Raw genomic sequence first — 229399 nt, 5'->3', positions numbered from 1 at the left:
GTCGGCCTTCGACCGCCTTGCCGAGGACGCGCGCACCGCGCCCACGCTGACCGGCCGCGCGGCGCTGGCCAGCATGGCCGCCGCGGAGATCGGCCACTACCGGCTACTCGAAGAGCACCTGGCCGGGCACGGCGTGGCGATCGACGAGGTGATGCAGCCGTTCGCGGCGCCGTTCGAGGCGTTCAACGAGTCGACCGCGCCGCATTCATGGCTGGAATCACTGGTCAAGGCCTACGTCGGGGACGGCTTGGCCGCCGATTTCTACCGCGAGGTCGCGGAGTGGCTGGACCCGACCTCGCGGGGGCTGGTGCTGACGGTGCTCGCCGACACCGGTCACTCGGCGTTCGCCGAGCGCGAGGTGCAGGCGGCCTGCGAGAAGGACCGCAAGCTGCGGGACAAGCTGACCTTGTGGGGGCGGCGGCTGCTGGGCGAGGCCATGACGCAGGCGCAGCGGGTGGTCGCGGAGCGGGACGCGCTGGCTGAGCTGATCATCAAGGGATCCGGGGATCTCACGGGAATAGCTGCGATGTTCCGGCGGTTGCAGAACAACCACACCAAGCGGATGGCTCGGCTCGGCCTGGGCTGACGAACCCCACTTCCGGGCGCGAGAACTGTCTGCCCTCGGGCTGACTTCGTCCGGAGGTGCGCGCTGGATCCGCAGCGGAATATCTGCTCGCCGGGCTTCGTTGCCCGATCGCGATGGGACCTGGGATAGCCTTGCCGCATCCCATTGGAAACGAGTGCTCAACGGAGGTTCGGCGTGGAGGTCAAGATCGGCGTCGTGGACAGCCCGCGCGAGCTGACGGTCGCCAGCGGACAGTCCCAGGAAGAGGTCGAGTCGCTGGTCGCCGACGCGCTGAAGAACGCTGACGGCGTGCTGGCGCTGACCGATGAGAAGGGGCGTCGCATCATCGTCCCGTCCACCAAGGTCGCCTACGTCGAGATCGGCCCGGCGGCGCTGCCGCGCGTCGGCTTCGGTGTCAGCTGACCTGGTTTTTTCTGCGTGAGGGGCACCCTCGGCCGAGGGTGCCCCTCACGCTTCACCTGACCGGCGGTGGAGACACCTTCGGGCGGCGTAGTCGGCTTATTCGCATGCGCCTTCGGCGTATGCGACGACCTCAGCGTCGTGGGAATTCAGGCGTCGCGGCTGCGGATCGACCAGGATGAAAAGGCTCATTATTAAAATCGCGGTCCGCCGGGGTCAGGGGTTCTGCAGGGGGAAGCCTGCCAGGCCCTTCCAGGCGAGGGTGGACATCAGGCTCACCGCTTCGTCGCGGGAGATCGTCTCCCTCGCGTCCAGCCAGTAGCGTGCGGTCACCTGGCTGAGGCCGACTAGGCCCACCGCTAGCAGCCGCGCGCGTTCCGCGTCCAGCTCCGCGTCTGCCGTGACCGCCTCGGTGATCGCGTCGATGCACCCGGACAGGGCGCCCTCCACGGCCTTCTCCACGGCCGGTTCGCCGCGCAGGTCCGATTCGAAGACCAGCCGGAAAGCCTGCCCCTCGCCGGCCACGAACTCGTACAGCGCACCGATCGCGGCCCGCACCCGCAGCTTGTTGTCCGAGGTGGACTCGATGGCCTCGCGGACCCGGCGCACCAGCTCGTTGCCGTGCGTCTCCAGCAGCGCGAGGTAGAGCTCCAGCTTGCCAGGGAAGTGCTGGTAGAGGACCGGCTTGCTGACCCCCGCGCGCTCCGCGATGTCGTCCATCGCCGCCGCGTGGTAGCCGTTGTGCACGAAAACGTACTGAGCCGCTTCGAGCAGCTGTGCCCGGCGTGCGTCACGGGGCATCCGGACGCCTCGGCTCGGCTGCGCGGTCTCGGTCATCCTCGCCTCCACCCGATTCCTTCCACTCGCTCGGCGGCCTTCCGGCCACCCAGTGGGGCCTGACTCTACTCGCCGGTAGAGGTAGGTAGCGAAATCCGGGTTCGGGCGGACCGCCATGCTGTAGGTGTGACCACGACAACACCGGCCGCTCGGCCGCACCGGCGAGCCCTTTCGGACCGGTACGACCTGACGAGGGTGCCGCTGGTGGCGGACGGCATTCCGCCGATCGACCTAACGGCGAAGCCGCCGCCCGGTCGGCACGTTGAACTGGGCACTCGCTGGGGTCCGATGCGTGTGCACCTGCGCGAGACGCCGGGGCCGTCGCCGAGGGCCGCGACCGCCGTGCACCTGCACGGGCTGGCCGGGTCGTCGACGAACTGGACCGATCTGGCCGGGCTGCTCGCCGGGCAGCTGCGCAGCATCGCCCTGGACCTGCCGGGCTTCGGGCGTTCCGAACCGCCGCCCGGGTTCGGCTTCACCCGGCAGGCCAACGCCGACGTGGTGATTTCCGTCCTGGAACAGCTCGACGCCGCGCCGGTGCACCTGTCCGGTAACTCCTTCGGTGCCGCGGTGGCCATCGAGGTGGCGGCGCTGCGCCCGGACCTGATCGCGTCGCTGACGCTGATCTCGCCCGCCATGCCGGACCTGCGGCTGGACCCGCGGCGGCTTTCCGATCCGCGGATCGCGGTGGCCATGCTGCCGGTCCTCGGGGCCCGCACGCGGCGGGGGCTGGCGGCGGTGACGCCGGCCGCCCGGGCCGAGCAGCTGGTCCGGTTGTGCTTCGCCGAGCCGGACGTGGTGCCGTCGCACCGGCTCGCCGAGGCTGCCGCGGAGTTCGAGGAATGTAGCCGGCTGCCGTGGTCTGGTCCGGCGCTGGGGCGGACCACGACGGAGTTAATACGTTCCTGGCTCGTCCCGCCCGCGCGCTCGCTGTGGCGCCGGCTTCCCGAGATCGCCGCGCCGTCCCTGGTCGTGTGGGGCAGCGAAGACCGGGTGGTGACGGTCCGCAAGGCGCCGCGCACCGCGACGCTGCTGCCGCGCGGCCGACTGCTCGTGCTGCCCCGAACGGGGCACGTTGCCCAGATGGAGAGGCCACGGGTGGTCGCGCGGGCGTTGCTCGGACTGGTCCAGGCCGACTCGTGGTGGTGACCTTTTGCGTCACTTCGTGTGGTTCGCGGTGCTTCAGTCACCCGGAGTGGCCAGTGGTGGCCTAGGGTGCCGTGGGCCCTATGGCACGCTTAGGGCGTGAACCGCCCGCCGCAGCGATCTCGTGCGTCCGCGTCCGACCGCCGATCGGCGGGACGGAGGAGTGCCCACGCAGGCTCCGGAGATCGCCGCCGAGGCGAGCCGCTGGCCGCGTCGTGGCACCCGGTCTCCGGGTCGCCGGAGCCCGAGCACGTCGACGACGCCGCGGAACCCGACGAGGACGTCAAGCCCCGGCCGCGCCGCCGCCGGGGGGCGCACTACCGCTACGGCTGGCGGATCTACGCGGTGCCGCTGCTGATTGTGGTCAGCGCACTCGCCGTCTTCCAGACCCTCCGCCCATCCGAACGCGGCTCGGCCAGCGGACTCTTCGACCCGATCGCCTCGGACGCCCCGGAGGAGCCGATCGTCACCGAGGCGCCGCCCGGCCAGACCTTCGGGCCCGCGCTCTTCTCCGCCGACCTGCCGCCCGGTGGGCAGATCCCGGAGACCGGCGCGCGCACCTACCAGGTGCTGCCCGGCACCTCCCCGGTGATCGGCTCCGGCCAGCTGTACCGGTACACGGTCGAGGTCGAGGTCGGGATCGAGGCCCAGATCGGAAACCCGAACACCGAGTTCGGCAAACTCGTGCAGGCCACGCTGTCCGATCCGCGCAGCTGGACAAACCCGCAGGCCGGCGGGATCTCGCTGCAGCGGGTGGACGCCAGCGGCCCGCGCCCGGACTTCCGGGTCATCCTGGTCAGCCAGCAGACCGCCCGCGAAGCCTGCGACTACCGCAACGGCGTGCCCTACGACAGCTCGTGCCGCAAGGGCGACATGGTTTACCTGAACGGGGCCCGCTGGGTTCGCGGCGCGGTGTCGTTCGAGGGTGACATCGGCAACTACCAGCGCTACGCGATCAACCACGAGGTCGGGCACGTCTTCGGCAACAAGCACGTCGGCTGCCCCTCACAGGGCGGGCTGGCGCCGGTGATGATGCAGCAGTCCTTCAGCGTGTCGAACAACGAGCTGCACGAGCTGAACAAGATCGCCGACCAGGGGACCGAGATCCCGGCCGACGGCTTCGTCTGCAAGTACAACGCCTGGCCGTTCCCGACGGCCGGTGCCAGCGGCTCGTGATTTCGAGGCGCCCTTCGTCCCGGATCGTGGGAGTAGTTTGGGTTGCGGAAGCCCATCGGGGAGTCTTGCGTTGCAGATTCCGTGAGGTCCCGTTCGGGTGTCCTCCGGGGACGCTTGAGGTGCTGCTGCCACGCTCCGAGCGCAGCCTGCACCGACCATTGAGGAGGAGCTGGGAATGTCCGGCGCATCGTCGCTGCCGCCGCTGGTCGAACCGGCGTCGGAGCTGACAAAGGAAGAGGTCGCGCGCTACAGCCGCCACCTGATCATCCCGGATGTCGGGATGGAGGGGCAGAAACGGCTGAAGAACGCCAAGGTGCTGGTGGTCGGCGCGGGCGGGCTCGGCAGCCCGGCGCTGCTGTACCTGGCCGCGGCCGGGGTGGGCACGCTCGGCATCGTGGAGTTCGACGAGGTCGACGAGTCCAACCTGCACCGCCAGGTCATCCACGGCCAGTCCGACCTCGGGCGGCCCAAGGCGGAATCGGCCCGCGACTCCATCGCCGAGGTCAACCCGTTCGTCAAGGTCAACCTGCACCAGACGCACCTGACCTCGGAGAACGCGCTCGACATCTTCCGCGACTACGACCTGATCCTGGACGGCACGGACAACTTCGCCACCCGGTACCTGGTGAACGACGCCGCGGTGCTGCTCGGCAAGCCGTACGTGTGGGGCTCGATCTTCCGCTTCGAGGGCCAGGCCAGCGTCTTCTGGGAGCAGCACGGACCGAACTACCGTGACCTGTACCCGGAGCCGCCGCCGCCCGGCTTGGTGCCGTCCTGCGCCGAGGGCGGCGTCCTGGGCGTGCTGTGCGCGTCGATCGGTTCGATCATGGTCAACGAGGCCATCAAGCTGATCACCGGCATCGGGGAGACCCTGCTGGGCCGCCTGATGATCTACGACGCGCTGGAGATGACCTACCGCACGGTCAAGATCCGCAAGGACCCGAACCCGACGCCGATCACCGAGCTGATCGACTACGAGGCGTTCTGCGGCGTGGTCTCCGACGAAGCCCAGCAGGCGGCGGCGAACAGCACGATCACCCCGCGCGAGCTGAAGGAGATGTTCGACCGGGGCGAGAAGTTCGAGCTCATCGACGTCCGGGAGCCGCACGAGTACGAGATCGTCAAGATTGAGGGCTCCAAGCTGATCCCGAAGGACCGCATCCTCTCCGGCGAGGCACTGGCCGAGTTGCCGCAGGACCGCAAGATCGTCCTGCACTGCAAGTCCGGTGGCCGCTCCGCGGAGGCGCTGGCGGCGCTGCACCGGGCGGGCTTCGCCGACGCGGTGCACGTCGGCGGCGGCGTCCTGGGCTGGGCGAACCAGGTCGACCCCAGCCTGCCGACGTACTGATCTCCGGTCGTTGATCGGGTTTTCGCGGGTCGGTGGGCGGTGTTTCCGCCCACCGACCCGTGGTATGTCGGCATGTCGTGTTCGCGGCGCACGGAGTGGCCTGCTGCGGAAATTGCGATCATCGAGGTAGCGTTTCGCCCGTGAGTCATACGCCGGAGCCGCCACCGCCGCACGTGCGCGCGGCATTCGGCGCGCGCGTCGAAGAACCCGAGCCGCTAGACGGTGCGGTCGCCTGGCGGTGCGGCGGGATCGTGCTCAAGCCCGCCGCCAACACCGCCGAGGCCGCATGGGTGGCGCAGACGCTGGACCTGCTGGAGCCCGACGAGGTGCGGGTGTCCCGCCCGGTGCGGTCCACCGACGGGCGCTGGGTGGTGTCCGGCTGGTCGGCCAGCCGCAACCTCGCCGGGCAGGCGGAGCCCCGGCACGACGACGTGGTGGCCATGTCGCTGCGGCTGCACTCGGCGAGCCGGTTCCTGGCCCGGCCGAGGTTCCTGCAGGCGCGGCAGGACATCTACGCCTTGGCCGACCGGATGGCCTGGGGCGAAGAGGAATACGTGCTGCCGCAGGAGAAGGGCGGCCGGCTCTACGACGTGCTCGCCGGGTCGCGGCGGGAGGTTCAGCTGCGGCCACAGGTGGTGCACGGGGACCTGTTCGGCAACGTGCTGTTCACAGAGGACGCGCCGCCCGGCATCATCGACTTCAACCCGTACTGGCGGTCCGCGGAGTGGGCCGCGGCGGTGGTGGTGATCGACGCCTTGGCGTGGGGTGGTGCCGACCCGGCCATAGTGGAGCGCTGGTCGCACCTCACCGATTGGCCGCAGGCGCTGCTGCGCGCCCTGCTGTTCCGGCTCGCGGTGCACGCCCTGCACCCGCGCTCGTCCTCGCAGACCCTTACCGGGCTGGAGCGCGCTTCCCAGATGGTTCTCGAAGTTCTCTGAGCCCCTGCTCTTCTCGCGCTGTGTGAGTATTGGGGCGTGCAGGGAGTGTTGAGCGGCTTCACCGTCGGCGTGACGGCGGAACGCAAGGCCGCTGAGATCGGGGCGTTGTTCGCCCGGCGCGGTGCCCGCGTGCTCTTCGGAGCGGCGATGCACACGGTGCCGTTGCCCGAGGACGGCGAGTTGGCCGCAGCGACCGAGGAAGTCCTGGCCGCGCCGGTCGATCACGTCGTCGCGGTCACCGGGGTCGGGTTCCGGGGCTGGATCGAGTCGGCGCAGGCCAACGGCGTCGGTGACCGGTTGTTGGCGCAGCTGCGCTCGGCCGAGATCCTGGCGCGTGGTGCGAAGGTGCGGGGCGCGGTTCGCGGCGCCGGTTTGGTGGAGTCGTGGACCTCGCCGTCGGAGGAGTCGGCCGAGGTCTTGGAGCGCTTGCTGGCACGCGATCTCAGCGGGAAGCGGGTTGTGCTCCAGGTGCACGGCGATCCGATGTTGCAGTTCCGGGAGGCCCTGCGGGCGGCCGGTGCCGAGGTGGTGCCGGTGACCGTCTACCGGTGGACGGATCCGGTGGATCTGCCCGCGCTGGACCGGTTGATCGACGCGGTGGTGCGGGGCGAGGTGGATGCGCTGCCGTTCACCAGCGCTCCGGCCGCGACGAACCTGCTGGCACGTGCGGATCGCACCGGGCGGGGCGAGCTGTTCCGAGAAACGTTGCGCAACAAGGTGTTCATCGCCTGTGTCGGACCGGTCACGGCGGCGCCGATCGCCGCCGCGGGCCTGCCGTATGCGCTGCCGGACCGCGCCCGCACTGCGTCTCTGGTGCGGCTAGTGGCCGACGAATTGCCGAAGCGCACGGGGAAGTAGTTTGTCCAAACAGGACGGTCTTGTGCTTGTCGCTCGGGGTCAGGCGCCCCAGCGGTAGTGGCGCATGTCGATGCGGGCGCCGTCGGCGAGAACGCCTTCGGCTCGCAGGAGTTCCAGCTGGCGGCGGCGCAGGTGGTCGGCGACCGTGCCGTTGGAGCGCAGGACGCGGTGCCACGGCAGATCGCCGCCGTCTTCGGCGAGGATGCGGCCCACCAGCCGCGCCGAGCGCAGGCCCGCGAGCTCGGCCACGTCGCCGTAGGACAGCACCGACCCGGGCGGGATCGACGCCACCACGGCCCGCACCTGCTCCACCGCCTCCTCGTCCACGAGCCCGAAGGTACTCCCGTGGCGGGGGTGCGGGACAAGCCGCACCGGCCCGGCGAAGACGGCAGGTGCCCACGAGTGCGTTGCGGCGCCCTGGCACCCAGCGGCATTCGCGGGCCCTGACCAGCGGGAACGTTCGATCCTCGGAGATGATCAGCCCTGGAAGCCCGCCACGATCTTGGTGAACTCCCACGGCTGCTGGTCGATGCCGCTACAGGAGTCCGCACCGCCCCCGCCGCACGGGCGGTCCCGGTTGAGCGACCAGAAGGTGAAGCGGCCGAGGCCCTTCTCCTCGGCGTAGTCGGCCATCTTCTGGAACGCGGCCTGGTCGACGGTCTCGCCCGCGTCGGTCTTGCCGTTCATCGACGAGATGCCCGCGTGCGCGTAGGCCTCCGCGTCGCGGTAGCCGAAGGTGCTCTTGAGCACCTCCTTCAGGCCTTCGGTGGCGTTGATCGTGTCGGCCGCCATGTCCGAACCGCCGAAGTTGAACGGCATCTGCGTCCACACGTCGACGTTGGAGCCGATCTCGTTGGCCCGGCTGACCATCCGCTTGCCCGCGTCGTTCGGACCGGTGTTCAGCGTCGGGAAGGTGACCACGGTCTGCAGGCCCGGGTTGGCCTCCTTGACGATCTTCAGTGCCTCCAGCACCCGGTCCTGCACGGCCGGCGTCTCGAACTCGCTGGCCTCGATGTCGATGTCGATGGCCTTGAGCCCGTGGGCGTCGATGACCTTCTGGTAGGCGCCGGCCAGCGCCTGCGGGTCCTGGCAGAACTCGCCGAGCTTGTTGCCGGCCCAACCGCCGATGGACGGGACGACGTCGCCGCCGCCGGCGCGGATCTCGTCGATGACAGCCTTGTCGGCGTCCAGCGGACGGGTGCCGTCCCAGGCCGGGTTGCAGCTGCCGTCGGAGAGGATGAAGGCCAGGGTGAAGTCCTTGATGCCGGTGGCGCTCATCACCTCGCCGGGCTTGGGTGGGTTGCCCCAGCCGTTGTAGAGGTACGGGGACGCGGCGACCGGTGACGCCGCGGTGTTCGAGGCCGGGGCCGGGGTCTCCGCGCTGAGCGCGGGCACCGCGCCGATGGTCAACGCACCGGCGACCGCGGCGCAGCCGAGCAGGCATTTTCGGACCTTGCTCACGGTTCCTCCATAAGGGGGGTTCGATCGCGCCCGGGGCACGATTCCGCTGGTCACAGCCGGGGTAGGCAATGTGATGATCGTCACATTGCCAGAGGGGGAAATTGGTTTGCACCACCAAAAGGTTCCGTGAATTTCCCGTTGAGCGGGAGCTATCCGCGAGCCCTGCGCGACCTTGTCACCGGCGCGTGATTCCATCGATGCGTGCCATCCCCGACCACGCCCGTCCTCGTTCGCCGAGCTGAAACCGCTCGTAGGCGGACGAACTGGGACGCAGCCGGACAGCGGGCGTTGGCGCATCGCTACGGCCTCCTCCGGGTCCTCGGTGGACCAGGCACCGGCAAGAGCACGCTGATCGCGCAGCTGGCCGCCGACCGCATCCGCAACCACGAGGTGTCTCCGGAGAACGTCCTGGTCCTGACCGGGAGTCGGCGCGCTGCGGCCTGGATGCGCACCGAAATCACCAGGTTGCTCACCGGTTCTTCGGAAGAACTGCGCACCGCGCCCGAACCGCTGGTCCGGACCGTCCACTCGTACGCCTTCGCGGTGCTGCGGTTGCAGGCGGTGCGCGACCAGCTGCCGCCCCCGCAGCTGCTCAACGGCCCGGACCAGGACGCGCTCGTGCGAGACCTGCTGGCCGGAGATGTCGAGACCGGTGCGAAGGACTGGCCGGAGACGCTGCGACCGGCGTTGACCGTGCCCGGCTTCGCCGAGGAACTGCGGGATCTGCTGCTGCGCGCTGCGGAACGCGGCGTCGGGCCCGAGCAGCTGGTCAACCTCGGCCGCCGGCACAACCGTCCAGAATGGATCGCCGCCGGTCGGTTCGCGCGGCAGTACGAGCAGGTCACGCTGCTGCGCGGGGCTGGCGGTGCGCAAGCCCCCGCACTGGACGCCGCGGAGCTGATCGGCTCGGCGCTGCTGGCGTTCGACACCGATCCCGGCCTGCTGGCGGCCGAGCAGGACCGGGTGCGCTACGTGTTCGTCGACGACGCGCAGCACCTGGACCCCCAGCAGTACTGGCTGATCCGGCGGCTCGGCGACACGGCCGCCGAGTTCGTGCTGGCCGGCGACCCCGACCAGGCCGTGTACTCCTTCCGCGGCGCCGACCCGCGCTGCCTGCTGGACGCCGACCCGGACGGCACGAACACCGAGGTCCTCACCGTCGACCACCGCATGTCCAAGGCGGTCCGGGAGGCGGTGCAGCGGCTGGCCTCGCGGCTGCCGGGGACGGGCCCCCAGCGCGAGCTGGTCGAGCCCGAGAACGGGCGAGATGGTTCGATCCAGGTGCGCCTGCTGGCCACCGAGGCGCAGGAGGCCGCGTGGGTGGCGGATCAGCTCCGCCGAGCCCACCTGCTCGACGAGATCGCCTGGTCGGAGATGGCCGTCGTGGTCCGGTCGACCGGCCTGTCACTTCCGGTGCTTCGCCGCGCGTTGCTGGCCGCCGGTGTGCCCATCGCGCTGCCGGTCGACGGCATTCCGCTAGCGCAGCGCAATGCCGTCCGGCCGCTGCTGACGCTGCTGCGCTGCGCTGCGCGCCCGCAGGCGCTCGACGCGGACGCTGCCGCTGAGCTGCTTGCCTCGTCGCTCGGCGGCGCCGATCCGCTCGCGCTGCGGCGGCTTCGCCGGGGGCTGCGCCGCCTGGAGCTCGCCGCAGGCGGGAGCCGGGCCAGCGGAGAGCTGCTGGTGGAGGTGTTGCAGGACGGCGACCGCCTCGCTGCTCTGGAAGATTCCGCCGCCAGGCCCGCTCGCCGCCTCGCGGCGCTGCTGCGCAACGCGGCCGACTCCGTCGCAGCCGGGCACACCGTGGAAGAAACGCTGTGGCGGGTGTGGAAGGCCAGCGGTCTGGAGAAGCGCTGGGTGGCGCAGTCGGAGCGGCACGGCGCGGTCGGGGTGCAGGCCGACCGCGATCTCGACGCCGTGGTGTCGCTGTTCGACGCGGCCGCCCAGTACGTCGACAGGTTGCCGGGTGCGGACGTCGCCAGTTTCGCGGATTACCTGACCAGCCAGCAGATCGCGGGTAGCTCGCTGGCGCCCACCGCCCCCCGGGACAACTCCGTGTCGGTGCTGACGGCGCATGCCGCGAGCGGCCGGGAGTGGGAGGTCGTGGCGATTCCCGGTGTGCAGGAAGGCATTTGGCCCGACCTGCGGCTGCGCGGATCGCTGCTCGGCGTGGAGCGGCTGGTCGACGTGCTGTCCGGGGTGGACGCCGAGCGGGTGTCGGCTACCGCGCCGCTGCTGGCCGAGGAGCGGCGGCTGCTGCTCGTCGCGGCGAGCCGGGCGCGGCGGAACCTGTTGGTCAGCGCGGTGCGCGGGGAGGACGAGCAGCCCTCGCGGTTCCTGGACGAGCTGGAGGGCGTGGTCAGCGATCCCGATGCGGTGGAGCGGCCGATCGCGCGCCCGGAACGCGGCCTGGCGCTCGGGGATCTGGTCGGCGAGCTGCGGCGGGTGGTGTGCGATGCGGAGGCGGAGCCGCAGCGGCGGCAGCGGGCGGCGGCGCAGCTCGCGCGGCTGGCCAACGCCGGGGTTCCGGGCGCCAGCCCGGAGGCCTGGTACGGGTTGCCGGCGAGCTCCAGCTCGACGCCGCTGGTGACCGGTGACGATCCGGTCAAGGTGTCGCCGTCCACTGTGGATATTTTGGCGAAGTGCCCGCTGCGCTGGATGGTCGAGCGGCACGGCGGCCAGGACACGGCCGAACTCGCCTCCGTCACCGGCACCCTCGTGCACGCGCTCGTGCAGGCCGCCGCCGACGGCGCGGACACCGACCAGCTGCACAAGGCCCTGGACGACGCCTGGGAATCCGTTGACGCCGGTGCGCCGTGGTTCTCCCGCAAGGAGCGCAAGCGCGTGGAGGGCATGCTCGACGCGTTCCTGACCTGGCTGGTCCAGTCCCGGGCCGAACTCACGCAGGTCGGCGTGGAGAAGGACCTGGATATCACGGTTCCGGGCCGGGAGGGCGGTCCGTGGCTGCGACTGCGCGGACGCGTGGACCGGCTGGAGGCCGATGCCGACGGCCGCCCGGTGGTGGTCGACGTCAAGACCGGGAAGACACCGGTCAGCAAGGGCGATGCGGAGGAGCACCCGCAGCTGGCGGTGTACCAGCTGGCCGCCGCGCTGGGTGCGTTCGGCGTGGGCGAGGAACCCGGCGGGGCGCGGCTGCTGTACGTCGCGAAGTCGGACCGCAAGGGCGCGGCCACCGAACGTGCCCAGCAGGCGCTGGACGCCGAGCGGATCGAGGTGTGGCTCGACGTGGTGCACGCCGCCGCCGCTTCGAGCCTCGGACCTGCCTATGTGGCAAGCGAGAACTCGGACTGCGATCGTTGTCCGGCCCGCACCTGCTGTCCGGTCCACCCGGCCGGAAGACAGGTCGCGCAGTGACTGGAGAGTGTTTCAAATGGTTCGCGTAGCGGTGCGGGTAGCGGCCCCCCTGCGGGAGTTCCGGACGCCGCCTCGGTCCGGGATCCTCGGCTCATGAATGCCAATTCACCGCGTCGAGGCTGTCCGCCCGAGGCGACCTCTGAGAACCCGCGGCGGCTTAGTCCCACTCCGCAAGCGGTTACCGCCGCCGGTGGAACGGCAATCAGTCCACATCGGATCGCGCAGGCGCTCGGGCTGCACCCGCCGACCCCCGAGCAGGCCGCCGTGATCGCCGCGCCCGCCGAGCCGGCGCTGGTCGTGGCGGGTGCGGGCGCTGGGAAGACGGAGACGATGGCCGCCCGCGTGGTCTGGCTGGTCGCCAACCGGCTGGTGACGCCGGAGCGCATCCTCGGCCTGACGTTCACCCGCAAGGCCGCGCGGCAGCTCGCCGACCGGGTGCGCGCCCGGCTGCGACGGCTCGCCGGGTCCGGGCTGCTCGACGAGGTCGATCCCAGCGGGCAGCTGCGCTCCGCGGTGCTCACCGAGGAGCCCACGGTGCTGACCTACCACGCCTACGCGGGGCGGCTCGTCGGCGAGCACGGCCTGCGGGTACCGGTCGAGCCGGGCGCGCGACTGCTGACCGAGACGGCGTCCTGGCAGCTCGCGCACAACGTGGTCGCGACCTGGACCGAGGACATCGACACGGACAAGGTCCCGTCCACTGTGACCGGTTACCTGCTGTCGCTGGCCGGCGAGCTCGCCGAACACCTGGTGAGCCCGGACGACCTGCGCACGCACGCCGAAAAGCTCTGCCACGCGGTCGAGAACGCGCCGCGCGCCAAGGGGCAGCGCGCGAACCTCCCGCAGGACCTGGTGAAAGTCGTTGCCGCGCAACGCTTGCGGGTCGCGCTGATGCCGCTGGTCGAGGAATACGCGCAGCGCAAGCGGCGCGAAGGCGCAATGGACTTCGCCGACCAGATGTCGCTGGCCGCGCTGCTGGCCGCCGAACACCCCGAAGTCGTCGACGGCGAACGCGCCCGGTACGGCGCGGTGCTGCTGGACGAGTACCAGGACACCGGCCACGCGCAACGGGTTCTGCTGCGCTCGCTGTTCGGGCACGAGCGCCCGCTACCGGTCACGTCGGTCGGCGACCCGGCGCAGGCCATCTACGGCTGGCGCGGCGCGAGCGCGGCGAACCTCCCGCGCTTCACCACCGACTTCCCGCGCATCGAGGACGGCCGAATGGCGCCGGCGCACCGGTACGGGCTGCTGACGAGCTTCCGCAACCCGGCGGAAGTCCTGCACGCCGCCAATGCGGTTTCGGGGCCGCTGCGCGAAACCGGCCTGGAAGTCGACGAGCTGCGCGCCAGGGACGGCGCCGAGGCCGGCGATATCCGGCTGGCGCTGAGCGAACACGTGCGGGCCGAACGCGACTGGGTCGCCGACCAGGTCACCGCGCAGTGGCAGGCGACGCTGGACGAGACGGGACGGCCGCCGACCGCGGCGGTGCTGGTGCGCCGCCGCGCCGACATGACCGACATCGCGGCGGCGCTGCGGGAACGCGGTCTGCCGGTCGAGGTCGTCGGGCTCGGTGGGCTGCTCGACGAGCCCGAGGTGCGCGACCTGGTCAGCGCACTGCGGCTGCTGGTGGACCCGCTCGCCGGGACGGCAGCGATGCGGCTGCTCACCGGCTCGCGCTGGCGTCTCGGGGCGTCCGACATCGCGGCGCTGTGGGATCGCGCGCGGGAGCTCGGCACGCAGGCCTTCGGGACACCGGAGACCGCAGATCCCTCTGCTGTGGTCACCGCGGCGCTGCCGGGCGAGAACGCGGAACAGGCTGGGCTGGTGGACGCGCTTGACGATCCCGGCAATGCGCAGCGCTATTCCGGCGACGGCTACCGGCGCATCCGACGTCTGGGAGGTGAGCTCGCCACCTTGCGGCGCCGCCTCGACCAGCCGCTGCCCGAACTCGTCGCGGACGTCGAGCGGACGTTGCTGCTGGACATCGAGAGCATCGCGCGGCCGGTCGGCGCGGGGCGGATCCACCTCGACGCGTTCGCCGACGCGGTCACCGATTTCGCCACCGCGAGCCCGTCGGCCACGCTGCCCGCGCTGCTGGACTACCTGGAAGCGGCCGAACGTGCCGAAGACGGCCTGGAACCAGGCGAGGTCGAGGTCGCCGAGGACCGCGTCCAAGTGCTCACGGTGCACGCGGCCAAGGGCCTGGAGTGGCAGGTCGTCGCGGTGCCGCACCTCGTCAACGACGTCTTCCCCGGCAAGCGGAAGTCCTCGTCGTGGCTGCGCTCGGTCACCGAACTGCCCGCCGAACTGCGCGGCGACGCCGAAGACCTGCCTCGGCTCGACGTCGACCGGCTGTCCGGGCTCGACCGCAAGGAACTCACCGAGACGCTTGGGATCCACGACGAGGAGTTCGAGGAGCGTCGGCTCGCCGAGGAGCGTCGGCTGCTCTACGTCGCGGTGACGCGCTCAGAGCGGACGTTGCTGCTGTCCGGGCACTGGTGGGGAGAGAACGGTGACCGGCCCAAGGGGCCGTCGGGCTTCCTGCGGCAGCTGGCCGAGGTGCTCCGCGGGTCCGGGACCGGGGACATCGACCTGTGGACGGCGGAACCCGACGAGGACGCGACGAACCCGCTCGCCGACGCCGTGCGGTGCGCGGAGTGGCCGGTGGACCCGCTGGGTCCGCGCCGCGCGGCGGTGGCCGAAGGCGCGGGGCTCGTGCGGGCCGCGATGTCCACTGTGGATGATGCGGAGCCGGAGGACGACGAGGACGGTTGGTCGCGGGACGTCGACGTGCTGCTGGCCGAGCGCGCGGCGGCGGCGCAGCGGCGGGAGCAGGTGCGGCTGCCGGACCACCTGTCGGTGAGCCAACTCGTCGAACTCGCCGGGGATTCCGACAGCCTCGCCCGGCGACTGCGCCGACCGCTGCCGTTCCCGCCGAACCCGATGACCCGCCGCGGCACCGCGTTCCACACCTGGCTGGAGCACCGGTTCACCTCGACCGCGCTGCTGGACTTCGACGAACTGCCCGGCGCAGCCGACGAATCCGCGCCGGTGCACGAGGACCTGGCCGAGCTGCAGCGGGCGTTCCTCGCCGGATCCTGGGCGGACCGCACGCCGCACCGCGTCGAGGTGCCGTTCGAAACACAGGTCGAGGGCGTGGTGCTGCGCGGCCGGATGGACGCGGTGTTCGCCGACGCCGACGGAGGCTGGACGGTCCTCGACTGGAAGACCGGCGCGGTGCCGGGAGGCGACCAGGTCCCGGCGCTGTCGGTGCAGCTCGCCGCATACCGGCTGGCCTGGGCGGAACTGTCCGGAACGCCGCTGTCGAAGGTCCGCGCGGCGTTCCACTACGTCCGCCACGACTACACGCTCCGCCCGGCCGACCTCCTCGACGCCGACGGCCTCCGGAACCTCATCACCTCGGTCCCCGCAGCGCAGTGACGGTTTGGCCTGGTCAGGGTCGTGAGCACGGTTCGGCGCCACGGCACCCGAAAACACCCGCGGGCCTCGAGCTGCGGAAACGGCGGCGTCGCCGGGATCACCTGCCGCACCAGGATGACTACACGTTCGGGTGGCGGAGCTTGAGATCGCGGTTCGCGGCGGTCGACTATGCCCGCGATGAACACGGACTGGAAGCTCAAGACGCCACCGGAATCCGAAGTGAACGTCGACACCGACGTCCTGGCGATGCGTGCCCCGCTGGTGCGGGTGCACCGCGACGACGAAGGCACCTGGTCCTTCGACGGGCCCGGCCGGAACCCGAGACCCTCGAAGAAGGCGGTGCTCAGCGTCGTCGTTGGGGCCTGGCCGCACGTCGCCGCGCTGTCCGATCTGGACACCGGCGGTGCTGCGGTGTGGTCGTGGAAGCAGCACGGCTGGGCCAGCGAGGTCCAATGCCGATGCGGCAGCTGCGAACAGCCGGTCGCCGCCGACATCGACCGCAACAACTGGCCGGCCGAACTGCAGCCGCAAAGCATCCTCAGCGTCGAGCAGGCTGCGCTGTCCGGCCAGGTCTCGCTGACCGACATCATCTCCACGCCCGGCGGCATCGCGCTGCTCGGCCCCGGTGATCACCGGCGCACCGCCGACCTGATGACCCCGGTCGCGCTGGCGAACGTGATCCGCCGCTGGCCGCACACGATGCAGGCCCTGCGCGCGCTCAAGGAGAGCCGCGGCATGCGCTGGAACCCGGAGAACCTCAACTGGCACGAGTACGTCCTCGCCTGATCTCGACGCACGTTTCCGAGCGCTCCGGACGGCTGTTCCGCGAGCGGCGGACGAGGAAGCGCCTGACGTCCCGGGCTGCCGGGGCGTCAGGCGTTCTCGGTGAGTTGGGGGAGTTCGAGGATCCGCGAGTACAGGACTTCGAGCAACCAGCGGCCGAACATGGACGACCCGAACTCCGCGGTCCGGTCCTCCGGCGCGACCACCAGCTCGGCCGGCCCCTCGAAGCCGGCGTTGACCACACCGACGCCGTAGTAGTCCAGCTCCAGCATCCGCAACGGCTTGTACACGGTGTCCGGGGGCAGCACGACGGCGCAGGGGGCCAGCGTCAGCAGCGTCCCGCACGCGTGCAAGGCGTGGCGGGCGCGCGACACCGGCACCAGGATCCCGAGCAGATCGACCGCGGCCACCGGCACGTGATCATGCATGCAGGGCTCGGACCAGGAGCGGAACCAGGTCGGGTTGAGCTCCGGCCCCCAGCCGTGGTGGCTGCGCCACTCGTGGACCTCGCGCCGGATCCGGGCCACGGCGGTGAAGCGCGCACCGAGGACCTCGACGTCCGGGATCAACTGACCGTCCCACCCCAGGGCACGGGCCGCGTGCTGAAGTTGCTGCACCGCTGCATGGTATGCCGCCGCGCCGCGATGTCCAGACAAGGTCCTTCCGGCCTGCAGGAGATGTCGTCGAAACCACGGGTGCCGCATTGCAGCGGATGCCCGGGCAACAGTTACTGTTCTCCGCCGTGAGTGGTAAGAACGTGCGCGGGTCGTCCTGCGCGGCGGCGCGGCCGGTGGGTGCATGATGCGGCGCAGTCCGAAGCAGTTGGCGCACCCCTTCATCGGCGGGCGCTCCGACGAGGAGGAGCTGACCAGGCGGCCCGACCACGCGCTCGTGGGCGTGATCCGGATGCCGGGCAGCACGACCAGCCCGGTCCGGTCCATCATCCGCCGGATCATCGGCGCGATGCTCGCGCTGGCCGCCACGGTGTTCATCGTGTTCATCGGCCGGGACGGCTACCGGGACTCCGCGGGCGGCGAGCTGGACCTGCTGGACGCGGTCTACTACGCGACGGTGTCGCTGTCCACCACGGGCTACGGCGACATCACCCCGGTCAGCCCGCAGGCGCGACTGGTGAACGTGCTGGTCATCACCCCGCTGCGGGTGCTGTTCCTGATCGTGCTGGTCGGTACCACACTGGAAGTGCTCACCGAGCGCTCCCGGCAGGCTTTCAAGATCCAACGCTGGAGGTCCAAGGTGCGCGACCACGTGGTCGTCATCGGATACGGAACCAAGGGCCGTTCGGCCGTCACCGCGCTGCTCGGCGACGGTGCCGAGCCCGGTCGCATCGTGGTCGTCGACACCGATCAGCGCGCGCTCGAAACCGCGTCCGCGCAAGGCTTGGTCACCGTCAACGGTTCCGGCACGCGCTCGGACGTGCTGCGGGTGGCGGGCGTGCCGCGCGCGCGGGCGATCGTGGTGGCACCTGCCCGCGACGACACGGCGGTGCTGGTCACCCTGACCGCGCGGGAGCTCGCGCCGAAGGCGCAGATCGTCGCGGCGGTGCGGGAAGCCGAGAACGTCCACCTGCTGCGCCAGTCCGGCGCGGATTCGGTGGTGGTGTCCAGCGAAACGGCGGGCCGCCTGCTGGGCATGGCGACCTCGACGCCGTCGGTGGTGGAGATGTTCGAGGACCTGCTGACCCCGGACGTCGGGCTGGCGATCGCCGAGCGGGAGGTCGAGCCCCAGGAGATCGGTGGCTCGCCGCGGCACCTCTCGGACATCGTGCTCGGTGTGGTGCGCGACGGTCAGCTGTACCGGGTGGATGCGGCGGAGGCCGACGCGATCGAGGAAGGCGACCGGCTGCTCTACGTCAAGAAGGTCACGCCCGCGGACGCCTGAGGCTGGCAAACCGCTTGCGAACGCCCGGAAGTCGTATCACCGACGGTGTTTCGGAGGCTGCTGGGAGTGACCCCGCTGCCGCCGGCGGCTTCTGCCAATATCGATGTCGTGGGAAGGCAACGAGGTTCGGCGTCGGTGGCGCCGATCCTGCTTGTCCTGGGATTGCTGGGCATCGCGGTGGCCGCCGTGACGTTGTGGCCGCTGGTGACTGCGGCCGGCGAGGACCGGACTGCGATGCGCGCGGCGACGGCGACCGTCGTCGAGTCCCGGCCGTGCGGCGCGGACTCGGCCCGGGATCGCGTCGAGGTCCGGATCGACGGCGTGACGCGGCAAGCACCGTTCGACGGCTGCGGCCACGCCCGCGGCCAACAGCTGCCGGTGCTGGTGCCTGCCGACCAGGGCCAGGACTTCGTGGTTCGCCCGGCAGGAGCCGAATCCGACCTGAAAGCGCAGACGCAGCGCGCCAATTGGGTCCTGCTGACCCTCGCCGCCGTCGCAGGCGGGGGCTACGGCCTGATGCTCGGCCGACGCTGCGCGGAAACGTCAGTCGACATCGGATGATGCCGCCAGCCAGGTGTTGCACTCCGTGATCCGGTTCTTGCGGAACCCCTGCTCAACCCAGGCCGCGTTGGTCGCCATGCTGCCGTGATCGGGGACATCGCTGTGCTCGTCGCCGCGGCCGGACGAGTCCTCCAGCGCGGGGAAGATGTAGTCGTTGCTGACGCCGCCGTTCTGCAGCGCGGCCAGCGTCATCCCTTCGAAGCAGGTCGCCTGCAGCTCCGAACGACGGGTCAGCTCCAACCCCGCCGTGGTGGCGCTGCCGCCCGCGTCGTAGGAGGCGTCGCCGTAGGCGCTGTTGATCCCGGTCATGCCCTGCAGCGCGTGGCCGAACTCGTGCGCGAACTGGCCGAGATACGCCCCGGCCTTGGTGCGCTTCTCCATCTGGGCGTAGTAGCGCGCGGTCATGTAGATCGTGTGGTTGCCCGGGCAGTACATCGCGGTTTGGTTCCACCGCCGCGTTCCGCAGGGGGTTTCGATGTTCTCCCCGGTGGTGATCACGGCTGGCGTCCGGGCAGGCAGGTTCGCGTTCTCCAGAGCCGGGGTCCACGCCTTCATCAGGCAGGGCAGCGCGGCCTGGTAGAAGCGGTCCTGCGAGGCGACATCGGTGTTGAAGCGGGGCAGGTTGCACGGGATGTTCATCGCACCGTTGCCCGGGACGTTGATCGGGTTGTCGCCCAGCTCTGCCACCGGTTTGGCACCGTCGTCGTTGCTGCCGGGCTCCGTGGTCGTCGCGTCCTCGCGGCTGGTGGTCGTGCTCCTGGAGGTCTCGGACTCGCTGGAACCCGTCGTGGTGGTCCGGCCGCTCGTGGAGCTGTAGTCCGAAGCGCGGTTCGAGGTGATCGAGGCGGCCATCGCGCCGATGGTGCCGATGCCGAACAACCCCACGCCGACCAGCAACAGCGCGACGACGACACCGGTGTTGCTCTTGCGCTTCGGTGGGCGCATGGGCGGCATCGGTGGCGGCATCTGCCGCTGCGGTCTGGGCAGCGGCATGGTCCGTCCAACCATCGACGGCGGTAGCGGGCGCGCGACCGGGGGCGGCGCGACCTGGCGCGTCGGAGGCCGGGAAACCGGACCGCGCGGCGGCATCTGCTGCTGTCGCGGCGGTTGCGGGTTGGGCGGCGCTAACGGACCGCGTTGCGGCGGCCGAGGCGGCTGCTGCGCGCCGCGTGGCGGCTGCGGTCGAGAGGGCGGGGGCGGCTGGGGGTTCGGGGGTTGTTGCGCGCCGCGAGGTTGCTGCGGTGGCCAGGGCTGGCGGGGCGGCTGCTGGGGGCCGCGCGGTGGCCTGGGCGGCTGCGTCATGCGGTCTTCCTCGCGGAGTGTCGAGTGTGGACGATCGGTCCAGGTTCAGCGGGCCGTCACCGAGCAGTCATTTCCCCCGGCTTCCTCACATCAATCCCACCATTGCGGACCAGAGCTTAGCGATGGGCCGCTATCGTTTGGGCCGTGTTGACCAAATGGGCACTCACCTTCGCCCTGGCCGGAATGCTGTTGGGCGCGCCCGGCACAGCCGCAGCGCAGGAGCAGCCGGTCGATGCGCTGCCTGGCACGGTTTCCAGCAGCGTGCACCTGAAACTGGAGCGCGACGGCCAGGTATCGGTCACCGAGCAGATCAACGTTCCCCCAGGTCGGCACGTGGAACGCACGATGCCGCTGCGGCAGTCCGCAGGGCCCGGCGCGGACCGCGTGTTCACCGTTTCCGATGCGGTGGTGGACGGCGGCGGCGCGGTTCAAGTGGGCTCCGACAACGTGCACCTGACGCTACAGCCCGGGGTCTCGACGCTGAAGTACTCGGTTCGCGGCGCCGTGGCCGACACCGGTGATCTGCAGGCCGTTCGCTGGCAGGTGTCCGGCGGCTGGAACGTGCCGGTGGACCGCGTCGAGGTGTCGCTGCTGTCGCCGAAGGTGCCGCAGGAGATCATGTGCCTGGCCGGCCCGCTGGGCAGCGCGGACCGCTGCGCCCAGTTCGAGATCACCCACACCCAGTCCATGCACGCGCTGACGTACGGGCTGAAGCCCGGCGACCGGATGGACATCGCCTTCAAGGTCCCGGCCGGCACCGTGCCGGCGAACGCGGTGACCGAGGAGTACTTCAGCCTGGCGCGGGCGTTCTCGCTGACGCCGGCGACGGCCGCGGGCCTGGCCGGGATCGGCCTGCTGCTGATCGGCGGCCTCGGGCTCGTCTGGTATGCCCGCGGCCGCGACGTGCAAGCGTTCGCGGAGGACGCGGACCAGGTCGAGTTGCTGATGACCGACTCACGGGGCGCGATCACGTTCGCCTCCCCGGACGGCGTGCTGCCCGGCCAGATCGGCACGGTCATCGACGAGCGGGTCGACCCGGTCGACATCACCGCGACGATCATCGACCTGGCGGTCCGCAACTACCTGTGGATCGAGGAACTCCCCGAGCAGGACTGGCGAATCGTGCGGCTCAACCCGGCGGACGAGTCGCTGCGGCCGTTCGAGCGAGCGGTCTGCGACCTGCTCGTCGGCGAAGCCGCGGAGGTGCAGCTGTCCCAACTCCGCGACCTGGACGCCAACGCGGTCCGAACGGCGCTGTACGCGGAGGTCGTGGACAAGCAGTGGTTCGCGCGGCGGCCGGACGCCGATCGGAACCGGTTCTGGTGGACGGGACTGGGCGTCATCATCGGTGGCGCGGCGCTGACCGCGGTGTTGGCGCTGACGAGCTCCCTCGCGCTGCTCGGGATCGGGGTGGTGATCGGCGGCATCGCGATGATGTTCAGCGCACGCCTGATGCCCGCCCGAACGCGCCGCGGCAGCGCGCTCGTCGTGCAGGTGCGCGGCTTGCGCGGCTACCTGCACGACGTCTCGGTGAGCTCCCTGCCGGCGCCGGACCGCGAGACGGTGTTCTCCCGTTCATTGCCGTACGCGGTGGTACTGGGCGAAACGGACCGCTGGCTGGCGGAATTCGCGGAACTGGACCCGGGAGCTGACGAAACGCCGGGCCTGTACTGGTACGGAAGCCCGGCCGAAACCCCGAACCTGCAACGCTTCCGCGAAACCTTCCCGGCCCTGGCAGCGAAGCTGAACGAGCTGGTCAAACACTGACTCACCCGCGCAACCGATGCCGCCCAACGTATTCGGCGCACCGCGCCCGCTCGACGGCGGCCATGACCTGCGCGACGGTGAGACTGCCCCGACCGCTCCCGGCATGCTGCCCTGAGCCGTCACGCACCAGCGACGAGTTCGCCCACCAGCTCGCCAACATCATGGTCTTTTAAAGCGAAGCCACCGAGATCACCGACTTTGGTGTAACTCCCGTCCCGGGACTGCTGCAAACGGCCAGCTATGCCCGGCAGAGGATTTCCACATTGGACCGGCCAGAGAGCGGGGTGGAGCGCCGCGTCTTGACGCGGATCGGCCGCCAAGCGCTTTTTTTACCAGGCCAAACGGTCCCGAAGCGAACTTCGTCATCGATGAGATGGCGCTGCGACGGCGCATTGGCGGAGTCGGGGTCATGCGCGCTCAGCTCCAACACCTGATCAGCTGCGCCTACCTGCCCAAAGCCGGCATCTGGGTCATCCCGGTCGGCGCAGGCGCGTACACCGGTCTCGAAGGTTTCTTCGCGGCGTACGAGTTCGCGACCCTCGATCCATATGTCTCGAAGGGCGAGATTTTCCTTACCCGCTGGCGGGAGTTCTTAGGCAACGTCAAAGAGGGCCGCTTCGACCTGCGGTAAGGCAGCAAAGCGGGACCAAGACGACCTGGCATGGTCGCAACGCCACCCGAGCAAACCGCCGACGACCTGGGGTGAGGTGGTCCAGTGATCGAGGAGCAGGGGCGTCGCAAAGCTGGTTCCAACCCAGGTTTCTGCGCTTCACGTGATCGCTGACCGTAACCGCGAGACGCCAGATCATGACGCCTCCGTGACCTGCGGCCGAACGGGTGCAGGCGGAGGTACTTCGGGTTTGTCGGGAACCGTTACGGACGCCCCTGCGTCAGGTTAAAGTGTTCATCGTTTCCGGGGGAGATCGCAGAGTCCAGAGGGGTCTGGGATGGCAAGCGCAGACGTAGGTGGGTTCGCCGCAGCCAAGGAAGGGCTGAAGGCGATCAGCAGCCGCACGCAGTGGATCAACCAGCAGGTCGGCGCGGGCAAGCTGTCGCTGGACCCAGAGGTCGCCGAACGAGCCGCCAAACGTTGCGAAGACGAGATCGACGCGCTTTTCCGCCTGTGGCAGAGCGCTCAGGCTCTTAACACCGTCAAGGGGCTGGGTAACTATCCCGATGGCCAGCAGTTGGCGAAGCGGTTCGAGGACAAGGCGGGCGATCCGGATGCCGGAGCCTTGAAGTTGATCCGTGACATGCAGGACGAGCTGAAGAAGCAGGCGGAGGCGTTCCGCGGCGCCGCTAGGGACTACCGTGCCACCGACGAGCAGAACGCCGACGATCTGAGGCGAGGTATTCAGTGAGTACGTTTTCCCGGTCCCTGATCGCGACGGCTGCCGGCTTGGCCCTGTTCGGGCTTTCGGCGTGCGGGAGTGGCGGTCCGACTGGCGGCAGCAGCAACGAGACTTCGGCCGCACCGACTTCGGAATCAGGTTCCGGGCTGGCGAGCTTTGATCCGTGCACGTTCTTCAAACCCGACGAGTTGACGTCCTATGGGCTTTCCACTCAGAGCGAAGAGTTCACGCAGGTCAGTTTCCAGCCGGGCTGTTCGTGGACTGGGAAGAAGATGAGTCTCGCTCTGCAGAAGAACGCCGACGAGACTGTGAAGAGCCTCGGCGAGGGTGGCGGCCATGACGAGTACACGGAAATCAAGATCGCAGGCCGCGACGCCGCTCGGATGATCGTGGCTGGTGCTAAGGACCAGGGCGGCTGCGTCACCGTTGTATCTGCAGGCGGCGGCATCGTCCTGTATCAGGTTACCGGTTACATGCGCGATTCCTTGGCGGATCCCTGTGGTGAGGTCGAGAAGATCGCGAACCAAACGGCTTCTCGGCTGCCGAAGTGATTAGACAGGGGGAGTGATGGGACTTCTCAGTACCCTCGACAACGCGGGTTCCCGGGTCTTCGGCTGGGAGAGCGCCGCTGAAGAGGACCGGAAGAAGCATGGCGAAGAGGCCAGCCGGGTCGCCCAGCAGCAGCAAGCGCAGCTGGCGCAGCAGAACTCCGGCCTCAACGTCGCGAGTTACGACTCGCCGGCTATCACGCAGTGCCTCAACTGGTCTGGCTTCAGCCACGGGCAGATCTACAAGACCAACCAGGAGTCGATCGACCAGGGCAAGGTCGGTGAGGTCGCCGAGGCGTGGAAGAAGCTGGCCACGGGACTGCGCGAGCGCGGGAACAACTACGCCACGGACCTCGCCAAGATCGTCGACGGGGGCTGGGAAGGCGAGGCCGCGAGCAACGCTCGTGAGGTCGGCAAGCCCGCTTCCGACTGGATGAAGGCCAGCGCCGACGCCTTCGAGATGACCGGGAACAACCTGCACGCCGCAGGTGAGGCCGCTGGGCAGGCCAGCAAGATGGTCGAGAAGCCGAAGGGCTTCAGCTGGGGTGAGGCCGCTTCCGCTTCGATTCCGTTCGGTATCGCCGGCGGTGGCATCAACGCGCTCAGCCAGATGGAGGAGCAGGAGCAGGCGGAGAAGGCCGCGCAGGAGACGATGGCGCGCGTCTACAGCCCCACGCTCACCCAGGTCGACGCGAAGATGCCGCAGTACAAGGGGCCGGACGGCAACACCAAGGAGCCGCCGCCGGTGCCGCCGCCGCCCCCCACGGAATGGGGCGGTGGAGGTCCCGGCAATCCCGGTGGTGGACCCGGCGGCGGGATGCCGGGCGGCGGGACCGGGAAGCTTCCCGGCGGTGGCATCGGTACCGGTATTCCCGGCGGTGACATTCCCGGCGGCGGGCGCCCCGTCGGTGCATACGACCCCAATAATGTCGGTAGCGGTATCCCCGGTGGCGGCTACACCACGCCTTCCGGAACCGGTAGCCAGTGGGCCGATCGGCCCGGGTTCCCCGGCGGTGGCGGAACCGGGCTCCCCGGTGGTGGTATGCCGGGTGGTGGCGGTGCGGGCGGCGGTGTCGGTGCCGGGATGGTCGGCGGCATGGCTGGCGGGCTGGGTGCCGGGGCCGGTGCCGGTGGCATGGGCGCTGGTGGCCGCGCGGGTGTCGGCGGACTCGGTTCCGGGGCTGGTGCCGGTGCGGGCGCGGCAGGTGCCCGGGGCGCTGGTGCCGGGCGCGGCGCGATGGGCGGCATGGGTGGTGCCGGCCAGCGCGGCAAGGGCGGCGAGGACGAGGAGCACGAGCGCCCGTCCTGGCTCGAAGAGCAGGACGACATCTGGATGAACGACATGCCCAGGACCGCCCCGCCGGTTCTGGGGGAGTGATCCCAACGATGGCCGGTGGTGCTGGCCGTTTGCCGCGCCACCGGTCATCTGCGCGTGCAGCGGGCGAATTAAAAAGGGGAGAAGCGCAGTGAGTGTGTTGGGGCGGTGGCAGCTTCAGCCGGTGCACTTGGACATCGTGCTCAAGTACCTGCGGATCGACGGTTTGACCTTGCCGCTGAGCAGTCGGTCGGTCGGGTATACCGCGGACCAGTTCAGCCGGATCGCGGTGGCGGAGCTGGAGCGGATGACCTCCTCGGGCGTCGTGATCAACGACGAGGTGGCGCCGCCGCTCGTCGCCGCGCTGAAGACGCTGGCTACCCCGTACCTGTGGGTCGATTCGCTGTGGTTCCCGCAGATCGGCACCGACCACTGCTGGCGGGCGCTCGCGGTGTTCACCGAGGGTAACCGGGTCGTGCTCGGCGTGCAGACCCCCAGCGAGGACCCGCAGCGCGGCGGCATGCTGACCGTCGAGGTGCACGAGAACGTCCCGCTGCCGCAGGTGCTGCTGGCGACGCTGCCGCCCTCCAAGCCGGGCAGTCGCGGGCCGGTGCGCGTCCCGCAGAGTTCGCTTGTGCAGGCGCCGCCGGAGGACTTCGACCAGATGAGCGTGATGCAGTCCGCCACCCCGACGCGCGGCAGCAGCGGGGATCTGCAGGTGAAGCTCTACGAGGAGATCGGGCAGTCCCCGCACCAGCGCATCGGCCAGATCGCGGCGAACGTGCGCGACCAGTACGGCCGCCGGAAGCGTTCGCAGATGGTGTCGTGGTTCGACAACCCCGAGCCCGACGGCCGCTATCTGAACCGGGTCGAGCGAGGCAGCAGCGGTGAGCAGGTCTTCGCGCTGCTGCCGGCCGATGCTCGCACGATCGGGGCTGAGATCGATTCAATGATCGCCCAGGTCCGCTGACCGCGCTGGCAGGCCTCGCGAGGAAGCTCCGCCTGATCAGGACCCCGTGAGCACTTCTGGATGTCGCAGAAGTGCTCGCGGTCGTCCAGGGCCGGTGCCCACGCGCAGTCAGCACGAATCGACGAAGAGTGGCGAAGGGGGCACACACGGCTTGACAGTCCGCACGTAGGCTGCATGGCATGGTCGAACCCCAGCTGCATCGCGTTACCTTGCCCAATGGGCTGCGCGTGGTGTTGGCACCGGACTCGGCAGCGGGCCGAGCATCGTCAGGGCAGGCTCCTGTGGTCGGTGTCAGCGTGCACTACGACGTGGGCTTCCGCTCGGAACCGGAGGGGCGCACCGGTTTCGCGCACCTCTTCGAGCATTTGATGTTCCAAGGCAGCGAGAGCCTGGAGAAACTCGCGCACTTCCGGCACGTGCAGGGCTCCGGAGGCACGTTCAACGGTTCGACGCACCAGGACTACACCGACTACTACCAGGTGCTGCCGTCGGCGGCGCTGGAGCGGGCGTTGTTCCTCGAAGCGGACCGGATGCGGGCGCCAAAGATCACCGAGGAGAACCTGCGCAACCAGGTGGACGTGGTGAAGGAGGAGATCCGCCTCAACGTCCTCAACCGCCCCTACGGCGGGTTCCCGTGGATCCTGCTGCCGCCGGTGCTCTACTCGACCTTCGCCAACGCGCACAACGGCTACGGCGACTTCACCGACCTGGAACAGGCGACCGTCGACGACTGCGCCGCGTTCTTCGACACCTTCTACGCGCCGGGCAACGCGGTGCTGACCATCGTCGGTGACATCGAGGTCGAGCAGACCATCGACCTGGTCAACAAGCATTTCGGTGACGTGCCGACGCGCAACGTCGCGCCGCGGCCGTCCTTCGCCGAGCCGTTCCCCGCCGGCGAGCTGCGCGGCAAGCACACCGACCCGCACGCGCCGCTGCCCGCCGTCGCGCTGGGCCACCGCCTGCCCGACCCGGTTTCCGAACTCGATGCCTACCTGGCGAACGTGGTTCTCGCGGCGATCTTGTCCGACGGCGACGCCTCCCGCCTGCAGCAGCGCCTGGTCTACCAGGACGCGCTCGTGGTGGACGTGCACGCTGGCTGCGGCCTGATGGGTGCCCCGCTGGACGCCCGCGACCCGGACACGTTCACCCTCACCGCCATCCACACCCCGGAGGTCGAGCTCGACCGGGTCGTCGGCGCGATCGACGAGGAGCTGGAGAAGCTGGCCACCGATGGCCCGAGCGCGGACGAGTTGTCCCGCGTCACGGCACGCTGGGCCGCGAGCCTGTACCGGGAGCACGACCGGGTGGTCACCCGGACCCTCGACCTGGGCAGCGCCGAACTACTGCACGGTCGCGCCGAGCTGATCTCCGAGCTGCCGAGGCTGATCGGCGAGGTCAGCGCGGAAAGCGTCGCGTCGGCGGCGAAGGCGCTGCGGCCCGATGCGCGCGCGGTGCTGGAGATCGAACCCGCAGGCGACGAGAACGCGACAGGAGGTGCGGCATGACCCGCGCAACGCACCGGAGTGCCGAGGAAATCGGCCGCACCGAGCTTGGCCCGCGGCCGCTGCCGCCGCTCGGCGAGCCCCGCATCGGCCGCGCACCGGCCGCCGTGGACACCGTGCTGGACAACGGGCTGCGGGTGATCGCCGTCCGGCACGGCGTGGTCCCGATGGTCGAGTTGCGGCTGCGGATCCCGTTCGCCGGTGAGGACCAGAAGCACCCGGCCCGTGCTGAGCTGCTGGCCGAGGCGTTGTTGACGGGCACCGAGCGCCGCAACCGCGTGCAGGTGGACACGGACCTGGCCGCGGTGGGCGGCGACCTGCACGCGACCGTCGATCCGGAGCGGCTCAGCGTCACCGGCGACGCGCTGGCAACCGGCTTGGACACCCTGCTCGACGTGCTCGCGGACGCGCTGACCGGCGCGGTGTACCGCGATGCGGAGGTCGAGGGGGAGCGCACCCGGCTGGTCGAGCGGATCACCGTCGCGCGCTCGCAGCCGCGGGTGATCGCGCGGGAGGAGCTGCAGCGGCACCGCTACGGCGACCACCCGTTCGTCCGCGAGGTGCCGCAGGCCGAGGACGTCGCCGGGGTCAGCGCCGAGGAGGTCCGCACGCTGCACCGCGAAGCCGTGCTGCCGCGGGGCTCGGTGCTGGTGCTGGTCGGCGACATCGACCCGGACCAGGCGGTGGCTGCCGTCGAGCGCAACCTCGCGGGCTGGCAGTCCGAGGACACCGCGCGCGAACTCCCGTCGCTGCCGGCGGTTCGCGGCGGCGACGTCCGGCTGGTGCACCGGCCCGGCGCGGTGCAGTCGCAGCTGCGGTTCTCCGCCCAGGCGTTGTCGCGCACCGACCCGCAGTACCCGGCTCTGCAGATCGCGAACCTGGTCTTCGGCGGCTACTTCTCCTCACGGCTGGTGGAGAACATCCGCGAAGACAAGGGCTACACCTACGGCGCGCACTCGTCGTTCGAGTTCACCCGGGGCAACGGCACGGTCCTCGTCGACGCCGACACCGCCAGCGAGGTAACCGCGGCCGCGCTGCTGGAGACCCGGTACGAGCTGGCTAGGTTGGCGCTGGTGCCACCGACCGAATCGGAGGTCGAGTCGGCCCGGCAGTACGCCATCGGGAGCCTGCTCACCTCGACCGCTTCGCAGTCCGGGATGGCGTCCACGCTCGTCGCGCTGGCCGCGGCGGGCCTGGGGCAGGACTGGCTGCTCGCGCACCCCGAGCGGTTGCGGGCGATCACGGTCGAGCAGGTGGGCGAGGCTGCGCGGCGGTTCACCCCGACCGCGTTCACCGGTGTTGTCGTCGGTGATGCGGACAAGCTCGCCGACCAGCTTCGACTGCTCGGGGGTGTGGCGTTGCCATGACGTGCGTGGACGGTGAGGCGGGCAAATGATTTCCGACGTGGTCGCCGGGGCGGGTTTCCAGCTGGACGCCGCGCCCCTGCTGTCCAGGTCCACTGTGGATCGCAGGGAGACGTTGCGGGACACCCCGGACGGCGGGGCGGAGCTGTGGTCGGCCGGTCGGGTCGTCCTGGTGGACGCCCGGGGACGCACCCAGATCGGCCCGGATTCGCGGCTGGTGGTGCACCCCGCGCGCGAATTCGGCGAACGTCCGGCCCCGAATGCGGTCCTGCTCGGCGCTGAGGGCGAGATCAGCTACTGGGCGTTGCGCAGCGAGCACGACGGCGCCCAGGACGACTGGCGGGACCTGCGCACCGGCGGTGGTCTGCTCAACGACACCGACGCCGGGCTGTTCACCACCGCGGTCGGCCTCCTCGGCTGGCACGACAGCGCCCGCTACTGCGCGGTGTGCGGGGCGGCGACCACGCGGGTCCGCGCCGGTTGGGCGCGGCGTTGCACCGGTTGCGACCGCGAGGAGTACCCGCGCACCGATCCGGCCGTGATCTGCCTGGTGCACGACGGCGCGGACCACGTGCTGCTGGCCCGCCAGCCGGTCTGGCCGCCGGAGCGGTACTCGGTGCTGGCCGGGTTCGTCGAGGCCGGCGAGTCGCTGGAAGCCTGCGTCTCGCGCGAGATCGCGGAGGAGGTGGGCGTCGCGGTCGCGGACGTCCGTTACCTCGGCAGCCAGCCGTGGCCGTTCCCGCGGTCGCTGATGCTGGGCTTCGCCGCGATCGCGGACCGGTCCGCGCCGCTTACGCCGGCCGACGGCGAGATCGAGGACGCCCGCTGGGTGCACCGCGACACGGTTCGAGCGGCCCTGAAGTCGGAGGGCGGACCGGTCGACGGCCTGCGGCTCCCGCCCGGGGTGTCTATCGCCTACCGCATGATCAAGGGCTGGGCCACCTGGAACGACTGACGCGGAAGGGCTGTTCGGGGCGTGTCCCCGGCCAGCCCTCCGACGGCGTCCGGGTTCGGCGGTGAAGATTCCCGCCCCGGTTTCGGGCTCCCGCAGCCCGGTGCCGGTACGTGCGAACTTCCGCCGAGTGCCTCCGCTCAGGAGCGCATTCCGGCGCGGATTTGCGTGCGAATCGTTCTGCGGGGATTTCCGACACGCGATGTCGGGTGCTGGGGTGTGGCCTCGAACGGGGGAGGCGGTCTGCGAAGATGCCGGGCATGACCGAGCAGCCGCGACTTCTGGAAGGGTTGGATCCGGAGCAGCGGCAGGCGGTCATCGCACCACGCGGCCCCGTGTGCGTGCTGGCGGGTGCGGGCACCGGCAAGACCCGCACGATCACCCATCGCATCGCCTTCCTCGTGCAGCGCGGGCTCGTCGCCCCGAACCAGGTGCTCGCGGTGACCTTCACGGCCCGGGCGGCGGGGGAGATGCGCACCCGGTTGCGTGCGCTCGGCGCGGCGGGGGTGCAGGCGCAGACCTTCCACGCGGCGGCCTTCCGGCAGTTGCGCTACTTCTGGCCGCGGGTGCACGAGACCCAGATGTGGCAACTGACGGACAACAAGTTCCGGCTGGTCATGCAGGCCGCGAACAAGCTCGGCCTGTCCACCGAGCGGGAGGACGTCCGCGATTTGGCCGGCGAGATCGAATGGGCCAAGTCGTCGCTGGTCGGCCCCGAGCAGTACCCGGCCGTCGCGGCCGCCGCCGGGCGGGACGTGCCGGTGCTGCCGGAGCAGCTCAGCAAGGCGTTCGCGGCCTACGAGCAGCTGAAGAACCGGGCGCAGGTGTTGGACTTCGATGACCTGCTGCTGCACGTCGCGGCGATCCTGGAGGACCAGCCGGAGATCGCGGAGGAGTTCCGCAGCCGGTACCGGTCGTTCGTCGTGGACGAGTACCAGGACGTCAACCCGCTGCAGCAGAGGGTGCTCGACTCCTGGGTGGGCAACCGCGACGACCTCACGGTGGTGGGCGACGCGAACCAGACGATCTACTCGTTCGCGGGTGCCTCGCCGAAGTGGTTGATCGGCTTCCCGCGCAAGTACCCGGAAGCGACTGTGGTGCGTCTGGAGCGGGACTACCGGTCCACGCCGCAGGTGGTGGGCCTGGCCAACCAGGTCATCGGAGCCGCGCGGGAGCGGCCGGCCGGCACGCGGCTGAAGCTGGTCGGGCAGCGCCCGGACGGGCCGCGCCCGGATTTCGCCGAGTACGACGACGAGACCGACGAGGCCGAGGCGATCGCCCGCAAGATCGCGCAGCTGGCCAAGCGGGGTGTTGCGCTGTCGGAGATCGCCGTGCTGTTCCGGGTCAACGCGCAGTCGGAGGTCTATGAGAAGGCGCTCTCCGACGCCGAGATCCCCTACCAGGTGCGTGGTGGTGCGCGGTTCTTCGCACGCGCGGAGGTGCGGCAGGCCGTGGTCACGCTGCGCGCCGCAGTCGCGCACGGCGCCGAGGAGGAGGACTTGCCTGCGACGGTCCGCTCGGTGCTGCGTGAGGTCGGGCTGACCCACGAGCCGCCTGCCGGTGGTGCCGCGCGCGAGCGGTGGGAGTCGTTGATCGCGCTGGTGGAGCTCGCGGAGGAGCTCGCCGCGACGGTGCCCGACGCGGGCCTGTCCCGCTACGTCGCGGAGCTGGACGCGCGAGCCGAGTCCCAGCACCCGCCAACCGTCGAAGGCGTCACACTCGCCTCGCTGCACGCCGCCAAGGGCCTCGAGTGGGACGCGGTTTTCCTGGTGGGGCTGGTCGAAGGCACGTTGCCCATCCAGCACGCCGACACCGACGCAGGCGTCGAGGAGGAACGCCGCCTGCTCTACGTCGGGGTCACCCGCGCCCGCGAGCACCTTTACCTGTCGTGGGCGCTGGCGCGCGCGGGTGGGCGTCGTTACCGGCGACGCAGCCGCTTCCTGTACAGCCTGGTGCCGGACGAGCACCCGGCGGCGCTGCCCAACAAGGTAAAGCAGCGCGAGCTGCTGTCGCGACCGGCGAAGTCCGCGAAGCCGCGTTGCCGCGTTTGCAACGCCACGCTGGCGGGCACGATGGACATCAAGCTCGGCCGCTGCGCCGACTGTCCGTCCGATGTGGACGAGGACCTGCTGTCGCAGCTGAAGGCGTGGCGCAGCGAACGCGCCCGGCAGTTGAAGGTCCCCGCCTACGTGGTGTTCACCGACGCGACGCTGACCGCGATCGCCGAGCAGCGGCCGTTGGATGAGACCGCACTGGTGGGCATCTCCGGGATTGGCGCGTCGAAGTTGCAGAAGTTCGGCTCCGACGTGCTCGCGCTGATCCAGGGTGAGCGCCGCGACACGCCCTGAAATGCCTGGTGACGCAGGTTTTTCAGACGATCGAGCGGATTCTTCGAAAAATACGTTGCGACCGGCACGGCTGTGCCAATAACCTGCAAGAGCGCGAGCCGTGGTTGGAAGAAACCGCGGCCTGAACCCCGAAGGGAGGTGGCCTGGTGTCCACGATTCTGATGTCGAGCACCCCGAGCCACCTCATGGCCGGGGCAATCGCGCTGTTCCGCGTTACTTTCGCGCCGTTCCCAGCTGTTGCCGAACACGATGCCGGCTATGGCCGAAAGCTCAACCCGCGTTGGTTCCGCGCGCTGCCGCTGACCGTGGTCGACCCACGGCGGTCCGTTCTTTGGCGATTCCTTGATCCACTGATCTAGGAATCTCCCAGGCTTCTCGAAGGCCGCGGACCCCGCATCGGGTCCGCGGCCTTCTTGTTGTTCCTGGTTTTCCGCCATCCACAACCACAAACTGCTGCCGACCGACTACAGGAGGAAGTTTTATGTTGACCGCGAGTGTGCCGATATCAAGCGCGGGCGAGGGCTTGCTGCCGGACGGGGACACCGTGGCCGGCCTCTTCGACGGCTCCGCGACGTTGCTGGACAGCCGCCTGCCCTGCCGTCAGGACCCGGACCTGTGGTTCGCCGAAAACCCGCGGGAGCTGGACCAGGCCAAGTCGCTGTGCGCCGACTGCCCGATCAAGACCGAATGCCTGGCCGGTGCGCTGTCGCGCGGTGAGCCCTGGGGGGTCTGGGGCGGCGAGATCTTCGAGCGAGGCGCGGTGGTCGCCCGCAAGCGCCCCCGTGGCCGTCCCCGCAAGCACCCGCTGCCGACCGAGGCACCGGCCGCCGCAGCGGCCGAGCGACGGCGTCAGGAGCGGGCGGCATGACCTACGACCGAATTCCCGAACCCATCACCGACACCCGGATGAAGGACGAGGTACGAATGTTGATGCCCGAGGACTTGTCCCGGATACGAATGAACGAACTGATGGACGAAGCGCACCGACATCGGTTGGCGCGGCAGATATCCGCCGGCCGCTGGTGGCGTTGGCTCGCCGATTACGCCGGTCGGCGCGCGGAACACGCGGCCCGATGTTCTTGAGCCCGCCGAGGCCGAGATCGGCTCGGCGGGCGAAGTCAGTCGCGCGCCGCTGAACCATCCCGCACCGAAAAGGATTTCCAGTCGTCGTCTCATTCGGACGGTTCCCGGCCGGGCACACCGGTCGGGAACCCCGCGGTCGTGGCGGCGGCTGGGAATCAGCTCCGCCGAACGAACCTCGATGCGCGCTCGACGGTTCGCGCACCTTGAAAACTCCAAGCACCTGCCGGGGCATTGGCCGTATCGTGATGCCCCGTGGCCGGACATTCGCACGACAACATCGACTGGGACGAGCACCTGCAGCGACTCCGCGACGGTGACGAGCTGAACGCGCCGGAGATCGCCGAACTCGTCGCCCAGCTGCTGCGCCCGACCGATCGCACCGTGATCGAGGTCGGTGCCGGGGCGGGCGGGACGGCGGCGGCGTTCGCGGCGGCGCTGGCGGACGCGGGTGGCGTGCTGACCGTCGTGGACGCGGCATCGCAGCTGCTCGCGGCGGCCGGTGACCGCGTCAAGCGGGTTTCCGACCGGGTGGAGGTCCACGCCGTTCAGGCGGACGCCGCGGAGGACTCGCTGGTCGAAGCCCTCGAACGGGCCGGGGCTCCGGTCAAGGCCGACCTGGTCTTCGCGGCGTTCGTCGTGCACCACCTGCCCGACCAGCTGGCCGGGCTGCGCCGCCTGACGAAGCTGGTGCGCCCGGGCGGGCGGCTGGCGGTCGTCGAGTTCGGGCTCGAAACGAGGGTGCTGCCGCCGGACGTCGGCCTCAGCGAGCCGGGTCTGGAGGCCCGGTTGATCGCCGCCCGCGAGGACTGGTTCCGGCAGATGCGGGCGGAGATGACCGGCTCGGTCCGGCTGCCGATGGGGTGGGGGAAGGCCCTGTCCAAGGCCGGCCTGGCCGAGGTGCGGTCGTGGAGCTACCTCGTGGACCGTCCGGCTCCGGTCTCCGGAACCGGACGCCAGGCGGTGCTGCGCCGGTTGCAGTTCCTCCGCCGGGACGCCGAGAACCGCGTCGGACCAGCGGATCTGGCCGCGCTCGACCAGCTGCTCGACGAGTCGGGCGAGCACTACGCCGGGAACCGCGACGACGTGTACTACCTCGCGGCCAACACGGTCCACCTCGGCACCCGACCTGAGGACTGACGCCGACCAGGGAACGCAATTTCCCTTCGGAAGATCCAGCGCCGGGGTCAGTCGCTGAAGCCCGGCTGCCAACTGGCGATGATGTCGCGGGCCCCGACCTCCGCGTCGAGCTGGCACAGGATTCCGGTCGCACCGAGCGTGACCCGGTGGATCAGCAGGTAGTCCGGCGGCAGGTTCAGCGAGCGCCCGGTCCGGAAGTCCGGGCTGCGCAGGTCGCCGACCCGCTCCGCCTGGCGCTGCAACCAGCGCCGGGTGAAGTGGAACGTCGGCGTCCGGGCCGGGTCCACAAACGGTGCCAGGTAGGCCAGCACGTCCTCGGCCTGGATCTCCCGGTCGCCCTGCACGAACCGCTCCGCGCGCAGCAGATCCAGCAGCTCCGCGGGCCTGTCCTCCAGCGCGAGCCGGATCATACGGCCGAACGTCGGGGGCAGGCCGTCGGGCAGCCGGGAGACCGCGCCGAAGTCGATCACGCCGAGCTTGCCGTCCGGCAGCAGCATGAAGTTGCCGGGATGCGGGTCGGCGTGTAGCAGGCCCACCCGGGCTGGTGCGGAGTAGTGGAACTCGGCGAGCAGCCGGCCCGCCGCATCGCGTTCCGCGCGATCGCCGTCGGCGATGATCCGCGCGTACGGCTTGCCCGTCACCCACTCCGTGACGACCACCTTCGGGGCGCTGGCGACCACGGCCGGCACCCGGACGTCGTCATCGCCGTGGAACACCTTGGCGAACGCCCGCTGGTTGTCGGCCTCGGTGCGGTAGTCGAGTTCCTCGACCATGCGGTCCTGCAGCTCCGCCAGCAGCGGCTTGACCTCGGCGCCGGGCGCTAACGACTGGAAGAGCCGGGAGAAGCGCATCAGCTGGCGCAGATCGGAGCGCAACGCCTCGTCCGCGCCGGGGTACTGCACCTTGACGGCGACCTCGCGTCCGTCGTGCCAGGTCGCGCGGTGCACCTGCCCGATGCTCGCGGCCGCGGCCGGGGTGTCGTCGAACTCGGCGAAGCGCTTCCGCCACGCGCGCCCGAGCTGCTCGTCAAGCACCCGGTGCACGCTGCTGGCGGGCATCGGCGGGGCCGCCGACTGCAGCTTGGTCAGCGCCTCGCGGTACGGGCCGGCCATCTCGTCCGGCACGGCCGCCTCGAACACGCTCAGGGCCTGGCCGAACTTCATCGCGCCACCCTTGAGCTGGCCCAGGACCGCGAATAACTGCTCAGCGGTCTTCGCCGACACCTCGGCGCTGATCTCCGCGGGGTTCTGCCCGGTGAGCCGTTTCCCCCAACCAGCGGCCAGGCGGCCTGCGACACCGAGCGGCAGACTGGCGAGTTTCGCGGTGCGGTGTGTTGCCCGGCGGGGGATGTCGGCCACGAATTCTCCTTTGGTGCGCGCAGGAAAACCCTCTCGACGTCCGAAGACTCATTCGAACTCGAGAAGCCCAGTCACATGCTAGATGATTGATTCCGTGAAGATCATGTGAAGTGGGGCCGGGATGTGGACATGGGAGGAGGGCGTCCAAGATCAATGTGTGAGCAATGACCTAGACACCCTCCTGACCGCACTGTACGTGCTGGTCGACGACCATGTGGCGCCAGCCCGTACCGGCCGTGGTCGCCGACCCGAACTGACCGACAGCGAACTCGTGTGCCTGGCGGTGGCCCAGGTACTGCTGGGTTACCACAGCGAACGCCGCTGGATTCGGCATATCCACAGCACTCCGCAGTGGCGGGCGATGTTCCGCTTCCTGCCGAAACAGTCCGGCTATCACAAACGGCTCAAATCTGCGGAACCGTTGCTGTGCAAAACCATTCTCATACTGGCCTCGTGCTGCCCGTCCTGGTTCGACGATCTGTGGATCACCGATGCCACCCCCGTGCCCTGCGGCATGTCCCGGGAAACCGTCAAACGGTCCGATCTGGCCGGGCACGCCGGCTACGGCTACTGCGCCTCCCACTCCCGGTTCTACTGGGGCCTCAAGCTCTACCTCGTCTGCACCGGCGACGGCATGCCGATCATGTGGTGCCTGGCCCACCCCAAAATCGGCGAACGCCAGGTCCTCGCCGCGCTGCTCGACCACAACCACCCACTCATCCGAGACGGCCAAGTCCTCTTGGCAGACAAGGGATTCTCCGGCAAATCCTTCAAGGAACTCACCGAGGAAAAGGCTGTGCGTCTGCTGCGCCCGGACCGCAAGGACGAGACCTATCGCAACGGCAACCTCGGTGGCGTACGCCAGTGGATCGAGTCAGTCAACCAGACCCTCAAAGGCCAACTCGGCCTCGAACATCACGGAGGCCGCACCCCAGCCGGCGTATTCACCCGCGTCGCCCAACGCCTGCTCGCCATGGCAGCCGGCATCTGGCACAACTGGACCACCGGCGTGACCAGCAAACGATCACTCATTGCCTACGACCACTAACACCAACTTCACGGAATCAATCATCTAGAGGTTCCCTGCGGCGCCTTGGGCCGTGATCGACGCGTTGGATGCCATGTTTGCGCCACCGGGCGCAGTCGTGTGCCGAACAAGGGGGAGCGAGTCGGCACTTCGAGCCTTGGAACCGTCGATTCGCGCTGAATACGCGTATACTCCCCCGACGCCCCGGCGCATAGCCGGTGCGCGTCGAACGCTGGGGCGAAGCGCGTCGGGTGGTACGGGCGGGTGGGCGGCCCTGCGGCGGCCCACCCGTGCCCGGTTACGCCTTACCGAGGATGCGGGTCATCTTGGTGCCGCAGACCGGGCAGGTGCCCTTGGCCATCCGGCGACCGTTGGTCTCCGAGACCTCACCGGAAAAGTCGCGCTTCTCCCGGCACTTCACGCAGTAGCCGTTGTACGTCTCGGCCACGGCTCCCCTCCTTCATCTCGTGATCCAGCGTCGTCGCTGGGTCGTCTGCGGCCCTCGTCCGGGCGGCTGGAGGAACGCTACATGTGGATCATTCGACATGCATGCAATAAGAGCATCGCATGTTCGACTTAACGGAGTAATCCCTCGGGGGATTGCGATGCGTAGGAGCTGAGGATCGGCTCACAGGGGGAACCGTTTGTCGGGACCACTCGCTAAGGTCCACTCCCGTGGCTGAACCCCAGGTCGAGGTGCGCCGCAGCAAGCGCCGCCGACAGACGGTGAGCGCATATCGCGACGGCGACAAGATCGTGGTGCTGCTTCCGGCGCGGATGAGCCGCGAGGAGGAAAAGCGCTGGGTGGCGGACATGCTCAGCCGCCTGCAGCGCAGTGAGACGCGTCGGCGCTCGCCCGCGCGGGAATCCGACGAGGCGCTGGTCGAGCGGTGCGGCGAGCTGTCCGCGAAGTACCTCGACGGCCGGGCGCAACCGCGCGGTGTCCGGTGGGTGCCACCGATGCGCACGAGGTGGGCTTCCTGCACGCCCAGCGAGGCCACCATTCGGGTGAGTCAGCGCCTCCGAGATGTACCCGGATGGGTGCTCGATTACGTGCTCGTGCATGAGCTGGCGCACCTGCTGGTGCCCGGCCACGGCGCCGACTTCTGGAAGTGGGTGCGCCGGTACCCGAGGACCGAACGGGCCATCGGGTACCTCGAAGGCCTCTCGGCGGCCGCCCAGCTCGGCATCGGCCTGGACGACGACGCGGAAGAAGCCGAAGCGCCGGCGGGCTGCTGAGAGCCCGCGCGGCTTCGGCACGTCACGCGGCTTTACCGCGGGTGATCAGCCAGTTTTCTCTTTCGCCACACACACAACTCGCACTGCCGCGGGGTAAGCTCAGCGGTCGTTATCGCGAGAACGGCTCAGCGCCGCGTGGGACATGCACTCGGGGCTCCCCGGAGACCGAGAAGGCTTCTGAGGCAGCACTGGTCAATCTGTGCAGGCAAAAGGACACCTCCGGACTTCCGGAGGTGTCCATCCGCTCGCAGGGCGCCGAGGCTCAGCTCCCGTCGCGCTTCGACGAGTCGTCGCCCTCGTCGTCGGACTTCGCCGCCTCGTCCGCCTCGGCGCGGCGGATCGCGGCGATCGGGTCGTCCAGGTCTGCCGAACCCGCGCCCCAGCGGTCGGCGAAGTCCAGCGGCTCGTCCAGGTCCGAGCTGTCCGGCAGCAGGTCGGGGTGGTCCCAGACCCGGTCCCGGCTGTCGACGCCGTGCCGCTCCGTCATCAGCCGCCACACGTTCGCGGCGTCCCGCATCCGGCGGGGTCGCAGTTCCAGGCCGATGAGCGTGGCGAAGGTCTGCTCCGCCGGTCCGCCGCTGGCCCGCCGCCGCCGGACCGTCTCGCCCAGCGCGCCCGCACCCGGCAGCCGCTCCCCGACGGCGTCCGCGACGACCACGTCGACCCAGCCCTCGACCAGCGCCAGCAACGTCTCCAGCCGGTTCAACGCGGCCTGCTGCTCGGGGGTGGTCTTCGGCTCGAGGACACCGGAGCCCATCAGCTCCTCCATCGAGCTCGGATTGGCCGGATCGATCTTCCCGGCCAGGTCCTCCAGCGCCGAGGTGTCGATGTGGATGCCGCGGGCGTACTCCTCCAAGGTCGCCAGCAGCCGCTGGCCGAGCCACGGGACGTGGCTGAACAGGCGGTGGTGCGCGGCCTCGCGGGCGGCAAGGAACACGGTCGCCTCGCTGATCGGCCGGTCCAGGCCCTCGATGAAGCGCTCGATGTTGGCGGGCAGCAGGGCGGCGGTACCGGCCGGGCCCAGCGGCAGGCCGACATCGGTGGACGTCAGCACCTCGCCGCCGAGTTGGGCCAAGCCGTTGCCCAGCTGCGAACCGAAGGTCATTCCGCCCATCTGCCCGAACATCGACAGCAGCGGGCCAGCGGCCTGCTTCGCCTCCTCGGGCAGCGCCTCCAGCCAGGCGCTGGACATCCGCTGCGCGACCGGGTCGCACAGCCGCTGCCAAGTGGGCAGGGTCTTCTCCACCCAGTCCACCGACGACCAGGTCTGCACCGAGCGGACTCCGGCGGGCAGCGAGGTGGTGGCGTCCAGCCACAGCTCGGCTAGCCGGACCGCGTCCTCGATCGCCTTCACCTGGTCCTGGCTGGGGCGCTCGGTGCGCTGGTTGTTGTGCAGTTGCTGCACCGCGAGCTGCTTGGCGAGCTCGTAGTTCACCGGGCCGGAACCACCGCTGCCGGAGTGGCTGAGCGCCTGGCCGAGTTGGGTCAACATCTGGCCGAGCTGGCCGATGTCAAAGTTCGGCATGCCGCCCGGACCGGGCATGCCGCCGAAACCGAAACCGGGGATGTCCCCGGGGTTTCCGGCGCCGCCCTCAGAGCGGCCTTGCGACGAGTCGCCCTTGTCAGGGTCGTCGGGGTCCTGCGAGCCGAACCCGAACGGCAAGTTGGTCATAGTTCCACCGTACGCGGCTTGCGCTGCCCCACAGAAGGCGTCCGAAGCTCGCTCGACGCGAACACCTAAAAGGTTCACGGGTGACCTGCTGGCGCGATGCGGCGTGCGGGGTGGAAGAACGACCTGTCGGCTCTGACCCCCGGAGGCCGTGGCCGGTCTTCGCTTGCCAGGGCCTGCGGGCCGTGAGGTCTGAACACGCCGTGGAGGCGAACACGTACGCTGTCACCTCGTGAACCGCCGCACGTGGACGCTGCTGACAAGCGTCGTACTGGTAGTCGTCTTCGGCTTGCTCGGCGCGTTCGTGCGGGTGCCCTACGTGGCGCTCGGGCCGGGGCCGACCTACGACACCCTCGGGCTCGACGGGAACGTTCCGGTCATCAGCATCGACGGTCAGCAGACCTTCCCGACCGGCGGCCACCTGAACATGACGACGGTGTCGGTGACCGATCAGCTGTCCTTGTTCGGCGCGCTGGGGCTGTGGGTGAGCGGCCGGTACGCGCTGGCGCCGCGCGAGCTGTACTTCCCGCCGGACAAGAGCGAGCAGCAGATCGAGCAGGAGAACACCAAGGCGTTCAACGACTCGCAGACCACGGCCGAGACCGCAGCCCTGCGCTACCTCGGTTACCCGACGAAGGTGCTGGTCGGCGAGATCGTCAAGGGCAGCCCGGCGGACGGCGTGCTGGAACCCGGCGATCACCTGCTGACGGCCAACGGCAAGCCGGTGACCGCCCCGGCGGCGCTGCGGGCGGCGCTCGTCGGCACCAAGCCCGGTGACCGGGCGGAGATCCGGTTCCGGCACGCGGACCAGCCCGAACAGGTCGCGGACGTGCAGCTGGGCGCGAACTCGGGCGACGACCCGCAGGGCTTCCTGGGGGTCGCCGCGATCGAGCGGCCGGACGTCAACTTCGACATCAAGATCAGCCTGGCGGACGTGGGCGGCCCGTCGGCGGGGCTGATGTTCAGCCTGGCGATCATCGACAAGCTGACCCCGGGCGAGCTCAACGGCGGCAAGTTCGTCGCTGGCACCGGGGAGATCAGCCCGACCGGTCAGGTCGGGGCGATCGGCGGCATCCCGTTCAAGATGGTCAAGGCCCGCGAAGCGGGCGCGACGACCTTCCTAGTGCCGGCGGACAACTGCGCCGAGGCCAAGTCGCAGGCCCCGGAGGGGATGCAGCTCGCCAAGGTCGCCACCCTCGACGACGCGACCAAGGCCCTCGATGCGGTGCGCAACGGGCAGGTCCCAGCCAGCTGCTGACCGGTTTCAACGGGGATCAAGCGCGCTGGCCCCCGTTGAAACCGGAAGAGTCACTCCGCGAATGTGGCGTGGAGGGCTGTGAGCAGGTTCGGGGCGAGCGACGGGTCCTGGATGACCTCACCGCCGGATTCCGCGCCGGGCGCGCGCAGGCGCATCACGCACGCTTCACCGCCATCCCGCAGCACCGCCGCGACCAGTCGCGCTTCGTGGCGCTCCGGGTGCTCCGCGGCGAGCTGCCGAGCCTCCTCGGCGTCGCCGGGCAGTTCCGCTTCCGCTTCCGGCGGAAGCACCACGATCTCCTGCACGAGCGCGCAGCCGGACACCTGCTCCGGCCACTCGATGCGGCCCAGGGCCTCGGCGAGGTCGTCGGCGGGCAGCGCCTCCTGCGCGATCGGGGTCAGCGGAGCGTTCGGGTCGAGCTGGTCGGCCAGCCCGGGTTCGGCGGCCAGCAGGCGGCCGGTGGACACGAGGGCGAACACCTGGGCGGGCTGGTCCCAGCCCGCGGCGTCGACGAACTCCTCGATCTCGCGGGCGGCCGACGTCAGCGCCGCGGCCAGGTCTTCGGGGGTCTCCGGTGGCATGCCGACATGGTCGCACCGCCGGGATCGGCGCCTGCCGTCGGTCGAACCGATGACCTGCGAAAGATGTCCGCTTAATCCAGTTCGCGAAGCCGCTTCCAGGAACTTTTCGACGGGGTCGTAGAGTTGAACATCACGAGGGCGACCGTCCGCCGGTATCGCCCAAGGAGCCTGCTGATCGTCACCAGGAGCGTGCGTTGCCTGCTGATTAGGAATGCCGAAACTGTCCCGGCGTAGCCGGATCCTGCTGATACTGGGCGGCATCGTGCTGGTCGCCCTGATCGCCGGATCGCGATTCGTGGACTGGCTGTGGTTCGGTGAGGTCGGCTACCGGCAGGTCTTCACCACCCAACTGGCGTCCCGCGCCGGGCTGGGGGTGGCCGCGGCCGTCTTCCTCGGCGGCGTGCTGGCCCTGAACCTCTGGCTGGCCTTCCGCAACCGGCCGGTGTTCGTGCCGGTCAGCGGCCCGGACGACCCGCTGGCCCGGTACCGCACCGTCGCCACCGAGCGCTCCCGCCTCTTCGGGCTCGGGGTGCCGATCGTGGTGGGCGTTATCGGCGGTCTCGCCGCGCAGGCCGACTGGCAGACCTTGCAGCTGTTCCTCAACAGCGTGCCGTTCGGGCAGGTCGATCCCGAGTTCGGCAAAGACGTCAGCTTCTACACCTTCGAGCTGCCGTTCTGGCGGTTCCTGCTGTCGTGGGGGTTCATCGCGGTCACCGTGTCCTTCATCGGCGCGCTGATCACGCACTACATCTTCGGCGGCATCCGGCTGGCCGGCCGCTCCGGGCAGCTGTCCATGCCCGCGCGCGTCCAGCTGGCCGTGCTGGCGGGCCTGTTCGTGCTGCTCAAGGCGGTCGACTACTTCCTGGACCGCTACGACCTGCTGCTGTCCTCGCGCAACCCGCTGTTCACCGGTGCCAGCTACACCGACCTGAACGCGGTGATGCCCGCGAAGCTGATCCTGATGTGTATCGCGGTGTTCTGCGCCATCGCGTTCTTCGCCGTGATCTTCCTGAAGAACCTGCAGATCCCGGCGCTGGCCACGGTGCTGCTGGTGCTCTCCAGCGTGGTGGTCGGCGCGGTCTGGCCGGCGCTGATGGAGCAGTTCTCGGTGCGCCCCAACGCGAACCAGCGAGAGGCGCAGTCGATCGAGCGCAACCTGGCGGCGACGAAGGCGGCGTTCAACATCGGCGAGGCCAACGTCCAGTTCGTCGACTACCCGGGCCGGACCCAGCTGCAGCCCAGCGATGTGGCCGCGGACAAGGGCACGATCCCGAACATCCGGTTGCTCGACCCGAACGTGCTGGCCCCGACGTTCACCCAGCTGACCCAGCAGTACAACTTCTACGGGTTCACCGACAAGCTGGACGTCGACCGGTACCGGGACGCCAACAGCAACCTGCGGGACTACCTCGTCGCGCTGCGCGAGATCAACACCGACGGCCTGGCCGTGAATCAGCAGAACTGGATCAACCGGCACACCGTCTACACGCACGGCAACGGCTTCGTCGCCGCGCCGGCCGACCGGGTCGACTCGACGTTCAAGGAGGGCGCCACCCAGGGTGGCTACCCGGTCTTCCAGATCAGCGACGTGGCCAACAACGGCCAGGGCGCGATCCCGGTCAAGCAGCCGCGGGTGTACTACGGCGAGCTGGTGGGGCGCAACGACTACGCGATCGTCGGCGGCAACGCCGGTGAGGCGCCGCGCGAGTACGACACCGACCAGCAGCAGTACACCTACACGGGCGCGGGTGGCGTACCGGTCGGCAACCTGTTCCAGCGCATGGTGTTCGCCGCCAACTACGGCGAGCGGAACTTCCTGTTCAGCGGGGCGATCGGGGACAACTCCAAGATCATCTACGAGCGGAACCCACGGGACCGGGTGCAGAAGGTCGCGCCGTGGCTCAAGCTCGACGGTGACCCGTACCCGGCCGTGGTCGACGGCAAGATCAAGTGGCACGACGCTGAACAACTACCCGTACTCGGAGCTGACCGAGCTCGGTGAGGCCACCAACGACACCCTCACCGGTGTCGAGCGGCAGCCCAACCAGCAGATCAACTACATCCGCAACTCGGTGAAGGCGACCGTCGACGCCTACGACGGCACCGTCGACCTCTACTCGGTCGACGACAAGGACCCGGTCCTCAAGGCATGGGAAGGCGTCTTCCCAGGGGTGGTCAAGCCGCAGAGCGCGATCAGCCCCGAGCTGCGCGACCACTTCCGGTACCCGGAGGACATCTTCAAGGTGCAGCGCGCGCTGCTCACCCAGTACCACGTCGACAACCCGGGCGACTTCTTCTCCAACCAGACCTTCTGGCAGGTGCCGTCCGACCCGACCGGCCGCGGTAGCACCGCCGCGACCGCGGGGCAGCAGCCCCCGTACTACGTGCTCGCGCAGGTTTCGGGCCAGGACCGGCCCGAGTTCCAGCTGACCAGCGCGCTCACCGCGCTGCGCCGCGAAAACCTGGCGGCCTGGGTCTCGGCGTCCTCCGAGCCCAACAACTACGGCAAGCTCACGGTGCTGCGACTGCCGACCAACAACTCGACACCGGGCCCGAACCAGGTCCAGAACCAGATGGAGTCGACGCCTGCGGTCACCGAGAACCGGACGCTGTTCAACAACCCGAACGTGACCGCGATCTTCGGCAACCTGCTGACCCTCCCGGTCGCGGGCGGTCTGCTCTACGTCGAACCGATCTACATCCAGCGCAACGAGCAGAACTCCTACCCGCAGCTGGCGCGGGTGCTGGTGTCCTTCGGCGGCAAGGTCGGCTTCTCCGAGACCCTGGCCGGAGCGCTGGAGCAGGTGTTCGGCTCCGGGGCGGGACAGGCCACCAACCCGGGCCAGAACGGCCAGCAGCCGCCACCGACGCAGAACCAGCAGCCGCTGGCGCCCGGCAGCACCCCCCAGCTGTCCCAGGCGGTGACGGACATCCGGGCGGCCCTGGAGCATGTCCGGGCGGCCCAGCAGTCCGGCAACTTCGCCGACCTCGGCGCGGCCTACCAGCAGCTCGACGACGCGGTGAAGCGCTTCGAGCAGGCGCAGGGCACCGGCGGCTGACTGACGCCGACGACCGGGGCGGGGACCGTGCAGGCGGTCCCCGCCCCGTTGTTTTTCCGGGGGCCGATCGAGCGCAAATGTCGTGCGTCACTTCTGTGCCCGGCGATTTGCATTAGGCTTCATCGCGCCGTAAGGTTGGGTACACAACGACGCGGGGTGGAGCAGCTCGGTAGCTCGCTGGGCTCATAACCCAGAGGTCGCAGGTTCGAATCCTGTCCCCGCTACTCTTTTGATGGTCAAGGCCCTCGACATAGTCGGGGGCCTTTTCCCGTTGTCCTTATTTCTTTACGGGGACCGAGCCCCGTAGGCCCCCACGGTGCGGTGGTCGCTCTTCGTCGGCTCCTTGTGTTTGGGAGCGTTCCCGGTCTGGCTCTGGGCCAGCCTTTTCGTTCGGTGTGCGTGGGCTTGCGGTGGCGGCTTGAGGTGGACCTTGTTGGGGCGTTTCTCGGCTCTTGGGCGTGTTGGGCGCCCGTTGTCGGTTTGGTTTGAGTCTTTGCTGGTGGGGTGGGGTTTTCGAGGTTTGGAGGACCCCCTTGTTCCGGGGGTTTTGGGGGTGTGTAAAGTACTCCGTACAACAGAAAAACGCAGACGGCGCGGGGTGGAGCAGCTCGGTAGCTCGCTGGGCTCATAACCCAGAGGTCGCAGGTTCGAATCCTGTCCCCGCTACTAACGGAAAGCCCCCGGCTTAGGTCGGGGGCTTTCCGTTTTTCTGGTCTTCCGGTTATTTGAGGCCTTCGGCCCATTGGCGGGCGCAGGTCGGGGAGCAGACCCTTCCTTCTCCCCGCACCACTCCTGCCGGGCGCATCGTTCGTCCGCACACCATGCAGGCGTCTGTTTCGCCTTCTCTCTGCACGGGTACCAGTGACCTGGCTCGTTTGGCTTGTTCGGTGACCTTGTTGGTCATCTTCGTCTTGCCCTCGTTGACCTTGGTGCGCAACCAACTGCGACGCACGCCCAGCACCTCCTGAATCGGCCGCTCATCGGGCCGCCAACTTGTCGGCCAAATGCAGATTGCTAGTGACTTGCCGTAGTTGTGCGGCTCCACAACGTGATAGCACCGCATTGCGCCGCGAAGACCCCCCATCCAGGCGAACCGTGGGAATCCTCGTCGCAATACGTGCAGTCATGCGACCGTGGATGTGTGCGCCCCGTGTTCGGTGCCGCCGCGCCGCCAGTCGTCTGGAGCGCGCGCCAATGGCGCAATCGTTCGTCCACTTGGACCAGTCCACTGCAACCACTGTGGACAGAACTGGGGACCACTGTGGACAGCGGCGCGGAGGCATGGCACCGTGGCAGTTGTGACCGAGCTGAATGCGACATCCGCTGCCCTGTTGGGACTACTGCACGAAGGTCCGAAGACCGGTGGCCAGCTGGTTGCTGCCGCCACCGAGCGCTTCGGAGGGTTCTTCAGCGTGACCCGCAGCCAGGTATACCGCGAGCTGCCCGCGCTGACCGACGCCGGCCTGCTGCGCCTCGGCAAGCAGGGTCCGCGCTCCAGCCAGCAGTACGCGATCACGGCCGCTGGCAAGCGCGCCTTCAAGTCGTGGCTGAACACCGAACCGGGGCCGGACAACGTCCGCAGCCCGCTGATCCTCCGGCTCGTCTACTCGGGTTCCCTGACGCCGAAGCAGCGCTCCGGGCTGGTCGAGTCGGCCCGCGCCCAGTACGCGGTGAAGGTGGACGAGGCGAGGAACGCGGCGAAGGCCGCGACCGACCCGTATGAGAAGGCGGCCGCAGACTTCACTGTGTCCTACAACCGGGCGATCATCAAGCTGCTGGACTCGATTCCGGACTGAGTTCCCGGGCCGGACCGTCGTGAGTGGCGGTCGTCACCTCGATGGCCAGAACCACTCACGGCCGGAAACGGGCCGTCCTCGTGGGCGGCCCGTGCTCGGTGAAGTACGCTGAGCACTGTGAATCCCGACGTCGCTGCCTCACTCAAAGAACTTTCCAACACCCTCGAAGGCATCGAGAGTGTGATGGATCTGGCCGCGCTGCGCGCGAATATCGGTGAGCTCGAGGCCGAGGCCGCCAAGCCGGACCTGTGGGACGACGTCGAGCACGCACAGCGGGTCAGCAGCCAGCTCGTGCACCGCCAGGCCGAACTGCGCAAGATCACCGAGCTGCGGCAGCGCCTCGAAGACCTCGAAGTGCTCTACGAGCTCAGCGAAGATGAAGGCGATTCGGCCGGGCTGTCCGAGGCCGACGAGGAGCGGGACCGCCTCAAGAAGGACCTCGAAGCCCTCGAGGTGCGCACGCTGCTCTCTGGCGAGTACGACCAGCGCGAGGCGATGGTGACCATCCGCGCCGAGGCCGGCGGCGTCGACGCGGCCGACTTCGCCGAGATGCTGATGCGGATGTACCTGCGCTGGGCCGAACGGCACTCCTACCCGGCGGAGGTCTACGACACCTCCTACGCCGAAGAGGCCGGCCTGAAGTCGGCCACGTTCCGGGTCAACGCCCCCTACGCCTACGGCACCCTCTCGGTCGAGCAGGGCACCCACCGGCTGGTGCGGATCTCGCCGTTCGACAACCAGGGCCGGCGGCAGACCTCCTTCGCCGGAGTCGAGGTGCTGCCGGTCGTGGAGGAGACCGACCACGTCGACATCCCGGAGAAGGACATCCGGGTCGACGTCTTCCGCTCCTCCGGCCCCGGCGGGCAGAGCGTGAACACCACCGACTCCGCCGTGCGCATCACGCACATCCCGACCGGCATCGTGGTGTCCTGCCAGAACGAGAAGTCGCAGCTGCAGAACAAGGCCGCCGCGATGCGCGTCCTGCAGTCCAAGCTGCTGGCCCGCAAGAAGGAGGAGGAGCGCGCCGAGCTGGACGCCCTCAAGGACAGCGGATCGAGCTGGGGCAACCAGATGCGCTCCTACGTGCTGCACCCGTACCAGATGGTCAAGGACCTGCGCACCGAGCACGAGGTCGGCAACCCCGACGCGGTGCTCGACGGCGACATCGACGGATTCCTGGAGGCCGGCATCCGCTGGCGCCGCCAGCGGCAGAGCGTGGCCTGACCAGTACCGCGCGCAGGGTCCTGGCCGGCGATGAACCCGCAGGTGATCGCGGGTGCAGCCGCCGGTCCGGGTGAGTGATGTCCCCCTAACGGTCGCAGGTAAACTCACGCCCCGTGATCCGCCTTGAGCACGTGTCCAAGACGTACAAGACGTCGACCAGGCCCGCTCTCGACGATGTCTCGGTGGGCATCGAAAAGGGCGAGTTCGTGTTCCTCATCGGGCCCTCCGGGTCCGGCAAGTCGACGTTCATGCGGCTGCTGCTGCGCGAGGACGTGCCCACTCGCGGGCGGGTCTTCGTCGCCGACTGGAACGTCGCGAAACTGCCGCGTCGCCGCGTCCCCCGACTGCGCCAGCGCATCGGCTGCGTGTTCCAGGACTTCCGGCTGCTGAACAACAAGACCGTCGCGGAGAACGTCGCGTTCGCGCTGGAAGTGATCGGCAAGCCCCGCAACGACATCCGCCGCGTGGTGCCCCAGGTGCTGCAGCTGGTCGGTCTGGAAGGCAAGGCCGACCGGATGCCCCACGAGCTCTCCGGTGGTGAGCAGCAGCGCGTCGCGATCGCGCGGGCCTTCGTCAACCGGCCGCTGGTGCTGCTCTGCGACGAGCCGACCGGAAACCTCGACCCCGACACCAGCCAGGACATCATGTTGCTGCTGGAGCGGATCAACCGCACCGGCACCACAGTGGTCATGGCCACGCACGACCACTCCATCGTCGACTCGATGCGGCGCCGCGTCGTCGAGCTCAGCCTCGGACGGGTCATCCGCGACGATGCCCGCGGCGTCTACGGCGTCGGCCGCTAGCCCCGACAGCGTCCGACCCCGCACCTGAGGACAACACCCCCGACCGGCAGGAAAGCTGACACAAGATGCGCGCGAGCTTCGTATTCAGCGAGGTCGTCAACGGCCTTCGGCGCAACGTGACGATGACCATCGCGATGATCCTGACGACCGCCATCTCGGTCGGTCTGCTCGGCGGCGGTCTCCTCGTGGTCCGGATGATCGACAAGATGCAGGAGACCTACCAGGACCGCGTCGAGGTCGTGGTGTTCATGACCGACGACGTCAGCGCCAACGACAACGACTGCACCCAGCAGCCCTGCGCGAACATCATGGCCGACCTCAAGCGCGTGCCCGGCGTGGAGTCGGTGGCCTTCGAGAACCGGCAGAAGGCGTTCGAGAACTTCAACAAGGTCTTCGAGTCGCAGCCGGAGCTGCGTGACGTCGCCCGCGCCGAGGCGATGCCGGCCTCGCTGCGCGTCAAGCTGTCCGACCAGGAGCGCTTCCCGGCGTTGCAGCAGCAGTTCAGCGGGCGTCCCGGTGTGGACAGCGTCGTCAACCAGGCCGATTATCTCAACCGGCTGTTCGACGGGCTCAATGTCGTCCGCAATGGTGCGTTCTTCATCGCGCTCATCCAGGCGCTCGCCGCGCTGCTGCTGATTTCCAACACGATCCAGCTCTCGGCGTTCACTCGGCGCACTGAGACCGGCATCATGCGCTTGGTGGGTGCCACCCGCTGGTACACACAGTTGCCGTTCTTGCTGGAGGCGGTTGTCTCCGGTCTGATCGGAGCGTTCCTGGGGATCGTCGGCCTCCTCATCATCAAGGTGGCATTCCTCGACCGGGCCCTGTCGCCGGTGTTCGGCACCGGCATCATCCCCCGCGTGGAATGGGGCGACATCGCCTTGGTCTCACCGGTCCTGCTGCTCGTCGCGGCGGCCGTCTCGGCGGTCACCGGCTACGTCACGCTCCGCCTCTACGTCCGCCTGTAGCGGGATTACCGGTGCCGCGGTTCGCGTTGCGAACCGCGGCACCGAAAGTCACGTGACACGAAAGCTAGAGTTGTTCGTATGGTGAAGGAACGCGGCCGCAAGGTCATCGCGCAGAACCGCAAGGCGCGGCACGACTGGGCGGTGCTGGACACCTACGAGACCGGCATTGTGCTGACCGGCACCGAGGTCAAGAGCCTGCGGCAGGGCAAGGCGCAGCTGGTCGACGGATTCGCCACCGTCGACGACGGCGAGGTCTGGCTGCGCAACGTGCACATCCCCGAGTACACCGAGGGGACGTGGACCAACCACGAGCCGCGCCGGTCTCGCAAACTGCTGCTGCACAAGCACGAGATCCTCCGGCTGATCGGCAAGATCAAGGAGAGCGGGCTGAGCCTGATCCCGATGTCGCTGTACTTCAGCGACGGCAAGGCGAAGGTCGAACTCGCCCTCGCGCGAGGCAAGAAGGCCCACGACAAGCGGCAGGACCTGGCCAAGCGCGACGCGGACAGGGAGATGCAGAAGGCCATCGGGCGCGCGCGCAAGGGCATGCGGTAGTGCCGCTGCGCAACGATGCGGAGGTCCCGGCCTGGACGGCCGGGTTGGGGCTGCCCGGGTTGGTCGACATCCACACGCACTTCCTGCCGGAGCGGGTGCTGCACAAGGTCTGGGCCTACTTCGACGAGGGGGCCACGCATTACGGCTTCGAGTGGCCGATCCACTACCGGCACAGCGAGGAAGTCCGTATCCAGACGCTCCGCGATCTCGGGGTGACGACCTTCGCGCCGCTGGTCTACGCGCACCGGCCGGGCATGGCGGCCTGGCTGACCGACTGGGCGCGCGACTTCGCCGACCGCACACCCGACGCGGTGCCGACGGCGACGATCTTCCCGGAGCCCTCGGTCGCGGACTACCTGGCCAAAGCGATCGATGCCGGTGCGCGGTGCGTGAAGGTGCACGTCCAGGTCGGCGCTTTTGACCCGCGCGACGCATTGCTTGAGCCCGCGTGGGGATTGCTCGCTGAGACGGGTGTGCCGGTCGTGGTGCATTGCGGCGACGGTCCGCGGAAGGGCGAGCACACTGGGCTCGACGTGTTCGAGGGCGTGCTGCGGCGCCACCCGCGACTGGTCGCGGTGCTGGCGCACGCGGGAATGCCCGACTACGCGGCGGCGCTGGACCTCGTGGACCGCTATTCGGGCGTGCACCTCGACACCACGATGGTCGGCGTCGCCTTCACCGAACGAATCGCTCCGCTGCCCGCGGACTGGCCGGCCAGGCTGGCCGCGCACGCTGACCGAATCGTGCTGGGCACCGACTTCCCGAACATCCCCTACCCGTACGCCGAGCAGCTCGCGGCCATCGCGAGCTGGGCCGAAGCCGACGACCGGCTCGGCGCGGACTTCCTGCGCGCCGTGCTGCACGGCACACCGTCCTGGCTGCTCGGGCTAGGGACTTGATCGTTTCAGGGATATCGGAATGATCGCCGGGAAGCGAGGCGTTATGCTGGGGTACACCGGTTCGAAAGCCGAGCCGGCAGCGAGGGGGTGAACGGTTTCGACTCCGTACGTTGATCCAAGGGAAGCGTGCCGGTGCAGGCGGGAGACCACCGTGAGCGTCGCCGCAATTGAATAAGCGCCGACAAGAGTCAGCGCGAGTTCGCCCTCGCCGCCTGAGCGAGGAGCGACTCTGTCGGACCGGGATTGCCTCCGACCCGGGATCCGGCATCAGCTAGGAGGCTCTTACCGCCAGGTCCGGTCGCGGGACCTGGCGGGACATCTAACAGCGACTGGGCTTGTCACACCGGCTAGTTCGCGAGACCGGTGAAGCCGAGCAGAGACACAGCGGACTGCGCACGGAGAAGTCTTGGTGAGGCGACGGAGGACCCGGGTTCGATTCCCGGCACCTCCACCAACGCGGCCTTACTCGAACCGTGGTCCTCAAGGACCACCTCGAGCAAGTCTGCGTCGGTCATCCGATCAAGAGCGGCTCCTTCCTTCGGGAGGGGGTCGCTCTTGTCGTTGGTGACTGCCCTGGTCCCGACCTCGATGAGCCCAACCATGCCGTCGGTGAGGTCGTGTCCGGCGATGATCTCGGCGTCGACGTGCAGCTTGCTGAAGATGACCTTCGTCATAGCGCGCTTCACTCCGTCACTGCCGCGTCGGTAGAAGCCCTGATGGCGCTCAGGTGAATCTCCCCGGACCTGCTCACTGAAATTCCCCACCCGCGTGGCTCCGCCGAGACGGGCGGGGCTCCCTCAAGGCTGGTGGTCTCTGACCACTCACCAGCTTGAAGGAGCCCCTGATGGCGCTCAGGTGAATCTCCCCGGACCTGCTCACTGAAATTCCCCACCCGCGTGGCTCCGCCGAGACGGGCGGGGCTCCCTCAAGGCTGGTGGTCTCTGACCACTCACCAGCTTGAAGGAGCCCCACGTCTCCATGCTCACACGGGAGGAAGACATCGACGCGCACGCCCTGTCCGCCCGGGGCTGGACGATCTCCGCGATCGCCCGCCACCTGGGCCGGGACCGTAAGACCATCCGCGCCTATCTCAACGGCGACCGTCAACCCGGGTTTCGTGCCTGCACGACGCCGGATCCGTTCGAGCCGTTCGCGATCTACTGCGCGGCGCGGCTGGCCGAGGACCCGCACTTGTGGGCCACCACGCTCTACGACGAGCTGCTCGAGCTGGGCTACGGGTTCTCGTATCCGACGCTGACCCGCCAGCTGCGCATCCGTAGCCTGCGCCCGGCGTGTGAGCCGTGCCGACCGGCGACGGGGCGGGCGGTCGCGGTGATCGAGCACCCGCCCGGTGAGGAGACCCAGTGGGACTGGGTCGATCTGCCCGACCCGCCCGCGCACTGGGGGTGGGGCAGATGCGCCCACCTGCTGGTGGGGGCGCTGTCGCACTCGAGCCGGTGGCGCGGCAGGCTGTGTCCGTCGATGGATCAGCCGCACCTGATCGACGCCCTGGACCGGGTCACCCGCGCGCTGGGCGGGTGCACGGATGTGTGGCGGTTCGACCGGATGGCCACCGTGATCAACCCCGGCACCGGGCGGGTGCAGGCCTCCTTTGCCGCTGTCGCCAAGCATTACGGTGTGCAGGTGCGGGCGTGTCCACCGCGACGAGGCAACCGCAAAGGCGTGGTGGAGAAGGCCAATCACGTTGCTGCGCAACGCTTCTGGCGCACCCTGCCCGACGACGTCACGCCCGAGCAGGCCCAGCAGGTGCTCGATACCTGGTGCGCCAAGCGCGGCGACACCCGGCTGCGTCCCACCTCCGACGGGAAGGCTTCGGTGGTCACCGTCGCGGCGGCCGAGCCGCTGCGTCCAGCGCCGGCCGCGCCGTTCCCGGCCACCCTGTCGGTGACCCGAGTGGTGTCGGCCCAGGCACTGGTGTCCTTCCGCGGCAACCGCTACAGCGTCGCCCCGGAACTGGCCGGAGCCACCGTCGCGCCGGCCGCGCCGTTCCCGGCCACCCTGTCGGTGACCCGAGTGGTGTCGGCCCAGGCACTGGTGTCCTTCCGCGGCAACCGCTACAGCGTCGCCCCGGAACTGGCCGGAGCCACCGTCACCGTCACCCTCCGGCTCGGCGCCGGGCACCTCGACATCGCCACCGAGACCGGAACCGTCATCGCCCGCCACACCCTGGCACCCGAGGGAGCCGGCGCCATGGTCCGCGACCACGGACACGTGCTCGCCCTCGAACACGCCGCCATCACCGCCGCCACCTCCGCTCGGCCGCACCGTAGCAAGCAGCGCATCCCACCCGGACCGGCCGCCCGCGCCGCCGCCGACACCTTGCGCACCCGCACCAGCGGCAGCCCGACCACGCCCGGCGCCGCCGGCGCGGAGGTCGTCATCGATCTCGCCCGCTACGCCGCGGCAGCCGCCGCCCGCACCACCCCGCCCCCGGCCGCCCCGGCCGGCGACAAATAACACGCCAGAGAAAGGAAAACCCAGTGACAGCAACAAAAATCACCACCGCCACCGACGAGACGACCCCGACAACCGCCGGCCAGGCCAGCCTCTACCAGCAGCTGCGCGGCCATCTGGCCACGTTGAAGCTGCACGCCGCCGCCGAGGCGCTGCCCAGGGTCCTCGATCAAGCCACCGCCGAAGACCTCACCCCCACCGCCACACTCGAACGTCTCTTCGGCATCGAGGTGTCCGCGACCGAGGCCCGCCGCCTGGCCGGCCGGCTCCGCTTCGCCTCGCTACCCACCCCGGCCACCCTGGAGGACTTCGACTACGACACCGCCCCCGCCGTCGACCCCAAGCTCATCAACGAGCTGGCGACCTGCCGCTACATCGAATCCGCCACCAATGTCCTGCTCATCGGTCAACCCGGCCTCGGCAAAACCCACCTCGCCGTCGGGCTGGCACGCAAAGCCGCCGAGGCCGGCTACCGCACCTACTTCACCACCGCCGCCGACCTCGCCGCCCGCTGCCACCGCGCCGCGATCGAGGGCCGCTGGGCCACCACCATGCGCTTCTTCAACGGCCCATCCTTGTTGGTAATCGATGAACTGGGCTACCTTCCGCTTCCCGCCGAGGCTGCCTCCGCACTGTTTCAGGTTGTCTCCCAACGATATTTGAAGACCTCCATCGTGCTGACCAGCAACCGTGGCGTCGCCTCCTGGGGCGAGGTCCTCGGCGACACCACCGTCGCCGCCGCCCTACTCGACCGACTCCTGCACCGCTCCGTCGTGCTCACCCTCGAAGGTGACTCCTACCGGCTACGCGACCACCAAGCCCGCACCTCCTTGGTGTCCAGCTCGTCCAGCCGAGCACCAAGACGCTTCTTGAACGCACTCATGTGGCCCTGCTCTAACAACAGAGCGTCGTCAAGTTGGTGACGCACTGTGGCCTGAAAGGTGTCAGTGAGCCGTACTGTGCCGAGATGCTTGTCTACTGCGGCTTCGATCTTGGCGACACTGAGGTACGGCAAGTCGCAGAGGTGCTTCTGGCGACCCCGACAGAAGAAGTAGAAGTAGATACCCCCGTTGCCCTTACCTCTGGCGATGAGCATCCGGTGGCCGCAGCGGTGACACCAGAGCAAGCCTTTGAGCCAGTGATGGTGGTGACGCTCGCGGGTGCCGCCGCCCCGGCGAAGGGCGAGGACGCGCTGAACGCGGTCGTAGATCTCCTCGGTGATGAGCGCCTGGTGTCGGCCGGGGTACTCCTGGTCATCGTAGGTGACGAATCCGCAGTAGTAGCGGTCACTGAGGATCAGGTAAAACTGGCTCAGAGAGAGGGGTTTCGGTGAGTGGCGACGGTCGCCTCGGGTACGTAGGCCAGCGGCGTTGATCTGGTCGAGCACTTCTTGTGCGGTGTACTGGCCGCTGGCGAACAGCTCGATACCTTTGGTGATGAGCGGGCCGCGCTCCGGGTCCACAGCGATAGTGCGAATCTCGCCGCCTTCGGGCTTGGCTTCGCGAACGTTGAGGTAGCCGAGCGGAGGCGTGCTGATCGTGCCGCCGTTCTTGACTTTCTGGCCCATCTTGTAGCGGATGTCTGCTCCACTGGCTTGTGACTGGTATTGGTCGACGGCGTGGATGATTGACTCGACCATCGCGCTTTCGGGTCCTTCGCCCATATCGAGGATGGTTGAGACAATGCGAGTTCCGAATTTGCTGAGATCACGCTTGGTGATCGCGGCGTCAACGGTGTTGCGAAAGACTCGGTTGAAGTGGTAGACGATCACGTAATCTATGTCTTTTTGCTGCTTGACCCAAGCGAGCATTTCCTGGAAGGTAGGTCGTTTGTCGATGCTTGTTGCTGTCCGGCCTGGCTCAACGAACTCATGGACAATTTCCGCGTCGAGCGAGTCAGCTTTGCGCTTCCCTGCCTCACGCTGAGCGGGAATCGAGATACCTTCGGGGTTATAGTCGGTATTGACCTGACTGGGTGTAGACACGCGGAGGTAGAGCACGGCACGCTTACGACGTCTCGCGCCGGTGGCGTACTCTTTGACTGAGCCTTTCCGGGTAACGGTTGGTCGCTGTGGGTGATCATGTTGTGCGGTCGTGTTCGGAAGTCGTCGCACCCCTACTCGAGCGACTCCTGCACCGCTCCGTCGTGCTCACCCTCGAAGGTGACTCCTACCGGCTACGCGACCACCAAGCCCGCACCGACACCCTCCGCCAAGCCACCACCGGCACCCGGCAACCGCTACGCTAACCACCACGCCCGAGTGGGGAATTTCAGCGAGCAACTCTGGCCCAAGCCCGCACCGACACCCTCCGCCAAGCCACCACCGGCACCCGGCAACCGCTACGCTAACCACCACGCCCGAGTGGGGAATTTCAGCGAGCAACTCTGGCCAAGATCATTAAGCGGCATCAGCCCTGCGGATCAGCGAGGAGGGCGAGCGCTGCGGCGAAGAACTGCTGCCCTTCTTCCAGCCTGCTCGTCGTGTCGGCAAGCTGGGTTTGGACCTCGGTGCGTTCCCGTTCGATCTCCGTGAGCTTCTTCTTGATCTTCTGGCGCGGCCATTCGGGGTCATCGAGCAGATCGAGCAGGCCGTCTTCCTTGGTGTCCAGCTCGTCCAGCCGAGCACCAAGACGCTTCTTGAACGCACTCATGTGGCCCTGCTCTAACAACAGAGCGTCGGCAAGTTGGTGACGCACTGTGGCCTGAAAGGTGTCAGTGAGCCGTACTGTGCCGAGATGCTTGTCTACTGCGGCTTCGATCTTGGCGACACTGAGGTACGGCAAGTCGCAGAGGTGCTTCTGGCGACCCCGACAGAAGAAGTAGAAGTAGATACCCCCGTTGCCCTTACCTCTGGCGATGAGCATCCGGTGGCCGCAGCGGTGACACCAGAGCAAGCCTTTGAGCCAGTGATGGTGGTGACGCTCGCGGGTGCCGCCGCCCCGGCGAAGGGCGAGGACGCGCTGAACGCGGTCGTAGATCTCCTCGGTGATGAGCGCCTGGTGTCGGCCGGGGTACTCCTGGTCATCGTAGGTGACGAATCCGCAGTAGTAGCGGTCACTGAGGATCAGGTAAAACTGGCTCAGAGAGAGGGGTTTCGGTGAGTGGCGACGGTCGCCTCGGGTACGTAGGCCAGCGGCGTTGATCTGGTCGAGCACTTCTTGTGCGGTGTACTGGCCGCTGGCGAACAGCTCGATACCTTTGGTGATGAGCGGGCCGCGCTCCGGGTCCACAGCGATAGTGCGAATCTCGCCGCCTTCGGGCTTGGCTTCGCGAACGTTGAGGTAGCCGAGCGGAGGCGTGCTGATCGTGCCGCCGTTCTTGACTTTCTGGCCCATCTTGTAGCGGATGTCTGCTCCACTGGCTTGTGACTGGTATTGGTCGACGGCGTGGATGATTGACTCGACCATCGCGCTTTCGGGTCCTTCGCCCATATCGAGGATGGTTGAGACAATGCGAGTTCCGAATTTGCTGAGATCACGCTTGGTGATCGCGGCGTCAACGGTGTTGCGAAAGACTCGGTTGAAGTGGTAGACGATCACGTAATCTATGTCTTTTTGCTGCTTGACCCTGATCATGTTGTGCGGTCGTGTTCGGTGTGAAGGATGACGAGGGCGGCTTTGACGATGGTGCCGATTTTCCGGGGGCACAGGCTTATGTTGCGGAGTGCTTTGAAGGTCGTTTTGAGCACGGAGTTTCCGCGTTCCCCGATGGCTCGTTTGCCGTTGTGGGTCTTGTTGTGGGCTTTCTGGTCGTCGGTGAGTTCGCCGCCTTTCGGTTTCTTGAAGGCGACGGTGATGGTGCCGGATTCGCCTTCGTAGCCTAAATCGCCCAGGACGGGCAGGTCATCGCTGGTCCAGGCGGTGAGGGCGGGCATGATTTCGGGGTGGGCGCGGAGCGCGGTGGTGTCGTGCTCGCGGCCCGGGCGCACCTGGGAGGTCCATAGCGGCCAGCCGTCGGGGGCGGTGATGACCTGGATGTTGCCTCCGTGGTTGGAGTGTTTTCCCGACCACCACAGGTCCACGCCACGAGTGGGGCCGGGTGTACGGACCCGATCGGTTTCGATCAGGGTGCCATCGATGGAGATGTGGCCGTGGCCTGCGATTTTCGCTGCCAGCAGTGCTGATTCCAGTGCTGGAGCCTGGGCGGCGAGCACTGCGAATCCCTCATGGAGATAGGTGTATGCGGTGGAGGAGCTGATCGTGTGATCGACGGCCAGCTGTTTCACGCGAGTGCCGTCGAGAAACCAGCGCAGCACCAGGATCGCCTGCTTGTATGTGCTCAGCGATCTCCGGTGCTTGCGGGTGCCGCACCGCAGGCGTTGGGTGTGCAGCAAGCTCGACAGGTACAGCACGGTCAGGTCGCGTACCGGCAACGTCGCGGTGTATGTCACACTCATCAGGCGCGGAACTCCTATGAAGTTGATCTGTGGTAGGACCAAATTCATACCCGGGGTTCCGCGCTTTAACTTTGCATCACAACAACTTCGGCGTGTCACCGCCACACGCACCAGCCGCAGCCACGACGACTACCCAGAGCCACAGATGCTTACCCGGAAAGGGTCAGTCAGGGGGTGCCATGTGTCCGCGAGGAGCACTTGGCCTAGCGCGGGAGGCTACAATTTTTCTAGGCCGTCTCGGACTCGGCGGAGAAGCTTGACATCTGCGGCTGAGGCCGGCGGGGAGATGGAACCTCGCGGGTAAGGCGTCGGCTTGCGGTCGCGCTTGGGCAGCCCTGCCTTCGTGCGCTCGTATACGGCCAGCTCAGCCCAGATCACTCGGCCCCGCGGCGCGACGAATGATCCCCACCTGTTCGCGAGCCCGTCGACCAGGCCGATGCCGCTGTCTTCACGCAGCTCGGTGTCCTCGGTGATCTCAAAGGCTTCAGGGTGGGCGTCGGTGACCTCGAAGACGATGTGCCGCTGGTAGCCCAGCAGACGGAGCGTAATCGGGTTGAGTTCGGTGATGTCGGTCCAGCTCGTATCCTCGGCTGGGCTGGTGGCCTGGACGCTGAGCGATACCAGCTCGACGGCGACGGCCTCCATGTGGTCCTCGATGAACAAGGCGTGCCACCGACGCAGGGTGTCAGCGATGAACATCCGGGCAACGGGCACGGCCGTAGGAAGCGCCACCAGGTCGAGCGCCGCCAAGAACTGAGGCTCTTCACGCATCCGGGGAACCTCGTTCTGGACGGGCAGCTCACCTTGAACGACGGCGGTCATCACGGGGTCCACAGGAGGCTGGAGCGCTTGACGAGATAGGGCGCTCCCGGATCACCTGGCTCAGGCAGTCCAAGCAGCTCGTAGACGACCTCTTGAAGGTCGGAACCTTCCTTCGACCACACGCACCCGCCGCCGTAAGCGTCATCGAGCACGCGGGCCGCGCTGACGTTGGTGCGGTCGAAGATGAAGATGGCGTCCGTGTACTGGTTGCGGCTGAAGCTTCCTGCGATGCCTTCCAGCGGGCCGTCCTGGTCCTGGATCGGGCGGAAGACCCAGCCGACTTCTCGAACGGTGACGAGCTGCTGAAGCTCCGGGTAACGACGAAGGGCATCCTCGTTGTTGATCGGCGGGTTCATCCGCTGACCGCTTCGCTCGGAGCGAGAAGCGCCGTCAGCTCGCCAGCGATGATCGCCGCGGACTGCTCGGGTGGCCGACTGGAACAGTCCAGGGCGAGCACGGCGAAGCCCGCTTCTTCCAACGTTTCCGTTGCCTGCCTGTAGAAGACGGCCTCGGTGTGGCTGCTGCCGGGTGTGTGCTGGAAGCGGTTGTGCGGTCCGCGCGCCTCCAGCCGCTCAGCGATCACATCCGGGTCTGCTTCGAGGATGACCACGAGGTCCGGCCGTTCAGCCTCCTCGTTGAGCTGCCACAAGAACACGGGGTCAACACCGTCGAACCGCTGGACAACCAGGCCGGACGCCACGTACCGATCAGAGATGACGAGGTGGCCGTTCTTCAGGAGCGGCTTGATCTCCGTCTCAACGTGGTGGTACCGGTCGGCCGCGTACAAGCAGGCGAGCGCGTGACCGGTGACGGTCGGCGTCAAGTCGCACGCCAGCTTCCCGATAGGCCCGCTCGACGGTTCGGCGGTCACATGGACCTGGTGGCCTTCGGTAAGGAGTAGCTGGGCCAAGTGCCGAACGATCGTGGTCTTGCCCGCGCCGCCTGGTCCGTCGACGCTGACGAACAAGCCGCGCCCGCGGTCAGAAGAGGTCCGGAGGTTCATCCTTGCCCCCTACCGACTTCTGACCGCGCAGTCTTGGTGGCCGCCTCTTCGATAGCGGCCATGTCTTCGCGGGTGAGGTCGATCTGATGGGCTGCCAGGTTCTCGTGAAGGCGCGCACTGCTACTGGTTCCAGGGATCGGCATCATCACCGGGGACCGGTGCAACAGCCACGCCAGCGCGAGCTGGGCAGGTGTCGCGTCGTACTGGGTAGCCAGTCCGCGCAACACACCGTGAGGCTCTGCGAGCCGACCGGATGCCAGCGGGGCGTACGGCACGAAGGCGATACCGGCGTCGTCGCAGTATCGGAGAACTTCCTCGAATAGCCGGTTGCTCGCGCTGTACTTGTTCTGGACGGCCACGACGTCAACCAGCTCGCTGGCCTTGCGAATCTGACCGACGTCCACCTTGGACAGTCCGATGTGGTGGATCTTTCCTTCAACTTGCATGTCCCGTAGAACAGCGAGCTGATCTTCCATCGCGACGGCCGGGTCGATGCGGTGGAGGTAGTACAGGTCGATCCGTTCGACCTGGAGCCGCCGGAGACTCATCTCGACGCACTGGCGCAGGTACTCCGGCCGCCCACACGGTGCCCACCGGTCGGGACCTTGACGAGTGAGCCCGCCCTTGGTGGCGATGACCAAGCCGTCGCGGTAAGGGTGCAACGCCTTGCGGATGTACTTCTCTGCGGTGAACGGGCCGTAGGCGTCGGCCGTGTCGATGTGTGTCACGCCTGCGTCGACCGCATCGCGGAGTACCTGCATGGCCTGGTCCGGGTTGTCCGGTGCGGCCCAATGGCCAGGGCCGGTGAGCTGCATGGAGCCGAAGCCGATGCGCCTGCCGCTAGAAAAGAGCTGGCTCGTCATCACGATCACCCCCTGTCGGCTGATCCCTGAGTTCTTCGACGCTCCGCCGGCCTGCGAGATGAACGAACAGCCGGGCTGTCACGATGGCGTCGTACGTGGCGCGGTGCGGCCGGTCTTCACCGTCGAGGCCGTGATCAAGCTCGAACTCTTCGACAAGCGATCCGAGCTTGTACGTCTTCCTTCCGGGCAGCAGGCGCCGGGCGAGCTTGAGCGTGTCGAACACCTCGGGACACTCCCAGTCACCGAGCTTGCGCTGAAGAACACCGACATCGACATGGGCGTTGTGCGCGATCAGGGCCGAGGCGTCCAGCGCCTTGAGCACGTCCGCTTCGATGTAGGCGAAGACCGGCGAGTCGGCCACCTTCTCGTTGGTGATCCCGTGAATCCTCTTGGCGAAGTGCGTGATCGGCTGGTCGGGACGAACCAGCCAGCTCTTCGGCTCGCCGATGATCCCGTCAACGATCGGCACCGCGGCCAGCTCCACGAGGTCCGGCGGCTGCTGGCCGTTGCCCTCGACGTCCACGACGACGTAGTTCAACTTGGTCCAGTGCGTCATGCTGAGACTGCCTTCCATCCGATGTCGGCGCGGCCGTGCCGGTGCGCGTGGTGCGGGTGACGCTGGTCGTGCACCTGGAAGCCAAGCGCGTGCTGAAGGAAGTAGCGCGGTTGCTCGGTCTCCAGGCCGGACACGACGGCGGCCCGTTCACTGATGTCTACGACCTGAAGCTTGTCGGCTTCGGGCAACACGCGGGCCACTTGGTGTACGTCTTCGGCGGTCGGCACCCGATGAGCCCCGGCGCAGAGCTCGAGCTGGGACAGCGGGCAGATGTCGCACAGCTCCCGGATGCCGTAGTGGCCGTTGTAGTCCGGCAGGTTGTGGGCGTACGACACGGCGCAGGAGGTCTTGCGGAACAGGGCCGAGGAGTTCGAGAAGGTGTCGAGCACCCTGGCCTCAAGCGTTTCAGGCACGATCTTTCGGCGAGCGGTGTCCTCGTACGGCTCGGGAATACCGTTGGCCTTGTAGTACTCGGCGATCTGGTCGCGGTAGAACAGCCCGGTGAAGACCGTGGCGTCGGCGTGCTTGCTGAGTTCGTGCGCCGCGGCCAAGTGGTCGTCGGTGTCGTTGAGTCCCGGCACGAGCGGCCGCCAGTAGAGGATGGTCCGGTACCTCCTCAAGGTCGGGGCGCTCATGAGCTTCAGCGAATCGGCCGCGACGTGCGACGGATACGGCTCGACCTCCTTGTTGTCGATGCCCGAGTACGTGAACAGCAGCGTCACCTTGAGATGTCGAAGCTGGTTCAGTCGGTCGATGTCGTACGGCTTGAGCTGGTGCCGGGTGATGACGAGGACGTGGTTGGTCAGCTCGCGGGCGTCAAGTTCTTCGAGCACGGCGAAGGTGTGCGGCCGGACCTTCGGCAAGAAGGGCTCGGTAGCCCGGTTGAACACCTGGATCGGCGTGACGTGCGGCTGGAAGTAGCGGTGGTTGACCAGCTCTTCGACGGCCTGGGCGTCGGACATGAGGGCGACGGGCTGGTTCTCGTCCCACAGGCCGTAGGTGTGCCGGATGCAATAGGCACACCCGAGCGAACAGCCCTGGATGTGGTTCAGACTCAGGCCGCTCTTGCGGTACTCCACCACCTCCCGGGCACGCTCGGGCAAGCGGTTGATCTGGTCCGTGGTCAGCAGGGGCACCGGGATCATCAGGCGGCTCTTCTCCGAGGTCAGCGGGGTGGGCGCTTCTGGAGAGTAAGCAGGCCGATACAGTGCCGCCAGAAATTTGCTCGGTTTTTCTCGAAAAACTTTGCCTAGTCTGACCTGCGGAAATTAGGAGCCAGCGTCGTCGGCCTCGCCGGCCAGTTCGTGCATGACGCGGCTGATGATCGCCCGAGCCTCGCTGCCGTAGCTGGCAACGGCGGCCAGGTGCTCGAAGATGCCGGTGTACAGCTCGATCTCCTGGGGCTGGCGAAGGTTGATCTCGGCCGAGTATGACTCGAACTGAACAAGGTGATCGTCGTAAACCCAGAAGCCATGCCGGGGATCGGTGACGTACTGCGTCTTGAAGTCGATGATGCCGAGCTTGACATTGCGCATGGAGGTCATCGCCATCAGGCGGTCAAGCTGGCCGATCATGATCTCCGGCGAGACCAGCCGGTAGCGGAGCGCGGCCTCGGTGATCACGAAGTGGAAGCGCTTGTCAGGCCGGTACAGCATCTCCTGACGTTGCATTCGGACCTTTACGGCCTCGTTGATGTCGTTGGGCACCCGGTGCACCATGACGACCTGCGCGAAGCGGGCACGAGCGTACTCGGGCGTCTGCGTCAGCCCAGGAATGACCGTGTTCTCGAAGCCGCGGTAGAACTTGGTCTGTTCGTCCAGCTGCGAGAGGGTGAGCTGGTGGGACTTCATGCCTGCCTTGAGCACTCGCTGCCACTCGGCGTGCTGAAGCTCAAGGTTATGAAGCGCGGCGAGAAGGCTGGCCGTCTGATCTTCCGACTTGGTGGCTCTCGTCCAGTCCTTGATGTCGTCATCGGTCGGCGTCTGCTTGCCGTTCTCGATCTTCGAGACTTTCGAGCCCACCCATGACAACGACTCCGCGAGCTCTTTGCCGGATAGCTTGGCGGCTACCCGTAGCTCGCGGAGTCGTTTGCCCAGCGCGTTGCGCGCTTCGTCAACGCCGGTCGTCCCGTTGCTCATACTTGGCGACAAACTCATCTCGCTCGATGGCGTGGTGCTGAGCCACGTCACGCCAGTAGTTGTGCTGAACGATCTCGGCCGGGTCTTCGATGACCTCCGCGCCGAGGAACTGGTCGTCGTCGGTAAAGCGCATCTTGAGCAGCTTGCGGGAGTCGAACAGCCAGTAGTCGTAATTCGGCAGGCCGGCTGCCTGCTCGCGGGTGATGTAGCGGATGTCGTCGCCCGCTTCGCGCGTGTAGCCCGCGACCCACATGGCGAAGCGGGTGTAGTCGGTCAGCGGGAAGGTCACCACCCGTACGCGCGAGAAGCGGCGCCCTTCGGCCGTCGCTTGGCGGACCATGTTCGACCAGCCCTCGTGGTACGAGACGTCCGGCTCCCCGTCGAGGAACTTGCGGAGCGGTTCGGCTTCACGAGGGATGTTGTACTGGTCGCGCGTCTCCAGCCGGTAGGCCGTGTGCTCGAAGGTCTCGAAGAGCTTGGCGAACTCCGGGCCTGGCTCGATGAAGGTCAGTTGTCCGTTCCCTTCTCCTCGGCGTACCGGCGAGCGTAGAACTTCAGCACTTCCTCGGGGATCTCGATCAGGGTCTCGTGGTCGGGCACCGGGCCGACGTCGGCGAGCACCTGCGGGTCGGTCACCTTCCAGCCCTGAGCGATGTAGGTGACGCGGTCGGTCCGGTCGGTGGCGAACAGCGTAGGGGATGCACCCTCGGTGGACTCGGGGTCTTTGCCAAGAAACTCGGCGCGCACAGGGCCTCCTTGCTCGAAGTTGGAGAAAACTGCCCGACCATCGTGACGCAGGGTGGCGAGCGCGTCAACAGTGGGTTGGTGTCGGAGAGCAATCGTGGCGCTGAGATGCAGTCCGTCCCATACTGTCGTGAGGTCTGCCCAAGAAGCTGTTATCGCCGTTCACGTGTCGAGAGAGGAAGATCACTGAATGCAGTATAATTAATTCATGAGTGCCGAGCTGCCGTCCTTGCCTCCCGTAGTTAAACCTCTTCTGCTTGAGGCGCTCGGCAGGCCGTTTCTTGCCTACGAACTTGGGGCCACCGAGGATGAAATTGACCAATGGCTCGTCGGCCCTAACGATGAGTTTGGAACACTACAGCAAACGCAAGCTCTGCTTCAGCTACACATCGTTCTTCATGGCTCGCGGGGCGATGATAATCTGAGCTTGCGCCGTCTGAACCTGTCGCACATTCTGGGCATATATCAAGAGCCGTTCCATACGACGTTGGTCAATGTGATCAGGGGAATCGCTACAGGTGAGGGCGCGGCACTTGTAAGTAGTGGATCGCTTGAGGACATTCTGGCTCAACTTGTTCGCGATGTGTACCCACTCTACCTCCTTCCGACTGACGCTGATCCCTTTCCGAACAGTTCAACCGTGTCGGTATATCAGAATCCGCTTCGACAACGTTTCAAGGCGGCAGTCATGGTTGATGAAGTCCTTGCGAAGCTGTTCCAAGCGGAGGACGAGAACTCGGGTCGACACGGATCGTTGCTGCGGAGTACTGGCCAAGGCGGCGGAGTACAGCTCATCATGTTTGCCGAAATGTTGATTGGTGCCGGCTGGCGAGCGGCGAACACTGCTAAGCCCGGACATCCTTCTGTTGATGAGCATGTTGAGGCCGCGCTCATGCAGCTTACAATTGTTCGAGATGCGCTCGATGGTCGGCATGTCGAGGTTCCCGTCCGAGTGGCGTTCACTGGAGTGCGCCTGCTGGTAGATCAGCCCATTGATCTTGGGTGGGGCATACTCAGGAAGACCGATGATCGAGACCGACCACTCGTTCCTGGCGGTATTGAAGGACAGTTGCAAGGCACCGGGTCTGATGGTGTCAATGTTTCCATTGACTACAGTGGTGATGTGGTACTCGATACAAAAATCGACTATCGGGTTCGCATGCGTCAATTTGAGCCCGGAGACGAGTGGCCCCAAGATCTTCGTGCGTTCGACCAGGTTCAGCGACTAATAGAAAACGTGCAACTCGGAGCTCTTCTATCTCAAGACTTCAACGCGAGTGAGCCGATTACGGTTCTGCCAACCTGGCGCTATGTCCATGACCCGCTCGCGCACGGCTACGGCGTGGGCTGGAGCGATCCTCGCATGAGTCGAAGTTTTATGCCTAAGCAATTGGACGAAGCTGCCGCGAGCAAATGGCGAGACTTTGCCATTGCAGTCGAGGCGCATCGTACTAAGTACATCGATGTTGCGATCCGGCGCACATTGCGAGCTGCGGCCGAGCGCCGCGACTTCGCAGACGTCCTCATGGACGCTGTCATTGCGTGGGAAAACCTTCTCGGTTCAAGGAGAGGTGAGCCTACGCTACGGGTGTCGGGAGCTATAGCGTGGCTTCTGGAAGACACGTCGGAGAAGCGATCTGTGCTTCGTAGTGAGCTGTCCAAGTTGTACGACATGCGTAGTGACGTGGTGCACGGGAATAAGATGCCATCCGACCAAAAGTTGGTGCCGAAGTCTCAGTGGGCCCTGGAGGTAGCCGTCGACTCTCTACGCGTGCTGTTCACCTCTCGGCTGGAACTTCTAACGGAATGCAAGACCGGTGACGAGCGTAGCAACAGGCTCCTTATGGGAGGGTGAGCAAGGCGATAAGGAGCCGTGTTCAGCTATCGCGAACGATGAAGCAGGCTCGTTCATATAGCTCATCGAAAGTGATGACTTCAACATCTTGGATCGAATTCCGGTAGAGCTCAAAAGACGTCAGCTTTTCGGGATTGACCCTCCCGTTTTGTGTCAGCTCATTAAGATGTCCGATGACTAAAACCTGTCGAGGCTTTGTGGTCGAGACTTGGATCCCCGTCGGGGTGCCGTCGTCCTCGTAGAGTTCGTGTAGTTGGTTGGATATAAGGAGAAGGGCCTTGCTCACGGTCTTCTGTACCTGTGATAGGCCTCCGCTAAGCTCTTTGGAGGCTTGATACACGTCTGGAGGGCGGTACGCTAGTTTTTCTAGCAAGGGAGTTTTGTGCGTCTTAATCTCGCAGAATGCCAGGCTGCTGATGTAGCCTTTTGATCGCATGACCGCATCACTCCGCTTGCCGGCTCCGGTAAAGATATTCGCGCCTGTGGTTATGCGCTCCATCTTTTTCTCGTCTAGAGGTTCGCATGCAATGAGGTGCAGGCCGTATCCGAAAATCCAAGGGTTCGACTCAAAGAAGTGTTGCCAGATAGCCTCGGGCTTCTTTTCTAGACGTTTCTGTTCACTCTCAAAGAAGTCTGCATCGTTCAGGAGCTTCTCGAATACCCCAAGTTGGGCTTTCCTGTTACTCATCATGCGTAGATCTTCTTCGGTGATCGAGCCACCGATTGCGATCCGTACTGCTTCGAGGATGGTCTGCTTGTCCTTGCCTTCGAAGCTCTTGGCCAGTTGCGCTCGATCGTCAGTGACGACACGAAAGTTATTGTCCGGAAGTGATACCTCTGAGAAGCTTTGCAGGAAATGGATGACCTTCCAGAAATTCCGATAAGCCTCTCCCGTATCTACTGTTGCCTTTATGATTTTAGTCAGCTCGGTCTCAGGGACTTTGTGCTCAACGACCTTCTTGCCGACCTTCGTCTTGTCTTTCTTCCACAGTCGTATTCGCGGCGAGTACTCATCGTCCTTTTTGATAAGGGTAACCTGGCATAAGGTGGCGACCTGCGGACGGTCTTCCAAAACGAAATCAGTTATGAGCCGGTTTGTTCGGGTGTCAAAGAAGTAGTGGAATCCGCTACCATTGCCGCTGTTGCGAATTTCCAGCGCGGAAAAGTCTCCGTCACTCACCAAAAACTCGGTGTCGGATGGTACGTATGCGATGGAAAATCTGGTCATGGTAGCTTGCCTCTTTTGTAATTGTATCCTAGGTTGCTTTTTCTGCCTATTGGGTTAGGTCGCACGATGCGCGTGGATGTTACGCTCTGTAGTAGAACTGTTATGGAGGGCGCACGCCTTCGCGGCACCTATCGCCGTCGCACCCCATGCTTTCGCAGTTTCTTCTTGATCGTCACGTAGTGGACGCCGTAGTGCTCAGCTAGGGCCTTGGCCGTAGTGCCTGATCGGTAGGCAGTGATGATCTCGGTCATCTCTTCAGGAGAGAGGATCTTGTACGTGCGGTCAGGTGAGGCTGTCCTGCCGTTGACGTTCGTGACCGTTTCGTTACCATCAAGGCCAGGGTTGTTGATCTTCTTGATGACGCTGACCAGCGGACCGATCAGTTCCGGACGGTTCGAGTAACGACGGAGAAGCTCCACCGATAATTCGATATTTGCGTTCTGACCTGCGGGTTGTACGCAGAGCAACCCTCCCGCCCAGTGTCTGGTCGGGAGGGTTCTTGCTGGCAAAGGCTATTTCGGTGTTCTAGTCCCCTGAGGTGTCGTGGCTGGTGGGGCCGGTGTCACTCGCGCGCACCGGGCGTCGTCCGGTGGTTCGTGATCGGTGATGCGGTTGTCGGCGAGGTAGAGCCGACGGAAGAGCGCATGGTTGATAAGCCGGCGCTCGTTGTCGGCGCAGCTCCCGCAGATCTGGACAGAGGCAAGGGCTGTATCGATGTCGGTGGCGTCGACTCTGCCGGGCGCGGATGAGGCGCACGTACGCGGTTTGAGATTCATGTCTTGCTCGGAGCCTTGCTGGCTTCCACATCTGCTGTTGAGAACCGTGATTGCTGGTGGGCTGGCTTCGAGCAAGACGACCTTCATCCGCTCGCTGTCGGGCCGACGCAGACGATCACTTGACTGGTTGACCGGAGGTAAAGGCTGCGATTGTTCGCAGGAGCGTGACTATCGCGCTGTGGCCTTCGCTGGGGATCCCATCGACGGATATTGCGTGGTCGTCGGTCGCGCCGTCCCGGGCACCGCCGCGCAGGCACGCTTCGACCAGAGCGTGCTCCTGTGCTGGTGCTGGAATGAGGTCGAGGTCCTTGATCATGGCGGCGAGTGCGGCGGTGACACCGTATGCGCCCCAGTTCGATACCCCGGCACTCACGCAGACGTCGGTCTCGACCGTGGTAATGCGCCCTGAAGGGCAGCCCTCGGTGCAGTCGGCGCGTCGAGGGAAGAGGGTGCGCACCTGCTCGCGCACGCCACCGAAACCGACTTCGTTGCCGCCATCGCCGATGCCGATCGTCGTGATCCCCCTTCGCCGAGCCGCAGCGGCCAGGAGATCAGCTCGAGCGACATCCAGCGGGGCCCGGCAATTGCCCCGAACGCCGTGGTAGCGGCCTTCAGCGTTGGCGCCGTCGCGTTCGACGAACACGACGGCGCCGGGGGTGTGCCGATCGAGGATGCGCTCGGCGGCGAGGCCGGCGGTGGCGGGATCGCCGTAGGGAAATATCTGGAGCGGGATGTCGCCGTCGGTTGCGATCTTGAGGCATTCGCGCACGGCCGGGGCATGAGCTTCTTCGGTGATTAGCTGGGGACGTGCTCGGAGACCACGCTGGGCGGCCAACGCCAGAGTGACGGCGCCGGGCGGGCCATCGGTCTCCCCTGCGGGTAGCGCAGGCGGTGCTCCCGCCCCGGTGACGATCAGAAGCGGCCGGTCGGTCACGCTGTTGACCAGTGCCTCCGCGGCTGCTGTGCTCAGCGGCCTTCCGTTTGCTGCTCTGCAGACCTGGTAGAGCGGTACCACAAGCCCAGCAGGCACCGATCCGTGCGCGGGCCGCATTTCCACGGTGACCAGCCGGTCGATCTGGTCACCGAGTCGCTCCAGGTCAGCGTCCAGCATCCGAGAACGTCCTTCGTGTCGGGGTGTGTGGGACCACTCTCCCCGAAAGGGCCCGAAAGCGGGAGAGAGGATTCTTGGCGTCGGGTGTAACTTTTGCTGACGGATCGTCCGGCTGGGAGGGGTGCTGGTGCTGAACCTGTGGCGGTTACGGCTACTCCAAGAGCTCGCTGACCTGGGCTCGATGACTGCGGTCGCCGAGGCCATGCAGCTGAGTCGGCCGGCGGTGTCCCAGCAGCTCGCGCAGCTTGAGCGCGAGGTCGGAGTGGTGTTGCTTGAGCGGATTCCCCGGGGTGTCCAGCTCACGGCAGCGGGTTTGCAGCTGGCGGCGCAGGCCCGTGAGTTGCTGGCGCATGTCGAGGCGATCGAGGCGGACGTCGCGCAGGCCAAAGGGCGGGTCATCGGGCGGGTTCGCATCGCCTCGTTCGGTACGTTCGCGACTACCGTCGCACCGCCGGCGGTGCTGCGGCTTCAGGTCGAGTATCCGGAGCTGAATTTGTCGTTCGCCGAGCTGGAACCGGTCGACGCGATTCGCGGCGTGGTCGCGCACCAGGTTGATGTCGCGGTGGTGGATGACCTCGTCCCACCGCAGGCGTCCAGTAGTTCGCTGGAGTACGTGCCGCTGATGGAGGACCAGTTCTACGTCGTGCTCGCGGATTCGCATCGCTTGGCTGCACGGCCAAGCCTGAAGCTAAGCGAGCTCGCAGCTGAGCGATGGGCCATCAACGAGTCCGCCGCCGCGTATCACGGCTTCCTGCTGAAGCGGGTTTCAAACCCGAGATCGTGTGCAGCTGCCGGAGCACGATGTCCGCGGTGAGCTTCGTCCGGACTGGTTGGGCGGTGGCGGTCCTGCCTGGCTTGGCTGCTGGTACCTCGATCGAGGGCGTTGTGCTCCGTCCGCTTGAGCCGAAGCTGTTCCGGCACATCTCGGCGGCGGTCACGCGGGGGAGCACCCGCCGTCCGTCGATCGCTGCGACCCTGGCAACGCTGTGGAGCGAGGCCAACAAGTTCGCGGATGGTGAACCGGGCTGACATCCTGCCGTAAGCTCCGCTTACGGCTGCCGTAAGAATTCGGGTAGTTCCCTTACCTCACATCCCGGCTTAGGTTTCGCAAACACACATTCGAGATAGGCCTCATCGGCGCACCGCGCCGATTTCGGAAGGCCCCGAGCGTGGCGGTTGCGGGACAGCAGACAACCGATTTCGGTTGCGCTGGGCTAGCGACAGCCAGAGGGCGAGGACTACATGGCATCCATCCGGATCGCCGTCGTCGGTATCGGGAACATGGGCTCTCGGATGGCGACCAGGTTGATCGACGCCGGCCATCAGGTGACGGTCGTCGACCCGAATCCGGCAGCGGTGGCAGCGCTGGTCGCGCACGGCGCCGCCTCTGCCGAGACAGCTGCGGCCGCGAGCGCTGACGCCCAGGTAGTGCTGACCAGCCTGCCGCACCCGGACGTATTCACCTCCGTCATCAGCGAGATCGTCGGTGTCGCGGCGGCGGGAACGACTGTGCTCGACGCGAGCACGGTCGACCCCGCGACGACCCGCGCCGCCGCGAGCCGACTGGCCGAGCGTGGCATCCGCTTTCTCGACATTCCGGTTAGCGGCGGTGTCGCGGGCGCCGAGAGCGGCGACCTCGTGGTGATGGCAGGCGGGCCAGCCGATGTCTTGGAGGATTCGCGCCCGGTGCTCGATGTCCTGGCGGCGCGGATCGTGCATTGCGGCGATACCGGCACCGGACAGTTGACCAAGCTCGCTCACAACCTGCTCACTGCGATCAACACCGTTGCGCTGGGCGAGGTGCTCACCGCCTCGGTGGCGGAGGGCGCCGATCTCGGAGTCCTGACCGACGTGCTGACCGCGGGGCTGGCCGGTTCCAAAATGCTGGACTACCTGCCGAAGACGCTGTTCACCGAGGAGCGCCCGGCGAACTTCGCGCTGAACCTGATGAACAAGGACATCGGTCTGGCACTGACCGAGTTCGGCTCTCGACCGATGTTCCTGGGCCAGGTCACTCGCCAGCTCTACAACACTGCGGCTTCCCAGGGACACGGTGGCGAGGACTCAACAGGCGTCGCCGGTATCTACGAGCGGCTCAACCGCGTCCGCCTCGCGCTCTGACCCGCTCCTCCTCCACGCATCGAAACGGATTCGCTTGTGAGTACTACTAACCCCACCGAGCTCGTCCTTCCCACCAAGGGCCTGACCGGTCTGCTGGTCGCGGGATCCTGGGTTCAGCCCGCCGCAGGCCGCACCTTCACCGTCGAGAACCCGTCCCGCCGCGAAGTGATCATCGAACTGGGACAGTCTGGCCCGCAGGACGTCGACCGGGCGGTTTCCGCGGCGAAGTCGGCGTTCCCGGCGTGGAAGACGTTGGCTTCCCGTACCCGTGGAGCGGCTCTGACAGCTCTCGCCGAGCGAGTGGCCGGCCACGCCGAAGACATCGCACGCGTCCTGTCCGCGGAAAGCGGCAATGCCCTCCGGACCCAGAGCCGCGGCGAGGTCCACGGCGCTGCGGAGGTGCTGCGCTACTACGGGGCCACGGCCGCAGAGCAGAAGGGCGAGACCCTCCCACTAGGCCCGGGTCTGTTCAGCTACTCGACCCGCGAGCCCCTGGGCGTGGTCGGAGCAATCATCCCCTGGAACTCCCCTGTGGTGTTGGCTGCGGTGAAGATCGGTATGGCGCTGGCCACCGGCAACACCCTGGTCCTCAAACCCGCAGAGGATGCGCCGCTGGCCGTGCTGCGGATCGCCGAACTCGCCACCGAGGTCGTTCCCGCTGGCGTGCTCAACGTCGTGACCGGGCCGGGTTCGGTCACTGGGGCGGCGCTGGCCGAGCACCCGGAGGTCGCCAAGGTCTCCTTCACCGGCAGCAGCGAGGTCGGACGGTCAGTCAGCCACGCCGCAGCTGACCGGATCGCCCGTGTCACCCTGGAACTGGGCGGCAAGAGCCCCTCGATCGTCTTCCCGGACGCGGTCGGCGAGGGCCGCGATGTCGACGCGCTCGTCGCGAACCTGGTGAGTGCGCTGCGGTTCGCCCGCCAGGGCCAGTCCTGCACGGCCGGTTCACGGCTGTTCCTGCACGAGTCCGTGTGGGACGAGGTCGTACCGAAGTTGGTCGCGGCCGTGGAAGCTCTCACGGTGGGCGACGCCTTGGACGAAACCTCCGATGTGGGCGCGGTGATCAACGTCGAGCGGTATGAGGAAATCCGCAGTTTCCTAGCTGAAGCTGCGGACAAAGGCGCCGTCTTCGCCACCGGCGAGGTTCCGCCGCCCGCTGACCAAGTGGCCGGCTTGCACCCGAAGCCAGTCATCATCACCGATGTCGACAACACCTGGCGCATCGCGCGCGATGAGGTCTTCGGCCCGGTCCTGGTGGTCATTCCCTGGGCAGACGAGGACGACGTCGTCGCCCAGGCCAACGACACCGATTACGGCCTGGCGGCGTTCGTGTTCACCCACGATGTCGGAACCGCCCTACGGGTCACCACCCGCCTCGATGCCGGCTGGATCCAGGTCAACCAGGCCGGCGGACAAGTCCCCGGCATGTCCTACGGCGGGGTGAAGCAGAGCGGCATCGGCAGCGAGTACTCGATCGAAGGAGCACTCGAGTCCTACACCACGCGCAAGAGCGTCACCATCCGCGTCCCCTGACTTCCTGGAGAAATCCTCGCCCCCGCTCACCGCGCGACGCGCAGCGTCGTTAGATCTGACAGGTAGGTCCAGCCATGTCTCAACATGCTTCAGCACCGCCCGTCCCGGACGCTCCGGCGAAGCCGTCGGTGCGCGCGGCGGCCAGCTCGTTCCTCGGAACGACGGTGGAGTGGTACGACTACTTCATCTACGGCACCGCCGCGGCACTGGTATTCCCGCGGGTGTTCTTCAGCGACCTGAGTCCGGCCATTGCCACAGTCGTGTCGCTGACGACCTTCGCCGTGGCCTTCATCCTGCGGCCGGTCGGTGGGATCGTGTTCGGTCATTTCGGTGACCGGGTCAGCCGCAAGAAGATGCTGATCATCACCCTTCTCGGGATGGGTCTGTGCACCGGTCTCATCGGACTGATCCCGCCGGAGACCCAGATCGGGGTCTGGGCCCCGATCCTGCTGATCGTCTGCCGGATCTTCCAGGGTTTCATGCTGGGTGGTGAGTGGGGCGGTGCGGCCCTCATGTCGGTCGAGCGCGCACCCGACGACCGCCGCGGGTTCTACGGCAGCTGGATGCAGGCCGGCGTCCCGGCTGGTCTGCTGGTCTCCTCCGGCATGTTCGCCCTCGTCTCGACGCTCGACGATGAGGCGTTCATGAGCTGGGGCTGGCGGATCCCGTTCCTGCTGGCCATCGTGCTGATGGGGATTGGCATGTACGTGCGGCTCTCGGTGGAGGAGCCGCAGGTGTTCACCAAGATCGAGGCCGCGGACGCGAAAGCCGACCGTCCGATCGTCGAGGCCTTCCGGCACGCCTGGCGCAAGATCGTGTGGCTGTCGTTGCTGCAGAGTGCGGCGAACGTCGGCTACTTCCTGATCACCGTCTACAGCCTCACCTACGTGACCGACGTCTTGCACATGCCGCGCAGCGTCGCCACCACCGGCCTGATGATCGGCGCGGCCGTCGACCTGGTCATGCAGCCGGTGTTCGGCCTGCTCTCAGACAAGATCGGTCGGCTGAAGGTCTATGCGGGCGGAGTGATCTTCCTCGGAGCGCTCGCCTTCCCCTTCTACCTGATGCTGGACTCCCGCAATGAGCTGCTGATCGTTCTGGCCTTCGTGCTCGGCCTGGGCATCGGGCACGCCGCGACCGGCTCGTTGCATGGCGTCATCTACGCCGAGCAGTTCTCCACCCGCTACCGCTACTCCGGATCCTCAATCGCCTACCAGACCGCCGGCATCATCTCCAGCGGCCCCACGCCGCTCATCGCCGCCTCTCTGGTCGCCGCGACCGGAGCGAGCACCGCCGTGGGCTGGTACGTCGTCGGCGCGGCGGTGATCAGCCTGGTGTCGGTGGCATTCCTGACCGAGACCTACCGGGCCAGCATCGACTTCTGATCGCAGGTCGTTCCCACGCGTTTCACTTCGAAGGACCTCTCACCATGACGGCTGAAGACAGCTTCGGCAATCCCATCGACCCCGTCGCCGGTTTCGCCCGCGGCACGATCATTACCTCCGCGACGGAGGAGGGGCTGCGTCTGCGCAACGCCCAGCGCATCGCCGCCGAGCGGGTCCAGGCCAAGGGGCCCGAGTCCATTGCGATCTTCACCGGTAACCAGCGCAACTACCCAGTCCACGCCGACGACCTGACCACGCTGTGCGAGGAATGGGTCGGACCGGGTCTGTTCGCACCGGCCCTGCGCGCCACCGGACTCGCTCACCTCGGAGGCTTGGGCTCGGACGACGTTGCGGTGTTCAACCGGACCAGCGCCGCGATCATCGCCACGATCGTGGCCCTCGTCCGGGACGAGACCGTTGTCTCGGTGGTCCCCGCCGGCGGCCCGTCGCACGCCTCCGTCGGGCACGGCGCACGCTTGGCCGGCGTCGAGGTGCTGAACGTCCCGGTGGTCGAGGACTGGGCCGAGGCGATCCAGACCCGCAGACCGAAGCTTGTTCTGGTCACGACCGTCACCAGCAGTCTCGAGAGGATGGACGACGCCGACATCCGTCGAGTGACGGCCCTGGCCCGCGAACTCGGTGCGGTGACGCTGCTCGATGAGGCATACGGAGCCCGGCTCCGGACGGCCCTGCACGGCGGTACGCCGTCGTTGCAGCTGGGGGCAGACCTAGTCGTCACCAATTGCGACAAGGCCGGGCTGTCCGGGCCACGTGCCGGCCTCTTGGCAGGCCGCCCCGACCTGGTCGCCCGTGTGTCTGCCACGGGCGCAGGGTTTGGCATGGAGGCCCGCGCACCCATCGCCGCCGGTGCACTTCGTTCGCTGGAGGGTTACTCACCCGAACTGCTCCGTGAGGAGGCGCGCGCAGGACAGGAGCTCGCGGGTGCGCTGTCCAAGCACTACCGCGACGGTGTGGTCCGCAACAGCGACCTCGGGCCCATGATTCACGAGGACGATGTCCTGCGTGATGTTCTGGACCGGGCCGGAGCACCCGCCAATGAAGCAGCCGTCGTGCCATGCGAAGCAAGCTCGGCACTCGGCGTTCTGCTGCTGCGTGATCACGGGATTCTCACCGTTAACACCCACGGGCAGCCCGGCGCGCGCGTGTCGCTGCGCCTCAAGCCCACCGCTGACGCCATCCACCGAGTTGGAGGAGTCACCTCGGTCGTCGAGGCCGTTCTGAGCGCCAGCAAGGAACTCGCGGCCGTCGTCACCGACCGTGCCGCCGTGGCCGAGCTCGTCCTGGGAGGAAACCCATGAGGACCGATCAGATCGACGAGCGACTCGACAGGCTGGTCACCCTCGACCTCGGTGGCCGAGGAGTGGAACACCTCTACGACGCCGCCCGACGGCGCCAGGGCGGGCCGTTGGTCGGAGCTGCCGCAGACCTGCTCGCCGCCGTCCCCGACGGAGCCACGGTCCTGATGACAACCGGGTCGGTCTCGCGGGCGTGGATCTCCCCGACCGTCGGGGAGAATGACGGCCCCGCTGGCGCGGCCGCGGTCGCACGCGCGTTGGCGCTCGGCTCCCACGCCCTGCCGGTACTCGTCGGAGAAGAGACCCTCGCCGAGGGATTGGCCGCGATGTTGACCAGCGCCGGACTGTCAGTGCTGCCCTACGAACAGGCGCGGATCGCGGCACACGACGGCTCACTGGCCGTGGCAACCGTGCTGCGATTCCCGACTACCGACGAGGAAGCCGAGCCCGCCGCGCAGCGTCTGCTCGACGACCTTTCCCCAGCCGCGGCCTTCTCGACTGAACGCGTCGGACGGGCCGCCGACGGCATTTACTACAGCATGCGCGCCGTCGACTACGGCATGGGACGAGCCCGGATCGACCGCTTGTGGGACAGCGCCCGTGAGCGTGGCATCCCCACCCTCGCGGTCGGCGACGGCGGCAACGAAATCGGCATGGGCGTGATCGGCGAAGCCGTCCGTGCGCACGTCCGTCACGGCGAGACCATCGGCGCGATATCCGAGACAGACGTCCTCGTCACCGCAGCCTGCTCGAACTGGGGTTGCTACGGCATCGCGGCCGCGCTCGCTGCACGAGCGAAAGATCCGCGCCTCGTGCACACCGCTCAGCGGGAAGCTGCGCTGCTCCGGCGCGGGACCGACCTCGGGTTGATCAACTCGGTGGCGGGGGTGATTGACAGCGACGTCGACGGCATCCCGGAAACGACCCACGTGGCCCTCGCCGAGATGGTGCACGCCGTCGTCCGCAGTGCTCTCTGATCACTGTCCACCCGGGACCGGAAGCAGCGCTGAGGATCACACGGCAGATCAGCCAGGTTTTGGACGGCCACTGGTAGCGCGATGGTGCGTCACGCCCGACTTCATGGAATCCGGAGGCAATTGTGCGAGGGATCTACGAGGGATGAACGAACCAGTCGTTCCGCCGAGGGGGCGTCGGCTGCTCGTCGTAGGAGATGACGAGGATCTGGGCCGCTCCGTGGCCGAGCACGCCGAGTCGTGGGGCAACGTTGTCCAGCAGTTGCACCGGCCGGACAACGAGTCGTTGCGGCAGCACCTGCGTGATGCGGTGGACGGGGTTGCGGTGGTCTCCCGCGACGACATCGTCGCGCTGCGGTACACCTTGCTCGTCGAGCACCTGGCGCCCGGAGTTCGCCTGGTCGTGACGATCTTCGACCACACCGTGGCCTCCGAAATCTCCCGCGCCGTACCCAACTGCACGGTGCTGGGCATGACCGATGCCATCGTGCCGACCTTGCTGGGTGCCTGCGTCGCGCCGGAGCTGGCCAGCCTCCGACGCGTCGACGACCGCCTGGTGGCGGTCCAGCACGCCCCCAACGGACTGCGGGTGCACTGGCATCAACGCTGGCCCCGGTCGTGGAAAGCCCGCGTCGGCAAGGCCCTCGGGCAGTTCCGCCCGATGGACGGCTCATCGCAAGCCATGCTCACCGGGCTCACCGGACTGCTGCTGGTAGCGGTCCTGGACACCGCGCTGGGCGTTCTCGTGCTGCACGAACATTGGTCCGACGCCGCCTGGCACGCCGTACGCACCCTGACGACCGTGGGGTCGGCACCTGCCGCCGAGCACGCCCCGGACTGGTACAAGGCGCTGTCTGCCATCTCCATGCTCGCTGTATTGGGGCTGGCGGCGATGTTCACCGCGGGCTTGGTCGACCGACTGACATCCCGCCGGTTCACCGCACTCGTAGGCAGCCGCGCCGTTCCACGACGCAACCACGTCGTCGTGGTCGGCCTCGGGCAAGTTGGACTCCGTCTGTGCTCCGAGTTGCAGGCACTGGGAATCGGGGTCGTCGCCGTCGAACGCGACTACTACGCGCCCTGCTTGCCCTTGGCCCGCGCGCTGGGAATTCCCGTCGTGGTCGGCCGCGGCGGCGACCGATTCCTGTTGCGCCGCTTATTGTTGCCGAAGGCACGAGCAATAGCGGCAGTTTCTTCGGACGGGCTGGAAAACATCGCCGTCGCGGTCGCAGCACGTGCCATCGCGCCGCACCAACGGATCGTGCTGCGCGCCGGCGGCGACGATGTGACAACCGAATCCCGTTCCCTGTTCCGAATCGGAGCGGTCTGCGACGTCACGCGCATCACCGGCCCGTTCGTCGCCGCTCGCCTGCTCGAAGTCGACCTGCTGAGCGTGTTCGCCGTCGAAGACCGCACCTGCGCGCTGTTCGCAGACGGCCAGGTGCAGGACCTAGCCCACTGGGCGGTACACGAAGATGTGCGCCCGAACGACGAGAAGTACCCGAGAGCCTCGGTTCTCGACTAGAACAGGAGATCACCATGCCGATCACCGGCACGCTCAACCGCCCAACAGAGGAAGACCAGTCAGCCACCGACGACCACATTCCCTCACCGGACGCGGCCAACGACGAGCCTCACCTCATCCGCGGCTATGACTGACATCGGCGTGCGATTACACCGCTGCATCAATTGCGCCCGGTCAAGCCCGAGCGAGTCCTCCCCGCGACTGTGCGCTACACGAGCCCTGGGGCGTTCCGCAGACGGCGCTGGAACAGCCGTATAGGAAAATGTAGTGGCGCCAGCTTGCCGAACTGAACCACTAACGGGAACCCGGCCCCGAGAACTGCCGAAGAAGTCGCAACTACGCGGAGGAACGGCTGGCATTGTTCATCGGGAAGCGACATAAACGCGGGCGGCATTTCGGTCTGCACGTGGTGTCCTACCTGTCGCCGGACCGATGCGCACTGATCAGCCTGTCGGGAACCGTTGTCGCACCCAGGGCGGGCAAGTCCAGGCGGGAACGACGGAATGTCGGCGGTGAACGGTCCGTTCGCTTCACACCGACTGGCGGGGGCCTACGCATGGTGAATGGCGCGAACGGGCCGTTCGTCTCGTCTATCGAGGTGAACGGGCCGTTCGCTTCACACCGACTGGCGGGCGGAACCAGGTCGCTCCCGCTGGGGCTGCCTGCCGAACCTCCAGCCAGAACGAGTTCCAAAACAGGCGCCATAGCGCGCTTATAGCGATGCTTATAGCGACAAAAGGACGCTCGCGGGCCCCGTCAGGTTGACAGGGCTGCCCAGGGGTCTACCGGGACAACTCGGGTGCTTCGGCCTTGGTCGTCGAGGATGCGTCCGTGGACCTTCGTCGTCCGCAGGATCAGTTTCCGGTCCATCACCTTGGCGTCGGGGTGTTCGTGGGCGATTCGGATCAGCAGTTCGTCCAGGTGGTTCAGGGAACGCAGGCCAACGATCAGGCCTAGGTTCGTCGGGCTCGTCACCGCTGCGCAGTGCCTGGTTTCCGGCCAGCTGCCGAGGGATTTGCCGATGCGCTGCACCTCGGTGTCGGGAACCGCCAGCCACAGCAGAGCCATCGTGTGCCAGCCCGCCAGCGGTCGGGCCATGTCGCAGCGGAATACTATGTCGCCGTGCTGGCGGAGCCGGTCGAGGCGGCGCTTCACAGCCTGAGGCGAGATGTTCAGCTCGCTTGCCAGGCTCGCGTAGCTGCGGCGGCCGTCGCGGCCGAGCGCCAGGAACAGGGCGCGGTCGGCGACACCGAACGGCCGGATCTCCCGCGGCGGCGGACCCACGGACTCCCGGACCTGCTCGGCCTGGCTGCGGTTCATCACGCCGAGCCGCCAGATGATACCGCCGAAGGTGCTTCCGAAGACGTGGCTGCGGACCTTGGTGACTTCCTTCGGCAGCGGCAGGGTCCGCAGCAGCACGTTGGAGATCGCGCCGAGCGTCGGCGCCATGACGAGCGCGAACACCTGGTACTCGCCGGTGGTCACGCCGACGGTGATCACGTGCGGCAACTCGGCGAGCCGCTCGGCGACCTGCACCGCAGTACCCGGAGCGCAGGCGAACTCGACGGTCGCGCCCTTCGAGGAGCTATTGCCCAGCGCCACGGTGATCCAGGCGGCGCCGGCGTCGGTCAGCCGCTGCCAGCGGCGGGCCAGCGTGATGGGTGCCAGCTCCAGCACCTCGGCCAGCGCGATCCAGCTCGCTCGCGGGTTGACCTGCAGGGCGTCCACCAGCGCGAGATCCACTTCGTCCAGCACCCGGCACCCTCCTCGCTCATGTTGGCCGTGTGACGGTTGCGTCGGTTTCCAACATTCAAACCGGATCAGGCACAGATCTCCATCGTTTTGTGGTTCTTGTGATGAGGTTTCTCCGACACTGCTTCGCATGGTTGGCGGCCTCGGCGTGCTACCGCTCGCCGAGGCCGTCCGGCGCTGCACCCTAGGTCGGCACCCGCAAGACGATCTTCCGCATCATGGTCCTCTGGGGGCTTACCTCGGCGGCGATGATGCTCGGCAGCGACGCGACGACGTTCTACGTGCTGCGCTTCCTGCTCGGCGGTTCGAGGCCGGTTTCGGCCCGGCATCATCTTCTACCTCACCTACTGGTACCCGCCGGCGCGGATTGCGGCGGCGATGGGCCTGCTGATGCTGCCGATCCGATCGGTTCGATGCTCGCGGCCCGGTGTCGTCGTGGCTGATCACCAACTTCGAGGGCGTCGCCGGACTGCACGGCTGGCAGTGGATGTTCCTGCTGGCAGGCCTGCCGTGCGTGGTGCTCGCGTTCGTCGTCTGGGGGACGCTGGCCGACACCCTTGACCGGGCGAAGTGGCTCAGCGCTGGGGAGAAGGAACTGCTGCGCCGCGACCTCGCGGTGGACCGGGACGAGGGGACGCACAGCCTCCGGGAGGTGCTGCGCGATCTGCGGGTTACGCCCTGGCGATCGGGTACTTCCGCCTGGTCAGCGGCCTGTACGCGGTGAGCTTCTGGCCGCCGACCGTCTTGAAGGAGAACGGGCTCACCGACACCATCACGATCGGTCTCTACTCGGCGCTGCCGTACGCGTTCGCGATCGTTCTGATGGTCGTGCTGGGGTGGCGCTCGGACGGCACCGGTGAACGCCGCCTGCACAGCTCGATCACGGCACTGAATCAGCGCCGTCGCGCTCAGGGTCGCGGCCTTCACTGCCAGCAGCTTCGCGGTTTCGCTGATCGCCATCATTGTCGCGACGGTGTGCGTGTGGGCGTCGTACACGGTGTTCTGGGCGATACCGTCCACGTACCTGAAGGGCACGGCGGCGGCCGGTGGAATCGCGCTGATCAACAGCATCGGCCTGCTCGGCGGTTTCATCAGCCCGACGCTGATCGGTTTCGTCAAGGACACCACCGGAAGCACGGTGGTTGGCCCGCTCTCGATGGTCGCCCTGCTGCTGATCGGCAGCCTCGCGATCTACGCCAACCGGCTTCCGACGAGATTAGGCCGGATCTGCCGGTGCCTGGAGATCAGGCGGGCGGTCAGGACGAGGAGCTGGCACAGCGGTGACGGGAAGCCGAGGACCAGCCCGGTGGCGATGTCGATCAGCGGCGCCGCCACCGCCGCCGCGAAGACCCGGTTCGAGGCCGTCGGCAGCTTCGCCTTCGCCGCCCAGGAGGTGCGGCGCCAGGGCTTGGCGATGGACAGCCACGCCTGGAAGGCGATAGCCGAGGCCATCAACGCGGTGCCGATGAGCAGCGCGGGCGGCGGGGTGGCCAGGCCTGCCCGGGCGGCTTCGGCCGAGCCTTCCAACGCGTCGGAGAGGATGAAGATCCCGGCGTAGAGCTGGACGACGGTGATCGCGAACTTCACCAGGACCCACCAGTTCCGGAAGAAGCCCCAGGCGGTAGACGCCGCGAGCATGAAGCCGGTGAATGCCGCGGCGTTCGCGAACGGGGCGAGTAGGTGTGTGTCCACCACGTGCGCCATCGAGGTCGCGCCGATCCGGACTGCGAGGTCGTCGCTGGTGAAACTCGTTGCCAGCAGGGCGAAGAGCACCAGCGCTTGCGCCATCCAGCCGACCGAGGTGATCACGTGCAGCCAAACGACGGCCTGCCGCCAACGCTGCGAGGTTCCTTTTGACACGGACACCAGGTTGCTGGTCGCGTCACCTGGCGACATCCGGTGGTGCCCCGGGAATAACCCTGATCCGGCCCCTTAGCCGGGTGGACTTGGTCCAGGCGCCCGGGGGTCAGTGCTTGGGCAACAGCCGCACTGCGGCGAGGAAACCGAGGGTGGCCGCCACCCCGATCGCGTATACGTTGGCCGTCATGCCCAGACCGACCTGCGTCACGGCGACTCCCGCCGCCACTGCAGGGAGGCTGAAGGCCGAGTAGTTGACCGGGTAGACCGTCGCGAAAAGGGTTGCACGCCGGTTGGGTTCGGCGAGCCGGACGCGCTGCCGAAGTCGCCCAGGAACGCTCCGCCGAAACCAAACCCGGTGATCACCAAGCTGGCGAAGAACAACGGCACCGAAGTCGCGGCCAGCGCGGCGAGGGTGCCGAGCAGCCCGACCAGCAGGATCGGCAGGATCGGTGAGCCCGTGATGATCGCGGCACGCGGGTTCAGCCGGCGGGACTCCAGCGAGCCGATCGCGCTCGTCCCCATCAGGCAGCAGGAACGGGGTGAGAGCCAGTCAGGACACCCAACCTGCGCGGGTTCCGAGCAGGGATCGACTCGTTGGGAGATGCCTTGCGGCGACGTAGAGTTCCCGTTCTGGCGCCGATCCCACATGCTGGCCGGGCGGATGGCGTTGATCGACAGTGGAAGCGGGCCGGGAATTCGGGGCTGTGCGGCGGCTTCCGCTCGCCAGGTGGCGAGAGGTTTCTGGGCGCTGTAGAGGGCGTTCTAGGTGGACCTGGTGTGGGGCGAACGGACCGTTTGTGTCGTCTATTGACGTGAACAGGCCGTTCGCTTCACACCGATTGGGGAGGCACGACCAGGCCACTCCCGCTGGAGCGGCCAGCGGAACCGCCAGCCAGAACAGCTCTACATCGCCGAAAAGTGCTCACGGGCTCTCGGCTGGGGTTTCTTCCAAGGCGGCGAGGAAGGTTTGGACCACTGGGCGCGTGTCCGCGCGGTTCGCCACGAGATGGCGAGTTCCGCCGCGCATCGCTAACCCTCGCAACCCGCACCGCAACACAACGCAACGCAACGCAACGTAAGAAGAGGTTAGAACGCTCAAAGAAATCGTCCAGGCCACGCGTTCAGAAGGTGCCGCCGCTGGCGTGGATCACCTGGCCGGTGACCCATCGGCTGTCGTCGGAGGCCAGGAATGCCGCGATGTCGGCGATGTCGGCGGGCTCGGCGATGCGGCCAAGCGGGGTCTGTGCGGCCATCTGCTCGAGGACCGATTCGGGCTGCAGTTCGGCCAGGGCATCGGTGCGGGTTGCGCCTGGTTGCACGCTGTTCACGGTGATCCGGCGCGGCCCGAGTTCCTTCGCCAGCACCCGCACCAGCTGGTCGCCGGCGGCCTTGGCCGCGCCGTAGAGGCCGGTGCCGGGCCGGTTCGCCGCCGTGACACCGCTGGAGATCACCACGATTCGCCCGCCGTCGCGCAGCCGGTTCGCCGCCTCCCGTAGGGCCGTGAAGGTGGCGCGGGCGTTGGTGTCGAACAGCACGTCGAAGTCCTCGTCGGAGGCCTCGGCGATGGGCGCGAAGCGGGCGGTGCCGACGTTGTTCACGAGGACGTCGAGGCCGCCGAAATGCCGTTGTGCAGCGTCGAACAGGTCGCGCAGCTGCGCGGGGTCGGTGACGTCGGCCTGCACCGCTGTCGCTCGCCCGCCGCTGGCCTCGATCTTGGCGACGACCTCGTCAGCGGCGGCCCGGTCGGCTCGGTAGTTGACGACCACGCTCATGCCGTCGGCGCCGAGCCGCTCGGCGATGGCCCGGCCGATACCGCGCGAGCTTCCCGTCACCAGTGCAACCTTGTTCAAGTCCGCCTCCACTGGTCGATGTCGTCATCAGTCGAGATACTCGACTAAATTTGTCGAGGATGTCAACCGTCGAGGTAGCCTGCGGCGATGGACCCGGACTTTTCGCGCGCCCTGATGGCGTTGCACCGCGAACTGCGCGGGCTCTACGCGGCCATCGCCCGCCACTTCGGGCTGACGGCGCAACAGGTCGAGCTGCTGTGCCTGCTCAAGGACCGCACCCCGTCCGCCGGCGAGCTCGCGGCGTTGCTGGGCTGCGACAAGACCAACATCACCGGCATGGTCGACCGCCTGGAACGACGCGGCCTGCTGGCCCGCGTGACGGACCGCAACGACCGCCGGATCAGCAGGCTCAGCCTGACCGACGAGGGCATGGCGCTAGGTGGCAAGCTCCGCGAAGCCTTCAACGCGCAGGTCGCCGAGCGCTGGGGCTCCCTGCCTTCGGAGGACGCCGCGGCTCTCGTGCGCCTGACGCAAGAATCTAGTGAGCGCTGACTCCGGTAAATGCCTGTCTTAGAACCAGGTTTTGATCTTCGTCTTTTAAGCGGTGCAGCCGCTTGGCCCACCCCGCTACCCGCACCGCCGCGCAAAGGGATTTCGAAGACAGGCACCAAGCTTGTTGTTTAACCAGGTAGCACCGTGGTGGGGCCCGGTTGATCATGGATGAAGCCCTTGGTTGATCATTCCTCTTGCGACAGACGGAAGATCACAACCAAGGGCTTCGATGATGAGTGTGCACGACACCGGCCAAGCCGATGCGCTCGGGGAGCTGTCCGGGTTCCGCCAGCGGTTCTATGAATGTCTGACCGGGCGGGCGGATGCGTTGTTCGAGCTGACCGACGCGGTGTTATGCAGTGATGGACCGGTCACCAGCCTGGCCGAACTGTCCCTGGCCGCGGAGCACCGGCGCGGGCATGGCACCGGCTACGACGCGATCAACCACGGCCGCGTTGAGGCCGACCGGTTACGCACCACCTTGGCCCGGCTGCCATTACCGCGTGCCGCCGGCGGGCGGATCGTTCTGGCCGTGGACGTCTCGCCCTGGCTGCGCCCGGACGCCGCGTGCAGCCCCGAGCGGCTGTTCTGCCATGTCTATGGCCGCTCCCGTAGTACCTCGCAGCTCATCCCGGGCTGGCCCTACTCCTTTGTCGCCGCGCTGGAGACCGGGCGTACCTCGTGGACGGCGATCCTGGACGCGGTGCGGCTGGGGCCCGCCGACGATGCCACCGCGGTCACCGCCGCTCAACTACGTGAGGTCGTGGGCCGGATCATGGGCGCCGGACACTGGCGGCCCGGCGATCCGCACATCCTGATCGTGACCGACGCCGGCTACGACGTGACCCGGCTGGCCTTCGTCCTCGCCGATCTGCCCGTCGAACTGGTGGGCAGAATCCGCTCCGACCGCGTCCTGCTGCGGCCCGCACCGCCCCGGCAGCCGGGTACCGTCGGGCGGCCACGCAAGCACGGCGGCGTGTTCACCCTCGCCGAAGAGAACAGCTGGCATGCCCCCGACCACACCACCAGCACCGACACCACCCGCTACGGACACGCTCAGGCGCGGGCCTGGGACCGGCTGCACCCCCGCCTGACCCACCGCGGCTCCTGGCTGGACCACGAGGGCGAACTGCCCCTCGTCGAGGGCACCGTGATCCGCTTGCAGGTCGACCACCTGCCCGGAGACCGGGACCCCAAACCGGTGTGGCTGTGGTCCTCGGTCACCTGCGCCGACGCCGAGTTGGTTGATCTGCTCTGGCAGGCATTCCTCCGCCGATTCGACCTCGAACACACCTTCCGACTGCTCAAGCAGACCCTCGGGTGGACCCGCCCGAAACTGCGAGCACCCGGCTCGGCCGATCGCTGGACCTGGCTGGTCCTGGTCGCCCACACACAACTACGCCTCGCCCGGCCCATCGCTGAAGACCTTCGACACCCCTGGGAAAGACCAGTCACCGAGCCACGTCGGCTGACGCCCGCCCGCGTCCGGCGGGGGTTTCGCAACCTCCACGCGAAGACCGGTTCCCCGGCAGCCGCACCGAAACCCTCCCGACCCGGTCCCGGACGCCCACCCGGCTCCCGCAACACCCACCGCGCCACCCGTCACAACGTCGGCAAGACCATCAAACGCGACCTCACCCTCGAACAACACCAAAACCGCACAGGTTAAACAACAAGCCAAGAACCCGAGCCGGCACTCACGAAGCGACGACACTGCCCATCCAGAGGAAATCGCGGGCTCGGGTCACCGCGACCAGGCGTTGCCGGTGCAGCGCTTCGCGTTCTTCCCGGTGACCGCCGGACAACAGCGGTTCGTCGGGCAGAAACACGCTGCGGAACTCGGTGCCCTTGGCGCGGTGCACGGTCCCGACGTGGATCGTCGCGGAATCTCGCCCATCCCAGCGGTCCAGCGGCCGAACCGCGAAACCCGCTGCGCGAAGCACCTTCTCCCAGTGCTCGGCCGCGCCGTTGGTGCGGGTGAGCACCGCCGCCGCAGAGCCGTCGTCGAGGCGCCGCAGCGCGGATACCAGCGCCTCGTCCTGGTCGTCGCCCTGCCACTCGACGACCCGCCCGCCGCGCAGCACCGGCAGCGCCGAGCGCAGCGGGACCGTCGGACCACCGTCGAGGTCGTCGAACCGGTTGATCGCGTCGAACTCCCCGGCCTGCTCGACGATCGCGGTCCGGTTCCGGTAGTTGCGCCGCAGGATCTCCCCGCGCCCCTGCAACGAGATCCCGGCTTCGGACAGCCGCCAGCCACCGGCGTACACCTGCTGCTGGCCGTCGCCGACGAGCAGCAGCTGATTCGGCCCGTCGCCGCTGATCGCGTGCACCAGCCGCAGCCCGATCAGCGTCAGGTCCTGGACCTCGTCGACGACCACCGCGGTGTACTGCCGGGGCAGCGGACGGCGTTCGAGCTCCGCCAGCGCCCGCATCAGCACGTCGTTGTGGTCGAACGCGCCCCGCTCGGACAGCGCGCGTTCGTACTCGCAGTAGAACTGCCAGACGTGCGCCCGGAATTCGGCCGGCAGGTTCGCGCCGCGACCCTTGCGCGGCACCTTCCGGTAGATCTCCAGCGAGCGGATCCCGCGCCCCTTGATCAGCCGGTCGATCTCGTCCTTCCAATAGCCGCGCGCACCGCGGAAGTTCCGCAGCGGCGCGGTCAGCTCGCTGCGCTGCCACACCGCGTCGAAGGCCTGCTCCACCTGCTGCTCGTCGACCTCGGTGGCCCGTCCGCGCCCGGCCAGGAAGTCCCGCGCCCAGGAGTGCAGGTGGGTGAACTCGATGCGCGCTGCGAGCTGCGGCGCCAGCGACCGGAACTGCGCCTCGGCGATCACCGGCAGATTGCGCAGGTGCGTGGTGAACAGCAGCTTCCCGGTGGACCGCCGCGCCAGGTGGGCCAACCGGTGCAGGGCCAGCACTGACTTGCCGGTGCCCGCCGGGCCGGTGATCCGCGCCGGACCGGAGTAGTGCCGCCGGACCGTGCCGAGCTGCGCGTCGTCCAGGAAGATCCGCCAGTCGCAGAACGGCCGGTCCAGGGCGTGCTCGACCCGCTCGCGGCGCAGGTCGTGGACGTCGAACAGCCCGGCCGGGCACCCCCTCTGGCCGGGAGCGCGCTGTTGCGGGATCCGCTGCGGATTCCACATGATCGGCGTCAGGTCGAAGGTGCGGTTTTCCAGGTGGCGGGCGACGGCCAGCGCCTCTTCGCCCGCCAGCACCTGGTCGCCGCGCCGCAGGGGCCGGTCCAGTTCGGCCTCGGTGACGGTGAGGTGCTCGCCGGTGTGGCCGCGCCGGCCCTCGAAGTCGGCGGGATGCACGACCACGGTCCGGGCCACCGATTCGGTCAACATGCCCGATCCGATCGACGCGCCGGCCAACAGCTCCGCGGTCCACACGAACGCCGCCCGCGAGGCCTCCCAATCGGGTTCGCTTTCGCGCAGCAGGACCACCAGCACCCCGAGCGGCCCGACGAGGACGGCGTCGGGGCGGTTGCCCGGGGTGTGCGGCGCGAACTGGTTGAGCAGCGTGTACCAGCCGCTTTCGCGCTCCACCACGAATCGCTGCAGCACGCGGTTCTGCCACGTCGGCAGCAGCCGGTCGCGCAGCTCCTCCTCGGCCTCGCGGCGCAATCTTTCCTGGCGGTGGTGGAAGGTCCCGGTCACGGCGCCTCCGTATCTCGTGGGGCGCCCACATCCGGTCGGCTCACCCGAGCGAGAGGGTCAAAATCGCCGCTCATGACGCCTCCGGGATCCGGTGGGAAAACCCGCTCAAGTCGGCGGCCGCAGCCGCCGCGTGGTTGACCACGGTTCGAGCACGCTCCGTACCGACATTAATAGGTTGCGTGTCGTTTTCGGGCGGCCCCGGATCGGATCACCTGGATGTCGCAGGAGGAGTTAGGCGAGTTCCTCGCGGGCGAGAAAGTCCGATGTGGACAGCGGCAGTGCGCCGTGGCTCAGGATCACGTCGTGGAACCGGCGGATGTCGAAGGCGGCGCCGAGCCGGTCGCGGGCCGTGCGCCGGATCCGCTCGATCTCCAAGCGCCCCACCAGGTACGACAACGCCTGGCCGGGGATGCTGATGGAGCGGTCGATCTCGGACGCGGCCTCCAGCCGGGACAGCGTGGTGTGCACGAGCAGATAGTCCAGCGCCTGCTGCCGGCCCCAGCCGAACTCATGCAGCCCGGTGTCGACGAGCAGCCGCGCGGCCCGCAGCAGGTCCTGCACGACCATGCCCAGCCGCGCCAGGTCGGTCCGGTCCTAGGCTGAACTGCAGGTGGTGACAGGGCACGACCTCGTGGAAGGCGATCACCTCGGAGACGAACCGCGGCCGCTGCTCGGCCTGCTCGGTGTTGGCGAAGTACACGCCGGGCCGCGAACCGACCAGCGCCGGCGCCATGTAGACGCCGATCGGTGTGCTGGCCGACGCGGTGCCGGGCACCGGGCGCACCTCGCACGGTCGGCTCGGCAGCCGCCCGAACCACTGCGGCGCCACGGCTTCCGCCCTGGTGATCGCGCTGCGCGCGGCGGTCAGCAGCTCTTCGCCGTCCCGCCAGTACAACGCCGGGTCCGCCTGCAGCCTGCGCAGCACCGCATCGGAATCGGATTCGCCCCAGATCTTCGCGCCGAGCTCGCCGATCTCGCCGCGCAGCGACGAGAGGTGGGTCCGCCCGATCTCGTGTAGCTCTTCCGGGGTGCGCTCGGTGGTGGTCTGGCTGTGCACCAGTCGCCGGTAGATCTCGCGGCCGCCGTTGATCCAGCACAGCCCGGGCTGCTCCGCGGGGCGCGAGTGCTGGGTGATCGCGGCGGCGAGCACGTTCCGGTACTCCCGCAGCGCCGGATGCACCACGTCGACCAGCAGCCGCTTTCGCTTCTCCGCCAGCGCCGCGCCGGGTAGTTCCGGGGTGAGCAGCGGGTCGGTGTCGGGCGCGGCGAGGTAGCCGTCGAGGTGCTCGATCGCGTTGTCGACGAGCGGTCGAACCGGGACCCGTCCGGCGGCGACTCCTTCGCGGTGCCGCCGCGCGGCGGCAGCGGTGAACTCGGGGATCTGCCGCAGCCGCAGCAAGAAGTCCTCGGCCTGCTGCGCGTCGGCGACGGGCACCTGGCCAAGCTGGAACAGCAAGCCCGCGACCGGTGCGAACAGGTTCCCGATCACGGTGTACTCGGGGGAGCAGGCGTCGAACTGGTCGACCAGCGCCTGCGCCTGCCGCACGACCACCGCGATGGTCAGCCGCTGCTCCAGATCGGCGTGCGCGGTGTCCACCGCCATCGCCCGGACCCGGATGTTCTCGGCGCGTTCCCGCAGCGCGAGCTCGGTTCCTGCGGATATGTCCGCCAGCCGGTCGTCGCGGTCCCGGATGCCGTAGAGCGTCGCGCCGGCCGGGTCTGCGTCGAACAGGGCGGCCAGCAGTTCCTCGGCGAGTTGTGCGGGCGTGCTCACAGCGTTCCATCCTGCCCAACGGTCCGACTGACCGCCGGGTTGAACGGGGCGGGGACAATGGACGGGTGGACCCGCTGCACGACCCCGACGACGAAGCCCTGCTGCACCCCAGGCAGGCCCGCGAACTCGCAGGGCTGGTCGAGACCGCGCGACTGGCATCGGCCGTCGTGCGCTACGGGCTGCGCACCCGGGTCGGCGCGGCGACGGTGGTGCTCAACCAGGACAACCCCTTGCCCGCCGCGAACCACGCGTGCGCCCTGTGGGGAACCCTCGCGGAGATCGCCGGAACCCTGCTGGAACTGGAGCAGGTCTTCGCCGAGGCGGGCCGCGCCGAGGCCGTCGTCTACGCCTCGCCGACCACGGTCGCGGAGATCGAGGGCATCGCCGACGACGCCGGTTGGCGCGCGGTGGAAGAACTCGTGGCCCTGCTGCACCGGTTCCGCCAGGACACCAGGGGAGGGGCGCGTCCAGCCGTGGACCGCGACCTGCCCCAGATCGTGGACCTGATCGCCGACGACGCCGGGCTCTCCGACCCGGACGAGCGGCTGCTGCTGCGCAACTTCGGACACCGGATCGACGACCCGCGCTGTGTGCTGCGCGTCGTCGACGACCCCGGCGCCGATCGCATCGCCGGATTCGCCCAGGGCTTCGTCGAGCGCGGCATCGGCCTGGTTGAGCAGGTGGTCGTGCGCCCCGGCCGGCGGCGCCGCGGCGTCGGGCGGGAACTGGTCGCGGACATCGTCGACGAACTGCGCGGGAGCGGAGCGCTGCTGGTCGCGGCGCACACCGAAGAGGGCGGGACGGCGGAGCGGTTCGCGGAGGCCTGCGGCTTCGAGGTGGTCTACGCGGTGACGGCCTACGCGCGCCGGATCGACGATCTGCTGTGACGAAGACCGCTTGGACCTTGTTCTCAACCCAGTTTGTGTCGCGGTGCGGGTGGCGGAACCTCAGGGGCCGTCTCGCTGTGGGATCACCGACAGCATGAATGCCAGCCACGTCGGGGCTGTCCTCGCGAGATAGCCCGGCGTGCGGGTGTTCCCGCAGGACACTGCTGAGAACCCGCGCCGGTGCCGGTTGCGAGCGTGGGCTGAGCGGCTGCTCCGCTTCAGACCCAGAACGTCGACCGGAATAGCGGCGCGAAGAGCGCGGTTAACACTCACGAAACAGGCACTGCGGCGTGGTTGCTCGATTGACCGCGCCGCAGCCGCACGTTTCGCTTAGTTTGCCTAAATACCTTGGAGGAGCGGTGTCGAGCAGTTCGGCAACGGCGGACGAGACCATCGAACCCGTCGAGAACGCCGGCGATTCCGGCATCGGTTCCCTTCCCCGCGAGATCTGGGTCCTCGTCGTCGGCAGCTTCATCGTCGCTGTCGGGATGGGCATTGTCGCGCCCGCGCTGCCGACGTTCGCCACCAGTTTCGGCGTCGGCGTCACCGCCGCCTCCCTCGTGATCAGCGCGTTCGCCCTGATGCGGCTGGCATTCGCGCCGGTCAGCGGTCGCCTGGTGTCGTTCTTCGGCGAGCGCTCCATCTACGTGTGGGGCATCAGCATCGTCGGTATCAGCACCGCCGCCTGCGCGTTCGCGGGTTCCTACTGGCAGTTGCTGATCTTCCGTGCCCTTGGCGGCACGGGATCGACGATGTTCACGGTGTCGGCGGTGGCGCTGCTGGTCCGCCTCGCCCCGCCGCACCTGCGCGGTCGCGCGTCCGGCGTGTGGGCGACGAGTTTCCTGCTGGGCAACATCTCCGGGCCGATCATCGGCGGCATCATGGTCGGCTACTCGTTGCGCCTGCCGTTCGTCACCTACGGGATCGCGTTGTTCGTCGCGGCCTTCATCGGCTGGCTGATGCTGCGGAAGTCGACGCTGGCCGCGCCGCGAACCGACACCGGGGTGCCGACGATGACGGTCGGCCAAGCGCTGCGCCACCGCGCCTACCGGGCGGCGATGCTGTCGAATTTCAGCAACGGCTGGGCCGTTTACGGCGTCCGCATCGCGCTCGTCCCGCTCTTCGTGGTCGAAGCCCTGCGCTCCACCCAGTCGATGGCCGGCATCGCGTTGTCGGTGTTCGCACTGGGCAACGCCGCGGTGCTGCTGCTGTCGGGCCGGATCGCGGACAAGCGCGGCCGCAAGCCGCTGGTGCTCATCGGGCTCGCGGTCTCCGGCCTGGCCACCGCGTCGCTCGGCGTCACCGACTCCATCCCGTGGTTCCTCGCCGCGTCGCTGATCGCGGGCGTGGGCGCCGGAATCCTCAACCCCGCGCAGAACGCCGCGGTCGCCGACATCATCGGTGCGAAGGGCAAGGGCGGCCCGGTGCTGGCCGCGTTCCAGATGTCCGCCGACTTCGGTGCGATCCTCGGCCCGCTGATCGCAGGCGTGCTCGCCGACACGATGTCCTACGGCGCGGCGTTCGCCGTCACCGGCTTCACCGCGGTGCTCGGCCTGCTGGCCTGGATCGGTGCCCCGGAGACCCGCCCGGCCACCCCGCCCCGCCCCGAACCCACCACCGAAGCGGCTTGAGCCCCGAGGTCCTTCCCAAGTGACGAGGAAGCGCGGATTTTGCGCGAAATCGCGGCCCTCGACCGCGCGCCGGTCCCGGTCCGGATCAGGCGAACTCGATCGAGTCGCCGAACGGCCCGCCGCCCCGCAGGCTGGACGCACGAGGGACAGGTGTCCGGTCGCGGATCGTCGGGTATCCCGGCACTGACGTCGTGACCCCGCGGCGTAGTGACTCCGCCTGCCTGCCGATGCGGGAGGACGACATGAGCACGACCACCGGAATTCCCGGCTGCGAGCTGGCCGAGGAACTGCTGCTGCGGGAGCTGCGCCACCTGCACCGGACCCGCAATGGGACTTTCCTGCACGGCTCGCCGGATGCGCTGCGGGAGCACACGGCACGCACGTTCGAGCTCGAACAGGAGTACCTGCGGCGGCACCCGGAACGCGAGGTGGATCCCCGTCGCACCCGCTCCGGTGCGAGAGGAGAGCCGCAACATGCCTGAGCCACGCGTCGTGATCATCGGCGGCGGGCACGTCGGCCTGACCCTCGCACTGCGCCTGCAGCGGAAGATGAAGCCCGGCGAAGCCAAGGTCACGGTGATCGACACCCAACCGCACATGACCTACCAGCCGTTCCTGCCGGAGGCCGCGGCCGGCTCGCTCGAACCGCGGCACGTGGTGGTGCCGTTGCGGGAGGCGCTGCGCAACTGCGAGGTGCTGACCGCGCAGGTCTCCGGTATCGACCACGCCCGGCAGCGGCTGACCGCGACCCTCGGCGACGGCAAGGTCGAGCGCTTCGGCTACGACATGCTGGTGGTCGTGCCCGGCTCGATCTCGCGGGCGCTGCCCATCCCGGGCCTGGCCGAGCAGGGCGTCGGGTTCAAGACCATCGGCGAGGCGATCTACCTGCGCAACCACGTGCTGTCCAGATTGGACATCGCCGCCAGTACCACCGACGAGCGGCTCCGCCGCAGACTGCTGACGTTCGTGTTCGTCGGCGGCGGCTACGCGGGCATCGAGGCGATGGCCGAGCTGGAGAGCATGGCGCGCTACGCGATCCGCAGCTACCCGCAGGTCTCGGCCCAGGAAATGCGCTGGGTGCTGGTCGAGGCGATGGGCCGGATCATGCCCGAAGTAAGCCCGCCGATGAGCGAGTACACCAAGGGACGGCTGGAGGAACGCGGCATCGAGGTGAAGCTGAACACCACCGCGAAGTCCTTTGTGGACGGTCACGTGGCGCTCTCCGACGGCGACGAGTTCGACGCCGACACCGTGGTGTGGACGGCCGGGGTAAAGCCGCACCCGATGCTGGAGGACAGCGACCTGCCGAGAGACGCCAAGGGCCGCGTCGAATGCACCGCGAGGCTCCAGGTCCGCGGCACCCACAACGTGTTCTCGGCCGGTGACTGCGCTGCGGTCCCGGACCTGACCAGCAGTGACCCGGACGCCCTGTGCAGTCCGTCGGCGCAGCACGCGGTCCGGCAGGCCAAGGTGCTGGCCGACAACATCCTCGCGATGCTGCGCGGCGAACAACTCGTGAACTACAAGCACAAGTACGCGGGGTCGGTGGCGGGGCTCGGTCTGTTCCAGGGCGCCGCCGAGGTTCACGGGGTCAAGCTGAAGGGCTTCCCGGCGTGGCTGCTGCACCGCGGCTACCACCTGATGAGAATGCCGACCGCGTCCCACAAGGCCCGAATCCTCGGTGACTGGCTGATGGAACTGCCGTTCCCCCGCCAGGTCGTCGCGCTAGGCGAACTACACGACCCCCGAGCCGAGTTCGTCAAGGCCGCCAACACCCGTGGTCTGCCCAAACCGAACGGCCGCGTCGCCGGTTGAGCCATGTCCGGGGCCGAGGAGTTCGTCCCGCCCCGGGCCAGGCTGCCGGGCTTGCGCAAGGCGGTGCAGGGCTGCCGGGGCTGGTCCTGCCGGCTCGCGCAGCCCGGGTCACCGATGACCGGGCGGCGGTGTACCAGGGGTTCGTCGAGGACCTGCAGGTGGCGGCGCAAGCCTTGCGATCACTCCAGGCCGGGTAGCGGCACGACGCCGTCATGCTCCCAGCTCACCAACCGCCTGGCCTTGCCCGATTCGGCGCGTGGGATGTGGTCGGGCGGTAGGACCCGGACGATGCACGTGATGCCGAGTCGCGCCAGTAGCGCGCCCGTGAGCTGGGCCGCCAGGAGGGCGGTGTCGTCGTGCGGGTCCTGCGGCTCGACGGCGATCCGCAACTCCGGCCGCGACCGGTCGCGGAGGTCCTCGACGATCAGGTAATGCGGTGCCACCCGGCGATCGGCCAGGAGCACGGCTTCGATCTCCGACGGGAACACGTTGACGCCGCGAACGACCAGCATGTCGTCGGTGCGGCCCAGCACCCGGCTCATCCGGCGCAGCGTCCGCGCCGAGCCAGGCACGGGCCCGGCCAGCGCGGCTACGTCGCCGGTCCGGTAGCGCAGCAGCGGGGTGCCGGTCTTCGTCAACGTCGTGAACACCAACTCGCCGACCTCGCCGTCCGGCAGCGGCTCGCCGTCCGCATCGACCACCTCGGGGAAGAAGTGGTCCTCGGCGATGTTCAGCAGTCCCTCGGAGTCCAACGACTCGCACGCCACACCCGGGCCGATCACCTCGGTGAGCCCGTAGACGTTGAGCGCCCGCAACCCCAGCAGCCCCTCGATGCTCAACCGCATCTCCTCGGTCCAAGACTCGGCCCCGAACAACCCCACCCGGAGCGACAACTGCTCGGCGGTGATCCCGGTCGACGCGAACGCCTCGCCGAGGTAGATCGCGTACGACGGTGTGCAGCACAACACATCGGGGCGCAGGTCGAGCAACAACCGGAGTTGCCGGTCGGTGGCGCCGCTGGACACCGGAAGCACGGTCGCGCCGATCCGCGTCGCCCCGTGGTGCACGCCGAGCCCGCCGGTGAACAAGCCGTACCCGTAGGCGCAGTGCACGAAGCTGCGCCGCGTCACGCCTGCCCCGCCCAATGCCCGCGCCATCACCTCCGCCCACACGGCGATGTCACGCGCGGTGTACGGCACCAGCGTCGCCCGCCCCAACGTGCCGGACGTGCCGTGCACGCAGACGACGTCCTCGTCGGCGGCGGTGCGCAGCCCGAACGGGTAGTAATCCCAGAAGTCCTGCTTGGAGACGAACGGCAACCGGTGCAAATCGGCGAGCCGCACGTCGGAGCCCGCCGAGACGCCGCAGTCCCGAAGCCGCCCGGCCTGCACGCCGCCGGCGGCCAGCAGCCGGTCGACCAACCTGCGCAACCGATGTTCCTGCAGTTCACGGCGTCTCTCGGGATCAGCCCCCTCGGCCTCGGGAGCCACCAGCGAAGGACACACTCGCTGTGCTGTCGCCACGCCCCAGGGTCTAGCAGCTCGACCGGAGCCCTGGGTAGATCCAAGAGGGGGACCCCCTGAAAACTCCTCCGGAGGCCTGTTGTACTGTATTGACACAACGAGATGCGCGGTTCGGGAATGAACACCGAACGAACCAAACACCTCGGGAATAGTACAAGGGGCTGTGGCGCAGCTGGTAGCGCACTTGACTGGCAGTCAAGGGGTCACGGGTTCGAATCCCGTCAGCTCCACTCAATTCAGAGGGCCGGTTACCGGGGAGAAATCCCCGGTAACCGGCCCTCTGGCCGTTCTGCGGGCGACGTGAACGGTGAGTCGCATGGCCCGGAGTTGTGGACCATCTGTGGACCACTGGTGATGTTTCGCCTGTCGGACTCTGTGGTCATCCATGAAGGCGTGGGGCCGGGCAAGTGCTGATGTCGTTGGCGGTGAGCGTTTTTTGCCCGGCTTCCGGTTGTTGTGGGCAGGCGCAGGCGAGGCGTGCGGGGCCAGGCTTGCCGTAGGCCACCCCGGAGGGGCTTGGCCTTGTCGCCGATGCCGGTTGCGCGATCATGTTCATGCCGAAAGGCGGTGCACGGTGGTGTCGGATTCTCGGTGGCGAGGGGGCAGCCCGGCCCACGAGGTGAGAGCCCGGGCGCTGGTGAAGCGGGCCACGTCGCCGATCTCGGCGGTGAACACCGCCGCCCGGGGTCGGCCCGACCCCGGGGATTTGTTGGATCGCCTGTTAGCCAGGGTGCTGCGCCAGTTTCCCGGTTATCAGGTGGGTGGTTCTTTCGATCTCGAAGCCGAACGCGTCGATCAGCCCGCAACGGCTGTTGACCCGCGCCCGGTAGGCACCGTCGAGCGGAGCTTTCCCAGCAGCGCCCGGCGGCGTACACCGAACAGGTCGCTGACGGGCAGGTGCAGGGCCTGCTTGGCCAGCACCGGCGAGTGTCATCGGATCGTTGGCGATCCGCACCACGCCGAACTGCTCACCGGTCATGCCCTGCCGCACGATCACCGACCGGTGCCGGTGCAAATCGATCCCAACGAACTGTCTGCCGTCATGCTCAGACACAGGGGCCTGCTTCGTGGTGACGTGAGAACCCGAGTGTCCGCTCGGGACCACGAGGAGCGGAGGCCCCGCTCCTTCATCGCATCAGGGCCATCTTCGAGTTGTATTCCTGTAAGGTTTTTGGGTTTGTCGATGGGCCCCGTGACTTGCCCGGCAGGGCATTTGTCGAGCGCGGACGGTTGTCCCCGGCTCGTGCTGGGCGCGCTAGTAGCTCGTGAGTTTCCTGGGGCCCGTCCCGGTCGACGTGAGGCGGGACGGTGGTGGTCATCGGACGCCGTCCTGGTGGCTGTGCGGCTGTCTTGACCACTGCGGGGCGCGCCGTAGCCACAGTGCGATTCCGTGCCGACGGATCAAGGCGGCGACGCTGTGGGGAACCAATGGGCGGCGCAGCGCTGATCGCAGCAGCCGCGATGGGGTGGCGGGCTGGCGGCGCCCGTGCATTGTGGCGGTGAGCAGTGTCCGGTTGCCGTCGAGGAGGTCGATGTGCAAGCGCAGTCGTTCGCCGGGTAGCGGAAGGCGCATCCGGTAGCTGCCCTGGTCTGGCAGGAACGGGGAGACGTAGAGCTGCTTGTCGGTTTCGCCGGTTCCGGCGGCGTCGGGATGCACTAGGTAGCAGTGCCGTTCGCCGTAGGTGTTGTGGACTTCGGCGACGATGCATTCGAGGTTGCCGTCGGGCTGATGGCACCAGTAGATCGTGACAGGGTTGAAGACGTACCCGAGCACGCGGGCGTGGGCGAGCATCAATACGCGCCCGCCTCGCAAGTTGACGTCGTGTCGTGCGAGCCAGCGGTCCAGGTTTTCCCGGATTGTCCGGCGCGGATCGCCGAGGTGGTCGCGGGCCTCGAATCGCGCCAGGACCCGCAACGGGTAGGGAAGGTTGGGTAGCGCGTCGAGGTCGACCAGCCAGGTGTAGAGGCGGTGCTGGAACGAGCGCTGCGGTGCACAGTGGCGGGTGTGGCCGACGACCACGTCGTAGAGGTACACGCCGCTCACCACCCGGCTCCGAACGCGGCGGCGGCGCGCACCCCGGATGCGCACCCGTCCTCGTGAAAGCCCCACCCGTGGTAGGCGCCGGCGAACTGCACTCGCTCATCTCCGATGCTGGGTAACTCACGTTGCGCTGCAACGGATTCCGGGGTGTAAACGGGGTGTCGGTAGGTCATCTTGGTCAGGATCTGGTCGGGGGCGACGTGCTCGGTGGCGTTGAGCGTGACGATGTAGTCGGCGGGTTCGGCCAACCGCATCAAACGGTTCAGGTCGTAGCTGACGCGCGCGCCCACGGGACCGGCCGAGCACGATGTTTTGAGGTAGTTCCACGAGGCCCGGGCTCCGCGGGTCGTGGGCAGTGGAGACGGGTCGGTGTGCAGCCAGGTCTCGTTTTCGGAGTAGGTGAACGCGCCCAATACTTGGCGCTGCCGTGGCGTTGGGTGGGCCAGAAGGCCCAATGCCTGGTCGGCGTGTGTGGCGATGACGACCCGGTCGAGTTCGTGTACCGCATCGGAGGCGTCGCGGACCTGGACGCTGCCGACGGCGGGGTGCACCGAGCGCACCGGGGTCGCGCGACGGACTGCGTGGAGTCGCTGGGCGATCCGCCGGACGTACTCGCCGGAGCCGCCGACCACGGTGCGCCAGGTTGGAGAGCCGCCGATCGACAGCATTCCGTGGTGGCGGAGGAACTCGAAGAGGTACCGGACCGGATACTGTCTGCTGCGCGTCCCATCGGTGGACCAGACCGCCGACACCAACGGTAGCGCGAAATGGTCGACGAAGTAATCGGAATAGCCTCCTGTGGCCAGGAACGCGCCCAGCGTCATTGCCTCGCGTGGGTGTCCGGCGTCGAGAAACCGGTTCGCCTCCCGATGGAAACGCGGGACCTGCGCCAGCATCCGCAGATACCGGCGGTTGCGCAGGTTCGCGGTCCGGGGGAACAATCCGTCCCATCGCTTGGCGCCGGCGTATTCCAGGCCGCACTCGTCGCAGCGCACGCTCATCGACATCTCGGTTTCCTGTGTGTGCACACCGAGTTCGCCGAACAGTCGACGTAGGTGGGGGTAGGTGCGGTCGTTGTGGACGATGAACCCGCTGTCCACGGCAACCGGCTCGCCGTCTTCGGCGACCAGGTTGTGGGTGTGGGCGTGTCCGCCGAGGCGGTCGTCGGACTCGAACAGCACCACGTCGTAGCGCTTCTGCAGCAAATGCGCTGCCGTGAGCCCCGAGACTCCCGCCCCGATGACCCCGATCCGCTCCCGGTTCATGCCGGGCTCCTCTCGGCAGCGCACGTGAGCGCGAAGCGCCGCACGTGGCGGTGCCACTGCCCGGCGCGGCGCAGCATCGCGTGCCCCGAGCCCGCCACGACGTGACGCGTGATCTCGGCGCCGGATTCCCTGGCCCGCCGTGCGTAGACGAGCGAGGATTCGGCCGGCGTGATGCGGTCCCGATCGCCGTGCACAATCCAAACCCTCCGGCCCGGGAGGTGCTTGACCGGTTCGGAGCCGATGGTCCAGGGCGCGAGCGCGCACACTGCGGTGACGTCAGGCTCACTGGCCAGGCGCAGCGCCACGCGGGCCCCCATCGAATGGCCGATCAGGGCAACGCGCGCGTTCGGGTGTGTGGCGCGGATGATGCCCAGCGCCCAGCGGGCGTCGGCGACAGGGTCGAGCATCGGCTCGTTCCAGCCCTGCGTGCGGTTCCGCAGAACCCACACCGCCGCCCCCAGGCGCGCCGTCGCGCGGTGCGCCGTACGGGCAAACGGCAGCATTCGCCGGTAGGTCAGCTGGGTCGGCCGCACCGGGGATCGGCTGACTGCTTTGCCCCCGTGCAACACCAGCAACACGGTGGTCGTTCCGCTTGCCCGAGACATCAGTATCCGCAGATCCGGATAATCTTCCTCCATACTCTTTGTTCGCGGCCATCGCCGTGCGGGATTGCTGTGCCTGTGCTCACAAGGGCGGATCTCAGCGTCTGGGTGCCGGAAGCGCGGCAGGACGCCGAAACGCGGGAAAACGCCCGGCAGTTGTGCTGCATCCGGACGCTGCTGACGTGTTCCAGGGCCGCGAGGACCGACAGACCGACAAATCCCGTCGAGGCGAGTGCGTGGTGATGGCTCCTCTTTGTCGGTTTGATCAGGCCGGGATGGTCATCTGCAGCACTGGGGCGGTCGTGGGCTGTGGGGAACCGCCGGCGGGTTCGGTGGTCACGCCCATGCCGGCGGTTCCGGCCGGGACGGGCGCGACGATCGGGTCCATCCGGCCGGAGCCGCTTTCCCGCATCACGCCGGCGGAGATGTAGCCGTAGTCGCCGATGAACCACAACTGGTAGACGCGGTCCGGTGGCGGGGCGGTCGTCGCCGAGCCCATGAAGACCGTCTTGCCCAGTTCTTTCGACATCACTGTCGTGGCGTTCACTCCGGAGCCCCCGGCGGAGAGGATTCTGGCGTCGGGTGCGGCGAGCACCCCGGCGATCTCCGCGCTGCGCTCGCTGCCCGCCGTCAGTTCCCGGCGGGTGTCGTCGAGCTGGTTCTGGGTCCGGATCGTGACCGCACCCAGTCCGCCCGCCGTCGCGATGCCGAGCACGACGGCGGCCACCGCCAGGCGGGTGGTCCAGGACGGCCGCGCGGCGGCGATCCGGGGCCGGTCGTGGGTCGCGGGGGGCTGCTGCCTGGTCGTGCGGATCTCGTCGAGGACCCGCTGCTTGAGGCCGTCCGGGGGCCGGGTCGCCGAGGTGGCGCTCAGCCTCGCCAGGGTCTCGCGCAGCTCGCGCACCTCGGTGGCGCAGTCCGCGCAGGTCCCGAGGTGGCGCTCGAACTCGCTGCGCTCGTCGTCGGGGAGCGCGTCGGCGGCGTAGGCACCGGTCAGCGTGGCCATGTCGGTGTTCATGCGCCCACCCCCAGGCAGTCGCGCAGGCGGATCAGTCCGTCCCGCAGTCGGGTCTTGACGGTGCCCAGCGGACTGCCCAGCAGCCCGGCGGCCTCGCGGTAGGTGTAGCCCCGGTAGTAGGTCAGCACCAGCGACTCGCGCTGCAGCTCGGTCAGCATCGACATGCAGCGCCGCACCTGGCGCTGCTCCCACCGGGTGGTCACCGCCTCGGCGACCTCGTCGAACGGGCGCCGGTACTCCTCGGCACCGGCCCGCGACTCCCGGTCCCGCGTCGCCTGCGCGTGCCGGACGCGGTCGACCGCCCGGCGGTGGCCGACGGTGAGGATCCAGGTCAGCGCGCTGCCCCGGTCCCGGCGGTAGCGGGCCGCGGTGCGCCAGACCTCGACGAGCACCTCTTGGGCCACCTCCTCGGACTGGGCGGGGTCGCGCACGATCCGCTGCACCAGGCCGAACAACGGTGCCGACACCAGGTCGTAGAGCAGCTCGAAGGCCTGTTCGTCGCCCTTGGCGACCCCGCCGAGCAGCTGTTCGGCGCTGAGCGCCGCATCGGATCGGTCCGCGGGGCGCGGGCTCTCGGAGTTGTCCATCGCGTCTCCTCGCGGTCAGCGGCGGTGGGGTTTGGTGAGGCCGAGCTGCCACACGTCGAGGTACCCGGAGCGGAACCCGGCCTCGCTGTAGGCGAGGTAGAACTCCCACATCCGCCGGAAGGTCCCGCTGAACCCCAGCGCAGCCACCCGGTCCCACCCGTCGAGGAAGCGGGTGCGCCAGAGGTGCAGCGTTTCAGCGTAGCTGGGGCCGAAGGCGTGCCGTTCGGACAGCCGCAGCCCGGTACCGCTGCGGACGTGGTGCTCGATCGCGGGCAGCGAGGGGAGTTCTCCGCCGGGGAAGACGTACTTGTGGATCCAGGTGCGGGAGCGGCGGGTGGCCAGCATCCGGTCGTTTGGCATGGTGATCGCCTGGAGCCCGATGCGGCCACCAGGCACCAGCAGCCGGTCCAGCGCATGGAAGTAGGCCGCCCAGTACTCGGACCCGACCGCCTCGATCATCTCGACGCTGACGACCGCGTCGTAGCTGCCGCGCTCGTCGCGGTAGTCCCGCAGCAGGACCTCGGCGCTGCCCGCCAGGCGCTGTTCGGCGAACCGCTGCTGCTCGCGCGACAGCGTCAGCGTGGTGACCTGCGCTCCGCGCTCCACGGCGCGCGCGGCCAGCTCGCCCCAGCCGGTGCCGATCTCCAGCAGCCGCGTGCCGGACCGCACCCCGGCCAGGTCAAGGACGCGGTCGATCTTGCGCCGCTGGGCTTCGGCGAGGTCGTCGACACCGGGCTCGAACAGCGCCGACGAGTAGGTCATCGTCTCGTCGAGGAACACCGCGAAGACCTCGTTGGACAGGTCGTAGTGCCGCTGGATGTTGCGCCGCGAGCCGCTCGGGGTGTTGCGCTCGGCGGCCAGCCGCGGCGGGTCGACCCACCGGCGCAGCGACTGCAGCGGTCGCGGCACGAGCGTGTCCATCCGGGCGGCGAACGGGGTGAGCAGCGCGGCGGGGTCGGGGCTGGTCCAGTCGCCGGCCATGTAGGACTCGCCGAACCCGATCTTGGAGTCCGCACCCAGGCGGTGGAAGAACGCGTGCGGGTTTTCCACCCGCATCAGCGGCGCGCCGGGCCCGCCCGCGCCGATGCGCTCACCACCGGCGAGGACGATCCGGACGGGCAGGTCCGATACGGCGCGGCGGAACAGCGCTTTGGCCGCGCGGGCGCGCAACGGCGAGTGCGGCGGCGGTCCGATTGCGTCCCAAATGCTGGTCGCCGGATCGTCCTGGTGGGACAGGGTGCTCGTCGTTGCCGAGAGGTGCATGCCCGTTGTTCGGTGCTCCTGGTCGTGCGGTTGGGTCAATGTGATGGCACCCACAGCGGTCCAATCCGGTCCGCATCGTGCTCCGAACTCGGCACGTAGACGTCGGCGGCTGAGGAGGAAACGTGTTCGCAGGATCGATCGGGGTGGCGCATCGGATCGAGGAGCTGGTCCGGGAGCTGTACGGCATCGAGCTTCCGATCGGCCTGACAGCGTGGGACGGCAGTGTCGCGGGCCCGGACGGCGAGCCGAGGGTGCTCCTGCGCAGTCGCCGCGCGCTGCGCCACCTGCTCTGGCAGCCGGGGGAGCTCGGGCTTGCCCGCGCGTTCGTCTCCGGCGACCTCGACGTGCGCGGAGACCTCGGCGAGGGTTTGCGGCGCTGCTGGGCCACCGCGCGCGACCAGGAGCTCGGTCCGGTCCGGCTCGGCGCGCGCGGTTGGCTGCGGCTGGTGTCCGCAGCGTTGCGGCTGGGCGCGGTCGGCCCGCGCCCGGCACCGCCCGCCGGGGAAGCTCGGCTGTCCGGCGGGTTACACAGCAGGAACCGGGACCGCTCGGCGATCGCGCACCACTACGACGCGGGCAACGAGTTCTACGAGCTGCTGCTCGATCCGCGGATGGCCTACTCGTGCGGCTACTACACCGATGGTGAGCTGCCGTTGGCCGCTGCCCAGGAGGAGAAACTCGACCTGGTCTGCCGCAAGCTCGGGCTGACCTCGGGAATGCGGCTGCTCGACGTCGGCTGCGGCTGGGGCTCGCTGATCCTCTACGCCGCGCAGCGCTACGGCGTCCGGGCCACCGGGGTGACGTTGTCAGGTAGGCAGGCCGAGCACATCCGGTGCCGCGTCGCCCAGTTCGGCCTGCGTGAGCAGGTCGAGGTGCTGCACCGCGACTACCGCGAGATCGACGCCCCGCCCTTCGACGCGATCGCCTCGATCGAGATGGGCGAGCACGTCGGCACCGGCAACTACCCGGTCTTTGCCGCGACGCTGCACCGGATGCTGCGACCCGGTGGCAGACTGCTGCTGCAGCAGATGTCGCGCGGCGGCACGGCTCCTGGTGGTGGCGCGTTCATCGAGGCCTACATCGCGCCCGACATGGCGATGGTGCCGATCGGGCGGACCCTGGACTACCTGGAGCAGGCTGGGCTGGAAGTGCGCGACGTCGAAGGCATGCGGGAGCACTACGTGCGCACCGTCCGGGACTGGACGCGGACGCTTCGGGACCGCTGGGACGATGCCGTCGGCATGGTGGGCGTGGAGCAGGCCAGGGTGTGGCGGCTCTACCTCGCGGGCGGGGCGCTGGCGTTCGAGGAGAACCGGATGGGCGTGAACCAGATCCTCGCAGTGCGCGCGGGCACCGACGGCGACAGCGGTCTGCCGTTGGTGTCGCGGGAGTCGCTGCTGCGGACGGCCGGGAAGGGCTAGCCGGTGCTCGCCTTGGCCGTCGCGCTGGCCGTCGTCATCGCGACCTTCGGCATCGCGGCACACCGTCGACGCTACGACACGATCGACTCAGTCTGGGGACTGGGCTTCGTCGTGATCACCGGCGCGGGGTTGCTCGCCGCCGAACGACCGGCGCCGTCAGCGGTGATCACCGCCTTGCTGACCGCTGTCTGGGGATTGCGCCTGTCGTGGCACATCTTGCTGCGCGGACGGAGCAAGCCGGAGGATCCGCGTTACCAGGCGATCCTCGACCGGGCAGGCTCCCGGCCCCGGCTGCGGATGTTCGTCCGGGTCTACCTGGCGCAGGCGCTGGTCATGTGGTTCGTGTCGTTGCCGGTGCAGGCCGCCCAATTGGAGTTGGGCGGGCCGTCGACGCCGTGGTTCGTGCTGTGGGTGGGAACCACGTTGTGGACGGTCGGGATGTTCTTCGAAGTGATCGGTGACGCGCAGCTCCGGCGTTTCCGGGCCGATCCGGCGAACGCGGGCAAGGTGCTCGACCGGGGCCTGTGGCGTTTCACCCGGCATCCGAACTACTTCGGCGACGCCTGCGTGTGGTGGGGGCTGTACTTGGCCGCGGCCCACCAGGCCGTCGTACTGGCGACTGTGCTCTCACCGCTGCTGATGACCTGGCTGCTGGCCAGGGGATCCGGAAAACCGGTGCTGGAGCGGCACATGCGACGTACGCGTCCTGAGTACGCCGACTATGTCGAGCGCACCAGCGGGTTCTTCCCGCTGCCGCCGAAACGGCGCTGACCGAGAGCAAGCGTTCCGTGTGCCCGCGCCGAATCCCTCATATGAGCAGCAAACCGTTGGGACGGGCAGTCGCAATCCTCATCAGCGTGTTGGCGGTGTGCGCTGCCTTGGGCGCGGGGCATCTGGTCGCCGCCGTGGTGGAACCGAATGCCTCGCCCTACCTCGCGGTCGGCAACACCGCGATCGACCTGACCCCCGAACCGATCAAGGCGTTTGCGATCCGCACCTTCGGCGAAGCCGACAAGATGGTGCTGTTGCTAGGAATGTCGGTGGTCATCGCCGGGCTTGCGGTGTTCGGCGGGCTGGTCTCCCAGCGTTCCGCGTGGCCCGGGCTCGTGCTGTTCGCGGTGTTCGGCGGACTCGGGATCGCCGCGACGATCGCGCGGCCGGACCTCGGCGCCTCGGCGATCGCCGCACCTGCGGTTTCGGCCGCGGCCGGGACCGCAGTATTCGCCCGGCTGCACGTGGTCGCTCGGCGGTCCGGCGAAGGAACGGCGGACGGGCGGCGTCGCTTCCTCATTGCTGGTGGCGCGGTCGCTGCGGGTTCAGCTCTGGCCGGAATCGGTGGCATGCTGGCCGGTGCCCGCGACGGCGTCGAGGCGTCGCGCAGCGCGGTCACGATCAAACCGCCGCCGCCAATTCCTGCGGGTGCGGATTTCGCCAAGCTGGGCACGCCGTCGTTCCGCACGCCCAACCGCGACTTCTATCGCGTCGACACCGCGTTGCGGGTGCCGCGGCTGCGGTCCGAGGACTGGCGGCTGCGCGTGCACGGCATGGTCGGCCGGGAGCTGACGTTGACCTTCGACGATCTGCTGCGGCGTCGGAGGGTGGCCAGGACGATCACCATGACCTGCGTGTCCAACGAGGTCGGCGGACCGTACGTGTCGACGGCGCACTTCGTCGGCGTCCCCATCCGGGACGTGCTGCTGGAAGCGGGTGTCCAGGCCGGGGCCGAGCAGGTCTTCAGCACCAGCGTGGACGGCTACACCGCGGGCACACCGGTGGACGTGCTGCTCGCCCCGGAGCGGTACGCGCTGCTGGCGTACGGGATGAACGGGGAACCGCTGCCCGCCGAGCATGGGTTCCCGGTGCGGATGGTCACCCCCGGTCTGTACGGCTACGTCTCAGCGACCAAGTGGCTTACCGACCTCGAACTGACCACTTTCGGCCGCGAAACCTACTGGGAGCGACGGGGTTGGGCCGAGCGGGCCCCGATAAAGACGCAGTCCCGCATCGATCGGCCGCGCGGCTTCGCCAGGATCCCGGCGGGACGGACGACGGTCGCGGGGACGGCGTGGGCGCAGACGATCGGCATCGACCGGGTAGAGGTGCGGGTGGACGGCGGTGCGTGGCAGCCGGCCCGACTGTCAACAGAGGTCAATCTCGACACCTGGCGGATGTGGTATGCCGACCTCGACCTCGCCCCTGGTGGACATCGCATTGAATGCCGTGCCACCGATCGGAACGGCTACACCCAGACTCCAGAGCGGGTGCCGACCGTGCCAGACGGCGCGACCGGCTGGCATTCGGTGTTCTGCACCGCCCGATGACTTTTCGAGGATCCGGACCAATCCCGTTGTGGCGCAACTCCGAATCATCGATGACACGGTAATCACGCCGAGGAGGAACGATTCCCATGAGGACCAGTCGACGAATCACTGCCCTGCTGGGCGGGTTCGCCACCTCCGCATTCGTGCTCGCGGGCTGCGGCACTGGCATGGAAAGCGCCCAGCAACAGCCGCAGCAGCAGCCGGCGCCGCCGCCCCCGGCGCAGAGCGGGCAGCAGCCGGCGATGGGCGACGGCATGACCACCGCCGAAGACGTCTTCGGTCCGGGATGCGCCCAGGTTCCCACCGACCCGAGCAACCAGGGGTCCGTGCAGGGCATGATCGACGATCCGGTCGGCACGGCCGCCAGCAACAACCCACTGCTGACCAAGCTGACCGCGGCGGTCAAGGCCGCCGGTCTGGTGGACACTCTCAACGACCCGAACACGCAGTACACCGTGTTCGCACCCGCTGACCCAGCGTTCGACGCCATCCCGCCGGACCAGCTCAACGCGATGCTCAGCGACCCCGCGCAGAAGGAGAAGCTCAGCAGCGTCCTGACCTACCATGTCGTGCCGAAGCGGATGGACGCCCAAAGCCTTTCGCAGGCCAAGACCGTCGACACCGTGCAGGGCGGCAAGGTCACCATCGAAGGCTCCGGCCAGCAGCTGAAGGTCAACGGAGCCAACGTGCTCTGCGGCAACGTCCCAACCGCCAACGCGACAGTCTTCGTCGTCGACCAGGTCCTCATGCCCCAGCAGTGACCTCTGGCTCGCCCTGAACCGAGTTCGCGAACAGCGACGGTTTGATCCGAGATGTCCGGATGGCGCGCGAGCCGCGCGGCATCCGGACACCGCTGGTATCGGTGCTTGGTCACGCTCGAGTCCAGGAAGGTGATCAAGCTCGTCCAGAATCTCATGCACCTGGCGGAACCGAGCCCGAACGGATTGACAGAGGCGCTCAGGACGCTACTCGCCACTGATCATGCCCCGCCGTGCCAATTGGCGTTGGCGAGTTCAATCCGCTTTCGGCGCCGAGGCTGGCCTGGATTGCTCCGGTATGGGTGCTATTGGTCATAGGCTGACCGCTGGAAGGGTAGCTGCGTGCCCTTGGCAGTTCGACAGGCATGAGACGGCTCATCGAAGCAACCGATCAGTCGGAACCCACCATTGTGGATGGTCGCGCACTGTTCCTTGCCTTGAGCCGCCGAACGAGCGCTACAGAAGCGGGCCCGCACCTGGGTGCGGGCCCCACACGCATGCCGGCGCCCCGAAACCAGCCCGACCGGAACCCCGTATAGCGAAAAAACCGGATATTGTTATCAGTCGGTAGACAGCACGGGGCGATAGCAGCCATCGGCGCGAACACCGGTCGCGCGTTGAGTAGGTATCCCGCCTTCGACTTTGGTAAGCAGCGAGTAGAACACGTGTGCACGGTCAGCCGGTCCTCGTTGGGTGCGGCCCCGCCGGACGCGTAGCGCCTTGATGCGCGCGCCTGTGCCCGCCTCTATGAGGTTAGTGACCTTGGTGTCATCGGCCGTCGGGGTGCCGTTCAGAAGGTCCTGCCTTACGGGGCCGCAGAAGGTGGCGGCCTCCCCGCCGCCCCCGGCCCTTGCAGGCCGGGGCTTCGGTTGAGTTTGAACGCGGCTGGGATGCCGGGTTCCCGTCCTCGGCATCCCAGCCCTTCCAGGTGAGGAGGAAAAACAATGTTCAAGTACCGAAGCACGGTGCCCTGCCGCGATCGATCAAGCAGGGATAGCGAGATCGAACTCGCTCACACGGAGCACGCCGTCGTCGTGAGGATTGCTGATGTCGAGCGTTTGCTCGACTGGTCGCAGGCTGAGCAGTTGCACCGAGCTCTTGGCGGCCAGATCGCCGGACTCCAGTCCGCTCGGCGGAAGGCGGTGCAGGCATGACTGATCTTTACGTCGGCCTTGCGCTCTCGGTCCCGATCGCGGCTGGTTTGGGCTTGGGGCTGGAATGGTTGGTAACCAGTCTTTGCCGTACGGAGCAGGAGCCGCAGTCCGCGAGGGGGCACGGGGGAAAGGATGAGCCGCCCTGGCGTGCGATCGAAAAGACCGGTCAATTACGTCTGGGCGGTGAGCAAGTACGAATCGCGGCTCCATATTGTCGGCGTGTCCGACGCTGACGTTGGGTGAAGACTCCGCTGAAAGGCGTTGCGCACAACGGCTCCGCGGCATTATCGGCGCGTGGTTTGGTTGGCCGACGAAGAGATCGCCAAAGGCATTTCCGAGATCCGCAGGTGTCATCCCGAGGGCAGGTCAGCTTCCAGGATCGCTACGCCTTCATAGTGGCGGAGGCATTCGGCCCGACCGACAATCACGGGTCGGAGTAGTCACAGGCCAGGTAATGGAAAGGGGTCAGGCCGCCACTCCACGGCCGTCGGCCGCTTTGCAGTCCGCAGAAATTCCTCCAGTGCGCTCTCGACAAGGTTGCGGGGCACCCATGCGTCGGCGGGAGGCACAATGTTCTCGTCTTCCCAACCCTCGACCGCGAGACCGCTGCCTCGGCTGTAGTGCCGCGGTGTTTCCGCGTCCCAGTACGACAAAGCAGCCCGCCCGTCCGTGCCGAACGCCACCACAAGCTCGTGGTCGAAGCCCTGCTCGTTCCATCTGGGGCGAGCTTGGTGCGTGATGATCGCGGACCCGGTGTCCTCGGCGGCGAGCTGGTCGACGAGCGCGGGCAACTGGTCGACGTGCTCTACGACGACATGCCGTTCGTGTCCGCCTTCAGAAAAGACGCGGACCGAGACGTCAAGCTTCATTGCGCTGCTCTCCCTGGTATGTGTAGGTCTCGCCGACGCTGGTGATCACGGTCAGCTCGGCTCCTGGTGGCAGGAACCGAGGTAGCTGCCGACGGCACCGTAACCACTCCTGGTCGGCCAGATCGCATGGCGGCCGGTCGATCACAATCGTCTCGCGTTGACCGGCCCGCATTTGCACCGCCATCTTGACCGAGAGCGCCCATGCTGCGCGGCAGTTGGCGGTGGTGTAAGTGGCGAGCATGTCGCCGCCACCTTGCCGCCGGAGCCGGACTTGCTGCCTGTCGTCGGGGCCGGGTCCGAGGTAGACGAGCTCGGTGCCGTCCGGGTCGAGCATCTGCAGACTTAGCGGTCGAGGAAGTCCGTACCGACCGGGAGTTGGGGTTTCGACGTCCTCGCCGCAGCCGTTCTACGGTGGCCGAAGTGGACCGTGTGGACCGTGTGGACTGTCAGCAATTCTTGCATGCGGCCGCGCTTGAGATGATCTTTGAACGGCTCGCATCATGTGGCCACCGTTGAGACGATCGCTGCGGCTATCGCCAGCAGCAGGGCCGTCATTACGAGTGTGGTTGCTGCTCGCAGGATCCTGAACTTCTTCGCTCCGAGGCGGGCTATTACGAGCAGCTGTTCGCGACGCCAGCGCAGCGGATCGTTCGCCGCGCTATTGAGGTACTGCGCCAGTTCGGCGTCCGTCATCGATTCGACGGCTATGAAGCCACTTCCGCGCAGCCGGGGTCGCACGTTCCACAGGAGCAGCAGCAGGGCGACCGCCAGCAGTGTTAGCGCGGACCAGAACAGGAGGATCGCCGGCAACGACGCCCCGGCTCGAGGCAGCACCGCAACGCCAATGGTGAGGATGGGGCTGAAGACCGCAAGCAGGATGCCCGTCTTGGTCTCCGTTCTTCCCAGTGCTGCGTCTCCTCGGCTCAGCTCGTCCTTGAGCAAGTCTTGGAGCGTCTCCGGATCGGACTCTTCGCTGTCAGTAGCGATCTCGTCGCTTCTGGTTTCCGTCATGGGCGCATCATGCTCCAGAACACGCTTTTTCGGGGCGGATGAACGAGAACTCCCGGCAGCCAAGACGGCTACGCGTCGAGGCCCCGGTACCTGGCGTCAGCTGGTGCGATGCGGACTCGGCCTTCGCGGAGCTGCCATTCGTTCACGCCGTCGACCTCGTGGCTCGCGAGCAACAGCCCTCGGACCCGGTCGCCGTCCTCGTCGGAGGCCGGGATTGGGCGATCTCGGCGAGTTGGTCGAGCGGCCAGTTCACCGCGCTCTCGCTCCTCCCGGAAGTTCGGCTCTACGATCGGTGCGTGGCAGCCGCTTCCATGAGCCCGCAGGAGGACCAGAATCGGCGGCTCCTGCGTGCCAAGGACGCGATGGACCGGGATTTCGCCCGTCATCTCGACGTGGCCGCGCTCGCTCGGATCGCCCTGATGTCCCCCACCCACTTCACGCGCTCGTTCCGGTCGACGTTCGGCGAGACACCGCACCGCTACCTGCAGCGGCGCCGGATCGAACGCGGCATGGCGCTGTTGCGCTCGCCTTCGGTCACCGTGACCGAGGTGGCCCGGCAGGTCGGCTTCGAGAGCTTGGGGACGTTCAGCCGCACGTTCCGCGCGATCGTCGGCGTCCCGCCCACCGAGTACCGGGCCAGCGCGCGGCCGCTCGGCGTTCCGGTCTGCTTCGTCAAGGCGTGGACCAGACCGAGTCGTTTCGGATAAGCCACAACGCCCCGGCTGCTCGTAGCGTTCTCGACATGTTCAACCGCATCAGCATCCACTCCGTCATGGTCCTCGATCAGCAGGAAGGAGGTGGCCTCCGACGTCGACATGGGATTCATGCGCTGGCTCACGATCGCGCTGCCGTCGGATCCGGAACGGCACCTGCTGCTGGAGGTGCCGGGACCGCCGTCGTTGAGCGAAGCGGTCGCCGCGCAGGTCCGCGACCTGGTGACCAAGGGCGCGATGGGCGTCGCGGCGATCCTCACCACCGACGACTGTCAGAAGACCTACGAGACCCTCAGCGCGAAGGGCGTCGAGTTCACCGAGGTGCCCACGCGGCAGCCCTACGGCATCGACTGCGCCCTGCGCGACCCGTTCGGCAACCACATCAGGATCACCCAGCTCGCGGCGCAGCCCACCGAGATCACCGACGCCGACATCGCCCGCTGGAGGCCCGAGGCCGAATAGCCGGGGTGTGCGGGACGCGTCCAGCCCCGCCTTGCCCAGATCAGGAATGGAAGAGCCCCGTCGGCGGAATTCGTCGGCGGGGCTCTTCGCGTGGTGCGGCTCGGTCAGGCGATGCGGGCGCTCGTGTTCACCAGTTCGTGTTCGCTTTATTTGACTCATTCCAGAAACGTTGGTAGTCATGGGGCCATGCCGTCCGTCGATGCCGCCGCCCTCCTGAGGGGGGCGTCGCTGCGGGTGACCCGTCCGCGGGTTGCCGTGCTCACGATGGTCTCGGAAAATCCCCATGCGGACACCGACACCATCGCGACGACCGTCCACCGCGAGCTGGGTTCGGTGTCGACGCAGGCGGTCTACGACGTCCTGCGCGCGCTCACCGAGGCGGGTTTGGTCCGCCGCATCGAACCGGCTGGTTCCCCCGCCCGGTTCGAGACGCGCGTGGGCGACAACCACCACCATCTGGTGTGCCGCGACTGCGGTGCCATCGCCGACGTCAACTGTGCGGTGGGAGAGGCGCCATGCCTCCACGCCGAGGACCCGCACGGATTCGTGCTCGACGAGGCGGAGGTGACCTTCTGGGGCATCTGCCCGGACTGCCTCTCCCGCGCCGAGTGAGCACGCACGAAAACATTCCACCGAGGAGCGAGTTTTGCCTGAGAACAACCAGAAACCGTTGACCACGGTGGCCGGTGCGCCGGTCCCTGACAACCAGAACTCCCTGACCGCTGGCGCTCGCGGGCCGATGCTGCTGCAGGACGTGTGGTTCCTGGAGAAGCTGGCGCACTTCGACCGCGAGGTCATCCCGGAGCGCCGGATGCACGCGAAGGGTTCGGGCGCGTTCGGCACCTTCACGGTCACCAACGACATCACCCAGTACACGAGTGCGAAGATCTTCTCCGAGGTCGGCAAGAAGACCGAGCTGTTCGTCCGGTTCTCGACCGTCGCCGGTGAGCGAGGCGCGGCCGACGCCGAGCGCGACATCCGCGGCTTCGCGATGAAGTTCTACACCGAAGACGGCAACTGGGACATCGTTGGCAACAACACCCCGGTGTTCTTCTTCCGCGACCCGCTGAAGTTCCCGGACCTCAACCACGCGGTGAAGCGCGACCCGCGCACCAACCTGCGCAACCCCGAGAACAACTGGGACTTCTGGACCAACCTGCCCGAGGCGCTGCACCAGGTCACGATCGTGATGTCCGTCCGCGGCATCCCGGCGTCCTACCGCCACATGCACGGCTTCGGCTCGCACACCTACAGCTTCATCAACGCCGAGGGCGAGCGGTTCTGGGTCAAGTTCCACCACCGCACCCAGCAGGGCATCAAGAACCTGACCGACGCCGAGGCCGAGGCCCTGGTCGGCAAGGATCGCGAGTCCCACCAGCGCGACCTCTTCGAGGCGATCGAGAACGGCGACTTCCCGAAGTGGAAGCTGTACGTGCAGGTCATGCCGGAGGCCGACGCGGAGACCTACCGGTTCCACCCGTTCGACCTCACCAAGGTGTGGTCGAAGAAGGACTACCCGCTGATCGAGGTCGGCGAGTGGGAGCTGAACCGCAACCCCGACAACTACTTCGCCGACGTGGAGCAGGCCGCCTTCACCCCGGCCAATGTGGTGCCAGGCATCAGCTTCTCGCCGGACAAGATGCTGCAGGGCCGGCTGTTCTCCTACGGTGACGCCCAGCGGTACCGCCTCGGTGTGAACCACCACCAGATCCCGGTCAACAAGCCGAAGAACCCGGTGAACTCCTACCACCGCGACGGTGCCATGCGCGTCGACGCCAACCAGGGGGCCACCCCGGGCATCGAGCCGAACTCGTACGGCCGCTGGCAGGAGCAGCCCGCCTACCGCGACCCGGCCCAGGCGGTGGGTGCTGTCGCCGACCGGTTCAACTTCCGCGAGGACGACGACAACTACTTCGAGCAGCCCGGGATCCTGTTCCGGAACATGTCGCCGGAGCAGCAAAAGGTCCTCTTCGAGAACACCGCGCGCGCCATCGACGGCGCCTCCCAGGCGACCATCGAGCGGCACATCGCCAACTGCACCAAGGCCGACCCCGCCTACGGCGAGGGCGTCCGCAAGGCGGTCGAGGCGCTGGCCGCGAGCAAGGGCTGAGACCCGCTAGGGCCCGGACTTCTCCGTTCGCAGGTGCGGCGGCCACGGGAATGCCCGTGGCCGCCGCGCTGTCCCCGCAAGACAATTCGCCAGATTCGATAGATTCGATCAGGAAGAACTGCTGATGAGCCACGGTGGACTGACTCCGGAGCAGACCGAGCGCGTCGTGGCGATTGCCATGAACCTGGCCCGGGCAGGCGAAACCGCGCAGTTGGCGGAGTTCGTCGACCACGGACTCCCGGTCGACGTGGCCGACCAGGGCGGGAACACCCTGCTCATGCTCGCGGCCTACCACGGGTACGCCCAGACGGTGCGCGCGCTGCTCGACCGTGGCGCGAATCCCGACCTGCGCAACGAGCGCGACCAGGCGCCCATCGCCGGTGCGCTGTTCAAGGGCGCGGACGAGGTCGTGGCAGTGCTCCGCGAGGCGGGAGCCGACCTCGACGCGGGCACGCCCACCGCGCGGGCCGCCGCCACCATGTTCGGCCGAGAGCACCTGCTGGCCGATTGAGGTATTCGTCCGGCGCGGCGGCCTCTGGTGCTTGCGTTCGCTGAGCATCTTTTGGCTGACGAGTCGGGATCTTCGCTTCCGGAGAAGCCGCATGGCTCGATAGTCCATATTGGACAATCACGGGCGCTCGCCGCTACGCGGTCACCGCATAGAGGTGGCTGTCGGCGCCGCCCACGTACACCACGCCGTCGGCGACCACCGGAGACGACCAGATGTAGCCGCCGATGAGAAAGCTCCACCGCGGCGTGCCGTCGAGGTTCACCGCATGCAGGTTGCCGTCGCCCTCGCCGCTGCCGACGTACAACACGTCGTAGGCCACCACCGGTGATGATCGCACCTCGCCGTTGGTGGGATATCTCCAGAGGCCCGCGCCGCTTTCCGCGTTCACTGCGTACAGGTTGTGGTCGTCGCTGCCGACGTACACCACCCCGTCGGCCACGGCGGGGCTCGAACCCGCGTTGGCGTAGATGGGGAAAGCCCACCGCTGTTTTCCGGTGGCTGCATCCAACGCGTGCAGATTCTGCCCACCACCGGCGTACACGACCCCGTTCGCCACCGTCGGATACGTGAAGACACCCTGGGTGGCGACGCTCCATCGCGGCTCTCCGCTGGCCGCATCGGCCGCATGCAGGGTCTTGTCATCGCTGCCGAAGTAAACGACGCCATCGGCCACCGCCGGAGACCAGACGCGGTTGCCGGTGGGAATGCTCCATCGTCGGGCTCCGGTGCTCGCGTCCAGCGCGTGCAGATTCCGGTCGCCGCTGCCGACGTACACCACTCCGTTGGCCACCGCCGGAGACGACCACCCCAGGTCGCCGCCGGTGCGGAAGTGCCATCGCGGCTCTCCGCTGTTCGCATCCGCCGCGTAAAGGGTCTTGTCGTCGCTGCCGAAGTGCACGACACCGTCGACAACCACCGGGGACGACCGCACGCGACCGCCGGTGGGGAATCTCCACAGCCGCTCTCCGCTGGCCGCGTCCACCGCGTACAAGCTCTGGTCATCGCTTCCGAAATAGGCCACGCCGTCAGCCACCGCAGGGGTTGAACTAACAGGCCCGTCGATGCGGTGCTTCCACAGCAGTTGGCCGGGGCGGCGGCCGACCAGCTGCCAACCGGCGAAGCCGAGTCCTGCGGCAGCGCCGGCGCCAGCGATGCCGAGCAGGAGGTTCCGGCGGCGCAGCCGCGCAGGAGCTGCGATTGCGCCTTTCTGCGTCGAACCCTGGTGCAGCTGGTTCGCAGGTGGGTTCGCGCCGCTCGCATCAGCACCGGGGTCTGAACGGAGTCCGTCAGAACCGGAGGATTCCGGCACGGAATTTGTTCGGTGGGAGGAATCATCGACCAGCAATCGGTTCCAGCGCCCGTATTCGGGGGCACGCAGGTCGGCCCAGCTGGTCAGCACTTCGACCACCTTCATCAATTGGTCCAGGTCGCGTGGCACGTGCCGACCGTTGAACCAGTCGCTGAGCGTCTGCTCCGATACACCGCTTTCCTTGGCGAGGGCCGCCCTCGACGAACGCAGGCCGGTTCGGGCTCTGGATTCTTTGGCCTGCCGTTCCAATTCCACGAGCGCTCGGACCAGGGCAGCGGATCTTCCCGGCTTCGATCTCGACTTCATCCTCCGCCTTCCCCGCGGTCAGAGGCGGCCCGCACGAGCCCGAGTATCTCCGCTCGCGCTCGCCGCCGGGAAGCCGCTGTTTGGGTCTTCCGCAGCTGACCGGCCGAGTCGGACCCCTTCGGAGAGTGCGACTGACCTGGCTTTTTCTCTCTCCGGACTCCGACTCCCTCCGAAATCCCTTGGCGCGCCCCGCATCCCGCCGGCCAATGGGTGGTGGCTCCGGCAAGAGGCCGAGCCAGAACCGGAAATGGAGCTGGCATGATACGTGTTCCGACCCGCCTGCCCGGCGGTACGAGGGTCCACCTGAAACTCCGCATCGACCGGCGCCGACCCGCGCGCGATGTTGAGCAGAATCGGGGTAGTCGCGCCGAAACGTTCCGCGCATTGGCCCGTTCGGCCTTGGCCGGGGCTGCACGTGCCGGTGCGATCGTGGCGGAATCCGCAGTAACCGCCTTTATCGTGGCGCTGTTCCAGAACCTGTAGTGCTGTGGCGTGAAAGCGGACCGCGCCGGTATTCCAGCCAGTTGGCTCTGCAGCTGGCGGGATGCGAGCCCGTGACCGCTCGGCTGCCGGTCGAGGGGCACGGGCTCGGTGCCATCTCTCTCCCGCGTTCGCCGAAGCGGGCGGCCGTGATCTCCGATCCTGCTCTGATGCGTGAATCGGGCCTGGTCAGCGCACTGTACGGCGTTCGTGGCACTCGACTGCGCCAGACATGGTTGCATGTGTGCCAAAATGATGCCATCATGGTGCCATGAATCTCGGGGTATACGTCGACAACCTCCGGCGGGAGCTCTCCGTCGCCGCCGAGGTTGGTGGGGAGGATGCTCGCGCGCTCGCCGAGCGGTTGACGACGCCGTTGGAGTCCGCCATCCGGCTGACCCTGCTGGATGCGTTGTCGTCGGCCGTCGACGAGATCACCCGCGATCTCGCGCCGGGGTCGGTCGATCTGCGGTTGCGCGGCGGCGAGCCGGAATTCGTCGTGACTGCACCGCCGACGGACCAGGCGTTCGAGGCGGAGGGCGGCCAAAGTGCTCCGGCGGAGGTCCGGCTGGCTCTGGAGGCCGATGAGGGCGCCATGTCGCGGATCAACGTTCGGATGCCCGAGCGCCTCAAGGTCCGCGTCGAGGAGGCGGCCGCGCGAGAAGGGCTGTCCGTCAACGCGTGGCTCGTCCGGGCCGCCGCCGCGGCCGTGGAGCCGGCTGAGCGACCCGCCGGGCACAGCGCCGGCCGGCGCGGGCAGCGATACACCGGTTGGGCGCGCTAGCGGCGCGCAACCCGACCGCCACGCACCATACGTCCTGCCAGCCAGGACGCTCACGAAGCACGACTCTAGGGGACAACCATGCCAACTTTCGACACGCCAGAACCGATTTCAGCCAACGTCGACGTCGTCCTCGGCGACGTGCGGATCGTCGCCGGCGACCGGACCGACACGGTCGTCGAGGTGCGGCCGACCGACGCGTCCCGCGAGGCCGACGTGAAGGCCGCGGAACTGACCCGCGTCGAGTTCTCGAACGGGGAACTGGTGGTCAAGACCTCGAAGCGGTGGCGGCACTACGGGAACCGCGACGGGGGCTCGGTCGACGTGGTGATCGAGCTGCCTGCCGGGTCGAAGGTCGAGGGCACCTCGGCGCTGGGGGACTTCCGCAGCGAAGGACGGCTCGGGAAGTGCCGGTTCCGGGCCTCGATGGGCAGCATCCGGCTAGACACCACCGGTCCGCTGAACGTGAAGACCGGGACCGGGGCGGTCAACGTCGAGCGCGTGGACGGGCCGGCCGAGGCGACCACCGGGTCCGGCGAGCTGCGGATCGGGAAGGTCGACGGCACCGGGGTGCTCAAGAACTCCAACGGGGACACCGGGATCGGCGAGATCTCCGGTGACGTGCGGCTGAACTCCGCCAACGGCGGCATCTCCATCGGCCGGGCGCACGCCTCCGTCGATGCCAAGACCGCCAACGGCGATATCCGGATCCACGAGGTCGCACGCGGCACGGTCGTGCTCGCGACTGCGGTGGGGGAGCTGGAGATCGGAATCCGCGAAGGCACAGCCGCCTACCTCGACCTGAACTCAATGGGCGGTCGGGTGAGCAACTCGTTGGACGCCGCCGAGGCGCCGGGCAAATCGGAGGAGACCGTCGAGGTCAGTGCTCGCACCATGACCGGCGGCATCGTCGTTCGCCGCTCCTGGAACGTCGACGAATGATCGGCGCGGTTCGCCCCGGCGGCTCGATGCCGAGTCCGGGCCGCACGAGACCTTGCGGTAGCAGCCGAAACCGGCTGCTACCGCGGTCAGTTCCGGCCTCGCACCGGAGTTTCCGATGAACCGCTGATTCGCGCGAGTTCCTATTTCCTGCAATGCGATTTCCGGTCTGCGCTCTGCCGTGGCCGATGTTCACGGGTTCTGCCTGGGCGCTCCGCTGCTCGCCCGGCTGGAAGGCCGGATCGCGATGAACATCCTGCTGGACCGATTCCCCCAGCTCCGCACGGACCCGGAGAACCCGCCGGTCCCCATGCCGGGCACGGACCTGATCGGCCCCAACTCCGTGCCGCTGCTCACCTGAATGACGCTTTCGGTTGCTCCCGTTCGGAAAACGGCCTGGCGCGACGAGTCCGCGTGGCAGGATCGCGTTTCGAATGACTGGGAGGAAACGTGGCGACTTGGGAAGATCTCATCGCTTTTGTCCGGAACGAATACCGGCTCGTCATCGGCGAGGTGGAAGACGGCGAGCCCGAATACCAGATCATCGAGGACAGCGGGGACGAGGTCCGGATCCTCGTCGAATACGACGACGACCGCAGCCAGATCGTCATCGTCTGCCGCGAGCTGCTTGACGGCCGCGAGGACTGGGTTCAGGTCGTTTCGGTAATCGGCCGGGCCGACGGTGTTGACCTGTGGAAACTGCTGGAGGAGCTCGGGCAGACTTCCGTGGTGTGCGGGGCGGTGATCATCGGCGAGCACGTCGTGCTCCGGCATTCGCTGCCGTTGCTCAACCTCGACATCAACGAGTTCACCGATCCGCTGAACTTCGTCGCCGAAACAGCGGACCACTTGGAGGAACTCTTCTTCCGCAACGACGATCACTGACCAGTTTCGTGCTGTTTGCGCGCTTTGGGGTTTGATGGCGGAATGGGAATTCTCCAGAATACGGCCGACGATCTCAGTGCGCCGGCCGTCGCCGCCCATGACCACGGGCGGCGGCGGCTCACCGTTCGATTGGTGGCGATGCGCGGCAGCAAGGGCGACGCGATCGATCCCGGGTCGCAACGCATCCGGGCAATCGAGGGGCGGGGCTGGGAGGTCGACCACTTCTCGGTCGTGCCCAACGAGAAGGGCCGGGTCGACAACATGCTTGCACGCGCGCCATATCTGCGCAAGCTGCTATAGTCGGAGGCGAGATACGTCACGGGAGGTGTGCGGTGGGGATCGCCGACGACGCTGTCGAGATTCGGGCCCACGGCTGGCGCACGCTCGCCGCACTGCACGGCGCGCTCGAAACCACGCTGGAGAAGGCGCTGCAGGCCGAGCACGGGCTGTCGGTCGTCGAATACACCGTCCTCGACGCGCTGGGCAGGCAGGACGGCTGGCACATGCGGATGCAGCAGCTCGCCCGCGCCACGGCGCTCAGCGGCAGCGCGACGACCCGGCTGGTCAACCGCCTGGAAGACCGCCAGCTGCTGACCCGCGTCCTGTGCAAGGACGACCGCCGCGGCATCTACACCGAGCTGACCGAGTCCGGCCGCGCCCTGCTGGAGAAGGCCCGGCCAACCCACGACGAAGCACTGGAGAAAGCGCTGGCCGACGCGCAGCAGGTCCCGGAACTTGCGCCGCTGGTGGCGGCGTTGCACAACCTCCCGCATCGTCCCGGTGGCTGATCGATCGTGCAGGTGGCCCACGCGACGATCGCCACCCCGGGGCGGGCGAACGAGGATTACCTTGCGGCCGGACCGGATTGGGCGTTCGTCCTCGACGGCGCGACCGCGCCGTCCGGTGTGGACAGTGGTTGTGCGCACGACGTGCCCTGGTTGGTGCGGCGCCTCGGCGGTGAGCTGGCGCTGCGGCTCGCGGTGTCGGGCGGAACTGCTGCGGACGTCCTCGCCGACGCGATCCGGGCAACCTGCGCGGCGCACGCGGACACCTGCGACCTGCAGAACCCTTCGAGCCCCTCGGCGACCGCGGCGCTGCTGCGGCTGCGCGGCGACGACCTGGAGTACCTGGTGCTCGCCGACAGCCCGATCGTGCTCGACGTGGCGGGCGAGACCCGGCCGGTCGTCGACGACCGGCTCGAACACCTGCCCAGCTACACGGTCGGAGCGGTCCGCGACCAGCGGAACCGGCCGGGCGGCTTCTGGGTCGCCAGCACGAAGCCCGAAGCGGCGCACGAGGCGGTGCACGGCGTGGTCCCGGCGGCGGACGTCCGCCGGGCGGTGCTGCTGACCGACGGCGCGTCCCGCTACGTGGAGCGGTTTGGCCTGGGCGACTGGGCCGATCTGCTGGATCTCGTCGAACACGCGGGCCCCGCCGAACTACTGCGCCGCGTGCGAGCAGCGGAAGCCGCCGAAACCCCGGACGAACGCCGTCGCCACCGGGGAAAACCCCAGGACGACGCCACAGCGGTGTTCTTGCGGTTCTGACCCGATCCGTGGGCGGGTCTGCTCTGTTCGAGCGGAAATCCGCTTGAACGGTTCCGCCGTGCCCGACGCCCGGTACTGAATTGGGGGTGCAGCCCAGGCCCCTGCATGGAGGACCTCAGATGAATCGTGAGCAGCGTGGTGTCGTGAAAGCAGTGGCGGTGATCGCGGCGCTTCTCTGGATCGTGCTCGGGCTCCGGTTCGGCTGGCCGATGTGGCTGTGGTTCGCGCTGGTCGTGCTGACGCTCGCGGCTCCGTGGCTGGTGTTCTGGCGGTACAGGAGCTGGAAGGAACGGAAACTCGCGGCGGAGCCGCAACTCGTCGAAGCCGCCGAACCGCCGGAACGGCCGGCGCCCGTCGAGCAGCTGTTATCGCGCCTGCCGATTCGCAGCGCGCACCCGGACTACAAGTTCTTGTTATCCGGCAAGGTGTTCTGGTACCCGAGACCCGACGCGCCAGGACTGCCGCACGCCGACCCCGGTGCGCTTGCGGTCGACGTGGTCCTGGAGCAGGCGAAGTACCTCGTGGCGGAGATTCCGCCGGATGAAGGAGAACTCGCGCAGTACCGGCTGAACGCCGCGCTCGGCGCGGAGCGCACGGATCCTTCTGGGCACGTGTCGGCCTGGGCGGGCGACGTGCGGTTGGAACTCACCGAATCCGACGCGGACCGGCTGCGGCACCTGGCCGAAGGCAGCAAGCGGCAGGAACTCTGGCAGCGCAACCGCGACCACGAGCGGGAAAAGCGCGCCTACCTGGCCGATGACGTGCTGAAAGACCCCGGCAGCGCGCTGGTTTGGTGGCTGGCGCGGGAAGACGGCAACGTCGGCGAGGCGGTCCACCAGATCGGCAACCTGCGGAGGCTGACCGCCGCCGCGCACGACACGCGGGTGCCCGCTCCGGACATCGACGCTCCACAATGGATCAGCGCGGTCCCCACCGATCAGCCCACGATGCGCTCGATCCGCTTCGAGGAGTTCGAACTCCAGGGCAGCGGTTGGGGAGCTCCGCAACACGTGCTGGCCGCGATCGAAAGCCTGGCGACGGGGGAGGAACGCGCCGTGCTCGGCCGCCGGGTGGCGGAGGTCCTGGCCGCGCACGGTCACCGCGAGCTGGCGGAACTGGTGCGGGACACCTTCGACAACCGACAGCTCCCGGGCTCCGAAGCCTCCTGAGCGGCCTGGTCGGGGCTCGTGCGTGGCGTTGGGTCGCCATAGCAGCCCACAGCACGCACGACACCTGATTCGGCCGAACCATCCCCAGCCGTAGCGATCCTGGCCCGGCTTCAGCCGGAGCAGCGTTCGGCGAGGGACATCGCGTCGTGGGGGGCGTGGGCCTTCACGTCGTTGTCGAAGTACGCGTAGACGTCGCGGCCCTTCGACGTTGGAGCCGGGTCGGCGACCGTGTGCTTGGTCTTGGGGCACTCGCCCCCGTGCCAGGCGCGGATCAGCTTCGCCCAGCGGTCCAAGTCCTTCGCCGTGTAACCGCTGGCGTAGAGCTCCTCCGCGCCGTGGAAGCGGAGGTACACGAAATCGCTCGTCACATCTTCCAGGTGCGGCCATTCGCCAGCCGCATCCGCCACCACCAGGCCGACGTCGTGGCTGCGGAGCAGCTCGACGGCATCGGTGCAGGCGAAGCCGGGGTGGCGGACCTCCAGCGCGTGGCGCATCGGGCGATCCGCGTCGGTCTCGGTGAGCGAGCGGCCCGCGAGCCGGTCGTCGTGCCGAGCGGCCAGCGCAGCGGCCGCGGCGGTGCTGCGGGGCAGGAGGCGGAAGAACGCCGTCAGGCGTTCGACGTCGAAGCCCAGCGACGGCGGGAGCTGCCAGAGCAGCGGCCCGAGCTTCGAGCCGAGGGCGAGAACGCCGGAGGCGAAGAAGTTCGCCAGCGGCGTTTCGACGTCGTGGAGCCTCTTCATGTGGGTGATGTAGCGGCTGCCCTTCACCGCGAACAGGAAGTCGTCCGGCGTCTGCTCCGCCCAGCGGCGGTACGTGTCCGGGCGTTGCAGGGAGTAGAACGACGCGTTGACCTCGGCGGAGCCGAGCCGGCGCGACAGGTACTCCAGCTCTGCGCCGCGGCGCAGATCGCACGGGTAGAACGGACCGTGCCAGGGGCCGTACACCCAGCCGGACGTGCCGATCCGGATCTTGCGCGACGTGGAGCGAGCTCGCATGACGTCACCGACGGTACTCGCCCCGGCACCAGAAGCGAGTGGTCGCGAACCGCCTCAGCCCAGGGCCACCGGGAGGGTGCGCAGGCCGCGGTTGCGGAAGGAGTTCCGCCACTGGAGCTCCTCCTCGGACACGCTCAACGCGAGGTTCGGGAACCGGCTCAGCAGGGCGCCGAAGCCGATCTCTCCCTCCATCCGCGCCAGCGACGCACCGAGGCAGAAGTGCGGGCCGTGGCCGAACGCCAGGTGCGGGTTGTCCTCGCGGCCGAGGTCGAGGTGGTCCGGTTCCGCGTAGCGATCCGGGTCGTGGTGCGCAGACACCAGCGAGAGCAGCACCGTCTCCCCGGCCGGGATGGTCACGCCGCCGATTTCGACGTCGGCCACTGGGAACCGGCGGATCGCCAACTGCGGCGGTGGGTCGAACCGCAGCAGCTCGTCCACAGTGGTCGGTGAAATCCCCCGGCGTGCCTGGGCGAGCGTCGAGGGGCGGGTCAGCAGCGCCGCGAGCCCGTTGCCCAGCAAGTTCACGGTGTTCTCGTACCCGGCGAACAGCACCAGGAACGCCGCCGAGGTCAGCTCGTCCTCGCTGAGCCGGTCTTCCTCGTCGCGGAGCTCGATCAGCGTGCTGAGGAAGTCGGCGCTGGGGTTCGCGCGTTTCGCCGCGATCAGATCGAGCAGGTAGCGGTAGAGCGCGCGCAGCGCTTCGCGCGCTTGGTCGGGCGTTTCGGGCGCGAGCATGCCGTCCGTCCAGGACCGGAAGTCCGGCCGGTCGGCCGCATCCACGCCGAGCAGCTCGCAGATCACCGTGATCGGCAGCGGCGCGCAATAGGTCGGCAGCAGGTCCGCCTCGTCCTGCCCGGTCAGGGCGTCCAGGAGCTCGTCAGCGATCTGCTGGACCCGGGGCCGCAGCGGCTCGATCCGGCGCGGGGCGAACGCCTTGCCGATGACGCGGCGCAGCCTCGCGTGCTCCGGCGCATCCATGTTGAGCAGGTTCGCGTCCAGCGCGGGCGGCAGCGAGAAGCCAAGGTAGCCGCCGCCGGAGTTCTTCTTGTTCAGCGACAGCCGCGGATCGGCCAGCGCCGCACGCACGTCCGCGTAGCGGGTGACCAGCCAGACCGAGGTGCCGTCCGGGGCCGTGGCGCGGTGCACGGGGCCCTGCGCGCGGAGCCGGGCATAGGTGGCTCGGGGTTCGGTGACGAATGCGGAGTCGATCTCGATCACGGTGTCGAAGCTACGCGAGTTGTCAGAGCGTATGCGGTGGAACGTTCTGCGGTGGGGACCGCAGTTTCAATTGAAACTGCGGTCCCCACCGCGGGAGGGGAGTCTGCCAGCGAAACGGTGTTAAGTGTTCGGGGTGTTCACCTTCGCGGTTCCGGGCGTTGAGCTGGGCGAAGTTGTTCGGACAAGCTCGGCGCGCAGGCTTCCGGACGTGGTCAGAAGCCGGTACGTGGAGATAGCCGACACGCTCGCCGCCGAACTCGCGCAGCTCCCGGCGGGCAGCAGGATCGCCGGTGAGCACGAGATCGCCGCGCGGTTCGAGGTCGGCCGGGCGGCGGCCCGCGCCGCCATGCAAGAACTGGAACAGCGGCTGCTGGTGCGCCGGGTGCGCGGTGCCGGGACCTTCGTGAACCGGCGCATCGACTACGTGATCTCGCAGCGCCGGGCCCCGTCCTGGCATCAGACGGTGCGCGAGGCGGGAGCCGAACCGCGCTCTGTCGTGCGCGGCGTGCGGCGCGCTTCGCTGCCCGCGACCGAAGCCGAACGCTTGGAGCGGCCCGTCGGAAGCCCGGCGAGCCTGCTGATCCGGCAGTACTACGTCGACGACCTGCTGCACGGCTGGTCGAACGAATGGATCCCGGCCGACGTGCTGGACGACGTCGAGATCGCGGTGCACAGCGTCGAATCGGTCGACTCGATCCTGCATCAGATGAGCAAGGTCCAACCGGTCCGCTCCTGGTGCCGGGTCAGCAACACGCTCCCCGGTCCCGAGGTCGTCGCCGGCCTGGAAATCGAGTCAGATCGACCGGTGTGGCTCGTGGAAAGCGTCAGCCTGGACGCCGCCACCGGCACCCCAGTGCTGTGCATTCGCTCGTGGTCGCGCCCAGATTCCGCCCGGATCGTCGTCGAGATGGACGGGCCGTACCAACCGGAGGACGAGTGAACAACCCTGAGCCTGGTTCGCCGGGCGCGGGCCGAACGTCCTGGGCATGGCGGCGGTGATCGCGAGGGCAGGGCATCACCGCCGCCTGCCTGCAGGCCCATTGCCCGGCGGCACGCCTCAGTGGCGGAGGCGGCCGATCATGTTGTCGTCCGGGTCGAATTCGGGGGATTTGACCCAGCCCAGGAAGTTCTGCTCGCGGGCGATGACCCGCTCCGCGGCGGCCGGGAGGTCCGCCGCGATTTCACGGGGGATGAGCAGGACGCCGTGCTTGTCGGCGTGCAGGAGGTCGCCGGGGGAGACCTGCAGGCCGCCGACGGTCACCGGGACGCCGACCTCCTCCGCGCGCACGTAACCGTGCGAGACGCCGACGGAACCGGCGAAGAAGCGGAAGCCGACGGCGTGCGCCTCGTCGAGGTCGCGGACGCAGCCGTTGGTCACCACGCCCTCGCAGCCCAGCGCGTCGAAGGTGGTGGCCATGACCTCGCCCCAGAACGCGCCGTGCCCCGGCGGGTCGTCGAGGTCCTGGAGCACCACCACACGCGGCCCGGGGATCTGGCGCACGTGGTTCCACACCAGGTCCGGGCCGTGGCCGGGCTCGTCACCCCGGGCGCGGATGGTGCCGGTGGCGACGTAGCCGACCATCACCGGCAGGTCGGGGAAGATGCAGCGGATCTCGTGGCCGGCGTAGCCGGTGTCGTGCGGGCGGATGTCGAATGTTTCGATGGCGTTGGCCATCGTCGGGGTGTCGTAGCGTCGCAGCGCCGCTAGAACGTCCGGCTCCAGTGCCTCCACAGTGGACTCCTTACTCATCCGAGAAACGAGTGCGGGGCCCGTGACCGAGCGGTCACAGGCGTCCCGCACCTCGACTGAACCGCTACGCGCCGCGTGCCACGGCGGCTTCCAGCGCCCGGCGCACCAGCACCTTCGCCAGGTGCCTCCGGTAGTCGGCGCTGGCGCTGGCCTGGTCCGGCGGCGACGTGTCCTCCGCCGCCCGCTCCGCGGCTTCGGCGGCACTCGCTCCGCTCGCCAGCGCCTCCTCCACGCCGCGCGCCCGCATCGGCGTCGGGCCCATGTTCACCAGCGCTACGCGCTGACCGGCGACGGCTACGCCGACCACCGCCCAGTCGATGGCGCGCTTGGTGAACTTCTGGAAGTCCCAGCCCTGCGAGGGGTTCTTCGCGACCCGGATCTCCACCAGCAGCTCGTCTTCGCCGAGCGCGGTTTCGAAGAAGTCGGTGAAGAACTCCGTCGCCGGGATCTCGCGGGTACCCGACGGGCCCTGCGCGACCAGCACCGCGTCCAGCGCGAGCGCCACCGCGGGCAGGTCGGAGGCCGGGTCGCCGTGCACCAGCGAGCCGCCGATGGTGCCACGGTGGCGGACCTGCGGGTCGCCGACGGTGCCTGCGGCGTGCGCCAGCAGCGGGACCTCGCGGGTCAGCAGCTCGGAGTGCTCCAGGTCGTGGTGCCGGGTCAGCGCCCCGATCCGGATCTCCGAGCCCTCGTCGCGGATGTAGGACAGGTCGCGCAGCCCGCCGAGGTCGATCAGCACCTCCGGCACAGACAGCCGCAGCTTCATCAGCGGCAGCAGCGAATGCCCGCCGGCGAGCAGTTTCGCGTCGTCGCCATGCTCGGCGAGCAGGCTCAGCGCCTCCTCGACGGTGTTGGCCTTCTTGTAGGTGAACGCGGCAGGGATCATTCCGCGGCCCCCGACTTCACCTTGGCCGCGGTCAGCACGGCTTCGACGATGTTGTGGTAGCCGGTGCACCGGCAGAGGTTGCCCTCCAGCCCGGCGCGCACCTCGGCCTCGGTCAGGTTCGGGTTCTCCTCGACGAGGGACACCGAAGCCATCACCATGCCCGGCGTGCAGAACCCGCATTGCAGCCCGTGCTTCTGCTGGAAGGCGCGCTGCATCGGGTGCAGCTCCTCGCCGTCGGCCAGGCCCTCGATCGTGGTGACCTCGTGGCCGTCGGCCTGGGCCGCCAGCACGGTGCACGACTTCACCGACTCGCCGTCCAGCAGCACCGTGCATGCCCCGCACGACGTGGTGTCACAACCGATGTTGGTGCCGGTCAGGCCGCAGTCGTCCCGCAGGTACTGGACGAGCAGCGTGCGGTCCTCGACCTCGTGGCTGCGCCGCTCGCCGTTGACGTTGATCGAAACTTGCACGAAACGAACTCCTAAGCGCTTGTCAGGTCAGCGTGATCCACTCACCTGAACCAACTCCGCGGGCTTTCTATGCCTCGTTGTCTTCCTGTCCATGAAGCGGCGTCGCCGCTTGGCCCACGCGCGCAGGGTGACCACCGGCGTCTGAGGTTCCGCTACGGGACCACCTATGGCAATTAAGTTCATGAATGGGCTTTGATCGCTTTCCACACCCGTTCTGGCGTGGTGGGCATCTCGATGTGCTTGACTCCGAGGTGGGCCACGGCATCGACAACGGCGTTGTGCACCGCCGGGGTGGCGCCGATGGTGCCGGCCCCGCCGACCCCCTTGACGCCCAACGGGTCGAGCGTGGCCGGCGTTTCCATCGTGAGCAGCTCGAAGCTGGGCAGTTCGGCCGCCGTGATGAAGGCGTAGTCGGCGAGGGTGGCGTTCTGCGGCTTTCCGTCGGCGTCGTAGGAGACCTCCTCCAGCAGGGCTTGGGCGCCGCCCTGCGCGATGCCGCCGTGCCGTTGCCCCTCCGTGAGGATCGGGTTGATGAGCACTCCGGCGTCGTCGACGGTCACGTGCCGAAGATAGTTCACCTTGCCGGTTTCGGTCTCCATTTCGCAACGGGTTGACGACCCGCCACACCGGCCCGAACAGCGCACGATCCACATGCCTGCGGACGTGGCGCTGGGCCTGCCGGAGCTGGCAGCGGAACCGCTGTTCACCCGCGACGGACAACCGGAGTGGCAGGTGTTGCAGCGGGATACGAAGTTGGACATCCCGCCGTGGCTGTGGCTCAGCGCCTCGCTGGTGGTCCTGGCCTGCCCGGTGACGCTGGTGGTGTCGCTGGGGTGGGCGCGCAGCGGGTGTCGCGTGCGATCTCGGGCCGCCGGCTGGCCTGCCGCGCCCCGCGACACCGCGCGGTCCCGGCCGGCCGGCTCGCGGACGTCACGGCAGGTATGACGAGCGCCTCGGCGGAGCTGGTCCTGGCCAGCCACCCGATCATCACGGCGGTCCCGTGCTTCGTCCCGACGTTCGCTGTGGTGGCGGTGGCAGCGGTGATCATCGATCGCCGTTCCGCAGCGGCCCGCGCGTGCTCTCGGAACCGAGCTCGTGGTGCGCTGCGCGGCGCCGCGCAGCAGCGCCTGACCCCGGTGGGGGAATTCGTTCAAGATCTACAGTGTGGTACTTGTCACATTCCTTCGTTAGGGGCAGAGTCGGTGCGGTAAGCACACCACTAGGCGGAAGAGGTGTTCGCCAATGGCCTCGACGACGACCGAACTGGCCGAACTCCAGCGGGTCCTGGCACAGCTCCGCAGCAGCGTCAGTGCGCTGCGATCCCGCTACGGCGACGCCCCGGCCGTGCGCCGGATCCACAACGACGTGGAGCGGCTGGACATCGACGTCGCGGAACTCTCCGGCACCCTCCCCATCCAGCGGCGCAGCACCGAGTCGACCGAGGACGTGGTGATAGTGCCCGACACCCCCTACGACCCGTCGCTGTGGCGCGACGCCGACGACGAGGGGTTGGGCGGGCGGGCCCCGCAGTAGGGCCGCCGTCTGGTACCGCTCGCCGCCAGTCGGCAGCCGCCCACCTGTCCGCAGTGGATCGGGTCTGGATGCGGGGGATGCGTTCCCCCGCATTTCGCTTGATCGGGGTAAGCCCCCCGGCTGTTGCGCCGGTTGGGGGACTACCTGCACCGGGACCGTTGATCCACAATGAGCGGCCTCAGGTGAGCACTGCCGGACGATTAAGACAACGAGGTCTGCGAAATGTCCGCACCACCAACCGCCACCGGCCGGGCACGGATCTCCGTGCGAACCTTGCGAACCGACCGGTGGGGGCTGCCGCCGCTATCGGGCTGTTGGCCTTCGTGGTCTACGGCCTGATCCGCACCTTCATGAACCAGTGGTACTGGGTTCCCGAGTACCACTACCTGGCGCCGTTCTACTCGCCGTGCCTGTCCACCGCCTGCGTGCCGGGCTCCAGCCACTGGGGGCAACCGGCACCGGACCTGGGGCCATTCGTGCCGCCGCCGATCTTCGTGCTGCCGTTCGTCCTCGGCTTCCGGCTGACCTGCTACTACTACCGGAAGGCCTACTACCGGTCGTTCTGGGCGTCGCCGCCAGCCTGCGCGGTCACCGAACCGCACCGCCGCTACACCGGCGAGACCCGGTTCCCGCTGATCATGCAGAACGTGCACCGCTACTTCTTCTACGCGGCGCTGATCGTGGCGGCGGTGCTGACCTACGACACGGTGATCGCCTTCCGGGGCGCCGACGGCGGCTTCGGCATCGGGCTGGGCACCCTGCTGATGGTGGTCAACGCCGTGCTGCTGTGGTCGTACACGCTGTCCTGCCACTCCTGCCGGCACCTGATCGGCGGCAGGCTCACCCACTTCTCGAAGCACCCGGTGCGCTACTGGTTCTGGACCAAGGTGACCTGGCTCAACGGCAAGCACATGGTGCTGGCCTGGTCGTCGCTGGTGTCGGTGGCGCTGGTGGACCTATACGTGCTGCTGGTGGCCAGCGGGGCGTTCCCGGATCCGAGACTGCTCAACTAGCCAGGAAGTGTTCTCAGGTGGTTTACGTGGCGGCGCCGGTAGCGGAACCTCAGCGGCCTTCTCGCTGCGGCATCCCCGACCTCATGAGTGGCCAACACCACGTCGGGGCTGTCCTCGCGAGAAGGGCCCCTGAGAACCTGCGGCGGTGTCAGTTGAGTCCCACACCGCAAGCGGCTGCCGCCGCTTGTGAAGGAGAAGGAAGTCGATGGTGGAGATCGAACGGCACGAGTACGACGTCGTCGTGATCGGCGCCGGTGGTGCGGGCCTGCGCGCGGCGATCGAGACGCGGTCCCAGGGCTTGCGCACGGCAGTGGTGTGCAAGTCGTTGTTCGGCAAGGCCCACACGGTGATGGCCGAGGGCGGCATCGCCGCGTCGATGGGCAATGTCAACTCCCGCGACAACTGGCAGGTTCACTTCCGCGACACCATGCGCGGCGGGAAGTTCCTGAACAACTGGCGGATGGCCGAGCTGCACGCGAAGGAAGCGCCGCAGCGGGTGTGGGAGCTGGAGACATACGGCGCCCTGTTCGACCGAACCCCGGACGGCCGGATCAGCCAGCGCAACTTCGGCGGTCACGAGTACCCGCGGCTGGCGCACGTCGGTGACCGCACCGGGCTGGAGCTGATCCGCACGTTGCAGCAGAAGATCGTGTCGCTGCAGCAGAAAGACCACGCCGAGCACGGTGACTACGAGGCCAGGATCAAGGTCTTCCAGGAGTGCACGGTCACCGAGCTGCTCAAGGACGACGGCCGGCTCGCCGGGGCGTTCGGGTACTGGCGTGAGTCCGGGCGGTTCGTGCTGTTCCAGGCGCCGGTGGTCATCCTCGCCACCGGTGGGATCGGCAAGTCGTTCAAGGTGACCTCGAATTCGTGGGAGTACACCGGCGACGGGCACGCGCTGGCGCTGCGAGCCGGGGCGTCGCTGATCAACATGGAGTTCGTCCAGTTCCACCCGACCGGCATGGTGTGGCCGCCGAGCGTGAAGGGCATCCTGGTCACCGAGTCGGTGCGCGGCGACGGCGGCGTGCTGTGCAACTCCGAGGGCCGCCGGTTCATGTTCGACTACATCCCCGAGGTCTTCAAGGACAACTACGCGGACAACGAGGACGAAGCCGACCGCTGGTACGACGACCCGGACAACAACCGTCGCCCGCCGGAGCTGCTGCCGCGCGACGAGGTGGCGCGCGCGATCAACAACGAGGTGAAGGAAGGCCGGGGTTCGCAGCACGGCGGGGTGTTCCTCGACGTGGCGACCCGGCTGTCCGCCGAGCAGATCACCAAGCGGCTGCCGTCGATGTACCACCAGTTCAAGGAACTGGCCGACGTCGACATCACCGCGGAGCCGATGGAGGTCGGGCCGACCTGTCACTACGTGATGGGCGGCGTGGAGGTGGACCCGGACACCGCGGCGTCCCGGGTGCCGGGGCTGTTCGCGGCCGGCGAAGTGGCCGGCGGGATGCACGGGTCCAACCGGCTGGGCGGCAACTCGCTGTCCGACCTGCTGGTCTTCGGCCGCCGCGCGGGCGCCGGTGCCGCCGAGTACGTCGCGGGGCTCGGGGCGCGGCCGGACATCGGCCAGTCCGATGTGGACGCCGCGGCCCGTCGCGCGCAGGATCCGTTCGAGTCCGCTGCCGCGCCGAACGCGGAGAACCCCTACGCGCTGCACGCCGAGCTGCAGCAGGTGATGAACGACCTGGTCGGCATCATCCGAAAGGGCGAGGAGATGCGGCAGGCGCTGGCGAGGCTGCGAGACCTCAAGGCGCGCGCCGAACACCTCGCGGTTGAGGGCAACCGGCAGTTCAACCCGGGCTGGCACCTGGCCCTGGACCTGCGGAACATGCTGCTGGTCAGCGAGTGCGTGGCGCGGGCGGCGCTGCTGCGCACCGAGAGCCGCGGCGGCCACACCCGCGACGACCACCCGGTGATGGAGTCGAAGTGGCGGCGCAAGCTGCTCGTGTGCGGAATCGGCGACGAGCAGGTCGAGGTCGTAGAGCAGTCGCAGGTGCCGATGCGCGGGGACCTCCTGGAGCTGTTCAAGGTCGAGGAAATGCGCAAGTACTACACCGAAGAAGAGCTGGCGGACGTTGAGGTGAAGGGGCTCTGATGGGATACCAGGCGCACTTCCGGGTGTGGCGCGGCTCGGACGACGGCGAGCTCCGCGACTACACCGTGGAGGTCAACGAGGGCGAGGTGGTGCTCGACATCATCCACCGGTTGCAGGCCACCCAGTGCCCGGACATGGCGGTTCGGTGGAACTGCAAGGCGGGCAAGTGCGGCTCGTGCTCGGCGGAGATCAACGGCCGCCCCCGGCTAATGTGCATGGCACGGATGTCGACGTTCGAGCCGGCCGAGACGATCACGGTCACGCCGATGCGGACGTTCCCACTGGTCAAGGACCTGGTCACGGACGTGTCCTACAACTACGTGAAGGCCCGCGAGGTGCCGTCGTTCGCGCCGCCGGAAGGCCTGGAGCCGGGCGAGTACCGGATGCAGCAGGTGGACGTGCAGCGGTCGCAGGAGTTCCGCAAGTGCATCGAGTGCTTCCTGTGCCAGAACACCTGCCACGTCATCCGCGACCACAAAGACAACGAGCAGGCGTTCTCCGGCCCCCGCTTCCTGATGCGGGTGGCGGAGCTCGAAATGCACCCGCTGGACGCGGCGGAGAACCGCCCGGAGGAAGCGCGCGGCGAACACGGCCTGGGCCTGTGCAACATCACCAAGTGCTGCACGGACGTCTGCCCGGAGAACATCCACATCACCGACAACGCGCTGATCCCGCTGAAGGAGCGGGTGGCGGACCGCCGCTACGACCCGATCCTCAGCCTCTTCCGCCGCAAGAAGGACTGAGCGCGACACCGACTGAGAGTCCCGCTCGCCCGGCTCAGCCAGGTGAGCGGGACTCGCGTCGTGTTCAGGCGTCGCGGCAATGATCAGTTCGTCGAGGTGCGGCTAGGGCGCGGCGTTGTGGACGTTCGGGACTCGAAGGACCGGGCAGGCCCGCGTTGTGGGTCGGGGCGTCCGGCTGGGGTCCGTTCGTCGGGGGCTTCGAGGCCGGGTAGTGCCGAGGGCGCGGGTGCGCAGGCCGGTTGGCTGCGCACCCGCGACTCACCCGTGGGTCAGATGCCGAATGGGGCCGGGTACTGGACCTTGCCGCTGGGGATTTCGGCTTCTGGGTCGAGGGGGAGGGCCATCATGGCCTCGTCCGGGACCTCGATCGTCAGGCTGATCCCGAACTCCGACGCTCTCTTGAACCCGAAGCGCGGGTAGTACTCGGGATGCCCGAGTACCAGGACCAACTTCTCACCCATCGCGCGCGCCGCTTCCAGCCCGGCCCGGATCGCCGCCGAACCGGCGCCGGTGCGCTGGTAGCGCCGCAGCACCGCGCACGGCCCGAGGGTCAGCGTGGGGAAGCCGTCGACGTGGTTGCGCGTGAGCAGCGAGTGGCCGACGACCTCACCGTTCGCGTCTTCGGCCACAATGGACAGTCCGTCGATCCACGCCGGATCCTTGCGCAGGGCCTCGATCAAGTCCGCCTCCAGGGCGGTCGGGAAGGCGTCGAGGTTGACCGCGCGGATCGCTGGGACGTCGGCGTCGGTCTCCGGGCGGGTGGTCCACATCTCGGTGCTCTCCTCGTTCTTGGGGCGCAGAACATAGCCGGTGTAGCGGTAGTCGCGGCCGTGCGCTCGGCGAATCTCGATCTCGGCTCGGGCGGCCGCGACCGCCTCGCGCATTCCGGGCACGGCCAGTTCGAGCAGGTGCCGGGTGGTCGCGTCGGATCCGGGCCCCTGCCGGGGCAGGCCGTGGTGCGACGCGAAGAACGCGTCACGCACGGCGAGATCGTCCGGGGAAGCAGAATTGTGTTGTGACAACGGAAGGAACTCCTGGTGAAGGGAGTCCCGGCGGAGACGCGTGCAGACATACCCGCAACGCGGCGGACGCATCAGCTGGGACGGCGCGTCAGACCGGGACTCGGGACGTGAGAACGGTCCGGGCGCTGCTCGCCGCAGCGATCACCAGGGCAACCATGAGATCTCACCTCCCGTTCCACGCATGTCGTCGATCGCGAACGACATCGACGTTAGCAGCAGCGCCCAACGGGAGCACGTGATTTTCGCGCCGCCTGGCTCGGCCGGGAACCGCCGCACGTCCCCGGGTGCCAGCGTGCGGGTTCGGCGGATGAGGTTCGCGAACGGTCCGGCATGGCAGCGGAAAGGCGATTCTTCTTTATTCCGAGGGTGTTCACCCCGCGCTACACAGGATTCACGGAGATATGCGGAGTTTCCCGGTCATAGTGGTAGCGGGCTGCTGCCGCTGGGTGTGCTGGTTCCGCAGCAGGTGAAGTGGTTCGACGGCATCGACAAGATCGCGCTCGGCGGGTCCAGCCGGAACGGCGGCCGCTGCTCAGCGAGCGGCGCTCGCCTTGAGATCCCGGTGTCCGGGCAGCGTTTCGCGTCAGACAACCCGACCACCGGTCCCAACCGCCGCTCGAACCCGCGCCCTCGCTGATGCGAGCCCTCCGGTGCCCGTTCAGCCCTGGAGCTTCTGGTGGCGTTCGCTCAGGGACCGGCCCAGGCCGGCCACTTCCTCCTCCATCTTCGGGATCAGGCGGCGCATGGTCGGCATCATGAGCCGCTCGACCAGCCGCGACGAAGGAGCGTTGCGCAGCCAGTGCATCAGCATGATCGACCGCGGCACGTAAACGCGGCGGGCGCGGCGCTCGACTCCGTCGGCGAAGGCCTTGCCGCAGCTCTCGACGCTCGTGGTCGCGCGCATCGGCCACGGCAGCCGCTTGCGCATCTCGTGGAAGCTGCGCAGGTCGTGCGCGACGTCGCGCACCATGTCGGTGTCGATCCACGATGGGTGCGCGCTGCCCACCATCACGCCGAGGTGCGCAACCTCCGAGCGAAGCGCGCTGGCCAGTGCGTCCGCGCCCGCCTTGCTCGCGGTGTAGGCGGCCATCCCGCCGATCGGGGCGAACGCCGACAGCGACGAGACCACCAGCAGGTAGCCGCGGCGGTCGGCCAAGTGCGGCAGCGCGGCGCGCACGGTGTGGAAGACGCCGTTGAGGTTCACGTCGATCGTCTTGACGAACGCGCGCGGGTCGCTCTTGCGGACCGTGCCGACCGGCGCGATCCCGGCGTTGGCGATGGCCACGTCGATGCGGCCGAAGTGCTCTGCGGCGCGCGACACGGCGGCCTCGATCGAGTCCGGGTCGGTCACGTCGGCCTCGCCCCAGAAGTGGCCGTCGCCCAGTTCCGCGGCCACGGTGGCGAGTTCGTCGGGCTCTAGGCCGATCAGGGCGAGCCGCGCCCCGCGCCGGGCCAGCTCACGCGCGGTCTGCGCGCCGATCCCCCGCGCGGCGCCGGTGATCAGGACGACCTTGCCGGACACGTTCGGCATGAGCACTCCCAAGGTTCGTGGAGCCAGCGAGTTATCTACTAAGCAGTAGCCTACTCGCAGTAGGTTTGGAAGGAAATGCCTTGACCCTGCCGCGACGGCCGCATTCCGCCTCGGAGCCCGTTGTGGTGGCTGGGCATCGTGACCCTGGTGCTGATCGGCGGCGAGCTCGTCCGGCCCGGAACCGCGCGGTGCCGGACGGACTGCTGGTCAGCGCCGGTCAGCAGTGGCTGAGCGCGCTGAACGCGAGCCGGCCGCGGGCGCTGGGAACCGACCGACGCGTCGAAGATCACTGGGCATCACGGCCGGGACGGGCTGCTATCGCCACGGTCTGCAACGTGTTCGGCACTGCGATCCGACCGGCCTGCTGCTCCGGCCCGCCTACCTCGCGGTCGCCCTGGCCACCAGCGCAGCGGAGGCCCCCGTCCGACTGCTTCGCCGCCGCTCAACCCGACCGCACCAACGGTGAAGGGCACCTCCTGCCAAGTTGGCAGAAGGTGCCCTTCACCTGATGAAACCGTGTCAGCTCAGAGCGAGTTGAGCTTGGTCGTCGTCTGCTGCTCGTCGGCCACGAGTTCCTCGGCCAGCTTGCGCATCGCCTGCGCCGAGCCTTCCTCCTGCTCGGTGCGGGCGAGCTTCCCGGCACCCCCCTGCAGCGACAGCATCGCCTGCTTCCACTGCTGGTCGAACTGCGCGCCCGAGGCCTTCGAGAGCTGCTGCAGCTGCTGGTCGGTCTGCAGGCCCGCGTCGGCGGAGTTCTCGGCCTCGTCCTCCGGGGCGCTGCCCGACTGCTGGCCAGCGGCGGAGTTCAGGAACTCGTTCAGCTGCTCGACCTGCGGCTGCACCGACTGCTTCAGCTCCGCGGCGAGCGACCTGACCTCGGCACTCTGCGTGTGGGTGGCGGCCAGGTCGGCCAGCTTCGACACCTGCTGCCGGTTGGCCAGCAGCTGCTGCGCGAACTCGCGGTCCGTCGTGGTGTGCTCGCCGGTCGACCCGGTGCCGTGCTCTGCGTGCTGCTGCGCGGTCGCGGGCGGCGGTGTGCCGGGGGCCGGGGGCTGGTCGCTGGGCGCATCGCTCGGCGTGCAGCCCGCGAGTGCGAGACCGCAGGCCAGCACGGCGCCGATGATCGTGCTCCTCCGCACGTGCTTCCCCTCCAGGATCTGGTGGACATCGTCCCAGGGCGGCCCGTTGATCGGTGGCGGCTGATCGCAGGTGGGCTGCCGGACCTCTTGCCCCGTAGGCTAACCGGCGCCCCGCGGGCGCGTGCGGGCGACGTCGCCGCGGGGGCGCGCTGTCGGGTGGATCTCACTGCGGGTGACGGTGCCCGTTCCAATGAATAGGGTGGCTACGGCCCGGCCGAACTACGGCCGGAAGCCCGGACTAGTATCCGCAGTCGGCAGGCATCGCGACTGGCTTGTGCTGCAGGGGCTCTGCAGGGTGTCGCGTGCTGCCAACCGGCCCAACCGGGTCGGGCGGACCCAGCCGGGTTCGATGAGGCTTCAAAAGGGAGTGCAGGAGGCACCGTGACGGCCGTCGCGCCACAGCCGATCGCCACGCGCCCCTATCCGGTGCGCAAAACGGTCAAGGGGTCCTTCCTGGCGCGGATGTTCCGCACCACGGACCACAAGCAAATCGGCATCCTCTACCTGGTCACGTCGATGGCGTTCTTCCTGGTCGGCGGCCTGATGGCGATGCTGATCCGCGGGGAGCTGGCGGTTCCAGGGCTGCAGTTCCTGTCGCAGGAGCAGTACAACCAGCTGTTTACCATGCACGGCACGGTCATGCTGCTGCTGTACGCGACGCCGATCCTGTTCGGCTTCGCGAACTACATCCTGCCGCTGCAGATCGGTTCCCCGGACGTCGCGTTCCCGCGGTTGAACGCCCTGGGTTACTGGCTGTACCTGTTCGGCGGCCTGATGGTCGTGAGCGGCTTCCTGCTGCCGGGTGGCGCCGCCGACTTCGGCTGGTTCGCCTACACCCCGCTGTCGGACGCCCTGCACTCGCCGGGCCACGGCGCGGACATGTGGATCGCCGGGCTGGCGGTCTCCGGTCTGGGCACCATCCTCGGTGCGGTCAACATGCTGACCACCGTGGTCTGCCTGCGCGCCCCGGGCATGACGATGTTCCGCTTGCCGATCTTCACCTGGAACATCATGGTCACGAGCCTGCTGATCCTGATGGCGTTCCCGATCCTGACCGCCGCGCTGCTGGGCCTGATGGCCGACCGCCACCTCGGTGCACACGTGTTCGACCCGGCCAACGGCGGCGTGATCCTCTGGCAGCACCTGTTCTGGTTCTTCGGCCACCCCGAGGTCTACATCGTCGCGCTGCCGTTCTTCGGCATCGTGTCGGAGATCTTCCCGGTCTTCAGCCGCAAGCCGCTGTTCGGTTACACGGGTCTGGTCCTCGCGACGCTGGGCATCGCGGCCCTGTCGGTCGTGGTGTGGGCGCACCACATGTACGCCACCGGTGCCGTGCTGCTGCCGTTCTTCGCGTTCACCACGTTCCTGATCGCGATCCCGACCGGTGTGAAGTTCTTCAACTGGATCGGCACCATGTGGAAGGGGCAGCTGACCTTCGAGACGCCGATGATCTTCAGCGTCGGCTTCCTGGTCACCTTCCTCTTCGGCGGTCTCACCGGTGTCCTGCTGGCCATGCCGCCGGTCGACTTCCACGTCTCGGACACCTACTTCGTGGTGGCGCACTTCCACTACGTGCTCTACGGCACGATCGTGTTCGCGACCTTCGCCGGCATCTACTTCTGGTTCCCGAAGATGACCGGGCGGATGCTCGACGAACGGCTGGGCAAGCTGCACTTCTGGCTGACGTTCATCGGCTTCCACGGCACGTTCCTGGTGCAGCACTGGCTGGGCAACGAGGGCATGCCGCGCCGGTACGCCGACTACCTGGAGTCCGACGGGTTCACCGCGCTGAACACGGTCTCCACGATCGGCGCGTTCATCCTGGGCGCCTCGATGCTGCCGTTCCTCTACAACATCTTCAAGAGCTACCGCTACGGCGAGGTCGTCACGGTCGACGACCCGTGGGGCTACGGCAACTCCCTGGAGTGGGCGACCTCCTGCCCGCCGCCGCGGCACAACTTCACCGAGCTGCCCCGGATCCGTTCCGAGCGGCCGGCCTTCGAGCTGCACTACCCGCACATCTCCGAGCGGATGCGGCTGGAGGGGCACCTCAGCCTCACCGGCAAGACCCTCGCGCACAAGGACGAGGCGAACCCGGCGGTCGGTGCCTCGGGGAACTCCGAGAAGTGACTTGGGCGCTAGCCCCGCACGGCAGAACTGTGCCAGGGTGGGGTTAGCTCGACGATGAGCCCCGGCGGGCTGTGTCTCGCCGGGGCTCATCGTTTGTCTGGGGTCTAGAGAGGAATACCGCTGTCGTGAACGCGACTACCGTGTTGATCACCGTGACCGGGAAGGACAAGCCGGGGGTCACCTCCGTGCTGTTCGCCGCGCTGACCCGGCACGGGGTGGACATCGTCGACGTGGAGCAGGTGGTGATCCGCGGTCGGCTGGTGCTCGGCGTGCTGGTGTCCACCGAACGCGACCCGGAGCAGCTGCAGGAGGCCGTTGAGCAGGCGATGGCCACCGTCGGCATGACCGTCGATGTGGCGATCGGCACCGAGGACGGCGGCGCCGCCAAGCTCGGCTCGACGCACGTCGTCGTGGTGCTCGGGCAGCCGGTCACCGCCCGCAGCTTCAGCGAGGTCGCCCGCGGCCTGGCCGAGATCGGCGTGAACATCGATTCCATCCGCCGCGTCGCCGACTACCCGGTGACCGGGCTGGAACTGCAGGTCAGCGTCCCGGGTGACGGCGAGGGCTCGGACGATGCGCTGACCTCGGCGATGGCCGACCTGGCCGCGCGCATCGGCGTGGACCTGGCCGTCGAGCGCACCGGGCTGGCCCGCCGCGCCAAGCGGCTGGTGGTCTTCGACGTGGACTCCACGCTCATCCAGGGCGAGGTCATCGAGATGCTCGCCGCGCGGGCCGGCTGCGAGCAGGAAGTCCGCGAGGTCACCGAGCGGGCCATGCGCGGCGAGCTGGACTTCGCCGAGTCGCTGCGGCAGCGGGTCGCGGTGCTGGAGGGCCTGCCCGCCTCGGTGCTCGACGACGTCGCCGCGGAGCTCGAACTCACCCCCGGTGCCCGGACCACCATCCGTACGCTGCGACGCCTGGGCTTCCACACGGGCGTAGTCTCCGGCGGGTTCACCCAGATCATCGACCAGCTGGTGGACGAGCTCGGGCTGGACTTCAGCGCCGCGAACGAGCTCGAGATCGTGGACGGCAAGCTGACCGGCCGGGTCGTCGGGGAGATCGTGGACCGCCCCGGCAAGGCCAAGGCGTTGCGGCGGTTCGCCGAGTCGTTCGGGGTGCCGGCGGCGCAGTGCGTCGCGGTCGGCGACGGGGCCAACGACATCGACATGCTCACGGCCGCCGGGCTCGGGGTGGCGTTCAACGCCAAGCCCGCGCTGCGGGAGGTCGCCGACACCGCGCTGTCATACCCGTTCCTGGACACCGTGCTGTTCGTGCTCGGCGTGACGCGTGCCGAGATCGAGACGGCGGACGCCGAGGACGGTGTGCTGCGGCGGGTGCCGCTGGACGTGTGACGTCCGCGGTGGGGCGGAATATCGGTGGCCAGGAATCGGATAATCGTGGTGTGCCTGATTCCGCTGCCCTCTCCGTCCTCGACCCGCTGATCGCCCGGTACGCCTCGTGGCTGGCGCTGCCGGGGGAGGCCACTGCGGACATCTCGGACGAGGACCCGGAGAACGTGGTCCTGATGCCGATGGTGCTGAGGATCGAGCGCCGCGAGCCGCCGGACCGCACGGCGCTGCTGGAGGCGGCCGCGGCGGCGGCGATTGCGGTGTGCCTCGACGAGCGCTGCAAGCCGGGCGGTGAGTGGCACGAGGCGATGCATGCCTGGATCTCCGGGCGCATCCGCAAGGTGGCGCGGCGGGCGCGCGGCGCGCACTGGGAAGCGGTCCAGTCGTTGCCCGGGCGCACCGTTCGAGTGGGCGACGCCGAGGTGCGGGCGTTCCTGCCGATGCGCGTGGCGGACATGCCCAAGGAGCTCAGCCGGTTGCAGATCTCCGGCAGCGAGTTGGCCGCCGACGAGCCGGGAGCGCCGGCACCGGATGCGCCGACGCTGTGGCTGAACCCCGATGTGCCGATGAGCGCCGGGAAGTCCGCGGCGCAGGTGGGGCACGCGACGATGATCCTGGCGGCGCTGCTGCACGGGGCGGGCCTGGACACCGAGCTGGAGGGTTGGGCGGCCGACGGGTTCCGCTGCTCGGTGCGGCAGGCCGACGCGGCGACCTGGGCGCGCCTGCACCCGCGCGACGACCCGGAAACGGCTTGGCGGCAGGCGCGGGTGGCGATGGTCCGCGACGCCGGTTTCACCGAGGTCGACCCGGGCACCGTCACGGTTCTGGCGCAGTGGCGCTGACCCCGGCCGTGGCCGCAGGCAGCCGGTCCGGGAGTTGCTTCGGGTCGCTGTAGCGGCTGTTTCCGAACTCGTCCAGCGCGGCGGAACCTCAGCCGTCGTCCGGTCTCCGGGCCGACGCATGGACAAATGCGCCACGTCGGGGCTGTCGTAACGTCTGGGCTGTCGTAGTCAGAAGACGTCCGAGAACCGGTGGCGGTGCGAGGTGGAGGGTCGGCTAAGCGGCTTCGCCGCTTCAAAGACGAGAGCCCGCCCTACCGCAACTCGGACGATCACTTCCAAAACGGCCTCGACAGCAGCCGAAATGCTCACGACCGCAGAGCAGCGGGAACTGGGAGGCGGGCCGAGAACGGGCCCAGACATAGGCCAAGCCCGAGAATGTTTTGCAATCTTTCGATTGCTAGGTCTCTGGCGGCCTGATTGGTCGTCAAGGCCACTGCATCCTCGGGCCGGTCGCCGGGTTTCCCCGGTAACCATCAATTTGGCCACTGCGGCGGGATAGATACCAGGGCCTAAAGTCCCGGTTTCGCCGCAGTCCAGCAGGCGTCCGCTGGCCAGGATCCAGCAGCTCAGCAGGGCTATCGGCGCCGCCACGGCCGCCGTGATGACCTCCGCGCTGGGAGCTGCCGGTTCCAGCACCATGCCGGTCAACAGCGGGAGGACCATGCTGTTGCCGCCGCGCGCGAGGCTGACCGTCCCGCTGGTCCCGCTGCGGGGCCGCAGCCAGCTCAGCACGATCTCCTGGCAGAGAAACGACGCGGTCCAGATCAGCAGTCCGATCAGGACTTCGTACTTGATGTAACCGGAGGTAGCCGGTCCAGCTGGGCATCCTCCACCCCGGCCAGCATCGCCTCCGCTGCGGTGGCAATCGCCTTCCGTCCCCGGCCCACTTGGGCGGGCGAGACCTCCACGACAACCGCCCGTACGAATCAAGCGTCAAACGCCGCCCGCCCTGACCTGCTGTTTCCGCTGTCCCATGATCCCAAGCGGAGTGACACAAAACCCCAATTTCTATGGCGCCCAAAGGCACTCACGGGAAACCAGCTGGCAGAACGGGTAGCCGAACGAAGTCAGTCGTCGCCGACGCCGCGGGCCGCGAGTGCTTCGCCGAGTTCGTCGGAGTGGCGCAGGGTGCGGACCAGGAACGGCACTCCGAAGGCCGGGAAGGAGCGCTCCGCGTTTCGGGCTCGTTGCGCTTCGCGCACCTGCGTCGCGATCGTCGAGAGCGCCGCCACCGCTTGGAGCGTCAGGCCCACCAGCAGACCGATCCGTTCCGGCCGAACCCCGAAGCGCCGCAGCGGGCCCAGCCCGCGTTCCACGGCGGTGACCAGGTCGTCGACCCTGGTGGTCAGGGTGAAGAGGTTCGCGGCGGCGAGCGCGCCGAGCAGCCGCAGACACACCACCGCGGCGCTGTCGAGGCCGAGCATCCACCACTGCAGCAGGAAAACCACCAGCAGCAGCGGGATCAGCAACCGCACCGCCTGCCAGCAGCGGCGCGGTGGGATCCGGCCGACCAGGTATGCGACCGCGACGCCGAGCACGCACCCGGCCAGCGCGAGCGGCGAGTGCAGCACGAACGTCATCATTGCGAAAGCCAGCAGTGCCAAGAACTTCCAGCCGGCCCCGAGCCGGTGCAGGGGACTGCTGCCCGGTTCGTACAGGCCGAGCGGACTCACTTGATCAGCTCCCGGTAGTACGGGATGGCCGCCGCCGGTTGGTCGTCGGCGACGACCTTGCCCGCGTCGAGCACCACCACCCGGTCGAAGTCGTCCAGCAGGTCCAGGTCGTGGGTGACCAGCACGACCTGCTGCCGCAGCCCGCCGAGGACGTCGACGAAGTGCCGCTTGTTGCGCAGGTCCAGCAGCGTCGTCGGCTCGTCGCAGACCAGCACGTCCGGCTCCAGCACCAGCATCGAGCACAGCGCCAGCAGTTGCTTCTGCCCGCCCGAAAGCTGGTGCGCCGGGTGGTCGGCGTAGCCCTCCAGCCCGTGCTGCGCCAGCACGTCCGCGGCCCGGCGCTGCCGCTCCGCCTTGGAAAGGCCCTGCCTGCGCAGCGAAAACGCGACGTCTTCGCCTGCGGTTGGCATCACGATCTGGCTATCCGGGTTGGTGAAGATGAACCCCACGCGTCGTCGCACCGCCCGGCCGTCGCGCACCGGATCCACCCCGTCGACCAGCACCCGGCCGCGGCTGGGGTGCACCAAGCCGTTGATCATCCGGGCCAGGGTGGACTTGCCCGAGCCGTTCGCCCCGACGAACGCGACGCGCCGCTCGGCCAGCCGCAGGTCCACCCCGTCCAGCACGGTGCGTTCGTCGTAGCTGTGCCCGACTTCCTCGAACTCGATCAACCCACTCGCTCCCACATCGTGGCCACGCCCAGCCCGCCGCCCGAGGACAGCGCCGCCAGGCCGATGCGCGGCCCGTCCGCCCGCACCATCCGACTGAACAACCGCACTACCAGCACCGCGCCGGAGGCGCCCCAGGGGTGGCCGAGCGCGATCGCGCCGCCGTCGGGGCTGACCAGCTGCTCGTCGATGCCCGCGGCATCCAGGCAGGCAAGGGTCTGCCCGGCGAAGGCCTCGTTGAACTCGACGACTTCCGGGGTGTGCCGCTTGAGCAGCTCCTGCATGGCGGGCAACGCGCCCAGGCCGAGTCGGTTCGGATCGACTCCCGAGGTGCGCCAGTCCAGCAGCCGCAGCCCCGGAACGCCGAGCCGGCGGCGCTGCTCCTCGGTGGTGATCAGCACGGCGGCGGCCGCGTCGTTGATCCCGCACGAGTTCGCTGCGGTCGCGGTCCCGTCCGGAGTGAACGCGGGCCGGAAACGGGCCAGGCGTTCGGCCGTGAAGCCCTCGCGCGGCCGCTCATCCGCTGCGGCGCTCCCGATCTGCACCAGCTCAGCGCCAAAACGCCCCGCTCGTTGCGCGGCGATGGCGCGTTCGTGGCTGCGGGCGGCGAAAATGTCTTGGCGTTGCCGCGAAATCCCGGCTTCGGACGCCACGACGTCCGCCGCCGGGCCCATGTCCGGGTCGCCGATCTCGGCCGGTGCGAACGGCGCACGGCTGTAGAAGCAGGGCGGTTCGGTCGCCGAGCGCGGTCGCCATGCCCGCCACGGCGCGGTCGACGGGCTCTCGACACCGCCGGCGACGAACCAGTCCCCGGCTCCGCCGCGGATCATCGCCGCAGCGGTGGTGATCGCGGTCAGCCCGCTCGCACACTGCCGATCGATCGTCATGCCCGGTGCGGCCTCGCCCAACCCGGCGCGCAACGCCGCCACCCGAGCCGGATTCCCACCTGGTCCGAGGACGTTGCCGAGCAGCACATCGTCCACTGTGTCCATTCCGGCATCGTCGAGAACAGCGCGCAACACGGGCGCCGCGAGCCGGTCGATGGGCACATGGCGCAGCAGCCCACCAGCCTCGCCGATCGGAGTGCGACGAGCCGCGATCACGACAGGAGTCCGGTTCACAACGCCTCCGTGCGAAGGGTTCCGGCGCGCAGGCGCTCCGCGATCACGGCGCGCGCCGGTTTGCCGGACGCCGTTCGGGGCAGGTCGCGCACTGCCAGCCAGCGCCGGGGGCGCTTCGCTGGGTCCAGCGCTCGCCGGACCCTCGCCCGCAGCTCGCGCAGGGACGGCGGGGCGACCGGGTCGATCTCGACGACCGCCGTGACGAGCTCGCCGAACCTCGGATGCGGGGTTGCGCAAACCAGCACGTCAAGGACGCCTTCGGCGCCGCGCAGCACCGACTCGACCTCCTCCGCGCCGACGATCCGGGCACCGGTGTTGATCGCCGACCCAGCGCGACCGAGAACGTCCAGCGAACCGTCGGAGTGCAGTGCCGCGCGGTCGCCGACTGTCGACCAGCCGTCCTCCGTCGCCGCTGGCACGATCTCGCCGCCGCGGAGGTAGCCGTCGAAGACCAGCTCGGAGCGCACCCACAGTTCCCCGACACCGTCAACGGGATCGCGCACTTCCACGTCGACCACAGGCCGCAGCGGACCACCCCGCCGAACCGCGATCAGCGAATGCTCCGCCGACCCGTAGTACTCGACGAGCGCGCACCCGGGAAGCACCTTGGCGAGCCGTTCCTCCAACGCTTCGTCGACCTTCGCCCCGCCGCAAACAACTGTGCGCAAACTGCATTCGGCCCGCAAGACCGGATCGTGCTCCAAAGTGGACACAAGTGCCGACAGCATCGCCGGCACGAGGTGGACGGTGGTGGCCCGCCGCGAAGCGTCGGCTGCGTCGGCCGCGGACCACTTGTCCAACAGCTCCACCTCGGCACCCGAATGCAGCGCATGCAGCACGCCGAAGAGGAACAACGACGAACTCAGCGGCCCGGGGACCAAAACGCGATCCCGAGCGGCCAACGGCAGGCCGAGCGCGGCGAAGCTGCGAAGCCACGACCGCCGCGACCGGATCAGCACCTTCGGAGAGCCGCTGCTCCCGGAGGTGGTGGGCAGGTAGAAGTGCGTGAGCTCGCTGCCGGCGGGCATTGGGCATGTGGCGCGAACGGTCCGTTCACTTGGTTCGGTTGTGGGGTGAACGGCTTGTTGGTGTCGATAGGTGGCGCGAACGGTCCGTTCGCCTCCGTCGGCGGCGTGTCCAGGCGACTCGTCCAGGCTCAGCACCAGGTCTGGGCGGGCGTCGGCGAGGACCGCCGCGCGATCGCCGTCGGTCCAGGCGGGTTCGAGGAACAGGGTCGCGCAGCCCGCGAGATCCGCGCCCAGGAAGTGGATCAAGCGCGTAAGCGCGTTGCCGCCGTCGAAGGCGACCCGGGAGCCGGGCGGTAGGAGCTGCGCAGCGCGGGTGGCCCGTGCAAGCAGCTCCTGGGGATCCAGCGCGGTTCCGGCGTGCGCGACCCGCGAAGCGGGGGAGCGGCCGAGGATCGGCAGCACGCTCAGCCCTCGGCGGTGGCGCGGCGCGCCGAGCCGGTCAGGTCTGCCGGGACGGCGCGGTGCACCGCGACGGCGACGAGCGAGACGGCGACGAGCTTCACGGCGTCGCCGGGGAGGAACACCAGCGACTGCAGGGCGGCAGTGCGCAGGTCGCCGATGACCAGGCCCCAGTACGGGATGCCGATCAGGTAGTCCACGGCGACACCGGCGACGTTGGCCGCGAGCAGCACGAACAGTCCCGGCTTGGGCAGGCTGCGCTGCACGATCAGGCCGACGACGACAGCCGCCGCCACCCAGCCGACCACGAACCCACCGCTGGGCCCGATGAACGGCGCAATGCCGCCGCGGCCACCGGACAGCAGGGGGAGGCCGATCGCGACCAGGGCGAGGAACAGGAGCGTGGCCGCACCGCCTCGGCGGGCGCCCAGGATGCTGCCGGCCAGTAGAGGTCCGGCGTTCTGCAGCACGACCGGTACCGCCGCGCCGCCCAGGTAGAAGCCGGGGAAGATGCCGAGCACGGCGATGAATGCGGCGAAGACCACAGTCCTGGCCAGGTTCGCGGCGGGCGCAGCTTGGCGTGGTGCGGACACAGCGTCTCCCTAGCGGTAGATCGACAACGTGGTCGGTCGGTGCCATTGCCGGACCGGCGACTCGTGCCGCGCCCGACGAGACCGCTTCCGGCCGGTCGGAAAGGCTCCGCGACCAGCGGTTCTCGTCGAATCGGGTGCCCCCGGTGGGATCCGATCGGCGCGGCGAGCTCAACCTACCCGCCAACCCCGCCGAAACAGAAAGCCCAGCGCCGAGTTGTCGATCACCTACAAACCGGCCACCTCGATCCCGCGCCGCCGGCACCACGAAGAAGGTGGCTCCGCAGGCCGCATAACGCGACACTGACCACGGACGGGGCGAACCCGACTCCTCCTTGGGCAGAACCCGGAACTGAGCAGGGCGCCCCGCCCACCCGCCGCCCGAGCTCGCATGCAGGTTGTTGGGACAAACCCGGTTGTTGGGCTAGGTCGAGCACGGAGAGTGGGCGCAGGCACCCGCCACCCCGGCCAGTCACGCCATCCACCACATCACCACCTACCGTGATCAACCCCCCCGCACACCTGCGGGGTTGCTGCCGCACGCCTAAAACCGGAAACACCGCCACTTGACTTCGCTCTCATAGGCTGCGCAGTAGGTGAGGTGAACGGTCCGTTCGCTCCGTTCTTCTGATGGGGGTGCCTGGGGTGTTGGTGTGCGGCGAACGGCCCGTTCGCCTCGGTAGGTGAAGTGAACGGTCCGTTCGCTTCACACCAGCACCGCCCCAACCGGCGTCCACCGCACCGCGAAGCACTCGCGCCTTGTTCGAACCCGGCTCGCAGACCGTGAACGGCACCGCCGCGTTCCGGCACCTGGCCAGCGCCGCCTGGTCGGTCAGCAGGTTGTAGCCGTGGTCCAGCCGGTCGCAGTGCAGCAGATGTCGCGGTGCAGCAGATGTCGCAGTGCAGCAGATTCAGCGCCGTCAGCGCGTTGGCCGGCGGATCGCCGTTCAGGCCCGCGTAGTCCTCGCAGACGTGCGCGGTCCCGTGCAGCCCGGCGTCCTCTGCGGGTGGGTACGCCTCGGCGAAGTTCTCCGGCGGCCCGCTGGGCTCGTGGCGTCCAGTCCGATGCCGATGACCTCGTCGCGGCGCCAGCGCAGCCCGTCGCGCACCATGCCGACAGCGGCGGCAGGCGATTCCATGCGGTTGATCGACGGGATGAGCTGGCAGCGAACCCCGAAGTCCTGCTCGGCCTGCCGGATGCCGTCGATCAACCCGTCAACCGGCTCCGGGTAGGACGCCCAGCTGCGGTAGTGGTCGGTGGGGTTGAAGAACATCTCCCGGTACTGGAGGTTGCCCGCCAGGTAGCCCTCCTGTGCGAAGTCCATTCGGGTCCGCATGGCCTCCGCGACCTGCACGTACCGCTCGATGAACTCGTAGAACTGGCCGAAGTCGTAGAGCGACTCCGGGCCGGACGTGGGGTGGTGCGACTCCGTTGCGGACGGCGATCTCCCCGGCCGCTTCGGCCGGGATGGCACCCGCCAGGTGGAAGTGCAGATCCGCCTTCGGCACGCGGCGCAAGAAGTCTTCGAACGAGATCACGACGCTCCGAATCTCGGTTCCGTGCCGTCCCCGACAAGGGATTCCCGCAATTTCAATGGAAATCGGACCTCCGATTTCCATTGAAATTGCGGCACTGCTAGACCTCCGCGGCGGCGGAGGACAGCCGCCGCAGGGCCCCGCGGACGACCTCCGGGTCGTGGGTGGTCCAGAACGGCGGCAGCGAGGCGCGCAGGAAACCGCCGTAGCGGGCGGTGGCCAGCCTCGGGTCAAGCACCGCGATCACGCCGCGATCGTTCGGCGCGCGCAGCAGCCGGCCAGCGCCCTGCGCCAGCAGCAGGGCGGCGTGCGTGCCCGCAACCGTGATGAACCCGTTCCCGCCGCGTTCGGACACCGCTTTCTGCCGGGCCGAGGCGAGCGGATCGTCGGGGCGCGGGAACGGGATCCGGTCCATCACGACCAGCTGCAGCGAGTCGCCGGGCACGTCCACGCCCTGCCACAGCGACAGGGTGCCGAACAGCGAGGTCTCCGGGTCTTCGGCGAACCTGCGGACCAGGAGCGCGGTCGAGTCGTCTCCCTGGCACAGCACCGGCGTGCTGAGCCGCTCGCGCAGCTCTTCGTGCGTCCGCCGGCTGCCTGCACCAGCTCGGTCAGCTCGTCCAGGTACTGCGGTGGCAGCCCGTCGCGGCCCGGCGGCGGCAGGTGCCTGGCGATGTAGAGGATGCCGCTGCGCTGGTGTTCGAACGGAGAACCCACGTCCAGCCCGGTCCACTTGGGACCGCTGGTGTCGGAGGGCACCTCCTTCGCGGTGGCCATCCCGGAGGCAGGCTGGGACTGCTCCTGTGGCGGCAAGCCCCACTGCCGGGCCAGCGTGTCGAACGAGCCGCCGAGCGCGAGCGTCGCCGACGTCAGGACCGTGGTGCGCTGCCCGAAGAGCCGTTCCCGCAGCAGCGCGCCGACCCCCAGCGGCGCGACCCGCACGGTCGGTGGGCGGTTCGGCTCCGCCGACACCCAAACGACGTCGAACTGCTTCTCGTCGTCGAAGGCCTCCAGCAGCCGGACCGCGGTGTCGTGGACCTCTTCGGTGACCGCGTGCGCGAGCTTGCGCGCCGTGCTGCCCTCGGCGTCTTCTTTTCGTTCCGGGCCGAGGGCGTTGATGCAGGCCCACGCGGCGTCGCGGGTCACCGTCAGGGCGCCGCCCAGGTCCTGCGGGAGTTCTTCCAGCCGACCGGGATTCGCCGACTGCAGCACCAGGTCGAGCCCCTCGGCGGCCTCGTTGAGCCGGTCGGCGACCTCCTCGTCGATGGCCCGCCCGCAGCGCCGCGCGGCGGTCCGCACCGCGCCCGCCGTCAGCTCGCTGGCCGCCGCCGAGGTCACCCGGTCCACCAGGTCGTGCGCCTCGTCGACCAGGACGACGTCGTGCTCGGGAAGCACCGGCCGGTCGTCTAGGGCGTCGATGGCCAGCAGCGCGTGGTTCGTCACGACGATGTCCGCGCGCCCGGCCTCGGCCCTGGCGCGTTCGGCGAAGCAGTCGGTGCCCACCGGGCAGCGGTGCACGCCGAGGCATTCCTTGGCGGTGACCGACATCTGCCGCCAGGCCTGGTCGGTGACGCCGGGTACGAGCTCGTCGCGGTCGCCGGTCTCGGTTTCGGTGGACCACTCACGGATCCGCTTGACCTGCCGCTCCAGCGCGGACGCGGCGAAGGCGTCGAACAGCGCGCCGTCGTCGGGCTCTTCGGGAGCGTTGCCGTGCACGCGGTTCAGGCACAGGTAGTTGCGGCGGCCCTTGAGGATCGCGAACGTCGGCCGCCGGCCGATCGCGTCGGCGAGCGCCGTGGACAGCCGGGGGAGGTCCCGGTCGACGAGCTGGCGCTGCAGGGCGATGGTCGCGGTCGAGACGACCACGGTGGTGCCTTCGGAGACGGCGTGCCGGATCGCCGGTACCAGGTACGCCAGCGATTTCCCGGTGCCGGTGCCGGCCTGCACGGCCAGGTGTTCGCCGGAGCCGATGGAGTGCTCGACGGCTTGGGCCATCCGGGCCTGGCCCTCGCGAGGCACGCCGCCGACCGCCCCGATCGCGATCTCCATCAGCGTCGCGAGGTCCGGGATGTCCTGCTTGGGCTTGGCGGTCAGCGGGAGTTCCGGCGCGTCCCGTTTGCCCACCTTGGCGAGGTCGGCGGCGATCTCCGGTGGCAGCTCGTCGTCTTCGTCGGGCTCGAACGCAACCGGGTCGGACCATCGCGGGACAGAGGTGGGCACGAGAAGAAACTACCGCGCACCCCTGTCCACGAGCCCCGATGCCCCGGCGAACCGCGCGCTGCCGCATGTCCTGCTCGAACCGGGCGCGGAGGGGCACTCGTGGTCCGGGAAACTGCGGCATCGTGGCGAGGCACTGCCACGGAGTTCGTAGCGTCGCGCGAGCTTTTCGAAGACCCTCGGGATTTCGCCGCAGGGCTGCACCACCCGACCCGCCTCGGCTACCGGACCACCGGTTCGCCGATGAGGTTCACGCCCTCGGAGTCCAGCGCCGACAGCGCCGCGTCGACCGTTTCGCGGGACACACCTGCCGTCAGCTCCAGCAGCACCGTGGTGTCCAGGCCGGATCGGACCGCGTCGAGCGCCGTGGCGCGGACGCAGTGGTCGGTGGCGATGCCCACGACGTCGACCCGGCGGACGCCGTGGTCGGCGAGCCAGTCGCGCAGCGGCCGGTCCCGGAAGTCGATGCCCTCGAAACCGGAGTAGCCGTCGCTGTACTGGCCCTTCGAGAACACCGCCTCCACCGGGCCCACGTCCAGCTCTGGGTGGAACGCCGCGCCGGGGGTGCCCGCCACGCAGTGCCGCGGCCAGGAGCGGACGAAGTCCGGCTCGTCGCTGAAGTGGGCACCGGGATCGATGTGGTAGTCGCGCGTTGCCACCACGTGGTCGTGGTCGAACCCCGCGAGGTACCGCGAGATCTCCGTCGCCACGCCCGCGCCGCCGGCCACCGCGAGCGATCCGCCCTCGCAGAAGTCGTTCTGCACGTCCACGATGATCAAAGCCTTGGTCATCACGACCCCCTCGCCGCCGTTACCGCAATTCTGAAGCGCCACCGGGCCTTGCGGGAAGCGCCGGGCTCAAGCCTCGTGGAAGACCGTCGGAATGGCCGGTTCGCCGTGCGATAGCTTGAGCCCCTCCCACGGCAGGGTCACCAGCGCGTGCCGCAGCCGCTGCCGGTCGTCCTCCAGCGTCGGCACGTCGTCGACCCGCTTCCCGTCGCGGATCAGCGGGATCTGCAGGAAGCGGTCGTGCGGCCCGAGCACCGGCTCGGCGGCACCCGGTGCGATCTGGAAGATGACCTCCTCCACCGCGGTACCGGTTTCCTTGTGCCGCCGCACTGCCGCCTTGCGGCCGCCGCGCGACGTCTTGTGCGAGCTCCGCTTCGCGACCGGGCGGCCCTCGACCTCCACCAGCTTGTAGACCATCTCGGCGGTCGGCGCGCCGGAGCCGGTGACCAGCGCGGTGCCCACCCCGTAGCCGTCGACCGGTTCGGCGCGCAGCGAGGCGATGGCGTACTCGTCGAGGTCGCCGGAGACGACGATCCGGGTACCCGTCGCGCCGAGCCGGTCGAGCTGGTCGCGGGCCTGCCGGGCGAGCACGCCGACGTCGCCGGAGTCGATCCGGACCGCGCCGAGGCCGGTCCCGGCGATCTCCACCGCCAGCTCGATGCCGCGGGTGATGTCGTAGGTGTCGACCAGCAGCGTCGTGTGAGCGAGGCGATCTGGGATTCGAAGGCGGCGCGCTCGGAGTCGTGCAGCAGGGTGAACGCGTGCGCCACGGTGCCCGCGGTCGGGATGCCGTAGCGGCGGCCCGCCCAGGTGGCGGTGAAGCCGGCGAGGTAGGCGATCCGCGCCGCCGCCACGGCCGACTCCTCGTGGGTGCGCCGCGAGCCCATCTCGATCATCCGGCGACCGTTGGCCGCCGACACCATCCGCGCCGCCGCGGCCGCGATGGCGCTGTCGTGGTTGAGGATCGACAGGATCAGCGTCTCCAGCACCACGGCCTCGGCGAACGTGCCGCGCACGGTCAGCAGCGGCGAGCCGGGGAAGAACAGCTCGCCCTCGGGGTAACCGTCGACCTGCCCCTGGAACTGGTAGCCGCGCAGCCACTCCAGGGTCGCGTCGTCCACGACGCGGGTGGCGGCGAGTTGTTCGAGTTCCGGCGCGCCGAACCGGAAGTTCTCGATCGCGTCCAGCATCCGGCCGGTGCCCCCGGCGACCCCGTAGCGCCGGCCGTCCGGCAGGCGTCGGGTGAACACCTCGAAGGTGCACGGGCGGAGCGCGGTGCCGTCCCGCAGCGCACTGGCGAGCATCGTCAGCTCGTACTGGTCCGTCAACAGCGCGGTGCTGCCCGTCGGAGAGCTCATGCCGCTGAGACTAAATAGTGCGGGCCGGGGTGCGCTTGGGTGGTCACCTGGCGGAACACCGGATTCGGGGTTCCCGGCGTCGCGTGTGGTCGAACGCCGCTCGCCGGACGCACGGGTGCCGAATGGCGGAAGTGGGCGCAAACCCAGTGCGTGTGTCGGGTTTGCCCGTGCGGTCGACACTGCTGTGACGGCCGCGTGCGACGATGGAGACATGACCTCGCCCGCTGAAATCGAGCGCGCGCAACTCGAACCGGACGCACTCGGTACCGAGGACAAGCCGTGGGTGACCGTGGTGTGGAACGACCCGGTCAACCTGATGTCCTACGTGACCTACGTGCTTCAGAAGATCTTCGGCTACACCCGGGATCACGCGACGAAGTTGATGCTGGACGTGCACCACAAGGGCAAGGCGGTGGTGTCCTCGGGCTCCAAGGAGAAGGTCGAGGGCGACGTGGCGAAGCTGCACGCCGCCGGCCTGTGGGCGACGATGCAGAAGGATTCCTGAGTGGAAGGCTGGACCCGCAAGAACGGTCACGTGCAGGCCGAGCTGTCGCAGCAGGAAGCCGCGGTCATCCGGGGTCTGGTGGGGCAGATCAAGGACATGCTCGCCGCCCGGTCCGACGAGGCGCCCAAGGACGAGCTGGCAGAGCTGACCGGCATCCGCACCGGGCCGACGACGCCGCCCGAGGACCGCGTGCTGGCGAGGCTCCTGCCGGACTTCTACCGGCGCGACCCGATCACCGGCGAGACCGACGAGGAAGAGTCGGACGCGACTGGGGCGATGCGGTCGCTGCACGAGCCGGGGCTGCTGGAGGCCAAGGCCGGGGTGGCCGCGCTGGTGCTGGAGACCTGCCCACCTGAGGGCGGCCGGATCAAACTGACCGGCGAGCAGGCCGACGGCTGGCTGGCGGCGCTCAACGACGTCCGGCTGGCGCTGGGCACGGCGCTGGACGTGGCGGAAGACATGCCGGACGAGGTGCCCGACGACGACATGCGCCGCGAGCACCTAGGCGTGTACCAGTGGCTCACCTGGGTCCAAGACAGCCTCGTCGGCGCTTTGATGGCCTGATGAGGGGCTGTCTCGCTCGTTCCGCGTCGCGTTGCGGGTGACGGAACCTCAGAGGGCTTCTCGGGTCCGGGATCCCCAGTACACGTCTAACCCCTGCGGTTTCAGCCGTGGAGGTCGCGGTAGGCGCGTTCGGCGCCGGGGTGCAGCGGTACCGCGCCGGTGCCGATCAGGTTGCGCACGTCCAGGAACTGGGTGCCCACCGTCTCCTGCGGGACTAGGAACGGCGCGCGGAGCACCAGGATCCGGACGACCGCTTCGGCCAGGTCCACGGGTAGTTCCGGGGTGCAGGCCAGGATGTTGGGCACCCCGACCGTGGGGACTCCGCCGGTGTGCCGGTAAGCGCGGGGCGGCACCACGACCGGGTCGCACATCGGAGCGCAGCCGGCCGCCGTCGTGTCCAGCGGCAGCAAGCGGATGCCGACCCGGTCGTCGAGCGTCTTGAGCACCGGCGTCGGCAGTCCGCCAGACCACAGCAGCGCGTCGATCCGCTGGCGCTCCAACGCCGCGATCGCGTCTTCCAGCGGCAGCGCTTCGCTGTGCACCCCGCGGTGCTTCGCGAGCAGGTTGGCCCCGAGCATCGCGGTACCGGACTTCGGGGCACCGATCGAAACCCGGCGTCCGGCCAGGTCATCGATGCTGTGCACGGGGCTGTCGGCCAGCACGACCAGCTGCGTGTAGTTCTCGTAAACCCGGCCCAAGGCGCGCAGTGGAATCCGCGGGCCGAGGTCGCCGTTCTGCGCCGCCGCGGCGGTGTGGGCGAGCACCATGCCGAGATCGGCCTGCCCGTCGCGCAGCAACTCGACGTTCGCGACGCTGCCCTGGCTGCTCGACACCGCCATCCGCATGCCCGGCACGGTTGCCGACACCTCGGCGGCCAGCTGCCTGGCGAAGGCGGTGTAGAACCCGCCGGGCTCGCCGGCGGCGATGCGGATCGTTCGCTCGGGCGTCTGCCCGGTGCAGGCGCTGAGCAGCCCGGCACCGGCGAGCGTGAGCAGGGTTCGGCGGCGCATCACGTGTCCTCCCGCGACGGCAGTTCCAGTCGAACCGACAGGCCGTGCGGCTGGGCGGGGTCGATGCGCAGCGAGCCACCGCGAGCTGTCACCAGGCGGTCGGCGATTGCCAGCCCGAGCCCGGAACCGCGGCTGCCGCGATGCCGCCCGGCGCGCCAGAAGCGCTGCGCGGCGCGGGATATCTCCTCGCCGGACAGCCCCGGGCCGGTGTCGCTGACGGTGAGCGCGCAGCTGCCGGGGCCGGCCTCGCAGGTCACCGACACGGTCGCCCCCTGCCCGGCGTACTTGATGGCGTTGTCCAGCAGGATGTCGAGGATTTGCGCCAGGTCTTCCGCCGGGAGGTCCGCCTCGCCTGGGTCCAGCCGGGCTTCTGCGAACCGGATCCCGGCCGCCTCGGCGGCGGATCGCCACGCCTCGATCCGGTCGGCCACCACGACATCCACCTCGCAGGGCTCCACTGCCGACTCCGCAGGTTCGCGATCGGCGGTGGCCAGGTCCAGGAGCCGGTCCAGCAGCGACTCCAAGCGGTCCACCTCGTCCAGGGTCGACCGGTAGGTCTGCGCACCTTCCGGCGTGATCCGCCGTTCCAGCGCATCGACCCGCAGGCGCAGCGCGGCCATCGGGTTGCGCAGCTGGTGCGACGCGTCCGCGACGAGCCGCCGTTGCTGCTCCTCGGCGTCCGCGACCGCCTCCGACATCCGGTTGAACGACACCGCCAATTCCCGCAGCTCCGGCGGGCCGGCGTCCTCCGGCACCCGCGAGCGGCGCGAACCGGCGCCCACCGCCCGCACCCCGCCCCGCAGCTCCGCCAACGGCCGCAGGATCCACCGGCCCAGCACCAGCGCCAGCAGCCCGCACACCGCCAGAGCGCTCAGCGCGCCCGCCGCGATCAGCGCCCACCCCCCGGCGATGTCCCGCGTCGCGTGCTGCACCGAGGCGCGCAGGACGATCGCACCGGTCACCCCCATGCCGTCGCCGACCGGCCGGTACCGCACCAACTCTCCCCCGGACCACGGCTGGAGCCACGGCACCGGCCCCGCCAGCTCGTTGCGCAGCGCCTTGTCGATCGACTCGGCCACCTCGGCGGCGTGCATCCCGCCGGTTTCCACCACCGGCGCTCGGTTCGCGTCGACCACCACGAGCGGCTCGCCGTAGAGCTCGGTGTAGCGGCCTGCCTCGGCGATCAGCTGGGTGGTGTCGCCGGTGCTGAAGGCGTGGTCGGCGAGCGCGGCGAACCGGTCCAGGTCGGCGGTGCGGGCCAGCACCAGCTGCTGCGTCCGCTCCGCGGCGGTGGCGCGCAGCAGCGGAGCGGCGAACCCGGCGACCGCGAGGACCGAGAAGGTCAGCAGCACCAACAACAGTCGCTTGCGCATCAGCCCCCACGCCGTCCAGGAGATTCCAGCTGCTCAACCGTACTTTCCACGCCGACCGGACCGAGCGGCGGAATCAGGCCCCGAAGCGGTAGCCGAATCCGCGGATCGTCACCAGCAGTTCGGGGCGGCCGAGTTTGCCGCGCAGCTGCGCGATGTGCACGTCCAGGGATCGGGAGACCGCCAGGTAGGCGTCGCCCCAGACCTCGTCCATCAGGCGCTGCCTGCTAACCGCGCTGCCTGCCTCGCCCGCCAGCACCGCGAGCACGTCGAACTCCTTCGGCGTCAGCTCCACATCGCGGCCGTCGACCCGCACCTGGCGGGTCCGCAGATCGACGTGCACCTCGCCGACCTGGACCTCGTCGGCGACCGCGCCCGGCAGGCGACCGCGCCGGGCCACTGCCTCGATCCGGGCCAGCAACTCCGCCATCCGCACCGGCTTGACCAGGTAGTCGTCCGCGCCGGAACGCAGGCCGCGGACGACCATGCGCTCCTCGCCGCGGGCGGTCAGCACCACCACCGGGATCGGCCCGATCCGGCGGAGCTTCCGCAGCACGTCGAGGCCGTCGGCGTCCGGCAGGCCCAGGTCGAGCAGCACCAGGTCGTGCTCCCGGTGGCGGGTCAGCGCGTCGGCGCCACGGGACACCCGGGTGGGCCGGTGGCCGTGCGCGGCGAGGACTTCGACGAGCGCGTTGGCCACGCCGTCGTCGTCCTCGACGAGAAGCACGCGCACCGGCCACCTCCGAAACCCCGTTCAGAGTACGGCCACGCGCTAGGTCACCGGTCGAGGCGGGAGTCCTTCGAGGTCTCGCGCATCCGCAGGTACACCAGAAGCGAGATCAGCACGCAGCCCGAGACGTACCAGAAGAACACCTGCTCCATGCCCGCCTGCTTGAGCCACAGCGCCACGTATTCCGAGGTGCCGCCGAAGATCGCCACCGTCAGCGCGTACGGCAGGCCGACGCCGAGCGCGCGGATGTTGGTCGGGAACAGCTCGGCCTTCACGATCGCGTTGATCGAGGTGTAGCCGGTGACGATCACCAGGCCGCCCAGCATCAGCGCGAACGCCGCCACCGGGTTTTGCGTCGAGCCGAGCAGCGTCATGATCGGCACGGTCAGGACGCTGCCGCAGACCCCGAAGGCCAGCAGCAGCCAGCGGCGCCCGATGCGGTCCGACAAGGCACCCGCCAGCGGTTGCAGGCACAGGAACACCAGCAGCGCCAGGAAGTTGATCCAGGCGACGGTGCCCTTGTCGATGCCCGAGGTCGCCACCATGTATTTCTGCAGGTACGTCGTGTCCGAGGGTCAGGCCGACGACGAGCAGGCACTCCTTGGGGTGCTGCAGCAGCGCCTTCACGGTGCCGCGCGACTGGTTCCCCTCCGAGGTCTTCGTCTTCTTGTAGCTCTCGGTCTCGTCCATGCCGCGGCGCAGCCACATCACGACCAGCGCGCCGATCGCGCCGATCACGAACGCGATCCGCCAGCCCCACGACTCCATCTGCTCGTTGCTGAGCACCAGGAGCAGCACGATCTGCACGCCCAGTGCCGTGAGCTGCCCGGCGACCAGCGTCACGTACTGGAAGCTGGAGTAGAAGCCGCGCTTGCCCGCAGTGGCGACCTCGGACAGGTAAGTCGCCGACGTCGAGTACTCGCCGCCGACCGAGATGCCCTGCACCAGCCGGGCGAACACCAGCAGCAGCGGGGCGCCGAGCCCGATCGTGTTGTAGCTCGGCGTCAGCGCGATCACCAGCGAGCCGCAGGCCATCAGCGTCACCGAGAAGGTGAGCGCGGCGCGGCGGCCGAAGCGGTCCGCGTAGCGGCCGAGCAGCCAGCCGCCGAGGGGGCGCATCAGGAAGCCGATGGCGAACACGCCCGCGGTGTTGAGCAGTTGGGCGGTCAGGTCGCCCTTCGGGAAGAACGCCGCCGCGAAGTAAACGCTGAACGCGGTGTAGGCGTACCAGTCGTACCACTCGATCAAGTTGCCGATCGAGCCGCGAATGACGTTGGCGACCACCCTGCGCTCGCCACCGGAGCGAGCCGCATCGTCGCGGCTGTGCACCTCAGTTGACATCCATCCTCCTCGTAGTGAACGGACTCACAGTGCGGAGGCGGCGGGGCGACAACAAGAACGGCGGCGATTCCTTTACGTCTGGTTAACGTGATGCCAGCGATGTGTGTGGTTGGTACGTGACTCGTGAGTGCTTTTGGGCTGTCACAGCTGCCCGAAACACTCACGACCCCGAAGGAGAGGAGCCTGCCGGATGACCTGGCCGGGAGCGCTCGATGCGATCGTCGACGTCGGCGGTGTGCGGGTCGGGCACGAGCAGCGGCTCGACGAGCACTGGGCGACTGGCACCAGCGTGGTCCTGGTGCCGGAGGGGGCGACGGCGGCGGTGGACGTCCGCGGCGGCGGCCCGGGAACCAGGGAAACGGACGTGCTCGAACCGAGCCACCTGGTGCAGAAGGTGCACGGCATCGTCCTCACCGGCGGCAGCGCCTACGGCCTGGCTGCGGCCGACGGGGTAATGCGCTGGCTAGGCGATCGGGGGCACGGCGTGCGGGTCGGCCCCGACCCGAAGCACGTCGTCCCGGTGGTGCCGGGCGCGGTGATCTTCGACGTCCCGATGGGCGACTGGGGCAACCGGCCCGACGCCGGCTTCGGCCACCGGGCCTGCGAGAACGCGAGCCGCACCGATACCCGGGAGGGCAACGTCGGCGCGGGCACCGGCGCCGTGGTCGGGACCGTCAAGGGCGGCATCGGCACGGCCAGCGCCGTGCTGGACGACGGCACCACCGTCGGCGCCCTGGTGGCGGTCAACGCCGCGGGGTCTGCGATCGACCCGGACACCGGGCGGCCGTGGATCCCGACGGCCGGGCTACGCGCGCCCGATCCCGCCGAGGTCGAGGCGGGTCGGCAGCTGTTCGGCAAGCGCCAGGGCCGGCACGGCCCGATCGACCGGCCGCTCAACACCACGATCGGCGTGGTCGCCACCGACCTGGAGTTGTCCAAGGCCGAGTGTCGGCGGCTTGCGGTCGCCGCGCAGGACGGGCTGGCCCGCGCGGTCCGGCCCGCGCACCTGCTGGTCGACGGCGACACGATGTTCGCGCTGGCCACCGGCACCGGAGCTGCCCTGCCCGCGCCGGGGGAGCAGGGCTGGGCGGCGCGGCTGGACGCGGTGTGCGCGGTCGCCGCGGATGTCGTGGCGCGGGCGATCGTGCGCGGCGTGCTGGCTGCGGAACCGGTCGATGAGGTGACTTCCTACACGCGGCTCTACCCCTCGGCGCGGGAATGAATCATCGTGTACCTGCGTTTCGCCCGACGAAGCCGCACCGGTGCGAGAATTTTTCCACATCGTGGGAGGCCGGTGCCTCAACTACTAGGATGGTTGCTGTGCTGGTGATCCGACGCGACCTGGTCGATGCGATGGTCGCGCATGCCCGACGGGACCACCCGGACGAGGCGTGCGGCGTGATTGCCGGCCCGGAAGGGTCGGACCGCCCGACGCGCCTGATCGAGATGATCAACGCCGAGCGCTCGCCCACCTTCTACCGGTTCGACTCCGGTGAACACCTGAAGGTGTGGCGCGAGATGGACGCAGGCGGCGAGGAACCGGTGGTCGTCTACCACTCGCACACCTCGACCGAGGCCTACCCGTCGCGCACCGACGTCTCCTACGCCTCGGAGCCCAACGCGCACTACGTGCTCGTGTCCACCCGGGACCCGAAGACCCATGAGCTGCGTTCCTACCGGATCCTCGACGGTCAGGTGACCGAAGAGCCGGTGGAGGTCGTGGAGTCGTACATGTTCGCCCACACCGGTGCCGACGAGGTTCCAGACCTCGACTGAGCTGCGGCTCGCCCACCCGTGTTCGCGTCCCGTTCCCAACGAAAGTCCTTCGTGGACAGGAGGTTCCTCATGGCAGTCAACGTTTCGATCCCGACCATCCTGCGCACCCACACCGGCGGCCAGAAGTCCGTCGAGGCCGCGGGCAACACCGTGGCCGAGGTGATCAATGACCTCGACAGCAACTTCAACGGCCTGAAGGACCGTCTGGTCAAGGAAGGCAATCTGCACCGCTTCGTCAACGTCTACGTCAACGACGAGGACGTCCGCTTCGCCGGCGGTCTGGAAGCCAAGGTCACCGACGGCGACAGCGTCACCATCCTGCCCGCCGTCGCCGGCGGCATGCGCTAAGCGCCGTCCGAGGACCCGCTTCGCGAAGCGGTGCCGGTAGCGGAACCTCAGACGCCTTCTCGATTCCGGGATCCCCGACCTGTGCATGCCGAACAGCGGCGCTGGGTCTGTCCTCGCGAGAAGACGTCTGGGAACCCGCGGCGGTGCCGATCGCAAGGTTGGCCAAGCGGCTGCGCCGTTTGAAAGCAGAAGACATCCTTTGCAGGTAGAGGGCAAGGAGGAGGCGCACCGTGGCTCGTTACGACTCGTTGGTGGACGCGCTCGGTGACACCCCGCTGGTGGGGTTGCCGCACCTGTCACCGGCACCGGACGTCCGGCTGTGGGCCAAGCTGGAGGACCGCAACCCGACCGGTTCGATCAAGGACCGGGCGGCGCTGGCCATGATCGAGGCGGCCGAGAAGGAAGGCCGGCTCACCCACGGCTGCACGATCCTGGAGCCGACCTCCGGCAACACCGGGATCTCGCTGGCTATGGCCGCCAAGCTCAAGGGCTACGGCCTGGTCTGCGTGATGCCGGAGAACACCTCGGAGGAGCGCCGGCAGCTGCTGCAGGCCTACGGGGCGCGGATTATTTCCTCGCCCGCGGCCGGCGGGTCGAACCAGGCGGTCGCGGTGGCCAAGGAACTGGCCCAGCAGAACCCGGACTGGGTGATGCTCTACCAGTACGGCAACCCGGCCAACGCCGACGCGCACTTCCGCACGACCGGCCCGGAGATCCTGCGGGACCTGCCGACCGTCACGCACTTCGTGGCCGGGCTGGGCACCACCGGCACCCTGGTCGGGGTGGGCCGCTACCTGCGCCAGCAGAAGCCGGACGTGCAGGTGGTGGCGGCCGAACCGCGCTACGGCGAGCTGGTCTACGGCCTGCGCAACCTCGACGAGGGGTTCGTGCCGGAGCTGTACGACCCGGACGTGCTGACCCGCCGGTTCTCCGTCGGCTCCTACGACGCGTTGCGCCGGACCCGCCAGCTGCTGGAGAGCGAAGGCATCTTCGCCGGCATCTCCACCGGCGGGGTGCTGCACGCGGCGCTGACCATCGCGGAGAAGGCGGCGGCGGACGGTGAGTCGGCCGACATCGCGTTCATCGTGGCGGACGCGGGCTGGAAGTACCTGTCGACGGGTGCCTACAGCGGCACCATCGACGAAGCGGCCCAACGCCTCGAAGGCCAACTCTGGGCCTGACCCGCCTCCGGCGACATCGAGCTCTGACGACTGAAGGGCACCTCTGACCCAGTTGTAACGGCAGCAGGTGCCCTTCACGCATCCAGGTCATCGATTTCAATGGGCGTTTTCCGATCCGCGACGTCCGGGCTGTCCTGCGCAAAAGACCGCTGAGAACCCGCGGTGCTAGCTGCGAGGGTGGTATGCGCCTTCGGTGCATGCGACGATCTCGCGTCGTGGGACTTCGGGCGTCGCGGCTGCGGATCGACCAGGATGAAAGGCTCAATGGAAATTGGTCCTTCGATTTCCATTCAAACAATCGTCTCATGGCGCACAGTGACAACATTCGTGCCGTTGCCGTTGCCGTTGCCGTGGTGGTGCGGGGTGTGTCGGTGTGCGGACGATGCCCCGCACCTGTGGTGCAGGGGCATCGCACAGGTGGCGGGGTCGCGACTAGGATCGGCTTCTCGTTTGTTCCCATTGTCGGCTCATGGCCTCAGTGTGGAGATGTTTTTTCATGCGCCTGGCAAGAAGATCCGCTAAAGCTTCGATTTCTTTCATGTCTTGTTGGCGGACCGGCAGGCATATGCGGGATGTATGGCCACTCGGCGAATTTTCGGCATTTCTGAATTGCTCGGCATGTGACGGCTTGAGGATTCCGAGCTCGTACCCCAGAATCACGGCGCCGACTCGGTTGCGTAGATTAAACTTGCGGTAGATGTTACCCAATCGGGACTTTACGGTATCTTTCGCGATGTGCAACCGCATCGCAATTTCATTGTCGGTAAGTTCGCAGGCGATGCAATATATGACGTCCCTCTCTTCCTTGGTGAGATTGATCAATTTGTCCGTGCTGAATCTTTGCGGAGACGTTCGCACTACATTAAAACCGTTCGTACTAGTATGAAAATGAGGAAATCACGGTGGATGCGGCCGGCGGGCCGGGGGGCACGACATTTGGATATCCAGTGTCGACCGGCACCGGGCCGTGTCTGGGGTCATGCGGTACGTCTATGCCGTCCGATAGCCATTTCGGAGGGTGACTCTTCCCGCAATGCCTCTTCAATGCAGTCGCGGCACGGTCTCACGAAAGGTGGCGTATTGGACTTGCCCATGTTGCGTCCGCATCGCGACGTCGCGATGGTGCCGGGCTTGCGTTCGTGTGCATACCCGAGATGGTCAGTCCAAACCACCCGGACCCCAGGCAGACACGCGTCCCCTTCCATCGCGGGAGCTGGTCCGGACAAGCCCGATCCGCTCACCCGGTGCCCCCGTCTGATCGCATGGCATGCGCCCGAACGTGAAGTACATGGGAGAGCCGCCGCAATTTATCCGCTAGCACTACCTGATTCGCTAGGGGGTAGTCCCCCCGCACGATATTGAACTGTGCATCGCTGATGGCCCATTGGCTTTCGGCAAGCATCACAGCAAGCGTGTCGGCCGGAACCTGACTCACCACGGGTGGCATATCGGCCGGTCGATCAGCTCTGGAAATAACGACTAGCAGGCAGGGAACGCACGCTGCCCCGTCACCCTCCTCGCACACCTCCACCAGCACGCGTCGGAACTTCTCCCCAGACACGGACGTCACCGTGCCATCCCTAGATTCTTCCGCGCAGTGCAGGACACGTTTCGACTCACCTACGACGCCATGTTTATAGCGGAACCACCGCACGCCGATACCCTCGGGCATCTGGCCGGGCGGAACAGCTGGGCCAGGTGGACCAGAAACGGCGCTGTGACTTGGCATAGTGCCGTCGTCTACCCCGGACGGTCCATCTGAGAAGCTGGGCGCGTTGGTCATGCTACCTCCAACCCTGGTAGTGCTTCCGTTCCCCTGGTAGCACTCGATGGTGTCTGGTAGCGCTCAAGCACCACCACTACCAAAACGGGTGATCAATCAAGCCGAAACGGCCGATAGGATGTGTTACATGCCTGCTACCGCTGGTACACCGCGTGCAAGGGCGTTGTCTGCTGCCCTTCGGGAGGTCCGAACAGCGTCCGGGGTGGGTGTACGAGAGCTTGCTCGCCAAGTCGGCTATACGCACGTAGAAATATCGAACTGGGAGACGGGCAAGCGTGTACCGAAGATCGAAGCAGTAGCTGCGATTCTCGGCACGCTACGCGTAGCAGGGGAAGATCGTGATCGGATTCTCGATCTTGTTCGCAATGTCCATGAACCTAATTGGCTCACGGTTGGGCTAAACGGTATTCCTCAACAACTCGCGGGTGTCATCGAATGCGAGCGTTCGGCTACGTCGATTGTTGAGTGGATACCTATGGCCGTTCCTGGCCTGCTACAAACACTCGAATACACGCGAGCAATAAAGAAAGCTAGCGGACTTTCGGAAAATGACACCGAGCTTCGCGTCATGTTGAGCGCGAGTCGCGGCGAAGTTATTACCCGACGCAACCCAGTTGAGTTCTGTGCCTACATCGGCGAAGTCGCGCTATCTGTTCCGATTGGTGACCGCGAAACGATGCTTGAACAGCTTGCAAATCTCAGCGATCTTGCGAGGCGTCCAAATGTTGCAGTGCGCATCGTTCCAATTCAAGTCGGATGGCATCCAGGTCTTGCTGGTCCGTTCGTGTTTTATGAGTTCTCCGACTCATCCCCCGTCGTTCACTTTGAACACCACAGTTCGGGCGCGTTCATACACGCAAAGCATGACGTAGATGAGTATCGCAAAGCCATTCGATGGCTTGACGATATTGCGATGGAGACGGGGGAATCGCTTGAATTTATTGCCAAGGCTTCAGCGCATTGGGAGGAGGTGAGCGATGATTAATTACAAATGGCAAAAGTCCAGTTACTCACATGCAAATGGAAATTGTATCGAGCTAACGACCAGGTTAGACGCAATCCGTGATTCGAAAGACCCGTACGGTCCGACCTTGAGTGTCGACGTATCGACGTTCGTTCGTGCGGTGCAGCAGGGTCGATTCGACCGCTGAATGCATGACGCCCCGGTGCGTGGCACCGGGGCGTCATTGTTGGTTTCTGCCGTTGTATCTTCGATGATCCTCGATTATGCCTCTCCGTGTGGAGTAGTCGCGCTCAAGGACGTCGAAGCTGCATTGGTTGCACACACCCATCGCTGGTTCGAGCGTGTCACTTCTGTTTGTCCACACCGGACAGTCGAGGGGTGCCGCAGGACACCCTTCCTGGATTAGTAGCCCGTTTCAATTGAGACTGCGGTGAACGAGGCTGGCTGGGCGTCAGCCGGTGAAGGAGTAGGGGCGGTTTCCGGTGCCGATGTTCGGGGCGACCAGCAGTGCTCCGTCCGCTTCGGTCGGGTCCAGGAGGCCGTCGCGGGCCGTGGTGACGTACAGGTCCGTCAGGTCCGGGCCGCCGAAGCAGCAGTCCGTCGGGCACCGGGCCGGCAGCGGGATCGTCTGCGCCAACTCGCCTTCCTCGGTGTAGCAGCGGATTTCGCCCCGGTCGCGCACCGCGACCCAGATCCGGCCCGTGTCGTCGATGCACAGCCCGCCCGGTTCGCCGTCGACGTCGACGAGCGCCCGGCGGTTGCTGGCCGCACCGGCGACGAGGCCGAAGTCCAGCACGTCGATGCGCCGCGCCGTGCCGTCCGACAGGTACATCCGGGTGTCGTCCGGGCTCCAAGCGATGCCATGTCCGGCGACCAGGCCCGGCACCGCGATGTTCGCCGCGCCGTCCGCCGTCACGCGGGCCAGCCAGCCGCCTTCGCCCACCGTCGTGGCCCACAACCGGCCCTTGCGGTCGATCATGGTCGCTCCGGCCCGGACGCCGTCGCGAGCCCAGTAGACCAGCCAGGTGCGCTGCTCACCGCCGGCGTCGAACAGGGCGATGCCTTCGGCAAGGTGCAGCACCAGCCCGCCGCGGCTGCGCGGTTTCGCTGCGCCGACCTGCTGCGGCAGACCCATCACGTGATCGGTGTGCCCGGGGACGTAGCGGTGCGCGGTGTGGGCGGGCGCATCGGTCCAGAGCAGTGTGTCGGTGCCGACGTCCCAGGTCGGTGCCTGTCCGGACCGCGCCCCCGCTGGTACCGCGATGTCGACCTGCACAAGTCACCTTTCCGGGTAAGAAGCACAACGATCGGGAACCTTACCGGGGTACGCCTTGTTGATCTTGGCTTGCCCGGGGTGAAGTGCGGTCGGAGGCGAAACTCAGGGTCATCCCGGAGACCAGTGGGGTCTCCGCCGCGTAGCCTCATTGGTGTGAACCGACTGCCTGAACGCCGCCAGGCGCGAGTGCTGCCCCAGAACCCGCTGCGCGCCGCGGTGGGCATGCTCATCGCCGTCGCGGTGCTCTACGGCATCGAGTTCTTCGACGTCGCCGACCCCGCAGCGGCTCTCGAGGCCAACGGCATCGTGCCACGCGACGTCAGCGGCCTGGACGGCATCCTGTGGGCGCCGTTGCTGCACGCCGGCTGGGGGCACTTGTGGGCCAACACGCTGCCGCTGCTGGTGCTCGGCTGGTTGGTGCTAGCCGGTGGGCTGCGGCAGTTCATCGCGGTGACCGCGACGGTCTGGATCGTCGGCGGCGTCGGCACCTGGCTGATCGGGGCGCCCGGCGTGCACGTCGGCGCGTCCGGGGTGATCTTCGGCTGGATGGTTTTCCTGCTGCTGCGCGGCTTCTTCCAGCGCAGCTTCGCCCAGATCCTGGTCGCGGTCGCGCTGTTCTTCTACTGGGGCGGCATGTTGTGGGGAGTGCTGCCCGGCCAGGTCGGGATCTCCTGGGAGGGGCACCTGTTCGGCGCGCTGGGCGGGGCGCTCGCGGCCTGGCTGGTGGCGCGCAGCACGCGCGGGCAGGCCGCCGGATCCGAGCCTGGCAAACTGGCCGGGTGACTGACGCACCGATCGGGATCTTCGACTCCGGCGTCGGCGGGCTGACCGTGACCCGCGCGATCATGGACCAGCTGCCTGCTGAAACGCTGCACTACGTCGGCGACACGGCCAACGCGCCGTACGGTCCGATGCCGCTGGCGGAGATCCGCGCCCGAACCCTCGCGATCACCGACTCGCTGGTGGACGAGGGCGTGAAGATGCTGGTGCTCGCCTGCAACACCGCGTCGGCAGCGTGCCTGCGTGACGCCCGGGAGCGCTACCAGATCCCGGTGGTCGAAGTGGTCCTGCCCGCGGCGCGGCGAGCGGTGGCGACCACCCGCAACGGGCGGATCGGCGTGATCGGCACCAAGGCCACCATCATGTCCCGCGCCTACGACGACGCTTTCAACGTCGCCCCGGGCATCACGGTCACCACGGTGGCATGCCCGCGCTTCGTGGATTTCGTCGAGCGCGGCATCACCAGCGGCCGCCAGATCCTGGGCCTGGCGCAGAGCTACCTGGACCCGCTGCAGCAGGCCGACGTCGACACCCTGGTGCTCGGCTGCACGCACTACCCGATGCTCACCGGGGTGCTGCAGCTCGCGATGGGTGATCAGGTGACGCTTGTGTCCAGCGCGGAGGAGACGGCCAAGGACGTGCTGCGGGTGCTTACCGAGAACGACCTGCTCGCAGCCCCGGAAGCCGTGCCCGAGCACGAGTTCAGCGCCACCGGCGCACCAGACCGGTTTGCCCGGCTGGCGGCCCGGTTCCTCGGCCCGGCACTGGCGGCCGATGCCGTTCGGCCTCTGACCGTGTCAAGCTCGATCGCATGAAGCTGACGATCCTCGGTTGTTCCGGCAGCTTTCCCGGCCCTGATTCGCCGTCGTCCGGGTACCTGCTGGAGTCCGGCGGCACGCGAATCGCGCTCGACCTCGGCAACGGCACTCTCGGCGCGATGCAGCGGTTCATCGACCCTTTCCAGCTCGACGCGGTGCTCCTCAGCCACCTGCACCCCGACCACTGCGCGGATTTCGGTGCGCTGGCGGTGCTGCGCCGCTACCACCCGAAGCCCCCGTACGACGCGACCGAGCGCCCGTTGCCGGTGATCGCTCCGGAGAACGCGCCGGAGCGGCTCGCCGCCCTCTACGCGCCGAACGCGGCCGAGCTCGCCGAGACCGATCTGTCGGATGTGTTCGAGTTCATCCCGATTTCCGCGGAGCCGGTGCGCATCGGGCCGTTCGAGGTGCAGGCGGTGCCGATGGCGCACCTGTGCCCGGCGTGGGGTTTCCGCGTGGCGGCCGGGGGCAAGGTGCTGGCGTACACCGGCGATACCGGGCCGTGCCCGCAGCTGACCGAACTCGCCGCGGACGCCGACGCGCTGCTGTCGGAAGCGTCCTGGGCGGACTTCCCGGACGCGCCGGACGGCGTGCACCTGTCCGGGCGCCAAGCGGCGGAGGTGGCGAAAACGGCCCGGGCCCGCCGCCTGCTGCTCACGCACATCGTGCCGTGGGCGGATCGCGACGCGATCCTCGCCGAGGCGAAGGCTGCCTTCGACGGCCCCGCCGAGCTCGTCGTCGCCGACGCAACGTACGACATCTGACGGATATTCGGCTGCGTCGCGGCGTCGCCTCTGCGACAGTCGGCCGTCGTGGACGATCCCCTCGCGCTTCGGTGTGCCTGTGACGCCGATGCGCTCAACACGGCCGACGGGTGGCTGCGTTCGTTCGCCGCAGCGCTGCCGACCGTGCGCCGCGCACGGCGATGACGAGGCGCGGAGTTGGTTCTCGCAGGTAGTCGTGCCGCAGCGGCGCCGCCCCGGGGGAATGGAACTGTGGACGTTTGGGGCGCGAGTGGGATACCTGCCCGGACTAAAACCGGTAACCGTGTACGAAATCGGCGTTCGCCACTTTCGAGCGTAATCGCCGTCCCGCGCCGACGCGGCGTGCCCGGTTCGTCCGGCCGGGTGCCAGGGGTGGTCGGCGGGGCGGGGGCCGGGCGGGCTTAGGGTTGGGGCGTGGCACGAGCTGACGGACGGAGCGACGACGAGCTCCGAGAGGTGCGGATCACGCGCGGATACCAGGACTGGCCGGCCGGGTCGGTGCTGGTGGAATTCGGCAAGACCCGGGTGTTGTGTGCGGCCAGCGTCCAGGATGGCGTGCCGCGCTGGCGGACCGGTTCCGGGCTGGGCTGGGTGACCGCCGAGTACGCGATGCTGCCGTCCTCGACGAACACCCGCAGCGCTCGCGAGTCGGTGAAGGGCCGCATCGGCGGCCGCACCCACGAGATCAGCCGGTTGATCGGCCGCTCGCTGCGGGCCTGCATCGACATGGCGGCGCTGGGCGAGAACACCGTCACGCTGGACTGCGACGTGATCCAGGCCGACGGCGGCACCCGCACCGCCGCGATCACCGGCGCCTACGTGGCGCTGGCGGACGCGGTGACGTGGCTGGGCGCGGCCGGTCGGCTGTCCGACCCGAAGCCGCTGTCCTGCTCGGTCGCCGCGGTCAGCGTCGGCGTGGTGGACGGCCGGGTGCGGCTGGACCTGCCCTACGAGGAGGACTCCCGCGCCGAGGTGGACATGAACGTGGTGGCCACCGACCACGGCACCCTGGTGGAGGTGCAGGGCACCGGCGAGGGCGCCACCTACACGCGGTCCACGATGGACAAGATGATCGACTTCGCGCTGGACGGCTGCGCCAAGCTCGCCCAGCTCCAGGCCGCGGCGTTGGCCGAGCCCTACCCGGGTGAGCTGCCGGGGAGCGCCGCATGACCCGCGTCCTGCTGGCCACCCGAAACCAGAAGAAGCTGGTGGAACTCCGCCGAATCCTGGAAGCCGAGGGCGTGACGGGCGTGGAGGTCGTCGGCTTGGCCGACGTCCCGGAGTTCCCGGAAGCCCCGGAAACGGGCGCGACGTTCGAGGAGAACGCGGTGGCGAAGGCCGCCGACGCGGCGAAGGCCACCGGCTTGCCTGCGGTCGCCGACGACTCGGGCATCGCGGTCGACGCGCTCAACGGCATGCCGGGCGTCCTGTCGGCCCGCTGGTCCGGCAAGCACGGCGACGACCAGGCGAACCTGGACCTCCTGCTCGGCCAGCTCGCGGACGTCCCCGACGAGCGCCGCGGCGCGGCATTCGTCTCGGCGTCGGCGCTGGTGCTGCCGGACGGTATGGAAACCGTGGTGCGCGGCGAATGGCGAGGAACGGTGATCCGGGAGGAGCGCGGAGCCAACGGCTTCGGCTACGACCCGATCTTCGTCCCGGAAGGCGAAACCCGAACCAGCGCAGAGCTCTCCCCGGAGGAGAAGGACGCCGACTCCCACCGGGGCCGAGCGCTCCGGCTGCTGCTCCCCGCCCTCCGCGAACTGGCGGGCTAGCCTGCCTGCGGTCAGACCCGGCGGACGGTGCCGGGTCTCAGCAGCGGAATGCCCTTGACCCGGTCCTTCGCGCCCACGACCACCCGGATGTCGCGTCCGGCCAGCGGCGACAGGTCGGTGAGCCAGCACCTGTTGAACAGGACCCGCCGCAGTCCGGGGAAAGACTCGTAGGTGCGGTCGAAGACGTCGGCGGTCGCGCGGAACTGCTCGTCGTGGTCGGCCCCGGCGGGTGCGTCCAGGCTGGTGACCGGTATCGCTCCAGGACCTGGTCGATGCCGGACAGGACGTCGGATGCGCGTCGCAGGGTCTCCTCGGCCAGGCGGGAGTCGTATTCGGGCAGCTCGCGGACCAGGTGCACCAGCTGCACGCAGCTCTGGTCCAGGGCGCGGTCGAACAGCGCCTGCGCACCCGCCCGCGCCGAGCCCGGCGCGGGCGGGTGCGCCGGGCACCTGGTCAAGGACCTGCTTGGCGAGCGACATCGGATTCAGGTCGACGCCGAGGAGCACGGCGTCGGACAGGTCTGACTCAGCGAGGGCGTCCACGACCGTGTCGAGGGCGGCGAGGCGTTCGCCTTCCGCCAGATCGGCGAATCCCCGCGCGCACAGCTCTTCCAGCTGTTCCCCGGCGAGCTCGCCGACCTCCTCCAGCTTGCGGCGCAGTGCGCGGCGGTCCCGCTCGCGCAGCCCGCCGGAGCGCTGCGCGATCAGATCGGTGAGCTCCGCGCCTCGGCGGATCTCGGTCTTCCTCCTGGTCAGCCAGGCCGTGGCGACGTGCTTGACGACGGTTCCGCCGACCCGCAGGAAGGCTGTTTCGAGTCCGGACACGCCAACCCCCTCAGGCAGACTCCGCTGTCGATCTTCTCGGGGTCGCTTGCTCCGGACAAATGCGCTGGTCGGTCCTAGGTCTCCGCGTGAGTGGCTGTCCTGGAAGCCGCTGTAGACGGGGGGGCGGGGCTGGACTTCCGCGTGCGGGACGGGTGGTATGGCCCGGTGGGCATTGCGGTGGGCGCGAGACGTTACGAAAGGTCGTGATCGAAAAACTCCCGGTAATTCAATACGGGGCAATTCCATTCAATTCGGATTTATCACCCCCATGCGATATCCCACCGTTCCTGTCTTGTCGCACCCCGTAACCCGCTCGTGGCAGGCGAAACTACGCTTATAGGTGGGGTGAGCAAATGAGACGAGGCAATATGCGGCAATTCGTCCGCTTTCGGCTGTGTGTTGCAGGTGTTGTTCTCGGGACGTTGATCGGGGTGGCCGGGTGCTCTCCGACCGGAGGCGGCGGGGAGGGCGCCGAGTCTCACAAGCCCGCGCCGGTCGTGGCCATCACGGCTGCCGGGGGCGACCAGGTGAACCCGACCACGCCGATCGACGTGTCGGTCCGCAACGGCAAGCTCACGGCCGTCACCGTGACCAATCCCGACGGCAAGCAGGTCGCCGGGCAGATGGCGGACGGTCAGGCGAGCTGGCGCACCACCGAGGTGCTCGCCTACGACAAGGTCTACGACGTGACCGCGACGGTCGTCGACGGCGACGGGAAGACCAGCACGGAGCGTAAGGCGATCCACACGCTCGCCCCCACGGCACAGGCGTACCCGAGCGTGGTTCCGGCGCCGTCGACCCACGACTTGGGTGTCGGTCAACCCATCGTCGTCCGGTTCGACCACTCCATCAAGGATCGCGCCGCCGCGGAGAAGGCGCTGCAGATCAGCAGCACCCCCAACCAGCCCGGGGGCTGGTACTGGCTTTCCGACAAGGAAGTGCACTACCGGCCGCAGAACTACTGGCAGCCGGGCACGAAGGTCTCGCTGAAGATCAACTTCTATGGCGTCGACCTGGGCGGCGGGGTGTACGGGCAGACCGACCGCAGCATCGACTTCGCGGTGCACGACTCCTGGATCGCGAAGGCGGACGGCAACACCGAGCAGATGCAGATCTTCCACAACGGTCAGCTCGTCAACACGATGCCCATCAGCCTGGGCAAGGACGTCACCCCGACGCACGTCGGCGCGCACGTGATCTCGGACAAGCAGCAGAAGTACACGATGGACTCCTGCACCTACGGGGTGTGCCCGCCCGATCCGAACGCGTACCGGTCCGACGAGTTCTTCGCCGAACGCATCTCCAACGACGGCGAGTTCGTCCACGAGAACCCGGCCAGCGTTGCCCAGCAGGGCAGTGCCAACGTCTCGCACGGTTGCATCAACCTCGACCAGGCCAACGCGCAGTGGTTCTTCGACCACTTCGGACTCGGCGACGTCGTCGAGGTCACCAACTCCGGTGGTCCGGCGTTGCCGGTGTGGGACACCTACGGCGACTGGTCGCTGTCCTGGGACAAGTGGAAGGCCGGTAGCGCCCTCCACTAGCGCGCTACGAAGCGAATCCCGGAGCCCCCGGTGGTCGGCGACTGCCGGGGAACCGCAGTCAGTTCTCCGCGTGGACCCAATTGCCGTGGAAGCCGTTGGGGACTCTGTCCGGGAGTTGGACTTCCGCCACCGTTTCGAGGGTTTCCGCGTCGAGCAGGAGCAGGTCGCTGCGCTGTTCCGCCGCCGTGAAGCGGAGACCCATCAGGATTCCGTCGTCTTCCCCGGCGTCCGGGGTTCGCGGTTCGAAGACGAACTCGCCGACCTGGTTTCCTTCGCCGAAGCTCCGGGTTTCCGCCTTGCCGGTCGTCATGTCGTGCTTGAACAGGGTGTCGTCGCCGACCGAGTAGCCGTAACGGTGGCGCTTGCCGACCAGTCGCTCGTCCACCCGCGGGAATTCCTGCGTGCGGTCGTCGAGGCGTTCTTCGCGCACCCGGCCGCGTTTCAGGTCCACCGTCCAGCGATCCAGCGTCGGGCTTCCTTCGGTGGGGCCGTGCAGTTCGGCGTCGAAGACCTTCGAGTGCCGGACGACTTCCAGCACGATGCCGTCCTCGGTCTCGTAGGCGTTCAGCGGGTGGAAGACGTAGCACGCACCGACCTCGAACCAGCGGACGTCGCGCGAGCCGCCGTTGCGCGGCATCACCCCGATCCGCGCCGGATAGCCTGGGTTCCACCGGTACGGGAACCTCCGGTTCGCCGGGATCCGGCTGCCCATCCGCGCGGTGATCGGGTCGGGCACCCGGATGCGGCCGATCAGCGCGGACATCACCAGCTGGGCCGGTCGGCGCAGCCACGCCGCAACGGTGCCCTGGACCGCTTGGCGCGCGTCGAAGGTCACCGGCAGGTCGTAGAACACCACGTGGTTCTCGGTCAGCGAGAAGTCGTGCATCATCGGGCTGCCGGTCACCGTCACGTCAACGGTGCGCCGGGCGCGCCCGTCCGCCCCGATCACCGAGTACTGCACCGTGTTGCCGCGGCCGAAGAAGTACGACACCGCGTGCAGTTCGCCGGTTTCGGGATCGCGCTTGGGGTGTGCGGTGTAGCCGCCGGGGAGCGTGCCGTTGAAGTCGCACGGGCCGATGGTGTCGAGTTCGTCGGTCAGCTCGTAGTTCGTCGCGCCGCCCTCGACCAGGGCGAGGGTGCGGCCGGCGTGGCCGATGACGTTGGTGTTCGCGCCGACGGCGCCGAGGCCGGCGCGGGGGTTTTGCGGGCGCGGCGGCTCGCCGAGCGCCTTCGCGGCGGCGGGCGAGCGCACCCAGCGGTTCCGGTACCACTCGGCCTTCCCGTCGCGGAGGCGGATGCCGTGCACCATCCCGTCGCCCATGAACCAGTTGTAGGTGTCCGGATCGATCTCGGAGATCGGGTTGGGGCCGTTGCGCAGGTACCGGCCGTCCAGGTGGTCGGGGATCTCGCCGACGACGGCGAGGTCCGTGCAGGTGTGCTCCTGCCGGACCGGCGCGTAGTTGCCCTGCGTGAACGGGTTGCTCATGGCGAACACCCTCCTGCGAGGTTCGATAACGGCGTTATAAAACGATAACGGCGTTACTGATCGGGGGCAATGATCCTCTCGGATCTGGTCACCGCGCCAGCGCGGTGTGATGCCGCTCGCCCCGGAGTGAATTTGAGCGGTTCCAGAAGCTAACTTCAGACTTCGTGTTCACAGATTGGCTCGAACTGGCGCTGCTAGTCGTCGTCGGCTTCCTGTCCGGCGCGATCAACGCCGTGGCCGGTGGCGGCTCGCTGCTGGTCTTCCCGGCGCTGCTGGCGACCGGGATGTCGCCGCTGGTGGCCAACGTGACCAACTCGATAGCGCAGGGCCCCGGATTCGTCGGGGCCGCGATCAGCCAGCGCAAGGACCTCACCGGAACGCCGCGGCGGGTGTGGTTGACCACGGTGGCCGCGGCCGTCGGATCGGCGCTGGGCTGCGTGCTGCTGATGGTCCTGCCGGGCAAGGTCTTCGACGCCGTCGTGCCCGTGCTGGTGGGGTTGTCCGCCGTGCTGATGGCGTTCCAGAACACCATCCGCAAATGGCTGGGCACGCCCGGCGACGACGCTCCGGACCGCACCGTGCTGCTTACCGTCGGGATCTTCCTCGCCTCGATCTACGGCGGCTACTTCGGCGGCGCGCGCAGCGTCATCCTGATCGCGATCCTGGTGCTCGCCGCCACCGACAGCATGCGCCGGTTGAACGCGCTGAAGAGCTGGCTGGGCATGATCGGCAGCGCCGTCACGCTGATCGTCTACGCGCTGATCGCACCGGTCGACTGGATCGCCGTGCTGACGCTGGTGCCGACCACGGTGCTGGGTGGTTTCGTCGGCGGCAAGCTCGCCCAGAAGCTGCCGTCGAACCTGCTGCGCTACCTGGTCGTCGTGATCGCCGCCGGGGTGGCGGTCTACATGACGCTCGACTAGCGCAGCGGAAGTCCGGTTGGCAGGGGCACCGGCCGGGTCGGTGCCCGTTCGGTCAGACTCCGAGGTCCTTGCGGAGCCGGTCCACGTGGCCGGTGGCCTTGACGTTGTACAGGGCCTTGGCGATCTTGCCCTCCGGGTCCACCACGAAAGTGGACCGGATCACGCCCTGCACGATCTTGCCGTAGTTCTGCTTCTCGCCGAACGCGCCCCACGCCGTCATGACGGACTTGTCCTCGTCGGCCAGCAGCGGGAACGTCAGACCCTCGGCGTCGCGGAAGCTCGCCAGCTTGGCCGGCTTGTCCGGGGAGATGCCGAGGACGTCGAAGCCCGCTTCGCCCAGCACCGCCAGGCTGTCGCGGAAGTCGCAGGCCTCCTTGGTGCAGCCGGGCGTGCTCGCCGCCGGGTAGAAGTAGACCACCACGGACCGGCCCCGGTAGTCGCTCAGCGACACGGTTTTGCCGTCGGCGTCCCGCAGGGAGAACTCGGGTGCCTTCTCGCCTGTCGAGAGTCGGTTCTGTTCGCTCATGCGCCCGACGCTAGCCGATGCTCCCGACCCGTTCGTGGGCGGTCAAGCGACGATCACTCCGACTGGAGCTCGCCGCTGGCGGGGATCAGTCGGGAGACCTGGGTGATCCGCGGTTGGGCGGGGGCTTGGTCCGTTGTCGCGATGAATCCGCCGACGAGCAATCCGGCGACCGCCGAGGCGGTCACTGCTAGCGCGCAGGTGGTGTATAGGCGGATGGACACCGCGATTCCCTTCGGGTAGTTGGAATTCCGGCGATGCGAAGCCGGCGTGGACTTGATCGATTTTTTCACCCGGTTCGTTACCGGAGTCCCTCGAAAGGGTGATCGCGGGTTTCGAGTTGCGGGCCGTGACCGCCCCGCGTAGACGAGGAGTGGCCGTGCCCCCACCGACCGCCGGAGGATCACCATGCCCACCGTCGCCGACCAGTTCATCGAAGTGCTCGTGCAAGCCGGGGTCCGGCGGGTCTACGGCATCGTCGGGGACAGCCTCAACCCGGTGGTCGATGCGGTCCGCCGCACCGAGGGCATCGAGTGGGTCCACGTGCGCCACGAGGAGGCCGCGGCGTTCGCCGCCGGGGCGGAAGCGCAGATGACCGGGCGGCTCGCGGTGTGCGCGGGCAGTTGCGGGCCGGGCAACCTCCACCTGATCAACGGCTTGTTCGACGCGCACCGCAGCGGGGCTTCGGTGCTGGCGCTCGCGTCGCACATCCCGTGCGAGCAGATCGGGACCGGGTTCTTCCAGGAAACCCACCCCGAGGAACTGTTCAACGAGTGCAGCCACTTCTGCGAGTTGCTGTCGCAGCCCGAGCAGATGCCGCGCCTGCTGCGCACCGCGATCCAGACCGCTGCCGGTCGGCGCGGCGTTTCCGTGCTGGTGCTGCCCGGTGACGTCGCGCAGAAGCCCGCGGTCCGTCCCACCGGCCACGGGATCGTCGAGTGCGAACCACCGGTGGTGGTGCCGTCCGAGGACCAGGTGGCCGCGTTCGCCGACAAGCTGACCGGGGCGGAGCGGCCGATGTTCTTCTGCGGCGCGGGAACCCGTGGGGCGCACAAGGAAGTCATGGAACTCGCCGGGCGGTTGAACGCTCCGGTCGGGCACGCGCTGCGCGGCAAGGAGTGGATCCAGTACGACAACCCGTTCGACGTCGGGATGAGCGGCCTGCTCGGCTACGGCGCCTGCTATGACGCGATGCACCGCGCGGACCTGGTCGTGCTGCTGGGCACCGACTTCCCCTACGACAACTTCCTGCCGCAGGCCAACACCGTGCAGGTCGACATCGAGCCCGCCCACCTCGGGCGACGCACGGTGCTGGACCTGGCCGTGCACGGTGATGTCGGGGAGACCATCCGCGCCGTCCTGCCGCGCGTTCCGCAGAAGTCGGACCGAACCTTCCTGGACCGGATGCTGCGCGAGCACGCCGGCCAGCTGGAGCGCGTCGTGGACGCCTACACGCGCAACGTCGAGACGCAGGTGCCGATCCACCCGGAGTACGTCGCGGACGTGCTCGACGACCTCGCCGCGGACGACGCGGTGTTCACAGTGGACACCGGGATGTGCAACGTGTGGGCGGCCCGCTACATCACGCCGAACGGGCGGCGGCGGGTGCTCGGCTCCTTCGTGCACGGTTCGATGGCCAACGCGTTGCCGCAGGCCATCGGGGCGCAGATCGCCGAGCCGGGGCGCCAGGTGATCTCGATGTCCGGGGACGGCGGGCTGTCGATGCTGCTCGGCGACCTGCTGACGCTGCGCACCCATCGGCTGCCGGTGAAGGTCGTGGTGTTCAACAACTCGTCGCTGGGCATGGTGAAGCTGGAGATGCTGGTCGACGGGCTACCCGACTTCGGCACCGACCACGACCACGTCGACTTCGCCGCGCTCGCGGCCGCCGCCGGGATGCACTCGGTGCGGGTGGAGAAGCCCGGCGAGGTGCGCGATGCCCTGGCCGACGCGTTGCGCAGCCCGGGGCCGGCGCTTGTGGACGTGGTGACCGACCCCAATGCGCTGTCGATCCCGCCGCGGATCACCGGTGACCAGGTGAAAGGCTTCGCGCTCGCGGTCAGCCGCACGGTCCTCTCCGGCGGCGTGGGCAAGATGGTGCAGCTCGCGCGTAGCAACCTGCGCAACGTCCCGCGGCCGTAAGCCGACGTTCGCGGCCTGGCGGCGCCTCAACCTGGTGAGCCGGCTGGTCGCTGCCCATGAACCGGCGTTGTCACGCGTCGGTTTCGCTTGCCCGCCAACACAACGTGAGCACCGTCCACTGCGGCGCGCAACGAGCCCCCGGCAACCCGTTCCGCCGGTGAACCGGGTTCTGCGGTGCGCTTTCAGCCATTCGTCCTATTCACCGGAATAGTTGGGTGGTCGATTTCTGTACGGGTGATGGGGTGGTGACGCAACGTGGAGAGCCGTGGAGGATGGAGATCATGACAGTCAGTCCCACGGTGCGTCGTCGTCGCCTTGCCGCCGAGTTGCGCCGCCTGCGGGCGCAGGCCGAGGTGACCCAGCAGCAGGCCGCCACCCACCTCGGTTGCACGCAAGCGAAAATCGGACGATTCGAAACCGCGAAGCGGTCCCCATCGGTCGGCGACGTCTCCGCTTTGCTGGATTTCTACGGGGTGGACGGTGCCGAGCGGGACCAGTTGATCAACCTGGTGCGGGACGCCCGGAAGCGGGGCTGGTGGCATTCCTACAGCGACGTCCTGCCGGAGTGGTACGAAACCTACGTCGGGTTGGAAGCCGAAGCGTCTTCAATTCACACGTACGAGTCCGAGGCCATTCCGGGATTGCTGCAAACACGTGAATATGCGTATGCGTTGACCAAGGCGACGCTCATTCGAGCAGACGATTCCGAAGTTACCCGGAGGGTCGATCTGCGGATTCAGCGCCAGCAGCGGGTCGTCGGCCCGAACCCGCTGGAGTTGTGGGCGGTCGTGGGGGAATCGGCCTTGCGGCGCTGCGTCGGGGGCAACGGGGTGCTGCGCCGGCAGTTGGAGCACGTGCTTAAGTTGATGGAAATGCCGCACGTGACGGTGCAGGTGATGCCACTGGACGCGGGCGCCCATCCGGCCCAGGCCGGACCGTTCGTCATACTCCGTTACTCAAATCACATAGATCCCGATGTGGTTTATCTGGAAACCCATGTGGGCGGGCTTTACCTCGAAAGGGAGATCGAGCTGTCGAACTACGTCATCATGATGGACCATTTACGGGCGCATGCGGTAGATCCGGAAGGTTCCGTTCAACTCATTCAACAACGCATAGGAGAGCTGTAGATGGCATACATCACCGACTGGCGCACCAGCACCCGGACCCAGGGGCAGGGCCAGTGCGTCGAAGTCGGCTTCGGGGCTGACTGCGTCGGGGTTCGCGACACCAAGAACCGAGCCGCCGGCCAGCTAACCGTTGCGGTGCAACGCTGGCACGAGTTCGTCCGCGGCCTGAAGCACGGCAGCTTCGACTCCTGACGGGCAGTGGCTCCGCTCACCACCGGAGCGGAGCCACTCACAACCGGAACCGCTCGATGGGTCAGCCCCGCTGGAGGAACGGCGCGAGCAGTTCCGGCACTGCCTCCTCCGCCATCGCCAGGCCCGCTCCGGTGCTGACGTCGTGTACCTCGTAGATGCTGTTCCCGGCGGCCGTCGTCGCCCCGATGGTCATCAGGTTCGAGCGCCGCTGGAAAACGGTCCGTGTGATGCGCCAGCCGATGATCCCGTCGCGCTGCAGGGCGACCGTGCGGCGAATTCCGGTGCCGGACCGCGCGATCAGGTAGCGATCGTCGACCCGGTGGCCGAGGTTCCGGTAGGCGTCCACCGCGAAACCGAGCGCCACCGCTACCGCGACCACCCCCACTGCCGCGGGCACGGCTACCGGCACCCATCCGATCATCGCGGCCACCACGGCCGCCGTGATGAACGGCACTGCCGCCACGAGAGCCCAGGTGATGCGCCGCCGCAGCGCGGCCGGGGGATGCCCCCGCAATTCGCCTTCGGTGGGCGGCCTTTCCTCCCGCAGGACCTCGGCAGCCACCCGTTGCGCTTCCTCGCGGGGAGCCGGTGGCAGCAGCGTCTTGTTGTCCGGCTGGTGCTCTTCCTGCTTCTGGTTCAGCCCGGTGGCCACGGCGTGCAGCCGCGCCCCGTGGGCCCAGCGCAGTAACAGCGGTTCCGCGAGCTCGACGCCGCGTAGGCGGCGTTCCTCCAGCGAGACCGACCGGGTGGTGAGCAGGCCGCGCTTCACCCGCAGCGTGTCGCCCCGCTCCCGGGTCAGCCGGAAGCCCCACCACATCTCCACGGACAACGCGATGGCGCCGAGCACGCCCACCACCAGGGCGATGACGAGTCCGGCCGCGATCACCAGCCACAGCGACGACACCAGCACGGCGTGCGCGAGGGAGTCGAAGAAGCCGAAGGCCTTCAGCAGTTCGCTGAACGATCCCACGGCCGAGCCGATCGCACCCCAGACGATCAGCACGAACGAGAAGGTCAGCGCGGAGTAGCGGAACCACGAGGGGTTGAGGCGGGCGAGCACGGCCTCGCCCACCTCGGCGCTCGCCGCAGCGGTGCCCACCGCGACGTGCGCCACGGTGTCCGGATCGCCGTGCGCCACGGTGTCCGAAGTGGACGATGTGCCGAACAGCAGTTCCTGGCGCAGGGATTCGGCGTGGTGGCGGGAGATCGCGTCGAGCTTGAGATCGTTGCCCTCGTGCTGGCCGCCGGTGCCGATCTTGACGGTGGTGACCCGGAACAGCCGGTGGCCCGGATCCGCCGTGAGGTCCACGCTGCGGATCCGCTCGCGTGGGATCCAGCGGTGGTTGCGGGTCAGCACGCCGTGGCGCAGCTCGAAGCGCTCCTCGGTGATCCGGTACCAGGTGACCCACCACTCGGCCGCGGTGTACCCGGCGATCAGCACCGCGATGCCGACCCAGATCAGCGCGGTGATCAGCAAGGTCGCGGCTTTGGCGGCGGAGAGGAGCATGACCGCCGCGGTCGGCACCAGCGGTGCCAGCACCAGGGTGGCGGCCGCCGCGATGGTCTTCGGGTCCAGGCGCCGCCACTGCCCGTCGATGACGCTGTTCATGTGGCATCCCCCGGGGTGGCCTGCGTGGTGGCCGTCAACCGCTCGACGAGCGCCGCCGCGACCTCCCGGTCCAGGCCGTCGATCGTCAGCGGGCCGGCGGCGGATGCGGTGGTGACCGTGACGCTGGACAGGTTGAACAGCTGCTGGAGCGGGCCCCGCACGGTGTCCACCGTCTGGATCCGCGACATCGGCGCGATGCGCCATTCCTGGCGCAGCCAGCCCGCTGCGGTGTAGACGGCGTCCTCGGTGGTTTCCCAGCGGTGCACGCGGTACCGCCACTGCGGCATCACCAGCGTGTAGGGCACCCCCAGCGCGGCGACCACGACCAGCGCGAGCACCAGCCAGAACCTCGCGGGTGGGATGAACACCGCCGTGACCGCCAGCGCGACCAGCAGCGGGACGACGAGGACCAGCGCTTGCACCGTCCACCAGCCGATGGCGCGGCGCTCGACCTGGTTGCGCGGCGGCCGCAGCCGCAGCCCCGGGGAGTTCGGATTCGTCGGGGTGGCCACTGTCGGCCCCTCTCTGTTTCACATTGCTGAAGGCATTGTCGCAGCGCGCGTCCCGATCCCGGGGCAGGTTCGGCGATTCGCGCAGCTGGCGCAACCGGCCCGGCGAGTCGGGCGTCGCGGCTCAAAGGGACTTGAGCTGTGGCCAGATCTCCGCCCAGGTTCCGCGTTTTCCGGTGCAGAGCCAGATCGGGACCTCGCCGGTGCCCACCTGCCGGACCTCGGCGAACTGCTGCCGCAGCGCCGTCGAGTCGCCAACGACGAGCACGGATTCGATCCGCTCGGTTGGCGGCGGGAAATAGCCGTAACCGCGGTGCGGGCTGAAGACCTCCGGCAATTCGTGTCGCGCCGCACCGACTTCGAGCATCGAGGCGATGACGTAGCTGTCGGCCATGACCGCGGTGTGCGACCGCTGTTCCGTTGGCAGCGCAGCGTAGGCGGCAGAGGCGTCGCGGGCCAGCGAATCGGCCGTCGGCACCCCGAACATCGGCGTCACCATTAAGGACACCGACAGCATGTATCCCGCCACCGCGGCCGAAAGCGCGTACACCGGCCAAGCCATCCAGCCGAACCGGGTTCGCCGGGACTCCCGGCGCCGCTGGAACCCCACAGCCCCGGCGGCGATCGACACGCCGTAGAGGCCGATCAGGTAGTACGGCCGCGCCGCTGTCGCGACGAAGAAGACGTACAGCAGCAAGGTCGTGATGGCGAGGAACCGGTACGAGCGCAGCTCGGGGTTGCGCACGAGCCGCCACAGCCCGAACAGGAACAGCGCGGCGCCGGCGACTCCGGCGTAGAGCACCAAGGTCACGGCGGTTCCGCTGCGGCCCCCGGACAGCATCGGCGACTCTTCTGCGACGACGGCGGCCATCTGCAGCTGCGGCCAACCGTGCAGCGCCTGCCAGAGCACCGTCGGCGCGGCGATCACCGCCGCGATGCCGACGCCGCCCCAGAACTTCGGCCGGCTCAGGACGTCCCGTGGGCCGACCACGAGAACGCTGATCAGCAGCGCCACGCACAGGATCGCTACCTGGAACTTCAACTGCATGTTGATGCCGAGCAGCACGCCGAAAAGCAGCAGCAGTCGATCATCGGGTTGGCCCAGATCGCGCAGCCGAACCCAGCGCACCAGCGTCCACGTGAGCAGCAGCCACAACAGCGGTTCGAAGGTGTAGGGCGTGATCCAGTGCCCGACCATCGCGGTCCACAGGCCGGTGGCGCCGGCCCCGGCGGCCAGCGACTGGGCCCGCCGGTCGCCGCCGAACTCGCGGGCGAGCAGCGCGGTCAGCACGACCAGCGCGGCGGTCGCGAGCACCGCGGGTAACCGGAGCACGGGCATCGACCCCGGTGCGATCCAGTCCATCGCCGCGGCGATCAGCGGTGCCAGCGGCGGCTGGTCGACGTAGCCCCAGTCCAGGTGGTGCTTCCCGGCCGCGAGCATGTAGGCCTCGTCGATCCAGAAGCCGCCGAACGGGCTGAACGCCAGCTGGGCGGCCGCGACGAGGCCGGCGATGGTGAACACCGGCCACTTCGCCAGCGGCGGCAGTTCGGGTTCAGCAGGCGGTGCTGGCTGCGGGCTGAGCAGCTCGGCGCGCATCGTTCCCCCAGGTCTCGGTTGGAGTGTGCATCCATTGAAGCCGGGTTGATCAGCTCGGCGACACCGCGCTTGGTAGCGGTTCCACGGGCCGAAAGTTGTTCCGCCCGGCGGCAGGCGCAACTTTCGTATATGCCTCGTGGCCGCGAGTGGTTTCTTCGCCGATTCCCAACACGCGGTTAACTACGGTGGTCCACGTGAAGCGCCCGTTGTGGCGGCTGCTGTGGAACTCCAAGCAGGAGGCCGCGTTCGACGTCGGCCTCGTGATCGGATTGCACCTGCTCGGCCGCGTCCTCGAAGCCCTCTTCCCCTCGGATACCCCGCTCGAGGCGTACGACTGGGTCGGCGGGCTTTGGATGGACGACCTGCTGATGACCGGGTTGTCCCTGTCGTTGCTGGCCAGGCGGCGCTTCCCGGTGGCGATCATGACCTTCAACACGGCGCTGTCGATCGCGCAGGTGCTGCTGATCGAGTTCGGTCCGGGGCCGCTGCTCGCGATCAACCAGGAGAGCGACCCGTGGATCCCGGGCCTCACGCCTTGGGTCATCTACGCCGTCGCGGCCTATTCGCAAGGCCACGTCAAGCAGTTCCTCGCCTGGGGCATGGTGGCCATCACCACCGTGCTCGCGGTCCGCCCCTGGGAGCAGTTGAACGGCAACGTCATCGTCGTAGGAGTCGTCTGGACGATCCTCCCGGCCGTCATGGGGCTCTACAGCGGCGCGCGGCGCCGCCTGGTGCAGGCGTTGCGGGAACGCGTCGAGCGGGTCGAGTACGAACAGGAACTGCTCACCGAGCAGGCCCGGGCCGACGAGCGGACCCGGCTGGCGACCGAGATGCACGACGTCGTCACGCACCGGGTCAGCCTCATGGTGCTGCAGGCGGGGGCGCTGGGGATCGCGGCGAACGACCCGGAGACCAGGCGGGCGGCGGAGGAGCTGCGCACCAGCGGCTGCGCGGCGTTGGAGGAGCTGCGGGACCTCGTCGGCGTGCTGCGGCGCGGCGCGGCGGACGAGGACGGCCTGCCGGACGCGACCCCGCCGACCGAGGTGCCCGACATGGCGGAGCTGATCGGGCAGTCCGAGGCCGTCGGCGTGCCGGTGGAGTTCACTGTGGACGGTGATGTGGCGATGGTCTCGGCGGCGGTGGGGCGGACGGCGTACCGCGTCGTGCAGGAAGCGCTGACGAACGTCCACAAGCACGCGTTCGGGGCCCGGGTGAGCGTGCACGTGATCTACAGCGACGACCGGTTGCGGTTGGTCGTCCGCAACACCGAGCCGCCGGGCCGCGCCGCCGCTGACCTGGCGGGCAGCGGATCGGGGTCCGGACTGCTGGGGCTGCAACAGCGGGTGGAACTGGTCGGCGGTACGTTCCACGCCGGGCGTGGTGCCGACGGCGGCTTCGAGCTGGACGTGGTGCTTCCTGCTTACGTGCCCACTGGGGAGGCGGTCGGCGATGAGTGATGCGATCCGGGTCGTCGTGGTGGACGACGAGCCGATGGTCTGCGCGCACCTGCGCACCATCCTCGGCTCCGCCGACGACATCGAGGTGGTCGACGACGCGCAGGACGGCGCGGCGGCCGTCGAATGCGTGGTGCGGCACCGGCCGAACGTGGTGCTGATGGACCTGCGGATGCCCGGCGTGGACGGGCTGACCGGCATCGAACGCATCTGCAAGTTGCCGGACCCGCCGGCCGTGGTCGCGCTGACGACCTTCGACGCCGACAAGTACGTGCTGCGCGCGCTGCGGGCCGGCGCGGCCGGGTTCCTGGTCAAGTCGACGCCGCCGGAGGACCTGATCGGGTTGGTGCGGGTCGCCGCCGACGGGCACACGGTGCTCTCCCAGGAGGCGAAGAAGCGGCTGCTCGCGGCGTCCGCCAACGAGCAGAACACCCGGCAGCGGGCCGTGGAACTGGTGCGGGACCTCACCGATCGCGAGATCGAGGTGCTCACCTGCCTGGGACAGGGGCTGTCCAACGCGCAGATCGCCGAACGCCTCTACCTGTCGGAGGCGACGGTGAAGAGCTACGTGTCGCGGATGCTGGTGAAGCTGTCCTGCGCGAACCGGCTCCAGGCCGGGCTGCTCGCCTACGACGCGGGCCTGGTGCCGAGGTAGTCCGCCCGGTCCCAGCAGCGGTTACGCCGAGAGGTTCAACGCTCAACCGAGAAGGCTGCGCCGATTGGCTCTGGAATATTCCGCCGAAGATTGGGTAAACCATGACGTAGCACGTTCCGATCAAGGCGTCGGGGCCTTGGAGCGTGCTTGCCATCGGTTCGGGGATCGATGGCGAACACCGGTCGGAGGGGTCCGGCCGAGGTTGAGGTGTCCCCGGTGCAATTCGGGGTGCACCGGGGACATCTACAAGTTCCCGGATTCCAGCCTCGTCCTGCTTGGCGTTGCAGGCGGCGGAATCTCAGACGCCGCCTGGTCTCTGGGATCCCGATTAGCGTATGACCAATGCGCGGCTTCGGGACTGCGTTGGGTGCGTTGAGTGTTCGCCGGGGCCTCTGAACTCTGGGCTGTGCGGGCGATTGGGCTTCGGTGCGTGCCTTGGCCGTGCTGGATCTGCTCGTGGGCAACGGAAAGCGGTCGTCGCCAGCCTTCGAGGTGTGGAAAGTGGTTGTGCGGAGTGGTTAAAACGGCAAAATCGGAGGCTATCCAGGTAGACGCGGGCGCCGATATCGTTTCGATCAGGTTCGTCGCTGTGCGTAGCGGACCCGGCGGAAGGCAGGCCGCCGGGCCTGCTGCGCAACGACCGATGGGACAAGGAGAAGCAACGATGGTCGATGCCACACGTCGCCTGGCCCGGCTCGGCGTAGTCACCGCGATCGCCGTCGCCGCGCTTACCACGGCCTCCGTCGCGCAAGCACAGCCGCCGGACGTCACCCCGTACATCGTCGGCGGCGAAGACGCCAACATCGCCGACCACCCGTTCACCGTCGCGCTGTTGACCCCGAGCGGTCAGCAGTTCTGCGGTGGCTCGCTGGTGGCGCCGAACAAGGTGCTCACCGCCGCGCACTGTACCGTCGGCTCGCAGCCGGCTGACATCAACGTGGTCAGCGGCCGCACCGTGATCAGCTCGGGCGAGGGCACCGTTTCGAAGGTGACCGACGTCTGGGTGCACCCCGAATTCCAGGACGCCTCGCAGGGCTTCGACGTCTCGGTGCTCACCCTCGAAGCGCCGGTGCAGGAGACCCCGATCGAGCTGGCCAAGGCCGATGACCCGGGCTACGCGCCGGACGGCCAGGCGACCATCCTGGGCTGGGGCAACACCTCCGAGGGCGGCCAGCAGGCCGACAACCTGCAGAAGGCCACCTTGCCGGTGACCTCCGACGACACCTGCAAGGGCGCGTACGGCAAGTACAACCCGGTCGCCATGATGTGCGCCGGGGTGCCGGAAGGCGGCGTGGACACCTGCCAGGGCGACTCGGGCGGCCCGCTGGTCGTGGCGAACAAGCTGATCGGCGTCACCTCGTGGGGCGAGGGCTGCGCCCGCCCGGGCAAGCCGGGTGTGTACGCCCGCGTCGGCGCGTACTACGACGACATCCAGGCGCAGATCGGTTCCTGACCGACCAGCACCGGCTGAAGGCCGTGGGTGGTTCGCCGTCCACGGCCTTCACTGCGCTTTGCGCAACCAGACCGCCAGATCGAGCTCGGGTTCGGCGTACTCGACGAATTCCTCGGGGGCGCTGGCGGTTTCGGCGACGTCGACGGCCAGGACGGCGGCGGCGATCTCGTCGGCGTGTGCCAGCAGCGCCTCGCGGAGTTCGCCGGTCGCCCGCCAGCGCAGCGCGATCCGGTCCGCGATGTCGAGCCCGTCCTGCTTGCGGCAGTCCTGCACGAAGCGGATCGCCTCGCGGGCCAGCCCCGCGCGCTTGAGTTCCGGGGTGATCGAGGTGTCCAGCGCGATGATCATCCCGCGCTGCGACTCCACCACCCAGCCGGTACGCGGAACCTCGCTGATGATCACGTCATCGCTGGTGAGCGGCTCGGTCTTGCCGTCGACTTCGATCGCGGCGCGCCCCGTCGAGCGCAGTTCCCGGGCCAGCGCGGCCGGATCCGCGGCGTTGACCGCCGCCGCGGCCTGCTGGGTGCGGTTGCCGAATCGCTTTCCCAAGGCCCGGAAGTTCGGCTTCACCGACACGTCCAGCACTTCGCCCGCTGCGTCGAGCGGCTCGATGCCTCGCACGTTCAGCTCTTCGGCGAGGTCGGCGAGCAGCTCCGGCGGCAACGCGGCGCTGACCAGCGCGCGGCCCAGCGGCTGGCGCACCTTGATGCCGCTGCTCTTGCGCGCCGCGCGGCCGGCTTCGGCGAGCTGGCGCTCGGTGTCCACTTGAGACAGCAGGGCGCCATCGACCAGCGCGAGGTCCGGGAGCGGCCAGGCCGCCAGGTGCACCGACTCCGGCGCTTCGGGTGCCCCGGGGCGGACGACGTCCTGCCACACCCGCTCGGTGATGAAGGGCACGAACGGCGCGAGCAGCCTCGTTAGCACGTCCAGGCAGTCGTACAGCGTGCTCAGGGCGTTGACGTCGCCGTCCCAGAACCGCTGCCGCGAGCGGCGGACGTACCAGTTCGACAGGTCGTCGACGAACTCCGCCAGCGCCCGACCGGCGCCCGCGGTGTCGTAGGCCTCCAACCGCACGTCGACCTGCTCGGCGAGCCGGTTGACCTTGGCGAGCACCCAGCGGTCGAGGATCGGGCGCTCGGCGGGCGGATCGGCATCCTTTGGGATCCAGTCGACGAGCGAGGCGTAGCGGGTGAAGAACGACGCGGTGTTCCAGTACGTCATGAGCACCTTGCGGACGATCTCCTGCAGCGGCCCGTGCCCCACTCGCCGTGCCGACCAGGGCGAACCCGTGCAGAGCATGAACCACCGCAGGGCATCGGCGCCGTGGGCCTCCATCAACGGCAGCGGCTCCAGCACGTTGCCGAGGTGCTTGCTCATCTTCCGGCCGTCCTCGGCCATGATGTGCCCCAAGCACACCACGTTCTCGTACGCCGAGCGGTCGAACAGCAGCGTCCCGACCGCCATCAACGTGTAGAACCAGCCGCGGGTCTGGTCGATCGCCTCGCAGATGTACCGCGCCGGGTAGCTCTTCGCCAGCTCCGCGGCGCTGCCAGGGGCGTGCGGGTAGCCGAGCTGGGCGAAGGGCATCGAGCCCGAGTCGAACCACGCGTCGATGACTTCGGGCACCCGCGCGGCGGAACGCCCGCAGGTCGGGCAGGGGAACTCGATCTCGTCGAGGTAGGGCCGGTGCGGGTCCAAGTCGGTGAAGTCCTGGCCGGTCAGCTCGCCGAGCTCGGCGCGGGAACCGACCGTGGTGACATGTCCCTCCGCGCACCGCCACAGCGGCAGCGGCGTGCCCCAGTAGCGGCTGCGCGACAGCGCCCAGTCGACGTTGTTGTCCAGCCAGTTGCCGTAGCGGCCGTGCTTGACGTTCTCCGGGAACCAGTTCGTGCGCTCGTTCTCGCGTTGCAGCGCTTCCCGAATAGCCGTGGTCCGGATGTACCAGGACAGCTGCGCGTAGTACATCAGCGGCGTGTGGCAGCGCCAGCAGTGCGGGTATGGGTGCTCGAAAGTGCTGTAGCGCAACAGCAAATCGCGGTGCTGGAGGTCTTCTATCAGGACTGCGTCGGCGTCCTTGAAGAACATGCCGCCGACCAGCGGGACGTCGTCGGAGAACCGACCGTTGCCGCCGATCGGGTTCACCACCGGGAGGTCGTTCTCGCGGCAGACGGCGAGGTCGTCGGCGCCAAAGGCCGGTGCCTGATGCACCAGACCGGTGCCGTCCTCTGTGGACACATACTCGGCGAGCACGACCCGGTGCGCGTCCGGGATGTCGATCAGGTCGAACGGCCGCCGGTACCGCAACCCGGCAAGCCCGGTGCCGGGCAGCGTCGTGAGCACCTCGCCGTCCTCACCCAGCACCGCCTTGACCAGCGGTCCGGCCACCACGTAGGTGCCGCGCACGGTGCGCACCACCTGGTAGTCGACCGCCGGGTGGACCGCGACCGCGGTGTTGGACACCAGCGTCCACGGCGTGGTCGTCCAGATCAGCAGCTCGACGTTGTGGTGCCCGGCGACCGGACCGTCGACCGGGAGCCGCACGTACACCGACGGGTCGTGCACGTTCTCGTAGCCCTGCGCGACCTCGTGGTCGGACAGCGTCGTCTCGTCCCGCGGGCAGTACGGGGCCACCCGGTAGTCCTCGACCAGCAGGCCGGCGGTGAAGATCTGTTTCAGCGCCCACCACACGCTGTCCACGTAGCCCGGCGACATCGTCCAGTACGCCTCGGACAGGTCGATCCAGTAACCCATCCGCCTCGTCACGGCCTCGAACTCGCCGACGTAGCGCTGCACCGACTCCCGGCAGCGGGCGTTGAACTCGGCGACGCCGATGCGCTCGATGTCCGGCTTGCCGCTGATGCCGAGTTCCTTCTCCACGGCAAGTTCCACCGGCAGACCGTGGCAGTCCCAGCCCGCGCGGCGCGGCACGGAGAAGCCCTTCATCGTCTTGAACCGGGGGAAGACGTCCTTGAACGCCCGCGCCTCGACATGGTGCGTGCCGGGGGTTCCGTTGGCCGTCGGCGGGCCCTCGTAGAACACCCAGCGCGGACCGCCCGCCGACTGGGCGAGGCTGCGCTCGAACACCTCGCGGGCGCGCCACCACTCGATGATCTGCCGCTCCACCGCGGGCAGTTCGATCGTGGGTGCGACTGGCCGAAACGGCGTACCCGGCTGGTTCATCCCTATATGCTCACATCTTCGGGGCGTTCGGACCCGAGGAATTTTTCCGCGACGCTGGCTCCGGGCCCCGCCGCGGTGGAGGTGCGGATGTCGTTGCCGGTGGTATCCGGGGAAGTCCGGCGGGCCGTCGCGGAGGGGCGCCCGGTCGTGGCGCTGGAGTCGACGATCATCACCCACGGGCTGCCGCGCCCGGACAACGGCGAGGTCGCCCGGGCCGCCGAGCAGCAGGTCCGGGCCGCCGGGGCGGTGCCTGCGACGATCGGCGTCATCGACGGGGTCGCGACGGTCGGCCTGACCGGCGCGCAGCTCGACCGGCTGGCCGGCGACCGCGCGGCGGTGAAGGCGAGCGTCCGGGACCTGCCGATCGCCGCAGCCAAGGGGCGCAACGCCGGGACCACCGTCGCGGCGACGTCATTCCTGGCGCACCGCGCGGGAATCCGGGTTTTCGCCACCGGCGGGCTCGGCGGGGTGCACCACGGCGCGGCGACCAGCTTCGACGAATCCGCCGACCTGGTGACCCTGGCCGCGACGCCGCTGGTGGTCGTCAGCGCCGGGGTGAAATCCATTTTGGATGTCGCCGCGACGCTGGAGCGGTTGGAGACGTTGAACATCCCGGTGCTCGGTTACCGGACGCTGCGCTTCCCGGGTTTCTACGTCGCCGATTCCGGCCACGCGATCGAGCATTCCGTCGGCGCACCGGCCGAGGTCGCGGCAGTGGTGACGGCCCGCGACGAGCTGGGCCTGCGTTCGGCCGTGCTGGTGGCCAATCCGGTGCCGGCGGCCGAGCAGCTGGACCCGACGCTGCACGACCGGGCGCTGGCCGAGGCGTGGGAGCAGGCCCGGGAGCAAGGCGTCAGCGGCCACGACATCACGCCGTTCCTGCTCGACCGGATCCGCACCGCCACGGGCGGCCGAAGCCTGGCGGTCAACATCGCGGTGTACCGCAACAACATTGCCCTGGCCACCGAAATAGCCACCGCCCTGGCCGGGTAGAGGCCGAGCGGATCGGCTCGCGCGACGAACGCTGCGTGCCGACTCGGTGTTCGTTTTCGCAGGTCAAGTCCAACGAGTGAGATTGGGTTCCGTAGTCCCAGAACTACTCGCGGGCTTGGTGGATCAGCGCCGCCTGCGTCTCCTGGACGAGCTGCGCGGGCCCGGCTCGCCCGCTGTACTGTTCAGTAGGTCGTGCGGGGGAGCACGGCGGCAACGGAGCAGGAGGAAATCCGGCGTGAAGGCGGAACCGGCCACCGCTGAGCAGGCGGGCAGCGGGCAGAACGTGGTCAAATCCGCCGACCGGGCGCTGGTCATCCTCGAGCTGCTCTCCCGCGGCCGGCACCGGCTCAGCGACATCGCCGAAACCCTCCGGCTGCCGCTGTCCAGCGTGCACGGCCTGCTCGGCACCCTGGTGCACCGCGGCTTCGCCGAGTTCGACCAGACCACCCGCACCTACGGGCTGGGGCTGAAGGCCTGGACCGTCGGACAGGGCTACACCGGGCACCGCGACATCGTCGGCCTGGCGCTGCCGCTGATGGAGAAGCTCGCGCAGGAGACCGGCGAGACCGTGCAGCTGTCCCGGCTGGACGGCACCGAGAACGTCTACATCGCCATCGCCGAGTCGCCGCAGCCGATGAAGCTGGTGTCCGCGGTCGGAATGCGGCTGCCCGCGCACGCCGTCGGGCTGGGCAAGGCGCTGCTGGCCGGGCTGTCCGACGACGAACTGGAGCGCCGCTACCGCGACGTGGAGCTGGCGCGCTTCACCGAGAACACGGTGACCGATCCGACCGAGCTGCTCGCCGAGATCGAACAGGCCCGGGTGCGCGGTTTCGCCTTCGATGACGAGGAGTACATCATCGGCTGCCGCTGCGTCGCGATGCCGATCCGCGACCACTCGGGCGAGGTTGTGGCGGCCATGTCGGTCTCCGCGCCGACGCCGCGCTGCGGGCCGGACTGGACCGATGAGACCCGCGCGCCACTGTCCAATGTGGTCGCCTCCGTCGAGCACCAGCTCCGCCGCTGATCGGGCTTCGTGAGCGCGAAAGCCGGTAAGAACCGGTTTTCGCACTCACGAGCCGAACTGGATGGAGCGCTTGGCCAGGCCCCACCAGAAGCCGTCGATGGCGATCTTCTGCTGGTCGAGGTCCTTGCCCGCCGCGCCCAGCGCCACGAACAGCGGTGCGAAGTGCTCGGTGCGGGGGTGTGCCAGGCGGCCCGCCGGGGCCTTGTGCTGGAAGTCGAGCAGCGCGTCCACGTCGCGCGCTTCGAGGGCCCGCGCGCCCCAGTCGTCGAATTCCGTCGACCAGCTCGGCGTGGTCCCGGCGCGCAGTGCGGAGAGGTTGTGCGTGAAGAAGCCGCTGCCCACGATTAGGACGCCTTCGTCGCGCAGCGGTTCCAGCGCCTGACCGATGCGCATCAACCGATCCGGCTCCAGCGTCGGCATGGAGATCTGCAGCACCGGCACGTCGGCGTCCGGGTACATCTCCTTCAGCGGCACGTACGCGCCGTGGTCGAGGCCGCGTTCCGGGAAGTCCTGCACCGGCGTGTCCGGGCTGCGCAGCAGCGAGCGCACCCGGGCGGCGAGTTCCGGCGCGCCGGGCGCGGCGTACTGGACCGAGTAGTAGTGCTCGGGGAAACCCCAGAAGTCGTACACCAGCGGCACGGTCGTGGTGGCTCCGATCGCCAGGGGCGCCTCCTCCCAGTGCGCCGAGATGATCAGGATGGCCTTCGGCTTTGGCAGGTCGCGGGACCAGGCCGCGAGCTGGTCGGGCCACTGCGGGTCGTTGGCCAGCGGCGGCGCGCCGTGGCTGAGGTAGAGAGCGGGCATCCGGTCCGCCGCCGGTGCGGTCATGGCGATCCTCCTAGTTCGAATTTGAACCACACCCCAAGCTACGCTGTCGTTCGAATTTGAACAAGCTAGGGTGTTGGCATGACGGAACCGCGCTGGCTGGACGCCGAGGAGATGGCCGCCTGGAACGCCTTCGTGGAGGCGAGCAACCTGATCGCCCGGCGGATCGAGCAGCAGCTGCGCGAGCAGGCGGGGCTGTCCCACCCGCAGTACGAGATCCTGGTCCGGCTCGCCGCCGAGCCCGGCGGCGAGCTGCGCATGACCGAGCTCGCCCAGCGGGTGGTGACTTCGAAGAGCGGCCTGACCTACCAGGTCGCGCAGCTGGAGAAGGCCGGGCTGGTGCGCCGCCGGACCTGCGACACCGACGACCGGGGGGTCGTCGCCGGGCTCACCGGAGCGGGCCGGGAGAAGCTGCGCGCGACCGCGCCCGGGCATGTGGAACTGGTCCGCGCGAACCTCATCGACGTGCTCGACCGCGACCAGTTGCGCGCCATCGCGGAAGGGCTCGGCGCGGTGACCCGCGCGCTCCGAGCTTGACGGGGCGCACTGCCTCTTGGCCCAATCTCAAGTGATCGAACTCACCTTCACTTATGTGAAGAGGTGGCGAGCCGATGCGCGCACTGGTTTTCCACGGTCCGGGGTCGATCGCAAGATCCTCGTCCGGCCGGCCCGCCCGTGAGGTATTGCCTTCCGGGCCGGTTCCGTGGAGGGTCGGAGGGTTGCCGTTGCGACCTGGTCTCGGGGTGCACCCGCATCCCACCCGGCCGACCAGCCGTGACGGCAGTGCCGGAGGAAATCGCGTAGGCCGGGAGGGGCGGGTTGTTCAGCGCAAGTTCGCCGATCAGGCACGCGGCGTCAGCCGCTTTCTGCCACGGGCGCAACGTCCACCGCCGCAGGTTCTCAGGTTGTGCCCACCCCGCCGGGGTTCTCAGGGAGGACCTACCCCAGCGTGGCGCATTGGCGTCTGAGGTTCCGCTACCCGCACCGCTGCGCAAGCCGACCACGCACGTTCGAGAAGGAGCGAGATGAAGTTTCTTAGGTTGGGTCCGGTGGGTGCTGAGCGTCCGCACGTGGCAGACGACCAAGGCCGGGTATTCGATCTGAGCCCGATCACCAACGACATCGACGGTGAGTTCCTCGCCGGCGACGGCATCCAGCGGGCCCGCGCGGCGCTGGCCGCCGGCGAGCTGCCCGCGGTCGACGACGCCGGCGACGGCACCGGCCTGCGGGTCGGCGCGCCGATCGCGCGGCCGATGGCGGTGCTGTGCATCGGCCAGAACTACGCCGCGCACGCCGCCGAGTCCGGATCGGCCCCGCCGGAGGTGCCGATCCTGTTCTTCAAGCACCCGAACACGGTCGTAGGGCCGTACGACGAGGTGCTGATCCCGCGCGGCGCCGAGCGGACCGACTGGGAGGTGGAGCTCGGGGTCGTGATCGGCCGCCGGGCCCGCTACTTGGAAAGCGCCGAGCAGGCCCTGGACTGCATCGCCGGGTTCGTGGTGTCCAACGATGTTTCCGAGCGGGCGTTCCAGAAGGAGCACTCCGGCGGGCAGTGGTCCAAGGGCAAGTGCTGCGAGACGTTCAACCCGGTCGGCCCGTGGCTGGTCCCGGCCGACGAGGTCGCCGACCCGCAGGCGCTGCGGCTGCGCACGTTCGTCAACGGCGAGACGCGGCAGGACTCCAACACCGCGGACATGATCTTCGGTGTCGCGGAGATCGTCCGGCACCTATCGCAGTACTTGACGCTGGAGCCGGGCGACCTGGTCAACACCGGGACGCCGGAGGGCGTGGCGATGTCCGGGCGCTTCCCGTACCTGGCGGCCGGCGATGTGGTGGAGCTGGAGATCGGCGGCCTCGGCCGCCAACGCCAGCAACTCAAGTCGGCCTGAGAAGCACTCGCTTCGAGGCTCGTTCGCAGCAGGAAAGACGGAGGCCCGGCACCGAACCCCTTCGGTGCCGGGCCTCCGTCGTTGTGGAATTCCGCTGCGCCGACCCCCAGTGCGGCGCTGCCGATTCCAGATCAGGCGGCCAGCTTGCGGGCCTTGGCGTAGCGGTTGTTCGCCGGCAGCCAGCACAGCACGACCGCGATGATCGCGGTCGGCAGGCCGACGAAGCCCGTGATGTTCAGCAGCTGCGGGCCGTAGCCGAACGCCGTCGCCAGGTCGCCGAACAGCGACAGGATCGCGAAGCTGGTGATCAGGACGCGCGCCCAGGTCGCACCCTTGAGCGCGAACAGGGTGAACAGCAGCAGCGGCGCGGCGAAGGCGATCAGCAGGTGCGCGATGGAGACCACGCTGTCCCACATGTCAACGGACTTGGCGAGCTCGATGACGTCCTGGGCGCTGTCGGTGCCCGTGGTCTCCATGACCGTGTCGAGGTCGAAGACCTCGGGGTTGCTGGTGACGAGGTTGGTCGCGTAGCTCTCCGCGAGGCCGCGGCCACCGGCGAACACGTAGATCGCGCCGATCAGGCCGGATAACGCGGAGATCGCGGAGATGACCACCAGCACCAGCAGCGTGCCGGGCTTCTTGAGCGTGCTGGGTGCACCGGTCGCCGGGGGAGCGGTCTGGGAGTACGTCACGGCTTGTTTCTCCTTGCCGGGCTTCAGAAAAGGGGATGAAGTTCGGGGGATAAGGGGTGGCGCCGTCACCTGGACCCGCGTCCGCGGGTGGCACCGACCCGGCTGGCCGGGGTGGGGTCGCCGGGTGGCCGTGGTCCGTTCCCGCGCGGAGCGTGTGCCGGGGGAGCCGGTAGCCGTGTCGACCGCCGCGCGACGCTCCCGTTGTCCGGCGCTGCGCACCGCAGAGCGGGCCCACGCGCTGCGGGAATAGACCTCGTCCGACGCTGCGCCCGGGTAGGACGCGGCGGTGGTGGGTGCGCATGATGCTTCGCGAATCCTCTCCAAGCAGGCAGCAGTGTTTACGGCACCGCAGCCCGCGTCCGTGCGAATTGCCCCGAGTTCACCGGACCGTGCGAACCGGCCCGGGCGGTCGACGATGTGCCGCTGCTGGGGGCGAGGCAGATCATTACACCGCGCCGCACGGGTTTCCAGCACTTTCCGGAAAAATTCCGCAGATCATTAGTTCTGGCATGCAGATCAGTTCGGCGCACTACACTCCGGCGAGAAAGGGAAGAGAGAAGGAAGCAGCCGTGCCGTTAGCCGGAACCGCAAGCTTGCCCGCGACCGACCTGCGCAGCCGCCTGCTGCAGTCACCGGCTGCGCTGCTGGACACCACAATGGACCAGATGCGGACGCTGGTCCTGGTGCACGAGGTGGGAACCGCGCTGGCCGCGGCGCGATCGCTCGGGCGGGAGCAGTCCAGCGTGCAGAAGCAGCTGGACACGTTGAACCGGAACTTCAAACAGCTGTGCGGAGAACCACTCGTCGTCAAGCAGGGGCGCGGAAAGAAGGTGTTGTTCACCGCCACCGGTGAAGCCTTCGTGGAGATCGCGCGGGACACCTTGGCGGACTGGTTGGACGGCGTTCGCGAATCGCGACGACTTCGCGGTGAAACGGTTACTGTCGGCACCACTCGTTTCACGCTCGGTTTCCTCGCCAATGCGGGAGAACACGTGGCCGAGGAATTCCAGGAACGCGGAATCGATTTGCGCGTCACGCACTTGCGGACCCGCGAATTGCTGGACGCATTGCGCACGAAGCAAGCGGATCTGGTCTGCGGTAGCGTGCTGATCGCCGAGGACGACTCGGTGCTGGCCGAATTCGACGTGATGGAGTGGCGGCGCAGCGGTCTGAGCCTGGTCACGAACTTATCCGGCGAACAGTTGCCGAACCGCGTGATGCGCGCGAGTGAACTGCACGCGGTGCCGCTGGTGGTGCCGGCGAGCGGACTGATCTCCGGATTCCTGCACGGCTGGTTCGGCACCGACTTCCGCGACAAGCTCGGTATCGCCGCCGAGATCGACGACGTCCGCTACGGGTTCGACCTGCTGCGTTCGGAGCTGTTGTACGGGTGCATGATCGTCACGCAGGGGGTGGGCGAGGCGGCTGGCGACGGTCGGCTGCCGGAGGGCCAGGGCCTGCGCACCATCGAGCTGGTGAACGACGTCGGGCCGAAGATGCAGGTGCTGGTGGGAGCGTTCACGCGCCGAGGGGAGCGGCAGGGCTACTACGCCGAGCACCCGCTGAATCTACTGTGGACGGCGCTGGAGCTGGAGAACGCCAAGTGGAAGAGCGGCGAGGTGTCCCCCGCCAAGGCATCCTGACGGTCCGCAATTTCAATGGAAATCGAACCTCTGATTTCCATTGAGCTGATCTCAGTAGGGGCTATGCGAGTCGGCCGTGTTCGTAATGAGTGAGTACGAGTGCGGCTTGGACGATGGGGCCGATTTTGCGGGGGCTGGTGGTGAAGTGTCGTAGGGTGCGCCAACGGCCGGTGAGCAGGGCGAATCCGCGTTCGGCCAGGGCGCGCAGGCCGCGCAGCAGTTTGTTGTAGGTCTGGTTGTCGACGTCGAGTGGGCGGCCTTTGCTGGTTTTGGGATGTTTGATCGGGGTGAACACCCCGGCTCCGGCGCCCTGGTAGCCGCCATCGGCCAGGGTGGGCAGGTCGAGCTGGGAGTAGGCCCAGTACAGGGCCCCGAGGACGTGGTCTTCGGCGGCGGTGATGTCGTGCACCGACCCCGGCTCCACGTCGGAAACCCACAGCGGGAACCCCTTCGGGTCCATCACCGCCTGAATGTTGCCCGCTTGTTCGCGGGTTTTCCCGGAGTACCACCGGTCGATCTCGGTTCCTTTGACGCTGGTGATCTTTTCGCCGAGACGGTCGGAAGAGAAGTTTTTGCCGTCGAGAAGCACATAGGCGTCGCCGTTGTCTTTCGCGCGCTGCAGGGCCTCGTGCAGATCCGGGGCCTGCGCGGCCAGCGCCTCGATGCCCTCGTCGATATACCGGTAGCCGGTGGCACGGCCAACACCGTGATCGCGGGCCAGTGTGGTGATGTCGGGGCCCGCGAAACCACCGCAGGACCAGCACAGCCTGCCAGAACGTGGTCAACGCCCGGCGGCCCTTGCGGGTCCCTTTCCGGCGGCGTTCACCGCCTAGCAGCTTGCTGAGGAAGACCACCAGTTCACGGGGAACATCGAGTTTGGCAGAATACGTGACCACGTGGGGCCTTCCCTGGTCGAAGATCGTTTCTTGGTCGAACTTCTTCTACCAGGGACCCCACGTCCTACTCTCCCCAGTCCAGCCCTACCCGATCACACACCCAATCCGGCAGGCCGCCTTCAGACACCTCTTACTGAGATCACCTCTTGCGAACACGAACGCGGAAAGCGAGGTAGGGATCGATGGCAGCCTCGTGGACTGCGGTGCTGTACGGGAGATGGAGGTTGTTTGGCCCTCCGGAGCCGTCTTGCGGAAGACGGCTTCAAACCACCACGAGGGGCGTTGGCTGAAGACCGTCGTCTTGAGCGTCGTGGGAAAAGGCGCGGCAGTGACCGCGTCAGGTGTGGACCGGGAAGATGAGCGATGAACGTGAAGTTCTCTGCCGTTGACGTGTCGAAACTCAGTCAGACGACATCAAAACCGAGGCCGGAGGTGAGTCTCGGGATGAACCTGGGGGATATCCGCTTACTGCCCAGGTGGTGTCCGGCATATAGGCAGCATGAGCCCGGTCCAGGCTCTCGTATGGAACGTGTGAAGGCGTGCCCCGATACTGTCGCTGGCCGCGTGGCCGGGGGCGAGAGGGAGGACTCCAAGCGGCGGAATCCGCAAGGAGCAGAGTACCGAAGCGGGGACGCCGGCGGACTCGCCCGTAGTAGCTGTGATCCGCCTGCGTATCGCAGTGGGTTGGGGAGCGAAGGAGCGGGGTCGTTCGGGCTGGCGCAGGTGGTCAACCGCAAGGGAGGAACCGCGTGAGTCAGCCAGGGTTGCAAGGCAAGTCGTACGACATCCCCAAGCGGCTGATCTGGGCCGCGTGGCTGAAGGTGAAAAGTAACGGCGGAGCGGCCGGGGCAGATGGCGTGACGATCGAGCAGTTTGAGGAGAGGTTGATTGACAACCTTTTCCGACTGTGGAACCGCATGTCGTCGGGCAGTTATTTCCCTGGTCCGGTCCGAGCGGTGGAGATCCCGAAGAAGGGTGGAACCAGGATTTTGGGCATACCCAACGTCGTTGACAGGGTGGCGCAGACTGCGGCGGTGCTGATGTTGGAGCCGGACGTGGAGAAGATATTCCACGATGACTCCTACGGCTACCGTCCTGGGCGGTCGCCGGTAGATGCGCTGCGGGTATGTCGGCAGCGGTGCTTCAAGAAGGACTGGGTCGTCGATTTGGACGTCAAAGCCTTCTTCGACTCCGTGCCGTGGGATCTGATGATGAAGGCGGTGGCGCGCCACACGACCCAGCAGTGGGTCATGCTGTATGTGGAGCGCTGGCTGAAAGCGCCGATGCAGATGCCCGACCGAACTCTGGCCCACCGGACGAAGGGGACACCGCAAGGCGGTCCGATATCCCCGTTGATCGCCAACATCTTCCTGCACTACGGCTTCGACAGCTGGATGAACCGGGAGTTTCCCGGAGTCGGGTTCGAGCGGTTCGCAGACGATGTGGTGGTCCACTGCGTGACCGAACGGCAGGCGCACCAGGTGCGCCAGGCGATCGGTCGTCGGTTCGCGGAGATCGGGTTGCAGTTGCACCCCGATAAGACGTGCATCGTGTACTGCAAGGACGATCGGCGCCACTTGGCCTATGAGCAGGTGACGTTCACGTTCTGTGGGTACGCGTTTCGTCCCCGGAAAGCGTGGGACAAGGTTCGGGGCAAGGCCCGGACCGGATTCCTGCCCGCGGTGGCACCGGGGAAGCTGACTGATATGAGCCGCAAGGCCGCATCCTGGCGGCTGCATCGACGCACGACTTGGAGCCTGGATGACCTCGCCGAAGAAGTGAACCCGGCCTTGCGAGGCTGGCTGAACTACTTCACCGCGTTCTATCCGAGCGCGGTCGTCCCGATCGGCAAGCGCGTTGATCGCCATCTGATGCGCTGGGCAAGACGGAAGTACAAGCGGCTCGTACGCAGCGAAGCCCGGACGAGAGCGTGGTTGAAGGGTGTCCGGCAACGATCGCCCGACCTGTTCGCGCACTGGGCGCTGCGCTACACGACCTGACAACTGAACGGCACGAGCCGGATAAGCCGAGAGGCTTACGTCCGGATCTGTGGGGGACGGCGGGTGAAATCCCCGCCGTCTACCCGGCATTGAAATCGAACCTCTGATTTCCATTGAAATTGAGGGAGTTGTCCACAGGTTGTGCGAGTTGTCCACAGTCTGTGCAGTCGTGGTGCCGGTTTTCGCTGGTCTACTTGGGTTTTCGTGTTGGGCCGTTCGAGTCAAGCCTAATGTGAAAGTATTTCATTCTTACTCCTGGGTAGTTATCGTCCGAGGTCGGCGACGACCTATCGGGAGGACCCTGGCATGTCGCGACGATCGCCCAACCTGGCCGCGCTCAGCGCCGTGGCAGTCGTCGGTTCCCTGCTGATCGCGCCGGCCTCGACCGCCGAACCGGCGCCGGAACCCGTCACGGACTACTGCCGGGAGCAGTGCCACCACATCCTGCCGCCCGGCCAGAACGGCAACGCGACCTTCGCCGAGCTCGTCGCGCACATGCTGCTGGGCACCCGGCCGCCGCACTCCGACGACCAGCTCGCCAAGTACGACCGCCTCGCCGGCGGTTACTCGGAGCTGACCACCGGAACCATCGACGAGTTCTTCAACGACAACTCGTTCGGCGTGCGGCCCGACAACGTCGAGCGGACCTACCAGCCGCGCGAAGATGTCACCATCATCCGGGACAAGACCGCCGGAATCCCGCACATCTACGGCACCACCCGGTCCGGCACCGCGTACGGCGCGGGCTTCGCGACCGCCGAGGACAAGCTGTTCCTGATGGACGCGATGCGTCGCGCCGGGCGCGGCGAGGTGACCCCGTTCGCCGGCGGTGCCCCGGCCAATCGCCAGCTGGAACAGCAGTTCTTCTCCGCCTCCCCGTACACCGAGCAGGAGCTGCAGCAGCAGATCGACACCGTTTCGCGCTTCGGGGAGCGCGGCCGCCTCGCCCTCGAAGACGCCAAGTCCTATGTGGACGGAATCAACGAATACATCGAGAAGTCGCACAGCGGGCGCTACTTCCCCGGCGAGTACGTCGCCACCGGCCACGTCGATCCGATCACCAACGAAGGCCGGATCGAACCGTTCAAGGTCACCGACCTGGTCGTGCTGGCCTCGCTGGTCGGTGCCCAGTTCGGCGGTGGCGGCGGGCACGAGGTACAGAACGCGGTCGCGCGGATGTCGCTGCACGAGCAGTTCGGGCCGGAGCGCGGCGAACAGATCTGGGCAGCGTTTCGCGCCGAGAACGATCCCGAAGCCATCAGCACCATCCACGACGGGCAGGCGTTCCCGTACGGCGGCTCACCGGCGAACCCGCGGGGCGTCGTGATTCCGGACCCCGGTTCCGTTTCCGCCCAGCAGCTGATCTTCGACCCGACCGGCTCGGCCGCCGAAACCCCCGAACCGGCCGCCCGGCCCGAATCGGTCAACCCCCGCCCGGCCACCGACGATCCGGTGGAAAGCCTGCGCGGCATCTTCGACGACGGCGTGGTGCCGGGCGGCATGGGGCAGGAGCGCGGCATGTCCAACGCGCTCGTGGTCTCCGGCGCCCACACCGAAAGCGGTCACCCGGTGGCGGTTTTCGGGCCGCAGACCGGCTACTTCTCGCCGCAGCTGCTGACCCTGCAGGAACTCCAGGGGCCGGGCATCTCGTCGAAGGGCGCCTCCTTCGCCGGGCTGAGCTTCTACACGCTGCTCGGCCGCGGCCAGGATTACGCCTGGAGCGCCACCACCGCGTCGCAGGACATAATCGACACCTACGCCGTCGAGCTGTGCGAACCGGACGGCCGCCCGGCCACGAAGGACTCCAACTCCTACCGCTTCCGCGGCGAATGCCTGCCGATGCAGACCGTGGAACGCGAGAACGCCTGGCAGCCGAACCTCGGCGACGACACCCCGCAGGGCTCCTACCGCCTGGTGTCATTCCGCACCCGCTACGGGCCGGTGACGCACCGGGCGACCGTCGACGGCAAGCCGGTGGCGTTCGCCCGCGCCCGCTCGACGTTCCTGCACGAGGTCGACTCGATCACCGGCTTCCAGAAGTTCAACGACCCGTCCGCGATCACCTCGGCGCGGGACTTCCAGCGCGCCGCCCACGACATCAGCTACACCTTCAACTGGTTCTACGCGGACGCCACCGACACGGCCTACTTCAACTCCGGGGCGAGCGTGGTGCGCAAGCCGGACGTCGACCCGAGCATGCCGATCGCCTCCGACCCGGCGTTCGAGTGGCAGGACTGGAACCCGGCCGACAACTCCGCCGCCTACACCCCGTTCCAGGAGCACCCGAATTCGGTCAACCAGGACTACTACATCAGCTGGAACAACAAGCGGGCGCCCGGCACGGCCGGCGACCGGGCGGAGAAGGGCGCGGTGCAGCGCGGCGACCTGCTCGACCGCCGCGTGGCCGTGCACCTCGCGGCGGGCGGCAAGTTTAACCGCGTCACGCTGACCCAGGCGATGGCAGACGCGGGCGTCACCGACCTGCGCGCCGAACGGGTCCTCCCGGACCTACTGCGGCTGATCGACACCCGGCCCGTCGCCGACCCGCAGGTGTCGGCGCTGGTCGACGAGCTGCGCGCGTGGCTGGCCGACGGCGGCAAGCGCGTGGAGACCGAACCGGGCAGCAGAGATTACGCGCATGCCGACGCGATCGAACTGCTGGACGCGTGGTGGCCGTTGTTGGTGCGCGGCGAGTTCGAGCCCGCCGTGGGCGGCGCGGCCTACCAGGCGATGACCGACGTGATGCAGATCAACGAGTCGCCTTCGGGCTGGCAGAACGGCGAACCGGGCCGGCACGTCGGCCAAAGCCACCAGGGTTCGTCGTTCCAGTTCGGTTGGTTCGGCCAGGTGTCCAAGGACATCCGCGCGGTGCTGGGGGAGCCGGTGCCCGGCGGGTTCGGCGAGCCGCTGTGCGGCGGCGGAAACGCGGAGGCCTGCCGACAAATGCTGCTCGACACCCTGCAGCAGGCGGCAGCGATCCCGGCGGCCGAAACCTACCCGGGCGACGCCGACTGCACGCCCGGCGACCAGTGGTGCGCGGACGCGATCCTGCAGACCAAGATTGGCGGCATCGCCCAGGAGAAGATCAGCTGGCAGAACCGCCCGACCTACCAACAGGTCGTGGAGTTCCCCGCCCACCGCTGACCAGCTCCACACTCGCTGGGAGGCCTCGCGACCGGCTTGGTCGGTCAAGGATCCCCTCGCTTGCCGAACGGTCGGGAGGTGTGGTGCGTGCGGGTGACCACGCATAACGTGAGGGCCGACGAACGGAGGGTGCTGTGGGCGATCTTGGGGCCGTGCTGGGCCGACTCGACGACATCCGGGGTGATCTCACCGATCTCTACAAGGACCTGCACGCGAACCCGGAGCTGTCCTTCGCCGAACACCGGACCGCCGCGGAGGTCGCGCGCCGGCTGGAAGCGCTGGGCCTCGAGGTCACCACCGAGGTCGGGCGCACCGGCGTGGTCGGCGTGCTCCGCAACGGCGAGGGGCCGACGGTGCTGCTGCGCGCGGACTTCGACGCGCTGCCGGTCCTGGAGCAGACCGGCCTCGACTACGCCAGCACCCGGCGCGGCACCGACCCGGACGGCAACGACGTCCCGGTGATGCACGCCTGCGGCCACGACATGCACGTCACCTGCCAGCTCGGCGCGCTGGACCTGCTGGTCGCGGCCCGCGACCGGTGGGCGGGCACGATCGTGGCGGTCTTCCAGCCCGCCGAGGAGATCGGTGCCGGGGCGCGGGCGATGATCGACGACGGCCTCTTCGGCCGGTTCCCCAAGCCGGACGTCTGCCTGGGCCAGCACGTCTTCCCGTTCCCGTCCGGCTCGGTGGGCATGATCAGCGGCCCCAGCATGTCCGCCGCCGACGGCATCAAGGTCACCATGTTCGGTCGCGGGGCGCACGGCTCCCAGCCGCAGAACTCCATCGACCCGGTCGTGATGGCATCGGCGACCGTGATGCGGCTGCAGACCGTGGTTTCCCGCGAGGTCGCCCCCAGCGACACCGCCGTGGTCACCGTCGGCGCGATCAAGGCGGGCACGAAGGACAACATCATTCCCGACCAGGCCGAACTGCGGGTCAACATCCGGTCCTTCGACGAGCAGGTCCGGGAGCAGGTGATCGCGGCCGTCAAGCGCATCGTGCGGGCCGAGGCGATCGCCGCCGGGGCCGAGCGGGAGCCGGAGTTCGAGCCGCTCCACGACTTCCCGGTGCTGGTGAACGACCCGGCGGCCACCGACCGGACGACGGCGGCGCTGCGCAAGCAGATCGGCGACCGGGTGCACCAGATGGACCCGGTGACCGGCAGCGAGGACGTCGGCATCTTCGGTACCGCCGCCGGCGTGCCCACCTGCTACTGGTTCTTCGGCGGCGCCGACGAGGAGAAGTTCCTGGCGGCGAAGCAGGCGCGCACCCTCAGCCGGGACATCCCGTCCAACCACTCGCCGTTCTTCGCCCCCGTCGTCGAGCCGACCCTGACGACCGGCGTGACGGCCATGACCACCGCGGCCCTGGAGTGGCTCGCCGACCGCTGACCACCGAGGATGCGGGACTTCGCGGCGAACTTCCGCGAAGTCCCGCACCCCGGGAAAAGTCACGCGCCGACGGTGCCGTCGATGCGCTCGCGCAGCAGGTCGGCGTGGCCGTTGTGCCGGGCGTACTCGGCGAGCATGTTGAACACGACCCAGCGCAGCGAGATCGGCTCGCCGGTGGAGCGGCGGATGCCGGTCTCGTCGAGCGATGTGGCGGCGGCGACGATCTCGCGGGACTTCGCACACTCCGCCCGCCAGGTCTCCAGCGCGGTCCCGAAATCGCCGCTCAGGTCGTCGAAGTCCTGGTTCGGATCGTTGTCGGAGCAGTGCGTCTCGGCCAGGTCTGTCGGGGGGGCTCGCTTGTTTGGAGAAGTGGGCGACGAAGGCGTTCTGGAGGCATGCTCCGAGTAGCGCAGCCGCCGCTTCGGGGTTCGCTTCCGCTGATCGCCCCCGCCGTTGTTCGGCGGCCAGGTAGGCCGCCAGCTTGTCGCGGACCACGTGGGGCCATGCCCCGTTGCTGCAACGTGTCCCGGTGCGCCGTCAGCATTGGCGGTCCAGAGAACAGCGACGCCGTGTTCGGGAACGTCCCGGTGTAGAAGTCGATCGCTCCTGCCGCGATCTCCTCCAGCGTTTCCTGCACGGCCCCAGCTGCGCTAGAAAACGGGGAACAGCTCGGGGAACCAGCACCGCCGAGGCGGCCTTGAAGGTGACGTGCAGCAGGACGATCAGCGGCGGGCCCTGCCGCGTCCGGCTGAACACCCAGGTGATGATGATGCCCAGCGTCATAACCACGATGACGTGGACGGTGTCGCCAGCCCCCTTGCGCGAGCCGACCGCGAACGGGGCCGTGAGTCTTTTGGGCTCCCATATTGGATGAATGGGTGATTTTGCAGGTCCGGGTCAGCGGTGGCCGATTTTCGATGAACCTTCCACATGGCACGCGAAACCGCTACCACCTTTCATCGGTTAGACACGCTGATAGTGACGCCAGACGTTGCCACTCCGGGCGGCCTCGCCAACTCGGCGGAACGGCAGCCCGTTTTGGGCTGTCACTGCATGGTCAACAGTCGCTACGCTCAGGAACCTCTCCGCCGAGGCGAACGCTCCTAGGGGACGCCCTAGCGGCATGGCGGGGAAGGGACCAGGCACCACCAGGCGACGAGGGCAGGTGGATTCAATGGCATCCGAAGACGAGCGCGCGCAAGTCGGCAACACCGTCCGTCACCTCCGCGAACGACGCGGTAAGAGCCGGGCCGCCATCGCCGGCCTTTTAGGGAAGTCCGAGGACTGGCTGAAGAAAATCGAGCGAGGGCAACGAGGCCTTCCGCTAGAGACCGGCGTGAAGCTCGCTCGGGTCCTTGGGGTGAAGGACCTCGCCGAAATCTACGGTCCCGAGGTGAGCGCGCCGGTGTTTCAGGCCGAGCGTCCTACACACCCGGGCGCTGAAGAAGTTGGGCACGCGCTTACGGACTACTTTCCGGCTGACCGCAACCCTGCTTCGCCACAATGGCTTCAAGCAGCTGCCACGCAAGCATGGCAGGACTGGCACGCATCTGAGGTACAACGGTCCGCCTCCGCGAAGGTCCTGCCTGAACTCATCCGGGCTGGCCGCAGTGCTTTACAAGCCCACGAAGGAACCGACCGAAGGCAAGCGCGTGCGGCCTTGGCTGACGTGATGCATCTCGGTCAGGCGTACCTCGCGTGGCAAGGTGACGCCCATCACTGGTACTGGCTGACAGTTGATCGAGGGCGATCCTTGGCCGAAGACGCTGACCTTCCCACCGCGTACGCGACTGGTCTGCTCTACTCGGCTTTCGCCCTCCGAGTCACTGGGCGTGAAGAACAAGCCGTGGACCAACTTCGTCAAGCCGCCGAGTCACTCGAACCGTACTTGGAGACCGGGCCGGACGACGCACGTGGGCTTTGGGGTGCGATTCAACTTGCCTGCGCTTCCACGAAAGCCCGGCATCTCGGCGACCCGTCGGCATGGGTTCACTGGGAGGACGCAAACCGCATGGTGTCGCGTCTGCCAGATGACTACGCACACCATCACGGTTTCAGCGCTGGCCATGTCGCGCTCCACCGAACTTGGCTCGCCCAGGCCCTGGGCGATGCTACGGAGGCCGTGCGGGCAGCAGAGGCAGTCGACATCGGAGCAATCCCGTCCCGGAACTGGCGTGCTTCGCATCTGGTCCACGTCGCCCGAGCACTCCACCAGCAGCGTGACAGCGGCGCACTGATTCCATTGATTCAGGCCGGAAGGCACTCGACCGAGGCAGTCCAGTTCAACTTGGCAGCCCGGGAACTTATCGGCGATCTCGCCCAGCGAGGCCCCATGTCGATCCGTACCGAAGCCGCCAAGTTCGCCGAACGGCTAGGTATCGCCGCTTAGCCCGATCGGGCGGGGACAGATTGTCCCCGGTGACATCAAGTCCCCCTCGCTCCTTTCCTTAGGGGCGAGGGTTTTCTCATGTCGCAATGGTTGTTTCTCCTGGCCGTCGTTCTGTTGCCGGGCGTGTTGTGCGGCTTCGGTTTACTGCTGTGGCGGCCGAGCGGCAGGACCTGCGCGACGCCTCCCGCTAAGCGCGGCACATTGCCCATCGGCGTGGCGCGAAGCGGGATCGTGGGGTCGGTCCCAAACATGGCGACCGCCCCCACCCCGGGCATCCGTGAGCAGGTGCAGCCGTGACCGGCGAAACCTGGACATCTCCCGATCGGGTTGCGCACATGGTGCGCCACCGAGTCACGCTCTGCGGCAAACCTGTTGTCCGCGGCGACAGCGACTACATCGCACGAATCGGATGCGATGACTGCGTGAAGAAATCCATTGCCGAATACGCCACCAACCATGACTGCGAGACGCACAAGGCATTGAGCCCAAGGCAGGTGCCGTAGTGACCAATACCAATGTGCGAAAACTCGTCTCCCAGAAAAACGCACGGCCCAGCCCGTCACCGTATTGCGGGGTAGCCACTCTTGGCCGGACGTCGCCGGTTCATGTGATGCGCGCCGAGGCGGATCGGTTCACGCGGATCTGCCCGGAACCATCCGGTTGCGTTGCTTGCCGTTTCCCGTGCGGAAGTCCTAATTGGACGGAACGTCCAAGCGCGCACGGCAACTGCCGTGGTCCGCCTACTTCGTGACCAGCCCGATGTCGAGGTTCGGGATCTGGTTGATCCTGCCGTCGGTCAGCGTGACGACGGCGGTCGCCGTGCAATCGACCGGGTCGGCGTCGGAGTCGGTCTCCGGCGCGCCGACGTGCTGCGGCGAGAACGCCATGCCCTCGGGCGGGACGAAGCGCAGGACGTAGGTGCTGGTTCCCTGGTTCGGCATCGAGTAGTGCCCGGTGCCGTCGGTACCGCTACCCCACCTGCCGATCCAGAAGGGGATGTTTGGCAGCAGCGGCTCGTCCGCCTGGCGTTGCCCGTCGGCGTTCACGTCGTGCCAGGTGACGCCGGTGATGTCACTACCGAGCTTGCCGAAGTCGGCGCGGGCGGTGCCGCCGGGGCGCACGTCGACGACGACCTCGCTGGGAGTGGTCATCTGGTAGCCGATCGGGTTGATGCCGACCCGGTACTGGCCGGGCGGCACGTCGGGAATTTCGTACGTGGCATCGGGATTCGTCCCAACCGTCGCCACCCAGCTGCCGTCCAGGTGGTAAAGCCCGACCGCGCTGCCGCCGCCAGGTTCGCCGGGCTGCCAAGCACCGTCGACGTTGCGGTCGAAGAAGTGCATTCCGTGCACGGCCCCGGTCGCCGGGTGGGCCGCCGGAATCGTCCCCAGCAGCGCTAGCGCGCCCGCCGCCACGAAGGCCGCGCTTCTCCAAGTCATCACGCCTCCGATCACAGCCGAAACTGGTTCTGCGGCGTAGACGTGCGGTCCGGGGATGCGGTTGCCCGGTGGAGCGGATTCGTGCTCCGTGCTCCCGCTTCGCCGCCGGTTCAGCGGCGATGCGGCAGGTGAGGTGGGTGACGAGGGAGGCGGGACGCGCGGAGACCAGTTCCAGGTCCAGCGCGGGCACGCCGTCGAACAGCCGCTCTCCGGCACCGAGTGTGACCGGGGCGATGTGGGTGCGCAATTCGTCGATGAGCCCGGCGCGGAGGCATTGGTTGGTCGGGGTGCATCGCCCCACCAGCCCTTCCAGCCCAGGTCCCACCCGCCGCGGACCGGGTCCGAACATGTTGCGCCCCATCGCGTAGGCGCCGGCTGCGGTGATCGCGTCAAGCATCGGAGCGCCCATGTTCGCCGTCCCATCCGATTGCATTTTGCAATCGGTGGTGGAACCATACGGACAACCGGATGCAAAGTGCAAGCGGTTGCCGATCGATGGGAGGGGCCAGTGAGGGACGAGCGGCGTTCCGGATGCCCAATCAACCTCGCCGTCGAGCTGCTCGGCGACAAGTGGTCGCTGGTCGTCGTCCGCGACATGATGTTCGGCAACCGCCGGCACTTCCGCGAGCTGCTGCACAACTCCGAGGAAGGCATCGCCTCGAACATCCTCGCCGCCCGGCTCCAGCGCCTCGCCCGGAACGGCCTGCTGTCGAAGGCAGCCGACCCTACCCACAGGCAGAAGGTGATCTACAGCCTCACCGAGCCCGCCATCCAGCTCGTCCCCGTCATGGCCCACCTCGGTGCATGGGGACGGCGTCACCTGCCGGTGACGCGAGACCTGGCCATCCGCGCGGAACTGCTCGAACGAGGTGGCCCCGAGCTGTGGGACGCGTTCATGGACGAGCTGCGGGAGCAGCACCTGGGCATTCCGCGGCCGGCGGGCTCCGAATCGGTCTTCGGCCGCCTGCGCGCCGCCTGCGAGGCGGAACTCGCGCGGGAGTGAATCGGCGGGTTCCGTTCAGCCGGACGCATCGAAGCCGTCACCCGGGACTCCGCTGATCCTCCACCGCGATGCGGACGGACCCCGACTGCCGTTCGGGGTAGGGAAGAGGAACTCTCACTGGCTAGGACCTAAACCTAGTGCCTCTGCCAATTGGGCTACGGCCCCGCTCGGCACAGCGTAGCGTGTGAGGTGATCTTGGCGGGAGGGGAGTTCCCAGACCGGGGCTCAGGGCGCGACACGCGAACCGCTGGTGCGTGGCGGGTTCGGTGGTGCTCTACGGTGTCAGCAGCCAGGTGAACGCGAGGAGGACACGTGGCCCGTGATCAAGACGTCATCGAGCGCGACATCGAGCAGGCGCGTGAAGCGCTGGCCGCCACGCTGGACCAACTGAGCGTCAAGGCGGACCCGAAGCGTTTCGTCGAGTACGGCAAGTCCAGCCTGCAGGAGAAGCTCAACGACCCGAGGGTGCGCTACGTGCTGATCGGTGTCGGCGTTCTCGTCACCGTTGCGGTGGTGCGCAAGCTCTTCCGGTGAATGCCCGTGGGTCTTTTGGGCCGCCGCGGCAGCCCAAAAGGCTCACGGCTCCTGCAGCACCGCGTCGCCGAGGCGGATTTCGCCGGGCTTGGTGACGCGCATGATCACGCCGAACTTGTTGTCGTGGCACCCGATCAGGTGGGTTTGCAGGTCTCGCCAGCGCTCGCGGCCGTCGGCGTCCCAGCTGGGCACCGCGCAGCGGATGCACGGCCCGGCGTTGTCCCCGGTGACCGCCAGCTCCACTTCGCCCGCGGTGAGCGTGGTGCCGGGTGCCCAGTCCTCTTCGGCGAAGGCCGGCAGGCCGGCGGTCACGTGCAGGTTCGTTCGGAAGCGGCGCAGGTCGACGTCGGCGCCCAGTTCGTCGGACAGGGCGGCGCGGGAGGCTTCGAAGGTGACGAGCACGGTGGGCCCGCGGTCCTGCTGCCCGTCGGCAGCGCGCAGGCTGAGCGGGATGTCCAGCGAGTCGGCGAGGACGTCGGCGAGCTTGGGGTCCGTCCAGGTCCAGTCCACGCCGTCCGGGCCGCGAAGCGTCGGCGGTTCGGTCGGGTCGGCGACGTCGCCGTAGCTCGCCGCCCAGCTGAGCATCGTCGGATTCTGGCGGACGGTCAGCACGTTGCCGGCTCGGGTGGCGCGCTCGTCGAGCAGCGCGTACGCGCGGTCACCCGCCATTCCGCGGTCGTCGAAGCGAGCTGTGTCGACGCGCTCACCGCGCAGCGACTTCACCGGCCAGCGGCTTAGCTCCGTCACCGATCCGTGGGCCACACAGACCTCCATCCACCAAGTGGCACCACCCTAGCGCCTGGTTTTCCAGGCCGGACTACGCCGACGGTGTGGCGGTGTGCAGCAGTGGCAGCAGGCCTTCGCGGAGGAGCCGGTCGACGAAACCGGTGTCTAGCGGCTCGTCCGTGAGCATCAGGCGGTAGATCAGGCCCGCGCCGGCGAGTTCGACGACCGTGTCGATCGGCGCGTCGGCGCGGACCTCGCCGCGCTGCACGCCGCGTTCGATGAGGCGGCGCAGCATGTCCCGCTGCGGCAGCAGGAAGGATTCGCGGAAGGCAGCGGCCAGTTCGGGTTCATGCGGGAGTTCGCCGACCAGCGCCTGGGCCGCCTTGCCGACCGGGCCGGTGAGGAACGAGGCGAAGCCGCGGAGGAACTCGCCGAGGTCGGCCTCGATGCTGCCCTGGTCGGGTTCCGGGACGCTGCGCTGCACCAGTTGGGTGCAGGTGTCGATGACCAGGTCGAGCTTGGAGTCCCAGCGGCGGTAGATGGTGGCCTTGCCAGCCCGCGCGTGGGCGGCGACGGCGTCCATGGTCAACGCCCGGTAGCCGACCTGGGCGAGCACCTCCATCGCGGCTTGGCGCAGCGCGGCGTCGCGGGTGGCATCCCGCGGGCGACCCCGGCCGGTGGCCGGTTGGTTCGATTCGACGCTGGCCAACGCTGCTTCCTCCTCGCGTGCACTGCTCGCCGCTTTCACGATCGACATCCTAAGGCGCTGGTCGGATTCGTCCACTGTGCACGCATTTCCGGAGTTGTGCGCGGTCACCGGGCACCGCGAGCGTGGCCCGAGGCGGCGGCCACGGCCTTGCGGGTTGCCTCGTCGGACAGGCCGTGCCTGGCCTGCAGGTACGCGGTGGTGAAGGCGAATCCGTCGCCGTCGAGAAGGTGGATCACGACACGTCCCGCAGCGCCGGACGCTAACTTCTCGATGAGCTGGTCGGCCTGGTCCCGCGCCGCGATCAGCCCTGGGGCGCTGGCCGTGCTGCGATCGGTTCCGGCCGTGACGGTGACCAGCCAGTCGTCGCCGTCCGGCACGTAGTTGGCGGTGATGTGTCCGCTTGCCATGAATGCCTCCGCCTGCGGTGTGCTCGGGCGTTCGCGTGACGGGGCGTCGACCGGTGTCGGTGCTGCGCAGCCGTTCCGGGCCGGTCACGCGTGGCCGTCGACTCTACGGGTTGGCCCGGCCGAGGTCTTCGGGACGGTCGATGTCGAACCCCTCCGACACGTCGTCGCAGGCCACCAGCACGACTTCGCGGCCCTTGAGGTAGCCGCGGGCACCGGCGTCCCCGGTGGCCGCCGCGCGGGCCCCGGCCCAGTGGTCGCGTCCCAGCAGCACGGGGTGGCTGCGGACGCCGTCGTGAGCGGCGGCGGCGAGGGCGCTCGGGTTCGCGTGCGCCGCGACGCGCCGCACGGCTTCCGGGCCGATGCCGGGCATGTCCACGGGCAGCACGAGGGCGGCGTCGGCATCGGTCGGCGCGAGCGCGTCGAGCGCGGTGCGCAGCGACGAGCCCATGCCGGTGGCCCAGTCCGGGTTGAACACGACCGTCGCACCGGCCAGCTCAGCGCGTTCGCGGACCTTGTCCGCGGCGGCGCCGACGACCACCACGATCGGCGCGCAGCCGCCTGCGGCGAGCACCTGCGCGGCCCGGTCGACCAGCAACGTCCCGCGGTACTCGACCAGCGCCTTCGGCATCCCGAACCGACGACCGGCACCGGCGGCCAACACGACTCCCGCAACTACCACCACCGCAAGGTACCCATTCCAACCAAGAGGCCGAGCCCCCAATCCGAGACCTCGTCGAGGTGAGGGGCACCCTTGGGCGGCACAGTCGCTCAAGGGTGCCCCTCACCACCCACTCGATCGGGTGGCGGGTGTTCGGGAGCGGAGTGCCCGAGGAGCTCCTCGCGTGGTTACCCGACCAGGGCTTCGACGCCTTCCACTCCGAAGTAGAGCGCGAAGACGATCACCAGGACGCCGACCAGCCAGCCGATTTCGCGGGCCTTGCCGCGCGCCACCTTGATGACCGCGAACGCGACCAGGCCCGCTCCGATGCCGTTGGTGATCATGTAGGTGAACGGGATCACCGCGATGGTCAGGAACGCCGGGATGACGAAGTCGGGGTCGTCCCAGGGGATGTGCCGGACCTGGGCCATCATCAGCGCGCCCACGATCACCAGCGCCGGCGCGGCGGCCTGCGCGGGCACCACCGCCGCCAGCGGCGTGAACAGCAGTGTCGCGCAGAACAGCAGTCCGGTGACCACGCTGGCCAGGCCGGTGCGCGCGCCCTCGGCGACGCCGGTAGCCGACTCCAGGAACACGGTGTTCGGCGACGATCCGGTCAGCCCGCCCGCGGCAGCGGCCACGCCGTCCACGGCCAGGATCCGGCCCATGCTCTCGACCTTGCCGTCCTTCACCAGCCCTGCCTCCGAGGAGACGCTGGTGATGGTGCCCATTGCGTCGAAGAACCCGGACAGCACGAGGGTGAACAGGAACACGGTGGCCGCGATGCCACCGGCCGCGGCGAACCCGCCGAAGAGGTCGACGTCGCCGAACAGGCTGAAGTCGGGGCTGCCGATGAACTGGTCGGGCAGCTCGGGCACGATCGTGCCCCACTGCTTCGGGTCGATGCCGAAGGCCGCGTTGGCCCCGATCGCCAGCACCGTGCTCACCGCGATGCCGATCAGGATCGCGCCGGGCACCCGGCGGGCCATCAGCACCAGCATGATCAGCAGGCTCAGGCAGAAGATCGCGATCGGCACGCCGACCAGGTGCCCTTCGGTGCCCTGGCCCATCTGGACCGGCACCGTGGTGTTGGCCGCGTCCGGCTTGCGGGTCACGAACCCGGCGCTGACCAGGCCGATCAGCGCGATGTAGAGGCCGATGCCGACGGTGAGCGCGGTCTTCAGCGCGGCCGGGATCGAGTTGATGATCTTCTCCCGGGCGCCGCTGACGGCTAGGACGACGATCACGATGCCTTCGAGCACCACCAGCCCGAAGGCCTGCGCCCAGGTCATGGCGGGCGCGATGGTGAAGGCGACGACCGCGTTCACGCCCAGGCCGGACGCCAGCGCCAGCGGCGCGTTGCCCACCAGGCCCATCACGATGGTCATCACGCCCGCGGTGGCCGCGGTGGCGGTCGTCAGCTGCTCGGGGGTCAGCTTGGCACCGGACGCGTCCGCGGACGAACCGAGGATCAGCGGGTTGAGCATCACGATGTAGGCCATCGCGACGAAGGTCGTCAGGCCGCCGCGCAATTCGCGGGAGATGGTGGAGCCGCGGCTGGCGATGCGGAAGAAGCGGTCTATCCCGGAGGTGCCGGAGTCGGCGGATCTTTCCGGTTGCACTTGCTGGGTCATGAGTCCTCCCATGCCGGTGGGCGCCCCCGCGCGGCCCCGGAATTCGGGTGCCGCCCGGACTTCTTCTCGGCGTTGCCGGGTAGGGGAGTGCCCGGCTGGGATTCGCCAAAATCGGTGTGGGGCGTTTGATCGATCGGTTCTCCCTGTCCCGCAATGTTTTTCGGGACGGCGGGCGGGCCCGGTTCCGGTGGAATCGCGGAAACCGTCGGTGCGGCCCGTCCGCAGGCAACGGGCGACCCGGTCGTCGCGGCCGTTGCCCCTTCTCGGGGTGGTGGTGAGGGAAATTCGAGCCCAGGATCAGGGCGTCCTGGGGCCGTGAGCGCTTCGAGTTGCTGAAGCTGCCCGGAAGACCCGCTGGGGTCAGTAGTCCACGCGGTCGGTCTTGCCGCGCCAGGCGTCGAAAGCCGCGTTGCGGTTGGCCATCTCCACCTGGTGGACGGGGGTCGGGCATTTCGTCTCCGGGTCCTTGAACGCGTCGTAGAAGGCGCGGTCGTCGAAGCCGGCGTCGGCGGCGTCGTCCCGGTCGGCGGCGAACAGCACCCGGTCGACCCGCGCCCACAGCGCCGAGGCCAGGCACATCGGGCACGGCTCGCACGAGGTCACCAGCACGCAGCCGTCCAGCTTGAAGGTGCCCAACGCCCGGCAGGCGCTGCGGATCGCGATCACTTCGGCGTGCGCGGTCGGGTCGAGGTCGACGGTCACTTTGTTGGTGCCCGTCGCGATGATCTCGCCGTCGCGGACGATCAACGCGCCGAACGGGCCGCCGCCACTGTCCACATTGGTCGTGGCGAGTTCGATGGCCAAGGCCATCCAGTCCTGCTCGGCGCCCGTTGCGACGTCCACGGACATTGTTTCCTCCTAATTAGCGTCGGTTCAACAAGCGGCGGTAGCCGCTTGCTTTGTGAGACTCAGCTCGCACCGCCCCGCAAACCTGAACCCCTCCTATGGGTTTCCGGTGGTTGTCGGGGATGCCGGAGCGGCGGCCCGGCACCGCCGCCCCAGCGGGTCTCGTCACACGATGTGCTCGGGAGCCACCGGTGTGTGCGGGAGTTCCTTGCCGGTGGCAGCGCGGATGGCGGCCACTACGGCCGGGGTGGTGGAGATCGTCGGCGGCTCGCCGACCCCTCGCTGCCCGTAGACCGCGTTGGGGTCGGCGCGTTCGATGACGTCGATCTCCATCGGCGGCGTGTCGAGGATCGTGGGGATCAGGTAATCGGTGAATGAGGGGTTGCGGATGTGCCCGTCCACGACCTTGATCTCCTCCATCACCGCCAGCCCCATGCCCTGCGTGGTGCCGCCCTGGATCTGCCCGATCACCGCGTCCGGGTTGATCGCCTTGCCGACGTCCTGGGAGCAGGCCAGCTGCACGACCTTGACCAAGCCGAGGTCCAGGTCGACGTCGACGACCGCGCGGTGCGCGGAAAACGCGTGCTGCACGTGAACCCGTTCGCTGCGGCCGTTCTCGTTCATCGGGAAGGTCTCCCGGTGGTGGTATTCGCGGGTTTCCTCGATGACGTCGTCACCGAGCACCTCCACGAGGTCGGCCAGCACGCCGTGGGCCTCCGACACGACCTTGCCACCCTGTAAGCGCTTGGCGACCCGCGCGAACAGCGCCTCCCGCACCGCGTCGCAGGCCGCCTTGACGGCACTGCCGGTGACCAGCGTCTGCCGCGAGGCGGAGCTGGAGCCAGCCGGGCCGACGCTGGTGTCGTTCGGGTGGATGGTCACCCGCTCGACGCCGAGTTCGGACCGCGCGATCTGCTGCTGCACCGTCACCAGGCCCTGCCCGACCTCGGCCGCGGCGGTGTGCACCAGCGCCGCCGGCTCCCCGCCGATGACCTGCAACCGCACCCGCGCGGTCGAGAAGTCGTCGGCGCCTTCGGCGTAGCAGATGTTCTTGATCGTCACGCCGTAGCCGACGCCGCGCACCACGCCTTCGCCGTGCGTGGTGTTGGACGCCCCGCCGGGCATGTCCCGGATGTCCACGGGACCGGTGCGCTCGCCGGGCATCGGCAGGGCCCGCACGCGCTCCAGCAGTTCGGCCACCGGAGCCGGGAAGTCCAGCACCTGGCCGGTCGGGATCGAGTCGCCCTGCTCGATCGCGTTGGCGATGCGCAGGTCGACCGGGTCCACGTTCAGCGCGGCGGCGAGCTTGTCCATCTGGGACTCGTAGGCGAAAGTCGGCTGCACAGCACCGAGTCCGCGCATCGCGCCGCACGGCGGGTTGTTGGTGTAGAGGCCCCAACCCTCGATGTCGACGTTCGGCACCTTGTACGGCCCGGCACCGAGCGTAGTGCCGTTGCCGACCACGACCGGTGTCTTCGAGGCGTACGCGCCGCCGTCGAAGTACTGCCGCGCCTTGACGTACACGAGCTTGCCGTCGCGCGTCGCGCCGTGCTCGTAGTACATCTTGGCCGGGTGCCGGTGCACGTGGCCGTAGAACGACTCCTCGCGGTTGTAGACCATCTTGACCGGTTTGCCCAGGTGCAGCGCCAGCATGCACACGTGCACCTGGATGGACAGGTCTTCCCGGCCGCCGAACGCGCCGCCGACGCCGGACATGGTCATCCGCACCTTCTCCGGCGGCAGCCCGAGGGCCCGCGCGGTCTGCCGGAGGTCGGAGTGCAGGTCCTGGGTCGCCAGGTACAGGTCGACGCCGCCGTCCTCGGCGGGGATCGCCAGTCCCGACTCGGGCCCCAGGAACGCCTGGTCCTGCATTCCGACGGTGTACACCCCGGAGACCACGACCTCGGCCGTCGCGTTCGGGTCGCCCTTGACGATCTTCTGGTGCCGCACGACGTTGCCGTCCGGGTGCAGCTTCGGCAGGGTCTCGTCGTGCGCGACCCGCTCGGCGTCGAGCACCGGTTCCAGCACCTCGTAGTCGACGACGATCTTCTCCACCGCGCGCCGTGCTGTCTCGGGGTGGTCGGCCGCGACCAGTGCGACGGCCTCACCCTTGTAGCGCACCACATCGGCGGCCAGCACCGGCTGGTCGGCGTACTTCAGGCCGAAGCAGTTGTCGCCGGGCACGTCGTCGGCGGTGAGCACGGTCTGCACCCCGGCCATCGTCATCGCCGGACCGATGTCGATCGAGCGGATCCGGGCGTACGGGTGCGGGCTGCGCAGCGTCGCGCCCCACAGCATGTCCTCGGCCCACAGGTCCGAGGAGTAGGCGAACTCGCCGCGCACCTTGAGCGCGCCGTCCGGGCGCAGCGGGGATTCGCCGATGCCGCCGCCGATGGCGTCGTTGAGCTCCTGCGGACTGCGAGCAGGTGCGTGGCTACTCATGCGTGCGCCTTCCGCTGCGCGTGCTTCCTCCGGGCGGCGAGCCGAACGGCATCCATGATCTTCTCGTAACCGGTGCAGCGGCACAGGTTCCCGGCCAGCGACTCGCGGATCTCCGCGTCGGACGGATTCGGCTTGCGCTCCAACAGGTCGTGCGTCTGCACGAGCAGGCCCGGCGTGCAGAAGCCGCACTGCACGGCACCGGCCTCGACGAACGCCTCCTGCACCTCGTCGAGCTTCTCGCCGTCGGCGAGGCCCTCCACGGTGCGCACCTCGCGGCCCTCGGCCTGTCCCGCGGCCACCAGGCAGGAGCAGGCCGGCACGCCGTCGAGGTAGATCGTGCAGGAACCGCATTCGCCCTGCTCGCAAGCGTTCTTCGAACCCGGGAGGCCCAGCCGCTCGCGCAGCACGTACAGCAGGCTCTCGCCCTCCCACACGTCGTCGGCCTCGCGCGGTTGTCCGTTGACGGTGAACTTCAGGCGCATTCCTGCCTCCCGGAACAGTGGTCGTGCCAGACCCAGGACAGGGTCCGGCGAGCCATCACGGCCAGCGCGTGGCGGCGGTAGTCGGCGGTGCCGCGCACGTCGTCGATCGGTGACGCGGCCTGCGCGACCAGTTCGCCGAAGCGGCGGGCCACCGAGTCCTCCAACGGCCGTCGTTGCTCCCAGTCGAGCTCGGCGCTCAGGAACTCCTCCGCGACCGGCGCGCGCAGCGGCGTCGGCGCGGCCGAGCCGATCCCGGTGCCGACCTGCTTGCGGTCGGGGTGCAGCGAGATCGCGAAGGTGCACACCGCGATGACCATCGCGTTGCGGGTGCCGACCTTGGAGAACTGCTGCGGGCCGGTCGCCGGGGCGATCCGCACGGCGGCGATCAGCTCGTCCTCGGCCAGCGCGTTGCGTTTGACGCCGGTGAAGAACTCGGTCGCCGGGATCAGCCGCTTGCCGCGCACCGACTCGACCTCGATCAGCGCGTCGGAGGCCAGCAGCGGCGGGTGGCCGTCGCCGGCGGGGGAGGCGGAGCCGAGGTTGCCGCCGAGCGTGCCGAAGTTGCGGATTTGCGGCGAGCCGACGGTGCGGCTGGCGATGGCCAGGCCCGGCAGCCGGTCGCCGAGCTCGTTGATCAGCCGGGTGTAGGGCAGGCCCGCGCCGATGCGCAACGTCCCGTCCGCCTCCGACCAACCGGTCAGCTCGGGAACGCCGGTGAGGTCGAGCAGCGTGCTGGGGCGGCGGTGGTCGAAGTTGATCTCGACCATCACGTCGGTCCCACCGGCGATCGGCGTCGCATCCGGATGCGCGGCCTTGGCTTCGAGTGCCTCCCGCCACGAGGCGGGGCGGAGGAATTCCACGGGTCTGCTCCTTGTCACGGCTGGTGAAAAGGTGTGAGTCAGTACACAACCGGGGGCTGTTCGACCGCTAGCGGTGGAAGGCCCGAAAAAGCCTTCCGGTAGCCGGACCGGAGTTGTATGTTTCTCCAAACGCGGGGAGCCCCTTGCGGCGTCCGGGGCACCCGGCCGAAACACTCACCCGGAACAGATGCCCGTCTCGCGGCCGACGACCGGCCCGGCGCGGGTGCCCCGGCTCCGCGATGGAGCGGGGCGGCGGAGCCCGAGGTGCGCAGGTGCGGCTAAGTGATCTCCTCGCAGACCCGGAACTCGGATTGGTGCTGCTCAACGGCGCGGACCAAGTGGACCGGCCGGTCCGTGGCGTCTACATCACCGACCTGCTCGACCCACGGCGCTACCTGCACGGCGGCGAGCTGGTGCTCAGCGGCCTGGTGTGGCGCAACGACCCGAGCGATTCGGAGAAGTTCGTCGCCGCGCTGGTCGACGCCGGGGTGGCGGCCCTCGCCGCGGGCACCGCGCGGCTCGGCCACGCGCCGCCGGACCTCGTCGAGGCATGCCGGCAGTACGGCCTGCCCGCCTTCGAGGTGCCGCTGCCGGTCAGCTTCAACGCCCTCGCCGACCGCATCCAGCGCCGCTCCGCTCCGCGCCGCGAGCTGGTCTCCGCGGTCGCCTCCGGCGCCGACCTGGACCGGGTGCTCCGGATGGCGGCCGACGAACTCGGCACCGACTGCTGGGTGCTGTCGGCGGCCGGTTGGATCGTCGGCGGCACCGGCGAACTGCCGGAGGAGACCCGCTGCGCGGCGCTGCGCACGTTCGCCACCGGCCGCCTGCCCCGCACCGTGCGGCCAGGGGAGTCCCGCGACGCATGCGTGCTGTGGCCGGTGGAGTCCGAAACCGAGCCGCCTGCCGCCCGCTGGTTCGTGCTGGCGCGCGGCGACGTCGCCGACTGGGGCGACGAGGAGGCGGCCATCGCCACGGACCTGGGCACCGTCGTGGCGTTGGTGCGGGCGCGCGTGGACGAGGCCCGCCGGATCGCGGGCAGGTCGGTGGAGGCGGCGCTGCGGCGGCTACTCGACGGCACCTCCACCCAGGCCGAGGTCGCGGCCCGCCTGGAGACCGCGGGCCTGCCGACGGACGAGCCGCTGCGGGCCGTGGCCCTCGGCGCCGGCGACCCGGCGGAGTCGACGCTGCTGCTGCGCGAGGTCGCTGCGGCGACCGGCATGGCCTCGGTCACCGCTCCGCTCGGCGACGGCGCCACGGCGTTGTTCGTGGGCGACGAAACGCACCTGGCGGAGCTGGACGCGCTATTGCGGCGCATCGTCGCCGAAACCGAGCCGGCGCTGGGCCAGCGGCGCCTGGCGGTCGGCGTCAGCGACATCAGCCCGGCGACGGCGTTGCGCGGAGCGCTCGAGGAGGCGGGTTACGCGCGCCGGCTCGCGCAGCAGCGCCGGGGGCGCGCCGAGGTCGTGGTGGCGGCGGAGCTCGCCTCGCACGAGGTGTTGCTGGCGTCGGCGCCCGACGAGCTGCGCCGTTCCTACCGGCAGCGGCTGCTCGCGGACCTGATCGAGTACGACTCGGCGCACAACTCGGACCTGCTGCGAACCCTGCGGGTGTTCCTCGACTGCTCCGGCTCGTGGTCGCGCTGCGCCAAGCGGCTCCACGTGCACGTGAACACGTTGCGCTACCGGATCCAGCGGATCGAGGAGATCACCGGGCGAGACCTCGCCGAGTTCCCGTCCCGAGTGGACTTCTACCTCGCCCTCGAACTGGACCGCGAACCCGCCGACTAGCGGATCGATCCGCTCTGGACGGACACTTCCCCAGGCGAGTGCTTCGCGGCGCGATGGCACCCGACGCACTCATGGGTCCAGACCAGGAAAACCTGTTCCCGAGGAGCCCCCGTGCCCAGGTGGCCCGCCGATCACGGGAAGTCGGAATCCGACCACGCAACGCGACGACCTCGGCGAGGTCCCGTGGGGGTGCTCACACTATGTCTCGCTGTCCGGGGAAAGAGGTGGGCGCAGTTCGAAATCCGTAAGTGAGCGCGGTACCGTGCTTGGTCGCAGTTGCGCTCCAAGCGCGCATTCTTCTGGCGGGAAGAACCCGGGGAAACCCCAACCCCACCAGCCGAGACGGAGGTACCGGGATTGACCGATCTGTCCGCCACCACCGGTGTGACGGACCGCCCGAGCGGCACCGCGCAGCAGACCGAATCCGCCGCGCCGGACCCGATTCTGCAGTTCCTCGACCGGCAGCAACCCGAAACCCCCTGCCTGGTCATGGATCTGGCCCAGGTCCGCGACCGCTACCGGCAGTTGCGAACCGCCCTGCCGGACGCCCGGATCTGCTACGCGGTCAAGGCCAATCCCACCCCCGAAGTGGTCGGTGAACTGGTCGGCCTGGGGGCGTCCTTCGACGTCGCCAGCCCCGGCGAGATCGACCTGTGCCTGGCCAAGGGCGCGGCGCCGGAGTCGATCTCCTACGGCAACACCATCAAGAAGCGCCGCGACATCGCCCGCGCCTACGAGCAGGGCGTCCGCCTGTTCGTCACCGACAGCGCCGCGGACCTGACCAACATCGCCGAGGTCGCGCCGGGCTCACAGGTGTTCTGCCGGGTCCTGGTGGACAACAAGGGATCCCGCACCCCGTTCGGCCGCAAGTTCGGCTGCCCGCCGGAGATCGCCGCGCAACTGCTGCGGCGCGCGCGGGAACTCGACCTGGACGCCTACGGCGTGTCGTTCCACATTGGATCGCAGCAGCTGGAACCCGTCGCGTGGGAGCACGGGATCAGCGCCGCCCGGCAGGTTTTCGAGAACTGCGCCGCGCACGGCGTGCGGCTGCGGATGGTGAACCTCGGTGGCGGATTACCCGCCGGCTACACCGAAGCCGCCCCGCCGCTGGCCGACTACGTGCGCCGCATCGAGGAATCACTGGACCGCAACTTCGGCGCCCAGCGGCCGGAACTGCTTATCGAGCCGGGGCGCTTCATCGTCGGTGACGCTGGCGTGCTGCGCAGCGAGGTCGTGCTCGTCTCGGACTCCAGCGACGGCGAACGCAGCTGGGTCTACCTGGACATCGGCCGCTACAACGGGCTCGCCGAAACCGAAGGCGAAGCCATCACCTACCGGTTGCGCACCTCGCGCGACGGCGACCCACTGGGCCCGGTCGTGCTGGCCGGGCCGACCTGCGACGGCGACGATGTGCTCTACCAGCGCACCCGGTACGAGCTGCCGCGAACGCTGCGCGGCGGCGACTGGGTCGACCTGCTCAGCGCTGGCGCGTACACCGCCAGCTATTCGTCCGTGGGCTTCAACGGATTCACCCCGCTGCCCACGTACTGCGTCGACGGCGACGAACAGCCGTGATCGCCTCGGCGACTTCGAGGAGCCGACACCGAAGCCGTGCCGACTTGGTACTGGAATTCTGCGAACTGATGGGAGGTCGATAGATGTCCGTTGACACCGGAACGCCGCCGGTCGGGTTGTTCACCGGCCAGCATGTCCTCGCCGAGCTGGAGGGCGTTGATCCGGAACTGCTCGACGACGAGCAGTTCCTGCGTGACACCCTGCACAACGCGCTGAGCCTGTCGCACGCCACCGTGTGCCAGATGATCGCCAAGCGGTTCGAGCCACAAGGTGTCACCGTGTTGGCGTTGCTGTCGGAGTCCCACGCCTCGCTGCACACGTATCCGGAGGACGGCTCGATCTTCATCGACGTCTTCACCTGCGGGCACACCGCCCAACCGGAGCGCGCGGTACAACTGCTCGCCGAGGCGCTGAAGCCGGCTTCGCAGAACGTCCAGACCATTCAACGCGGCCACGACTACGCAAACCTAGCCTCGTGAATTCGCCTTACCTGGCAACGTGAATCAAGGAGGAGCACCGTTGATCGAACTCGACGGGCACCGGTGGATCAAGGAACCGATGGGCGCGGACCTGCAGCGCCTGTGGCGGGTCGACGAGGTGCTGTGGGAGGGCGACACCGCCTACCAGCACGTGGTCATCGGCCGCACCGGGCAGGGTGTCGCGCTGTTCTGCGACGACGACCGGCAGAGCACCGAGTTCTCCCAGCTGGTCTACCACGAGGCGATGATGGTGCCGGCGTTCCTGCTCGCCGCGCAGGCCGAACGGGTGCTGATCATCGGTTCCAGCGAGGGCGTCGCCAGCCAGATGGCGGCCGCGGCCGGGGCCAGCAGGGTCGACCACGTGGACATCGACGAGCAGTGCGTGCGCGTCTGCGCCGAGCACCTGCCGTACGGCTACAGCACCGAGGAACTCGCCCGCGTCGAGCGGGGTGACGGTCCGATCAAGCTGCACTACGCCGACGGGTGGGGCTTCCTCGACCAGGCGCCCCCGGAGGGCTACGACATCGTGGTCGTCGACCTGCCCGACGAGCGGGCCGAAGACGCCGACGGCCAGCACAACCGGCTGTACGGCCTGGAGTTCATCCAGCGCTGCCAGGCGGTGCTCGCGGCCGGTGGCGTGGTCGCGTTCCAAGCGGGTTGCCCGACGGTGTGGCGCAACGAGACGCTGATCCGCTCCTACAACCGGTTCCGGTCGGTGTTCGACACGGTCGCCTACTTCGGCTCGGACGAGCACGAGTGGGCGTTCCTGTTCGGCCGGGTCGAGCAGATCGACGACCCGACCAACGTGATGCTGGAGGCGTTCTCGAAGTCGGCCTACCAGCCGGAGACGATCGACGAGGCCAGCCTCATCGGCTGCACGGTCCCCCCGTACTCCGTCCGAAACCAGGCCTGAACCTTCCGCAACGCGGAACCCCGGTTTCCTGGTTGGGGCGATTTGGAAATCGGAGCGCTGATTTCCATTGAGCCGTTTTCATCCGGGTCGATCCGCGGCCGCGACGCTGGAAGTCGCACGCTACGGGGCTGCCGCAAGCGGCGTAGCCGCATTAGCCCGCCCTCGCGGGCTTGCACCGCTGCGGGTTCTCAGCGGCCTTCTCGTGAAGACAGCCCGGGCGCGACGTATTTGGTCATACGTGCGCCCGGGATCTCACAGCCGAGAAGGCCGCTGAGGTTCCGCTACCCGCACCGCAACACAAGAAGCGGCTGGAAAACGCTCAGCGAAATCGCACCATCTAGAGCGAGCCGAGGTAGGGGTGGCGGGCCGGGTCGCCGTCGCGGGGGACGAACCACTGGTCGAAGGCCAGGCCCCGGGCGCGCAGCTCGGCCTCGACCTTGGTGATCTGCTCCACCACCTCCGGCTCGGCGTCGGCGGTCAGCGGCAGGTCCACCTCGTACAGTTCCTCGTGCTCGGAGTCACCGAAGGCCCGCCCGGCGAACCCGGCGAACACCGACTCGCTCTCCTCCCAGCTCATCAGCTCAGCGGCCTCCAGCACCACGCGCGCCTCGTTGATGATCAGCCGCAACGCCAGTGCCTCAGCCACCGTGCGCGGCGGCGTCCAGGACGGCTCGGTCAGCCGCACTGCGACGGCCGCCGACGACAGCACGAACGCGCGGGCGAAGAACGCGTCGTAGCGGTGGTCGTAGCACGGCGGGAGCTCCTCGAGCACCAGCAGCCCGACCGCGTCGGCCACCGTCGCGTTGTTCACCGCCAGAGCCAGCTCGTCGTAGAAGATCTCGTCGGTGACCACCCGCACCGCGTGGATGAGCGCCCCCGCGGGCAGGACGTGCGCATCCGGCTCGACGCCGAACGCGCTCGCCTCGAACCCTCGCAGCTGCGGAGCCAGCTCGGTGAGCCGGGCACGCCAGTGCTCGGCGTCCATCGCGGGCTCGGCGGAGGTCTCCAACGCCTCCTCGACCGCGGCCTCCAGCTCCTCGTTGACGTCGTCGACCGCGGCCAGCCGCTGGTTGAACTCGTCCTCGGTGATCCGCACCTCCGAGTGCGACACCGACCAGCCGCCGAGCACCTCGCTCTCGCGGATCAGCTCGTCGAGCACCGATGCGGCGGCGTCCTCGGCCGCCAGCAGCGACGGCGCGTCGAGCGCGAGAACCACGTTCGCGCCGGTCGGGTGCACCGTGATGCGGTAGTCCAGGACGTCTATGTCGGCGTCCCCAGGGCCCGAGACTCCCTCGACCAGCGCGAGGTGGCGGTCGAGCACGGCCGCGATCCCCTCCTGCTGCAGCGCGTCGAGCCCCACGACCCCGGCCGGCGGCTCGAGCTCGGCTGTCACCGCGTAATCCACCGCGTCTCGCCTTCTCCTCGACGGTTGGTCGGCATGGTACGTCGTCGAACTGGCCAAGACCCGTCAAGCGTTCGGGGCCTCCGCATCGGCCATGATGAACCACGTGACAACGACTGTGGCCGTATTCGGAAGCTGCAACATGGACTTGGTGGCCTACGTCGGGACGGCGCCGAAGCGGGGCGAGACGGTGCTCGGGCGGGAGTTCCACACGGTGCCCGGCGGCAAGGGCGCCAACCAGGCGATCGCAGCGGCCAAGGCGGGCGCCGCAGTGCGCATGATCGGCGCGGTGGGCGGGGACGACTTCGGTACCCAGATCCGCGAGACCCTGCAGAAGTCCACTGTGGATGTGAGGGGCCTGCGGACGGTGCCGGGGCGCAGCGGCACCGCGCACATCGTGGTGGACGACGAAGGCGGCAACTCGATCATCGTGGTGCCGGGTGCGAACGGGACGGTCGACGGGCTCGTCGACGGCGACGAAGAACTGATCGCCGGATCGCGGAGTTTGCTGCTGCAGCTGGAAATTCCGCTCCCCGGCGTGGCCGCGGCTGCGGCGGCGGGACGGCGCAACGGGGTGCGCGTGGTGCTCACCCCGGCCCCGGCGGTGCCGCTGCCCGCCGACATCCTGCCGAATGTGGATCTGCTGGTGCCGAACGAACACGAGGCGGCGATCCTGGCGGGCGACGACGACCCGCACCGCGCGCTGGCCGCACTGCTCCAACTGGTCCCCGAGGTGGTGATCACCCTCGGTGCCCGCGGCTCGTTGTACGGCAACCGCGACGGCGCTCGCGTGGAGGTGCCCAGCTTCCCGGTCGACGCCGTGGACACGACGGCCGCGGGCGACACCTTCCTCGGCGTGCTGAGCACGGCGATGGGCGAAGGCGCCGGGGTGCCCGAGGCGCTGCGGCTAGCCTCCGCTGGAGCGGCCGTGTCGGTGCAGCGGAACGGGGCCAGCAGCTCGATGCCGACTCGTCAGGAAATCACCGACTTCTTGGCGACGAGATAAGGGATTCACCCCGGCCAATTACTGCTGGTCCACAACCGCACTACGACGAGTCATTGCGCGAGTTTCACGGGCGGCCGGATTTGCTCCGAGTTGGAACCGGCCGCCCGTGGCTAGGGCTCACTGAGCGTTGTCGTAGGCCTCGACGACCTCGGCCGGAATGCGGCCCCGGTCGGAAACCTGCATCCCCTGATTCCGGGCCCATTCCCGAATGGCCTGGTTGCGTTCACGGTCGGCCGCGGTCGGCGTCGTCGCGGGCTTGCCAGCCTTGGCGACGGCGCGCTTGCGGCCACCGGTCTTGCGCGCGCTGGCCACGAAAGACGCCAGCGAGTCGCGGAGTTTGGCGGCATTATCGGAGGACAGGTCAATTGAGTAGTTCACCCCGTCCAAGGCGAACTCCACGGTGCTGTCGGCTGGTGTGCCGTCGACGTCGTCGACGAGCTGAACGGTGACTTTCTGCGCCACGGTAACCCTCGATTCCGGTTCGATTCCCCGCCTACTCCGCACCGACGGTGCGGAGTAGAGCGAGCGAACAATAAACGATAGCTGCAAGAATGATCCAGCCGCCGCCGGAATTTTTTGCGATGTGCGCTGGATTACTTTCTCGGATTGTCTCGCAGTGGTTACTGTCCGTTGGTGGCCACGTACCCTCGCCGGGCGCGGCGGCACGTGACCCGCCCGGCGGTTATCGGCTGGGCAACGAGCTGCTCTATGGTTGAGTACGAGACAACTGCGCCGCCGCGTGCTACAACGTGGTTAAGGCTCGCAGTAGTCTTACCTGCAAGTGTCGCGGATCGAGGCGGGGCACGTTCCCGAGACAGGTGATCATGGCCGAGCGGATTCAGGTCGAACTCGTCGATGATGTCGACGGGTCCCCGGCCAACCACACCGTCACCTTCGCGTTGGATGGTGTGACGTATGAAATTGACCTGAACGATGAGAACGCCCAACAACTCCGGGCCGTCCTCGACCGGTACATCAAGGCCGCGCGCTCCCCGAAGCCCGAGCCGGCGAGCAGCACGCGCCAGCAGGAGCGCGAGGAGGAGCGGGTCCGGCAGGCCAACAAGCAGTTGACCGAGCAGATCCGCGGCGCCGCGCAGCGCACCCGCGAGCGCCTCAGCAAGAAGGCCGCCGAGCCGGTCGCCCCGGAGCCGGTCGAGCAGCCCGAGCCCGTCGAGGAAGCGCCGTTCGAAGCGACTCCGGCCGAAGAGCCGAAGCCGGAACCGGCCCGCGTCCCGGCGGTTTCGATGCCACAGTTCTCCTCCGCGGTCGACTGAGATTCGGTCGTTTGGCCCGAATTCGCGGTGGCGGTCGGATGCGTGCCCGCGAAAGGACACGTGCTGGGCCGTCATTAGCTGACGACGGACGGGAGCTGAACGCCTTTCCACCAGCGAGGGACTGCCGTGTCCGAATCCCGGTCGATGCCGGAACGATCACGGATGTGGAAACGCCGTGTCCGGCCAAATACACGCGATCACCCCTTTACCTGTGTGGCAGGTGGGAGGCGAGCGTGGCAGTGAGGTTCGGGTAGCGCGTGCGGTGATGCTGGTCGTGGCGAATCGCGGCGACCGGCTGTGCCCCGCTGGTTGACGTCGAATAGACCGCCGCCCAGGTGCGCTCCTCCATACAGGCCGCGAAGGTCCGCGGTGGCGAGACGGTGATCGCGCTCGACCAGGAGCCGGACAAGCTCGACCCGCCGCCAGCTCGTGGCCGAGGCGGGAGCGTCGGACCCGGGTGCGGTTCGAGATGACGCTGGCCAACGATCCGACCCAGCTCCACACCGGGCAGGTCATCCGAGCGATGGCCGCCCAGGCGGCTTCGACATCGCGCTGCGCCCGACGGAGTCGACCACGTCGATCAGCGAGGCGCGGCAGGGCCGGTTCCAGGCCTTCTTCGTCGGCTGGTCCGGCCGCCCCGACCCGGACGGCAACATCGCGGCCTTCCACACCGAGGGCGGCTCGCAGAACGGCGGCGACTTCGACCCGGGCACCGACGAACTGATCAAGCAGGCGGCCAGCAAGCAGGACGTGCCCCGCCGCCGGGCACTGTACGAGCAGATCGTCAGCGGAACAACGTCATCTACCTCTACCGCCCGCAGTACCACCCGGGCGCCGGTGACCCTGGAACTGGCGGTGCTGAGCCTCCTTTTCGCCGCGCTGATCGGCCTGACCGCCGGGGTGGTGACCGCGGTGCGCCGCAGCACCGTCCCGGACTGGCTGGGCAACCGGGTATCGCATTTCGGGCTGTCCATCCCGAACTTCTGGCTCGGCCTGATCTGCGTGCTGGTGTTCGCCGTCTGGCTCGGCGTGCTGCCCGCCTCCGGCTACGTCCCGTTCACCGAATAGCCGCTCGGCAACCTGCGACGGCTGGTGCTGCCGGCGTTCGTGCTGGGCAGCGGATTGGCGGCGGTTCTGATGCGGCAGCTGCGATCGTCCATGTTGGACGCATTGTGCTCGGACTACGTGGTGCTCGGACTACGTGCGGACCGCGCGCGCCAAGGGCGCCGGGGAGTGGGGGTGGTAGCCATCCACGGCCTCCGCAACAGCCTGATCACCGTCATGACGACCCTCAGCCTGCGGCTCGGCACGCTGATTTCTGGCACCGTGGTCACCGAGCAGATCCTCATGCTGCCTGGCTTCGGCAAATTGATGGTCGAAGTCGGCGGAGTCACAAAACCTGTACCTCGCGTCGAGGACCTGGCCGTCAGCTACCCTGGCCAACGCGCGCCGTCGACCGGCTGTCGTCGCACATCGACCGCGGCGAAACCCTCCCGCTGGTAGGGGAATCCAGCTTCAGGAGGTCCACTGTGGGCAAAGCCGTGGCCAGGGTGCTGACCCCGGCTGAAGGCCGGATCGTTCTCGACAGCCAGGACATCAGCCGCCGGCCCGCCCGCCCGACTGCGATCGGTGCGGAGCAACACCGGCATCGTCTGCCAAGACCCGTGCTCGTCGCTGGACCCGCGCATGACCAACGCGGACAGCGTCGCCGAACCACTCCGCTTGCACCGCGCCGCCCGCGGGCGCGAGATCGAGGGCCGCGTGGACACCCTGCTTGGCGCGGTAGAGCTCGGCTCAGCGATGAGTCGTCGCTACCTGAACGAGCTGTCCGGTCGACAGCCACGACCTGGCTGTGGTGAACCGGCTGGCGCGCCGGGTGGCGGTCATGCACCAGGGCAAACTGGTGGAGCAGGGTGACCGAGAGGTGCTCGGCGACCCGCAGCACGATTACACGAATCGGCTCCTGGCGGCGGCCGTTCGGGACGACCCGGTCCGTCAGCGCGAGACGACTCGCGTCCTAGGCCCGTTGCCCGACCGACGCGAAACCGCACCGGGCCCCTCGGCGCGGGCGCGGTGCGTGGTGTGACTCAGGTCAGTCTTCGGCGCGGTGCCTTCGGGCCCTGCCGCGCGACCCGGAGCCGGTGCGCACGGGCTTCTTCGCTTCGGTCTTCGGCCGTTCGACCCGATCCGCCAGCGAAGCGGCGAACTCCGGCGGAGCGCTGGGACCCCAATTCCGGTCTTCCGGGTCCATCAGCGTCTTTCGCAGCTCGGTATAGATCGGTGTGGAGTCCACTGCTACCCCCGTTCTGGCGATCGTCTGGGAGGCTACCTCCGCAGTCCAGGCGAGTCGCGGCGACAAATCAGGACCACACGAACGTGGACATCGATCGGGGCGGCGGACACGGGCGGCGGCGCGACGCCCCAAAATCGTCTCTGACCTGGCGTTTTCACCTTTTGTGGGGGGTGGTTGTTGGGGGTGTTTCGGGGCCGTGTAACTTATTCCAAGTCAGCGCGACACGGGCCGGGAAAACCGGGCCGGGCCTGATGCGGGTCCCGCGAACCAAGCTCTCACGAATGAGTGGTAGAGGACCGCCGCATATCGCACCGGATGCGTATTGACGACGGTTCGAGACCCGCTTCGCGGCAGGTGGGAAACCATGCCGCGAGCTGCGCACCGTGCCGACGGGAAGCCTAACGCGCGCGTCCCTCCGCTGGTCAGCGGGTGACTGCGGTAGGCGTGTTGACCAGCCACTATGGACAAGACTTCGCGTTGGATGCGAAGATTTCGCATCCAACGCGAAAGACGGAGAGTGATCGGTGGCGGGTCGAGAGGACCAGATTCCGGGGGCAGCTCGGCTGCACTTGGCCGACGGGGTGGCGTTACTGCGCCCGGAGGAGCAGGTGTTCGAGGCGATGCTGGACGGCTGGCGCAATCAGCAGTTGGCCCGCAACCTGGCGCTGTCGACGATCGAAAAGCGGGCTGGCCGGCTTCGGGCGTTCTTCGAGTACGTCGGGGCGTTCCCGTGGCAGTGGACACCGCAGCACGCCGACGAGTGGTTCGGCGACCTGCGGGCGGTACGCGGCTGTGCGCACTCGACGCTGCGGTCGTACCAGGACGCGTTGCGCTCGTTCTGCCAGTACGTCTGCGACCCGGCCTACGAGTGGTCCTCGATCTGCGAGCAGCGCTTCGGCACGCACCCGATCCAGGTGGTGCACGACTGGAATGTCGCGACGCACCTGCAAGAGGTCGAGTCCCGGCCGGAGAAGCGTGCGTTCACCATCGATGAGTTGCAGGACTTCTTCGACTACGCCGACGAGCAGGTCACCAGGGCTCGCGACCGGGGACGCAAGGGATGGTTGCCCGCGTTCCGGGACGCGACGCTTTTCAAGATCACTTACGGTTTTGGCTTACGGCGCAACGAATCCAGGATGCTCGACGTCACCGACATCGGCCGCAATCCGCATGGGCCGGAGTTCGGCGACTACGGCTTGATCCATGTCCGGCATGGCAAGGCGAAGAAGGGCTCGCCGCCCAAGCGGCGCAGCGTGGCCACCGTGTGGACGTGGACGGCGGAGATCCTGGAGGAGTGGGTCACCGAGTTCCGGCCCCAGTTGGCCGCGCCCGGCTCGTCGGCGTTGTGGCCGTCCGAGCGCGGGGAGCGGATCGGATTACAGAGGATCAACTCACGGTTCGCCGCTTACCGCGACGCACTGGGTCTCGATCCCGGCCTGGACTTCCACGGGCTAAGACGCTCCTACGTCACGCATCTCATTGAGGCAGGCCGAGACCCGCTCTTTGTTCAATTCCAATGTGGACATGAACATGCGAGCACAACTTCCTTGTATACCTGCGTCTCCTCGGACTTCCGGACCCGCACGCTGCGCCAGGCCCTGGACCAGACCCTGGCCACCGCCCTCGACGAACCCACCCGGAGGAGCCAATGAAACGCGAGGTCAGCTACAAGTGGCGGCTGCGTGAGGTCATGGCCGCGCATGGCATGTTCACCATCTCCGACCTCGTGCCGTTGCTGGTCGACCGGGATATCAACCTGTCGGTGTCCCAAGTTCACAGGCTGGCCACCGGAACCCCCGAGCGGTTGTCGCTGGCAGTACTCGCTGCGTTGTGCGACATCTTCAACTGCACCCCGGCTGACCTGATCGCGACAAAGGCCCAGAACGCTGCGGTCCGCAAGACCGCCACCGATGACGGCGTGGTCAACCTCAACGCGCGTCGGCCCAAGCGCGCCCGGCTCTGCCCGGAGTCATGAGCGCCGCGCCCCTGGTCTGCTCCGGCTGCGGGACGCAAGGACCCCGCTATCGGCGGGGATTATGCGGGCCATGCGCCCTGGCCGAGGACCTGCACGCCGTTCTGGACGACGGCCAGGGCGGCATCAGGCCCGAGCTGAGGCCGTTCTTCGATGGGGTCCGTCGAATGCGTAACCCCCGCGCCGGGGTGAACTGGATCAGCCGCCCGCACGTCCACGCGATGCTGCGCGCCCTGGCCGACCCGAGCGTCCCGGTCACGCACGAGACCCTGGACAGCATGACGCCCTGGCGATCAGTGGCCTATCTGCGGGATCTGCTGATGCTGCACGGCGTTCTCCCGCACGCCGACCGGCACCTGATGCTGTTCCAGCGGTGGCTGCGGGACACCTTGAATGGCATCGGCGAGCGCGAGCCCCGCCAGCTCGTCGAACGGTTCGCTACCTGGCACGTCCTCCACCGGCTCCGCCGGTTCGCCGACCGCGGTCCGGTCACCGAGAAGCAGACTCAGCAGGCGCGGGACGAGATCCGCCAGGCCATCGCGTTCCTGGTCTGGCTGCGCGAACGCGGCCTGCTACTCGCGGCCTGCCGGCAAGCCGAGGTCGACGCCTGGTACGCCGGCGCCTACACCGCCCGGCGGCTCACCCATGCCTTCCTGCGCTGGGCGATGCGCAACAAGCTGCTGGCCCGCGTGACGCTCCCGCACAAGGACACCCGCAACCCTGCCCCGCTCAGCCAGCACGACCGCATCGCCCTGATCCGGCGGTTGCTCACCGACGAGGACATCCCGCTGCTCACCCGCGTCGCCGCCATCCTGATGCTGCTCTACGCGCAACCGCTGACCCGCGTCCTGCGTTTGACCGTCGACGACGTCCTCCACGAAAACGGTGAGGTCAGCATCCGGCTCGGTGAGCCACCCACGCCGGTCCCGGAGCCCTTCGCTGGGCTGCTGCAACAGCACATCCAGCAGCGGCTCAACCTCACCACCGCCACCAATCCCGAAGCACGCTGGCTGTTCCCCGGTCGGCGCGGCGGCCAACCCATGACCACCGACACGGTCGAAGGCCGCCTCCGCCGACACGGCATCCGCACGCTCACCGGCCGCACGGCGGCGCTCCGGCAGCTCGTTCTCCAAGCACCCGCGCCGGTGGTCGCCAGGATGCTCGGCTACACCCTCGACCACGCCGCCCGGCTCGCCACCGAGGCCGGTGGTGCCTGGGCCCGCTACGCCCCGATGACCACTCCCGGTGACACAAGACGACGAACACGCGACAGTTGAATCCGCGAGGTCACCAATT

General features: G+C 68.4%; 214 protein-coding genes, 3 tRNA genes, 1 other RNA gene and 12 pseudogenes (1 of these 230 only partly in view). 133 read left to right on the top strand and 97 right to left on the bottom strand.

Annotated features, from left to right (window positions below):
- Window positions 1–586 carry the 3' portion of a ferritin-like fold-containing protein gene (locus SSPN_RS0109760; RefSeq protein WP_044572776.1) on the top strand. It extends 101 nt beyond the left edge of the window, so 586 of the gene's 687 nt are visible here — the last part of the coding sequence; the start codon falls outside the window, past its left edge; the stop codon is at window positions 584–586.
- Between the two features lie 174 nt (window positions 587–760).
- Window positions 761–988, top strand: a complete 228-nt coding sequence (locus SSPN_RS0109755) for a DUF3107 domain-containing protein (protein WP_010693996.1) — start codon at window positions 761–763, stop codon at window positions 986–988.
- Between the two features lie 213 nt (window positions 989–1201).
- Here SSPN_RS0109755 and SSPN_RS0109745 read toward each other — a convergent pair whose 3' ends face one another.
- Entirely contained in the window at window positions 1202–1822 is a 621-nt protein-coding gene (locus SSPN_RS0109745) for a TetR/AcrR family transcriptional regulator (RefSeq protein ID WP_010693992.1), read from the bottom strand.
- Between the two features lie 195 nt (window positions 1823–2017).
- Between SSPN_RS0109745 and SSPN_RS0109740 the strand changes: the two genes are divergently transcribed.
- From SSPN_RS0109740 to SSPN_RS0109720, 5 genes are all read left to right on the top strand, one after another.
- Entirely contained in the window at window positions 2018–2971 is a 954-nt protein-coding gene (locus SSPN_RS0109740; RefSeq protein WP_010693990.1) for an alpha/beta fold hydrolase, read from the top strand.
- 96 nt (window positions 2972–3067) lie between these two features.
- Entirely contained in the window at window positions 3068–4144 is a 1077-nt protein-coding gene (locus SSPN_RS0109735) for a DUF3152 domain-containing protein (protein WP_010693987.1), read from the top strand.
- A gap of 175 nt (window positions 4145–4319) precedes the next feature.
- On the top strand, window positions 4320–5492 hold the full coding sequence (gene moeZ / locus SSPN_RS0109730; RefSeq protein WP_010693985.1) for an adenylyltransferase/sulfurtransferase MoeZ: 1173 nt from the start codon (window positions 4320–4322) through the stop codon (window positions 5490–5492).
- Window positions 5493–5632: 140 nt separating this feature from the next.
- On the top strand, window positions 5633–6430 hold the full coding sequence (locus tag SSPN_RS0109725; protein WP_083821647.1) for a TIGR02569 family protein: 798 nt from the start codon (window positions 5633–5635) through the stop codon (window positions 6428–6430).
- Window positions 6431–6466: 36 nt separating this feature from the next.
- Complete coding sequence (locus SSPN_RS0109720) at window positions 6467–7288, top strand: uroporphyrinogen-III synthase (RefSeq protein ID WP_010693981.1); 822 nt, start codon at window positions 6467–6469, stop codon at window positions 7286–7288.
- Between the two features lie 39 nt (window positions 7289–7327).
- On the opposite strand, the gene SSPN_RS0109715 is transcribed toward SSPN_RS0109720, so the two are convergent.
- Both SSPN_RS0109715 and SSPN_RS0109710 read right to left on the bottom strand, forming a co-directional pair.
- Window positions 7328–7615 (bottom strand): MGMT family protein, encoded by a 288-nt coding sequence (locus SSPN_RS0109715; protein ID WP_010693979.1) that lies wholly within the window; start codon window positions 7613–7615, stop codon window positions 7328–7330.
- Between the two features lie 150 nt (window positions 7616–7765).
- A complete protein-coding gene (locus SSPN_RS0109710; protein WP_010693977.1) occupies window positions 7766–8749 on the bottom strand; it encodes a chitinase in 984 nt (327 codons plus the stop codon).
- Window positions 8750–8950: 201 nt separating this feature from the next.
- Between SSPN_RS0109710 and SSPN_RS0109705 the strand changes: the two genes are divergently transcribed.
- From SSPN_RS0109705 to SSPN_RS0109695, 3 genes are all read left to right on the top strand, one after another.
- Complete coding sequence (locus SSPN_RS0109705) at window positions 8951–12121, top strand: ATP-dependent helicase (RefSeq protein WP_029535155.1); 3171 nt, start codon at window positions 8951–8953, stop codon at window positions 12119–12121.
- Window positions 12122–12322: 201 nt separating this feature from the next.
- Window positions 12323–15562 (top strand): ATP-dependent helicase, encoded by a 3240-nt coding sequence (locus SSPN_RS0109700; protein WP_029535154.1) that lies wholly within the window; start codon window positions 12323–12325, stop codon window positions 15560–15562.
- 177 nt (window positions 15563–15739) lie between these two features.
- Entirely contained in the window at window positions 15740–16348 is a 609-nt protein-coding gene (locus SSPN_RS0109695) for a hypothetical protein (RefSeq protein ID WP_101377206.1), read from the top strand.
- A gap of 86 nt (window positions 16349–16434) precedes the next feature.
- Here SSPN_RS0109695 and SSPN_RS0109690 read toward each other — a convergent pair whose 3' ends face one another.
- A complete protein-coding gene (locus tag SSPN_RS0109690) occupies window positions 16435–16962 on the bottom strand; it encodes a hypothetical protein (protein WP_010693971.1) in 528 nt (175 codons plus the stop codon).
- Window positions 16963–17143: 181 nt separating this feature from the next.
- Here SSPN_RS0109690 and SSPN_RS0109685 point away from each other — a divergent pair, with 181 nt between their 5' ends.
- Window positions 17144–18244, top strand: coding sequence for a potassium channel family protein (locus SSPN_RS0109685; RefSeq protein ID WP_010693970.1), 1101 nt, complete (start codon window positions 17144–17146; stop codon window positions 18242–18244).
- A 135-nt stretch (window positions 18245–18379) separates the two neighbouring features.
- Window positions 18380–18805, top strand: a complete 426-nt coding sequence (locus SSPN_RS0109680; protein WP_010693969.1) for a hypothetical protein — start codon at window positions 18380–18382, stop codon at window positions 18803–18805.
- Here SSPN_RS0109680 and SSPN_RS0109675 read toward each other — a convergent pair.
- Window positions 18788–19798 (bottom strand): neutral zinc metallopeptidase, encoded by a 1011-nt coding sequence (locus tag SSPN_RS0109675; RefSeq protein ID WP_044572773.1) that lies wholly within the window; start codon window positions 19796–19798, stop codon window positions 18788–18790. The two genes, SSPN_RS0109680 and SSPN_RS0109675, sit on opposite strands and share 18 nt — an antisense overlap.
- Window positions 19799–20251: 453 nt before the next feature.
- Here SSPN_RS0109675 and SSPN_RS0109670 point away from each other — a divergent pair, with 453 nt between their 5' ends.
- The 15 genes and pseudogenes from SSPN_RS0109670 to SSPN_RS0109600 all read left to right on the top strand — a co-directional run bounded on the left by SSPN_RS0109670 (window position 20252) and on the right by SSPN_RS0109600 (window position 34448).
- Window positions 20252–21874, top strand: coding sequence for a DUF2207 domain-containing protein (locus SSPN_RS0109670; protein ID WP_010693967.1), 1623 nt, complete (start codon window positions 20252–20254; stop codon window positions 21872–21874).
- A gap of 185 nt (window positions 21875–22059) precedes the next feature.
- A pseudogene (locus SSPN_RS61535) lies at window positions 22060–22194 on the top strand (Scr1 family TA system antitoxin-like transcriptional regulator); the annotation flags it as partial.
- Window positions 22137–22505 (top strand): Scr1 family TA system antitoxin-like transcriptional regulator, encoded by a 369-nt coding sequence (locus SSPN_RS0109660; protein ID WP_272941755.1) that lies wholly within the window; start codon window positions 22137–22139, stop codon window positions 22503–22505. The pseudogene SSPN_RS61535 and the gene SSPN_RS0109660, both read left to right, overlap by 58 nt.
- 316 nt (window positions 22506–22821) lie before the next feature.
- Window positions 22822–23235 carry a hypothetical protein gene (locus SSPN_RS0109655; RefSeq protein ID WP_010693964.1) on the top strand — a complete coding sequence of 138 codons (414 nt, stop codon included), beginning with the start codon at window positions 22822–22824 and terminating at the stop codon, window positions 23233–23235.
- Entirely contained in the window at window positions 23232–23777 is a 546-nt protein-coding gene (locus SSPN_RS0109650; RefSeq protein WP_010693963.1) for a DUF3558 domain-containing protein, read from the top strand. Before SSPN_RS0109655 ends, SSPN_RS0109650 begins: the two co-directional genes overlap by 4 nt.
- Before the next feature lie 16 nt (window positions 23778–23793).
- On the top strand, window positions 23794–25152 hold the full coding sequence (locus SSPN_RS0109645) for a PPE domain-containing protein (RefSeq protein ID WP_010693962.1): 1359 nt from the start codon (window positions 23794–23796) through the stop codon (window positions 25150–25152).
- A gap of 88 nt (window positions 25153–25240) precedes the next feature.
- Window positions 25241–26059 (top strand): ESX secretion-associated protein EspG, encoded by an 819-nt coding sequence (locus SSPN_RS0109640; protein WP_029535150.1) that lies wholly within the window; start codon window positions 25241–25243, stop codon window positions 26057–26059.
- A 179-nt stretch (window positions 26060–26238) separates the two neighbouring features.
- Window positions 26239–27567, top strand: a complete 1329-nt coding sequence (locus tag SSPN_RS0109635; protein WP_029535149.1) for a M16 family metallopeptidase — start codon at window positions 26239–26241, stop codon at window positions 27565–27567.
- Window positions 27564–28931: a M16 family metallopeptidase gene (locus SSPN_RS0109630; RefSeq protein ID WP_010693958.1), complete on the top strand. Its 1368-nt coding sequence runs from the start codon at window positions 27564–27566 to the stop codon at window positions 28929–28931. The genes SSPN_RS0109635 and SSPN_RS0109630 overlap by 4 nt, the downstream gene beginning before the upstream one ends.
- A gap of 25 nt (window positions 28932–28956) precedes the next feature.
- Window positions 28957–29883, top strand: coding sequence for an NAD(+) diphosphatase (gene nudC / locus SSPN_RS0109625; RefSeq protein ID WP_010693956.1), 927 nt, complete (start codon window positions 28957–28959; stop codon window positions 29881–29883).
- Window positions 29884–30140: 257 nt separating this feature from the next.
- Window positions 30141–32228: an ATP-dependent DNA helicase UvrD2 gene (locus SSPN_RS0109620; RefSeq protein ID WP_010693954.1), complete on the top strand. Its 2088-nt coding sequence runs from the start codon at window positions 30141–30143 to the stop codon at window positions 32226–32228.
- Between the two features lie 146 nt (window positions 32229–32374).
- The gene (locus tag SSPN_RS0109615; protein ID WP_029535148.1) at window positions 32375–32587 is read left to right on the top strand and encodes a hypothetical protein; all 213 of its coding nucleotides are present in this window, start codon (window positions 32375–32377) and stop codon (window positions 32585–32587) included.
- Between the two features lie 122 nt (window positions 32588–32709).
- Complete coding sequence (locus SSPN_RS0109610; protein WP_010693950.1) at window positions 32710–33096, top strand: WhiB family transcriptional regulator; 387 nt, start codon at window positions 32710–32712, stop codon at window positions 33094–33096.
- Entirely contained in the window at window positions 33093–33311 is a 219-nt protein-coding gene (locus tag SSPN_RS0109605; protein WP_010693948.1) for a hypothetical protein, read from the top strand. The genes SSPN_RS0109610 and SSPN_RS0109605 overlap by 4 nt, the downstream gene beginning before the upstream one ends.
- A gap of 252 nt (window positions 33312–33563) precedes the next feature.
- Window positions 33564–34448 carry a class I SAM-dependent methyltransferase gene (locus tag SSPN_RS0109600; RefSeq protein WP_010693947.1) on the top strand — a complete coding sequence of 295 codons (885 nt, stop codon included), beginning with the start codon at window positions 33564–33566 and terminating at the stop codon, window positions 34446–34448.
- Between the two features lie 47 nt (window positions 34449–34495).
- Here SSPN_RS0109600 and SSPN_RS0109595 read toward each other — a convergent pair whose 3' ends face one another.
- Entirely contained in the window at window positions 34496–35806 is a 1311-nt protein-coding gene (locus tag SSPN_RS0109595; protein ID WP_010693946.1) for an ABC1 kinase family protein, read from the bottom strand.
- 157 nt (window positions 35807–35963) lie between these two features.
- Between SSPN_RS0109595 and SSPN_RS0109590 the strand changes: the two genes are divergently transcribed.
- Window positions 35964–36854, top strand: coding sequence for an IS982 family transposase (locus SSPN_RS0109590; protein ID WP_010311571.1), 891 nt, complete (start codon window positions 35964–35966; stop codon window positions 36852–36854).
- Between the two features lie 277 nt (window positions 36855–37131).
- On the opposite strand, the gene SSPN_RS57615 is transcribed toward SSPN_RS0109590, so the two are convergent.
- The gene (locus SSPN_RS57615; RefSeq protein ID WP_010693945.1) at window positions 37132–37281 is read right to left on the bottom strand and encodes a DUF5679 domain-containing protein; all 150 of its coding nucleotides are present in this window, start codon (window positions 37279–37281) and stop codon (window positions 37132–37134) included.
- A 227-nt stretch (window positions 37282–37508) separates the two neighbouring features.
- On the opposite strand from SSPN_RS57615, the gene SSPN_RS0109580 reads away from it, so the two are divergent.
- Window positions 37509–38072, top strand: a complete 564-nt coding sequence (locus SSPN_RS0109580; RefSeq protein ID WP_010693944.1) for a M48 metallopeptidase family protein — start codon at window positions 37509–37511, stop codon at window positions 38070–38072.
- 262 nt (window positions 38073–38334) lie between these two features.
- Here the strand turns inward: SSPN_RS0109580 and SSPN_RS43240 are convergent, their stop codons facing one another.
- Entirely contained in the window at window positions 38335–39744 is a 1410-nt protein-coding gene (locus tag SSPN_RS43240) for a zinc-dependent metalloprotease (RefSeq protein WP_010693943.1), read from the bottom strand.
- Window positions 39745–39973: 229 nt separating this feature from the next.
- Between SSPN_RS43240 and SSPN_RS0109570 the strand changes: the two genes are divergently transcribed.
- On the top strand, window positions 39974–40999 hold the full coding sequence (locus SSPN_RS0109570) for a YlbL family protein (protein WP_010693942.1): 1026 nt from the start codon (window positions 39974–39976) through the stop codon (window positions 40997–40999).
- A 50-nt stretch (window positions 41000–41049) separates the two neighbouring features.
- On the opposite strand, the gene SSPN_RS0109565 is transcribed toward SSPN_RS0109570, so the two are convergent.
- The gene (locus tag SSPN_RS0109565; protein ID WP_010693941.1) at window positions 41050–41580 is read right to left on the bottom strand and encodes a PPA1309 family protein; all 531 of its coding nucleotides are present in this window, start codon (window positions 41578–41580) and stop codon (window positions 41050–41052) included.
- Between the two features lie 211 nt (window positions 41581–41791).
- Here SSPN_RS0109565 and SSPN_RS43235 point away from each other — a divergent pair.
- From SSPN_RS43235 to SSPN_RS0109550, 3 genes and pseudogenes are all read left to right on the top strand, one after another.
- A pseudogene (locus tag SSPN_RS43235) lies at window positions 41792–44639 on the top strand (UPF0182 family protein).
- Between the two features lie 150 nt (window positions 44640–44789).
- Window positions 44790–44863 (top strand) — tRNA-Met (locus SSPN_RS0109555).
- 368 nt (window positions 44864–45231) lie between these two features.
- Window positions 45232–45305, top strand: a tRNA-Met gene (locus tag SSPN_RS0109550).
- A 55-nt stretch (window positions 45306–45360) separates the two neighbouring features.
- On the opposite strand, the gene SSPN_RS50705 is transcribed toward SSPN_RS0109550, so the two are convergent.
- A complete protein-coding gene (locus tag SSPN_RS50705; protein WP_010693940.1) occupies window positions 45361–45591 on the bottom strand; it encodes a hypothetical protein in 231 nt (76 codons plus the stop codon).
- Window positions 45592–45937: 346 nt separating this feature from the next.
- Between SSPN_RS50705 and SSPN_RS0109545 the strand changes: the two genes are divergently transcribed.
- The 10 genes from SSPN_RS0109545 (at window position 45938) to istB (ending at window position 54282) form a co-directional block, all read left to right on the top strand.
- On the top strand, window positions 45938–46435 hold the full coding sequence (locus SSPN_RS0109545; protein WP_010693939.1) for a PadR family transcriptional regulator: 498 nt from the start codon (window positions 45938–45940) through the stop codon (window positions 46433–46435).
- A gap of 117 nt (window positions 46436–46552) precedes the next feature.
- Window positions 46553–47659, top strand: a complete 1107-nt coding sequence (prfB, locus tag SSPN_RS0109540; protein ID WP_010693924.1) for a peptide chain release factor 2 — start codon at window positions 46553–46555, stop codon at window positions 47657–47659.
- A gap of 113 nt (window positions 47660–47772) precedes the next feature.
- Window positions 47773–48462 (top strand): cell division ATP-binding protein FtsE, encoded by a 690-nt coding sequence (gene ftsE / locus SSPN_RS0109535; protein ID WP_010693922.1) that lies wholly within the window; start codon window positions 47773–47775, stop codon window positions 48460–48462.
- Window positions 48463–48527: 65 nt separating this feature from the next.
- Window positions 48528–49430: a permease-like cell division protein FtsX gene (gene ftsX, locus SSPN_RS0109530; RefSeq protein ID WP_010693920.1), complete on the top strand. Its 903-nt coding sequence runs from the start codon at window positions 48528–48530 to the stop codon at window positions 49428–49430.
- Window positions 49431–49508: 78 nt separating this feature from the next.
- Complete coding sequence (smpB, locus tag SSPN_RS0109525) at window positions 49509–49985, top strand: SsrA-binding protein SmpB (protein WP_010693918.1); 477 nt, start codon at window positions 49509–49511, stop codon at window positions 49983–49985.
- The gene (locus SSPN_RS0109520; RefSeq protein ID WP_010693916.1) at window positions 49985–50884 is read left to right on the top strand and encodes an amidohydrolase family protein; all 900 of its coding nucleotides are present in this window, start codon (window positions 49985–49987) and stop codon (window positions 50882–50884) included. The genes smpB and SSPN_RS0109520 overlap by 1 nt, the downstream gene beginning before the upstream one ends.
- A gap of 83 nt (window positions 50885–50967) precedes the next feature.
- Window positions 50968–51338, top strand: a transfer-messenger RNA (tmRNA) gene (ssrA, locus tag SSPN_RS49925).
- A gap of 19 nt (window positions 51339–51357) precedes the next feature.
- On the top strand, window positions 51358–51615 hold the full coding sequence (locus tag SSPN_RS49920) for a hypothetical protein (RefSeq protein ID WP_063713919.1): 258 nt from the start codon (window positions 51358–51360) through the stop codon (window positions 51613–51615).
- Between the two features lie 247 nt (window positions 51616–51862).
- A complete protein-coding gene (gene istA / locus SSPN_RS0109510) occupies window positions 51863–53362 on the top strand; it encodes an IS21 family transposase (RefSeq protein ID WP_010693913.1) in 1500 nt (499 codons plus the stop codon).
- A gap of 23 nt (window positions 53363–53385) precedes the next feature.
- Window positions 53386–54282, top strand: coding sequence for an IS21-like element helper ATPase IstB (istB, locus tag SSPN_RS59510; RefSeq protein ID WP_010693912.1), 897 nt, complete (start codon window positions 53386–53388; stop codon window positions 54280–54282).
- 56 nt (window positions 54283–54338) lie between these two features.
- Here the strand turns inward: istB and SSPN_RS50700 are convergent.
- Window positions 54339–55358: pseudogene (locus tag SSPN_RS50700) on the bottom strand (recombinase family protein); the annotation flags it as partial.
- Window positions 55359–55429: 71 nt separating this feature from the next.
- Between SSPN_RS50700 and SSPN_RS53630 the strand changes: the two are divergent.
- Window positions 55430–55606: a hypothetical protein gene (locus SSPN_RS53630; RefSeq protein ID WP_202798805.1), complete on the top strand. Its 177-nt coding sequence runs from the start codon at window positions 55430–55432 to the stop codon at window positions 55604–55606.
- A 161-nt stretch (window positions 55607–55767) separates the two neighbouring features.
- Here the strand turns inward: SSPN_RS53630 and SSPN_RS43230 are convergent, their stop codons facing one another.
- The 11 genes from SSPN_RS43230 to SSPN_RS0109440 all read right to left on the bottom strand — a co-directional run bounded on the left by SSPN_RS43230 (window position 55768) and on the right by SSPN_RS0109440 (window position 63884).
- Entirely contained in the window at window positions 55768–56934 is a 1167-nt protein-coding gene (locus SSPN_RS43230; protein ID WP_010693908.1) for a recombinase zinc beta ribbon domain-containing protein, read from the bottom strand.
- A complete protein-coding gene (locus SSPN_RS0109485) occupies window positions 56931–57755 on the bottom strand; it encodes an HARBI1 family protein (RefSeq protein WP_029535146.1) in 825 nt (274 codons plus the stop codon). Before SSPN_RS0109485 ends, SSPN_RS43230 begins: the two co-directional genes overlap by 4 nt.
- A gap of 216 nt (window positions 57756–57971) precedes the next feature.
- Window positions 57972–58526: an ATP-binding protein gene (locus SSPN_RS43220; protein ID WP_143539484.1), complete on the bottom strand. Its 555-nt coding sequence runs from the start codon at window positions 58524–58526 to the stop codon at window positions 57972–57974.
- A 50-nt stretch (window positions 58527–58576) separates the two neighbouring features.
- Complete coding sequence (locus SSPN_RS0109475; RefSeq protein WP_010693898.1) at window positions 58577–58933, bottom strand: hypothetical protein; 357 nt, start codon at window positions 58931–58933, stop codon at window positions 58577–58579.
- Window positions 58930–59580 (bottom strand): dTMP kinase, encoded by a 651-nt coding sequence (gene tmk, locus SSPN_RS0109470; protein WP_010693896.1) that lies wholly within the window; start codon window positions 59578–59580, stop codon window positions 58930–58932. Before tmk ends, SSPN_RS0109475 begins: the two co-directional genes overlap by 4 nt.
- Window positions 59577–60443: an aldo/keto reductase gene (locus SSPN_RS43215; RefSeq protein WP_044573690.1), complete on the bottom strand. Its 867-nt coding sequence runs from the start codon at window positions 60441–60443 to the stop codon at window positions 59577–59579. The genes tmk and SSPN_RS43215 overlap by 4 nt, the downstream gene beginning before the upstream one ends.
- Window positions 60421–60999, bottom strand: coding sequence for a 3'-5' exonuclease (locus SSPN_RS0109460; RefSeq protein ID WP_010693892.1), 579 nt, complete (start codon window positions 60997–60999; stop codon window positions 60421–60423). Before SSPN_RS0109460 ends, SSPN_RS43215 begins: the two co-directional genes overlap by 23 nt.
- Window positions 60996–62144, bottom strand: a complete 1149-nt coding sequence (locus SSPN_RS0109455; protein WP_010693890.1) for a radical SAM protein — start codon at window positions 62142–62144, stop codon at window positions 60996–60998. The genes SSPN_RS0109460 and SSPN_RS0109455 overlap by 4 nt, the downstream gene beginning before the upstream one ends.
- Window positions 62145–62267: 123 nt before the next feature.
- Window positions 62268–63137: a helix-turn-helix domain-containing protein gene (locus SSPN_RS0109450; protein ID WP_010693888.1), complete on the bottom strand. Its 870-nt coding sequence runs from the start codon at window positions 63135–63137 to the stop codon at window positions 62268–62270.
- Complete coding sequence (locus SSPN_RS0109445) at window positions 63112–63639, bottom strand: DUF6879 family protein (RefSeq protein WP_029535145.1); 528 nt, start codon at window positions 63637–63639, stop codon at window positions 63112–63114. Before SSPN_RS0109445 ends, SSPN_RS0109450 begins: the two co-directional genes overlap by 26 nt.
- A 5-nt stretch (window positions 63640–63644) precedes the next feature.
- Entirely contained in the window at window positions 63645–63884 is a 240-nt protein-coding gene (locus SSPN_RS0109440) for a hypothetical protein (RefSeq protein WP_010693884.1), read from the bottom strand.
- A gap of 205 nt (window positions 63885–64089) precedes the next feature.
- Here SSPN_RS0109440 and SSPN_RS54480 point away from each other — a divergent pair, with 205 nt between their 5' ends.
- Window positions 64090–65736, top strand: coding sequence for a HEPN domain-containing protein (locus SSPN_RS54480; protein ID WP_143539485.1), 1647 nt, complete (start codon window positions 64090–64092; stop codon window positions 65734–65736).
- Between the two features lie 22 nt (window positions 65737–65758).
- Here SSPN_RS54480 and SSPN_RS43210 read toward each other — a convergent pair whose 3' ends face one another.
- The 3 genes from SSPN_RS43210 to SSPN_RS43205 form a co-directional block, all read right to left on the bottom strand.
- Window positions 65759–66916, bottom strand: a complete 1158-nt coding sequence (locus SSPN_RS43210; protein WP_237710503.1) for a Shedu immune nuclease family protein — start codon at window positions 66914–66916, stop codon at window positions 65759–65761.
- 176 nt (window positions 66917–67092) lie between these two features.
- A complete protein-coding gene (locus tag SSPN_RS0109415) occupies window positions 67093–67383 on the bottom strand; it encodes a resolvase (protein WP_010693876.1) in 291 nt (96 codons plus the stop codon).
- Between the two features lie 472 nt (window positions 67384–67855).
- Window positions 67856–68851 carry a glutamate cyclase domain-containing protein gene (locus SSPN_RS43205; protein WP_010693875.1) on the bottom strand — a complete coding sequence of 332 codons (996 nt, stop codon included), beginning with the start codon at window positions 68849–68851 and terminating at the stop codon, window positions 67856–67858.
- Between the two features lie 121 nt (window positions 68852–68972).
- Between SSPN_RS43205 and SSPN_RS43200 the strand changes: the two are divergent.
- The 7 genes and pseudogenes from SSPN_RS43200 (at window position 68973) to SSPN_RS0109375 (ending at window position 77705) form a co-directional block, all read left to right on the top strand.
- A pseudogene (locus SSPN_RS43200) lies at window positions 68973–69880 on the top strand (LysR family transcriptional regulator).
- A gap of 213 nt (window positions 69881–70093) precedes the next feature.
- Window positions 70094–70972, top strand: coding sequence for an NAD(P)-dependent oxidoreductase (locus SSPN_RS0109400; RefSeq protein ID WP_010693872.1), 879 nt, complete (start codon window positions 70094–70096; stop codon window positions 70970–70972).
- Window positions 70973–71008: 36 nt separating this feature from the next.
- Window positions 71009–72505, top strand: coding sequence for an aldehyde dehydrogenase family protein (locus SSPN_RS0109395; protein WP_010693871.1), 1497 nt, complete (start codon window positions 71009–71011; stop codon window positions 72503–72505).
- A gap of 74 nt (window positions 72506–72579) precedes the next feature.
- Entirely contained in the window at window positions 72580–73890 is a 1311-nt protein-coding gene (locus tag SSPN_RS0109390) for an MFS transporter (protein ID WP_083821641.1), read from the top strand.
- Between the two features lie 44 nt (window positions 73891–73934).
- On the top strand, window positions 73935–75209 hold the full coding sequence (locus tag SSPN_RS0109385; protein WP_010693869.1) for an aminotransferase class I/II-fold pyridoxal phosphate-dependent enzyme: 1275 nt from the start codon (window positions 73935–73937) through the stop codon (window positions 75207–75209).
- Window positions 75206–76183, top strand: a complete 978-nt coding sequence (locus SSPN_RS0109380) for a glutamate cyclase domain-containing protein (RefSeq protein WP_010693868.1) — start codon at window positions 75206–75208, stop codon at window positions 76181–76183. Before SSPN_RS0109385 ends, SSPN_RS0109380 begins: the two co-directional genes overlap by 4 nt.
- A gap of 142 nt (window positions 76184–76325) precedes the next feature.
- Window positions 76326–77705 carry an NAD-binding protein gene (locus SSPN_RS0109375; RefSeq protein WP_049887585.1) on the top strand — a complete coding sequence of 460 codons (1380 nt, stop codon included), beginning with the start codon at window positions 76326–76328 and terminating at the stop codon, window positions 77703–77705.
- 756 nt (window positions 77706–78461) lie between these two features.
- Here SSPN_RS0109375 and SSPN_RS0109365 read toward each other — a convergent pair.
- On the bottom strand, window positions 78462–79460 hold the full coding sequence (locus tag SSPN_RS0109365; RefSeq protein ID WP_010693865.1) for an Lrp/AsnC family transcriptional regulator: 999 nt from the start codon (window positions 79458–79460) through the stop codon (window positions 78462–78464).
- 215 nt (window positions 79461–79675) lie between these two features.
- On the opposite strand from SSPN_RS0109365, the gene SSPN_RS54475 reads away from it, so the two are divergent.
- Both SSPN_RS54475 and SSPN_RS48750 read left to right on the top strand, forming a co-directional pair.
- Entirely contained in the window at window positions 79676–79900 is a 225-nt protein-coding gene (locus SSPN_RS54475) for a hypothetical protein (protein ID WP_010693864.1), read from the top strand.
- Window positions 79885–80181, top strand: a complete 297-nt coding sequence (locus SSPN_RS48750; protein WP_010693863.1) for an MFS transporter — start codon at window positions 79885–79887, stop codon at window positions 80179–80181. The genes SSPN_RS54475 and SSPN_RS48750 overlap by 16 nt, the downstream gene beginning before the upstream one ends.
- A gap of 467 nt (window positions 80182–80648) precedes the next feature.
- Here the strand turns inward: SSPN_RS48750 and SSPN_RS0109355 are convergent, their stop codons facing one another.
- From SSPN_RS0109355 to SSPN_RS0109340, 3 genes are all read right to left on the bottom strand, one after another.
- Complete coding sequence (locus SSPN_RS0109355) at window positions 80649–81353, bottom strand: hypothetical protein (protein WP_010693861.1); 705 nt, start codon at window positions 81351–81353, stop codon at window positions 80649–80651.
- A gap of 168 nt (window positions 81354–81521) precedes the next feature.
- Entirely contained in the window at window positions 81522–81839 is a 318-nt protein-coding gene (locus tag SSPN_RS0109345) for a hypothetical protein (RefSeq protein ID WP_010693859.1), read from the bottom strand.
- Between the two features lie 599 nt (window positions 81840–82438).
- On the bottom strand, window positions 82439–83149 hold the full coding sequence (locus SSPN_RS0109340; RefSeq protein WP_237710502.1) for an SDR family oxidoreductase: 711 nt from the start codon (window positions 83147–83149) through the stop codon (window positions 82439–82441).
- Window positions 83150–83254: 105 nt separating this feature from the next.
- Here SSPN_RS0109340 and SSPN_RS0109335 point away from each other — a divergent pair, with 105 nt between their 5' ends.
- Both SSPN_RS0109335 and SSPN_RS0109330 read left to right on the top strand, forming a co-directional pair.
- Window positions 83255–83659 (top strand): MarR family winged helix-turn-helix transcriptional regulator, encoded by a 405-nt coding sequence (locus SSPN_RS0109335; RefSeq protein WP_010693857.1) that lies wholly within the window; start codon window positions 83255–83257, stop codon window positions 83657–83659.
- A gap of 238 nt (window positions 83660–83897) precedes the next feature.
- Entirely contained in the window at window positions 83898–85328 is a 1431-nt protein-coding gene (locus tag SSPN_RS0109330) for an NF041680 family putative transposase (protein ID WP_010693856.1), read from the top strand.
- 28 nt (window positions 85329–85356) lie between these two features.
- Here the strand turns inward: SSPN_RS0109330 and SSPN_RS0109325 are convergent, their stop codons facing one another.
- From SSPN_RS0109325 to SSPN_RS43190, 3 genes are all read right to left on the bottom strand, one after another.
- Window positions 85357–87318, bottom strand: coding sequence for a UvrD-helicase domain-containing protein (locus tag SSPN_RS0109325; protein ID WP_010693855.1), 1962 nt, complete (start codon window positions 87316–87318; stop codon window positions 85357–85359).
- A 231-nt stretch (window positions 87319–87549) separates the two neighbouring features.
- On the bottom strand, window positions 87550–87885 hold the full coding sequence (locus SSPN_RS61530) for a DUF885 family protein (protein ID WP_272941732.1): 336 nt from the start codon (window positions 87883–87885) through the stop codon (window positions 87550–87552).
- On the bottom strand, window positions 87827–89092 hold the full coding sequence (locus tag SSPN_RS43190; RefSeq protein ID WP_272941731.1) for a DUF885 domain-containing protein: 1266 nt from the start codon (window positions 89090–89092) through the stop codon (window positions 87827–87829). Before SSPN_RS43190 ends, SSPN_RS61530 begins: the two co-directional genes overlap by 59 nt.
- Window positions 89093–89157: 65 nt before the next feature.
- Between SSPN_RS43190 and SSPN_RS0109315 the strand changes: the two genes are divergently transcribed.
- Window positions 89158–89979, top strand: coding sequence for a GNAT family N-acetyltransferase (locus tag SSPN_RS0109315; RefSeq protein ID WP_010693854.1), 822 nt, complete (start codon window positions 89158–89160; stop codon window positions 89977–89979).
- 359 nt (window positions 89980–90338) lie between these two features.
- Window positions 90339–91610, top strand: coding sequence for an MFS transporter (locus SSPN_RS0109310; protein ID WP_010693853.1), 1272 nt, complete (start codon window positions 90339–90341; stop codon window positions 91608–91610).
- Between the two features lie 85 nt (window positions 91611–91695).
- Here SSPN_RS0109310 and SSPN_RS56575 read toward each other — a convergent pair whose 3' ends face one another.
- Window positions 91696–91854: a hypothetical protein gene (locus SSPN_RS56575; RefSeq protein WP_158309544.1), complete on the bottom strand. Its 159-nt coding sequence runs from the start codon at window positions 91852–91854 to the stop codon at window positions 91696–91698.
- Here SSPN_RS56575 and SSPN_RS0109305 point away from each other — a divergent pair.
- Complete coding sequence (locus SSPN_RS0109305) at window positions 91853–92092, top strand: DUF6158 family protein (RefSeq protein WP_010693852.1); 240 nt, start codon at window positions 91853–91855, stop codon at window positions 92090–92092. The genes SSPN_RS56575 and SSPN_RS0109305 overlap by 2 nt on opposite strands.
- Window positions 92085–93425 carry an NAD(P)/FAD-dependent oxidoreductase gene (locus tag SSPN_RS0109300; protein WP_010693851.1) on the top strand — a complete coding sequence of 447 codons (1341 nt, stop codon included), beginning with the start codon at window positions 92085–92087 and terminating at the stop codon, window positions 93423–93425. The genes SSPN_RS0109305 and SSPN_RS0109300 overlap by 8 nt, the downstream gene beginning before the upstream one ends.
- Before the next feature lie 179 nt (window positions 93426–93604).
- Here SSPN_RS0109300 and SSPN_RS0109295 read toward each other — a convergent pair whose 3' ends face one another.
- The gene (locus SSPN_RS0109295; RefSeq protein WP_010693850.1) at window positions 93605–94855 is read right to left on the bottom strand and encodes a phenylacetate--CoA ligase family protein; all 1251 of its coding nucleotides are present in this window, start codon (window positions 94853–94855) and stop codon (window positions 93605–93607) included.
- 250 nt (window positions 94856–95105) lie between these two features.
- On the opposite strand from SSPN_RS0109295, the gene SSPN_RS0109290 reads away from it, so the two are divergent.
- Window positions 95106–95178, top strand: a tRNA-Ala gene (locus tag SSPN_RS0109290).
- A 322-nt stretch (window positions 95179–95500) separates the two neighbouring features.
- Here the strand turns inward: SSPN_RS0109290 and SSPN_RS62530 are convergent.
- The 8 genes from SSPN_RS62530 to SSPN_RS0109250 all read right to left on the bottom strand — a co-directional run bounded on the left by SSPN_RS62530 (window position 95501) and on the right by SSPN_RS0109250 (window position 101724).
- Window positions 95501–95677 carry a transposase gene (locus SSPN_RS62530; RefSeq protein ID WP_083821639.1) on the bottom strand — a complete coding sequence of 59 codons (177 nt, stop codon included), beginning with the start codon at window positions 95675–95677 and terminating at the stop codon, window positions 95501–95503.
- Window positions 95670–96002 (bottom strand): hypothetical protein, encoded by a 333-nt coding sequence (locus SSPN_RS0109280; protein WP_029535141.1) that lies wholly within the window; start codon window positions 96000–96002, stop codon window positions 95670–95672. Before SSPN_RS0109280 ends, SSPN_RS62530 begins: the two co-directional genes overlap by 8 nt.
- A gap of 261 nt (window positions 96003–96263) precedes the next feature.
- Window positions 96264–96992 (bottom strand): DUF1365 domain-containing protein, encoded by a 729-nt coding sequence (locus tag SSPN_RS0109275; protein WP_083821870.1) that lies wholly within the window; start codon window positions 96990–96992, stop codon window positions 96264–96266.
- The gene (locus SSPN_RS0109270) at window positions 96989–98254 is read right to left on the bottom strand and encodes an NAD(P)/FAD-dependent oxidoreductase (protein WP_010693848.1); all 1266 of its coding nucleotides are present in this window, start codon (window positions 98252–98254) and stop codon (window positions 96989–96991) included. The genes SSPN_RS0109275 and SSPN_RS0109270 overlap by 4 nt, the downstream gene beginning before the upstream one ends.
- Complete coding sequence (locus tag SSPN_RS0109265) at window positions 98251–98859, bottom strand: alpha/beta hydrolase (protein ID WP_049887623.1); 609 nt, start codon at window positions 98857–98859, stop codon at window positions 98251–98253. Before SSPN_RS0109265 ends, SSPN_RS0109270 begins: the two co-directional genes overlap by 4 nt.
- A gap of 262 nt (window positions 98860–99121) precedes the next feature.
- The gene (locus SSPN_RS0109260) at window positions 99122–99874 is read right to left on the bottom strand and encodes an anti-sigma factor (protein ID WP_029535139.1); all 753 of its coding nucleotides are present in this window, start codon (window positions 99872–99874) and stop codon (window positions 99122–99124) included.
- Complete coding sequence (gene sigK, locus SSPN_RS0109255) at window positions 99871–100461, bottom strand: ECF RNA polymerase sigma factor SigK (RefSeq protein ID WP_010693844.1); 591 nt, start codon at window positions 100459–100461, stop codon at window positions 99871–99873. Before sigK ends, SSPN_RS0109260 begins: the two co-directional genes overlap by 4 nt.
- A 15-nt stretch (window positions 100462–100476) precedes the next feature.
- A complete protein-coding gene (locus SSPN_RS0109250) occupies window positions 100477–101724 on the bottom strand; it encodes a class I SAM-dependent methyltransferase (protein WP_044573677.1) in 1248 nt (415 codons plus the stop codon).
- Between the two features lie 122 nt (window positions 101725–101846).
- On the opposite strand from SSPN_RS0109250, the gene SSPN_RS0109245 reads away from it, so the two are divergent.
- The 4 genes from SSPN_RS0109245 to SSPN_RS0109230 all read left to right on the top strand — a co-directional run bounded on the left by SSPN_RS0109245 (window position 101847) and on the right by SSPN_RS0109230 (window position 106227).
- Complete coding sequence (locus SSPN_RS0109245; RefSeq protein ID WP_010693842.1) at window positions 101847–103145, top strand: SAM-dependent methyltransferase; 1299 nt, start codon at window positions 101847–101849, stop codon at window positions 103143–103145.
- A 3-nt stretch (window positions 103146–103148) separates the two neighbouring features.
- Window positions 103149–103916 carry a DUF1295 domain-containing protein gene (locus tag SSPN_RS0109240; RefSeq protein WP_010693841.1) on the top strand — a complete coding sequence of 256 codons (768 nt, stop codon included), beginning with the start codon at window positions 103149–103151 and terminating at the stop codon, window positions 103914–103916.
- A 41-nt stretch (window positions 103917–103957) separates the two neighbouring features.
- The gene (locus tag SSPN_RS0109235) at window positions 103958–105466 is read left to right on the top strand and encodes a molybdopterin-dependent oxidoreductase (protein WP_010693840.1); all 1509 of its coding nucleotides are present in this window, start codon (window positions 103958–103960) and stop codon (window positions 105464–105466) included.
- An 86-nt stretch (window positions 105467–105552) separates the two neighbouring features.
- Complete coding sequence (locus SSPN_RS0109230; protein ID WP_010693839.1) at window positions 105553–106227, top strand: fasciclin domain-containing protein; 675 nt, start codon at window positions 105553–105555, stop codon at window positions 106225–106227.
- A 1591-nt stretch (window positions 106228–107818) separates the two neighbouring features.
- Here the strand turns inward: SSPN_RS0109230 and SSPN_RS0109220 are convergent.
- The 3 genes from SSPN_RS0109220 to SSPN_RS0109210 form a co-directional block, all read right to left on the bottom strand.
- Window positions 107819–108247: an Imm1 family immunity protein gene (locus SSPN_RS0109220; protein ID WP_010693836.1), complete on the bottom strand. Its 429-nt coding sequence runs from the start codon at window positions 108245–108247 to the stop codon at window positions 107819–107821.
- On the bottom strand, window positions 108237–108581 hold the full coding sequence (locus SSPN_RS0109215) for a DddA-like double-stranded DNA deaminase toxin (protein WP_010693834.1): 345 nt from the start codon (window positions 108579–108581) through the stop codon (window positions 108237–108239). Before SSPN_RS0109215 ends, SSPN_RS0109220 begins: the two co-directional genes overlap by 11 nt.
- A 164-nt stretch (window positions 108582–108745) precedes the next feature.
- On the bottom strand, window positions 108746–109321 hold the full coding sequence (locus SSPN_RS0109210) for a Pycsar system effector family protein (protein ID WP_237710499.1): 576 nt from the start codon (window positions 109319–109321) through the stop codon (window positions 108746–108748).
- A 248-nt stretch (window positions 109322–109569) separates the two neighbouring features.
- Between SSPN_RS0109210 and SSPN_RS0109205 the strand changes: the two genes are divergently transcribed.
- The 5 genes from SSPN_RS0109205 to SSPN_RS0109185 all read left to right on the top strand — a co-directional run bounded on the left by SSPN_RS0109205 (window position 109570) and on the right by SSPN_RS0109185 (window position 113054).
- Window positions 109570–109965: a helix-turn-helix domain-containing protein gene (locus SSPN_RS0109205; RefSeq protein WP_029535134.1), complete on the top strand. Its 396-nt coding sequence runs from the start codon at window positions 109570–109572 to the stop codon at window positions 109963–109965.
- A gap of 90 nt (window positions 109966–110055) precedes the next feature.
- On the top strand, window positions 110056–110433 hold the full coding sequence (locus SSPN_RS43185; RefSeq protein WP_010693831.1) for a VOC family protein: 378 nt from the start codon (window positions 110056–110058) through the stop codon (window positions 110431–110433).
- Between the two features lie 186 nt (window positions 110434–110619).
- Entirely contained in the window at window positions 110620–111045 is a 426-nt protein-coding gene (locus tag SSPN_RS0109195) for a Fur family transcriptional regulator (RefSeq protein WP_010693830.1), read from the top strand.
- Between the two features lie 34 nt (window positions 111046–111079).
- The gene (locus tag SSPN_RS0109190) at window positions 111080–112543 is read left to right on the top strand and encodes a catalase (RefSeq protein ID WP_010693825.1); all 1464 of its coding nucleotides are present in this window, start codon (window positions 111080–111082) and stop codon (window positions 112541–112543) included.
- Window positions 112544–112667: 124 nt separating this feature from the next.
- Window positions 112668–113054, top strand: a complete 387-nt coding sequence (locus SSPN_RS0109185; protein WP_010693823.1) for an ankyrin repeat domain-containing protein — start codon at window positions 112668–112670, stop codon at window positions 113052–113054.
- Between the two features lie 133 nt (window positions 113055–113187).
- On the opposite strand, the gene SSPN_RS48745 is transcribed toward SSPN_RS0109185, so the two are convergent.
- On the bottom strand, window positions 113188–114618 hold the full coding sequence (locus tag SSPN_RS48745) for an outer membrane protein assembly factor BamB family protein (protein ID WP_049887584.1): 1431 nt from the start codon (window positions 114616–114618) through the stop codon (window positions 113188–113190).
- Window positions 114619–115420: 802 nt separating this feature from the next.
- On the opposite strand from SSPN_RS48745, the gene SSPN_RS0109175 reads away from it, so the two are divergent.
- From SSPN_RS0109175 to SSPN_RS43170, 8 genes are all read left to right on the top strand, one after another.
- Window positions 115421–115933 carry a toxin-antitoxin system HicB family antitoxin gene (locus SSPN_RS0109175; protein WP_010693820.1) on the top strand — a complete coding sequence of 171 codons (513 nt, stop codon included), beginning with the start codon at window positions 115421–115423 and terminating at the stop codon, window positions 115931–115933.
- A 78-nt stretch (window positions 115934–116011) separates the two neighbouring features.
- Window positions 116012–116872, top strand: coding sequence for a DUF4097 family beta strand repeat-containing protein (locus SSPN_RS0109170; RefSeq protein ID WP_010693818.1), 861 nt, complete (start codon window positions 116012–116014; stop codon window positions 116870–116872).
- Between the two features lie 178 nt (window positions 116873–117050).
- Window positions 117051–117230, top strand: a complete 180-nt coding sequence (locus SSPN_RS0109165) for a cytochrome P450-like enzyme (protein ID WP_010693816.1) — start codon at window positions 117051–117053, stop codon at window positions 117228–117230.
- Between the two features lie 89 nt (window positions 117231–117319).
- Entirely contained in the window at window positions 117320–117754 is a 435-nt protein-coding gene (locus SSPN_RS57610; RefSeq protein ID WP_010693814.1) for a hypothetical protein, read from the top strand.
- Window positions 117755–117796: 42 nt separating this feature from the next.
- Complete coding sequence (locus SSPN_RS43175; protein ID WP_010693812.1) at window positions 117797–118054, top strand: hypothetical protein; 258 nt, start codon at window positions 117797–117799, stop codon at window positions 118052–118054.
- 32 nt (window positions 118055–118086) lie between these two features.
- Window positions 118087–118542: a MarR family winged helix-turn-helix transcriptional regulator gene (locus SSPN_RS0109150; RefSeq protein ID WP_010693810.1), complete on the top strand. Its 456-nt coding sequence runs from the start codon at window positions 118087–118089 to the stop codon at window positions 118540–118542.
- Window positions 118543–118554: 12 nt separating this feature from the next.
- Window positions 118555–119301 carry a protein phosphatase 2C domain-containing protein gene (locus SSPN_RS0109145; protein WP_237710498.1) on the top strand — a complete coding sequence of 249 codons (747 nt, stop codon included), beginning with the start codon at window positions 118555–118557 and terminating at the stop codon, window positions 119299–119301.
- A 119-nt stretch (window positions 119302–119420) separates the two neighbouring features.
- Entirely contained in the window at window positions 119421–120470 is a 1050-nt protein-coding gene (locus SSPN_RS43170) for a hypothetical protein (protein ID WP_010693804.1), read from the top strand.
- A gap of 110 nt (window positions 120471–120580) precedes the next feature.
- On the opposite strand, the gene SSPN_RS0109135 is transcribed toward SSPN_RS43170, so the two are convergent.
- A complete protein-coding gene (locus SSPN_RS0109135; protein ID WP_010693802.1) occupies window positions 120581–121465 on the bottom strand; it encodes a DUF72 domain-containing protein in 885 nt (294 codons plus the stop codon).
- A gap of 54 nt (window positions 121466–121519) precedes the next feature.
- Window positions 121520–122683 carry a cytochrome P450 family protein gene (locus tag SSPN_RS0109130; RefSeq protein ID WP_010693785.1) on the bottom strand — a complete coding sequence of 388 codons (1164 nt, stop codon included), beginning with the start codon at window positions 122681–122683 and terminating at the stop codon, window positions 121520–121522.
- 124 nt (window positions 122684–122807) lie between these two features.
- Here SSPN_RS0109130 and SSPN_RS0109125 point away from each other — a divergent pair, with 124 nt between their 5' ends.
- Window positions 122808–123623 (top strand): GntR family transcriptional regulator, encoded by an 816-nt coding sequence (locus tag SSPN_RS0109125; protein ID WP_010693783.1) that lies wholly within the window; start codon window positions 122808–122810, stop codon window positions 123621–123623.
- Window positions 123624–123740: 117 nt separating this feature from the next.
- Here the strand turns inward: SSPN_RS0109125 and SSPN_RS43165 are convergent, their stop codons facing one another.
- From SSPN_RS43165 to SSPN_RS0109105, 4 genes and pseudogenes are all read right to left on the bottom strand, one after another.
- Window positions 123741–124415: an RraA family protein gene (locus SSPN_RS43165; protein ID WP_010693781.1), complete on the bottom strand. Its 675-nt coding sequence runs from the start codon at window positions 124413–124415 to the stop codon at window positions 123741–123743.
- Window positions 124416–124497: 82 nt separating this feature from the next.
- Window positions 124498–125319, bottom strand: coding sequence for an FAD binding domain-containing protein (locus SSPN_RS0109115; RefSeq protein WP_010693780.1), 822 nt, complete (start codon window positions 125317–125319; stop codon window positions 124498–124500).
- The gene (locus SSPN_RS0109110; protein WP_010693779.1) at window positions 125316–125789 is read right to left on the bottom strand and encodes a (2Fe-2S)-binding protein; all 474 of its coding nucleotides are present in this window, start codon (window positions 125787–125789) and stop codon (window positions 125316–125318) included. The genes SSPN_RS0109115 and SSPN_RS0109110 overlap by 4 nt, the downstream gene beginning before the upstream one ends.
- Window positions 125790–125968: 179 nt before the next feature.
- Window positions 125969–126391, bottom strand: a pseudogene (locus SSPN_RS0109105) (molybdopterin cofactor-binding domain-containing protein); the annotation flags it as partial.
- 49 nt (window positions 126392–126440) lie between these two features.
- Between SSPN_RS0109105 and SSPN_RS57605 the strand changes: the two are divergent.
- The 5 genes and pseudogenes from SSPN_RS57605 to SSPN_RS0109080 all read left to right on the top strand — a co-directional run bounded on the left by SSPN_RS57605 (window position 126441) and on the right by SSPN_RS0109080 (window position 131182).
- On the top strand, window positions 126441–126734 hold the full coding sequence (locus tag SSPN_RS57605) for a hypothetical protein (RefSeq protein ID WP_010693775.1): 294 nt from the start codon (window positions 126441–126443) through the stop codon (window positions 126732–126734).
- 297 nt (window positions 126735–127031) lie between these two features.
- Complete coding sequence (locus SSPN_RS0109095) at window positions 127032–127322, top strand: hypothetical protein (protein WP_010693773.1); 291 nt, start codon at window positions 127032–127034, stop codon at window positions 127320–127322.
- Between the two features lie 222 nt (window positions 127323–127544).
- Window positions 127545–128335: pseudogene (locus SSPN_RS43160) on the top strand (hypothetical protein).
- 205 nt (window positions 128336–128540) lie between these two features.
- Window positions 128541–130439 carry a fumarate reductase/succinate dehydrogenase flavoprotein subunit gene (locus SSPN_RS0109085; RefSeq protein WP_010693771.1) on the top strand — a complete coding sequence of 633 codons (1899 nt, stop codon included), beginning with the start codon at window positions 128541–128543 and terminating at the stop codon, window positions 130437–130439.
- Window positions 130439–131182: a succinate dehydrogenase/fumarate reductase iron-sulfur subunit gene (locus tag SSPN_RS0109080; protein ID WP_010693770.1), complete on the top strand. Its 744-nt coding sequence runs from the start codon at window positions 130439–130441 to the stop codon at window positions 131180–131182. Before SSPN_RS0109085 ends, SSPN_RS0109080 begins: the two co-directional genes overlap by 1 nt.
- Before the next feature lie 269 nt (window positions 131183–131451).
- Here SSPN_RS0109080 and SSPN_RS58305 read toward each other — a convergent pair whose 3' ends face one another.
- From SSPN_RS58305 to SSPN_RS0109055, 3 genes are all read right to left on the bottom strand, one after another.
- The gene (locus SSPN_RS58305; RefSeq protein WP_010693769.1) at window positions 131452–132165 is read right to left on the bottom strand and encodes a GNAT family N-acetyltransferase; all 714 of its coding nucleotides are present in this window, start codon (window positions 132163–132165) and stop codon (window positions 131452–131454) included.
- A gap of 697 nt (window positions 132166–132862) precedes the next feature.
- Entirely contained in the window at window positions 132863–133735 is an 873-nt protein-coding gene (locus SSPN_RS0109065) for an SDR family oxidoreductase (protein WP_029535132.1), read from the bottom strand.
- Between the two features lie 524 nt (window positions 133736–134259).
- On the bottom strand, window positions 134260–134874 hold the full coding sequence (locus SSPN_RS0109055; protein WP_010693765.1) for a DUF305 domain-containing protein: 615 nt from the start codon (window positions 134872–134874) through the stop codon (window positions 134260–134262).
- 381 nt (window positions 134875–135255) lie between these two features.
- On the opposite strand from SSPN_RS0109055, the gene ctaD reads away from it, so the two are divergent.
- From ctaD to SSPN_RS0109035, 4 genes are all read left to right on the top strand, one after another.
- Window positions 135256–137004 (top strand): aa3-type cytochrome oxidase subunit I, encoded by a 1749-nt coding sequence (gene ctaD, locus SSPN_RS0109050; RefSeq protein ID WP_010693764.1) that lies wholly within the window; start codon window positions 135256–135258, stop codon window positions 137002–137004.
- 125 nt (window positions 137005–137129) lie between these two features.
- Window positions 137130–138356, top strand: coding sequence for a phosphoserine phosphatase SerB (serB, locus tag SSPN_RS0109045; protein WP_010693763.1), 1227 nt, complete (start codon window positions 137130–137132; stop codon window positions 138354–138356).
- Between the two features lie 50 nt (window positions 138357–138406).
- Window positions 138407–139195 carry a peptidyl-tRNA hydrolase gene (locus tag SSPN_RS0109040; RefSeq protein WP_010693762.1) on the top strand — a complete coding sequence of 263 codons (789 nt, stop codon included), beginning with the start codon at window positions 138407–138409 and terminating at the stop codon, window positions 139193–139195.
- A gap of 601 nt (window positions 139196–139796) precedes the next feature.
- Window positions 139797–139994: a hypothetical protein gene (locus tag SSPN_RS0109035; protein WP_010693761.1), complete on the top strand. Its 198-nt coding sequence runs from the start codon at window positions 139797–139799 to the stop codon at window positions 139992–139994.
- 268 nt (window positions 139995–140262) lie between these two features.
- On the opposite strand, the gene SSPN_RS0109030 is transcribed toward SSPN_RS0109035, so the two are convergent.
- From SSPN_RS0109030 to SSPN_RS43145, 9 genes and pseudogenes are all read right to left on the bottom strand, one after another.
- On the bottom strand, window positions 140263–140868 hold the full coding sequence (locus tag SSPN_RS0109030) for an energy-coupling factor transporter transmembrane component T family protein (RefSeq protein WP_010693759.1): 606 nt from the start codon (window positions 140866–140868) through the stop codon (window positions 140263–140265).
- On the bottom strand, window positions 140865–141539 hold the full coding sequence (locus tag SSPN_RS0109025; protein ID WP_010693757.1) for an energy-coupling factor ABC transporter ATP-binding protein: 675 nt from the start codon (window positions 141537–141539) through the stop codon (window positions 140865–140867). Before SSPN_RS0109025 ends, SSPN_RS0109030 begins: the two co-directional genes overlap by 4 nt.
- Window positions 141536–142657: a thiolase family protein gene (locus SSPN_RS0109020; protein ID WP_010693756.1), complete on the bottom strand. Its 1122-nt coding sequence runs from the start codon at window positions 142655–142657 to the stop codon at window positions 141536–141538. Before SSPN_RS0109020 ends, SSPN_RS0109025 begins: the two co-directional genes overlap by 4 nt.
- Window positions 142654–144087 (bottom strand): class I adenylate-forming enzyme family protein, encoded by a 1434-nt coding sequence (locus SSPN_RS0109015; protein ID WP_010693755.1) that lies wholly within the window; start codon window positions 144085–144087, stop codon window positions 142654–142656. Before SSPN_RS0109015 ends, SSPN_RS0109020 begins: the two co-directional genes overlap by 4 nt.
- A gap of 2 nt (window positions 144088–144089) precedes the next feature.
- Window positions 144090–144677 carry a biotin transporter BioY gene (locus tag SSPN_RS0109010; RefSeq protein ID WP_029535130.1) on the bottom strand — a complete coding sequence of 196 codons (588 nt, stop codon included), beginning with the start codon at window positions 144675–144677 and terminating at the stop codon, window positions 144090–144092.
- 944 nt (window positions 144678–145621) lie between these two features.
- Window positions 145622–146149, bottom strand: a complete 528-nt coding sequence (locus SSPN_RS43155; protein ID WP_010693753.1) for an amidohydrolase family protein — start codon at window positions 146147–146149, stop codon at window positions 145622–145624.
- 161 nt (window positions 146150–146310) lie between these two features.
- Window positions 146311–148259 (bottom strand): annotated as a pseudogene (locus SSPN_RS43150) (ATP-dependent DNA helicase).
- 389 nt (window positions 148260–148648) lie between these two features.
- Window positions 148649–149218, bottom strand: a complete 570-nt coding sequence (locus SSPN_RS0108995) for a nicotinamidase (protein WP_010693752.1) — start codon at window positions 149216–149218, stop codon at window positions 148649–148651.
- A 66-nt stretch (window positions 149219–149284) separates the two neighbouring features.
- Window positions 149285–150573, bottom strand: a pseudogene (locus SSPN_RS43145) (nicotinate phosphoribosyltransferase).
- A 211-nt stretch (window positions 150574–150784) separates the two neighbouring features.
- Between SSPN_RS43145 and clpS the strand changes: the two are divergent.
- Both clpS and SSPN_RS0108980 read left to right on the top strand, forming a co-directional pair.
- On the top strand, window positions 150785–151078 hold the full coding sequence (gene clpS, locus SSPN_RS0108985) for an ATP-dependent Clp protease adapter ClpS (protein ID WP_010693751.1): 294 nt from the start codon (window positions 150785–150787) through the stop codon (window positions 151076–151078).
- Window positions 151079–151642 (top strand): DUF2017 domain-containing protein, encoded by a 564-nt coding sequence (locus tag SSPN_RS0108980; RefSeq protein ID WP_010693750.1) that lies wholly within the window; start codon window positions 151079–151081, stop codon window positions 151640–151642.
- Between the two features lie 101 nt (window positions 151643–151743).
- Here SSPN_RS0108980 and SSPN_RS0108975 read toward each other — a convergent pair whose 3' ends face one another.
- The 4 genes and pseudogenes from SSPN_RS0108975 to SSPN_RS43140 all read right to left on the bottom strand — a co-directional run bounded on the left by SSPN_RS0108975 (window position 151744) and on the right by SSPN_RS43140 (window position 156093).
- A complete protein-coding gene (locus tag SSPN_RS0108975; protein ID WP_010693749.1) occupies window positions 151744–152652 on the bottom strand; it encodes a TAXI family TRAP transporter solute-binding subunit in 909 nt (302 codons plus the stop codon).
- Window positions 152652–154025: a sensor histidine kinase gene (locus SSPN_RS0108970; RefSeq protein ID WP_010693748.1), complete on the bottom strand. Its 1374-nt coding sequence runs from the start codon at window positions 154023–154025 to the stop codon at window positions 152652–152654. The genes SSPN_RS0108975 and SSPN_RS0108970 overlap by 1 nt, the downstream gene beginning before the upstream one ends.
- Before the next feature lie 73 nt (window positions 154026–154098).
- Window positions 154099–154755, bottom strand: coding sequence for a response regulator transcription factor (locus SSPN_RS0108965; protein WP_010693747.1), 657 nt, complete (start codon window positions 154753–154755; stop codon window positions 154099–154101).
- A 44-nt stretch (window positions 154756–154799) separates the two neighbouring features.
- Window positions 154800–156093: pseudogene (locus tag SSPN_RS43140) on the bottom strand (MFS transporter).
- Window positions 156094–156283: 190 nt separating this feature from the next.
- Between SSPN_RS43140 and SSPN_RS0108955 the strand changes: the two are divergent.
- The 4 genes from SSPN_RS0108955 (at window position 156284) to SSPN_RS0108940 (ending at window position 159398) form a co-directional block, all read left to right on the top strand.
- Window positions 156284–157315, top strand: coding sequence for a P1 family peptidase (locus SSPN_RS0108955; RefSeq protein ID WP_010693746.1), 1032 nt, complete (start codon window positions 156284–156286; stop codon window positions 157313–157315).
- 98 nt (window positions 157316–157413) lie between these two features.
- A complete protein-coding gene (locus tag SSPN_RS0108950) occupies window positions 157414–157869 on the top strand; it encodes a M67 family metallopeptidase (RefSeq protein WP_010693745.1) in 456 nt (151 codons plus the stop codon).
- Window positions 157870–157938: 69 nt separating this feature from the next.
- Window positions 157939–158217, top strand: coding sequence for a MoaD/ThiS family protein (locus SSPN_RS0108945; protein ID WP_010693744.1), 279 nt, complete (start codon window positions 157939–157941; stop codon window positions 158215–158217).
- Between the two features lie 230 nt (window positions 158218–158447).
- On the top strand, window positions 158448–159398 hold the full coding sequence (locus tag SSPN_RS0108940; RefSeq protein ID WP_010693742.1) for a PLP-dependent cysteine synthase family protein: 951 nt from the start codon (window positions 158448–158450) through the stop codon (window positions 159396–159398).
- Window positions 159399–159472: 74 nt separating this feature from the next.
- Here SSPN_RS0108940 and SSPN_RS54460 read toward each other — a convergent pair whose 3' ends face one another.
- Together SSPN_RS54460 and SSPN_RS50680 are read right to left on the bottom strand one after the other, a co-directional pair.
- Window positions 159473–159688: a hypothetical protein gene (locus SSPN_RS54460; RefSeq protein WP_143539488.1), complete on the bottom strand. Its 216-nt coding sequence runs from the start codon at window positions 159686–159688 to the stop codon at window positions 159473–159475.
- Between the two features lie 142 nt (window positions 159689–159830).
- The gene (locus SSPN_RS50680; protein ID WP_158309541.1) at window positions 159831–160220 is read right to left on the bottom strand and encodes a helix-turn-helix domain-containing protein; all 390 of its coding nucleotides are present in this window, start codon (window positions 160218–160220) and stop codon (window positions 159831–159833) included.
- A gap of 1079 nt (window positions 160221–161299) precedes the next feature.
- On the opposite strand from SSPN_RS50680, the gene SSPN_RS50675 reads away from it, so the two are divergent.
- Together SSPN_RS50675 and SSPN_RS50670 are read left to right on the top strand one after the other, a co-directional pair.
- On the top strand, window positions 161300–162166 hold the full coding sequence (locus SSPN_RS50675; protein WP_337466343.1) for a helix-turn-helix domain-containing protein: 867 nt from the start codon (window positions 161300–161302) through the stop codon (window positions 162164–162166).
- Window positions 162159–162332 carry a DUF397 domain-containing protein gene (locus tag SSPN_RS50670; RefSeq protein WP_010693737.1) on the top strand — a complete coding sequence of 58 codons (174 nt, stop codon included), beginning with the start codon at window positions 162159–162161 and terminating at the stop codon, window positions 162330–162332. Before SSPN_RS50675 ends, SSPN_RS50670 begins: the two co-directional genes overlap by 8 nt.
- Before the next feature lie 264 nt (window positions 162333–162596).
- Here the strand turns inward: SSPN_RS50670 and SSPN_RS0108935 are convergent, their stop codons facing one another.
- A complete protein-coding gene (locus SSPN_RS0108935) occupies window positions 162597–163421 on the bottom strand; it encodes an SMP-30/gluconolactonase/LRE family protein (RefSeq protein ID WP_010693735.1) in 825 nt (274 codons plus the stop codon).
- Between the two features lie 186 nt (window positions 163422–163607).
- Between SSPN_RS0108935 and SSPN_RS0108930 the strand changes: the two genes are divergently transcribed.
- The 5 genes from SSPN_RS0108930 to rdgB all read left to right on the top strand — a co-directional run bounded on the left by SSPN_RS0108930 (window position 163608) and on the right by rdgB (window position 167555).
- Window positions 163608–164204, top strand: coding sequence for a rhomboid family intramembrane serine protease (locus tag SSPN_RS0108930; protein ID WP_010693733.1), 597 nt, complete (start codon window positions 163608–163610; stop codon window positions 164202–164204).
- Complete coding sequence (gene murI, locus SSPN_RS0108925; protein WP_010693731.1) at window positions 164201–165016, top strand: glutamate racemase; 816 nt, start codon at window positions 164201–164203, stop codon at window positions 165014–165016. Before SSPN_RS0108930 ends, murI begins: the two co-directional genes overlap by 4 nt.
- Window positions 165013–165783, top strand: a complete 771-nt coding sequence (locus tag SSPN_RS0108920; RefSeq protein ID WP_010693729.1) for an MBL fold metallo-hydrolase — start codon at window positions 165013–165015, stop codon at window positions 165781–165783. The genes murI and SSPN_RS0108920 overlap by 4 nt, the downstream gene beginning before the upstream one ends.
- Window positions 165784–166197: 414 nt before the next feature.
- Window positions 166198–166953, top strand: coding sequence for a ribonuclease PH (rph, locus tag SSPN_RS0108915; RefSeq protein WP_029535128.1), 756 nt, complete (start codon window positions 166198–166200; stop codon window positions 166951–166953).
- Window positions 166950–167555, top strand: a complete 606-nt coding sequence (gene rdgB, locus SSPN_RS0108910) for an RdgB/HAM1 family non-canonical purine NTP pyrophosphatase (RefSeq protein WP_010693726.1) — start codon at window positions 166950–166952, stop codon at window positions 167553–167555. The genes rph and rdgB overlap by 4 nt, the downstream gene beginning before the upstream one ends.
- 11 nt (window positions 167556–167566) lie before the next feature.
- Here the strand turns inward: rdgB and SSPN_RS63230 are convergent, their stop codons facing one another.
- Complete coding sequence (locus SSPN_RS63230; RefSeq protein ID WP_010693724.1) at window positions 167567–168379, bottom strand: NACHT N-terminal Helical domain 1-containing protein; 813 nt, start codon at window positions 168377–168379, stop codon at window positions 167567–167569.
- A 368-nt stretch (window positions 168380–168747) separates the two neighbouring features.
- On the opposite strand from SSPN_RS63230, the gene SSPN_RS0108900 reads away from it, so the two are divergent.
- Entirely contained in the window at window positions 168748–169923 is a 1176-nt protein-coding gene (locus SSPN_RS0108900) for a L,D-transpeptidase (protein ID WP_044572752.1), read from the top strand.
- Window positions 169924–169981: 58 nt separating this feature from the next.
- On the opposite strand, the gene SSPN_RS0108895 is transcribed toward SSPN_RS0108900, so the two are convergent.
- Window positions 169982–171409 (bottom strand): carotenoid oxygenase family protein, encoded by a 1428-nt coding sequence (locus SSPN_RS0108895; RefSeq protein WP_029535127.1) that lies wholly within the window; start codon window positions 171407–171409, stop codon window positions 169982–169984.
- Window positions 171410–171573: 164 nt separating this feature from the next.
- Here SSPN_RS0108895 and SSPN_RS0108890 point away from each other — a divergent pair, with 164 nt between their 5' ends.
- Complete coding sequence (locus SSPN_RS0108890; protein WP_010693718.1) at window positions 171574–172332, top strand: sulfite exporter TauE/SafE family protein; 759 nt, start codon at window positions 171574–171576, stop codon at window positions 172330–172332.
- Window positions 172333–172384: 52 nt separating this feature from the next.
- On the opposite strand, the gene bcp is transcribed toward SSPN_RS0108890, so the two are convergent.
- Window positions 172385–172858, bottom strand: coding sequence for a thioredoxin-dependent thiol peroxidase (bcp, locus tag SSPN_RS0108885; protein WP_010693716.1), 474 nt, complete (start codon window positions 172856–172858; stop codon window positions 172385–172387).
- Between the two features lie 53 nt (window positions 172859–172911).
- Entirely contained in the window at window positions 172912–173079 is a 168-nt protein-coding gene (locus SSPN_RS56565; protein ID WP_158309540.1) for a hypothetical protein, read from the bottom strand.
- Between the two features lie 184 nt (window positions 173080–173263).
- On the opposite strand from SSPN_RS56565, the gene SSPN_RS0108875 reads away from it, so the two are divergent.
- The 3 genes from SSPN_RS0108875 (at window position 173264) to SSPN_RS0108865 (ending at window position 176319) form a co-directional block, all read left to right on the top strand.
- Window positions 173264–174997, top strand: coding sequence for a pyruvate dehydrogenase (locus SSPN_RS0108875; protein ID WP_010693712.1), 1734 nt, complete (start codon window positions 173264–173266; stop codon window positions 174995–174997).
- A gap of 272 nt (window positions 174998–175269) precedes the next feature.
- Window positions 175270–176127 (top strand): helix-turn-helix domain-containing protein, encoded by an 858-nt coding sequence (locus tag SSPN_RS0108870; protein ID WP_010693711.1) that lies wholly within the window; start codon window positions 175270–175272, stop codon window positions 176125–176127.
- Window positions 176128–176319 carry a DUF397 domain-containing protein gene (locus SSPN_RS0108865; RefSeq protein WP_010693710.1) on the top strand — a complete coding sequence of 64 codons (192 nt, stop codon included), beginning with the start codon at window positions 176128–176130 and terminating at the stop codon, window positions 176317–176319.
- A gap of 61 nt (window positions 176320–176380) precedes the next feature.
- Here SSPN_RS0108865 and SSPN_RS0108860 read toward each other — a convergent pair whose 3' ends face one another.
- From SSPN_RS0108860 to SSPN_RS0108850, 3 genes are all read right to left on the bottom strand, one after another.
- Window positions 176381–177928: a PH domain-containing protein gene (locus SSPN_RS0108860; RefSeq protein ID WP_010693709.1), complete on the bottom strand. Its 1548-nt coding sequence runs from the start codon at window positions 177926–177928 to the stop codon at window positions 176381–176383.
- On the bottom strand, window positions 177925–178440 hold the full coding sequence (locus tag SSPN_RS0108855; protein WP_010693708.1) for a PH domain-containing protein: 516 nt from the start codon (window positions 178438–178440) through the stop codon (window positions 177925–177927). Before SSPN_RS0108855 ends, SSPN_RS0108860 begins: the two co-directional genes overlap by 4 nt.
- Window positions 178441–178561: 121 nt before the next feature.
- Entirely contained in the window at window positions 178562–180034 is a 1473-nt protein-coding gene (locus SSPN_RS0108850; RefSeq protein ID WP_010693707.1) for an ArnT family glycosyltransferase, read from the bottom strand.
- A 194-nt stretch (window positions 180035–180228) separates the two neighbouring features.
- Between SSPN_RS0108850 and SSPN_RS0108845 the strand changes: the two genes are divergently transcribed.
- The 3 genes from SSPN_RS0108845 (at window position 180229) to SSPN_RS0108835 (ending at window position 183596) form a co-directional block, all read left to right on the top strand.
- A complete protein-coding gene (locus SSPN_RS0108845; protein ID WP_029535126.1) occupies window positions 180229–181491 on the top strand; it encodes a sensor histidine kinase in 1263 nt (420 codons plus the stop codon).
- A complete protein-coding gene (locus SSPN_RS0108840; protein ID WP_010693705.1) occupies window positions 181484–182143 on the top strand; it encodes a response regulator in 660 nt (219 codons plus the stop codon). The genes SSPN_RS0108845 and SSPN_RS0108840 overlap by 8 nt, the downstream gene beginning before the upstream one ends.
- Window positions 182144–182807: 664 nt before the next feature.
- A complete protein-coding gene (locus SSPN_RS0108835; protein ID WP_010693704.1) occupies window positions 182808–183596 on the top strand; it encodes a S1 family peptidase in 789 nt (262 codons plus the stop codon).
- Between the two features lie 48 nt (window positions 183597–183644).
- On the opposite strand, the gene ileS is transcribed toward SSPN_RS0108835, so the two are convergent.
- The gene (ileS, locus tag SSPN_RS0108830) at window positions 183645–186776 is read right to left on the bottom strand and encodes an isoleucine--tRNA ligase (protein ID WP_010693703.1); all 3132 of its coding nucleotides are present in this window, start codon (window positions 186774–186776) and stop codon (window positions 183645–183647) included.
- A gap of 81 nt (window positions 186777–186857) precedes the next feature.
- Here ileS and SSPN_RS0108825 point away from each other — a divergent pair, with 81 nt between their 5' ends.
- Both SSPN_RS0108825 and SSPN_RS0108820 read left to right on the top strand, forming a co-directional pair.
- Window positions 186858–187769 carry a pseudouridine-5'-phosphate glycosidase gene (locus tag SSPN_RS0108825; RefSeq protein WP_029535125.1) on the top strand — a complete coding sequence of 304 codons (912 nt, stop codon included), beginning with the start codon at window positions 186858–186860 and terminating at the stop codon, window positions 187767–187769.
- A 235-nt stretch (window positions 187770–188004) separates the two neighbouring features.
- Window positions 188005–188793 (top strand): IclR family transcriptional regulator, encoded by a 789-nt coding sequence (locus SSPN_RS0108820; protein ID WP_010693692.1) that lies wholly within the window; start codon window positions 188005–188007, stop codon window positions 188791–188793.
- A 45-nt stretch (window positions 188794–188838) separates the two neighbouring features.
- On the opposite strand, the gene SSPN_RS0108815 is transcribed toward SSPN_RS0108820, so the two are convergent.
- Window positions 188839–189621, bottom strand: coding sequence for a dioxygenase family protein (locus SSPN_RS0108815; protein WP_010693690.1), 783 nt, complete (start codon window positions 189619–189621; stop codon window positions 188839–188841).
- A gap of 78 nt (window positions 189622–189699) precedes the next feature.
- On the opposite strand from SSPN_RS0108815, the gene SSPN_RS0108810 reads away from it, so the two are divergent.
- Window positions 189700–190155 (top strand): MarR family winged helix-turn-helix transcriptional regulator, encoded by a 456-nt coding sequence (locus SSPN_RS0108810; RefSeq protein ID WP_010693689.1) that lies wholly within the window; start codon window positions 189700–189702, stop codon window positions 190153–190155.
- 488 nt (window positions 190156–190643) lie between these two features.
- Window positions 190644–191507, top strand: coding sequence for a fumarylacetoacetate hydrolase family protein (locus tag SSPN_RS0108805; RefSeq protein ID WP_029535124.1), 864 nt, complete (start codon window positions 190644–190646; stop codon window positions 191505–191507).
- 131 nt (window positions 191508–191638) lie between these two features.
- Here SSPN_RS0108805 and SSPN_RS0108800 read toward each other — a convergent pair whose 3' ends face one another.
- A complete protein-coding gene (locus SSPN_RS0108800; protein ID WP_010693687.1) occupies window positions 191639–192199 on the bottom strand; it encodes a hypothetical protein in 561 nt (186 codons plus the stop codon).
- A gap of 299 nt (window positions 192200–192498) precedes the next feature.
- Here SSPN_RS0108800 and SSPN_RS0108795 point away from each other — a divergent pair, with 299 nt between their 5' ends.
- Window positions 192499–193842, top strand: a complete 1344-nt coding sequence (locus SSPN_RS0108795) for a LysR family transcriptional regulator (RefSeq protein ID WP_337466323.1) — start codon at window positions 192499–192501, stop codon at window positions 193840–193842.
- A 61-nt stretch (window positions 193843–193903) separates the two neighbouring features.
- On the opposite strand, the pseudogene SSPN_RS43125 reads toward SSPN_RS0108795, so the two are convergent.
- Window positions 193904–194738, bottom strand: a pseudogene (locus SSPN_RS43125) (transposase family protein).
- Between the two features lie 749 nt (window positions 194739–195487).
- Between SSPN_RS43125 and ltrA the strand changes: the two are divergent.
- The 3 genes from ltrA (at window position 195488) to SSPN_RS0108775 (ending at window position 201273) form a co-directional block, all read left to right on the top strand.
- A complete protein-coding gene (ltrA, locus tag SSPN_RS0108785; RefSeq protein WP_101376449.1) occupies window positions 195488–196738 on the top strand; it encodes a group II intron reverse transcriptase/maturase in 1251 nt (416 codons plus the stop codon).
- Between the two features lie 306 nt (window positions 196739–197044).
- The gene (locus SSPN_RS0108780; RefSeq protein WP_010693680.1) at window positions 197045–199882 is read left to right on the top strand and encodes a penicillin acylase family protein; all 2838 of its coding nucleotides are present in this window, start codon (window positions 197045–197047) and stop codon (window positions 199880–199882) included.
- 134 nt (window positions 199883–200016) lie between these two features.
- Entirely contained in the window at window positions 200017–201273 is a 1257-nt protein-coding gene (locus SSPN_RS0108775; protein ID WP_010693678.1) for a M20 family metallopeptidase, read from the top strand.
- A gap of 59 nt (window positions 201274–201332) precedes the next feature.
- On the opposite strand, the pseudogene SSPN_RS50665 reads toward SSPN_RS0108775, so the two are convergent.
- Window positions 201333–201593, bottom strand: a pseudogene (locus SSPN_RS50665) (mycothiol transferase); the annotation flags it as partial.
- An 854-nt stretch (window positions 201594–202447) separates the two neighbouring features.
- Here SSPN_RS50665 and SSPN_RS50660 point away from each other — a divergent pair.
- Together SSPN_RS50660 and SSPN_RS54455 are read left to right on the top strand one after the other, a co-directional pair.
- Entirely contained in the window at window positions 202448–203662 is a 1215-nt protein-coding gene (locus SSPN_RS50660) for a helix-turn-helix domain-containing protein (protein WP_010693671.1), read from the top strand.
- A 293-nt stretch (window positions 203663–203955) separates the two neighbouring features.
- The gene (locus SSPN_RS54455) at window positions 203956–204165 is read left to right on the top strand and encodes a hypothetical protein (protein WP_143539489.1); all 210 of its coding nucleotides are present in this window, start codon (window positions 203956–203958) and stop codon (window positions 204163–204165) included.
- A 237-nt stretch (window positions 204166–204402) separates the two neighbouring features.
- Here the strand turns inward: SSPN_RS54455 and SSPN_RS0108745 are convergent, their stop codons facing one another.
- Complete coding sequence (locus tag SSPN_RS0108745; protein WP_044573656.1) at window positions 204403–205101, bottom strand: SdrD B-like domain-containing protein; 699 nt, start codon at window positions 205099–205101, stop codon at window positions 204403–204405.
- Window positions 205102–205267: 166 nt separating this feature from the next.
- A pseudogene (locus SSPN_RS50655) lies at window positions 205268–205450 on the bottom strand (dihydrofolate reductase family protein); the annotation flags it as partial.
- 159 nt (window positions 205451–205609) lie between these two features.
- On the opposite strand from SSPN_RS50655, the gene SSPN_RS0108740 reads away from it, so the two are divergent.
- Together SSPN_RS0108740 and SSPN_RS0108735 are read left to right on the top strand one after the other, a co-directional pair.
- A complete protein-coding gene (locus tag SSPN_RS0108740; RefSeq protein WP_010693668.1) occupies window positions 205610–206104 on the top strand; it encodes a winged helix-turn-helix transcriptional regulator in 495 nt (164 codons plus the stop codon).
- A gap of 312 nt (window positions 206105–206416) precedes the next feature.
- A complete protein-coding gene (locus SSPN_RS0108735; protein ID WP_010693667.1) occupies window positions 206417–206638 on the top strand; it encodes a DUF3618 domain-containing protein in 222 nt (73 codons plus the stop codon).
- A 42-nt stretch (window positions 206639–206680) separates the two neighbouring features.
- On the opposite strand, the gene SSPN_RS0108730 is transcribed toward SSPN_RS0108735, so the two are convergent.
- The 9 genes from SSPN_RS0108730 to SSPN_RS0108690 form a co-directional block, all read right to left on the bottom strand.
- Window positions 206681–207400: an MOSC domain-containing protein gene (locus tag SSPN_RS0108730; RefSeq protein WP_010693666.1), complete on the bottom strand. Its 720-nt coding sequence runs from the start codon at window positions 207398–207400 to the stop codon at window positions 206681–206683.
- 55 nt (window positions 207401–207455) lie between these two features.
- Window positions 207456–208121 (bottom strand): TetR/AcrR family transcriptional regulator, encoded by a 666-nt coding sequence (locus SSPN_RS0108725; protein WP_010693665.1) that lies wholly within the window; start codon window positions 208119–208121, stop codon window positions 207456–207458.
- Window positions 208122–208177: 56 nt separating this feature from the next.
- Entirely contained in the window at window positions 208178–208480 is a 303-nt protein-coding gene (locus tag SSPN_RS0108720) for a hypothetical protein (protein ID WP_010693663.1), read from the bottom strand.
- A gap of 103 nt (window positions 208481–208583) precedes the next feature.
- Window positions 208584–209159: a nucleotidyltransferase family protein gene (locus SSPN_RS0108715; RefSeq protein ID WP_029535118.1), complete on the bottom strand. Its 576-nt coding sequence runs from the start codon at window positions 209157–209159 to the stop codon at window positions 208584–208586.
- 167 nt (window positions 209160–209326) lie between these two features.
- The gene (locus tag SSPN_RS0108710; RefSeq protein WP_010693655.1) at window positions 209327–210772 is read right to left on the bottom strand and encodes an NCS2 family permease; all 1446 of its coding nucleotides are present in this window, start codon (window positions 210770–210772) and stop codon (window positions 209327–209329) included.
- Window positions 210773–211132: 360 nt separating this feature from the next.
- Window positions 211133–211621: a nucleoside deaminase gene (locus tag SSPN_RS0108705; RefSeq protein ID WP_010693654.1), complete on the bottom strand. Its 489-nt coding sequence runs from the start codon at window positions 211619–211621 to the stop codon at window positions 211133–211135.
- 162 nt (window positions 211622–211783) lie between these two features.
- On the bottom strand, window positions 211784–214060 hold the full coding sequence (gene pucD / locus SSPN_RS0108700; RefSeq protein ID WP_010693653.1) for a xanthine dehydrogenase subunit D: 2277 nt from the start codon (window positions 214058–214060) through the stop codon (window positions 211784–211786).
- Window positions 214057–214542 (bottom strand): (2Fe-2S)-binding protein, encoded by a 486-nt coding sequence (locus tag SSPN_RS0108695; RefSeq protein ID WP_010693652.1) that lies wholly within the window; start codon window positions 214540–214542, stop codon window positions 214057–214059. The genes pucD and SSPN_RS0108695 overlap by 4 nt, the downstream gene beginning before the upstream one ends.
- A complete protein-coding gene (locus SSPN_RS0108690) occupies window positions 214533–215402 on the bottom strand; it encodes an FAD binding domain-containing protein (protein ID WP_010693651.1) in 870 nt (289 codons plus the stop codon). The genes SSPN_RS0108695 and SSPN_RS0108690 overlap by 10 nt, the downstream gene beginning before the upstream one ends.
- Before the next feature lie 272 nt (window positions 215403–215674).
- Between SSPN_RS0108690 and SSPN_RS0108685 the strand changes: the two genes are divergently transcribed.
- From SSPN_RS0108685 to SSPN_RS0108670, 4 genes are all read left to right on the top strand, one after another.
- Window positions 215675–217189, top strand: coding sequence for a PucR family transcriptional regulator (locus SSPN_RS0108685; protein ID WP_029535116.1), 1515 nt, complete (start codon window positions 215675–215677; stop codon window positions 217187–217189).
- 357 nt (window positions 217190–217546) lie between these two features.
- The gene (locus SSPN_RS0108680; RefSeq protein ID WP_010693649.1) at window positions 217547–218764 is read left to right on the top strand and encodes a type III PLP-dependent enzyme; all 1218 of its coding nucleotides are present in this window, start codon (window positions 217547–217549) and stop codon (window positions 218762–218764) included.
- An 83-nt stretch (window positions 218765–218847) separates the two neighbouring features.
- Window positions 218848–219243, top strand: a complete 396-nt coding sequence (speD, locus tag SSPN_RS0108675) for an adenosylmethionine decarboxylase (protein WP_010693648.1) — start codon at window positions 218848–218850, stop codon at window positions 219241–219243.
- A gap of 40 nt (window positions 219244–219283) precedes the next feature.
- Window positions 219284–220156, top strand: a complete 873-nt coding sequence (locus tag SSPN_RS0108670) for a spermidine synthase (RefSeq protein ID WP_010693647.1) — start codon at window positions 219284–219286, stop codon at window positions 220154–220156.
- Window positions 220157–220493: 337 nt separating this feature from the next.
- Here SSPN_RS0108670 and SSPN_RS0108665 read toward each other — a convergent pair whose 3' ends face one another.
- A complete protein-coding gene (locus SSPN_RS0108665; protein ID WP_237710495.1) occupies window positions 220494–221549 on the bottom strand; it encodes a low molecular weight phosphatase family protein in 1056 nt (351 codons plus the stop codon).
- A 103-nt stretch (window positions 221550–221652) separates the two neighbouring features.
- Here SSPN_RS0108665 and rbsK point away from each other — a divergent pair, with 103 nt between their 5' ends.
- Window positions 221653–222564: a ribokinase gene (rbsK, locus tag SSPN_RS0108660; RefSeq protein ID WP_337466321.1), complete on the top strand. Its 912-nt coding sequence runs from the start codon at window positions 221653–221655 to the stop codon at window positions 222562–222564.
- A 117-nt stretch (window positions 222565–222681) separates the two neighbouring features.
- On the opposite strand, the gene SSPN_RS0108655 is transcribed toward rbsK, so the two are convergent.
- Window positions 222682–223026 carry a histone-like nucleoid-structuring protein Lsr2 gene (locus SSPN_RS0108655; protein ID WP_010693644.1) on the bottom strand — a complete coding sequence of 115 codons (345 nt, stop codon included), beginning with the start codon at window positions 223024–223026 and terminating at the stop codon, window positions 222682–222684.
- Between the two features lie 362 nt (window positions 223027–223388).
- On the opposite strand from SSPN_RS0108655, the gene SSPN_RS0108650 reads away from it, so the two are divergent.
- From SSPN_RS0108650 to SSPN_RS57600, 4 genes are all read left to right on the top strand, one after another.
- A complete protein-coding gene (locus SSPN_RS0108650) occupies window positions 223389–223838 on the top strand; it encodes a histone-like nucleoid-structuring protein Lsr2 (RefSeq protein ID WP_044573653.1) in 450 nt (149 codons plus the stop codon).
- Window positions 223839–224267: 429 nt separating this feature from the next.
- A complete protein-coding gene (locus tag SSPN_RS59505; protein ID WP_010693641.1) occupies window positions 224268–224906 on the top strand; it encodes an ABC transporter permease family protein in 639 nt (212 codons plus the stop codon).
- 12 nt (window positions 224907–224918) lie between these two features.
- Window positions 224919–225341, top strand: coding sequence for an ABC transporter permease subunit (locus SSPN_RS59500; protein ID WP_337466342.1), 423 nt, complete (start codon window positions 224919–224921; stop codon window positions 225339–225341).
- A 349-nt stretch (window positions 225342–225690) separates the two neighbouring features.
- Window positions 225691–225924 carry an ABC transporter related protein gene (locus SSPN_RS57600; RefSeq protein ID WP_010693639.1) on the top strand — a complete coding sequence of 78 codons (234 nt, stop codon included), beginning with the start codon at window positions 225691–225693 and terminating at the stop codon, window positions 225922–225924.
- Window positions 225925–225930: 6 nt separating this feature from the next.
- Here SSPN_RS57600 and SSPN_RS0108630 read toward each other — a convergent pair whose 3' ends face one another.
- Entirely contained in the window at window positions 225931–226131 is a 201-nt protein-coding gene (locus tag SSPN_RS0108630) for a hypothetical protein (RefSeq protein WP_010693638.1), read from the bottom strand.
- A gap of 524 nt (window positions 226132–226655) precedes the next feature.
- On the opposite strand from SSPN_RS0108630, the gene SSPN_RS0108625 reads away from it, so the two are divergent.
- Genes SSPN_RS0108625 through SSPN_RS0108615 form a run of 3 tightly spaced genes read left to right on the top strand, consistent with a single transcriptional unit; the run spans window position 226656 to window position 229380 of the window.
- Complete coding sequence (locus SSPN_RS0108625; RefSeq protein ID WP_010693637.1) at window positions 226656–227783, top strand: tyrosine-type recombinase/integrase; 1128 nt, start codon at window positions 226656–226658, stop codon at window positions 227781–227783.
- A complete protein-coding gene (locus tag SSPN_RS0108620; RefSeq protein WP_010693636.1) occupies window positions 227780–228106 on the top strand; it encodes a helix-turn-helix domain-containing protein in 327 nt (108 codons plus the stop codon). The genes SSPN_RS0108625 and SSPN_RS0108620 overlap by 4 nt, the downstream gene beginning before the upstream one ends.
- Window positions 228103–229380 (top strand): tyrosine-type recombinase/integrase, encoded by a 1278-nt coding sequence (locus SSPN_RS0108615; RefSeq protein WP_237710494.1) that lies wholly within the window; start codon window positions 228103–228105, stop codon window positions 229378–229380. Before SSPN_RS0108620 ends, SSPN_RS0108615 begins: the two co-directional genes overlap by 4 nt.
- Window positions 229381–229399: the final 19 nt, after the last annotated feature.

This window comes from Saccharopolyspora spinosa NRRL 18395, assembly GCF_000194155.1.
Taxonomy (GTDB): Bacteria; Actinomycetota; Actinomycetes; order Mycobacteriales; family Pseudonocardiaceae; genus Saccharopolyspora; species Saccharopolyspora spinosa.
This window is presented reverse-complemented; position numbering and strand designations above follow the sequence as displayed.

Excerpts from the sequence above, each read along its gene's own strand:
- nudC (WP_010693956.1), top strand. The coding sequence starts at position 28,957 with ATGATTTCCGACGTGGTCGCCGGGGCGGGTTTCCAGCTGGACGCCGCG.
- SSPN_RS0109175 (WP_010693820.1), top strand. The coding sequence starts at position 115,421 with ATGAATCTCGGGGTATACGTCGACAACCTCCGGCGGGAGCTCTCCGTC.
- tmk (WP_010693896.1), bottom strand. The coding sequence starts at position 59,580 with ATGAACCTCCGGACCTCTTCTGACCGCGGGCGCGGCTTGTTCGTCAGC.
- speD (WP_010693648.1), top strand. The coding sequence starts at position 218,848 with ATGTCCGTTGACACCGGAACGCCGCCGGTCGGGTTGTTCACCGGCCAG.
- SSPN_RS0108695 (WP_010693652.1), bottom strand. The coding sequence starts at position 214,542 with ATGCGCCTGAAGTTCACCGTCAACGGACAACCGCGCGAGGCCGACGAC.
- SSPN_RS0109355 (WP_010693861.1), bottom strand. The coding sequence starts at position 81,353 with ATGTCGCCAGGTGACGCGACCAGCAACCTGGTGTCCGTGTCAAAAGGA.
- smpB (WP_010693918.1), top strand. The coding sequence starts at position 49,509 with ATGGTGAAGGAACGCGGCCGCAAGGTCATCGCGCAGAACCGCAAGGCG.
- SSPN_RS61530 (WP_272941732.1), bottom strand. The coding sequence starts at position 87,885 with ATGGTCGTGCAGGACCTGCTGCGGGCCGCGCGGCTGCTCGTCGACACC.
- SSPN_RS0108920 (WP_010693729.1), top strand. The coding sequence starts at position 165,013 with ATGAAGCTGACGATCCTCGGTTGTTCCGGCAGCTTTCCCGGCCCTGAT.
- SSPN_RS0109645 (WP_010693962.1), top strand. The coding sequence starts at position 23,794 with ATGGGACTTCTCAGTACCCTCGACAACGCGGGTTCCCGGGTCTTCGGC.
- SSPN_RS0109685 (WP_010693970.1), top strand. The coding sequence starts at position 17,144 with ATGATGCGGCGCAGTCCGAAGCAGTTGGCGCACCCCTTCATCGGCGGG.
- SSPN_RS43220 (WP_143539484.1), bottom strand. The coding sequence starts at position 58,526 with ATGCGTGAAGAGCCTCAGTTCTTGGCGGCGCTCGACCTGGTGGCGCTT.
- SSPN_RS0108780 (WP_010693680.1), top strand. The coding sequence starts at position 197,045 with ATGTCGCGACGATCGCCCAACCTGGCCGCGCTCAGCGCCGTGGCAGTC.
- SSPN_RS43215 (WP_044573690.1), bottom strand. The coding sequence starts at position 60,443 with ATGACGAGCCAGCTCTTTTCTAGCGGCAGGCGCATCGGCTTCGGCTCC.
- moeZ (WP_010693985.1), top strand. The coding sequence starts at position 4,320 with ATGTCCGGCGCATCGTCGCTGCCGCCGCTGGTCGAACCGGCGTCGGAG.
- SSPN_RS0108615 (WP_237710494.1), top strand. The coding sequence starts at position 228,103 with ATGAGCGCCGCGCCCCTGGTCTGCTCCGGCTGCGGGACGCAAGGACCC.
- SSPN_RS0108995 (WP_010693752.1), bottom strand. The coding sequence starts at position 149,218 with ATGACCAAGGCTTTGATCATCGTGGACGTGCAGAACGACTTCTGCGAG.
- SSPN_RS0109085 (WP_010693771.1), top strand. The coding sequence starts at position 128,541 with ATGGTGGAGATCGAACGGCACGAGTACGACGTCGTCGTGATCGGCGCC.
- SSPN_RS0108900 (WP_044572752.1), top strand. The coding sequence starts at position 168,748 with ATGCGGCAATTCGTCCGCTTTCGGCTGTGTGTTGCAGGTGTTGTTCTC.
- SSPN_RS43170 (WP_010693804.1), top strand. The coding sequence starts at position 119,421 with ATGAATCGTGAGCAGCGTGGTGTCGTGAAAGCAGTGGCGGTGATCGCG.
- SSPN_RS0108870 (WP_010693711.1), top strand. The coding sequence starts at position 175,270 with ATGGAGATCATGACAGTCAGTCCCACGGTGCGTCGTCGTCGCCTTGCC.
- SSPN_RS0108945 (WP_010693744.1), top strand. The coding sequence starts at position 157,939 with ATGGCAGTCAACGTTTCGATCCCGACCATCCTGCGCACCCACACCGGC.
- SSPN_RS0109205 (WP_029535134.1), top strand. The coding sequence starts at position 109,570 with ATGAGCCCGCAGGAGGACCAGAATCGGCGGCTCCTGCGTGCCAAGGAC.
- SSPN_RS54460 (WP_143539488.1), bottom strand. The coding sequence starts at position 159,688 with ATGGAAATCGAAGGACCAATTTCCATTGAGCCTTTCATCCTGGTCGAT.
- SSPN_RS0109035 (WP_010693761.1), top strand. The coding sequence starts at position 139,797 with ATGACCTCCGCGCTGGGAGCTGCCGGTTCCAGCACCATGCCGGTCAAC.
- SSPN_RS0109630 (WP_010693958.1), top strand. The coding sequence starts at position 27,564 with ATGACCCGCGCAACGCACCGGAGTGCCGAGGAAATCGGCCGCACCGAG.
- SSPN_RS0108805 (WP_029535124.1), top strand. The coding sequence starts at position 190,644 with ATGAAGTTTCTTAGGTTGGGTCCGGTGGGTGCTGAGCGTCCGCACGTG.
- SSPN_RS50675 (WP_337466343.1), top strand. The coding sequence starts at position 161,300 with ATGTGTTACATGCCTGCTACCGCTGGTACACCGCGTGCAAGGGCGTTG.
- SSPN_RS0109485 (WP_029535146.1), bottom strand. The coding sequence starts at position 57,755 with ATGAGTGTGACATACACCGCGACGTTGCCGGTACGCGACCTGACCGTG.
- SSPN_RS0109455 (WP_010693890.1), bottom strand. The coding sequence starts at position 62,144 with ATGATCCCGGTGCCCCTGCTGACCACGGACCAGATCAACCGCTTGCCC.
- SSPN_RS0109655 (WP_010693964.1), top strand. The coding sequence starts at position 22,822 with ATGGCAAGCGCAGACGTAGGTGGGTTCGCCGCAGCCAAGGAAGGGCTG.
- SSPN_RS0109460 (WP_010693892.1), bottom strand. The coding sequence starts at position 60,999 with ATGACGCACTGGACCAAGTTGAACTACGTCGTCGTGGACGTCGAGGGC.
- SSPN_RS0108815 (WP_010693690.1), bottom strand. The coding sequence starts at position 189,621 with ATGACCGCACCGGCGGCGGACCGGATGCCCGCTCTCTACCTCAGCCAC.
- SSPN_RS0109450 (WP_010693888.1), bottom strand. The coding sequence starts at position 63,137 with ATGAGCAACGGGACGACCGGCGTTGACGAAGCGCGCAACGCGCTGGGC.
- SSPN_RS0109380 (WP_010693868.1), top strand. The coding sequence starts at position 75,206 with ATGAGGACCGATCAGATCGACGAGCGACTCGACAGGCTGGTCACCCTC.
- ftsX (WP_010693920.1), top strand. The coding sequence starts at position 48,528 with ATGCGCGCGAGCTTCGTATTCAGCGAGGTCGTCAACGGCCTTCGGCGC.
- SSPN_RS0109095 (WP_010693773.1), top strand. The coding sequence starts at position 127,032 with ATGGCCTCGACGACGACCGAACTGGCCGAACTCCAGCGGGTCCTGGCA.
- SSPN_RS0109335 (WP_010693857.1), top strand. The coding sequence starts at position 83,255 with ATGGACCCGGACTTTTCGCGCGCCCTGATGGCGTTGCACCGCGAACTG.
- SSPN_RS0108795 (WP_337466323.1), top strand. The coding sequence starts at position 192,499 with ATGATGCTTCGCGAATCCTCTCCAAGCAGGCAGCAGTGTTTACGGCAC.
- SSPN_RS0109235 (WP_010693840.1), top strand. The coding sequence starts at position 103,958 with ATGAGCAGCAAACCGTTGGGACGGGCAGTCGCAATCCTCATCAGCGTG.
- SSPN_RS0109565 (WP_010693941.1), bottom strand. The coding sequence starts at position 41,580 with ATGCCACCGGAGACCCCCGAAGACCTGGCCGCGGCGCTGACGTCGGCC.
- ileS (WP_010693703.1), bottom strand. The coding sequence starts at position 186,776 with ATGAACCAGCCGGGTACGCCGTTTCGGCCAGTCGCACCCACGATCGAA.
- SSPN_RS0109695 (WP_101377206.1), top strand. The coding sequence starts at position 15,740 with ATGAACACGGACTGGAAGCTCAAGACGCCACCGGAATCCGAAGTGAAC.
- SSPN_RS43230 (WP_010693908.1), bottom strand. The coding sequence starts at position 56,934 with ATGATCAGGGTCAAGCAGCAAAAAGACATAGATTACGTGATCGTCTAC.
- SSPN_RS43205 (WP_010693875.1), bottom strand. The coding sequence starts at position 68,851 with ATGCTGGACGCTGACCTGGAGCGACTCGGTGACCAGATCGACCGGCTG.
- pucD (WP_010693653.1), bottom strand. The coding sequence starts at position 214,060 with ATGAGTAGCCACGCACCTGCTCGCAGTCCGCAGGAGCTCAACGACGCC.
- SSPN_RS0108865 (WP_010693710.1), top strand. The coding sequence starts at position 176,128 with ATGGCATACATCACCGACTGGCGCACCAGCACCCGGACCCAGGGGCAG.
- SSPN_RS0108970 (WP_010693748.1), bottom strand. The coding sequence starts at position 154,025 with ATGCGCAAGCGACTGTTGTTGGTGCTGCTGACCTTCTCGGTCCTCGCG.
- SSPN_RS0109270 (WP_010693848.1), bottom strand. The coding sequence starts at position 98,254 with ATGAACCGGGAGCGGATCGGGGTCATCGGGGCGGGAGTCTCGGGGCTC.
- SSPN_RS0109635 (WP_029535149.1), top strand. The coding sequence starts at position 26,239 with ATGGTCGAACCCCAGCTGCATCGCGTTACCTTGCCCAATGGGCTGCGC.
- SSPN_RS0108745 (WP_044573656.1), bottom strand. The coding sequence starts at position 205,101 with ATGACTTGGAGAAGCGCGGCCTTCGTGGCGGCGGGCGCGCTAGCGCTG.
- SSPN_RS0108720 (WP_010693663.1), bottom strand. The coding sequence starts at position 208,480 with ATGGCAAGCGGACACATCACCGCCAACTACGTGCCGGACGGCGACGAC.
- SSPN_RS56575 (WP_158309544.1), bottom strand. The coding sequence starts at position 91,854 with ATGTCGTCCTCCCGCATCGGCAGGCAGGCGGAGTCACTACGCCGCGGG.
- SSPN_RS0109390 (WP_083821641.1), top strand. The coding sequence starts at position 72,580 with ATGTCTCAACATGCTTCAGCACCGCCCGTCCCGGACGCTCCGGCGAAG.
- SSPN_RS0109115 (WP_010693780.1), bottom strand. The coding sequence starts at position 125,319 with ATGATCCCTGCCGCGTTCACCTACAAGAAGGCCAACACCGTCGAGGAG.
- sigK (WP_010693844.1), bottom strand. The coding sequence starts at position 100,461 with ATGGACAACTCCGAGAGCCCGCGCCCCGCGGACCGATCCGATGCGGCG.
- SSPN_RS0108710 (WP_010693655.1), bottom strand. The coding sequence starts at position 210,772 with ATGACCCAGCAAGTGCAACCGGAAAGATCCGCCGACTCCGGCACCTCC.
- SSPN_RS0108835 (WP_010693704.1), top strand. The coding sequence starts at position 182,808 with ATGGTCGATGCCACACGTCGCCTGGCCCGGCTCGGCGTAGTCACCGCG.
- SSPN_RS54475 (WP_010693864.1), top strand. The coding sequence starts at position 79,676 with ATGGTCCTCTGGGGGCTTACCTCGGCGGCGATGATGCTCGGCAGCGAC.
- SSPN_RS57605 (WP_010693775.1), top strand. The coding sequence starts at position 126,441 with ATGCCTGCGGACGTGGCGCTGGGCCTGCCGGAGCTGGCAGCGGAACCG.
- SSPN_RS0108955 (WP_010693746.1), top strand. The coding sequence starts at position 156,284 with ATGACCTGGCCGGGAGCGCTCGATGCGATCGTCGACGTCGGCGGTGTG.
- SSPN_RS0109375 (WP_049887585.1), top strand. The coding sequence starts at position 76,326 with ATGAACGAACCAGTCGTTCCGCCGAGGGGGCGTCGGCTGCTCGTCGTA.
- rdgB (WP_010693726.1), top strand. The coding sequence starts at position 166,950 with ATGACCCGCGTCCTGCTGGCCACCCGAAACCAGAAGAAGCTGGTGGAA.
- SSPN_RS0109400 (WP_010693872.1), top strand. The coding sequence starts at position 70,094 with ATGGCATCCATCCGGATCGCCGTCGTCGGTATCGGGAACATGGGCTCT.
- SSPN_RS0109215 (WP_010693834.1), bottom strand. The coding sequence starts at position 108,581 with ATGCTCGACCCGGACGGCACCGAGCTCGTCTACCTCGGACCCGGCCCC.
- SSPN_RS0109300 (WP_010693851.1), top strand. The coding sequence starts at position 92,085 with ATGCCTGAGCCACGCGTCGTGATCATCGGCGGCGGGCACGTCGGCCTG.
- SSPN_RS0109065 (WP_029535132.1), bottom strand. The coding sequence starts at position 133,735 with ATGCCGAACGTGTCCGGCAAGGTCGTCCTGATCACCGGCGCCGCGCGG.
- SSPN_RS0108875 (WP_010693712.1), top strand. The coding sequence starts at position 173,264 with ATGCCCACCGTCGCCGACCAGTTCATCGAAGTGCTCGTGCAAGCCGGG.
- SSPN_RS0109605 (WP_010693948.1), top strand. The coding sequence starts at position 33,093 with ATGACCTACGACCGAATTCCCGAACCCATCACCGACACCCGGATGAAG.
- SSPN_RS0109250 (WP_044573677.1), bottom strand. The coding sequence starts at position 101,724 with ATGCACCTCTCGGCAACGACGAGCACCCTGTCCCACCAGGACGATCCG.
- SSPN_RS0108650 (WP_044573653.1), top strand. The coding sequence starts at position 223,389 with ATGGCCGAGCGGATTCAGGTCGAACTCGTCGATGATGTCGACGGGTCC.
- SSPN_RS0109135 (WP_010693802.1), bottom strand. The coding sequence starts at position 121,465 with ATGCGAGCTCGCTCCACGTCGCGCAAGATCCGGATCGGCACGTCCGGC.
- SSPN_RS0109345 (WP_010693859.1), bottom strand. The coding sequence starts at position 81,839 with ATGGGGACGAGCGCGATCGGCTCGCTGGAGTCCCGCCGGCTGAACCCG.
- SSPN_RS0108860 (WP_010693709.1), bottom strand. The coding sequence starts at position 177,928 with ATGAACAGCGTCATCGACGGGCAGTGGCGGCGCCTGGACCCGAAGACC.
- rbsK (WP_337466321.1), top strand. The coding sequence starts at position 221,653 with ATGATGAACCACGTGACAACGACTGTGGCCGTATTCGGAAGCTGCAAC.
- SSPN_RS0108705 (WP_010693654.1), bottom strand. The coding sequence starts at position 211,621 with ATGTCCGTGGACGTCGCAACGGGCGCCGAGCAGGACTGGATGGCCTTG.
- SSPN_RS0108725 (WP_010693665.1), bottom strand. The coding sequence starts at position 208,121 with ATGTCGATCGTGAAAGCGGCGAGCAGTGCACGCGAGGAGGAAGCAGCG.
- SSPN_RS0108895 (WP_029535127.1), bottom strand. The coding sequence starts at position 171,409 with ATGAGCAACCCGTTCACGCAGGGCAACTACGCGCCGGTCCGGCAGGAG.
- SSPN_RS0109220 (WP_010693836.1), bottom strand. The coding sequence starts at position 108,247 with ATGAAGCTTGACGTCTCGGTCCGCGTCTTTTCTGAAGGCGGACACGAA.
- SSPN_RS0109260 (WP_029535139.1), bottom strand. The coding sequence starts at position 99,874 with ATGAACACCGACATGGCCACGCTGACCGGTGCCTACGCCGCCGACGCG.
- clpS (WP_010693751.1), top strand. The coding sequence starts at position 150,785 with ATGACCTCGCCCGCTGAAATCGAGCGCGCGCAACTCGAACCGGACGCA.
- SSPN_RS43175 (WP_010693812.1), top strand. The coding sequence starts at position 117,797 with ATGGGAATTCTCCAGAATACGGCCGACGATCTCAGTGCGCCGGCCGTC.
- SSPN_RS0108840 (WP_010693705.1), top strand. The coding sequence starts at position 181,484 with ATGAGTGATGCGATCCGGGTCGTCGTGGTGGACGACGAGCCGATGGTC.
- istA (WP_010693913.1), top strand. The coding sequence starts at position 51,863 with ATGCTCACACGGGAGGAAGACATCGACGCGCACGCCCTGTCCGCCCGG.
- SSPN_RS0109195 (WP_010693830.1), top strand. The coding sequence starts at position 110,620 with ATGCCGTCCGTCGATGCCGCCGCCCTCCTGAGGGGGGCGTCGCTGCGG.
- SSPN_RS0109265 (WP_049887623.1), bottom strand. The coding sequence starts at position 98,859 with ATGTCTCGGGCAAGCGGAACGACCACCGTGTTGCTGGTGTTGCACGGG.
- SSPN_RS0108620 (WP_010693636.1), top strand. The coding sequence starts at position 227,780 with ATGAAACGCGAGGTCAGCTACAAGTGGCGGCTGCGTGAGGTCATGGCC.
- SSPN_RS0109385 (WP_010693869.1), top strand. The coding sequence starts at position 73,935 with ATGACGGCTGAAGACAGCTTCGGCAATCCCATCGACCCCGTCGCCGGT.
- SSPN_RS43240 (WP_010693943.1), bottom strand. The coding sequence starts at position 39,744 with ATGACCAACTTGCCGTTCGGGTTCGGCTCGCAGGACCCCGACGACCCT.
- SSPN_RS0108850 (WP_010693707.1), bottom strand. The coding sequence starts at position 180,034 with ATGCGCGCCGAGCTGCTCAGCCCGCAGCCAGCACCGCCTGCTGAACCC.
- SSPN_RS0109185 (WP_010693823.1), top strand. The coding sequence starts at position 112,668 with ATGAGCCACGGTGGACTGACTCCGGAGCAGACCGAGCGCGTCGTGGCG.
- SSPN_RS54480 (WP_143539485.1), top strand. The coding sequence starts at position 64,090 with ATGAGTGCCGAGCTGCCGTCCTTGCCTCCCGTAGTTAAACCTCTTCTG.
- SSPN_RS0108810 (WP_010693689.1), top strand. The coding sequence starts at position 189,700 with ATGACGGAACCGCGCTGGCTGGACGCCGAGGAGATGGCCGCCTGGAAC.
- SSPN_RS0109230 (WP_010693839.1), top strand. The coding sequence starts at position 105,553 with ATGAGGACCAGTCGACGAATCACTGCCCTGCTGGGCGGGTTCGCCACC.
- SSPN_RS0109305 (WP_010693852.1), top strand. The coding sequence starts at position 91,853 with ATGAGCACGACCACCGGAATTCCCGGCTGCGAGCTGGCCGAGGAACTG.
- SSPN_RS0109745 (WP_010693992.1), bottom strand. The coding sequence starts at position 1,822 with ATGACCGAGACCGCGCAGCCGAGCCGAGGCGTCCGGATGCCCCGTGAC.
- SSPN_RS50660 (WP_010693671.1), top strand. The coding sequence starts at position 202,448 with ATGGCATCCGAAGACGAGCGCGCGCAAGTCGGCAACACCGTCCGTCAC.
- SSPN_RS50670 (WP_010693737.1), top strand. The coding sequence starts at position 162,159 with ATGATTAATTACAAATGGCAAAAGTCCAGTTACTCACATGCAAATGGA.
- SSPN_RS0109080 (WP_010693770.1), top strand. The coding sequence starts at position 130,439 with ATGGGATACCAGGCGCACTTCCGGGTGTGGCGCGGCTCGGACGACGGC.
- bcp (WP_010693716.1), bottom strand. The coding sequence starts at position 172,858 with ATGAGCGAACAGAACCGACTCTCGACAGGCGAGAAGGCACCCGAGTTC.
- SSPN_RS0109610 (WP_010693950.1), top strand. The coding sequence starts at position 32,710 with ATGTTGACCGCGAGTGTGCCGATATCAAGCGCGGGCGAGGGCTTGCTG.
- SSPN_RS0109170 (WP_010693818.1), top strand. The coding sequence starts at position 116,012 with ATGCCAACTTTCGACACGCCAGAACCGATTTCAGCCAACGTCGACGTC.
- SSPN_RS0108975 (WP_010693749.1), bottom strand. The coding sequence starts at position 152,652 with ATGCGCCGCCGAACCCTGCTCACGCTCGCCGGTGCCGGGCTGCTCAGC.
- SSPN_RS0109475 (WP_010693898.1), bottom strand. The coding sequence starts at position 58,933 with ATGAACCCGCCGATCAACAACGAGGATGCCCTTCGTCGTTACCCGGAG.
- SSPN_RS0109675 (WP_044572773.1), bottom strand. The coding sequence starts at position 19,798 with ATGCCGCTGCCCAGACCGCAGCGGCAGATGCCGCCACCGATGCCGCCC.
- SSPN_RS0109620 (WP_010693954.1), top strand. The coding sequence starts at position 30,141 with ATGACCGAGCAGCCGCGACTTCTGGAAGGGTTGGATCCGGAGCAGCGG.